235 protein-coding genes and 3 tRNA genes (2 of these 238 cut by a window edge) are annotated in these 230,686 nt (G+C 49.5%); 136 read left to right on the top strand and 102 right to left on the bottom strand.

The features are described 5' to 3' along the window. Nucleotides 1-884: the 5' portion of an Lrp/AsnC family transcriptional regulator gene (locus NWE93_07635; GenBank protein ID MCW4000095.1), read on the bottom strand. 172 nt of this gene lie to the left of the window's left edge; only the first 884 of its 1,056 coding nucleotides appear in the window; it begins with the start codon at nucleotides 882-884; the stop codon falls past the left edge of the window. 290 nt (nucleotides 885-1,174) lie between these two features. Between NWE93_07635 and NWE93_07630 the strand changes: the two genes are divergently transcribed. The 3 genes from NWE93_07630 to NWE93_07620 all read left to right on the top strand — a co-directional run bounded on the left by NWE93_07630 (nucleotide 1,175) and on the right by NWE93_07620 (nucleotide 4,783). Beyond that, nucleotides 1,175-1,987, top strand: coding sequence for a class I SAM-dependent methyltransferase (locus NWE93_07630; protein ID MCW4000094.1), 813 nt, complete (start codon nucleotides 1,175-1,177; stop codon nucleotides 1,985-1,987). 288 nt (nucleotides 1,988-2,275) lie between these two features. Next, nucleotides 2,276-3,694, top strand: a complete 1,419-nt coding sequence (locus NWE93_07625) for a B12-binding domain-containing radical SAM protein (protein MCW4000093.1) — start codon at nucleotides 2,276-2,278, stop codon at nucleotides 3,692-3,694. A 9-nt stretch (nucleotides 3,695-3,703) separates the two neighbouring features. After that, nucleotides 3,704-4,783, top strand: coding sequence for an aldo/keto reductase (locus NWE93_07620; protein ID MCW4000092.1), 1,080 nt, complete (start codon nucleotides 3,704-3,706; stop codon nucleotides 4,781-4,783). Here NWE93_07620 and NWE93_07615 read toward each other — a convergent pair. After that, nucleotides 4,780-5,895, bottom strand: coding sequence for a histidinol-phosphate aminotransferase family protein (locus tag NWE93_07615; GenBank protein ID MCW4000091.1), 1,116 nt, complete (start codon nucleotides 5,893-5,895; stop codon nucleotides 4,780-4,782). The two genes, NWE93_07620 and NWE93_07615, sit on opposite strands and share 4 nt — an antisense overlap. Next, a complete protein-coding gene (locus NWE93_07610; protein MCW4000090.1) occupies nucleotides 5,895-6,431 on the bottom strand; it encodes a hypothetical protein in 537 nt (178 codons plus the stop codon). The genes NWE93_07615 and NWE93_07610 overlap by 1 nt, the downstream gene beginning before the upstream one ends. A gap of 82 nt (nucleotides 6,432-6,513) precedes the next feature. Between NWE93_07610 and NWE93_07605 the strand changes: the two genes are divergently transcribed. Genes NWE93_07605 through NWE93_07595 form a run of 3 tightly spaced genes read left to right on the top strand, consistent with a single transcriptional unit; the run spans nucleotide 6,514 to nucleotide 9,402 of the window. Next, nucleotides 6,514-7,212, top strand: a complete 699-nt coding sequence (locus NWE93_07605; GenBank protein ID MCW4000089.1) for a glycosyltransferase family 2 protein — start codon at nucleotides 6,514-6,516, stop codon at nucleotides 7,210-7,212. A 4-nt stretch (nucleotides 7,213-7,216) separates the two neighbouring features. Continuing rightward, on the top strand, nucleotides 7,217-8,206 hold the full coding sequence (locus NWE93_07600) for a glycosyltransferase (GenBank protein ID MCW4000088.1): 990 nt from the start codon (nucleotides 7,217-7,219) through the stop codon (nucleotides 8,204-8,206). Next, on the top strand, nucleotides 8,203-9,402 hold the full coding sequence (locus tag NWE93_07595) for a glycosyltransferase family 4 protein (GenBank protein MCW4000087.1): 1,200 nt from the start codon (nucleotides 8,203-8,205) through the stop codon (nucleotides 9,400-9,402). Before NWE93_07600 ends, NWE93_07595 begins: the two co-directional genes overlap by 4 nt. Here the strand turns inward: NWE93_07595 and NWE93_07590 are convergent. The 5 genes from NWE93_07590 to NWE93_07570 form a co-directional block, all read right to left on the bottom strand. Beyond that, entirely contained in the window at nucleotides 9,381-10,031 is a 651-nt protein-coding gene (locus tag NWE93_07590) for a hypothetical protein (GenBank protein ID MCW4000086.1), read from the bottom strand. The two genes, NWE93_07595 and NWE93_07590, sit on opposite strands and share 22 nt — an antisense overlap. 47 nt (nucleotides 10,032-10,078) lie before the next feature. Next, entirely contained in the window at nucleotides 10,079-11,032 is a 954-nt protein-coding gene (locus tag NWE93_07585) for a DUF362 domain-containing protein (GenBank protein MCW4000085.1), read from the bottom strand. Continuing rightward, nucleotides 11,022-12,449 (bottom strand): radical SAM protein, encoded by a 1,428-nt coding sequence (locus NWE93_07580; protein MCW4000084.1) that lies wholly within the window; start codon nucleotides 12,447-12,449, stop codon nucleotides 11,022-11,024. Before NWE93_07580 ends, NWE93_07585 begins: the two co-directional genes overlap by 11 nt. 309 nt (nucleotides 12,450-12,758) lie before the next feature. Continuing rightward, a complete protein-coding gene (locus NWE93_07575) occupies nucleotides 12,759-13,394 on the bottom strand; it encodes an NTP transferase domain-containing protein (GenBank protein ID MCW4000083.1) in 636 nt (211 codons plus the stop codon). Further along, nucleotides 13,373-14,203 carry an adenosylcobinamide-GDP ribazoletransferase gene (locus tag NWE93_07570; GenBank protein MCW4000082.1) on the bottom strand — a complete coding sequence of 277 codons (831 nt, stop codon included), beginning with the start codon at nucleotides 14,201-14,203 and terminating at the stop codon, nucleotides 13,373-13,375. The genes NWE93_07575 and NWE93_07570 overlap by 22 nt, the downstream gene beginning before the upstream one ends. Nucleotides 14,204-14,262: 59 nt before the next feature. Here NWE93_07570 and NWE93_07565 point away from each other — a divergent pair, with 59 nt between their 5' ends. From NWE93_07565 to NWE93_07555, 3 genes are read left to right on the top strand one after another with little or no spacing between them, the layout of a single operon-like run. Then, on the top strand, nucleotides 14,263-15,198 hold the full coding sequence (locus NWE93_07565) for a GDP-mannose 4,6-dehydratase (GenBank protein ID MCW4000081.1): 936 nt from the start codon (nucleotides 14,263-14,265) through the stop codon (nucleotides 15,196-15,198). Beyond that, a complete protein-coding gene (locus NWE93_07560; GenBank protein MCW4000080.1) occupies nucleotides 15,195-16,100 on the top strand; it encodes a UbiA family prenyltransferase in 906 nt (301 codons plus the stop codon). The genes NWE93_07565 and NWE93_07560 overlap by 4 nt, the downstream gene beginning before the upstream one ends. Beyond that, nucleotides 16,097-17,650 (top strand): radical SAM protein, encoded by a 1,554-nt coding sequence (locus tag NWE93_07555; GenBank protein ID MCW4000079.1) that lies wholly within the window; start codon nucleotides 16,097-16,099, stop codon nucleotides 17,648-17,650. The genes NWE93_07560 and NWE93_07555 overlap by 4 nt, the downstream gene beginning before the upstream one ends. A 134-nt stretch (nucleotides 17,651-17,784) precedes the next feature. On the opposite strand, the gene NWE93_07550 is transcribed toward NWE93_07555, so the two are convergent. The 4 genes from NWE93_07550 to NWE93_07535 are packed head-to-tail and all read right to left on the bottom strand — an operon-like array spanning nucleotide 17,785 to nucleotide 20,729. Next, a complete protein-coding gene (locus NWE93_07550) occupies nucleotides 17,785-18,285 on the bottom strand; it encodes a DUF1616 domain-containing protein (protein MCW4000078.1) in 501 nt (166 codons plus the stop codon). Beyond that, nucleotides 18,251-18,988, bottom strand: coding sequence for a glycosyltransferase family 2 protein (locus tag NWE93_07545; GenBank protein ID MCW4000077.1), 738 nt, complete (start codon nucleotides 18,986-18,988; stop codon nucleotides 18,251-18,253). The genes NWE93_07550 and NWE93_07545 overlap by 35 nt, the downstream gene beginning before the upstream one ends. A gap of 45 nt (nucleotides 18,989-19,033) precedes the next feature. Then, nucleotides 19,034-20,191 carry a glycosyltransferase family 4 protein gene (locus tag NWE93_07540; GenBank protein ID MCW4000076.1) on the bottom strand — a complete coding sequence of 386 codons (1,158 nt, stop codon included), beginning with the start codon at nucleotides 20,189-20,191 and terminating at the stop codon, nucleotides 19,034-19,036. A gap of 58 nt (nucleotides 20,192-20,249) precedes the next feature. Then, nucleotides 20,250-20,729: an alpha-ribazole phosphatase CobZ gene (locus NWE93_07535; GenBank protein MCW4000075.1), complete on the bottom strand. Its 480-nt coding sequence runs from the start codon at nucleotides 20,727-20,729 to the stop codon at nucleotides 20,250-20,252. 165 nt (nucleotides 20,730-20,894) lie between these two features. On the opposite strand from NWE93_07535, the gene NWE93_07530 reads away from it, so the two are divergent. The 6 genes from NWE93_07530 to NWE93_07505 all read left to right on the top strand — a co-directional run bounded on the left by NWE93_07530 (nucleotide 20,895) and on the right by NWE93_07505 (nucleotide 25,730). After that, nucleotides 20,895-21,293, top strand: a complete 399-nt coding sequence (locus NWE93_07530; protein ID MCW4000074.1) for a hypothetical protein — start codon at nucleotides 20,895-20,897, stop codon at nucleotides 21,291-21,293. Between the two features lie 257 nt (nucleotides 21,294-21,550). Further along, nucleotides 21,551-22,219 carry a diphthine--ammonia ligase gene (locus NWE93_07525; protein ID MCW4000073.1) on the top strand — a complete coding sequence of 223 codons (669 nt, stop codon included), beginning with the start codon at nucleotides 21,551-21,553 and terminating at the stop codon, nucleotides 22,217-22,219. Between the two features lie 12 nt (nucleotides 22,220-22,231). Continuing rightward, nucleotides 22,232-23,320, top strand: coding sequence for a TIGR00303 family protein (locus tag NWE93_07520; protein MCW4000072.1), 1,089 nt, complete (start codon nucleotides 22,232-22,234; stop codon nucleotides 23,318-23,320). 6 nt (nucleotides 23,321-23,326) lie between these two features. Then, the gene (cobS, locus tag NWE93_07515; GenBank protein MCW4000071.1) at nucleotides 23,327-24,106 is read left to right on the top strand and encodes an adenosylcobinamide-GDP ribazoletransferase; all 780 of its coding nucleotides are present in this window, start codon (nucleotides 23,327-23,329) and stop codon (nucleotides 24,104-24,106) included. Then, nucleotides 24,100-24,717, top strand: a complete 618-nt coding sequence (locus NWE93_07510; GenBank protein MCW4000070.1) for an NTP transferase domain-containing protein — start codon at nucleotides 24,100-24,102, stop codon at nucleotides 24,715-24,717. The genes cobS and NWE93_07510 overlap by 7 nt, the downstream gene beginning before the upstream one ends. A gap of 398 nt (nucleotides 24,718-25,115) precedes the next feature. Further along, on the top strand, nucleotides 25,116-25,730 hold the full coding sequence (locus NWE93_07505) for a hypothetical protein (GenBank protein ID MCW4000069.1): 615 nt from the start codon (nucleotides 25,116-25,118) through the stop codon (nucleotides 25,728-25,730). A 168-nt stretch (nucleotides 25,731-25,898) separates the two neighbouring features. Here NWE93_07505 and NWE93_07500 read toward each other — a convergent pair whose 3' ends face one another. Beyond that, nucleotides 25,899-26,624: a winged helix-turn-helix domain-containing protein gene (locus tag NWE93_07500; GenBank protein MCW4000068.1), complete on the bottom strand. Its 726-nt coding sequence runs from the start codon at nucleotides 26,622-26,624 to the stop codon at nucleotides 25,899-25,901. Nucleotides 26,625-26,842: 218 nt separating this feature from the next. Between NWE93_07500 and NWE93_07495 the strand changes: the two genes are divergently transcribed. Together NWE93_07495 and NWE93_07490 are read left to right on the top strand one after the other, a co-directional pair. Beyond that, a complete protein-coding gene (locus tag NWE93_07495; protein MCW4000067.1) occupies nucleotides 26,843-28,009 on the top strand; it encodes a phospholipase D-like domain-containing protein in 1,167 nt (388 codons plus the stop codon). Between the two features lie 316 nt (nucleotides 28,010-28,325). Then, nucleotides 28,326-30,836, top strand: coding sequence for a PQQ-binding-like beta-propeller repeat protein (locus tag NWE93_07490; GenBank protein ID MCW4000066.1), 2,511 nt, complete (start codon nucleotides 28,326-28,328; stop codon nucleotides 30,834-30,836). Nucleotides 30,837-30,976: 140 nt separating this feature from the next. Here the strand turns inward: NWE93_07490 and NWE93_07485 are convergent, their stop codons facing one another. The 9 genes from NWE93_07485 to NWE93_07445 form a co-directional block, all read right to left on the bottom strand. Continuing rightward, nucleotides 30,977-31,858, bottom strand: a complete 882-nt coding sequence (locus NWE93_07485; protein ID MCW4000065.1) for a TIM barrel protein — start codon at nucleotides 31,856-31,858, stop codon at nucleotides 30,977-30,979. Nucleotides 31,859-31,903: 45 nt separating this feature from the next. Then, a complete protein-coding gene (locus tag NWE93_07480) occupies nucleotides 31,904-32,266 on the bottom strand; it encodes a DUF5615 family PIN-like protein (GenBank protein ID MCW4000064.1) in 363 nt (120 codons plus the stop codon). Nucleotides 32,267-32,277: 11 nt separating this feature from the next. Beyond that, nucleotides 32,278-32,493, bottom strand: a complete 216-nt coding sequence (locus tag NWE93_07475) for a DUF433 domain-containing protein (GenBank protein MCW4000063.1) — start codon at nucleotides 32,491-32,493, stop codon at nucleotides 32,278-32,280. Between the two features lie 101 nt (nucleotides 32,494-32,594). Further along, nucleotides 32,595-33,377, bottom strand: coding sequence for an energy-coupling factor transporter transmembrane protein EcfT (locus NWE93_07470; GenBank protein MCW4000062.1), 783 nt, complete (start codon nucleotides 33,375-33,377; stop codon nucleotides 32,595-32,597). Next, nucleotides 33,374-34,195: an energy-coupling factor ABC transporter ATP-binding protein gene (locus tag NWE93_07465; GenBank protein ID MCW4000061.1), complete on the bottom strand. Its 822-nt coding sequence runs from the start codon at nucleotides 34,193-34,195 to the stop codon at nucleotides 33,374-33,376. Before NWE93_07465 ends, NWE93_07470 begins: the two co-directional genes overlap by 4 nt. Further along, nucleotides 34,195-35,043 carry an ATP-binding cassette domain-containing protein gene (locus tag NWE93_07460; protein MCW4000060.1) on the bottom strand — a complete coding sequence of 283 codons (849 nt, stop codon included), beginning with the start codon at nucleotides 35,041-35,043 and terminating at the stop codon, nucleotides 34,195-34,197. The genes NWE93_07465 and NWE93_07460 overlap by 1 nt, the downstream gene beginning before the upstream one ends. 164 nt (nucleotides 35,044-35,207) lie before the next feature. Next, on the bottom strand, nucleotides 35,208-36,203 hold the full coding sequence (locus tag NWE93_07455) for a DHH family phosphoesterase (GenBank protein MCW4000059.1): 996 nt from the start codon (nucleotides 36,201-36,203) through the stop codon (nucleotides 35,208-35,210). Next, entirely contained in the window at nucleotides 36,200-36,487 is a 288-nt protein-coding gene (locus tag NWE93_07450) for a DUF3194 domain-containing protein (GenBank protein ID MCW4000058.1), read from the bottom strand. Before NWE93_07450 ends, NWE93_07455 begins: the two co-directional genes overlap by 4 nt. Nucleotides 36,488-36,503: 16 nt before the next feature. After that, nucleotides 36,504-36,878, bottom strand: coding sequence for a prefoldin subunit beta (locus NWE93_07445; GenBank protein MCW4000057.1), 375 nt, complete (start codon nucleotides 36,876-36,878; stop codon nucleotides 36,504-36,506). Between the two features lie 361 nt (nucleotides 36,879-37,239). Between NWE93_07445 and NWE93_07440 the strand changes: the two genes are divergently transcribed. Continuing rightward, nucleotides 37,240-37,374, top strand: a complete 135-nt coding sequence (locus NWE93_07440) for a hypothetical protein (protein MCW4000056.1) — start codon at nucleotides 37,240-37,242, stop codon at nucleotides 37,372-37,374. Between the two features lie 123 nt (nucleotides 37,375-37,497). Then, nucleotides 37,498-37,941, top strand: a complete 444-nt coding sequence (locus NWE93_07435) for a hypothetical protein (GenBank protein ID MCW4000055.1) — start codon at nucleotides 37,498-37,500, stop codon at nucleotides 37,939-37,941. A 69-nt stretch (nucleotides 37,942-38,010) separates the two neighbouring features. On the opposite strand, the gene NWE93_07430 is transcribed toward NWE93_07435, so the two are convergent. After that, on the bottom strand, nucleotides 38,011-39,306 hold the full coding sequence (locus tag NWE93_07430; protein ID MCW4000054.1) for a hypothetical protein: 1,296 nt from the start codon (nucleotides 39,304-39,306) through the stop codon (nucleotides 38,011-38,013). Between the two features lie 177 nt (nucleotides 39,307-39,483). On the opposite strand from NWE93_07430, the gene NWE93_07425 reads away from it, so the two are divergent. The 3 genes from NWE93_07425 to NWE93_07415 are packed head-to-tail and all read left to right on the top strand — an operon-like array spanning nucleotide 39,484 to nucleotide 41,418. Then, nucleotides 39,484-39,861 (top strand): hypothetical protein, encoded by a 378-nt coding sequence (locus NWE93_07425; protein ID MCW4000053.1) that lies wholly within the window; start codon nucleotides 39,484-39,486, stop codon nucleotides 39,859-39,861. Between the two features lie 13 nt (nucleotides 39,862-39,874). Beyond that, a complete protein-coding gene (locus tag NWE93_07420; protein MCW4000052.1) occupies nucleotides 39,875-40,366 on the top strand; it encodes a GNAT family N-acetyltransferase in 492 nt (163 codons plus the stop codon). Then, a complete protein-coding gene (locus NWE93_07415; GenBank protein MCW4000051.1) occupies nucleotides 40,363-41,418 on the top strand; it encodes an L-threonylcarbamoyladenylate synthase in 1,056 nt (351 codons plus the stop codon). Before NWE93_07420 ends, NWE93_07415 begins: the two co-directional genes overlap by 4 nt. Here the strand turns inward: NWE93_07415 and NWE93_07410 are convergent, their stop codons facing one another. From NWE93_07410 to NWE93_07395, 4 genes are all read right to left on the bottom strand, one after another. After that, nucleotides 41,419-42,318: a glycosidase gene (locus NWE93_07410; GenBank protein ID MCW4000050.1), complete on the bottom strand. Its 900-nt coding sequence runs from the start codon at nucleotides 42,316-42,318 to the stop codon at nucleotides 41,419-41,421. A 9-nt stretch (nucleotides 42,319-42,327) separates the two neighbouring features. Further along, nucleotides 42,328-42,741 carry a CBS domain-containing protein gene (locus NWE93_07405; GenBank protein MCW4000049.1) on the bottom strand — a complete coding sequence of 138 codons (414 nt, stop codon included), beginning with the start codon at nucleotides 42,739-42,741 and terminating at the stop codon, nucleotides 42,328-42,330. Between the two features lie 54 nt (nucleotides 42,742-42,795). Beyond that, nucleotides 42,796-43,674 (bottom strand): glycosyltransferase, encoded by an 879-nt coding sequence (locus NWE93_07400; protein ID MCW4000048.1) that lies wholly within the window; start codon nucleotides 43,672-43,674, stop codon nucleotides 42,796-42,798. A gap of 155 nt (nucleotides 43,675-43,829) precedes the next feature. Further along, entirely contained in the window at nucleotides 43,830-45,038 is a 1,209-nt protein-coding gene (locus NWE93_07395; GenBank protein ID MCW4000047.1) for a glycosyltransferase family 4 protein, read from the bottom strand. 95 nt (nucleotides 45,039-45,133) lie between these two features. On the opposite strand from NWE93_07395, the gene NWE93_07390 reads away from it, so the two are divergent. The 5 genes from NWE93_07390 (at nucleotide 45,134) to thsB (NWE93_07370) (ending at nucleotide 49,417) form a co-directional block, all read left to right on the top strand. Next, the gene (locus NWE93_07390) at nucleotides 45,134-46,081 is read left to right on the top strand and encodes a glycosidase (protein MCW4000046.1); all 948 of its coding nucleotides are present in this window, start codon (nucleotides 45,134-45,136) and stop codon (nucleotides 46,079-46,081) included. A 352-nt stretch (nucleotides 46,082-46,433) separates the two neighbouring features. After that, entirely contained in the window at nucleotides 46,434-46,871 is a 438-nt protein-coding gene (locus tag NWE93_07385; GenBank protein MCW4000045.1) for a four-helix bundle copper-binding protein, read from the top strand. Between the two features lie 49 nt (nucleotides 46,872-46,920). After that, nucleotides 46,921-47,412, top strand: a complete 492-nt coding sequence (locus NWE93_07380) for a hemerythrin domain-containing protein (protein MCW4000044.1) — start codon at nucleotides 46,921-46,923, stop codon at nucleotides 47,410-47,412. A gap of 51 nt (nucleotides 47,413-47,463) precedes the next feature. After that, on the top strand, nucleotides 47,464-47,622 hold the full coding sequence (locus NWE93_07375) for a hypothetical protein (GenBank protein MCW4000043.1): 159 nt from the start codon (nucleotides 47,464-47,466) through the stop codon (nucleotides 47,620-47,622). Between the two features lie 124 nt (nucleotides 47,623-47,746). Beyond that, nucleotides 47,747-49,417: a thermosome subunit beta gene (gene thsB / locus NWE93_07370; protein ID MCW4000042.1), complete on the top strand. Its 1,671-nt coding sequence runs from the start codon at nucleotides 47,747-47,749 to the stop codon at nucleotides 49,415-49,417. A 46-nt stretch (nucleotides 49,418-49,463) separates the two neighbouring features. Here the strand turns inward: thsB (NWE93_07370) and NWE93_07365 are convergent, their stop codons facing one another. Next, nucleotides 49,464-49,736: a hypothetical protein gene (locus NWE93_07365; protein MCW4000041.1), complete on the bottom strand. Its 273-nt coding sequence runs from the start codon at nucleotides 49,734-49,736 to the stop codon at nucleotides 49,464-49,466. A 159-nt stretch (nucleotides 49,737-49,895) separates the two neighbouring features. Further along, nucleotides 49,896-51,368 carry a hypothetical protein gene (locus NWE93_07360; GenBank protein ID MCW4000040.1) on the bottom strand — a complete coding sequence of 491 codons (1,473 nt, stop codon included), beginning with the start codon at nucleotides 51,366-51,368 and terminating at the stop codon, nucleotides 49,896-49,898. 281 nt (nucleotides 51,369-51,649) lie between these two features. Here NWE93_07360 and NWE93_07355 point away from each other — a divergent pair, with 281 nt between their 5' ends. Beyond that, the gene (locus NWE93_07355) at nucleotides 51,650-52,381 is read left to right on the top strand and encodes a thymidylate synthase (GenBank protein MCW4000039.1); all 732 of its coding nucleotides are present in this window, start codon (nucleotides 51,650-51,652) and stop codon (nucleotides 52,379-52,381) included. On the opposite strand, the gene NWE93_07350 is transcribed toward NWE93_07355, so the two are convergent. Both NWE93_07350 and NWE93_07345 read right to left on the bottom strand, forming a co-directional pair. Continuing rightward, nucleotides 52,378-53,745: a rhodanese-like domain-containing protein gene (locus tag NWE93_07350; protein ID MCW4000038.1), complete on the bottom strand. Its 1,368-nt coding sequence runs from the start codon at nucleotides 53,743-53,745 to the stop codon at nucleotides 52,378-52,380. The genes NWE93_07355 and NWE93_07350 overlap by 4 nt on opposite strands. 9 nt (nucleotides 53,746-53,754) lie before the next feature. Further along, a complete protein-coding gene (locus tag NWE93_07345) occupies nucleotides 53,755-54,177 on the bottom strand; it encodes a PAS domain-containing protein (protein ID MCW4000037.1) in 423 nt (140 codons plus the stop codon). Between the two features lie 114 nt (nucleotides 54,178-54,291). Here NWE93_07345 and NWE93_07340 point away from each other — a divergent pair, with 114 nt between their 5' ends. Further along, nucleotides 54,292-54,810, top strand: coding sequence for a DUF2096 domain-containing protein (locus NWE93_07340; protein ID MCW4000036.1), 519 nt, complete (start codon nucleotides 54,292-54,294; stop codon nucleotides 54,808-54,810). 103 nt (nucleotides 54,811-54,913) lie between these two features. Beyond that, nucleotides 54,914-56,134 (top strand): hypothetical protein, encoded by a 1,221-nt coding sequence (locus NWE93_07335; GenBank protein MCW4000035.1) that lies wholly within the window; start codon nucleotides 54,914-54,916, stop codon nucleotides 56,132-56,134. Here the strand turns inward: NWE93_07335 and NWE93_07330 are convergent. After that, entirely contained in the window at nucleotides 56,131-56,475 is a 345-nt protein-coding gene (locus tag NWE93_07330; GenBank protein ID MCW4000034.1) for a hypothetical protein, read from the bottom strand. The two genes, NWE93_07335 and NWE93_07330, sit on opposite strands and share 4 nt — an antisense overlap. A gap of 193 nt (nucleotides 56,476-56,668) precedes the next feature. Next, nucleotides 56,669-57,319, bottom strand: coding sequence for an acyltransferase (locus NWE93_07325; GenBank protein ID MCW4000033.1), 651 nt, complete (start codon nucleotides 57,317-57,319; stop codon nucleotides 56,669-56,671). Between the two features lie 351 nt (nucleotides 57,320-57,670). On the opposite strand from NWE93_07325, the gene NWE93_07320 reads away from it, so the two are divergent. From NWE93_07320 to NWE93_07305, 4 genes are all read left to right on the top strand, one after another. Then, a complete protein-coding gene (locus NWE93_07320; GenBank protein ID MCW4000032.1) occupies nucleotides 57,671-59,128 on the top strand; it encodes a right-handed parallel beta-helix repeat-containing protein in 1,458 nt (485 codons plus the stop codon). Between the two features lie 91 nt (nucleotides 59,129-59,219). Further along, entirely contained in the window at nucleotides 59,220-60,656 is a 1,437-nt protein-coding gene (locus tag NWE93_07315; GenBank protein ID MCW4000031.1) for a glycosyltransferase family 39 protein, read from the top strand. 250 nt (nucleotides 60,657-60,906) lie between these two features. Beyond that, nucleotides 60,907-61,524 carry an endonuclease III gene (locus tag NWE93_07310; GenBank protein MCW4000030.1) on the top strand — a complete coding sequence of 206 codons (618 nt, stop codon included), beginning with the start codon at nucleotides 60,907-60,909 and terminating at the stop codon, nucleotides 61,522-61,524. Beyond that, on the top strand, nucleotides 61,482-63,449 hold the full coding sequence (locus tag NWE93_07305; GenBank protein ID MCW4000029.1) for an ATP-dependent DNA helicase: 1,968 nt from the start codon (nucleotides 61,482-61,484) through the stop codon (nucleotides 63,447-63,449). Before NWE93_07310 ends, NWE93_07305 begins: the two co-directional genes overlap by 43 nt. Here NWE93_07305 and NWE93_07300 read toward each other — a convergent pair. Both NWE93_07300 and NWE93_07295 read right to left on the bottom strand, forming a co-directional pair. Continuing rightward, nucleotides 63,446-64,534, bottom strand: coding sequence for a Clp1/GlmU family protein (locus tag NWE93_07300; GenBank protein ID MCW4000028.1), 1,089 nt, complete (start codon nucleotides 64,532-64,534; stop codon nucleotides 63,446-63,448). The two genes, NWE93_07305 and NWE93_07300, sit on opposite strands and share 4 nt — an antisense overlap. Beyond that, on the bottom strand, nucleotides 64,509-65,165 hold the full coding sequence (locus tag NWE93_07295) for a hypothetical protein (GenBank protein MCW4000027.1): 657 nt from the start codon (nucleotides 65,163-65,165) through the stop codon (nucleotides 64,509-64,511). The genes NWE93_07300 and NWE93_07295 overlap by 26 nt, the downstream gene beginning before the upstream one ends. A 72-nt stretch (nucleotides 65,166-65,237) precedes the next feature. Here NWE93_07295 and NWE93_07290 point away from each other — a divergent pair, with 72 nt between their 5' ends. Continuing rightward, nucleotides 65,238-65,936, top strand: coding sequence for an AAA family ATPase (locus tag NWE93_07290; GenBank protein MCW4000026.1), 699 nt, complete (start codon nucleotides 65,238-65,240; stop codon nucleotides 65,934-65,936). A 6-nt stretch (nucleotides 65,937-65,942) separates the two neighbouring features. Next, nucleotides 65,943-66,461 (top strand): CDP-2,3-bis-(O-geranylgeranyl)-sn-glycerol synthase, encoded by a 519-nt coding sequence (locus NWE93_07285; protein ID MCW4000025.1) that lies wholly within the window; start codon nucleotides 65,943-65,945, stop codon nucleotides 66,459-66,461. 61 nt (nucleotides 66,462-66,522) lie between these two features. On the opposite strand, the gene NWE93_07280 is transcribed toward NWE93_07285, so the two are convergent. The 4 genes from NWE93_07280 to NWE93_07265 form a co-directional block, all read right to left on the bottom strand. Further along, on the bottom strand, nucleotides 66,523-66,951 hold the full coding sequence (locus tag NWE93_07280; protein ID MCW4000024.1) for a hypothetical protein: 429 nt from the start codon (nucleotides 66,949-66,951) through the stop codon (nucleotides 66,523-66,525). Nucleotides 66,952-67,164: 213 nt separating this feature from the next. Then, nucleotides 67,165-69,234 (bottom strand): DNA topoisomerase I, encoded by a 2,070-nt coding sequence (gene topA, locus NWE93_07275; protein ID MCW4000023.1) that lies wholly within the window; start codon nucleotides 69,232-69,234, stop codon nucleotides 67,165-67,167. Nucleotides 69,235-69,287: 53 nt separating this feature from the next. Beyond that, nucleotides 69,288-70,310, bottom strand: a complete 1,023-nt coding sequence (locus NWE93_07270) for a glycosyltransferase (protein MCW4000022.1) — start codon at nucleotides 70,308-70,310, stop codon at nucleotides 69,288-69,290. Between the two features lie 148 nt (nucleotides 70,311-70,458). Beyond that, nucleotides 70,459-70,938, bottom strand: coding sequence for a hypothetical protein (locus NWE93_07265; protein ID MCW4000021.1), 480 nt, complete (start codon nucleotides 70,936-70,938; stop codon nucleotides 70,459-70,461). On the opposite strand from NWE93_07265, the gene NWE93_07260 reads away from it, so the two are divergent. The 3 genes from NWE93_07260 to NWE93_07250 are packed head-to-tail and all read left to right on the top strand — an operon-like array spanning nucleotide 70,925 to nucleotide 74,896. After that, entirely contained in the window at nucleotides 70,925-73,180 is a 2,256-nt protein-coding gene (locus NWE93_07260; protein ID MCW4000020.1) for a hypothetical protein, read from the top strand. The two genes, NWE93_07265 and NWE93_07260, sit on opposite strands and share 14 nt — an antisense overlap. Nucleotides 73,181-73,196: 16 nt before the next feature. After that, complete coding sequence (locus tag NWE93_07255) at nucleotides 73,197-74,060, top strand: hypothetical protein (protein ID MCW4000019.1); 864 nt, start codon at nucleotides 73,197-73,199, stop codon at nucleotides 74,058-74,060. A 56-nt stretch (nucleotides 74,061-74,116) separates the two neighbouring features. Further along, nucleotides 74,117-74,896: a YoaP domain-containing protein gene (locus NWE93_07250; protein ID MCW4000018.1), complete on the top strand. Its 780-nt coding sequence runs from the start codon at nucleotides 74,117-74,119 to the stop codon at nucleotides 74,894-74,896. Nucleotides 74,897-74,958: 62 nt separating this feature from the next. Here the strand turns inward: NWE93_07250 and NWE93_07245 are convergent, their stop codons facing one another. The 3 genes from NWE93_07245 to NWE93_07235 all read right to left on the bottom strand — a co-directional run bounded on the left by NWE93_07245 (nucleotide 74,959) and on the right by NWE93_07235 (nucleotide 78,231). Beyond that, complete coding sequence (locus NWE93_07245; GenBank protein MCW4000017.1) at nucleotides 74,959-77,724, bottom strand: DNA-directed DNA polymerase I; 2,766 nt, start codon at nucleotides 77,722-77,724, stop codon at nucleotides 74,959-74,961. A 118-nt stretch (nucleotides 77,725-77,842) separates the two neighbouring features. Next, nucleotides 77,843-78,010 carry a hypothetical protein gene (locus NWE93_07240; protein ID MCW4000016.1) on the bottom strand — a complete coding sequence of 56 codons (168 nt, stop codon included), beginning with the start codon at nucleotides 78,008-78,010 and terminating at the stop codon, nucleotides 77,843-77,845. A 77-nt stretch (nucleotides 78,011-78,087) separates the two neighbouring features. Next, the gene (locus NWE93_07235) at nucleotides 78,088-78,231 is read right to left on the bottom strand and encodes a hypothetical protein (GenBank protein MCW4000015.1); all 144 of its coding nucleotides are present in this window, start codon (nucleotides 78,229-78,231) and stop codon (nucleotides 78,088-78,090) included. 154 nt (nucleotides 78,232-78,385) lie between these two features. Between NWE93_07235 and NWE93_07230 the strand changes: the two genes are divergently transcribed. Further along, complete coding sequence (locus NWE93_07230) at nucleotides 78,386-79,732, top strand: RsmB/NOP family class I SAM-dependent RNA methyltransferase (GenBank protein ID MCW4000014.1); 1,347 nt, start codon at nucleotides 78,386-78,388, stop codon at nucleotides 79,730-79,732. Nucleotides 79,733-79,763: 31 nt separating this feature from the next. On the opposite strand, the gene NWE93_07225 is transcribed toward NWE93_07230, so the two are convergent. Together NWE93_07225 and NWE93_07220 are read right to left on the bottom strand one after the other, a co-directional pair. After that, nucleotides 79,764-80,669 carry a DUF4062 domain-containing protein gene (locus NWE93_07225; protein MCW4000013.1) on the bottom strand — a complete coding sequence of 302 codons (906 nt, stop codon included), beginning with the start codon at nucleotides 80,667-80,669 and terminating at the stop codon, nucleotides 79,764-79,766. Nucleotides 80,670-80,752: 83 nt separating this feature from the next. Beyond that, nucleotides 80,753-81,328: a DUF488 domain-containing protein gene (locus tag NWE93_07220; protein ID MCW4000012.1), complete on the bottom strand. Its 576-nt coding sequence runs from the start codon at nucleotides 81,326-81,328 to the stop codon at nucleotides 80,753-80,755. A 197-nt stretch (nucleotides 81,329-81,525) separates the two neighbouring features. On the opposite strand from NWE93_07220, the gene NWE93_07215 reads away from it, so the two are divergent. The 6 genes from NWE93_07215 to NWE93_07190 all read left to right on the top strand — a co-directional run bounded on the left by NWE93_07215 (nucleotide 81,526) and on the right by NWE93_07190 (nucleotide 86,688). Beyond that, on the top strand, nucleotides 81,526-82,299 hold the full coding sequence (locus tag NWE93_07215; protein ID MCW4000011.1) for a hypothetical protein: 774 nt from the start codon (nucleotides 81,526-81,528) through the stop codon (nucleotides 82,297-82,299). A 129-nt stretch (nucleotides 82,300-82,428) separates the two neighbouring features. Beyond that, complete coding sequence (locus tag NWE93_07210; protein ID MCW4000010.1) at nucleotides 82,429-83,205, top strand: hypothetical protein; 777 nt, start codon at nucleotides 82,429-82,431, stop codon at nucleotides 83,203-83,205. A 9-nt stretch (nucleotides 83,206-83,214) separates the two neighbouring features. Beyond that, the gene (locus tag NWE93_07205; protein MCW4000009.1) at nucleotides 83,215-84,048 is read left to right on the top strand and encodes a hypothetical protein; all 834 of its coding nucleotides are present in this window, start codon (nucleotides 83,215-83,217) and stop codon (nucleotides 84,046-84,048) included. Further along, nucleotides 84,035-84,976 (top strand): hypothetical protein, encoded by a 942-nt coding sequence (locus tag NWE93_07200; protein ID MCW4000008.1) that lies wholly within the window; start codon nucleotides 84,035-84,037, stop codon nucleotides 84,974-84,976. The genes NWE93_07205 and NWE93_07200 overlap by 14 nt, the downstream gene beginning before the upstream one ends. Continuing rightward, complete coding sequence (locus NWE93_07195) at nucleotides 84,963-85,790, top strand: hypothetical protein (GenBank protein MCW4000007.1); 828 nt, start codon at nucleotides 84,963-84,965, stop codon at nucleotides 85,788-85,790. The genes NWE93_07200 and NWE93_07195 overlap by 14 nt, the downstream gene beginning before the upstream one ends. Beyond that, on the top strand, nucleotides 85,777-86,688 hold the full coding sequence (locus tag NWE93_07190; GenBank protein ID MCW4000006.1) for a hypothetical protein: 912 nt from the start codon (nucleotides 85,777-85,779) through the stop codon (nucleotides 86,686-86,688). Before NWE93_07195 ends, NWE93_07190 begins: the two co-directional genes overlap by 14 nt. Before the next feature lie 64 nt (nucleotides 86,689-86,752). On the opposite strand, the gene NWE93_07185 is transcribed toward NWE93_07190, so the two are convergent. After that, nucleotides 86,753-87,628 carry a DUF3108 domain-containing protein gene (locus tag NWE93_07185; GenBank protein ID MCW4000005.1) on the bottom strand — a complete coding sequence of 292 codons (876 nt, stop codon included), beginning with the start codon at nucleotides 87,626-87,628 and terminating at the stop codon, nucleotides 86,753-86,755. Nucleotides 87,629-87,930: 302 nt separating this feature from the next. Here NWE93_07185 and NWE93_07180 point away from each other — a divergent pair, with 302 nt between their 5' ends. From NWE93_07180 to NWE93_07145, 8 genes are all read left to right on the top strand, one after another. Beyond that, the gene (locus NWE93_07180) at nucleotides 87,931-88,977 is read left to right on the top strand and encodes a hypothetical protein (protein MCW4000004.1); all 1,047 of its coding nucleotides are present in this window, start codon (nucleotides 87,931-87,933) and stop codon (nucleotides 88,975-88,977) included. A 512-nt stretch (nucleotides 88,978-89,489) separates the two neighbouring features. Next, nucleotides 89,490-90,218 (top strand): archaeal proteasome endopeptidase complex subunit alpha, encoded by a 729-nt coding sequence (locus NWE93_07175; GenBank protein ID MCW4000003.1) that lies wholly within the window; start codon nucleotides 89,490-89,492, stop codon nucleotides 90,216-90,218. 7 nt (nucleotides 90,219-90,225) lie between these two features. Further along, on the top strand, nucleotides 90,226-90,912 hold the full coding sequence (locus NWE93_07170; protein MCW4000002.1) for a ribosome assembly factor SBDS: 687 nt from the start codon (nucleotides 90,226-90,228) through the stop codon (nucleotides 90,910-90,912). A 21-nt stretch (nucleotides 90,913-90,933) separates the two neighbouring features. Further along, nucleotides 90,934-91,647: an exosome complex RNA-binding protein Rrp4 gene (rrp4, locus tag NWE93_07165; GenBank protein MCW4000001.1), complete on the top strand. Its 714-nt coding sequence runs from the start codon at nucleotides 90,934-90,936 to the stop codon at nucleotides 91,645-91,647. Continuing rightward, nucleotides 91,640-92,374, top strand: coding sequence for an exosome complex exonuclease Rrp41 (gene rrp41, locus NWE93_07160; protein MCW4000000.1), 735 nt, complete (start codon nucleotides 91,640-91,642; stop codon nucleotides 92,372-92,374). The genes rrp4 and rrp41 overlap by 8 nt, the downstream gene beginning before the upstream one ends. Further along, nucleotides 92,374-93,168: an exosome complex protein Rrp42 gene (gene rrp42 / locus NWE93_07155; protein MCW3999999.1), complete on the top strand. Its 795-nt coding sequence runs from the start codon at nucleotides 92,374-92,376 to the stop codon at nucleotides 93,166-93,168. Before rrp41 ends, rrp42 begins: the two co-directional genes overlap by 1 nt. A gap of 7 nt (nucleotides 93,169-93,175) precedes the next feature. Beyond that, nucleotides 93,176-93,520: a 50S ribosomal protein L37ae gene (locus tag NWE93_07150; protein ID MCW3999998.1), complete on the top strand. Its 345-nt coding sequence runs from the start codon at nucleotides 93,176-93,178 to the stop codon at nucleotides 93,518-93,520. 69 nt (nucleotides 93,521-93,589) lie between these two features. Continuing rightward, nucleotides 93,590-93,847 (top strand): KEOPS complex subunit Pcc1, encoded by a 258-nt coding sequence (locus tag NWE93_07145; protein MCW3999997.1) that lies wholly within the window; start codon nucleotides 93,590-93,592, stop codon nucleotides 93,845-93,847. Between the two features lie 265 nt (nucleotides 93,848-94,112). On the opposite strand, the gene NWE93_07140 is transcribed toward NWE93_07145, so the two are convergent. Both NWE93_07140 and NWE93_07135 read right to left on the bottom strand, forming a co-directional pair. Next, on the bottom strand, nucleotides 94,113-94,586 hold the full coding sequence (locus NWE93_07140) for a hypothetical protein (protein MCW3999996.1): 474 nt from the start codon (nucleotides 94,584-94,586) through the stop codon (nucleotides 94,113-94,115). Nucleotides 94,587-94,620: 34 nt separating this feature from the next. Next, a complete protein-coding gene (locus NWE93_07135) occupies nucleotides 94,621-95,187 on the bottom strand; it encodes a hypothetical protein (protein ID MCW3999995.1) in 567 nt (188 codons plus the stop codon). Nucleotides 95,188-95,221: 34 nt separating this feature from the next. Between NWE93_07135 and NWE93_07130 the strand changes: the two genes are divergently transcribed. Then, nucleotides 95,222-96,307 (top strand): hypothetical protein, encoded by a 1,086-nt coding sequence (locus NWE93_07130; protein ID MCW3999994.1) that lies wholly within the window; start codon nucleotides 95,222-95,224, stop codon nucleotides 96,305-96,307. 201 nt (nucleotides 96,308-96,508) lie between these two features. Here NWE93_07130 and NWE93_07125 read toward each other — a convergent pair whose 3' ends face one another. Further along, the gene (locus tag NWE93_07125; GenBank protein MCW3999993.1) at nucleotides 96,509-96,931 is read right to left on the bottom strand and encodes a helix-turn-helix domain-containing protein; all 423 of its coding nucleotides are present in this window, start codon (nucleotides 96,929-96,931) and stop codon (nucleotides 96,509-96,511) included. Nucleotides 96,932-97,077: 146 nt separating this feature from the next. On the opposite strand from NWE93_07125, the gene NWE93_07120 reads away from it, so the two are divergent. The 4 genes from NWE93_07120 to NWE93_07105 all read left to right on the top strand — a co-directional run bounded on the left by NWE93_07120 (nucleotide 97,078) and on the right by NWE93_07105 (nucleotide 99,538). Next, nucleotides 97,078-97,389: a hypothetical protein gene (locus NWE93_07120; GenBank protein ID MCW3999992.1), complete on the top strand. Its 312-nt coding sequence runs from the start codon at nucleotides 97,078-97,080 to the stop codon at nucleotides 97,387-97,389. Nucleotides 97,390-97,483: 94 nt separating this feature from the next. Beyond that, nucleotides 97,484-98,113 (top strand): hypothetical protein, encoded by a 630-nt coding sequence (locus NWE93_07115; GenBank protein MCW3999991.1) that lies wholly within the window; start codon nucleotides 97,484-97,486, stop codon nucleotides 98,111-98,113. A gap of 122 nt (nucleotides 98,114-98,235) precedes the next feature. Continuing rightward, nucleotides 98,236-98,829: a hypothetical protein gene (locus NWE93_07110; GenBank protein MCW3999990.1), complete on the top strand. Its 594-nt coding sequence runs from the start codon at nucleotides 98,236-98,238 to the stop codon at nucleotides 98,827-98,829. A 10-nt stretch (nucleotides 98,830-98,839) separates the two neighbouring features. Next, nucleotides 98,840-99,538, top strand: coding sequence for a hypothetical protein (locus tag NWE93_07105; protein MCW3999989.1), 699 nt, complete (start codon nucleotides 98,840-98,842; stop codon nucleotides 99,536-99,538). A gap of 56 nt (nucleotides 99,539-99,594) precedes the next feature. On the opposite strand, the gene NWE93_07100 is transcribed toward NWE93_07105, so the two are convergent. Continuing rightward, on the bottom strand, nucleotides 99,595-100,743 hold the full coding sequence (locus NWE93_07100; GenBank protein MCW3999988.1) for a hypothetical protein: 1,149 nt from the start codon (nucleotides 100,741-100,743) through the stop codon (nucleotides 99,595-99,597). 71 nt (nucleotides 100,744-100,814) lie between these two features. After that, nucleotides 100,815-101,069 (bottom strand): SemiSWEET transporter, encoded by a 255-nt coding sequence (locus NWE93_07095; protein MCW3999987.1) that lies wholly within the window; start codon nucleotides 101,067-101,069, stop codon nucleotides 100,815-100,817. Nucleotides 101,070-101,251: 182 nt separating this feature from the next. Here NWE93_07095 and NWE93_07090 point away from each other — a divergent pair, with 182 nt between their 5' ends. From NWE93_07090 to thsB (NWE93_07040), 11 genes are all read left to right on the top strand, one after another. Further along, nucleotides 101,252-101,737, top strand: coding sequence for a 30S ribosomal protein S13 (locus NWE93_07090; GenBank protein MCW3999986.1), 486 nt, complete (start codon nucleotides 101,252-101,254; stop codon nucleotides 101,735-101,737). A gap of 2 nt (nucleotides 101,738-101,739) precedes the next feature. Further along, on the top strand, nucleotides 101,740-102,330 hold the full coding sequence (locus tag NWE93_07085) for a 30S ribosomal protein S4 (protein MCW3999985.1): 591 nt from the start codon (nucleotides 101,740-101,742) through the stop codon (nucleotides 102,328-102,330). Further along, nucleotides 102,327-102,731, top strand: a complete 405-nt coding sequence (locus NWE93_07080; GenBank protein MCW3999984.1) for a 30S ribosomal protein S11 — start codon at nucleotides 102,327-102,329, stop codon at nucleotides 102,729-102,731. The genes NWE93_07085 and NWE93_07080 overlap by 4 nt, the downstream gene beginning before the upstream one ends. Before the next feature lie 108 nt (nucleotides 102,732-102,839). After that, nucleotides 102,840-103,649: a DNA-directed RNA polymerase subunit D gene (locus NWE93_07075; GenBank protein ID MCW3999983.1), complete on the top strand. Its 810-nt coding sequence runs from the start codon at nucleotides 102,840-102,842 to the stop codon at nucleotides 103,647-103,649. After that, nucleotides 103,646-104,008, top strand: a complete 363-nt coding sequence (locus tag NWE93_07070) for a 50S ribosomal protein L18e (protein ID MCW3999982.1) — start codon at nucleotides 103,646-103,648, stop codon at nucleotides 104,006-104,008. Before NWE93_07075 ends, NWE93_07070 begins: the two co-directional genes overlap by 4 nt. 7 nt (nucleotides 104,009-104,015) lie before the next feature. Continuing rightward, nucleotides 104,016-104,483, top strand: coding sequence for a 50S ribosomal protein L13 (gene rplM, locus NWE93_07065; GenBank protein ID MCW3999981.1), 468 nt, complete (start codon nucleotides 104,016-104,018; stop codon nucleotides 104,481-104,483). Between the two features lie 2 nt (nucleotides 104,484-104,485). Next, nucleotides 104,486-104,896, top strand: a complete 411-nt coding sequence (locus tag NWE93_07060) for a 30S ribosomal protein S9 (protein ID MCW3999980.1) — start codon at nucleotides 104,486-104,488, stop codon at nucleotides 104,894-104,896. 13 nt (nucleotides 104,897-104,909) lie between these two features. Then, the gene (locus tag NWE93_07055) at nucleotides 104,910-105,140 is read left to right on the top strand and encodes a DNA-directed RNA polymerase subunit N (protein MCW3999979.1); all 231 of its coding nucleotides are present in this window, start codon (nucleotides 104,910-104,912) and stop codon (nucleotides 105,138-105,140) included. 84 nt (nucleotides 105,141-105,224) lie between these two features. After that, nucleotides 105,225-105,539, top strand: a complete 315-nt coding sequence (locus tag NWE93_07050; GenBank protein ID MCW3999978.1) for a nucleotidyltransferase family protein — start codon at nucleotides 105,225-105,227, stop codon at nucleotides 105,537-105,539. Between the two features lie 383 nt (nucleotides 105,540-105,922). After that, nucleotides 105,923-106,924, top strand: coding sequence for a hypothetical protein (locus NWE93_07045; protein MCW3999977.1), 1,002 nt, complete (start codon nucleotides 105,923-105,925; stop codon nucleotides 106,922-106,924). A 334-nt stretch (nucleotides 106,925-107,258) separates the two neighbouring features. Then, on the top strand, nucleotides 107,259-108,908 hold the full coding sequence (gene thsB / locus NWE93_07040; GenBank protein ID MCW3999976.1) for a thermosome subunit beta: 1,650 nt from the start codon (nucleotides 107,259-107,261) through the stop codon (nucleotides 108,906-108,908). A 54-nt stretch (nucleotides 108,909-108,962) separates the two neighbouring features. Here thsB (NWE93_07040) and NWE93_07035 read toward each other — a convergent pair whose 3' ends face one another. After that, nucleotides 108,963-109,391, bottom strand: coding sequence for a hypothetical protein (locus NWE93_07035; protein ID MCW3999975.1), 429 nt, complete (start codon nucleotides 109,389-109,391; stop codon nucleotides 108,963-108,965). Between the two features lie 130 nt (nucleotides 109,392-109,521). Between NWE93_07035 and NWE93_07030 the strand changes: the two genes are divergently transcribed. Both NWE93_07030 and NWE93_07025 read left to right on the top strand, forming a co-directional pair. Beyond that, complete coding sequence (locus tag NWE93_07030; GenBank protein ID MCW3999974.1) at nucleotides 109,522-110,451, top strand: DUF475 domain-containing protein; 930 nt, start codon at nucleotides 109,522-109,524, stop codon at nucleotides 110,449-110,451. Between the two features lie 100 nt (nucleotides 110,452-110,551). Continuing rightward, nucleotides 110,552-110,629: transfer RNA gene (locus NWE93_07025), tRNA-Glu, on the top strand. Here NWE93_07025 and NWE93_07020 read toward each other — a convergent pair. The 3 genes from NWE93_07020 to NWE93_07010 form a co-directional block, all read right to left on the bottom strand. After that, on the bottom strand, nucleotides 110,630-110,863 hold the full coding sequence (locus tag NWE93_07020) for a type II toxin-antitoxin system HicA family toxin (protein ID MCW3999973.1): 234 nt from the start codon (nucleotides 110,861-110,863) through the stop codon (nucleotides 110,630-110,632). Continuing rightward, on the bottom strand, nucleotides 110,832-111,077 hold the full coding sequence (locus NWE93_07015; GenBank protein MCW3999972.1) for a type II toxin-antitoxin system HicB family antitoxin: 246 nt from the start codon (nucleotides 111,075-111,077) through the stop codon (nucleotides 110,832-110,834). The genes NWE93_07020 and NWE93_07015 overlap by 32 nt, the downstream gene beginning before the upstream one ends. A gap of 172 nt (nucleotides 111,078-111,249) precedes the next feature. After that, on the bottom strand, nucleotides 111,250-112,353 hold the full coding sequence (locus NWE93_07010; GenBank protein MCW3999971.1) for a phosphate uptake regulator PhoU: 1,104 nt from the start codon (nucleotides 112,351-112,353) through the stop codon (nucleotides 111,250-111,252). 276 nt (nucleotides 112,354-112,629) lie between these two features. Between NWE93_07010 and NWE93_07005 the strand changes: the two genes are divergently transcribed. The 6 genes from NWE93_07005 (at nucleotide 112,630) to NWE93_06980 (ending at nucleotide 119,257) form a co-directional block, all read left to right on the top strand. After that, a complete protein-coding gene (locus NWE93_07005) occupies nucleotides 112,630-113,073 on the top strand; it encodes a 4Fe-4S dicluster domain-containing protein (protein MCW3999970.1) in 444 nt (147 codons plus the stop codon). 1 nt (nucleotide 113,074) lies between these two features. Then, nucleotides 113,075-114,355 (top strand): FAD-dependent oxidoreductase, encoded by a 1,281-nt coding sequence (locus NWE93_07000; protein ID MCW3999969.1) that lies wholly within the window; start codon nucleotides 113,075-113,077, stop codon nucleotides 114,353-114,355. Nucleotides 114,356-114,357: 2 nt separating this feature from the next. Then, on the top strand, nucleotides 114,358-115,479 hold the full coding sequence (locus NWE93_06995) for a glutamine amidotransferase family protein (protein ID MCW3999968.1): 1,122 nt from the start codon (nucleotides 114,358-114,360) through the stop codon (nucleotides 115,477-115,479). Continuing rightward, nucleotides 115,480-116,991: a glutamate synthase-related protein gene (locus NWE93_06990; protein MCW3999967.1), complete on the top strand. Its 1,512-nt coding sequence runs from the start codon at nucleotides 115,480-115,482 to the stop codon at nucleotides 116,989-116,991. 4 nt (nucleotides 116,992-116,995) lie between these two features. After that, nucleotides 116,996-117,805 carry a hypothetical protein gene (locus tag NWE93_06985; GenBank protein ID MCW3999966.1) on the top strand — a complete coding sequence of 270 codons (810 nt, stop codon included), beginning with the start codon at nucleotides 116,996-116,998 and terminating at the stop codon, nucleotides 117,803-117,805. 174 nt (nucleotides 117,806-117,979) lie between these two features. Then, nucleotides 117,980-119,257, top strand: coding sequence for a winged helix-turn-helix domain-containing protein (locus NWE93_06980; GenBank protein ID MCW3999965.1), 1,278 nt, complete (start codon nucleotides 117,980-117,982; stop codon nucleotides 119,255-119,257). Here the strand turns inward: NWE93_06980 and NWE93_06975 are convergent. After that, on the bottom strand, nucleotides 119,246-119,794 hold the full coding sequence (locus tag NWE93_06975) for a class I SAM-dependent methyltransferase (GenBank protein ID MCW3999964.1): 549 nt from the start codon (nucleotides 119,792-119,794) through the stop codon (nucleotides 119,246-119,248). The two genes, NWE93_06980 and NWE93_06975, sit on opposite strands and share 12 nt — an antisense overlap. 65 nt (nucleotides 119,795-119,859) lie before the next feature. Between NWE93_06975 and nucS the strand changes: the two genes are divergently transcribed. Continuing rightward, nucleotides 119,860-120,648, top strand: a complete 789-nt coding sequence (gene nucS / locus NWE93_06970; GenBank protein MCW3999963.1) for an endonuclease NucS — start codon at nucleotides 119,860-119,862, stop codon at nucleotides 120,646-120,648. A gap of 85 nt (nucleotides 120,649-120,733) precedes the next feature. On the opposite strand, the gene NWE93_06965 is transcribed toward nucS, so the two are convergent. Both NWE93_06965 and NWE93_06960 read right to left on the bottom strand, forming a co-directional pair. Continuing rightward, entirely contained in the window at nucleotides 120,734-122,068 is a 1,335-nt protein-coding gene (locus tag NWE93_06965; GenBank protein MCW3999962.1) for a serine hydroxymethyltransferase, read from the bottom strand. Between the two features lie 213 nt (nucleotides 122,069-122,281). Beyond that, nucleotides 122,282-124,999, bottom strand: a complete 2,718-nt coding sequence (locus tag NWE93_06960; protein ID MCW3999961.1) for a cation-translocating P-type ATPase — start codon at nucleotides 124,997-124,999, stop codon at nucleotides 122,282-122,284. 171 nt (nucleotides 125,000-125,170) lie between these two features. On the opposite strand from NWE93_06960, the gene mvk reads away from it, so the two are divergent. Next, a complete protein-coding gene (gene mvk, locus NWE93_06955) occupies nucleotides 125,171-126,109 on the top strand; it encodes a mevalonate kinase (protein MCW3999960.1) in 939 nt (312 codons plus the stop codon). A 316-nt stretch (nucleotides 126,110-126,425) separates the two neighbouring features. Here mvk and katG read toward each other — a convergent pair whose 3' ends face one another. After that, on the bottom strand, nucleotides 126,426-128,597 hold the full coding sequence (gene katG / locus NWE93_06950) for a catalase/peroxidase HPI (GenBank protein ID MCW3999959.1): 2,172 nt from the start codon (nucleotides 128,595-128,597) through the stop codon (nucleotides 126,426-126,428). Between the two features lie 73 nt (nucleotides 128,598-128,670). Here katG and NWE93_06945 point away from each other — a divergent pair, with 73 nt between their 5' ends. After that, nucleotides 128,671-129,108: a transcriptional repressor gene (locus NWE93_06945; GenBank protein ID MCW3999958.1), complete on the top strand. Its 438-nt coding sequence runs from the start codon at nucleotides 128,671-128,673 to the stop codon at nucleotides 129,106-129,108. A gap of 20 nt (nucleotides 129,109-129,128) precedes the next feature. Here NWE93_06945 and NWE93_06940 read toward each other — a convergent pair whose 3' ends face one another. Further along, complete coding sequence (locus NWE93_06940; GenBank protein MCW3999957.1) at nucleotides 129,129-132,278, bottom strand: PQQ-binding-like beta-propeller repeat protein; 3,150 nt, start codon at nucleotides 132,276-132,278, stop codon at nucleotides 129,129-129,131. A 130-nt stretch (nucleotides 132,279-132,408) separates the two neighbouring features. Between NWE93_06940 and NWE93_06935 the strand changes: the two genes are divergently transcribed. From NWE93_06935 to NWE93_06885, 11 genes are all read left to right on the top strand, one after another. Then, a complete protein-coding gene (locus NWE93_06935) occupies nucleotides 132,409-133,806 on the top strand; it encodes a hypothetical protein (protein ID MCW3999956.1) in 1,398 nt (465 codons plus the stop codon). Between the two features lie 69 nt (nucleotides 133,807-133,875). After that, nucleotides 133,876-135,195, top strand: coding sequence for a UbiD family decarboxylase (locus NWE93_06930; GenBank protein MCW3999955.1), 1,320 nt, complete (start codon nucleotides 133,876-133,878; stop codon nucleotides 135,193-135,195). A 5-nt stretch (nucleotides 135,196-135,200) separates the two neighbouring features. Further along, nucleotides 135,201-136,397 carry an aconitase X catalytic domain-containing protein gene (locus tag NWE93_06925; protein ID MCW3999954.1) on the top strand — a complete coding sequence of 399 codons (1,197 nt, stop codon included), beginning with the start codon at nucleotides 135,201-135,203 and terminating at the stop codon, nucleotides 136,395-136,397. Then, nucleotides 136,388-136,771: a DUF126 domain-containing protein gene (locus NWE93_06920; GenBank protein MCW3999953.1), complete on the top strand. Its 384-nt coding sequence runs from the start codon at nucleotides 136,388-136,390 to the stop codon at nucleotides 136,769-136,771. The genes NWE93_06925 and NWE93_06920 overlap by 10 nt, the downstream gene beginning before the upstream one ends. Before the next feature lie 159 nt (nucleotides 136,772-136,930). Beyond that, nucleotides 136,931-137,410, top strand: coding sequence for a hypothetical protein (locus NWE93_06915; protein ID MCW3999952.1), 480 nt, complete (start codon nucleotides 136,931-136,933; stop codon nucleotides 137,408-137,410). Further along, complete coding sequence (locus NWE93_06910) at nucleotides 137,407-138,024, top strand: hypothetical protein (protein MCW3999951.1); 618 nt, start codon at nucleotides 137,407-137,409, stop codon at nucleotides 138,022-138,024. Before NWE93_06915 ends, NWE93_06910 begins: the two co-directional genes overlap by 4 nt. A gap of 620 nt (nucleotides 138,025-138,644) precedes the next feature. Beyond that, nucleotides 138,645-139,445 (top strand): isopentenyl phosphate kinase, encoded by an 801-nt coding sequence (locus NWE93_06905; protein ID MCW3999950.1) that lies wholly within the window; start codon nucleotides 138,645-138,647, stop codon nucleotides 139,443-139,445. Nucleotides 139,446-139,449: 4 nt separating this feature from the next. Next, a complete protein-coding gene (fni, locus tag NWE93_06900; GenBank protein ID MCW3999949.1) occupies nucleotides 139,450-140,547 on the top strand; it encodes a type 2 isopentenyl-diphosphate Delta-isomerase in 1,098 nt (365 codons plus the stop codon). A gap of 1 nt (nucleotide 140,548) precedes the next feature. Next, a complete protein-coding gene (locus NWE93_06895; protein MCW3999948.1) occupies nucleotides 140,549-141,619 on the top strand; it encodes a polyprenyl synthetase family protein in 1,071 nt (356 codons plus the stop codon). A gap of 15 nt (nucleotides 141,620-141,634) precedes the next feature. Then, the gene (locus NWE93_06890) at nucleotides 141,635-143,383 is read left to right on the top strand and encodes a glutamate--tRNA ligase (GenBank protein ID MCW3999947.1); all 1,749 of its coding nucleotides are present in this window, start codon (nucleotides 141,635-141,637) and stop codon (nucleotides 143,381-143,383) included. A 9-nt stretch (nucleotides 143,384-143,392) separates the two neighbouring features. Further along, the gene (locus NWE93_06885; GenBank protein MCW3999946.1) at nucleotides 143,393-143,710 is read left to right on the top strand and encodes a signal recognition particle protein Srp19; all 318 of its coding nucleotides are present in this window, start codon (nucleotides 143,393-143,395) and stop codon (nucleotides 143,708-143,710) included. Between the two features lie 14 nt (nucleotides 143,711-143,724). Here the strand turns inward: NWE93_06885 and NWE93_06880 are convergent, their stop codons facing one another. Then, nucleotides 143,725-144,117 carry a 30S ribosomal protein S8e gene (locus tag NWE93_06880; GenBank protein MCW3999945.1) on the bottom strand — a complete coding sequence of 131 codons (393 nt, stop codon included), beginning with the start codon at nucleotides 144,115-144,117 and terminating at the stop codon, nucleotides 143,725-143,727. A gap of 465 nt (nucleotides 144,118-144,582) precedes the next feature. Here NWE93_06880 and NWE93_06875 point away from each other — a divergent pair, with 465 nt between their 5' ends. The 6 genes from NWE93_06875 to NWE93_06850 all read left to right on the top strand — a co-directional run bounded on the left by NWE93_06875 (nucleotide 144,583) and on the right by NWE93_06850 (nucleotide 155,858). After that, nucleotides 144,583-146,598 (top strand): PQQ-binding-like beta-propeller repeat protein, encoded by a 2,016-nt coding sequence (locus NWE93_06875; protein MCW3999944.1) that lies wholly within the window; start codon nucleotides 144,583-144,585, stop codon nucleotides 146,596-146,598. A gap of 312 nt (nucleotides 146,599-146,910) precedes the next feature. Then, nucleotides 146,911-149,469, top strand: coding sequence for a PQQ-binding-like beta-propeller repeat protein (locus NWE93_06870; protein ID MCW3999943.1), 2,559 nt, complete (start codon nucleotides 146,911-146,913; stop codon nucleotides 149,467-149,469). A 345-nt stretch (nucleotides 149,470-149,814) separates the two neighbouring features. Next, nucleotides 149,815-153,366, top strand: coding sequence for a chromosome segregation protein SMC (locus NWE93_06865; GenBank protein ID MCW3999942.1), 3,552 nt, complete (start codon nucleotides 149,815-149,817; stop codon nucleotides 153,364-153,366). Continuing rightward, nucleotides 153,367-154,074 carry a hypothetical protein gene (locus NWE93_06860; protein MCW3999941.1) on the top strand — a complete coding sequence of 236 codons (708 nt, stop codon included), beginning with the start codon at nucleotides 153,367-153,369 and terminating at the stop codon, nucleotides 154,072-154,074. Continuing rightward, a complete protein-coding gene (scpB, locus tag NWE93_06855) occupies nucleotides 154,061-154,789 on the top strand; it encodes an SMC-Scp complex subunit ScpB (GenBank protein MCW3999940.1) in 729 nt (242 codons plus the stop codon). Before NWE93_06860 ends, scpB begins: the two co-directional genes overlap by 14 nt. Before the next feature lie 106 nt (nucleotides 154,790-154,895). Continuing rightward, entirely contained in the window at nucleotides 154,896-155,858 is a 963-nt protein-coding gene (locus NWE93_06850) for an LLM class F420-dependent oxidoreductase (protein MCW3999939.1), read from the top strand. 361 nt (nucleotides 155,859-156,219) lie between these two features. Here the strand turns inward: NWE93_06850 and NWE93_06845 are convergent, their stop codons facing one another. Then, a complete protein-coding gene (locus NWE93_06845; GenBank protein MCW3999938.1) occupies nucleotides 156,220-156,735 on the bottom strand; it encodes a metallophosphoesterase in 516 nt (171 codons plus the stop codon). 130 nt (nucleotides 156,736-156,865) lie between these two features. Here NWE93_06845 and NWE93_06840 point away from each other — a divergent pair, with 130 nt between their 5' ends. Next, nucleotides 156,866-157,219 (top strand): winged helix-turn-helix domain-containing protein, encoded by a 354-nt coding sequence (locus tag NWE93_06840; protein ID MCW3999937.1) that lies wholly within the window; start codon nucleotides 156,866-156,868, stop codon nucleotides 157,217-157,219. Here NWE93_06840 and NWE93_06835 read toward each other — a convergent pair. The 6 genes from NWE93_06835 to NWE93_06810 form a co-directional block, all read right to left on the bottom strand. Next, complete coding sequence (locus NWE93_06835; GenBank protein MCW3999936.1) at nucleotides 157,176-157,895, bottom strand: HAD family hydrolase; 720 nt, start codon at nucleotides 157,893-157,895, stop codon at nucleotides 157,176-157,178. The two genes, NWE93_06840 and NWE93_06835, sit on opposite strands and share 44 nt — an antisense overlap. Before the next feature lie 49 nt (nucleotides 157,896-157,944). Further along, complete coding sequence (locus NWE93_06830; protein MCW3999935.1) at nucleotides 157,945-160,836, bottom strand: DEAD/DEAH box helicase; 2,892 nt, start codon at nucleotides 160,834-160,836, stop codon at nucleotides 157,945-157,947. Between the two features lie 90 nt (nucleotides 160,837-160,926). Beyond that, nucleotides 160,927-161,373: a hypothetical protein gene (locus tag NWE93_06825; GenBank protein ID MCW3999934.1), complete on the bottom strand. Its 447-nt coding sequence runs from the start codon at nucleotides 161,371-161,373 to the stop codon at nucleotides 160,927-160,929. Then, a complete protein-coding gene (locus NWE93_06820) occupies nucleotides 161,357-162,283 on the bottom strand; it encodes a hypothetical protein (protein MCW3999933.1) in 927 nt (308 codons plus the stop codon). The genes NWE93_06825 and NWE93_06820 overlap by 17 nt, the downstream gene beginning before the upstream one ends. Before the next feature lie 57 nt (nucleotides 162,284-162,340). Beyond that, nucleotides 162,341-163,498 (bottom strand): DEAD/DEAH box helicase, encoded by a 1,158-nt coding sequence (locus NWE93_06815; GenBank protein ID MCW3999932.1) that lies wholly within the window; start codon nucleotides 163,496-163,498, stop codon nucleotides 162,341-162,343. 337 nt (nucleotides 163,499-163,835) lie between these two features. Further along, complete coding sequence (locus tag NWE93_06810; protein MCW3999931.1) at nucleotides 163,836-164,402, bottom strand: hypothetical protein; 567 nt, start codon at nucleotides 164,400-164,402, stop codon at nucleotides 163,836-163,838. A gap of 436 nt (nucleotides 164,403-164,838) precedes the next feature. On the opposite strand from NWE93_06810, the gene NWE93_06805 reads away from it, so the two are divergent. The 8 genes from NWE93_06805 to NWE93_06770 all read left to right on the top strand — a co-directional run bounded on the left by NWE93_06805 (nucleotide 164,839) and on the right by NWE93_06770 (nucleotide 173,701). Beyond that, complete coding sequence (locus tag NWE93_06805) at nucleotides 164,839-165,048, top strand: hypothetical protein (GenBank protein MCW3999930.1); 210 nt, start codon at nucleotides 164,839-164,841, stop codon at nucleotides 165,046-165,048. Between the two features lie 19 nt (nucleotides 165,049-165,067). Then, nucleotides 165,068-165,487 (top strand): hypothetical protein, encoded by a 420-nt coding sequence (locus NWE93_06800; GenBank protein MCW3999929.1) that lies wholly within the window; start codon nucleotides 165,068-165,070, stop codon nucleotides 165,485-165,487. A gap of 133 nt (nucleotides 165,488-165,620) precedes the next feature. Further along, complete coding sequence (locus NWE93_06795; protein ID MCW3999928.1) at nucleotides 165,621-167,447, top strand: ribosome biogenesis/translation initiation ATPase RLI; 1,827 nt, start codon at nucleotides 165,621-165,623, stop codon at nucleotides 167,445-167,447. Nucleotides 167,448-167,628: 181 nt separating this feature from the next. Further along, the gene (locus NWE93_06790) at nucleotides 167,629-168,633 is read left to right on the top strand and encodes a GNAT family N-acetyltransferase (GenBank protein MCW3999927.1); all 1,005 of its coding nucleotides are present in this window, start codon (nucleotides 167,629-167,631) and stop codon (nucleotides 168,631-168,633) included. Nucleotides 168,634-168,731: 98 nt separating this feature from the next. After that, entirely contained in the window at nucleotides 168,732-169,838 is a 1,107-nt protein-coding gene (locus tag NWE93_06785; protein MCW3999926.1) for a hypothetical protein, read from the top strand. A gap of 138 nt (nucleotides 169,839-169,976) precedes the next feature. Further along, on the top strand, nucleotides 169,977-170,657 hold the full coding sequence (locus tag NWE93_06780) for a diphthine--ammonia ligase (GenBank protein MCW3999925.1): 681 nt from the start codon (nucleotides 169,977-169,979) through the stop codon (nucleotides 170,655-170,657). After that, complete coding sequence (locus tag NWE93_06775; GenBank protein ID MCW3999924.1) at nucleotides 170,654-171,196, top strand: hypothetical protein; 543 nt, start codon at nucleotides 170,654-170,656, stop codon at nucleotides 171,194-171,196. Before NWE93_06780 ends, NWE93_06775 begins: the two co-directional genes overlap by 4 nt. 87 nt (nucleotides 171,197-171,283) lie before the next feature. After that, complete coding sequence (locus tag NWE93_06770; protein ID MCW3999923.1) at nucleotides 171,284-173,701, top strand: AAA family ATPase; 2,418 nt, start codon at nucleotides 171,284-171,286, stop codon at nucleotides 173,699-173,701. Nucleotides 173,702-173,840: 139 nt separating this feature from the next. Here the strand turns inward: NWE93_06770 and NWE93_06765 are convergent, their stop codons facing one another. Next, entirely contained in the window at nucleotides 173,841-174,581 is a 741-nt protein-coding gene (locus NWE93_06765) for a hypothetical protein (protein MCW3999922.1), read from the bottom strand. 414 nt (nucleotides 174,582-174,995) lie between these two features. Here NWE93_06765 and NWE93_06760 point away from each other — a divergent pair, with 414 nt between their 5' ends. From NWE93_06760 to NWE93_06735, 6 genes are all read left to right on the top strand, one after another. Further along, on the top strand, nucleotides 174,996-175,400 hold the full coding sequence (locus tag NWE93_06760) for a hypothetical protein (protein MCW3999921.1): 405 nt from the start codon (nucleotides 174,996-174,998) through the stop codon (nucleotides 175,398-175,400). Next, nucleotides 175,369-179,610, top strand: a complete 4,242-nt coding sequence (locus NWE93_06755) for a PAS domain S-box protein (protein ID MCW3999920.1) — start codon at nucleotides 175,369-175,371, stop codon at nucleotides 179,608-179,610. The genes NWE93_06760 and NWE93_06755 overlap by 32 nt, the downstream gene beginning before the upstream one ends. Further along, nucleotides 179,562-180,014, top strand: a complete 453-nt coding sequence (locus NWE93_06750) for a response regulator (GenBank protein ID MCW3999919.1) — start codon at nucleotides 179,562-179,564, stop codon at nucleotides 180,012-180,014. Before NWE93_06755 ends, NWE93_06750 begins: the two co-directional genes overlap by 49 nt. A gap of 156 nt (nucleotides 180,015-180,170) precedes the next feature. Then, the gene (locus NWE93_06745) at nucleotides 180,171-180,392 is read left to right on the top strand and encodes a hypothetical protein (protein MCW3999918.1); all 222 of its coding nucleotides are present in this window, start codon (nucleotides 180,171-180,173) and stop codon (nucleotides 180,390-180,392) included. Nucleotides 180,393-180,720: 328 nt separating this feature from the next. Further along, nucleotides 180,721-181,293, top strand: a complete 573-nt coding sequence (locus NWE93_06740; GenBank protein ID MCW3999917.1) for an NAD(P)H-dependent oxidoreductase — start codon at nucleotides 180,721-180,723, stop codon at nucleotides 181,291-181,293. After that, the gene (locus tag NWE93_06735) at nucleotides 181,290-181,961 is read left to right on the top strand and encodes an NAD(P)H-dependent oxidoreductase (protein ID MCW3999916.1); all 672 of its coding nucleotides are present in this window, start codon (nucleotides 181,290-181,292) and stop codon (nucleotides 181,959-181,961) included. The genes NWE93_06740 and NWE93_06735 overlap by 4 nt, the downstream gene beginning before the upstream one ends. Before the next feature lie 21 nt (nucleotides 181,962-181,982). Here NWE93_06735 and NWE93_06730 read toward each other — a convergent pair whose 3' ends face one another. The 3 genes from NWE93_06730 to NWE93_06720 form a co-directional block, all read right to left on the bottom strand. Then, nucleotides 181,983-183,167, bottom strand: coding sequence for an ACT domain-containing protein (locus NWE93_06730; GenBank protein MCW3999915.1), 1,185 nt, complete (start codon nucleotides 183,165-183,167; stop codon nucleotides 181,983-181,985). Between the two features lie 82 nt (nucleotides 183,168-183,249). After that, nucleotides 183,250-183,549 carry a hypothetical protein gene (locus tag NWE93_06725; protein ID MCW3999914.1) on the bottom strand — a complete coding sequence of 100 codons (300 nt, stop codon included), beginning with the start codon at nucleotides 183,547-183,549 and terminating at the stop codon, nucleotides 183,250-183,252. Between the two features lie 162 nt (nucleotides 183,550-183,711). After that, complete coding sequence (locus NWE93_06720; protein MCW3999913.1) at nucleotides 183,712-184,563, bottom strand: polysaccharide deacetylase family protein; 852 nt, start codon at nucleotides 184,561-184,563, stop codon at nucleotides 183,712-183,714. Between the two features lie 139 nt (nucleotides 184,564-184,702). On the opposite strand from NWE93_06720, the gene NWE93_06715 reads away from it, so the two are divergent. Continuing rightward, nucleotides 184,703-184,780, top strand: a tRNA-Pro gene (locus NWE93_06715). 227 nt (nucleotides 184,781-185,007) lie between these two features. Here NWE93_06715 and NWE93_06710 read toward each other — a convergent pair. Further along, on the bottom strand, nucleotides 185,008-185,826 hold the full coding sequence (locus NWE93_06710; GenBank protein ID MCW3999912.1) for a toll/interleukin-1 receptor domain-containing protein: 819 nt from the start codon (nucleotides 185,824-185,826) through the stop codon (nucleotides 185,008-185,010). 369 nt (nucleotides 185,827-186,195) lie between these two features. Beyond that, nucleotides 186,196-186,405, bottom strand: a complete 210-nt coding sequence (locus NWE93_06705; protein ID MCW3999911.1) for a hypothetical protein — start codon at nucleotides 186,403-186,405, stop codon at nucleotides 186,196-186,198. A 354-nt stretch (nucleotides 186,406-186,759) separates the two neighbouring features. On the opposite strand from NWE93_06705, the gene NWE93_06700 reads away from it, so the two are divergent. After that, entirely contained in the window at nucleotides 186,760-187,611 is an 852-nt protein-coding gene (locus tag NWE93_06700) for a hypothetical protein (protein MCW3999910.1), read from the top strand. Nucleotides 187,612-187,917: 306 nt separating this feature from the next. Here NWE93_06700 and NWE93_06695 read toward each other — a convergent pair whose 3' ends face one another. The 8 genes from NWE93_06695 to NWE93_06660 form a co-directional block, all read right to left on the bottom strand. Further along, nucleotides 187,918-188,823 (bottom strand): hypothetical protein, encoded by a 906-nt coding sequence (locus NWE93_06695; protein MCW3999909.1) that lies wholly within the window; start codon nucleotides 188,821-188,823, stop codon nucleotides 187,918-187,920. Nucleotides 188,824-189,331: 508 nt separating this feature from the next. Beyond that, nucleotides 189,332-189,709 carry a hypothetical protein gene (locus NWE93_06690; protein MCW3999908.1) on the bottom strand — a complete coding sequence of 126 codons (378 nt, stop codon included), beginning with the start codon at nucleotides 189,707-189,709 and terminating at the stop codon, nucleotides 189,332-189,334. Nucleotides 189,710-189,736: 27 nt separating this feature from the next. Further along, nucleotides 189,737-192,100: a hypothetical protein gene (locus NWE93_06685; GenBank protein MCW3999907.1), complete on the bottom strand. Its 2,364-nt coding sequence runs from the start codon at nucleotides 192,098-192,100 to the stop codon at nucleotides 189,737-189,739. Then, the gene (locus NWE93_06680; GenBank protein ID MCW3999906.1) at nucleotides 192,097-192,567 is read right to left on the bottom strand and encodes a hypothetical protein; all 471 of its coding nucleotides are present in this window, start codon (nucleotides 192,565-192,567) and stop codon (nucleotides 192,097-192,099) included. Before NWE93_06680 ends, NWE93_06685 begins: the two co-directional genes overlap by 4 nt. A 144-nt stretch (nucleotides 192,568-192,711) precedes the next feature. Continuing rightward, a complete protein-coding gene (locus tag NWE93_06675) occupies nucleotides 192,712-193,578 on the bottom strand; it encodes a GIY-YIG nuclease family protein (GenBank protein MCW3999905.1) in 867 nt (288 codons plus the stop codon). A gap of 60 nt (nucleotides 193,579-193,638) precedes the next feature. Beyond that, nucleotides 193,639-194,334, bottom strand: coding sequence for a zinc ribbon domain-containing protein (locus NWE93_06670; protein MCW3999904.1), 696 nt, complete (start codon nucleotides 194,332-194,334; stop codon nucleotides 193,639-193,641). Nucleotides 194,335-194,411: 77 nt separating this feature from the next. After that, on the bottom strand, nucleotides 194,412-194,564 hold the full coding sequence (locus NWE93_06665; GenBank protein ID MCW3999903.1) for a hypothetical protein: 153 nt from the start codon (nucleotides 194,562-194,564) through the stop codon (nucleotides 194,412-194,414). Between the two features lie 201 nt (nucleotides 194,565-194,765). After that, complete coding sequence (locus NWE93_06660) at nucleotides 194,766-195,539, bottom strand: hypothetical protein (GenBank protein MCW3999902.1); 774 nt, start codon at nucleotides 195,537-195,539, stop codon at nucleotides 194,766-194,768. A gap of 88 nt (nucleotides 195,540-195,627) precedes the next feature. Between NWE93_06660 and NWE93_06655 the strand changes: the two genes are divergently transcribed. The 6 genes from NWE93_06655 (at nucleotide 195,628) to NWE93_06630 (ending at nucleotide 199,461) form a co-directional block, all read left to right on the top strand. Continuing rightward, nucleotides 195,628-196,902, top strand: coding sequence for a hypothetical protein (locus NWE93_06655; GenBank protein MCW3999901.1), 1,275 nt, complete (start codon nucleotides 195,628-195,630; stop codon nucleotides 196,900-196,902). A gap of 134 nt (nucleotides 196,903-197,036) precedes the next feature. Next, entirely contained in the window at nucleotides 197,037-197,321 is a 285-nt protein-coding gene (locus NWE93_06650; protein MCW3999900.1) for a hypothetical protein, read from the top strand. 198 nt (nucleotides 197,322-197,519) lie between these two features. Next, nucleotides 197,520-197,870: a hypothetical protein gene (locus NWE93_06645; protein MCW3999899.1), complete on the top strand. Its 351-nt coding sequence runs from the start codon at nucleotides 197,520-197,522 to the stop codon at nucleotides 197,868-197,870. Between the two features lie 72 nt (nucleotides 197,871-197,942). Next, nucleotides 197,943-198,230, top strand: coding sequence for a hypothetical protein (locus NWE93_06640; GenBank protein ID MCW3999898.1), 288 nt, complete (start codon nucleotides 197,943-197,945; stop codon nucleotides 198,228-198,230). A gap of 104 nt (nucleotides 198,231-198,334) precedes the next feature. Continuing rightward, complete coding sequence (locus NWE93_06635) at nucleotides 198,335-198,787, top strand: hypothetical protein (protein ID MCW3999897.1); 453 nt, start codon at nucleotides 198,335-198,337, stop codon at nucleotides 198,785-198,787. A gap of 89 nt (nucleotides 198,788-198,876) precedes the next feature. Continuing rightward, complete coding sequence (locus NWE93_06630; protein MCW3999896.1) at nucleotides 198,877-199,461, top strand: hypothetical protein; 585 nt, start codon at nucleotides 198,877-198,879, stop codon at nucleotides 199,459-199,461. A 233-nt stretch (nucleotides 199,462-199,694) separates the two neighbouring features. Here the strand turns inward: NWE93_06630 and NWE93_06625 are convergent, their stop codons facing one another. Further along, nucleotides 199,695-200,555 carry an integrase gene (locus NWE93_06625; protein MCW3999895.1) on the bottom strand — a complete coding sequence of 287 codons (861 nt, stop codon included), beginning with the start codon at nucleotides 200,553-200,555 and terminating at the stop codon, nucleotides 199,695-199,697. 84 nt (nucleotides 200,556-200,639) lie between these two features. Here NWE93_06625 and NWE93_06620 point away from each other — a divergent pair, with 84 nt between their 5' ends. Together NWE93_06620 and NWE93_06615 are read left to right on the top strand one after the other, a co-directional pair. Further along, entirely contained in the window at nucleotides 200,640-200,876 is a 237-nt protein-coding gene (locus NWE93_06620) for a hypothetical protein (protein ID MCW3999894.1), read from the top strand. Continuing rightward, on the top strand, nucleotides 200,873-201,277 hold the full coding sequence (locus NWE93_06615; protein MCW3999893.1) for a type II toxin-antitoxin system VapC family toxin: 405 nt from the start codon (nucleotides 200,873-200,875) through the stop codon (nucleotides 201,275-201,277). Before NWE93_06620 ends, NWE93_06615 begins: the two co-directional genes overlap by 4 nt. Before the next feature lie 135 nt (nucleotides 201,278-201,412). Here the strand turns inward: NWE93_06615 and NWE93_06610 are convergent, their stop codons facing one another. Beyond that, entirely contained in the window at nucleotides 201,413-201,574 is a 162-nt protein-coding gene (locus NWE93_06610) for a hypothetical protein (GenBank protein MCW3999892.1), read from the bottom strand. 134 nt (nucleotides 201,575-201,708) lie between these two features. Between NWE93_06610 and NWE93_06605 the strand changes: the two genes are divergently transcribed. Together NWE93_06605 and NWE93_06600 are read left to right on the top strand one after the other, a co-directional pair. After that, nucleotides 201,709-202,038 carry a PadR family transcriptional regulator gene (locus NWE93_06605; GenBank protein MCW3999891.1) on the top strand — a complete coding sequence of 110 codons (330 nt, stop codon included), beginning with the start codon at nucleotides 201,709-201,711 and terminating at the stop codon, nucleotides 202,036-202,038. Nucleotides 202,039-202,320: 282 nt separating this feature from the next. Continuing rightward, entirely contained in the window at nucleotides 202,321-202,575 is a 255-nt protein-coding gene (locus NWE93_06600) for a hypothetical protein (protein MCW3999890.1), read from the top strand. 26 nt (nucleotides 202,576-202,601) lie between these two features. On the opposite strand, the gene NWE93_06595 is transcribed toward NWE93_06600, so the two are convergent. The 3 genes from NWE93_06595 to NWE93_06585 all read right to left on the bottom strand — a co-directional run bounded on the left by NWE93_06595 (nucleotide 202,602) and on the right by NWE93_06585 (nucleotide 203,755). Then, a complete protein-coding gene (locus tag NWE93_06595) occupies nucleotides 202,602-202,814 on the bottom strand; it encodes a YwbE family protein (protein MCW3999889.1) in 213 nt (70 codons plus the stop codon). 64 nt (nucleotides 202,815-202,878) lie between these two features. Then, a complete protein-coding gene (locus tag NWE93_06590; GenBank protein MCW3999888.1) occupies nucleotides 202,879-203,073 on the bottom strand; it encodes a hypothetical protein in 195 nt (64 codons plus the stop codon). 181 nt (nucleotides 203,074-203,254) lie between these two features. Further along, entirely contained in the window at nucleotides 203,255-203,755 is a 501-nt protein-coding gene (locus tag NWE93_06585) for a YkgJ family cysteine cluster protein (GenBank protein ID MCW3999887.1), read from the bottom strand. 172 nt (nucleotides 203,756-203,927) lie between these two features. Here NWE93_06585 and NWE93_06580 point away from each other — a divergent pair, with 172 nt between their 5' ends. After that, nucleotides 203,928-204,284, top strand: a complete 357-nt coding sequence (locus tag NWE93_06580; GenBank protein MCW3999886.1) for a zinc-ribbon domain-containing protein — start codon at nucleotides 203,928-203,930, stop codon at nucleotides 204,282-204,284. Here the strand turns inward: NWE93_06580 and NWE93_06575 are convergent. The 3 genes from NWE93_06575 to NWE93_06565 all read right to left on the bottom strand — a co-directional run bounded on the left by NWE93_06575 (nucleotide 204,281) and on the right by NWE93_06565 (nucleotide 207,101). Continuing rightward, entirely contained in the window at nucleotides 204,281-204,967 is a 687-nt protein-coding gene (locus NWE93_06575; protein ID MCW3999885.1) for a hypothetical protein, read from the bottom strand. The two genes, NWE93_06580 and NWE93_06575, sit on opposite strands and share 4 nt — an antisense overlap. A gap of 9 nt (nucleotides 204,968-204,976) precedes the next feature. After that, nucleotides 204,977-206,407, bottom strand: a complete 1,431-nt coding sequence (locus tag NWE93_06570) for a B12-binding domain-containing radical SAM protein (protein MCW3999884.1) — start codon at nucleotides 206,405-206,407, stop codon at nucleotides 204,977-204,979. Nucleotides 206,408-206,549: 142 nt separating this feature from the next. Then, entirely contained in the window at nucleotides 206,550-207,101 is a 552-nt protein-coding gene (locus NWE93_06565; protein ID MCW3999883.1) for a hypothetical protein, read from the bottom strand. 127 nt (nucleotides 207,102-207,228) lie between these two features. On the opposite strand from NWE93_06565, the gene NWE93_06560 reads away from it, so the two are divergent. Both NWE93_06560 and NWE93_06555 read left to right on the top strand, forming a co-directional pair. Then, nucleotides 207,229-209,274 (top strand): hypothetical protein, encoded by a 2,046-nt coding sequence (locus NWE93_06560; GenBank protein MCW3999882.1) that lies wholly within the window; start codon nucleotides 207,229-207,231, stop codon nucleotides 209,272-209,274. A 45-nt stretch (nucleotides 209,275-209,319) separates the two neighbouring features. Beyond that, the gene (locus NWE93_06555) at nucleotides 209,320-209,916 is read left to right on the top strand and encodes a hypothetical protein (protein ID MCW3999881.1); all 597 of its coding nucleotides are present in this window, start codon (nucleotides 209,320-209,322) and stop codon (nucleotides 209,914-209,916) included. Between the two features lie 202 nt (nucleotides 209,917-210,118). On the opposite strand, the gene NWE93_06550 is transcribed toward NWE93_06555, so the two are convergent. From NWE93_06550 to NWE93_06540, 3 genes are all read right to left on the bottom strand, one after another. After that, complete coding sequence (locus NWE93_06550) at nucleotides 210,119-210,661, bottom strand: hypothetical protein (GenBank protein MCW3999880.1); 543 nt, start codon at nucleotides 210,659-210,661, stop codon at nucleotides 210,119-210,121. 281 nt (nucleotides 210,662-210,942) lie between these two features. Beyond that, on the bottom strand, nucleotides 210,943-211,173 hold the full coding sequence (locus NWE93_06545; GenBank protein MCW3999879.1) for a NifU family protein: 231 nt from the start codon (nucleotides 211,171-211,173) through the stop codon (nucleotides 210,943-210,945). A 401-nt stretch (nucleotides 211,174-211,574) separates the two neighbouring features. Beyond that, nucleotides 211,575-211,958 carry a response regulator gene (locus tag NWE93_06540; protein MCW3999878.1) on the bottom strand — a complete coding sequence of 128 codons (384 nt, stop codon included), beginning with the start codon at nucleotides 211,956-211,958 and terminating at the stop codon, nucleotides 211,575-211,577. Nucleotides 211,959-212,136: 178 nt separating this feature from the next. Here NWE93_06540 and NWE93_06535 point away from each other — a divergent pair, with 178 nt between their 5' ends. Next, nucleotides 212,137-213,189 carry a mechanosensitive ion channel family protein gene (locus NWE93_06535; protein MCW3999877.1) on the top strand — a complete coding sequence of 351 codons (1,053 nt, stop codon included), beginning with the start codon at nucleotides 212,137-212,139 and terminating at the stop codon, nucleotides 213,187-213,189. Here NWE93_06535 and NWE93_06530 read toward each other — a convergent pair whose 3' ends face one another. Then, the gene (locus NWE93_06530) at nucleotides 213,190-213,423 is read right to left on the bottom strand and encodes a hypothetical protein (GenBank protein MCW3999876.1); all 234 of its coding nucleotides are present in this window, start codon (nucleotides 213,421-213,423) and stop codon (nucleotides 213,190-213,192) included. Between the two features lie 214 nt (nucleotides 213,424-213,637). On the opposite strand from NWE93_06530, the gene NWE93_06525 reads away from it, so the two are divergent. Next, the gene (locus NWE93_06525; GenBank protein MCW3999875.1) at nucleotides 213,638-214,432 is read left to right on the top strand and encodes a mechanosensitive ion channel family protein; all 795 of its coding nucleotides are present in this window, start codon (nucleotides 213,638-213,640) and stop codon (nucleotides 214,430-214,432) included. A gap of 51 nt (nucleotides 214,433-214,483) precedes the next feature. Here the strand turns inward: NWE93_06525 and feoB are convergent, their stop codons facing one another. Beyond that, on the bottom strand, nucleotides 214,484-216,445 hold the full coding sequence (gene feoB, locus NWE93_06520) for a ferrous iron transport protein B (protein ID MCW3999874.1): 1,962 nt from the start codon (nucleotides 216,443-216,445) through the stop codon (nucleotides 214,484-214,486). Between the two features lie 10 nt (nucleotides 216,446-216,455). Further along, nucleotides 216,456-217,181, bottom strand: a complete 726-nt coding sequence (locus NWE93_06515) for a metal-dependent transcriptional regulator (GenBank protein ID MCW3999873.1) — start codon at nucleotides 217,179-217,181, stop codon at nucleotides 216,456-216,458. Nucleotides 217,182-217,519: 338 nt separating this feature from the next. Here NWE93_06515 and NWE93_06510 point away from each other — a divergent pair, with 338 nt between their 5' ends. Genes NWE93_06510 through amrB form a run of 3 tightly spaced genes read left to right on the top strand, consistent with a single transcriptional unit; the run spans nucleotide 217,520 to nucleotide 220,443 of the window. After that, nucleotides 217,520-218,773, top strand: a complete 1,254-nt coding sequence (locus NWE93_06510) for a phosphopyruvate hydratase (GenBank protein ID MCW3999872.1) — start codon at nucleotides 217,520-217,522, stop codon at nucleotides 218,771-218,773. A gap of 17 nt (nucleotides 218,774-218,790) precedes the next feature. After that, nucleotides 218,791-219,591: a 30S ribosomal protein S2 gene (gene rpsB, locus NWE93_06505; GenBank protein ID MCW3999871.1), complete on the top strand. Its 801-nt coding sequence runs from the start codon at nucleotides 218,791-218,793 to the stop codon at nucleotides 219,589-219,591. Between the two features lie 3 nt (nucleotides 219,592-219,594). Continuing rightward, entirely contained in the window at nucleotides 219,595-220,443 is an 849-nt protein-coding gene (amrB, locus tag NWE93_06500; protein ID MCW3999870.1) for an AmmeMemoRadiSam system protein B, read from the top strand. Nucleotides 220,444-220,550: 107 nt separating this feature from the next. Here amrB and NWE93_06495 read toward each other — a convergent pair whose 3' ends face one another. Next, nucleotides 220,551-221,312, bottom strand: a complete 762-nt coding sequence (locus tag NWE93_06495) for a sugar phosphate isomerase/epimerase (GenBank protein ID MCW3999869.1) — start codon at nucleotides 221,310-221,312, stop codon at nucleotides 220,551-220,553. Between the two features lie 42 nt (nucleotides 221,313-221,354). Next, entirely contained in the window at nucleotides 221,355-221,480 is a 126-nt protein-coding gene (locus NWE93_06490) for a hypothetical protein (protein MCW3999868.1), read from the bottom strand. 194 nt (nucleotides 221,481-221,674) lie between these two features. On the opposite strand from NWE93_06490, the gene NWE93_06485 reads away from it, so the two are divergent. Next, nucleotides 221,675-221,790 (top strand) — tRNA-Ser (locus tag NWE93_06485). 56 nt (nucleotides 221,791-221,846) lie between these two features. Here NWE93_06485 and NWE93_06480 read toward each other — a convergent pair. Genes NWE93_06480 through NWE93_06460 form a run of 5 tightly spaced genes read right to left on the bottom strand, consistent with a single transcriptional unit; the run spans nucleotide 221,847 to nucleotide 227,355 of the window. Further along, complete coding sequence (locus NWE93_06480; protein ID MCW3999867.1) at nucleotides 221,847-223,118, bottom strand: glycosyltransferase; 1,272 nt, start codon at nucleotides 223,116-223,118, stop codon at nucleotides 221,847-221,849. Between the two features lie 49 nt (nucleotides 223,119-223,167). Further along, nucleotides 223,168-224,601 carry an HAD-IA family hydrolase gene (locus NWE93_06475; protein MCW3999866.1) on the bottom strand — a complete coding sequence of 478 codons (1,434 nt, stop codon included), beginning with the start codon at nucleotides 224,599-224,601 and terminating at the stop codon, nucleotides 223,168-223,170. Next, entirely contained in the window at nucleotides 224,595-225,764 is a 1,170-nt protein-coding gene (gene wecB / locus NWE93_06470; protein MCW3999865.1) for a UDP-N-acetylglucosamine 2-epimerase (non-hydrolyzing), read from the bottom strand. Before wecB ends, NWE93_06475 begins: the two co-directional genes overlap by 7 nt. A gap of 5 nt (nucleotides 225,765-225,769) precedes the next feature. Then, nucleotides 225,770-226,378: a PIG-L family deacetylase gene (locus tag NWE93_06465; protein MCW3999864.1), complete on the bottom strand. Its 609-nt coding sequence runs from the start codon at nucleotides 226,376-226,378 to the stop codon at nucleotides 225,770-225,772. After that, nucleotides 226,375-227,355 carry an ATP-grasp domain-containing protein gene (locus NWE93_06460; GenBank protein MCW3999863.1) on the bottom strand — a complete coding sequence of 327 codons (981 nt, stop codon included), beginning with the start codon at nucleotides 227,353-227,355 and terminating at the stop codon, nucleotides 226,375-226,377. Before NWE93_06460 ends, NWE93_06465 begins: the two co-directional genes overlap by 4 nt. 348 nt (nucleotides 227,356-227,703) lie before the next feature. Between NWE93_06460 and NWE93_06455 the strand changes: the two genes are divergently transcribed. Continuing rightward, a complete protein-coding gene (locus tag NWE93_06455; GenBank protein ID MCW3999862.1) occupies nucleotides 227,704-228,084 on the top strand; it encodes a hypothetical protein in 381 nt (126 codons plus the stop codon). Nucleotides 228,085-228,326: 242 nt separating this feature from the next. Then, a protein-coding gene (locus NWE93_06450; protein MCW3999861.1) for an HAD-IC family P-type ATPase crosses the window boundary here: on the top strand, nucleotides 228,327-230,686 show its 5' portion. 409 nt of this gene lie beyond the right edge of the window; the window shows 2,360 of its 2,769 coding nt (coding positions 1-2,360); it begins with the start codon at nucleotides 228,327-228,329; its stop codon lies off the right edge, out of view.

The following is a 230,686-nucleotide window of genomic DNA, read 5'->3' as shown; positions in this document are numbered from 1 at the left end:
GCAAAGAGTTCTCCAAAGTCAGCGACGACTAGGCCGATGTATAAGTCATAGTTGCCGATGAGTCTTATGATGACTATAACGTTGGGTAACTTGAGTAAGCTGCTGTATATCTCGTTGAGCTTGCTTCGGTTGTTTACCGTAACGTAGAGGTTTATGAGGGCTTCGTATCCTAGTTTGCTTAAATCAAGTGTAGCTGAGGATAAAGTAAGCAGGTTCTTTCGAAGCCTATTGTATCTTTGGATAACTGTCTTGGTTGATAAGCCAAGGTCGCTAGCTATCTGCCTAAAGGGAGTCCTGGACTGCCGGGATAGTACAGTTGCGATTTTGAGGTCGATTTCATCAAAATCTGTGAAGGCCTTATCCAGGTCGGTTGAGGCTGGTCTTTGGCTTCTTGCAGGTTCCGTTTTATGTTTTAGGGGTTTTATGATTAAGTTATGTGGAAACTCTACGTTTACTGCTTCTGCCCAAATCAGCGGTTCCACACGTATGATTTTGCTGTTTTCTTCGAGGTCCTCAACGATTTTTGAAAGCTGATTTAGGTCTTTTAGGGCTGTTTTTCCGAAGTATGTGTATTTGCCCATGTGTTTAATGACGTCGGATATGTAGGGTTTCGTATCTAGGTACGCTAAGACTTCTTGTTCATCCGCGGCTTTCGTGAAGATGCCGAGGTCGATGATGTGGCGGTAGCCCAGGCAATGGGGGTTTACGAGCATTACTTCCCCGTTTATTATTCCTTCGCGCCATAGACGCTTATACCGCATTCTTACGGCTCCAACTGTTATGTCGCATTCATGCGCAATATCTGTAAAAGTAGTTCGGGATTCGAGAAGGAGCCGCTGGAGTATTCTTGCATCGATTTCGTCTATTTTGTTGTTGCTTGGCACGAGATGACCCTTTGAGGAGAAAAAATTGTTTGCTGTTGGGTAATAAATCTTTCTGGGAAAAAATATGCAAAAAAACGGTGAAACACATCTCTTTTTTTGAGTTAAGAAGCGGACACATCCAGCAAAGCGGCAAATTATGCGGTGGTCAAGTTAGACGTACCAAACCAGCAAACACCCCGATGAAACTTCCCCGCAGCGCCCTTTTCAAGTAAACCCGCGTAGATAGAAACGATATATTAATTCGGAAAACAAACATACACCACACACTCCAACTCTGGGCAGGTATCCACTTGCAAGTCAACCAAACCTTCAAAGAGCAAATCCATCAGGCAAACATCGAAGTGCACAAGCACGAAGCCCAGTACTACCAACTTCTACACCCCGAAGTCTACAGCCGCAAAGAGCAGAAACGCATAACCAGCAAACTTGCAGCTGTCACCGCTCAAATCAGCGGAAACCAGAAGCGGGCGCTTGATGTGGGCGCCGGCACCGGCAACCTCACGGGTAAACTCCTAAAGCTGGGCTACTCTGTGACGGCGACGGATATTTCCCCTGAAATGTGCAGTATCCTTGAAAAGAAATACGCCTCCTATTTGCCCGGCAAGCTTACCGTGATTAACTCGCCCATTGAGGAGCTTAGTTTTGAGGCGGAGAGCTTTGATTTGGTTTCCTTCTACAGTGTGCTGCATCATCTGCCCGACTATGTCGCGGCGCTGCATACCCTCTGCGGTTATTTGCGCCGGGGCGGCGTAGTCTACATTGACCATGAGGCTTCCCCCGCGTATTGGCGCAGCGAGCACAGCGGCTTAACCAACCTCGTCAAGGACCTCTATTTCCACTCAAACCCAATCATCAACGGCCTCTACTTCCAACTCACCGGCCTACACGTCCCAAACATCGACTACACGCTCTCTGATTTCTGGCACAAAAAAGACCACGCCATAAACCACCAAGCCATCGCCGAAGTCTTCCATTCCGAGGGCTTCAGCGCCTACCAGCGCACCGACTACTACCAAACCGCCACCTGGACCCCCAACCCGCTGTTTCCCATGTACCGTCTGCTTTGTCAGCCCGAAATGAGTTACTGGATAGCCAAAAAATAGCCCAGCCCCTTTTGCGGCTTAATATAAGGGGAGGGAGGTCTCTGCAGAGCAACTGCACAGTTCCTGTACTTAAAACGCTGCAGCTGCCCAACCCGTCAATGGGCATGTTAACATCTGCAGGGGTTTTCGGTTGCCTAAACTGCTTTTGTTGAGCCTATAAATAGAGGGGGGGTAGACGTGGCTGAGCAACAGAACATCAACCTTCATGGGTTTGGGTTTTCTGCGCCTGCTTCCGTTAAAGCTATAAGAGCCGCATCTCATCAAACCTAAAATATCAGAGGCAAAACCATGCCCCCCAAAACCCACCCCCCAAATTCTGCAGCTAAACCCACGGTTCTTTTAATGACCACTGCCCCCGCCGAGAACGCCGCGTGGATTTTGGGCAAACGCCTACCCCCCATCGGATTGATGTATGTTGCAGCCGCGCTGGAGAAGGCAGGCTACAACGTGCACATGCTCGATAATTACCTCCTAAAGAAACCCGTCGAGGAAGTCAAGCAGCTAATCAGCAAGCTCCAACCGCAGATTGTGGGCATCACCTGCGGCAGCGCCACCTACCCAAGATGCGTGGAAACCAGCCGCGCCATCAAGGAAGTGAACCCCGACATCAAAATCGTGGTGGGCGGATGGCATGCCTCCTACAAACCCGACAGCCTCCTAGCGCATCCCGAAATCGATTATGTAGTGATGGGCGAGGGCGAACGCGCCATAACCCAACTCGCAGACGCAATCGCAGGCGGCAACACCGCTCAGATCGCCTCCATCCCCGGCGTGGGCATGCGGGGCAAAGATGGCAACATCAAAAACCCCCCCGTTTACATCCAGGACATGGATGAAATCCCCTATCCTGCACGGCACCTTTTGCCGCTGGAGCAATATGACCGCACCATCGAGTTCCTAGACGCCAAACCCGCCGACGTCATGAGCATCAGCAGGGGCTGCGTGTTTAGCTGCGGCTTCTGCGAGACCCGCAAGCTCTGGGGTAACACCTGGCGCGGCTTCAGCCCAAAGCGGGTAATCGGCGAAATCGAGGATTTGAAAAGCCGATATGGCACACGGGGCATCTACTTCATCAACGACAACTTTACGCTCCGCAAGGAGAAAACCGTTGAGCTCTGCAACCTCATGATAGAGAAAAAGCTGAATCTGGAATGGGTCTGTGACACCCGAGTGGACCTGGTGACCGATGAGCTTTTGGGGCTGATGAGCAAAGCGGGCTGCCGGACCATCTGGTTTGGCGTGGAGTCGGCGTCGCCGCGGATTCTCAAACGCATCGGCAGAAACACCACGCCCGAGCAGGTGCAAACCGCGTTTAAGCTTGCCAAGAAGCACGGCATCAAAACCGCCTGCAGCTTCATGCTGGGCTTGCCCGACGAAACCCTCGCGGACATGGAAGCCTCACTTAAATTCGCTAAGAAACTTGACCCTGACTGGTGCCAATTCAACACCTTCATCGCCTACCCCGACAGCAAACTCTACAACGAGCTGCTTGAGAGCGGCAAATACACTAAACTCGACGAGTACCTGCTCAGCGTCAAAAGCGACGAGTACACCTACGAGGACCTCCAGGCGATTCAGCGCCGCTTCTTTAAGGAGTTCCATATGACGCCACGGCAGATTTACAAGCGAGCCAAACGCGAGGGCTTCTTGAACTTCGCCAAAACCCGCATTTTCCATGGCACACGCAAAGCCAGCGGAACCGCTTAGGTGAGGGCGGTGGATAAGCGGCGGCTGGGCAGAACCAACCTGGCGGTGTCGCAGGTGGGGTTTGGCGGCACCTGGATAGCTGAGGTTCCCGTCGAGCAAGCCGTGGCGGTGGTGCGCCGCGCCTTCGAGTTAGGCATTAACTATTTTGATACTGCACGCTGGGATGGAGACAGTGAGGAAAAAATCGGCGCAGCACTCGAGAATGTCCGAGGCAGATGCGTAATCGCCACCAAAACGGGCAGCCGCACCAAACGGGAATCGATGGATGATTTTAAAGTCAGCCTCAAGAACCTGCGCACCGACCACCTTGACATCCTCCAGCTCCACGGCATCGACGACCAAAAAACCCTGCGCAAAGCCATGGGTGAGGATGGTTCGCTGCAGACTTGCAAGGAGGCGCGCCGTGAGGGCTTGGTGGATTTCGTGGGCATCACGGGGCATAAGCCGGCAGTGCTGGCGGAGGCGGTGGCAAGCGGCGAGTTTGACACGGTGCTGGTGCCTCTTAATGTGGTGACGCGGCAGGCGCTGGAGGTGCTGCTGCCCGTTGCAAAAGCGCATGACGTTGGGGTGGTGGCTATGAAGCCGCTGTCGGCGAAAACCTCGAATTTAATCACCTGCCTCTATCAGCCTTCGCTTTCGCTGGTCTCGCAGGAACCCGAACTCAAGGCGCTGCTGGGCGAGTCGGCGGAGGCGCAGGTGGAGAGTCTTTTGCGGTTTGCCCTCTCACAGGACATCGCCTCAGTTATTCCGGGGTTGCGCAGCGTCGGCGAGGTGGAGGTTGCCGCCCAAGCAGGCGCAAACTACCATGGATTAACCGCAGAGGAGCAGCGGCGCTTTGGTGCAGACCTCACTGGGGACTGGTGCCGCGACTGCGCTGCATGCCTGCCCTGCCCCCGAAACATCAACATACCCGCCGCCCTAAGATTCCAAGACTTCGCCGAAATCTACGGCTTAAAACAGTGGGCACAGCGGCTCTACGGCGGCTTAGAAGTCAAAGCTGACGTGTGCATTGACTGCGGGGAATGCGAACGCAAATGCTCCTACAAACTGCCAATCCAGAAACGCTTGAAAAAATTTAAAGAAAGTTAATTGGCTGCGAATATGTCCTTGATTTTGTCGACAAGTATTTGGTTGTCTTTGGCTGAGCGTACCGTGACGCGGATGTAGCTGTCATCCATGCCCATGAAGGTGCAGCAGTCGCGGACCAGGATGCGTTCTTTGGCAAGTAGCTCTTTTAGGATGGTTGAGGTGACTTTGCGGTTTAGGATTTTCACCAGCAGGAAGTTGGTGGTTGAGGGATGCACCTGTAGGCCCTCGATTTCGCTCAATGCCTTGGCGAGTGCAGCGCGGTTTTTGGTGATGGTTTCTTTGGTGTTCTCGATGAATTCGGTGTCGCTAAACGCGCCCAGCGTGGCGACTTGAACTAAGCCGTTGATGCTCCAGGGTTGCCGGACGGTTTCGAGTTTGTCGATGAGGTTGGTTGCGGCGATGGCGTAGCCGAAACGCAAGCCCGCTAAACCATAGAATTTGGTGACACTGCGGATGACAAAGAGGTTCTCGTATTCCCGCACCATACCCGCGACGGTGTTGGCGTCGCCTTCCGCTGCGAATTCAATGTAGTTCTCGTCAATGCTGAAGATGATGTCTTTCTTTTGGCAGAAATCCACTAAATCCATCACTTCGTCTTTAGTGTAGAGTCTGCCTGAGGGGCTATGGGGGTTGCAGATGCAGACGATTTTGGTGTCCTCGGTTACGGCTGCCTTGATTTTCTGGTTGTCCATGGAGAAGTCGGGGGGTAACTGGACAAAGGTGACTTCGCCGCCGACTCGCAGCGCCGCTTTCTCGTACTCCGAGAAGGAGGGCACTGGAATAACTGCCTTAAACTTCTGCGGCAAAGCCTCGGTTATCATGTAGATGAGCTCGATTGAGCCGTTGCCCAAAAGCACGTTCTCTGCGTCTACGCCGTGCCCCACGTACTTTGCGATTGCCTCTTTGAACTCAACGGGGTTGGGGTCGGGGTAGAATTTGATGAGTCGCGCGTTGTCTTTGACGGCTTGGACGGCTTTGGGGGGTGGCCCCATGAAGTTGATGGGTCCGCTGAATTCAAGCACTTCTTCTAGGGGGATGCTGTGTTTTCTGCTAAAGCCCCAGATGTCGCCGCCGTGGCTGATGAATCTGCGTTTTTTACATGTGCTTGACACTATTTTTCCTCCAGTAGCCTGCCCAGCTCTTTTTCTGCTTGCAGGTCTGCTTTGTAGTGGGCGTTGTAGAGGTTAACCAGCTTGTATAGCCAGTACACGCCACCTACACCTAACGTGGCTATTGTTACCGCTACATATGTGGTTAACGGTATTGTCTGGGGCATGAAAACGCGGCTTGGCAATGCAGCAGCGAGGAAGGCATCCTGGCTCTGCTCATGCCTGGCTAAATCCCGCGTAAGCAAATAAACGATGACAAACGCGGGCACAACCAGGATGATGCTTGCAGCCCACAGCTTCGAGTTACGGGGCTTGTAGGGTTGACTGGTGGGCGGGGCGGGTTTGCCTTTGCTTTGCAGGTAAGCGGCGACTTTCTGCTCCATTTCTGCCTCTTTCTGCAGGTGACGGTTTCTGCCCTCGACGAGGCGATGGAACATGGGAAAAAACGCCACGCCAAACGTGACAACGGCGCCTAGGAACCACATGGAAAACCATACTTTGCGGTCTATTTGGCCTTGCCCTTTGTTTGTGGTCTGCATCTTTCCCGACTTGCCCGTTTGATTGGTTACATGGTTGGGGTAGCCAAACTTTATAAGGTCTTCCATTGGCTTCTTAAATAAAATGAGCCGACGTCAAATGCTGCTCTCCATCATAATTCCCGTTTACAACGAGGAATTAACCATAGGCAACATCATTGACCGCACCATGGCGGCGGCAAAGAAAACGGGGTTACAAAGCGAAGTCATCGTGGTCGACGACCACTCCTATGACCGCTCGCTGCTGGTTGCCAAGCGCCGGGGCGTGAGGGTTTTGAGTTTAAGGCAGCATCTAGGTAAGGGCTGCGCGCTGCGGGCGGGGTTTCTTAAAGCCCAAGGCGACATAATCGTAACGATAGATTCTGATGGGTCCCATTGGCCCGAGGAACTCGGCGAGGTGCTTGCGCCCGTGCTATCTGACCAAGCTGACTTGGTTATCGGCAGCCGCTACATGAACCATAAACGGGTGGAAGCCCGCCAACTCAACAAATTCGGCGTACGCATCTTCAACAGCCTCATCCAGCTTATCACCGGAGTCGCCATCACCGACAGTCAAAGCGGCTACCGAGCCATGAAGCGGTCGGTGCTGATTGGCAAAAGGCTAAAGTCCGATGAGTATGAAATAGAATCTGAGATGCTGGTGAAAACCGCCAAAACTGGCTTTCGCGTAGCCGAGGTACCCATCACTTTTGAGCAGCGCACCTACGGCCGCTCCGGCGTGGATCCGATGGTGGATGGCTCAAAAATTCTGCTTTCAATCGTTGTGGCGTATCTGAGGGGATAGAGACGTGGCGGAAACTTCGCTTCCAAAAGTCTCCATCATAGTGGCATCCTACAACAACCAGGACACCATAGGGGAATGTCTCCGGTCAGTTTTGGCGCTGGATTACCCAGAGGGCTTCTTGGAGGTTATCGTGATGGATGGGGTAAGCAAGGACTCCACGGTGCAGATTGCCCAGCAGTTTCCCATAAAAGTGGTTTCTTTACCCCTGAACTGCCCCGCAGCCTACAACTACGCCCAAAAAATCGCTTCTCACCCCGTTTTTTGCTTCATCGACTCAGACGCGAAGGTGCAGCGGGATTGGCTCAAAAAACTTGTCCCTCGCCTCAGCGAGCCGCAGGTGGCTGGTGTGAGCGGCAGCATCGAAACCTGGAACCACACCAACCCCTGGGCGCGCAGCATCGGCTACGAACTGAAAACCCGCTACCGCCGCATCGGCAAATACACCGGGCGCATAGCCACCATGAATCTGCTGCTTAAAAAATCGGTGGTGGATGAGGTAGGCGGGTGGGCGGAGGATTTCCCCAGCCAATACGACACTGACTTCGGCTTCCGCCTCAGCAAACTCGGCTACAGAATCGCCTATGAACCCGCCGCGGTCTGCTACCACTACAACCGTCCCACGCTGAAGGCGTTTTATCGGCAGCAGCGCCAATACGGCAAAAACACGCTTCGCCTCTACCTGCGGCATGGGCGTCTGGCGCGGGGCGACGAAATCACCGATGTGGGCATGAATATCCAGCCGCTGCTGCTGCTTTCCGCTCTTGCCCTTTTTGTGTTGGGTATTGTGCCGCTGCTTCGGCTCCTGTGGGTTGGAACTGGGCTGATTCTTCTTGCGATGCTGCTCTACTTTGTTTACTCAGCCGCCAAAATCTCCGCCTCTTTCCATGACAGGTCCGCTATGCGACTGGTGGTGCTCTACTATGTGCGGTCCGCGGCGTGGTTTGCTGGCGCAGTAGCAGCCACCGTTAACTATCTGAGGGGGCGGAACCGTTGACGGCGCCTAAAGTCTGCTTCATCAGCCCCGAATACTGGCCCCTCACCGGCGGCACAGGCAGCTACGTCTACTACCTTAGCAATCAGCTCCTCAAAAACGGCTACAGAATTCATGTCGTCACTGGCAGCAACCAAACCAGAGACGTCCATGTCAACCCCCAACTCGACGTATCCTTCCTTAAAAGCCCCAAAATGCCCGCAGTAAAATCCTTCATTCTAGCCGGCAACAGCAACCGCAAACTCCAAAGCATCAAAGAAACCGCCAACATAGACATCATGCATCCCCAGTTGCCCCTGACGCCCAACTTTGCGGTTCCAGCCAACTATGGCAAAACGCTTGTCTGCACCGTCCACTCCACATGGAAAGGCGAAGCCGAAGCCATCCGCGGCGAACCCTTTATGCGGCTTAACGCCAACGAAAAGGTGCTCGTCAGCTTAAACCGTATGCTGCGTTTCTTCGAGGAAGGCATGATTCACCGCGCCCGCAAAATCATCGCGGTCAGCCACTTCACCAAATGGGAACTCACCAACTACTACAAGATCCCCGCCCACAGAATCCGCGTTATCCACAACGGAGTAGACATAAACAAGTTCCAGCCCACCGACGACAAAGCCAAGGTTAAGGCGCAGTTTGGGCTAAAACCCGACGACCTCGCCATCGTCTCAGTGGGGCGCCTATACGCGCGCAAGGGCCTCTTCACCCTCATCGAGAGCATGCCCGCCGTCGTCAAGCGGTTCCCCCGCGCCAAATTCATCATCTCGGGCAAGGGGCAAAGCGACGAAATGCAGAAACTCATCGCCCACGCCACCCGCCTAGGCGTAATGGGCAACATCGTCTTCACAGGCTACACCCCCGACAAAGACCTGCCCAAGCTCTATCAGGCAGCGGACGTGTTTGCGTTTAGCACGTTTTATGAGCATCATCCCTTCGCAGTTTTGGAGGCACTCTCAACTGGGCTGCCAGTAGTCACCACAACCGTGGGCGGCATACCCGAAACCATCCAGACTGGCAAAAACGGCCTGCTCGTAGCGCCCTTCAACTCCAAATTGTTCTCCGAGGCCATCCTCTATCACCTGGAGCACCCAGCGGAGGCGGCGCAGATGGGGGCCGCGGCGCGGGAGACGGTGGAACGGGAACTGGACTGGCGCATTGTGGTGAAAGACGCCATGAAAGTCTACGAGGAAGCTCTAACCTGACCTATCTTATTACATTCTTCTAGAAGTTTACCATCTTCTCTTTGTATGATATGTGGTCGGTAAACATTATCTTTTTCAATGTATTGATGGTAATTTTTGCCTATGTGGTTTCTGTTGATTACTGCATTTTTATAATGCTCAATGACTATCTTCGCCATGTCTTCTTTATTGATCCAATAAAATTTTGGTTCATCTTTTTTATTGTGAATTAATAGCCAAACATCTGTCTCAGCTTCATCAATAGCTTTTCTTATGGCACCCCCAATTTCATCAAAAATTGGAATTTCGCACTCTCCCCGTATTTTGTCTGCGTTTAAATTAGCTACTTTAATGACTCTGAAGACAAATTCTTCGGCTACAGACATTTTAATTTGGAATCGGGTTTTTTTACCGTTTTTGGAAATTTGTATATCGTACCCTTTCTTCTGCTTTCCTTCCCATTCGTAACAAGCATCAGATTTGTAAATTTCGTAAAGTTTTGCTAAGCCGATTGCTTCACCAAATACCCCATTAAGCTTGCTATTTAAACAAAGGATATTATCCAGTTCGGGTTCTTGTGAAATAAGCGTTTTAATATTCTTATTTAGCTTTGAGAGTTTTTCCAGATTCTCAGGAGTCAGATTCCCCATAGGTACCATCTTTGGGATTGTTAAGGGAACATATAATTTAGCACTTGCTATACGAGCTGGATTGGTTCTTTACGGTATGCCTTCGTTATCCTCTGGAACAGATGGATAATGTCGAGTGAGCAGAACATCAGCTTAGTCGCGTATTCATGCTGGTAAATCATCATCTGCATCTTAACGGGCAAGTCGATGTTTGGCAGCTCAAAACGCTTCGCAACCGACTCCACCGGCAACCCCTCAACCTGCACAGCGTCGCCATCAAAGCCCGCGCGGTCAGCGACGTATTTAAGGTAGGTTTTCTTCCAGTCAAGCCTCATAACCTGCGCAGCCACGATATCCACCGCCAACGCGTCGTTGCCCGTGAGGAACAACCCCATCTTCTTGGGTTTGCCCTTGGTGGGTCCGTTGCCTTCGATGCCTATGCGTGCATCCATGATGGTTAAGTCGGGTTTTAGGACGGTGTAGAGGCGATAGAAGACTTCGGGCAGATACGGGTGAAGGTAGATGCGGCGGTTGCTGGGGATGCAGCCGAAGAGGTTTTTGAGCGCCCCAGTGTAAGTCATGAACTCATGGGTTTTCATCAGGGGCAAATCGACGATGGCGTCGGCGTCCACCACCACTTTGGGCAAATACAGCCGCTTTAATGGTCCGCTGGTTGGGAATTTAACTTCCACCACCTTATCCTCGCTGAGGTTGACTGCGGTGCCGCCTGCGGATTCCACGGCTGCCTTGGCGCCGGTTCCCTCAAAAGCGCTCCAGCAGGGATAGTTGATGCCGTTGGATTCACCCACCACAACCTCGCTGTTGCCATCGCGCAGCTGCGACACAACCTGGCGGATGACGTCGGGGCTGGTGACGACGCCGGGGAGATACTCAGGGTGGCTCAGGTTAGGCTTAATGTAAATGCACTTTTTCCCGCGTAGCCCCGCTTTGCTGATGGCTTCTTTTATGATGTCGCCTACATCGTCTGCTGCACGGCTGATTTTGACCGCTTTAGGCGCCATTTCTATTCTTCACTCCCTGCAGGCACCCGGGGTCGCCGTTGAGGGTGTCGCCGTTATGATAAGCCGCGCTCCGGGCTCTGCATCCGCCGCAGATGTACTTGTAGGTGCATTTGCTGCAGCTGCCTTTGAGGTTGTCTCGGTTTCGGAAGGCATTGAACAGCGGGGCGTTTAGCCAGATGTCGCGGAAGGTGCGTTCTTTTAGGTTGCCCACATCCACCGGTAGGAACACGCAGGGGCGTACGTCGCCGCGTGGGGAAATGGCGCAGTAGAGCCGTCCAGCGCCGCAGCCGCCTATGAACTCGCCCAGCGGCACGGCTTTTTTGGTGACTTTGACGGTTTGCATGTGCGCCAGCGCCATGGTGACTTCGCCGGTGCCTGATTCGCCTTGGCACTGCGCGGCAACCCGTGCAAGCTGCGGGGCGGTGGCGAGGATGGTGGTTTTGCAGCCTGCCGACATGCGGTTAAGCAGGTAACGCATTACGTCCTCGCGTTCCTGCGCGGAGAGGTCCTGGTCAGCATGCTGTTTGCCGCGTCCAGCGGGTATGAAGTTGAAGTAGGTGAACCGCTCCACGCCCAGTTCCTCGGCTAAGTCAATGATGCCCGGTAGCTCTGACATGTTGTTTTTGCCCACGGTGGTGGCGATGCAGGCGCAGATATCAGCTTCTATGCAGTTCTTGAGCCCTGCAACGGCGCGGTCGTAGGCTCCGGGGACACCTCGGAAGTCATCGTGGGTTTTGGCTGTTGCGCCGTCGATGGAGATGTCGATGTAGTTGACGCCTGCAGCTTTGATTTTAGCTACGTTTTCCTTGCTGAGAAGCGTGCCGTTGGAGGCAAGGGACACGTATAGGCCTCGGTCAGAGGCATGTTTTGCTACGGTGAAGAAGTCGGGTCGAGTGAGGGGTTCGCCGCCGCTGAAAGCCAGAGCGGTCACGTGGGCGTCGGCAAGCTGGTCAACGACCTTTAGCGCCTGCTGGGTGGTTAATTCGTCTGCGTCGGGTTCGCCGCTGTTGCTGTAGCAGTGTTTGCACCGCAAATTGCAGCGATGCGTGAAGTCCCAAACTACAAGGAAAGGCGCAACAAGAGACATCGGCTTCTTAATGCCGAAATACGCGAAAGACTCAACCAGGTTAAGCACGGCGTTGCGTGCATAGCGGTCAGTTAGCAGCTTCTCGACTTTGGCACGCTTAAAACCCAGTGCGCGGCGCAGGAACTCTATCCAGAAAGCGATGATTTGGCTGTAGAGGCTGCTGCATTTTTCGCATCTGCGGTCGGTTCTGCCGCCGTAGTCATCCAGCGCCGCCTCCAACACGGTTCTGCCGCAGCCGGGGCATTTTTTGAGTGAAAGCTGGAGCATCCGCTTGGTCATGGGCATGGATACGATGGCGTTCCAGAATGTTTCGTGGCTTAGGATGCTCACTGTGGGGTGCTCCGAGTTAGTCTTGGGTGTTTATTTGGAGCGTGAGGGTGCATAAAGATTTCTCTAAAACCGCTTGAACGCAAGATAAAGAAATTAATGTTGAAAAAGAAAACGGCGCCAAATAAGAAAGCAAGCAGACCAAAACCCCTCGCCTGCAGGTGCACAGCGGCGAAACGTCTCAATAAACACCCGCCGCCTCCCCTCTGACCCAGCCAAGCAAACGCACAGTCCCCATAGCATTCGCCAGGCAGTCGCCTAGAGTATAAATAAGGGGGGATAGAGAGAAAATCACACGTCAGAGCCTCGGCACTACGGCTGGTTTTTCTGCATAAGTTGCCTGGCGATTTCTAAGTCCGTAGTTGTATTCACGTTGAGGACCACTTCGGTTTCCTCCGTGATTATCGCTGCAGTCTCCACTTTGCCTTCACCGAGCACTTTGGCTCCGTTGATGACGTTGACGCCTGAAACCGCATACCACACGCCCCCATACTCGTCGGTGCTGGAAATCGACAATCCAAGGCTCAGGCGCTTCTCGATGGGCACAAACACCGCCAAGAAATCTTTGCCGCAGACCTCAAACTCGCCGACTACCCAATCCAGAACCGCTCCGGTGATGGCTGGCACATCAGACGGCATCGTTAAAATCGGTCCCATCCAGCCCAGCTTGGTCACTGCCTGCCGCAGATCGTTATGGTAGCCGTTGGCGTCGGTGCGCACAAACCTGTAGCCCATCTTTTGGCAGTGCAACTCGGTTTGGGGAGTGTTGGGACTGGTTATCACGTAGAACTCGCCGACTTTGCTGGCTGACTTTACGGCTTGGGCAACCCAGTCCAGTAGAGGCTTGCCCAGAAACGGCAGCATCGGCTTTTCCGTAGGCAACCCCATGCGGCTGCCTCTGCCGCCAGCCATAATCAACGCGGAAATCACCAAAGCGTCAGCCCCCAAAGCAGCCCCGCAAAAGCCAGCAACGCAACCATCCTTGCCACCTCGTTGGTTGCCCCAATCATGTCGCCTGAAACCCCGCCGAAAACGCTGTTGGAAACCCTGCTCATGGCAAACGCCACGGGTACACTGGCGAAGACTAACCCCACTGACGCTAACCCCAGAAGTGTGTTGCCTGTGAAGTAAAAGGCGGCAAAGACAATCAGCGCCGAAAAGGCGTAAGCTGCAGCGTTGAGGGGTTTTTTGGCTTTGGCAAGGAAAATCGAGCCTAAGCCCTTATGCGAGGGTTTACCTATCCAGACGATGGTGACCATCGATAGCTTCGCAGAGACCTCTGCTAGCACAATCGCGGCAAACCCGTAAAGCGGATTAATCAAAAATAATCCCAGGAACGCCAGAAACTCCACTGCCAAAGCCAACACTGCGCCTGCATATGACACTGTCCATGCGTGCGCCTTCATTTTGCGGTCATGGAGGTTGCGTAGGCCCAGAGCGTTGCCAAGGTCGATTAAGCCGTCGAAGTGCTGCAAGCCAGTGATGACCAAAAGAAACGCCAGCGTCATGGCTGCGGGAATGGCTGTTCCCAAGAAAAGCGTGGGCAATGACAGGTAAACCGTGGCCAGATTAAGCAGATATCCCACTAATGCGCTTGAAGCCATATAGTACAGTCCAGCTAGCAGCCCGATGAAGCCGCCGATGACGGGGAAAAGCCACATGTTTGATGCAGTGGTGAATATGAAGTCCTCTTTTCCCCCAACTGGGATGATGGTTAGGAAAGACAGCAAATCCCTAAAAGTTTTTATAGCTTTCATCGGCGACATATATCTACAAACTCTGCCGAAAGAGAATATAGGCTTTGTCGTGACCTGGGATGGCTGACCTTAAAAACAGAAACATACTGGTGACTGGTGGAGCAGGATTCATAGGGTATCACCTATGCAGCAGACTCTCTCAGTTAACCGATAACTTGACCATTTATGATAACCTCTCCAGCGGAACCATGCAGAACATCACCGATGTCCCCAAGGCGAAATTCGTAAAAGGCGACATACTGGACCTAAAAACGCTCTGCGCGCAGCCAAAACAGGACCTCATCTATCACCTGGCAGCCCAAGTGGTGGTAGGCTACTCCATGGAGAATCCCCTCGCGGACTTCGAAACCAACGCCAAAGGCACCCTCCATGTGCTAGAGAAAGCCCGCAAAGACGACGCAAAAGTGGTCTTTGCCTCCTCAGCAGCCGTATACGGCAACCCCACCGTGTTTCCTACACCGGAATCATACGGTTTCCACCCCTTCTCATGCTATGGCTTAAGCAAAGTCATCGGCGAAGAATACTGCCAAATGTACCGTGAACAATACGGCTTAGACATCGTAATCACCCGATTCGCCAATGTCTATGGCCTACGATGCCACGGAGTCATCCACGACTTCCTAGACAAACTGGCAAAAAACCCCGATAAACTCGAGATACTGGGAACAGGCAACAACAGCCGCGACTTCGTCCACGTATCCGATGTTGTCGCAGCCCTTATCCAACTCGGCGAAAGAGCAGACGTCAAGGGCGAAGTCTACAACCTCGGATTAGGAAAAACCACTTCTGTGCTTGAACTCGCAGACTTAATCCTGCAAATCCTCAACCTAAAGAAACGCACAAAAATAACCACCACTGGCGTCTCATGGCAGGGTGATGTAACCACAATCTGGTTTGACATCTCCAAAGCCAAAAAAGAGCTCCACTGGACCCCTAAAGTCACCCTGGAAGAAAGCATCAAAGAAGTCATAGCTGACAGGAAAATACAGATATGAGCCATTCCTCGCCGATACGAGGACTTGTTGCTCTTCTACGTTTACCCTACTGGATGATGACTGGCGGCTTAGCTGTCCTAACCGCGTTTGCCATCCTTAAAGGAAACTTCGGCGACGTCTCCACCCTGCTGGGTCCACTCAATGTGGCTGTGGTGTTGCTGATGACTTTTCTCTCGCTTTCTTTTATTGCATCAGGCGGATTCGCCATAAACGACTACTATGACCGCATAAGCGACGCAGTCATAAAACCCAAACGCCCCATTCCTTCAGGCAGCTTATCTTACAAGCACGCCATCGTCATTTCAGCTGTTTTCTTTGCATTGGGATTAGTCATTTCTGTCCTCATTAACTGGGTTGCCTTCGCCATAATCGCCATAGATTCCCTGCTGCTTCTGGTTTACTCCTATCTGATCAAGCGCAAGTCAGGTTTCGCAGCTAACCTCCTGATGGGCGTTTTAACCGGAACAGCATTCATCTATGGACAAGCAACAGTACAGGACACCATTACCCTTGCCTCGCTTAGCCTCTACCCCATCGCGTTTGGCACCATCGGCGGCAACGTTCTTCGCGACATTTTCAGCGTGGAAGGCGACGCCAAAGTTGGTTACCCCACGTTGCCCCAGAAAATCGGCAACATAAGCGCAGCCAAAGTCGGTGGCGTCTTTTTCCTCTTAACCGGGTTGCTTGCGCCCCTGCCCTACTTCATCGGCGGATTCTCGGTTTATTATCTTCCATTAATTCTGCTTTGGAGCGTGCTGCTTATCTACTCTGCTGCACGTTTGTTTACCTCCGCAACTACAGTTGCAAGTATACGCAAATACGAGCGCATCGTAACCATGTCTATGATGCTGCTGCCCCTTGCGCTTATAGTTGAAGGAATCGCTGGAGTGCTCTTGCTGTGAGTGAAACCAAAAGCATCTGTCCTGAATGCCAAAAGAAAATCGATGCCCAACTTAACACTGTAAACGGCAAAATCCAAATCACCAAGCAATGCCCCGACCACGGGGAATTCAAAGCCACCCACTGGCAAAGCCAACCCATCTTTGACCACATGAGCAAATACGATCAGTTCCAATACCTAGGCGACCTCAAAGCACCCAAAAACCCCGAGGGTTGCCCATACGTCTGTGAAACCTGCAAAAACCACGCCTCAGGAACCGTCATAGGAGTCATCGACGTAACCAAACGCTGCAACCTCCGCTGTGCCGTGTGCTTCTCAACCTTCCCCAATCAGGAATCAACCGATTATGAACCCACCAAACAGGCACTCCTTGACATGCTAGAATTCGCCGCTAAAGCCAACCCTAAGCCACCGGCAATTCTGTTTTCTGGCGGGGAACCCTGTGAGCGTGAGGATATGCCTGAAATCATTGCTGCAGCGCATAAACTCAAGTTCATGACGATTCTGGCTACTAACGGCATGAAGATCGCAGACGACCCCGCGTTGGCAGAGCGGTTCAAAAACGCTGGCTTAAACATCGTTTACCTGTCCTTTGATAGCTTCCACGAGGACTTTAACAAGAAGATCCGTGGCAGAGAACTTTTAAACTATAAACTACGCACCATCGATGTCTGCCGCAAATTCGACATGGAAGTTATCCTTGTAAACACGCTGATGAAAAGCCTCAACGACGAGGAAGTCGGCGACATGATCCGCTTCGCCGCCAAAAACACTGACATCGTCCGCGGATTAATCTTCCAACCCATAGCCTTCACCGGTCGAGCAACCGAAAACCCCTTCCGCGAGAACTTCCGTGAATGGAGCTTCGCCGAAGACGTTGAGCGCCAAACTAACGGGGAAATCAAAAGCACAGACCTCTACCCGATGTCAGTGATGACTTCGCCGATTAAGATTATGCGGCAATTCATGCAGAAGCCCTGGCCGCTTTTCAGCTGCAGCCCACAATGCGGCATCGTTAACTGGGTTTATGTTTCTCCCCACACGGGCAAGATGTACCCGATTAACCGCTTCGTTAACTTTGAACGCTTCTTTAACACCATCCGCAAAACCGCTGAGCATGCAGAATCAAAAAGCAGGGTTCAGCTGCTTGCTCCCCTGTTTATGGGCGCCATGATATCGATGAATATGCTGCTGGTCACCAAGGAAGTCGGAACCTTCACGTTGATGAAGAGCATCCTCTCGATGCATATGGACCCAACGTATAAGTCGCTGGGCAAAATCCGCCGACGCATATTCCTTTTAGGCTGCATGGCGTTTATGGATAGTTACAACTTCGACGTTAACCGCGTCCGCCGATGCGTCGTCCACTACATTACACCTGACAAGAAAATCATTCCGTTCTGCGCCTACAACAACGTGCACCGCGTCGCCATCGAAAAAGCCTACGCTGAAAAACAGAAACAAGCCCCTGCGGCAAATATGGCATCGGTGGAAAGCCAAGTCAAACCGATCCCCTTATCTGTGCCGAACAAAAAAATCAAGAAAAAATAGAAACGCACCTATCAGCGACCCCCTAATGGGTCTTTCTACTTTTTAGTTAACAAGAAGATACGCGTTTGCTTTATCTTAAAACAGCACGCAATGGCTCCACTGACGCGGAATACTGCTGACAGGGTCTTCGGTGACTAAATTACCTCAATGTCCAGCAGGCAATAGTTGTAGCCCCTAAAATCCAATACGCCCTCATCGCCGACTCGGTAAAGCTCAAAGACCACAGTGTAGCTGCCCGGAGTGTTCAAGGTTACGGTGACCTGATGCAGGTCGGTCTCGCCGTCCGCCAACGTCACATCGTAAGTGTCTACTGGGGTGGCGTTTGTGGGTGAGCCACTGTAGGTTTGGGTGATTTTGGTCTGCACTTCATAGTTGCGGGTGCCGGTGCCGCCCATATGGTTTTCGACGCCAACGTAGACACTGAAAGTGCTGTTTTGGTTATGGATTAGGGTGTGGGCGTAGTCGGTGGTTTGCTTGTTTGCGTCTAAGATGTAGATGCTGTTGTAGGGTTCAGGTTGAGGTCTATAAATCAGGTAGTACCCTGCAATGCAGAAAGCTACGATGATGAGCGCTGCAAAAACGGCGACTGCAACGCCGGCTTCATCGCTTAAACCGATTCGCTTTCCAATGTGCATAGCAGACCCTAAACGTTTTTGCATCCAAGAACCCCTTAAATATAGTGGTGAAAATCCGAATACCCGACTGGAATGGCCTGAGTTTGGTGACCCCGTAAGTTCGAGCCTTATAGGTTGTGGGTATCTCAACCATGTTATAGCCTTCCCTGGCGAATTGGATAAGCATCTCGGTTGCGAAGGGCATGTCGGTTTCCTTAAAGTTTACGCTGTCATATTTGCTTCGGTCGATGGCGCGGAAACCCGATTGGGTGTCGCTGAGGAACTGGCTGTAGAAGAAGTCATAGGTGAAGGTTATGGCTTTGTTGCCTAGGAAGTTAAGGAATCCCATGGCTTTTTTGGGGTCATACATGCGTGTAGCCAAAACCATATCTGCGTCCTTCTCAACTAAGCGGCTGACAAGACGGTCGATGTGCTTGAACTCGTAGGTGCCGTCGGCGTCAACCATGATGAGGATGTTGCCTTTGGCGTTTTTCATACCTGTCCGCAACGCCAAGCCGTAGCCACGTCTGGGCTCGATGATTAAGCGGCATTTCCCAGTTTTGTTAACTAAATCTATGGTGCCATCCGTGGAGTTGCCGTCCACTATGATGATTTCTTTGGGGTAAGTGGTGTACCTGTCGATTGTGTTAATGGCATCAAGTATCGTTCCCGCTTCGTTGAGTGTCGGAATGACGACCGAGACCAATTCAACTTTTGACGTCATCAGCTAACATCCATCTTAAAGGGCTATATTGTTTCCGCATCATGGTTAAATAAGTTCTTCGTATATTTCCACAAGCCTTTCAACGTTTGCGTCCCAGCTGAACCGCTCCTCCACCCGAGCCCGCAGCTCAGCGGCGCGTGAAGAAAAATCCGCTTCCCCAAACTCCAAAACCGCCTCCGCCAGCAAACCCGGCTGGTTAGGCACCACAAGCTTGCCGTAATCCGCCGGCAGAATTTCCTTTATGCCGCCAACATCCGTTGCCACAACAGGTAATCCGCAGGCCATGGCTTCCATCGCCACCAGCGGCAATCCCTCCCCGGATTTGGAGGGCAACACAAACATGTCTGCAGCATTGTAGTATGCAGGCAAATCTTCGTCACTGACAAACCCCGCCAGCTTAAAGTTAGCCTCCAACCCCATCTGCGCCACCGCCAAACGCACATTTTCAAGGTCAGGACCCTTGCCGACAGCCAAAAACACGATGTTAGAGTTCTTTTCCGCAGCGATTTTGGCGCAGTCCAGCAGGGTGTCGATGCCGTTCTTGTAGACTAGCCGCCGAACCGTCAAAACCACCACTGCATCCCGCGCAATCCCATGTTTACGCCTGATTTGTTCGCGTTTTCCTGGCAGGGGCTTGAAGCGGGCGGTGTCAACGCCGTTGTAGATGACTTTAACTTTACTTGGCTTCGCGCCTAGCCGCAGCACGTAGTCTTTGGTGGCGCTGCTTATCGCGATGATTCTGTCGGCGGCCGAGAGGTTCTGTTTGCCTACCGAATAGTCGTTTAGGCGTTCCACGTGGTCGAAGATGTTGTTGTATTCGATGAAGGTGTTATGCTGGGTGAGCACGAAGGGTTTGCCGTAGAACCGGGCGAGTTTGCCTGCGGCAAGCGAGGTGAGGTAGGGGTGGCCGTGGGCGTGGACAAGCTGGCTGGTTTTTACGGCTCTATCAAAGGTGGGGTAGCTGGTTATGGTTGGAATCGAGTAGGGGATGCCGAGGCGAAAACCGGTGTTGAGGGATTCATAGCATTCCACAGGTACCCCATCGACGCTGTAACGTTTGGGCGTGCCAATACGGTTAGTCACTACCGTCGGCGCATAATTCAACTTCAGCAGCCGCTTGCTCTGCTCATTAGTCACCTTCTCTATGCCGCCCACATGAGGCAGAAACGTATGCGTGACTATGCAGAGCCGGGTTTGAACCATCCCTAACCAACGGATAAACCCTCAACCGCGCATGTTTTATAATTTGCGGAAAACCACTCTAAGCGGTGGCGCCTGCGGATTTGAGGGCTTTAGTATAAACATTCGAGGATGCCCCAGCTACCAAGGCGCCTATGGCGTCGTTTGTAAGCGGCGGCAACTCACGCAGGATGCCGGGTTTTGCCTGGTCGAAGCGTACAAACTCAAACATGCCCCGTGACCCGCCGATGTAGGTGGCGATTGCAATGCCGATAAGCTCATCCGCAACCAATCCGGGCCTGCCCATGAAGCGCTCCACCGTTAAGCCGGGTATGCGTCCGTTTTCAGCTTCCTGCTGCGCATGGAAAGCCGCCACGATAAGGGTGGAGACGTTGACGTCTTGGAGTATATCGAGGAATTCCTCTTTGAGTAGCTCGGTGGCTTTCTGGGGGGTTTCTATGCCGGGGTGAGGCACATACATTTCTAGGGCGCTGTCTATGAGGCTTTGCAGGGTGATGCCTCTTTTTTCGAGGTATTCAAGCAGCGGCGGGGTTGTTGTCATGTTTTTAACCTTGGGGTTTACTGGTAGAGGTGTGTTTTAAGTGTTGCGTGGGTTTCTGCGGTGTCTGCTTAGGCAAGCTCGTTAGCCACATCTCTAATCCAGCAAGCCATAAATACCGCGTTAAACAGAACACTCTTAGAGGTTTTAAGTTTGGATTTTGCGAGTATGTCTCTGGAAAGTCTGCTTTTATTCATCCTTGAATTGATTATCATCTGGATTGTAACGTCGATTCCCGTGTGGCTTGCAGGGAAAGCCGTCACCGGCGGCAGAGCCACCTTTGGGCAGGCATTGCTTGCGACGCTGGCGGGGCCAATCATCTACGTTATCGTTATGGTTCTTGCGAGTCTTCTGCTGGGGGCACTTATCGGAGCAACTGCTTACATAATCGCCTACCTACTGGCGTTTCTGGCGTGGATATGGGTGTATAAGGCAAGCTTTGACACGGGTTGGCTACGCGCGATCCTCATTGCGATATTGGCGTGGATAATCTTTGTGGTGCTCAGTATCGTGGTGGGTTTGCTTTTCGGTTTGGCGTATCCGTCGCCGTTCTTCCCCACCATTTAGATGCGCATGCGGTTTTTTCCGCGGAATTCCCTTTTTGTGTCTCTGAGGGTTGGTTGGGGCGCTGGGGTTTTTCCGTAAGCCTTATATGAAATATGATGGATAAACCATCCATTGTCGGGTGAATATTTGCTAAACATAAAGAAAACCGCCCAAGATTCAAGCAAAGTTTTATCAGCGGGCAGGTTAACTAAATGTTTGGCAAGAAAAACCTTGATTTACTGCTTAAACGTTCCAAACCATTCAGGAGATAAAAACCAATGAAAGTTGTAGCTTCATGGAGCGGCGGCAAAGACAGCGCCTACGCATACTACCTTGCAGTCCAGCAAGGCCACCAAGTCCTCTCACTCCTAACGATGATGATGAACCCGGAAAAATCCAACTTCCACATGATCCCCACCGGCATCCTAGACGCCCAAGCAAAAGCCATTGGGGTACCCCACATAAAAAAAACCACCTCGCCAGCCACCTACGAAGCCGACTTCAAAGCCGTCCTTTCAGATTTCAAGAAGCAGGGTGCAGAGGGCCTTGTCACAGGCGACATCTATGAGGTCGCGGGGCACGAGGAAGGTTGGCTGGGCAGGATCTGCCGTGAAGTTGGTTTGACACCGGTGAAGCCATTGTGGATGGGGGATACTAAACAGATTTACCTTGACTACCTCAAGTCGGGCTTCAAAGCCACCGTCGTGCGCACCAACCGCGAGCTCAGCTTGGATTGGCTGGGACGCGTGTTGGATCGCCAATTCTACGATGACATCCTCAAATTACCCGGCGTGGACCCATGCGGAGAAGGCGGCGAATACCACACCGTCATCACCGATGGACCTGGCTTTAGCCAGAAGGTCGAGGTTGTTGAGGCGGAGAAGAAACGCTTAGATAATGGCTTTGGGTACTTAGAAATCAAGAAGTGGAAAGTTACCCCAAAGTAAGGCTGAACCAGCATGGATGTTATATTTGCTAATAACGAGTTGAAGGCAAAAGCCTTCCTAGATGAAATCGAAGGCAAAACTCCCCTCTTCATCGCCACCATAGCCACCACCGAAACGGGCAAGATTCCTGGGCTTTCAGCGGCGGGCGCAAACCCCGATTTTACGGATTTCACTCCTCCCGCGGACGCTGAGCTTCTGCTTTTAGGCAGATGCCGAAGCATTCAGGGCGTTCCCATCACACCCGACGGCATCCCCACCCCCGCGCTCATAACTACTTCGGCGCTGCATCTAGCCGACATACCCGTCTTGGTGGTCAATGGCGGCGTCAAAGTGAAGCCCCAAATCCCCTACCTTGACGTGAACGGAAGCCCCGGACGCGACATACGAAGCGGCGACGCCGTCGACAACGTCGAAGAAGTAATCGAACGCGCCAAAGTCGTCGGTGAACAGCTGGCCAAGGCCGCGGATTACTTGGTTATCGGCGAATCCATCCCCGGCGGCACAACCACAGCGCTGGGCGTGCTGACCGCGATGGGCGTGGATGCCTATGGAAAAGTCAGCAGCACCCTTCCCCAGAATCCCCATAGCCTCAAGGAAGCGGTGGTTGCGGCTGGTTTGAAGGCGGCAGCTGAGAAATTCGGCAGCTTCAGAGGCGACCCTATCAAGGCGGTTTCGGCTGTAGGTGACCCGATGATGGCTGCTGTTGCAGGCTTGGTTATCGGCGGCAGTCGGCAGGCGCCTGTGTTGATGGCGGGCGGCACCCAGATGACCGCTGTTCTGGCAGTCATTAATGCGTTGAGTCCAAAGTCTTTATGTAACGTTGCCGTGGGCACCACCCGCTGGGTAGCTCACGATAAAACCAGCGACATCTGCGGCATCATCCGCCAATTCTGCGAGGTTCCCGTGTTAGCTGCGGATCTAGATTTCGGTGTCTCCCAGTATCCGGGTTTGCAAATCTACGAGACAGGGCTGGTTAAGGAGGGCGTGGGCGCAGGCGGAGCCTCCATAGCGGCGATGGCTAAGAGCGGCGGCGCGGTTGACAAGCGCATCCTTCTTAAGGAAATAGAACGTAATTATGCCTCACTGATGCAGAAAAAGTGAGCGCGCTTGGTACTTAGGCAACTTAAAAACCTCCTATCCTTCCTAACCGTTTTTCCAGTGCAGATGGACGAGCACCTGCTGGTGGACTGCGCACGCAACATGTGGGCTTTCCCCCTCATCGGCGCCCTGCTGGGGCTGCTGGCGGGCCTGTTTGGGTGGGTTGCAATTGAGTATCTGCCCAGCCTCGTGGTGGGCGCTTTGGTTTTGGGGCTGCTGCTCTGGATGACTGGGCTGCATCACACTGATGGACTGCTGGATTTCGGCGACGGCATCATGGTGCATGGCAGCGCAGAAAAGAAGATTGAGGTTATGCATGACCAACTTACGGGTGCAGGCGCCATCGGCTTAACTTTGATAACTTACCTAATCACAGCCTTCGCTTTTGCATCGCTGGGCGACAGCGTAATCTACCTGGGCATCGCAGTGCCCCTGATTTTCCCAGCGGTGCTGGTGGTGGAGCTGTCGGCGAAGCTTTCGATGGTGGTGGCGGCTTGGGCAGGCAAATCCGTCCATGAAGGCATGAACTCGCCGTTTCTGCAAGCAATGCATGGCGCTGGAGGCAACTGGCGGCTGCTGGCGGCGCTGGCGATTTCCTTTAGCATAGCGGTGCCGCTGCTAGGCTGGATTGGCGTCTTTGCGGTGCTTGCCGCAGTCATCACGGGTTTGGTTATGGTTGCTTTTGCTCACCGCAACTTTAACGGCGTGACAGGTGACGTTTTCGGCGCCACCAACGAGCTTTCAAGATTGGTTGCCGTCGTTGTGCTTTTGGCGGTGGCGTTATGGTAGTTGCCGTGGTTATGGCGGGGGGCAAGGGTACCCGCATGAAGCTGCCTATGGAGAAGCCTCTTATTCCCGTCTGCGGCAAACCCGCCATCGAATATGTGCTTGCGGCGCTTAAGGAGGCTAAGTCAATTGACAAAATTGTTGTAGCGACAACCGCTGTTACACCTAAAACAACGGCGCTTATGCGGCAGCTTGGCGTGGAAGTCATCCAGACTCCGGGACAAGATTACGTTTCGGATATGGGTTACACGGTTCAGACGCTTAGGCTAGGTGTGTTTTTGGCTATAGCCGCGGATTTGCCGCTTGTCCGTGGCGGCATGATTGATGCGGTGATGGAGCGGTATATGCGCTGCGGCAAGCCCGCGTTGACGGTGGCGGTTCCGCTACAGGTTAAGGCGCGTTTGGGCATGTGCATCGAATACAGTTTCAAAGCTGACGACCAAGACGTGGTTCCCGTAGGCATCAACGTTATCGACGGCAGCAAACGCTACGGCGATGAGTGGCTTGACCAAGATATCTTCCTGATGGATGATGAGGAACTGGCAGTGAATATCAACACTGTCTCGGAGCTGCAGCTGGCGGAAAAGATGCTTGCGGCGCAAACAAAGAGGTAACTGTTGCTCAGCCACGTCTACCCCCCCTCTATTTATAGGCTCAACAAAAGCAGCTTAGGCAACCAAAAACCCAGCAGATGTTAACACGCCCATTGACGGGTTAGGCAACTGCAGCGTTTTAGATTCAGAAACTATGCGACTGCTCCTAAACTGAGACGATGGTTAGATTCAGCTGACGCTTCCATATACCCCAAACATCTGTTGCTCAGCCACCACCTCCCTCCCCTTATAAAAAGCCACAATCAGTTTTGCTCTATCGCCGATTGCCGCCTCTTCTCATCCACTTTATGCATTTAATTTTAATTTTTTTTAATCTGTATTAATTATCAAGCCATGTGCTGCAAATCGTCGCAAAGCTTAAATTATATTTTTTTTAAAATAAAACAATTGGTGGTAAAATGAAGCCTTGGATTCTATTAGTAAGCACGGTAGTACTCATTGCCATAGTAATAACGGGTGTATTTTGCACATCTGCAACACCGCAGTCGCCGAGAAGGCAAGAGTATGACCTTAACATTGATGTAAACCAGGCGTATTTTAAGGTCTGGAACACGTCTGTCGACTCTGGAATCAGCTACAAGCAATTAATAGCCTGTGTCTTGTTTGTTAACGTCACCAATACATCCGACAAAGAGATGGCTATCACCCGCGCAACAATAACGGAGACATATGGTATAATTGGCTATAGAATCGATTTCATCGACAGCGAATCCTATATTTTCCCCCCGAATAGCTCTAAATTGCTGTCTCTAAGTAACGTCGGCGGTTTACACGGTCTTAAAGAAAATTTGGCGTTTTTCGAAAGGTCACATAGGCTCGAAGTTACCACGCGTCTTATTTTCAAAGGCACCGAAGGAAATGACCTTGGTGGCGCTTACTGTAGGGTCAAAATGGATTTAAGACAAGTGGGCGATGGCGAATATGTTTGGGGCAACCTAACTGAGAATTCCTATCTTCTTTTTGGTATCGATCTACCCATCGACGTAGGGATCAATAACGGGCGATATCCCTAAAAAAGAAATTATATGCTTCCTCCCATTCCCTTGACCCGTGCACGGTTTAAACATAGAAGACAATCGAGCACGCTATATGCCAGAGTGGAAGGCGTCTCTATTAACCTCAACCAATCGTCTTACGGCCACAAAGAACCTCCAGAGGATAAATTCCCCTTAAGGCCTCGATTATGCTTCGAAGAGGTTATAGTAAGCTGGTTTCGAGTACCTGCTCTTTCTGTAAAGCACATAGCCCACTGCTGCCCCGACGAGTGCGCCCAATGTGAAGCTAAAGATAATCCATGAATTAAAGGACGGAAAAACACTTCTGACCCCCGCTTGCCCCAGCGCCCCGATGAGTAAGCCGCCCCCGAAGAACAGCGCCACCGCCCCCGCAAACGCCCCCGCCGCAACAATGGATACCGCTGCGCCGAGCATCTGACGCTTCGCCGGCAGCATCGCCCGCTTAAGCCGCACCTTCTCAGCTGCAACCAAAAAAGCAAAACCCAATGCCGCCGTCAACAGGTACCCCGCAAGCTCCGCCGCCGCAATTTGCCCCCAAAGAAACAGCCCAAAATCCACCGCTACAACCGCAACCGAGAACAGGCTCGCCACAATCAAGTAGCCCCTTGGAAACGGCGCTTCTGCTTGAGCTTGGCTCTTCTTCTCTTTGATTTCGCAGAGCAGATTTGCGGCGTATTTGCCTTTATCCGTTAAAATGTAGCGTCCATCCCCGTTTTTGGCTACCCGGTCGCCGAGGGCTTTTAGGTGATAGTTGAGTTTGCCTGTGTTGCTGATTTGCAGTTCATTCATCAGTTCGGTGTAGCTTAGGCTGCCTTCTTTGAGGAGGCTAAGGATTTTTCTTCTTTTCTCGTCTTTGAGTGCCTTATGCAGCAATTCCAGGCCAGAGTCCATAGCGGAAAAGAGGCACGATTAGATTTTAGGGTTTTTGATAAAATTTTTTATCAGTAAAAGAATAAAATGTATCCGGTTCCCGATCAAAAGGTTTAAGGTTAATTGTGGGAGCTTATCCAACTTCTTTACTTATCTATAATTCTAAAATTTTAAATGCCTTGAAACAACACAGTAGTGATGATGCTATCGCTAACTCAATTGCCATCGAGGACTGATTAATGAAAACATTTTCCGGTACGAATGCAGGGTCCGTGCTTTTACCTCTTTTCGAAAAAGCACAGGACTCAGTATGGGTTGTAAGTCCTTGGTTAAGCAAGCAGTATGCAGAGTTTTTAGTTCAACTATCCCGACGGGGACTTGAAGTTAGGCTCATCACAAGCAAGGTTGATACAAACCTTCAAGCCCTTGATGTTCTAAGAACCGCCCAAAATCCTAACCTTCATTTTTTGATACTAGAGAATGATAAAGCAAGTAGTAAGGCAGTATTTGTTCACGCAAAAATCTACTTATTCGACAAGAAATTTGGCGTCTCAGGTTCAGCCAACTTGACGTATAGTGGATTACATACCAACGTTGAAAGCTTGAATCAATCTGAAACAGAAAATGAATTTCAGCAGTTAGAAACAGACTTTATGCGGCTATGGCTAAAATATGAAAAAAGTAGTGTCTCAACTGAAGAATTGTCTTCTAATAATAGATTCTTCATCAAGAATGGTCTACCGCTTGCTCATAGCCTTATCCAAACTAAAAGTCCTAATAGAGGCCGGCTAGTTTACTGTCCATATTATTTCTTTGAATACATCTTCAGGGGGTCCGTTAGGTCTCCGCCTCTTTTTTTTGAAGATAAGGGTTTTCTTGTTATGGATGCAATGAGTCGGCAGATTGTTGAAGATAATCTGTTAGCGCAAGAAATCGATCGTACTCAAGAGCTGGATTATACTCTTGATACCGAAGACAAGTATGACATAGAAATGTGTCAGCCTAAAATCTCAAACTATCGAGAAGCAAACGAAATAGCGCTTGATTTCATAATTAAGAAGAACACAATAACTTATCAGCAACATTATGGCCAAAGAGCGTATGATAGGCTATACGTACCAAGACGCTACGATATTTCCTTTCTAAAAGGGAAACTTGTGCAAGTGCCGTTTTGGTATATAACAGCTTTTGAGCCTGACCGCTACTGGCATGAAAAAACAATCTTTGCCTCCTCGGGAAATGTCTGGAAAGACCTGTTATTATGCCCAACATGTAATACGAAGACAAAAGCGAACAAGCTCTTCTATTGCGATGGTTGCCATAAAATTGTCTGCTCTGCGTGTGGAAAAGACAAAGGTCTATTTTTGAAGAAGTTCCTTTGCCCCTCCTGTTATAGCAAAAGCTAAGGCTCAATTAGCGATGCCTAAGCTGTTTTGAATCTGATACTCGTTATGTGTAGCCTGCGTTTTCTTGTATAATCATGATTTAGATTCCCCATAATTGTTATTATTTGCCTTCTTTTCTGGTTGCTGTTGTTCTTGTCGGCTTGCCAAAACATGTGATTGTACTCTTGTTACTAACAATTGTTTATTAGTAAATTTAACGTTGGGCTATGTGGAGAAGCCGTCTTTTTACTCCTTGATAGGCTTGGCTAAGACGGTTTTTCTCTTTTAAGAAACCAAAAAGAAAAGTTTTAAGAAACAACAAAATAAGGTGTATGTTTTGAGGAAAACCAATACAATCGGAATGATTCTAATACTGATCTTTGCAGCTTCAGCAATAACGATAATCCCCACGATACCAGCGCAAGCGCCAACACGCATAAAAACCTATCCGTTAATCGATGCTGTCCCTAATCCCGTCGGAGTTAACGAACAAGTGTTGATTCGATATGGGATCTCTGAGGGATTAGGAAGCGTGGAATTAGGCTGGGTAGGAATAACTGTAGGAATCACCTATCCCGACGGCCATAACGAAACCTTGGGTCCATTCAGAACTGACTCTACAGGCGCAAGCTTCACCACATTTACACCTACCATAGTTGGGAACTATACGCTTACAACCTACTTCCCGCAGCAGAACGTGACGGAAACGTGGTTTGCATCTGAACGAGGAGTCTCTTTAGTGGCGGGCACAGTGATGTTAGCAAGCAGCGTATCAATGCAACTTGTTGTACAAGCCGAACCCCTGCCGGCATATCCAGACTTACCCCTTCCGACTGAATTTTGGACACGCCCAATAGACCCGCAACTTAGATCTTGGTATTCTATTTCAGGAAACTGGGTGGAAAGACCGCCTAATTCGTATTCACCATACAACGATGATGCACCAGAAACCGCTCACGTACTGTGGGCTAAGCAAATGACTATTGGCGGCTTAACCGGAGGCTTATGGGGCGAAGGGTTAGTGCCAGCATCCGCTGAAACAGGAGACGCATACGAAGGCAAATTCCAGAACTCAGTCATAATGTACGGAATTCTATACTATAACGTGAATCCCGCCGGTTTTGGAGGCCCCACTGAAACACCTGGAGTGAGAGCAGTTGATTTGCATACAGGCGAAGAACTATGGTTTAGGAATAATACGAACATTAACTTTGGCCAAATCCTCTACTTTAACAGCTTTAACACCGATGGCGTCTTTGAATACCTATGGACAATCTCCGGCAGCACCTGGACAGCGATGGATCCCTTCACGGGCGAATGGATATATACCATGACAAACGTGCCTTCGGGCGGCGTTCAAGTTAGGGGTCCAAGCGGCGAAATCTTGCTGTACATATTCGGGCCAAATAACCGGTGGCTGGCGCTTTGGAACTCAACAGCAGCCGGGGAAACAATAGCAACTGGATTCTCTGGAGGAAGCTGGGGCAACGTTGTACATAAACAGACTGTGAACGCGTCGGTTCCTGGAGCTTACTCGTGGAACGTGAGCCTTCAAGCAGGATTAACATATGACACATCATTTGGTGCACCAACCCTGCGAGTATATCCTGAAGATAGAATCGTGGCTGTTGACTACAACCTCACGCAAGTAAGAGTCTGGGGTTTGAATCTCGACCCCGCATCAAGAGGAACAATGATATTCGACCGAAACTGGCCTGCACCGGCCGAATGGTTCGACGGCTTTAACACCCTGCACTATGGCGGCGCAAGCGATAACGTCGAAGGCGGCATAATCTCCGTATGGTCTAAAGAACTCACCACGCACTATGGCTTTAGCACGGAAGACGGATCTTTCAAGTGGCAAACAGAACCGGAAATCTGGCTGGACTGGTATGGCTGGGGCAACGCAGAACACACGTGGTACTTTGCTTATGACAAACTCTACTCTGTAGGCGTCGGAGGCATAGTATACGCATACGACATGGCAACGGGAGACACAGCATGGACCTACGATATGTATGATCCATACAACGAACCGGTAACTGGCAGCAACTGGTGGGGCTGGATAACAAACATAGCCGACGGCAAAGTCTACATTGGAACCGTCGAGCACTCTGCAGAGCAGCCTCTGCCCCGCGGCGGACCCTTCATCTGCCTTAATGCAACCGATGGCAGCGTAATCTGGAGGATAAACGGCATGTTCCGTGCAACACGCTGGGGCGGCAACGCAGTCATGGGCGACAGCATCATCGCAGCTATGGACACCTACGATCAACGCATCTACGCGATCGGAAGAGGCCCAACTAAAACCACAATAACTGTTAACGGAGGAAACCTGCAGCTTAACAGCGGTGTACTCATCCAAGGCCACGTGACCGACATTTCGCCGGGTTCACAGGATGCTGGAATAATGATGCGGTTCCCCAATGGAGTGCCCGTGGTCAGTGATGAAAGCATGAGCGAGTGGATGAAATACGTTTACAAGCAATTCCCGCAACCGATGAACGCTTCTGGTGTTGAAGTATCCTTAGATGTCTTAGATTCAAACAACAACTACCGAAACATTGGCACCACAACAACGGACGCCTCAGGCTTCTACACGTTTACATGGACCCCCGACATTTCAGGCGCTTATTCAGTCTTTGCAACATTCCAGGGAACACACGGATACTGGCCGTCATACGCTCAAACAGGTTTCAATGTCATCGAAGCTCAAGCAACCCCCACACTTGGTCCAGACGGAACAGCAGGGGCTACTGAAATGTATGTTATGTGGTGGGCAATCGCAATCATAATCGTCATAGTAGTCGTAGGCGCACTCGTAATCTTGATGCAGAGAAGACATTAACCACAAACTAAACAATACCCTTTTTCTTTTTGTTGTTAATTAAGAAGTGATATTAGAAACCGCATTTTTCACACGCATCCGAATCAGCTACCGCATTTTTCCTGCTGCAGCAACAGCTAGCCTCAATCCACCCTGCAGTACTAAGGTGTCCGATTGGCTGTTTTCAAACCTGATACTTCCTTAAGGATATCTTGCATCTTTCTTGCATCTACATCCAGAATCGGCGATTCACAAATCATGGTTGGATGCATCCCGAAATCCAAAATCACCTCAGCCAGCAGCCGAAAATCTGGTCCGAATCCTGCCTCATCAAGGGTGTGGTGTTTGCGTTCGCCCTGCGCGGAAAACTCGATTTTTGAGAAGTGACAATGCATGCTGCGTAGCGCCTGTGTGCCGAGTTCACGCTCGATTTTCTCTGCAACAGATGCCATATCCTCCTTCTTTTTGAAGGTGCCCTGATGTAGCGCATGCAGGTGCCCCCAGTCCACCACGAGTTGGGTGCCTTCAACTTGCTGGTTTATAGCTATGATTTCGTCTATGGTGCCGACCTGGAATTTGCGTCCCATGGTTTCGGGTCCCAGTTTCACCCTAAGTCCCTGCGCCTTCATTTCCGCGCTGACTTCCTTGAGTGCCTCAATGCAGGTTTTAAGCGCATACTCCTTCTCGAACTTGCCATAGAAGCCCGTGTGGAACACCATCACGTATGCACCCATCCAGTCTGCGGCGGTTGCGCCGGCGAGGAGACGCTGCTTGCTGGCTTCCACAACGTCACGTTTGCCTGAGAGGTTGATGAAGTAGCTACCATGCATGCTTAGCCGCACATCGTTTCTACGTGCTTCTTCCCCCAGCTTCACCGCGTCTGCCTGCTTAATCTGCGGTTTTGCGCCCCAGCGGACAGCCTGATACTCAAACGCGTCTAGGCCTTCTTCGTGGAGGAGCCGTGGCGTGTCCACTGTGGTGGCGCCTAGCAAACGGAACATGGGCGGTACCCCTGCGGGTCCAAAACGGGTGTGCTCAGACATCAAATTCCCTGCTTTGTAATTGTTTTTTTGGGCTTAAGGGTTTCCCTAGGCTTGAGTGATTATTCGAATTTTATTTTTTGATATAATCAACAGTTTGCCTTTTGCGGTTTTTAGGTTTATTTTTTTGTGTGCTAAGTCGAGGGCTTCTACGATGCTTGCAGGTAGTGCCGGTTTAGCTTTAATTAGGATTATTGTCAACTGGTCGCTTTTCAGCATCCGGTATAGGCGCGAAAAATGGTTATCTAAAGTGAGAATTGCCAAATTGTTTTTCATGGCATATTTTGCTATCACATAGTCTTTAGCGCTTTTAAGGTCTATTTGAGAAACGCTTGTTACCTCAAAACCCTTATTGACTAACCATTGTCTTGCTTCTCTTGGGATGTTTTCGTCAACAATCAGCGAAGGCAAGGGTGAGCCCTTTAGATGATTATTGTTTCCTCGTTTTCGATGCACTTTGATGCATAAAGAAGTGCAGCTTTGATGTCTTCCTCTGTAAGAGTTGGGTACTGCCAGAGGACCTCTTTTTCAGTTAAGCCGTTTCCAAGCAGTTCGATGATGAGGTATACTGGGATGCGTGTACCTTTGATAACTGGTTTTCCGCCCAAAACATCTTTGTCGATAAGTATTCGTTTCATAAACCTTTCCAAGTTACCTCACTCCATCGATAGACCCTATTTTCGACTGACTATATTACAATTGCGCATGACGCTTAACTTTAGTTTTTATTAGCTATTCTTCAAAGTAAGCTAACTATCGTGGGGATGCTTACGAAGACGTAGATGTAGATGGCAGCCGCCAAAATCAAAGCGCTTATCACAATCAGCACATAGTCGCCTCTTTGAAGCCGCAGCGAATAGAGGTTGGTGCGTTTTTTGCAGGCGCCCCATGCCCGTGACTCCATCGCCTCCGCCAATTCGAGGCTTCGCCGAATCGCGCTTACAATAAGCGGAATAAGCACGGGGATGTAGTTGCGGATGCGTTTGAGCAAGCCGCCTTTTTCCAGTTCCAATCCGCGGGCTTTCTGGGCGTCCATTATGGTTTGGGCTTCCTCTGCTAGCACAGGCACAAACCGCACTGCGGTGGTGAAGGCGAATGCGAATTCGTAGGGGACCCGTGACTGCTCCAGCGCCAGCCCAAGGTTATCGGGGGAGGTGGTGAGGAAAAACACGCTAAACGACTCCACCAGCACCACAAAGCGTAGCGTCATGCTTAAGGCAAACTCGATGTTTGCCGCTGTGAGGGTGTAGTTGTTGGTGAGGTAGGTGGTGCCTACGTTGAGCACAAAGATGAAGGTCGCTAGGAAAGCGGCGCCTCTTAGCGAACGCAGCCACTGCCGCTGTACCCGCGCCAAAAAAACAAACGGCAGCTGCATAACAAACAGGGCCAGTAGGGGCAGGACATTGTAGAACATGATGGCTGCGATGAAGATGACTATGACGTAGACGAATTTTATGCGTGGATCCAGGCTATGGATGGGCGAGGTGACCTTGCGGTATTTTAAGCCGTCGAAAACACTCATTTGCCCAGTCTCTCCTTGGTTTTCTGCAGAAGCGCCTTAGCCTGATAGATGTCTATAACGTCTTTGGGCAATCCAAGCGATGAAAGCCGCGTGAACACCTGCGCAATCTGCGGCAGCACAATCGAGGATAACTCCAGCATCGCGGGGTCAGTGAGGATTTCGCAGCCCACGCCATCCGCCACGATTCTGCCCTCCTTCATCAAAACCACTCGGGGATTACATTCCGCCACGAACTCCACATCATGGGTGACGGTGACGACGGTTTTGCCCTGCGTCTGCATCTGCATAATGAACTGGCGCAGCTTCTCTTTCTGCTCATGGTCCTGGCCGATGGTGGGTTCATCAAGAATCAACGTTTTGGGGTCCCATGCCAAAACAGAAGCCAATGCTACTCGTTTGCGTTCGCCGCCGCTGAGCAGAAACGGTGAGGTCTTGCGGTACTGGCTGAGCGAGAGCAGGTTGAGTGCCCATGTTACGCGGTCTTCGATGACTTTTGTGTCGAAGCCGAAGTTTTTGAGGGCGAAACTGATTTCTTCCTCGACGGTTTCGCTGAAGAGTTGATGATCGGGGTTTTGGAAGACAAAGCCCACGTTGCGTGCCAGCGATGCCACGGAGGATTTGGTGGTTTCTACCCAATCGATTTTGACTGTGCCCGATGAGGGCTTAAGCAGGCCATTGAAGTGTTTAACGAAGGTGGATTTGCCTGCGCCGTTCTGCCCCATGATGGCGACGAATTCTCCGTCTTTTACTGTGAGTGTGACGCCTTTTAGGGCTTCGACTTTGCTGGGGTAGCTGTAGTGGACGTTTTGGGCTTCTATCAGGGCGATAGCGCCTCCAAAAGTTGATCTGCCAGTTCCTCGCTTGACAGCGGTGTTTTGTCGCTTAGGTTCCAGCCTTCTTTGCGCAGCATCTGGTAGAGCAGCGTGGCTTTCGGGATGCCTACGCCGATTAGTCTTGTTTCCTCGTTGCTTAGAATCTGTCTGGGGTCACCTTCTAAGCGCACTGTGCCCTGATCCATAACGATGAGGTGGTCGGTGTATTTGGCGGTTAAATCCAGGCGGTGCTCGACTAGAATCACGGTTATGCCCTGTTCCTTGTTGAGGCGGTAGATGACTTCGAAGATTTTTTCGGCGCTCAGCGGATCCAGAAAAGAAGTGGGTTCATCAAGCACAATGATGTCGGGTTCCATCGCTAAAACCGCTGCAATCGCCACCCGCTGCTGCTGTCCCCCACTGATTTCATGAGGGCTGCGTTCGCGGATGTCATAGATGCCTGTTTGGTTTAGTGCCCAATCCACTTTCTTGCGCATCTCTGCACGGGGCAAACTTACGTTTTCAAGGCCGAATGCAACGTCTTTTTCGATGGATAATGCGAATAGCTGGTTTTCGGGGTTCTGGAAAACTAACCCAACGTGTTTGGCGAGTTCGTAGGTGTGGTGGTCTAGGGTGTTTATGCCTGCCACAGTGATTTCGCCTTTGATTTCGCCCTTGTAGAAATGCGGCACTAACCCGTTGAAGGTTCGGCAAAGCGTGGTTTTGCCGCAGCCGCTGGGGCCGGTTATGAGCACAAACTCTCCTTTCTCCACCTTGATGGATACATCGCTGATTGAGGGTTTGGATGCTCCTGGATAGGTGTATGTGAGGTTTCTAGTTTCGATTATAGCCATTTGTGTGCCCATCCACCTTAAGCGTGGTTGTTTGAATTTAAGCGTAGCTACCCAGTTTTGGGGTTTTCAGTTCATAAGTTTTAACCTTAAATAAGCATTTCCGTTAAACCCTCTATACATAACTAAACCCTCTAAACAGCATTAATCGCTACTTTGGGCTGATGCTACTCGGGTTTAACCATTTTCTTCTTCAAAAGCTTCAGGCACTGCTTGAGCGCATCCTGGATTTCACCCTTGCCGCTCACCCCAGCCGCCATCGCGTGTCCACCGCCAACACCTGAGAGGTACTCGCCTAGCGGAGTGGCAATGTCCACGCCCAAATGCACTCCTGTGCCCTCTTGGAATTGGCGTGTGCTGCGCAGGCTGATTTCAAGTTTCCCGTTTTTTTTGCCTGCAACCGCTGCCATATGTGCTCCCAAATCCACCAGTGCCTTGGCTGCTGGCGCCTGAAACGCGCTGACGTGGGAAAGCGCCACTATCCAGCCTTCGACTTTTACCATTTTTGCGCGTTTGGCTGCTTTGAGTTTGGCGACTCGTTCGGAGGGTTCGATGGGTAAGGCGAAGGTTGCCAGTGTCTGCTGGGCGTCGATGCCTTCCACAACCAGTTTGGCGATGACTTCAAACGTGGGGGAATTGGCTAGGGCGAAGTGGCGTGTGTCAAAGGCGATGCCGATGAAGAGGGCTTTGGCTTCGTTATGGGTGGGTTTTACGTTGGCTTGCTCGTAGAGGCGATAGGTGAGTTCGCAGTTTGCGGCGGCTTTCTCGTCGATGATGCAGACCTTGCAGATTTGGAGGGTTTCCTGGCTTGGTGCATGGTGGTCAACGATGAGTTTGGGGGCAGGTGACTTCTTGATTACTGCTGCGACTTCGTCGAGTTGCTCGATGGTGTTCATGTCCACGAGCATGATGGCTTCGGCTGATTCAATGTTGGGTTTCAAGTTCACCGTTATAGGCATATTCTCCAGCAGCGTCTTGGCGGGCTTATTGATGCCTTGGGGACAACCAATCTCCACAACGACGTTGGGCAAAAACCGCTTAAGCAGTCCCTGCAAGCCATACGCTGAGCAGATGGCGTCTGCGTCTGCGCTGCGGTGACAAAGCAGCAGCACAAACCCTGCCTTTGTTTCCTCGAGGAGTTTGACGATGTCTTGGAAGCTCATGTTAGTTTTCTCAGAAAATTCTCTACTGCCCTATGTGCTTCATCAGTGGCTTGCTTAACCAACGTTTCCGCGTCTATGTCGCCTGCGGTTTTGTCAAGTTGCAGGTCAATTTCGACGGTGACGTTGACGGGTTTAGCTCCATCGGCTTCCACGCTGATGTCGAGGCGTTGGATGTTTTTGCCCGAGACCTTGCCAGTGATGAATTTTTGGGCTGCTGCTTCGGCGGTTTGGCATAAAAGTTCGATTTGCTCGATGGTTAACTCTGGAAAGCCCAGTTCAACCATCAAGCATACATCCAGTTTAGGATAGGGGTTGACCTGAAACTGGGCTGAGGTCTTCTTGGAGTTTAGTTTGGGCTTCTTTAACCTGGCTTTTTATGCGTTCCTCTTGCCGTGCAATGACGGTGCTGCGGGTTCCCAGAAGCTCTTTGCGCTCGTTTAGGTCTTCGGTGACTTTGGCTTTGTCTGCTTTCACCAACAGTGAGCCGATGGCTTTGTAGATGTTGGCGTCGTCTGCGGTTTTGGTGAGTTCAGCGAGGGTTTGCTCTACCTCGTTTTTCTCCATTTCAACCTGCTGCTTCTGCGCCATGATGGTCTGCAGGGTTTGCTGGAGCTGCTGGAGCCGTAGCAGTCTCTCTTGAACGTTAGGTGGTAATCTGGATATATCGTCACTCAATGTTTATTCCTTCCAGCACAGAAATGAATACCGCATATATTAAGGATTTCCGAACTGTTTTTGGCTGTTGGCGTCTGGGCGCTTGGGTTGGCTCTGGGTTGTCTGTGGAGGCGATTGGGGAAATCTGCGCTGACGTGCGTTTTTTTCTCTATACCCCCTTATTTATAGGCTCAGCATCTGCCGGGGTTTCCGTTGGATTGCCATGCGTTTGCCGACTGCAGGCTGGGGCAGCTGGGCGTCTGCTGGGTTTTTTGTTTTCTGTTTAGGCGTCTGTTTTTGGTTTTCTGCGGTTTTTCTGTGTTTTGGCGATGCTTCCGTATACGAGGCCTCCTTTTTATCCCTGAATCAACATTACCCTTGTATGCCCCATAAGAGACTTGACGGCGAAGAATGGTGCTGCCAGTACTGCCACAGCTTCTCAGATGTGGATTACGAAAAAGTGGTTTACCACGAGTTAACCTCGCACCATGCTGGCTGCCCCAAAAAAGAGAAATAACTTGCCCATCAAAGATTATCGGTGGTATTCACAATAATTTTTAAGCGTTAAGGTGCATATATATCAGCATGGGGCAAACCTTTTATTTAAGTTAATAATAAAATGCTGACTTGTGGGAAGCAAATGAAAAACGCTTTGATCGCCTTTTCTGTTGCATTCTTATTATCCATGGGATTTACGTTTCTGCCTCTGATGACCGGTGCATCGCTCTCTGCAGTACCAAGCATAGCTGCTCAATCCATGTTGTCAACAAACCTGCTGCTTGGAACATTTTTTAGCCTGGTGGGGCTTGGAGTATTTTTCGCCGTGTTTTATTTATTAGCTAACCACGGTAACCTTAAAGCAAAGAAGTCAACGGTGTTAGCCACGCTTTTAGGCGCCACATTAGGGCCGGCAATTCTGTACTCAGTCAACATACTCCTGTATCCATCGTATTTTGGAGTTTACTTAAGCATGGCTGCAAGTTCCGCTGTTTCCGGTATCGTTGGCTTTTTCTTTCCTGCTTTGACGGCTTTACTGCTTGTGGAACTGAGGAAAAAACCAAGCGGTAACCTCAACCCTCAATAAAGCTTCTTCCAGACTTTATTGCTCAATAAGGGGCAATAACTCGCGTCGGTGCCTACACAGTTTTTGGGGTCAGGGCACGGTTGAGTTCCAGTAGTAGATGTGCTGGTAGTCGACGCTAGATATTGGGAAATGCGGATCCTGATAGATAATGTCAAGCTGGGTGCCATAGTACGAGAGCAGCTGGCTTGTAACCACTGCGGTTTGCTCAGTGCGGTTATCGCTTGTCCAGAAGCCCCAGATGTTATCGTCGGGGTTGCGTAGTCCCCACCCGAAGTTTTTAGGCAGCACCAGCGCCGCCACGGGCTGGCTCATGTCGGGGAAGCTTTTGGTGGTGACGTCGCTCCAGAACCGCTGCATCGCCGCGAAGTGGTCGTCGGTGAGGACGCCATAGGGGTTGGCGGTGTCGTTGTAGGGGTAATCGAAGACGGCGATGTATTTCGCTCCCGCCTGATACGAGGATAGCATCTGAGCGTAGATTTCGTCGCCGCTGTCCAAGTAGGGCGGCTGATAATACTTCCAGGTAATCATGGTGCCCCATTCCTTATCCTGCAGCCGCGCGGCGCCCTTCACAAGGTCAATCTGCTCCGCTAAGCTCACGTTCCAGCCGAGTTCCGCCAGCATCACGTTGTAGCCTCCCTTGTAATCCCACCAGTACAACCCATAATCCGAGGTAAACGAGGTGATGTCGGAGTAAGTCAAGTTTCCGATGCCGGGGTCACCCATAATGATGTACTCCAAAAAGAAGTTGGCTTCCAACTCGTAGTCATCTGCGTTGGGCCGTGTTCCGTTTTCCACATACGCAAGCAGTTTTTGGCGTATTTCCTCAAGCGACTGCAACGCAGCAGAATCGCTCTCGCCAAGGCGGTCGCCTTGCCTTTCAAAGAAGCGTCTCCAGGAGCCATCCAGCTGAATGCCGCCGGGTTCATCGTTGTAGTAGACGCCCAGAAACTTGTCGCCCCACATTTCCGTCCAGCGCTGCTTAATGGGGTCTAAGGAGGCTTGGTCCCAAAACCAGTCTGCGAAAGAGGAGTTTCTGTAATCTTTGATACCCAAGTTAACTATGACGCTTAAGCCGTTATCAACGGCGTAGTTGCAGATTTCCTCCACTTTAGTTTGGTTTTCGCTTATGGGGTTTCTGCCGGATGCCAAAATGAAGAGGTTCGTGTAGTCTTTGACTTTGTCGATAAGCAGCTTGGCCTGCTCGGTGGTGTTTCCGCCGAAAGCCACTCCCACATACACGCCTGGGTCAGCTTTTGCTTGGGGTGCGCCTGAGAAGGTCTGCTGCAGAGCAAGGGCTGAAACCGTCAATACGGCGATGAGGAATATGGGAATCAAGAAGTACCTGATTCGGCTGCTTTTCTTCATGCCTCAAGCCTACCCTGACCACTGTGACCTGGTTCTGCTTATAGTTTTGCCAAAAAAGCCCCCTACTCCGCCGCTGCCCAACCGATCAGTCGCCCTGCTGCAGCTTGGATAACTGCCCCTTTTGTGTGTGAAGTATTTTTAAGTGTTTGATGCATAACCAAAATACGAGGGAGAAAGTTGACACGCGCCAACGTTAAGAAGGAAGAGATTCAGCAGCAGGACACTCGGTTTCTGGCTGTGTATGTGGAAGCTAAAAACTCAGTTATGATTATGCTTAGCGAAAAAGAGGACCGCATGGGAACCTTAGCTATTGCGGTGCCTAAACCCGCCGGCAACATAGGCCAAGTTACCTCCTCGGTGCTTCTAGGCGACAAACACATCATCTCCGCCCGCATGTTCTCAGAGTACGTCGCAGCCAAAAAGGGCAAAATCGCCATGGTCTCAGTTTACCTTGACCGCATCAGCGAAATCCAGGCGCAGGAATTCTTCATGCACCTCATCGATAAGGTGCTTAAAACCGAAGGCAGCAACCAAAAAGAACCCACCGCCATATAGCCCCCGTGGTTTCATGATTCGCAGGCTCCTCGCCGAGGACTTCCAAGCCATCTACAACATAATAGATGACGCCTCAGAAGCTTACCGCGGCAAAATCCCCTTGGACTGCTGGAAAACCCCCTACATGCCCGCCGAGGAGCTGCAGGGCGAAATCGACTCGGGCGTAAAATTCTACGGGTACCTCGACGGCGGTGTGTTGGTGGCGGTTATGGGCATCCAGGAAGTCGGCGACGTCACCCTGATCCGCCATGCCTACACCCTTACCAGCCATCAGCGGCGGGGCATAGGCGAAAAACTCCTCAGCTATCTGCTTGACTTAGCCCAGACCAGGCGGATACTGGTGGGAACATGGACAGATGCAATCTGGGCAATCGGGTTCTACCAGAAACATGGATTCAGGCTGCTTGGTAGGGAAGAGACAAATAAGCTTCTGCGGACATACTGGAATATACCGTGGCGGCAAATCGAAACCTCCGTGGTGCTGGATAGGTGGCAGATGAAATGAACACGCTTATGCTCCGAGTGGACCCCCAAAGCCCCGATGCATTCCTGATGCAAAAAGCAGCTGAGATTATCCGGCGCGGCGGCTTGGTGGCGTTTCCCACAGAGACCGTTTATGGACTCGGCGCGGATGCACTTAACGGCGAGGCGGTTACGCGTCTTTTCCAAGCCAAACAGCGTCCACTGGACAACCCCCCGATTGTGCATGTTGCCGACGCCAAAGACGTTACCCCCCTGGTTTTGGAGGTACCCCACGACGCGGAGACGCTTATGACGCAGTTTTGGCCTGGGCCCTTAACGCTTGTCTTTAGGCGCTCCCCCAAGCTGCCAAGCGTAACCGTCGCCGGCTTAGACACCGTTGCCATCCGCATGCCAAGGCACCCCGTTGCGCTTGAACTAATCCGCCAGAGCGGCTGCGCCATCGCCGCGCCCAGCGCCAACCTCGCAGGCAAACCCAGCCCAACCACCGCAGCCCACGTTTTCGAGGACCTCAACGGACGCATCGACGCCATCGTGGACGGCGGAGCCACCAGCATAGGCGTGGAATCCACCGTTGTGGACTTAAGCGCTGATCCCCCGATGCTGCTGCGGCCCGGCGGAACCCCCTACGAGGCATTGAAGGCTGCGTTGCCATCCCTGCGGCTGCATCCGTTTGTGGAGGCGGAATCCGAGTTGCCGCTGGAGCAAACCCGGTCCCCCGGCATGAAACATAAGCATTACGCGCCCAGAGCCGAGGTGGTGCTGGTGGAGGGCAACGTGGAGGCGGTTATCCGCAAAATCCGCGAGTTAATTGACGCTTACAAGCAAAAAGGCAGCAGAGTCGGCGTGCTTGCAACCGATGAGACGTTGCCGGCTTACCGCGCCTACGTGGTGCAGTCGATGGGCAGCCGCCATAACCTTCCCTCCGTTGCCCAGAACCTGTTTCGGCTGCTCCGAGAGGTCGATGCGGAGGGCGTGGATGTTATCTTAGCTGAGAGTGTGCCCTCGGAGGGGTTGGGGTTGGCGGTTATGAATCGGCTGCGGAAAGCCTCAGGCTACCACATCCTTAAGGCATAGTTACTGGCGCAGGGAGGCAAGGAGTTTTTCCAGCCCTATTTTGGCTACGCAGACGCTGCTGTCGGCGGCGCCATAGTAAATGAAGAGGTCCTCGCCGATGACTACGTTGCCGCAGCTGAACACGACGTTGGGGACTTTGCCGAAGCGTTCATAGTCTCTTTTCGGCGAAAGAACCGCTTTTCTGGAGCGGTAAAGCACCCGCTCGGGTTTGTCGGCATCCAGCAGTATGATGCCCAGCGAGTAAAGCCGCTCCACGCTTACGCCATGATAAACCACCAGCCAATAATTCCCCATCCTAATCGGGGTGGCGCCGCCGCCGATTTTCCAGTTATCCCACCCGCGTGCCCGCGGACCCATAACCGAACGTATATCACACCAATGATTCAGATCTTCCGAGAAGGCAATGCAGAGGTCAGGTTCCACCCGATGCATCAGCACATATCTGCCGCCGACTTTCTGGGGAAACAACACGCCGTCCTTGTTGCGGATGCCTGGAAACGGCAGCTTAGGCGGCGTCCACTTCCATTTTTTGGCTAAAAAATCGGTTTGCCTAATGGTGGTTAGGGCGATCTGGTAGACTTGCAGGTGGCTGTATTCGCGTAGGGCAGTGTAGGCCATGATTAACTCGTCGTCGATGGCTATGAGGCGGGGGTCTTCGCAGCCGTCTTTCTCATATGCCGTCCTCGGAGAATAAACGGGCTCTGCCAGCCGCTCGTCGATGTGGACTCCGTCGCTGGAGGAGGCGTAACCGATTCTTGAGATGTTATCGTTGCCTATGGCGCGGTAGAGCAAATGGACTTTGCCGTTAAGGTAGACGGCTGCGGCGTTGAAGACTTCACGGGACTCCCACGGATGCGCCTCTATAGGCTGCAGGATGGGGTTGCCGATGTAGCGTTCCATGGCGGATTCCTACGTGGCGCTTGGAAGCGGCGTTTTAATCCCCATGATTTCGTCAAAGAACGCCCGCAGCGAAAACAACCCGATGAGCTTGCCGGTTTCGTCTATCACGGGGAGATGGCGTATGTCATGGATTAGCATAAGCTCTTTCGCCTCATCATAGGAGGCCTGATAAGAAATCGTGACGACGTGGCGACTCATAATTTTGCTCAGCGGCTCCTGCGTGGAGAACTTGCTTGCCATCAACCGCACGGCATCCCGCTCAGTGAAGATGCCGATGACTTTATCCTCGTCATCAACCACCACCACTGACCCCACATGCCGCTCATTAAGCAACTGCACAGCCAACTGAATGGACATGTCCTCTTTGGCCGTGATGACTGTTTTGCACATTATGTCCCTTACCTTAAGCACAGGTTCACACAAAAATTATGCCTCCAAAAAAACGCAGTTTAACCCAAAAATACTTGGGGGTTTCCCTTAAATTCTCTTCTGCCAGCCTGCCCCCTGCTTTGCTTCCTCAAGCTTTAGCCGCGCCAGCAGATAGCAGATGGAGGATTCCGCGCCCTGATTCATGTTCACCCAATCCGCCCCGAGGCCATCATAGCATCCTCCGCTCTCACAGTTATACATGACCTCCCCGCGGCTGTTGCGTCCCAGAAACCACCCGAAAACCTGGTTGGCTACGGTGAGGTAGCGGCGTTTTTTGGTTGCGTAGTAGGCGTCGACGGCTGCTTCCACCATGCAGGCGGCTTCTATGGGCTGCTGGTCATAAAGCGCTCTTTTTTCTCCGCGCCTATACCAGCCGTCGTTGCCTATGGGCGCGTACACGCCGTTTAACATCTGGGTCTGGAGCAGAAAATCCATCGCTTCCTCCGCCACCTCCAAGTAACGGGGCTCTTTTAGCAGAGTAAAGGCGACGTAGAGGGCTTGGGTTAATCGGGCGTTGCCGTAGGTTAAGTGGGGTTCAAACCAGCGCCAATTCTCTTTAGCTTCATCTCGGTAACGCTGCACCATGCTGTCGGCAAGCTGCATAGAATTGGCCTTAATGTCCTCGGAGGGTAATGCCTGGTAGTATTCAGCTAAGCCCAGTATAGCCGAGGAATAAAACCTCAGCGACATCGATTTCCACACCCACGGTAGCCCACGGTCAAAAATGTCCTTTGCCACCAGCCGCATGTCCCTGGGCAACTGGGAATTAAGGGTGCATCCGCAAGCCCAAAGCGTCCGCCCCGCACAGTCCTCGGAGCCGTCGATGTCAAGGAAGCTGCGGTCGTAGCCGAGGTAGTTGTGGAAGTTGCCGTCGGGCTTCTGCATATGATTAAGAAAAGCAAGGTAAACATGGGCAAGCCGCTGCATGTCGGGGTCTCCTGTGAGGCGGTGATATTTTATGGCTGCGATGAGGGCGCGGGCGTTGTCGTCGGTTGTGTAGCCTTCTCCCCGTTTGGGTATGCAGAATTTGGCATGTTGGAAAACGCCGGTGTCGTCGGTTAGGGCTTTGAGGTAATCTATTTTTATGGGGGATAAGTGTATGGCTGATTCATCTCCGATTCTCTGGTTAACTCATCGAAGAGGTCTAGGTATTTTTTGGCAACTAGCGGCCAAGTGAATTGTCTGCTGTAGCTGTAGGCTTTCTGCTCTAAAGATTCACGCAGCGCCTTGTTTTCGATAACTTCGTTGACGCGTTCGGCTACGGAGTCGCTGTCGTTGAAGCCGCAGAAGACCCCGCGTCCCTCGCCAAGGGCCTCTTGCGCGTGCAGGTAGGGGGTGGAAACCACGGCTTTGCCCGCGGCTAAAGCGTAACTTAACGTGCCGCTGCTTACCTGATTGGGTGACACATAAGGCGTGATGTACACGTCGGTTGCCTGCAGATATCTGTAGAGTTCGGGTTTAGAGAGGAAACGGTTGAGGAATCGCACGTGTCCGCTGAGCCCGCGGCTCTTGGCCATGCGGTGGAGCCTGTTGCGGTAGGCTTCTCCCTCCTGTTTTTTCACTTCAGGATGCGTTACCCCCAAAACATAGTAGATGATGCGTGGCTCCCTCTTAACTAGCTCCGGCAACGCTTCAATAACGTGCTCGATGCCCTTGCCCTTAGATAGTAGCCCAAACGTCGAGAGCACCACTCTGTCCTTTAAGCCAATTTCAGCCTTGGCTTTCTCCGTGGGCACCAGGGGTAAATCTGGGCAGCCGTGGGGAATCAACTTAACTTTTCGGTCCGGAACCCCATAGCGCCTGACAAGTGAACGGGTGGTTTCGTTTAGCACCACGATGGCTTGGCTTCTCTCAACCACCTTCTCGAAGACCTCTTTGGGTTTGTCTTCAAAGTTCGGCAGCACTGTGTGGAGTGTAGTGGCAACTGGATGCTTGAGCCTCTCCAGAAAAGAGCAGATGTACTCGCCTGCTTCTCCCCCGAAGATGCCGAATTCATGCTGCACATTAACAGCGTTGACGCTGGATTTGTTTAGAAAATCCGCCATCAACAAATAATCCTCCTGAAAGTCGCGTCCGATTTTATGTTCTAACTGCTCGAACGATGGCTTAAAGAAGCGGCGTCCATCGATGGAGATTACAGTTTGGTTTTTAAGCTTATGCAGTTCCCCGATGGAGTTAACTAAGTCAGCTGTAAAGGTTGCTATCCCACATTTTCTTGGGGGAAAAGTGCTTACGAAGGCAACTTCTTTAACGCTACTCAGTTGAGGGACGCCAAGGATAGTGTTAGCCAAAAGTAAATCACGTTTTAATTAAAGCATTTTGCTCTGTTTAAGCGCATGTGATTGTGTATGGTCAGTCACACAGGACGTTTTGTCTTAGGTTTTGCATGAGGTTTATATTTCACCTAGCCGATGACTTTTTCCGAAGGGAGAGGGGTTTAGTGAAACGCTTTGCACATAATCCCATATTAGAACCAATTAAGTCGAACTCTTGGGAGAATAGGTCCGTATTTAACGCTGCAGCCATATACAGCGAAGGCCAAGTCCACATTGTCTATCGAGCACAAGGAACCGATATGGTCTCAAGACTAGGCTTAGCAACATCCAACGACGGTTTTAACATAACTGAACGTTTAGAGCAACCGATTTTTACGCCGCTGCACCATGCAGAACGCGACGGCTGCGAAGACCCACGCTTAACCATAATCGGCGACCAATGCATAATGGCCTACACAGCATACCGAAACCACGATTTCCCAGTTATCTTCCAGATTTCGCTAACATCGATAAATCTCAGAGACTTCGTTCACCGCAACTGGAACTGGAAAGAACGCAGCTTACCATTCCCGGGTGTACGAAACAAAGACGCAGTTATCTTGCCTGGCAAAGTTGACGGAAAATACATGATGTTCCATCGGATCGAACCCAGCATCTGTGTATCCTACTCAGAGGACCTGAAACGTTGGCACGACTTCAAATCCATCATGGAGCCACGGGACGGAAAGTGGGACAGCAAAAAAATCGGCGCAGCAGGCACACCCATCGAATTAAACGAAGGCTACCTGTTCATTTACCATGGCGTAGACGAAAACAACCATTATTCACTGGGCGCGGCTTTACTGGACAAGGCTAACCCCGAAAAGGTGCTTCACCGCACAGAAAACGCGATCTTGACACCCTCGGAACAGTATGAATGCCTCGGCGACGTGCCAAACGTGGTTTTCAGCTGCGGCAACGTCCAAATCGACGATCAAGTCATAGTTTACTATGGCGGAGCAGACAGCGTGCTTTGCGGCGCAAGCTACGAGTTAAGTGAGCTTTTACCCAAGAAATAAATGCTTAAGCTATGGTTCGCTTAGGCAACCCATCTTTTCCTCTTTAAAAGTGTGGTTTTTATGTAGGCGCAAAAAGTAGCCACATATTTTTAAATCAAAGCCAACGAGAAGTAAAGATGTAATCCTATCATCAGTCACATTCAACCCCAACGAGCTAGGTAGAGGGTTCTCTTGCAACTGTTTTTTTCCACGGCTGATTGATGGGAGGTGAAGAGGCATATCTAAAACTGTCAAAAACCAAGCGGAAGTTGAGAAGAATCAACCTGATGTCGTCGAAGAATTAACTGACCCTAAGGTCCAAAACGCGTCTAAAAGCCAAGAGCCAGATAAAACGGCGCAAGCCGGGGCTCCCGTGCAAGAGGCTGCTGAGGGGGATTGGTCAGAGAAAAATCAGTCGCCCCTCGCAGGCAGAATTTCCGGAACCATGGAGGAGCTTGAGCGCATCCAAAGCTGCGAGATGATGTATAGTGATGAAGTCCGCGAATGCCTCAAAGACTCTTTGGATTGCTATCAAAGCTGTACTGAAACCACCATGCGGTGCCTGCGAATGCGCGGTAAACATTCTGAGCCTGGACACATCAACTTGCTTATGGACTGCGCTAAAATCTGCAGCAACAACGCCGATTTCATCATCCGAAACTCCCCCTACTACCCACAAACCTGCGGCATATGCGCTGACATCTGCGATGAATGCAGTGACGTCTGCGACCGCTTCGAAGATGACTTCATGAAGGAATGCGCAAGCGTCTGTAGGCGATGTGCTGAGTCCTGTCGGGAGATGGCAAGGTGAGTGCAACCATTTTTTGTTATCTTGCAGAGAAACGTGGAGGTGATTGAGAATGGAAGAAACCGCTATCGAGAAAGAAATCAAGAAAGAACGTAAAGAAATGGAGAAGAACCCCACCATCTATGATTTGCTGAAGCTGGAACATAAAGACGTTAAGAACCTGTTTAAGCAGATTGTGGACGAAGAAAGCTTCCAGGGAAACGTCTATGAGCAAATCCGCAAAGCCCTGATGATGCATATGGAGGGCGAAGAGAAACTAATCTATCCTCGGCTGCAGAATGCCCAAGAAACCAGAAGTGCCACATTGGAAGCCTTCGAAGAGCATGACCTAGCAAGGAAGGTGATGTCGGATATCGATGAATCCTCAGATGAAGAAACCAAGTTGGCGAAGGTTAAGGTTCTAAGCGAAACAATAAGCCACCACATAGAGGAGGAGGAAGGGGAACTCTTCAAGAAATCAAAGAAGGTGCTCTCCAGCTTTGATGAACATGACTTAGCCAAGCAATTTATGGCTGAGAAAATGAACAAGCTGCCTGCACTTTAGGCCCTTTCTTTTTGTAAAAAACCATTTTTTATTTCCCGGGCAGGTGATAGTTTGCCTCCAAGAGGCGTAGAAAAACCCAAACGTAAACGCCAGTACCAGCACATCAAGGAATCCGAACTTAAACGCGGGGCATCCGAGGAAGATGCCGAACTTATAGCCGCGGCGACCGTGAATAAGACTAGACGGGAGAAGGGCGAAACTAAAACCTAGCTTTCCATGCCCGTTTACATGTTGCTGGATTCAAGTATTAGCCGGGATGCTGAGAAAAACTTATATTCAAAAGTTTGATTGTTCAATCCCAACTTATACTTAAGATTGAACATTGGTGAAAGTTATGTCACAAGGTGCAGGAAACATTCCCGTTCTAGTTCTAAAGGAAGGCACAGGTAGAAGTACTGGCCGTGAAGCCCAAAGAAACAACATTATGGCAGCGAAAATCGTTGCTGAATCAGTTAAATCAACGCTTGGCCCCTGCGGCATGGATAAGATGCTTGTCAGCGGCATGGGCGACGTTGCAATAACCAACGATGGCGCAACCATCATGAAGGAACTTGATGTTCAGCATCCAGCTGCCAAGATGCTCGTCGAAGTTGCCAAGGCGCAGGACAAAGAGGTCGGTGACGGAACAACAACCGCCGTTATTTTGGCAGGTGAACTGCTCGCGAAAGCCGAGGGGCTCCTCGACAAGAACATTCACCCCACCGTCATAATTGAGGGCTACAAGAAAGCCAGCGAAGAAGCCCAAAAGATCCTTCAAAACATCGCCTTACCCGTTGCATTCGACAACGAAAAAACCCTCAGGGAAGTCGCAATTACCTCTATCTCAAGCAAAAGCATCAACGTCGCCGAGGAACACTTCGCAAAAATCATCGTTGACTCCGTCAAGCAGGTCAGCGAGAAAGTCGAAGACAAATACGTCGCCGACATAGACCTGGTCAAAATCGTTAAGAAGCACGGTCAAAGCCTAGACGAAACCGAGCTTGTTAAAGGCATGGTTATCGACAAAGAAGTCGCCAGCAGCGGCATGCCAAAACTAATCGACAACGCAAAAATCGCCCTCCTCAACGCCAAACTCGAAATCGAGAAAACCGAGTTCGACGCAAAAATCAACATAGAAAGCCCAGACCAGATGAAACTTTTCCTCGACGAAGAAGAACGCATGCTTAAAGAGATGGTTACATCCGTCACCAAAGCAGGCGCCAACGTGGTCTTCTGCGAGAAAGGCATCGATGATATGGCACTGCATTTCCTGGGTAAAGCCGGCGTCCTCGCGGTTAAAAGCTTAAGCAGCGGCGACATGGAAAAGCTCAGCAAAGCCACCGGCGCCATGATTGTTGCCAGCGTTAAAGAATTAAACGCAGATGTTTTGGGCAAAGCTAAACGCGTCGAAGAAGTCAAAATCGGCGATGACAAACTAATCTACATCCGCGACTGCAAGAACCCCAAAGCCGTAACTATTGTTATCCGCGGCTCAGCCAATCATGTTCTCGACGAAGCAGAACGCAGTCTACACGACGGCTTATGTGTTGTCCGCAACGTAATCGAAGACGGCAAAATCGTTGCAGGCGGCGGCGCACCCGAAGCTGAACTTTCGAAGGGTCTGCGTGCCTTTGCAGTTAAAGTCGGCGGACGAGAGCAACTTGCCATCGAAGCCTTTGCGGAGGCAGTGGAGGAAATCCCCTTGACTCTCGCAGAGAACGCTGGCCTTGACCCCATCGACATCATGGTTGCACTGCGGGCTCAGCATGAGAAGCCAGACAGCAAAACCTTCGGCATAGACGTCAACACAGGCAAAATCGTGGACATGTGCCCCAAACTTGTCGTGGAGCCGCTCCGCGTTAAGCAGCAAGTCATCAAATCCGCAACCGAAGCCACCAACATGATCCTGAAAATCGACGACCTCATCAGCATAAAAGGCGGCAAAGCACCTCCGATGCCCCCGGGAGGAATGGGCGGAATGGGAGGTATGGGTGGCATGGGCGGTATGGGCGGAATGCCCTACTAACCCAGCGGCCTTTTTCCCCTTTAATTTTTTAAAAAACAAAAATCGTTTACTTGTTTCTTGAGAACCTGATGAATCTGCGCACGATGCCTTGGCGTGTAGACCTTGGCTGATGGGTTTTTCCTTTTTCAGTGAGGTAAACTTTGCCCTCTGAAGTTTTGGCGATTAAGCCGTTTTTCTCCATTAACTCCAGCACGCCCTCGTAGTTCACGTCGGCTTTTTCGGCGTCTGCGGCGGATTTTTCGTCGAAGGCTCCTCTTTCTTTTAGTGCTTTCTCTATTTTGAATTCGCTGTTCACTATGATTCCTTGTTCTTCAAGCATTTTTGGTCTCCTCTGGGTTTTTCGAGGACTTCTCCTCTCTCGTGTAGAGAGTGCAAAGGTGCCTTGATTAAAGGTTGCCGTATTAGAATACTTATTATCTATAATAACTCGGGCTACTGCCGCTTCGGATTCTGAGGCTGCATTTATGCGGTAGCCGAGTTAAGCCTTTTTTGCCCTGCCCTTTTTATCTAAACCAATCACTGCCACCAGAATCGCCAGGGGAACCAGAACCGCCGCTGCCACAATCCATCCCATCATGGAATCAACGGCTCCACCCGCCTCTGCCCCGTTTAGGTTCATGGTGACTTGGTGGCTGCTGTGATGGTAAGAAAAAGAAATCAGCCAAGCATCCCCCATGGATTGGTAACTGAACTGCACAGGGGTCCCATCCATAGTCACCGTCAAACCCGAAGCCTCACTTAGCAGGGTTTTTGGAACATAAACTTCCACGTAGCCGCATGTTCCATCTGGCCCCGAAACTGAGAAGCCAAGCTGCTGGCTGTCTGAATCAAAACTCAGCGCGGAAAGCGTCGAATTGGAGTTCACTGTGAAGCTGCTCTGGCTCTGCGTGGCCGCTATGGCTAAGCTCACAGTCGTGCTTGCCGCCCCAAAGGCTGCGTTGCCTGCCCAGTCCGCTTTAATAAGGTAGTTGCCGGTGACCTGCGGCGTCCAGGTGACGCTGAAGCATCCTTGCTCGTCGGTGTTTACGCAGGTGAGGTCCAGCCATGAGGCGCCGTTGTTGACGCTGTAGGTGAAGATAACCGGCTCGCCGGCTATGCCTGTTCCGTTGCCGCTTAAGGAGCCTTCGATGTTTACTTTTATGTTTGCGGCGGCGACGCTTTGGCAGGTGAACTGCAGTGCGGTGCCGTTCCCCGATAAGGGGGAGGGAGATGGGGTTTCTCGGGGTGTTTGGTCGCTGCCATAAAAGGTAGCTATGCAGCCTATGTAGCCCACCATCATGTTTTGGCCGCTTATTTCGCTGCCTGACCATGCCTCCGCTTTTTCGGTGGCGACCCGCTCCAGCAGCGCCGTCGTTATCCGCCCCTCGGTGCCCCGGGTGGTTCCGCCGACAAGCGAGAAGCCGTTTAGCCCCGAGATTTGGTTAACTGAGGACTCAACATAAACTGCGCCTATCCAAAGCTCGTTGGGGGCGGTTGTGGGAGCGGTTTTTCCGGTGTTTGTTTTGGCGTCGGTGCTGTGGGAAACCGCGGTTTGATCCAGCGGAGCAGCGGTGGCGACGCCTGAGTATTCGCAGACAGCATATGCCGCCGCGACGAAATCGGGTATCGCTGGGTCAACGGCTACGTTGAAGGTTAATGTTGAAGCCGCGTTTGCGCCGACTATGCCCAGCCAGATTTCAACGCCGCTTGACCATCCGCGGTAACTGTTTCCTGCTTGCCGCGTCCAGGTTACCCCGTCTTGTGTTATGCTTGAAACGTTAATGGAGTAGAATGGGCTGTTGGTGAGTAGCGTTTGGAGGCCTACTGTGGCGATGAGTACGTTGCCTTCAGTGGGCTGCTTGGTTAAAGTCGCCGATATTTGGGTGCTTGCGGGGTCAAGCATGTTCTGCTGGGTACTGTTATCCCACCATTGCTTTCCATGGTTAACGGCGCCGCCGTCGATGGATTGCACCCGAACTATAGGCTGGCCTGATTGAGTGGCCTGCGCAGCGTCAAGTTGTCCGACGTTAATTATAACTAATCCGCTGAGTAAAATCGCAAATAAAACGGCGAATGCTGCTGGCTTGTTCGTTTAGGGCACCTTCTTACTGTAAGCTGTGTCGGCGGTTCGGTTTATTATTTACGGAAAAAGCCATCTGGCACCCGATTAGATATCGGTGGCTGGCTGGGATGATTTAGCCGTAAACTTATATTCAAACACGCAAACAATAGTTGTATCTCGGAGGCATAGTTGTGAAGCATGTGAAGATAACTGCATTTGACTGTCCAGACGCATGGTTTAAGGCGTTAAACAGCATCTGGAGGGAAGGCGACGTTTTCCGTGTGGGGTTTGGCTCCGAGGAAACAGAAACAAAAAAACTCAACCTAACCATAGAAATCACTCACCCAGAAAATCGCCCGCTGGTCAGCGATAAGGCCTCATGTGACTTTAAGTATGTTCAGGGGTATGCACTTGAGTATCTGTGGTCTGGAGAATGTGCAGATACCGAGGTTTACACTTATGGCAGCCGACTTAACAAGCCAATAGACCAAATTCAAGAAGCCATAAAACGCTACGTAGAAGAGCAGCGGGACCGCCAAGTCACCATGGTTATCCGGCGACCAGACGACATCGCTAAATACGATGCGAAAGGCAACAAAAGCGAGCCGCCCTGCCTAAGCCTCATCGACACCGAAATCCACGATGGACAAATGCACCTGACATGTTATTTCCGAAGCTGGGACGCCTTCGGAGGGTTACCTGCCAACATCGCGGGGCTACAGCTCTTCAACGAGGCATTTGTCTCAGAGATCAATGAACGCGGCAACCTCTCGCTTAAGACGGGTAAACTTGTTTTTCACTCTAAAAACTGCCATATCTACCAGCGGCAGTATGGGCTCGTCAAGGAGATGCTTGAGCCCAAGGAGACCGCCAAAAGCACCCGTTTAGCTACAGCCCTTAAAGAGGCAGGGCAGAAGCCCTAAAACCCCTTTTTTGTTGGGTACCCAAGGTTTGTCCAGGCCGTCATGCCGCCCAGCACGTTGGCGCCGCTGATGCCTGCCCTTTCAAGGATGCTGACTGCGATGCTGCTTCGGTTCCCCACTGAACACGTCACCGCCCAAGGCTTATCCATGGGTAACTCAGCGGTTTTCTGGGGTAGTTCAGCGAAGTTTATCAGCGTGGCGCCTCCGACGTAGCCGTCCTTGAGCCACTCGTGGGGTTCCCGCACATCCAGCAGCGCAACTTCCCCCCTATCAAGCTTACCGCGCAGCAGAGAGGCGGTTATTGTGGGGTTGCTCTTGATGGGGTTGCCGGCTTCCTGCCACTCCTCCATGCCGCCGCAGAGAAAACCGCCTAGGTTATCAAAGCCCTGCCTGCGCAGCCACGTGGTCGCGGTGTCGTTGTCGCTTGCTCGCTCATGGATAAAGATGACTTGCTGGGCGGGGTCAAGCAGCCAGCCCGTGTAGGCGCTACTTCCGTTTAGCCAGAGGCTTAATGCGTTGGGGACATGGGCGCCCGCGTAACTGTAGGGTCGCCGCGTATCAAGCACTACCATGCCTGGATGCTGCATTTGCTCCTCAAACTGGCTTAGCGTCAGCGGTTTAGGATATGAGAGTTCACTTAGCAGCGGCGCCCCGTTGAGGTTTTGTTCCTCCATCGTTTTGAAGTATCTTGGCTTAACCAGCTGCTCCGCCATCGCCCTCTCGACAAACCCCTCTTTGGTCAACCGCAGATACGGGTTAGTTTGCTTCTCGTAGCCTATGCTGGTAGGCTCGTATCCTGTGATGCCGCCTCCGCATACGCTGCCTGCGCCATGCGCTGGGTAAACCAAAACTCCGCTGTCCAGCGTCAACAGCTCCCCCTGGAGGCTATCATAGAGCTTCTGGGCCTGCGTTGCCCATTTGTTTGCGCCGTAGAGGTCGGTTCTGCCCACGGAGCCCGCAAAGAGGGTGTCGCCTGAAAAAACCAGCTTCGCCTCCTCGCCTTCATAGACCAGATAGCAGAGGGATTCGTCGGTGTGCCCCGGCGTGTAGAGGGCCTTGATTTTGACGTCGCCAAGGTTTAGGGTGTCGCCGCCGCTAAGGTTCTGTTCTCCGTAGCGGAAAGGCAGCATTTTGCTGTGGCAGATCTGGGCGCCTGTTTGGTTCTGCAGTTCCAGTGAACCGACGATGTAGTCTTCGTTTCGGTGGGTTTCAAGGATGTAGCGGATTTTGCTGCAGTCCTCGGCGGCGAGTTGGCTGTAGATTTGGCTGTCGCGTCGGGGATCAATGACTGCTGCTTCGCCGCGGCTGGAGAGGTAGTAGCTGTTATGCGCCAGCCCCTCAGAGCGGACCTTAACCAGCTTCATAGCGCTCGCCTAATCGGTCCAGTCAAGCAGTCGCCGCTCACCCTTCAGCCCCTGAATTTCAGTCACGTCCTGCACCACCTCCACCACACCCAAATATTTGCCGGCGGCGTCTCTGACTGCGAAGAAGCGGATGTAAATCACGTGTCCATGCGAGTTTATCCAGAATTCAGCGGCGTTTTTATTGCCTGACCTGAAGGATTCCGTTATCCTAGTTACTGTGTGTAAGCTTTTGGCTGGGTGGCAGTTCTGGACTTTCATGCCGACGACCCCTTTGGTGCGGATAAAAATCATTTTCGGGGGGTTGTTGAAGTACTGGACGGTGTCGTTTTCGTCGATGAAGGTGATTTCAACTGGGAGAGTGTTTAAGAGGGGGTTGAGTTGGGTTTGGGTTAGGCTTCCAAAATCAAAGGTTACCTTACTGGTTTGTGACAAAAAATTACCTCACCACTATCTAGGCATAATTGTGATTTAATCCTTTCCAAATTGCCAAATGCGCAATTAACCCTTAAAAGCCGAAGCCTGCTTAGTTTATGTGAGGCTGAGTGTATGGGCCACACCATGGCAACTTGGAGGCTACTTGAGGACATGATGCTTGCCCTCAAAAAGGCAGGCGTAGAGATACCCACAAAAATCATAGAGGACCTGCGTGCATCAAAATCCATGATTAAGCTTGCCTGCAGCGAAGGCAGCCACGGCGACGCCATCATGAAGGCAGAGGAACTCCAAGCTAACGTCGAGGCATATTTGGTTACGGAGGCGCAGAAAACCTTCGGCTCCGAGCGGGTAGATGAATGGCTCATGCAGCTTGAGCAGGCCACCTCGGAAGTCTGCGAGGAACCCCCCGAGGAAAATGTGTTTGTTACGGGGGTGCCGCGGGACCAGAAGTGGGTTCGTGTGGAGCCGCATGATGATTTGACGGCTGAGCGGATTGAGCAGATGGCTAAGGCGCATGGGTTGCAAATCAAGCTGCAGAGCGACGGCAAGCTGCTGGTGCATGGCCAAATAAGCGAAATCAAAGATCTCATCAGGAAAATGACTGCGGCAACAAAGGAAAAATTTGTTTAATTGTTTTTTACAGCGTCTCCTTGCGGAATCCGTTGATTCCTCGGCGCTGTGCGGCTTCGATACGTTTTTAGGTGTAGAGCAGTCTGCTAAGGTGTGAGCCTACATGATTCGCAAGCCTTTAACCTTTGAGGAAGCTAAACGAGCCATCGAAGCAGACTTTAAACCCGCCGATTTAGGCGTGGAAGAGGCGGTGCTGCTGGAAGCCTACAACCGCGTGCTCGCAGTGGACGTGGAGGCAGCCTTTGATGTCCCCTCCTTTAACTCTGCAAGGCAGGATGGCTACGCCGTGAAGGCAGCAGATACCGCCGGTGCCTCCGAGGAGGAACCTTTGGTGCTCAAAGTGGGGGGCTGCATGGTTCCCGGCATGGCAGCATCTGCCCACGTGAAGGGTGAAGCCGTCGAGGTTGCAGCCGGAGCAGTGCTTCCCGAAGGCGCAGACGCCGTGGTTGCCCTTGAAGATGCCCAACGCGAAGACGACACGGTGGAAATCTACGGCTCCGTCAACTCGGGCGAGGGCGTGCAGGCGCAGGGCAGCGACATCCCCAAAGGCAAAGTGGTTCTTAAACAGGGGCAGGTTTTGGGCGCCGCGGAAATCGGTGTCTTAGCTGCTTTGGGCTACACGCAAGTTAAGGTTTTAAGGATCCCGATGGTGGCGGTTCTGTGTGTTGGCGGCGACGTTGCTGAACTCGGCAAACCTCTGCCTGCAGGCAAAACCTTCGATGTCAACGGCTACTGCCTCTCCACGGCAATTATGGACTGCGGAGGCAAACCCGTATACTTCGGCGTGGCATCCGGCAGGTCAGAACTGCATAGGCTTCTGGAGGCTGCCCTATTCTCAGCCGATATGGTGCTGGTCTGCGGCGGCTCAGAAGCTGCGGAAACCATCGATACGCTGGGGAAACCCGGCTTAGTTGTCAACGGCGTCGCAGCTAAACCCGGAAAAGGCTTCTCTGCCGCTTACGCAGCTGGCAAACCCGTCTTGCTGCTGCCATCTGAGCCCTCCGCGGCGCTGTTGATGTTCCATATCTTTGCTCGCTCGCTGCTGCAGCGGCTGGCTGGACGCCCCGTGGCGGGTTTACGTGCAGTCACCGCGTTTGCAGGGGCACGCATGTTTAGCGCTAAAGGCATCCGCAGCTACACGTTGGTTCGGTTGCTCTTTGACGAGAAATGCCGCTTGATTGCTCAGCCGATAGGTTTAGCCAGCGGGGTTTCTGGGTTGGCTGCAGCAGATGGCTTTGTGGATGTTGCCCCCGACGAGGACTTTGTGGATGTGGAGAGGCAGGTTACAGTTTGGCTTTTCCGCGGTTACGCAGGCAGAACCTAATCGTAGCGCTTGACCGCTGCAATATAGGTGAATAGCCAGGTGAGCAACGCGTAGCCAATCATGGTTAACGCGACTATGATGTTGCTTAAGCCCACGGCGTAGAGGGTGTAGAGTGAGAAGACACTGTTTGTTATCAGCAACACAAAAACCAGCCAGGGCGCCCATGACCGTTTTGTGAATAGGCTGTAGGCGCCGATGAGGCTAAAGATGCCCAGAAACCCTACGTGGGGGGGATACCCTGAGAGGGGCAGAAACGCCAGTAGCAGCAGTCCCGTGGCTGCATAGAAGACGGTGGCTAAGCGTTGGGCTGGGCTGAGGGCTTTGATTTTTGCTTGAAGCATCCTGTGCGCCTACCCTTATGCTGGGCACGCTCAATTTATAAGTTTACTGATTTGGCGGCTAAAGCGCTGTTGCCTGCCGTTACCTCTGATTGCATATATGTGGATAAATTGATTGCGCTTTGTTGATAGGTTAAACTTGTGGATATGCGTTAACTGAGAATAGTTTTATCGGTAAGCCGCCTGCTGCCTTATATTATTTCCATTGGATGTTTTCTTTAATTATTTTTGCAGGTATCCCGCCTGCTAAACAATTCGGCGGTACGTCATGTGTGACAATTGCGCCGGCTCCTATGATTGATCCGTCACCGATTTTTATGCCTTTCATTATATAGACATGGCGAGCGATAAACACGTGGCTCCCAATTTCGATGGGTCCAGCTACTTTAACATCGCCAATAGTATTCAACATTCCATGGTAATCAGTATCAATGATCTCTGAGTTCCACCCGATTCCGGTGCTATCTCCTATTTTGATGCTTTGAGAAGCAATTATCGTAGCATTGGAGTTAATACAGACGTTTTTACCAAACTCGATGGTGGCATTCCTTTGAGCTTCAATAATAACTCCCCTCCCAATGTTTATGTTTCCATGGAAAATGATTCTGCTGTTCTCCCCCATTGTGAGAATGCAAGGCGCATTTGAGGGAAAAAAGTTCTCAGGGTTAATTCCCATCTCGAGGTTACCTTTGATTTCGAGTTGAGCGCCTTTTTCTATACTTATTTTTGTTTTTCCATCGACGAGATTACCTAATAGGTGACGTGAAGGTATTGATTTGCCTAAAGCCGCCGAGTTAAACTTGAGGGTCTTGTAGATAGTGCGTGGCCCGATTCTGTTTTTAGTCATCAGTCCCAAATTTGCCATCGGACAATACAACCTAAATAACAATAAATTATTTGTTTTTTTAATAAGATAGCGCTGTCTTAAATACTTTATTTTCAAGGTGGAAATGAAGCTTTTATAGCAAGACATAGGGCTGCTTTCGCTTTGAACCGGGTGCTTTGTCCACTTTTCGACGCGGCCTATTTGTTATCTGGTCTTTTAGGCTTTTTTCAGAAAGCATGATGCCCCTCTGGTTGTCTGAGAAGCCCAATAACTAATGTCTTCAAATCGGCTTTGCTGTTGAAACAAGGTTTAACTTAGTTAATGCGAAAATGGTTGTAGTGATTTACGATTTTTTGCCTTTGAGCCAAGGACGTGGCAAAACTGGAGAAGGCTATAAAGAGAAACAGAAAATTAACCCGCGCCATCGTTATATCCATAACGGGCATATGCATCTTTGCCTTAGCCACCGTGCTTTTCATTCAAAACCCGCCTAACCACGCCGCAACTGATCCTCCAAGCACCGCAGAAATAAAAGCACCCCCCGCAACCTCTGCCCCGCTAACCAACAGCAGCTACCCCACGTATATTTTGGATGCCAATCAAGCCTACTATAACATAACAACCGACGGCAAATACACATACGCAAAAGCCAACAAGCAACTTGTCTACGGCGGACCCGGCGGCGTCGGAGGCGCAGAGGGCACAGAAGCAGCGGCGGTTCTGAACTCCGCGGTGGCGTCTTTGAATGCTTCCGGCGGCTTAATTTTGATCCAAAAAGGAGAATACACACTCAGCAGTGCAGTTTACATGGCTAGCAGAGTAGCGTTATTATGCGGCTCAGGCGCCCGGTTCATTTTGGGCTACAATGGAACGATGTTTGAATTCTCAGGAGTAAACGACAGTGCCTTGGTAGGCTCGGACCTCTATGGAAACCGAGACCTCTACGTTGGAACACCCATTGTTATCAAAGACACCCCCGATGGCGACGGCTCCAGCCGCAACCTGATTGCCGCCAACAACGTCTTTTTTAGCGGCGGCAGGGGCATAAGCGTCGAAACCACAGGGGGCATCTTCAACAACCTCTCCAACAACACCGTCAAAGACGCCTTAGGGGAGGGCGTGATGCTTAGCCGCGCAAACCACAACTTAGTCTACGGCAACTACATCGACCTGACAGGGTACCATGGGATAGTAAGCACAGGCGGCAGCTACAACAGCATCATAGGCAACATAGTGAAGAATGCAGGCGGCAACTATGCGGGTGGCTTTGCACATGGAATCGCAGTTGACGGCAACCAAGGCCTAAACGTCTGCTGCGGCAATGTAGTTTTACATAACAGCATCCAAGACGCCTACATGGCTGGGATCGAGGTGGCTGATGGAGCCAACAACGCCACCATAGCAAACAACTTTGTCACCGGAACCGGCTGCCCAGGAATTTATTTCGGCGGGGCAGATGCATCGAGCAACGGCGCAGTCATTTCAGGTAACGTCCTGAGGCAATGTGGAAAGCAATCTGATCAAGGAATCCTCATTTCAGGTGCATCGGTGGATAAACGGACTGTGGCCGTATTGATTGTCAACAATGTGGTTGACGGCGCAGGAGCGGATGGCATCCGCATAAAATGGGTAACAGATGCAACCGTGACAGGCAATCGAGTTCGAAGTTCCGGCGGATACGGCTTGGCTTTCGAAGACTCACACACGGACCGCGTCACAATCGATAAAAATAATATTCTAAGCGCAAACACATTGGGAAACTGGAACCTTAACTTCAACAAAAAAACAGCTGCACCGTCTGGAAACCCATTGCAAGCGTCTACTCCATAGTTCTGGGTTACCCAAATTTTATATTACAGTCAACCGTACAAGCGTTTATATGAATCAAAGTATCAGTTCAATAATTTTAAAGAACGCTACTTTGATTACAATAATTTCTGTCTTGCTTATTGTTGGTTCCTTTTCAGCCTTCGTTTACTCGCAATATGCCTCAAATTACTATGCTGACATCGATGGCTTCTGCTACCTTAACACCGTTGGAAGCATATGGAGCCATATTTCTGGCGGCTTAAAATACTGGATTGACCCCCTGCGGTCTCCCCTGCTTATCCTCTTCATACCACCCGAAATTGAGGTTGCCCGGTTTTTAATGATTGCTTACCTTCTGATTTCTACCCTCTTCATTTTTTTGCTTGTTCGCCAATTAACAAAAAGACTCGATTTCGCCTTTGTTGCCTCGGTTGCTTTTGGCACAATTCCCTACCTTTTAGATTTTACAAGGTGGGTAATGAGTGACCTTCCAGCCATTGCCTTTTTTTTAGCTGGATTATATGCCTTTTTCCACGGATTCGAGGCACAGCAAACACGTACCAGAGATTACCTTATTTCGTCAGTGATTATGGGGTTTAGTTTCCTTATTCGGTTTGATATGGCGATTTTGATTTTGCCTCTCTTCATTTATCTTTTGTTTAAAGACCGAAGGAGCTTCTTCATTTACCTCTTCCCCTTCCTCTTTATCGCCGTTTTCTTGGAAACCCTCTCAACCTACCTCTATGTTGGTCAATTAGAGTATCTGCCTTGGAAGTTTGTTTACACCAATTTTTTCACAAGCCAGTGGGCGGTATCTCATGTTAGCAACGCAGGCTTCTACTATTACCTGCCCTTGGCTTTCGGCTTTCAGCCCCTTCTTTTTCTCCTATCGTTTATTTCGTTATTCGCGGTTTTTAAGGTAAAAGACACCCGGTACCTTCTGATTGCCTCCATGCTTATTTTTTATACCGTAGCCTTCTTTATGGCGCCGAAAACAACCCCTCGGGTTTACGTGATTAATTACTTTGCCCTTGCTATTTTGCTCTCAACTTTATTTTTTACCGCCCTCTCCAAGGTGACTTGTCTGCAGAAAAAATTCTCTGTAAAAAAGTACCCGATATTATTGGTTGTATTGATAGCAGTTTTGTTGATTCCTAACTTTGCCTTGCAGAGCCATTTTCAATATTCAGGTTGGAACCCCCAAGAACCCATTCAGCACCTCGTTGACGAAGGCAAATTCGCAAACAAAAGTATCCTTTCAAACTGTTTTCAAGGGCTGATTTTTTTTATTTCAGCCACAAACAGCACTTCTAAACCTCTTCCCCCAATAAACAGAATCAACCAAGTCGATTGCATATTAACGCAGCAACATAACGTTGAAATCCTTAGGGCAGAACTCAAAGAAAAGGACTACGACTTATTCTTGTACTTCCAGTACCCTGAACTTAGCAACCTAAACCCCGCAGAACTCGCCTATTTAATGGAGAATTACCGCTATGAAACTATGCCCTGCGGCGACTACTATCTTTACTTATTTTACCTAAAATGATGCGTTATCGGTTAGTGACGGATACGCTGGCAGAGGCCTTAACAGAGTAAATTAAACCCGCTGCTTGCAACTCAGAAATAAACCTCTAAGCTTGGAGTCACCTTTTCTTCTGTTTTTATTTTTTTGTGTCAAGATGGTATTTATAACTAAACAGACCATACTTTGGCATTACCACTAGGGGGCGTGAAGGCAAACGGCAAGTCAAATTTATGCGGCAACAATCCTAAAGACCCTACAGGAGACGCTGCCGATGCCGCGGCTCGTCAAAGCCAGCTCCGAAGCGTTCGAGACACTGGTGGCCACGATTATTTCGCAGAACACCGCCGACGCCAACACCGAACGCGCCTACCAAAAACTACAAGGCACCCTAAAAATCACCCCAAAAGCCCTCGCAGAAGCGCCAAAAAGCCAGATTGAGAACGCCATCAAAGTGGCGGGGCTCTGGCAAGCCAAGGCGGAAGCCATCCAAGCTGCCTCCAAAACTATCCTCAATCGCTACGGGGGCTCGCTTGACGCCGTCGTGGGCTTGCCCGTGGAGGAGGCGCGTAGGGCACTTATGGCGATGCAGGGCGTGGGGCCTAAAACCGCCGATGTGGTGCTGCTTTTCAGCGCTGGCAAACCCACCATCCCAGTGGATACGCATGTTAACCGCGTTTCAAGGCGGCTAGGGCTTGCCCCACAGACTGGTGGCTACGAAGTTGTGCGCCTGAGTCTGCAAGCTCATTTTGAAGCCAAAGATTACCTTTCTGTGCATCTGCTGCTCATCGGCTTAGGCAGGCAGTTCTGCAGAGCCCAAAAGCCCCTTCACTGCGAATGCCCAGTCAGATGCTACTGCCCATCCAACACCTGCGGAGGCGCCAAGCCATAAGTAAGCTGCCCCTGGAAGTCGCCGAGTACTTTCCCTACAGCGGCGCCCGCCCCCACCAAGACGAATTCATAGCCACCGTCAACCAAGCCGTCAACGACCGCAAAAGCGTGCTTATTGAGGGCGCCAACGGCTTAGGCAAAACCATCAGTTCACTCTCCGCAGTTCTGCCGGTCGCCATGAAGAAGAACCTTAAAGTCCTCTACGTTGCCCGCACACACCGCCAACATGACCGCGTCATCGAGGAACTCCGCGCCATCTACAAGCGCCGCCCCGTCACAGGCGTCTCCATCCGCGGACGCAACGAGATGTGCCTCAACGCCTTCGCCGCCAACGGCGCCTTCGACTCCAAATCGCTCATGGAGGTCTGCGAGCTGCTTAAAGCCAAGGGACGCTGCCCCTTCTATCGCAACGTGGATGAGCGCACATACGAGTATTTGCAGCTTCAGCAGCAGGTTGCCAGCCGCCCCTACATGGGCTCGGAGATTCTGCGTGTCTGCAAAAAAAAGGAGCTATGCGCCTATGAGCTAGTGAAGGGTGCAATCGGCGAAGCACGCGTTATAGCGCTCAGTTACCTCTACGTGTTTGATCCCCAGATCCGCACGGCTTTTCTTAAGAACCTTGAAACTGACCTCTCAAAAATTATCCTTGTCGTCGACGAAGCCCATAATCTGCCTGAAACCGCCATTGACATATCCAGTAACCAGCTTACGCTGTTTGTGCTTAAGGCGGCGGAGATGGAGGCGGAGAGATTCGGTTATAAAGACATCGAGGAGTTCACGCATTTCTTCCGCGGCGAAGTCGAGGCGATAACTGACAAAATCCATAAGGAAGAAATCATCTCGCCCAGCCGCATCATCGAAATCATCGAGAAGCAGGGCAACATCAAGCGCCCCAAAGAGTTCTTCGAGCACATCCACGAAGCCGGCATGGCTATCAAAAAAGCTCTTTTGGCAGACGGCAAGAACCCCCGCAGCTACGTTAACTCGCTGGGGGAGTTTCTGCAGAAGTGGGCGGAAACCATCGGCGACGAAGCCTACATCAACGTTGCCAGCAAATACTTCGGCAAAGACGGCGGCAAATCCGGCAAACTCGAAATCGTCGCGTTGGACCCCGCTAAAATCACCGAGCCGGTTTTCTCGGCAACCTACGCTAACGTGATTATGTCGGGTACGCTGCAGCCTCTGGAGGCTTTCGCCCGCATCACCAAGCTGCCGGCGAGCACGGTGCAGTTCCTGGCCGCTTCCCCCTTCCCGCGTGAACACGTGTTCTCCGCAGTCTGCAACGGCGTCACTACCTCTATGGAGAAACGCACGCCCAAAATGTACCAGACCATGATTGACCGCATAAACGAAGTTGTCAACAGCACCCCCACCAACACCGGCATCTTCGCCGCGTCCTTCCAGGTTCTAAATAGCCTGCTCTCGGAGGGACTGGAAAACCAGCTGCTAAAGCCCCTCTACCACGAGAAAAGCGGCATGACCAGCAAAGCCAACGAGAAGCTGGTCTCAGATTTCAAAGCCTGCGGAGACCGCGGCGGCGCAGTGTTCCTCGGCGTGCAGGGCGGACGCACCTCGGAGGGCGTGGATTTCCCCGGTAACCAGATGAACAGCGTCGTGGTTGTGGGGGTGCCTTACGCGGAGCCGACTCCCCGTGTGAAGGCGCAGATAGATTACTATGAGCGGCAGTTCCCCGGCAGGGGACGCGAATACGGCTACGTGTTGCCCGCCATGAAAAAGGCCTCCCAAGCCGCCGGCAGACCCATCCGCACACTCGACGATAAAGGCGCGATTGTGTTTCTGGATTTCCGCTTCGGCACCGCCTACTGCAAGAGCTTTTTGCCCTCCTGGATAACCAGCGGCATGAAAACACTCCCAGACAAACCCGGTTTGCTCGCGGATGAGGTGCGCTGCTTCTTTTCGCGTTAATCCTGATTTTCCTGCAGCTTACGGTTCAGCAGCACCTTGCCGAATGTAAGCCGCATAGGCTTATCTGTAACTGAGGTTTGAACCTTCAAGACGCGTCTGCCCACGTTGATGGCGCGCAGCACTCCGATGCCTAAAAATTTGGCTCCGCCTCCATAGAGCCCCACGAGGACGCCTTTGTCGGGCTCCTGCTTTTTAGGAACTGAGCCTCTGGGCTCCACTTTTATTTGGCTAAGCGGGTAACATTGGAGCTTGGCTTTTTTGAGGTAGCGGGCATAGGTCATTTCCCGGAGGACTTTGCGTTTCTCTGGGCTGCGGGGATTGAGGGCAGCTGAGGCTTCAATGAGCATCACCGGCTTAGCGGTTAAGCTGCCCCGTAGAAGCTCCAGTTCCCCCTGCACCTGCACGCCAACAATCAAATCAGGCTGAACAGCCGTAAGCAACGCTATCTTATAGAGCGCCGCCTCTGCACCGCTGATCCAGCCGTCAGTGTTAACTAAAATATAGTCTGCTCCCCTGGGGTAAACCTCGGTAAGCATCGCTTTAACTGCCTCGATGGCTTTGGCCTGCATCGTAGCAGGTGAGGTGACGCCGACGAAGAAGCCGTTTCGCATTCGCAGATTATGAAGCTGCGTTATATGCCTAGATGCCATGCCGTAGCCTACGGTGGCGGAGGGTCCGATGTCAGATTGCCCCAGGTCGCCGTCTACAACCGCTACTCTGCCGCCGGCTTCTATGAGTTTATTGAATAGGTAAGTGCAGAAGCTGCTTTTTCCCGAATCCGAAGCGCCTATGACCGCGATGACCACGGGTTTCTTCTCGATGCCAAGTGCGGATTGAACCGGCTGGCTCCATGAGGCGGGGACGGTGTTTCCCCCAAACTCCGCCACAGCCGCGTTGGCGCCCAGCAGCACCTCCACCTCAGCTGCTTGTTCAGCGTAGAAGGGCAGGCGTTTTCCTGTGCGGACTACGATATGCTGGTTTACCTTGATGGGGTAACCGAAAACCTCGACTTTTCCAGCGACTAGGCAAACGGATGCTGGTCCATCCACTAGTAGGGTGTTATTGGGCTGTATGGTCTGCCTCAAGTGTTTTTCTCCTCATCGCTTGGCGTCCTGTTCTGCCAGCTATACGGATAGCAGAGGATATATGTCTAATCTTTCGGCTGCGCCGGTGCTCTTTTAGCGGGCGATTGGTTCCCGCTTCCCCCACCACCTCTAAAGTGACCTGCGGTGGCAACGCATAGTCAAGTTCCTCTAGGATCTCACGGTAGACGGGGACGCCGTTGCCGATTTTCACCGTGACATCGGTAACTGCAAGATTAACTGTCCGCATTACCTTAAGAATGTTAGTGATTGTTTGGTGAATGCTATAGCAGTTCTCCTCCAAGATAACGATGCCATCCGCTATAATCGCCAACCCAGTGGCTTCGCCGGGGTCGATTCCCACGATGATTTTATTGTAGGCAGATTTGCCATGCAGCACCCGCATCACCTCAATCATCAACTGGTCCAATTCGGCTTCGCTGCGGAAAACCATCAGGGGCTCAAACAGCACTTTGGATTGCTCCTGCGGCGTAGTTAAAACCAGCTTTACCCTCGCCGGCACTGCCTCCCCCGGAATCAGGCTGGTAAATGGGATTGCGTGTTCCTTTAGCGCGTTAACTAAATAAAAGTAGGTTTTTCCCTGCACCGTTGCAACGGCAACTTTTCCCTTCATACACGCAATCCTTAACGTTTAAGTGCAAAACACCTTATTTATTTTCACATTAAATACGTTGACGTGAACTCCATGGCGCAAACAGCAACGGGCATAGAATGCATCGACAACGCCTTAGGCGGAGGCATCCAGCCCCAAACCATCACCCTAATCTATGGAGAACCCGAAACCGGCAAATCCACGCTGGCCATGCAATGCGCCCTCCACGCCGCCATGCAAAACCGAAAAGTGCTCTATGTGGACTGCGATAACACTTTTTCGGCAAAGCGGCTCTCGCAGCTTGCAGGTGACAGATTCGATGCGGTGGCCGAGCGGATTGTGCTGGTTAAGCCCCGGGACTTCCGGGAGCAAACCGCCGTGGTAGATCACATTGAAGACTACACTGTCAACGTGGGCTTAATCGTGATTGACACTTTCACTTCGCTCTACAGCGCCCAAGCCGCCGCCCACGCCAAAGCCTACAGTGTGAACCGTGAACTTAATCGGCAGCTGGCGATTTTGGCGCAGACCGTGAAAACCCGCCGTATCCCCCTTATCTTAACCAGCCAGGTCCGCAGTATAATGAATGAGGAAAACGAAAGCGTCCGCCCCGTTGCCACGCGTGTCCTCAAGTTCTGGGCTGACCTAATAATCGCGCTTAAACCCACCGAGTATCCTCCAGCAATCAAAGTGACCCTTGAGAAGGCTCCACAGCTTGTGGCTCAAAACATATGCTACATACAAATAGGGGAAGTCGGAATAAGAGATACACAATTCCCAAAGTACGGTTGAAACCCAATGGATGTTGCCCTCATAGTCGCGCAAGCCCTCATATTCATTTTCCCCGCTTATTGCGCCAACGGCACCCCCGTTCTGGCAGGCGGCGGCAAAAAGATGGATTTCGGCAGAAACTTTGTCGACGGCAAACGGGTCTTCGGCAACAACAAAACCTGGCGCGGCTTCTTCTTCGGTTGGCTGGTGGGCGTAGGCGTCGGCTTAGCGGAGGGCGCAGTTTTCGGTTTTGACAACTACCCCGTTGCCTTTGCCTTGCTGATTCCCCTCGGTGCCTTGCTTGGCGACTTAACGGGTGCATTCATAAAGAGACGCCTCGACATTGCACCCGGCGGGTTGTTGCCTGTCGTGGATCAGGTTGACTTCGTGGTGGGCGCCGTGGTGTTTTCTTTGCCGCTGGCTCTGGCAGGTTGGGCTGGCGTGAACTGGGCAGTGGCCATAACGGTTCTTTTGATTACTCCGCCGATTCACTTGTTCACTAATTACTTAGCGTATAAGCTTAAGCTGAAAAAGAACCCCTGGTAGAGCAAACCAGAAACATAAACTTAGAAACTATAGCTAAATTATTTGAAGAGAAGGGGAGCGTTTAGCTCGTTTTGAACAGGACTGCGCCTTCCAGGAATATGTATGAGAGCAGCAGGAAGGTAACGCCTATCACCAGCAGCATGTAGGCTTGCCGTGGCTTGTTGAAGTTTTTGGTGCTCTGGTAAACCGCCAGCATCCCCACAAAGCCCAATGCGTAGAGCGTTATGGCTACGATGGTGTCTGCCACGAACTGCTGGCTTATGTCCGGGTAGAGGAAGAAGAATTGCCCTGTAGTTGCACTGTAGCCTGAGGGCTGAATTGTTCCCGCGTTGATAAGGTCATAGAGGCCTCCGCCGAAGAGAAATATGGCGTAGGATATGCCGACGAGGGTTACTATGGTTGCTGCGGGTGCATTCTGGGTTAATTTGCGGAACCATCGACTCAGCGAAAACGACATGTTTTCGGAGGTTTTCTTCATTTTTCCAGACATAGCTGCTTTCTTCCTCATCCTCAAATAGGTACTGTGCTACTTCTTTAGCCCCTTCTCCAGTTAATGAATTTTTCTGAAAGCCAACAAAATATCGCCTCAACGACGCCCTAGATGCCCTCAGCCAAACCACGCATCGCCAAAAAACCCAACCCCTAAACCCCATGATACTGCGGCGAAAACCCGTTCTTGGCTAACCAGCGGTGGCTTTCCCGGTCAGGACTGCTTTTTCGCCTTCGAGGAACACTGGGGATTAAGGCATAGCCGCCATGCTTTGCGCCCCCGCATATACACCGCCACGACGGGTGCACCGCAGCTTTTGCAGGCATCAGGCAACGGCTTAACCGTCCCCGTCTGCGGCAGCGGATAAGTCACCTTGCATTTGCCCTCGAAATAGCCCATGCAGCCTACAAACCGCTTCCCGCTTTTTTTGGAACGCAAAACAACCAGTTTCCCACCGCACCCGGGGCATTTCCCAACGGTTTTTTCCTCTTGGCGGGCATCCGCGATTGCCCTGCTTAGGTGGGCTCCGACCTGTGCCTCTTGGCTTTTAAGGGCGGCAGTGACTGCTTTGAGGGTTTCCACGGCCTCTGAAAGCACCTGCTGCTTGGTTTCTTGGCCCCTCTCAATCTGCTCCATCTTTGCCTCCAGCGTCCGCGTCATCTCAGAGGAAACCAACGTTGGGCAATATTGTTCTAGAACCTCCGTGACTGAGAGCCCTAAATCGCTGACGGATAGGCTGTCGGCTCCGTTTAGGTAGCGGCGCTTCTGCAGTATGTCGATGATGGCTGCCCGCGTGGCTTTGGTTCCGATTTCCTCCTTCTCCATCTTCTGGAGGAGGCTTCGGGGGTTATATCGGGGCGGCGGCTGCGTAAAATGCTGCCTGACCAATAGGCGCTTAACATCCACGGGGCATCCCTCAGCTAAAGGCGGCACCGCATCATCTTTCAGTGCAACATAGGGCCTGTAAAGCTTAAACCAGCCTTCCCGAAGCGTCCGCGCCGCCGCAAAGCCGAAGGGGACATCGTTGAGGTTTACGGTGGCGTTGATGCATTGGCGCAATGCGGGGTCGCCGAAAACCGCTAGAAACCGCTTAACCACCAGGTCGTAAACATTTTTCTCTGCTGACCCTAGGGGTTTCTGTGCAAAGTTGCCTGTGGGGTAGATAGCTGGGTGAGCCGGGTCGGTTTTTTTGCCCTCATTAGGCTTGAGGTCCGCTTTAACGAGCAGTTCAGCGGCGTGTTTGCTGTAGCTGGCGGCTCGGGTTAGTTTCCCCAGTATGCCCCGATAGCCGATGGACGCTGGGAGCTTTTGGCTGCTGGTCCGGGGATAAGAAACCAGCGCATCAAGGTATAGCCGCTGAAGAATGCTCAGCGTGCGCATGGGGGTGTAGCGGAAATGCTTGTAGGCTTCGCTTTGCAGGCTGCCAAGGTCAAAGGGCACCGGCGGCGCCACAAAGCACTCCTTAGCCTCCACCGACACGATTATGCCCTGCCTGGTTCTGCAGCTGTCCCGCAGCGCGGTTGCCTCCGCCTCGGTTTGGATGGATTTGCCATATTCCACATCAAAAGCCACGTCGCCCACAGCTACCTTCGCGGTGAGGGTCCAGTAAGGCGAGGGCACAAACCCTCGGATTTCCCGTTCTCGCTCCTCTAAAAACCTCAATGTCGGTCCCTGCACCCGGCCCGTGCTTAAGGTGGCGTATTGTCCGCTGCTGTTTTTGGCGGCTTGGGTGAGGGCGCGGGAGAGGTTTATGCCAAAGAGCCAGTCCAGTTCATGCCGGGTTAGCCCCGCCTCGATAAGCCGGAAATCCAGGTGGGGCAGCAGATGCGCGTAGGCGTCCTGTAGTTCCTCCTCGGTTAGGGTGGAGTACTTCATGCGTTTAGCCACTGCGTCTTTGCCGCTGCAGGCGTAATGCAGAATGCTAAAGCCGATGATGCTGCCCTCCACGTCGAAGTCGCAGGCATCCACAAACGCCTCAGCATCCAATGCAAGCTTGCTGATGACGTCTAGCCACACCCGGATATGCTTGGCTTTTCGCTCAGCTACGTATCGGGGGACCCATCGGTAATCGAAAACTGGGTAGCCGCGGGTGCCCTTCTGGGCGGTGATGGTGTAGAGGTGCCCCAGCGCCGGAACAACCATGATGTCGCCGCCGCGGTTGGCATGGTAGATGGGGACGCCGTTTTTCAGGGATTTTTTGGGGCTGCCTTGCTCGTCGAGGGCGGTTGCTATGCGGTTTGCTGCATCGGGTTTTTCGGTGATGATTAAGGTGTACTTACTCAAGCCTTTCATGCCCTAATTGGATGGGGTAACTGTTACGTAACTATGCAAGTTGGCTACTTGGGTTTTGATATCTTGTATTTCACCCAGTAAACCGCCACCCACAATGCGTTGGGGATGCCTACCAGCAGACTCAAAGCAAACGCCCTAAATCCCCTGCCTGCGCCTCGCCGCCGGATCTGCAGCGCCAAATAAAACAGGGCGTAAGCTGGGAATATCAGGGCAGCGATGAGGTTCTGCGCTATTAGCCCATACAGCGTCAGGGCTAAGGCGGGGAGGTAGAGCAGATAGAACACGTAGCGTTTGTATTGCCAGAAAAAGTTGCGGCGCCACCCCCTCTGGAATGGGTAAGCGTAGACCTGCACCTTGGATTTTTTGCGGATGCCCTTCAAGGCGTCGCCAAAGGACATGTCGATGCAGATGTCGCTGTAGGCCACGTTAAACATGTTAACATCTAAAACCGTGATGTTGGGATCCAGCATTAAACGGAAACCCTGCTCGCGGGCGCGTAGACAGAAATCCGTGTCCTCTTGGATGGTGAGTTGCTCATCGAAGGAAACCGCCTTGGCTAGTTTCTGGGTGAGCAATGATTGCCCCATCATCGCCGCCTTGATTGTTTCTGTTGGCTTCTGCGGCTGATCCGTTGGAGCGGTGATTTCCCGGATTTTTTCTGCAATCTCATCGGTTGATGCAACGGTGATTTGCCTCACCACAGCCGACATCAAATCGGCCCCTTCCCGCTGCAACGAATCAACAAGCCTTGAAACGGCGTCTTGGGGCATGATTACGTCGCTGTCCCAGAACAAAAGCAGCTCCCCCCGCATCTGGCTGAGGCAAATATTTCGGCCTTCGGGTATGTTGCATTTCTTGACGATGACTTGGTAACCCTCGAAATCGGATTGTTTAAGCATGGTTTGTGCATGTTGTGCGGTTCCATCTTTGCTTTCCCCGTCGACAAAGAGCACGTATAGGCTGCTGTGGGGGTAGGTTTGGCTCTGTATGGAAGCCAGCATTTTATCAATTATCCACGCGCGGTTATACGCGACGATTCCGATGGTGATAAGCGGCGTTTTATTCAAGCAATCCACATCTTAGGTCAAAGTCGCCTGCTGAGGGATAAATAACTTTCCCAGAAAACTGATAAATACCGCGGCAACATACCCCTATAACATTCAGGATGGTTGGGATGCCGCAACGTGTCATCTGTCATGGCTGCAGTCATGTCCTCTACGAAGGAGCAGAACTCAAGCCTCCCGACGAAATAATCCAGTTGAGCGGTGGAAACTGCCCTAAATGTGGGCGCAAACTTTCTCTGCTGCCTATCGATGTAGAAGTTAAGCCGGTAAACAAGCGATAAACATTCTTCGCGTGCTTATCCTGTTGCGGCTGTCCAAAACAGAGTTCTAAAATGGCTTGCAGTGGGGGCTGGGGTGTTTTGCCGAAAAGCTGTTTTTGCATGAATTTTTGGTTTGTTTTGTGGGCTTGACGCTTTTTCTTGTTCGCCATGGATGCGGGGTTGCCGATTAGTTCAGGGGCGAGTTGATGAACAGCTGAAGCTTTCAAACCCCCTGCCTCATTGTTTTGGAAAGCCATAAATAAATCTGCAATGTGTAAAATAGTACAATCTAAAACTACATTGGAAAGAGAGATGGCTAAAGTGGGGGAATCAATTAAAGAAAGGCTTGGCAATGGCTTGTCAGTCTTCAACAGAGTAGGCATACAGGTAAGCCACGGCACAATCCTCGCATACGCAGCATTAATCCTTATTCTCTTTATCGCCTTTACCGTACGCATTTTGCCGCTTCGCTGGGAAAACCTTGCTGCAGGCACAGCCTACCTTAACGAGTTTGACCCCTACTATCAATTGAGCTTAACCAAGCATATGGTGGAGTTTGGTCCGCTTTCCCCGTATTATCCGACTCCATGGTTTGACATGATGAAATGGTACCCTAACGGCTTAGACATGTCTGGCGCATTGCCCTCTCTGCCCATGACCGCGTGGGCGCTCTACAGCATAGCTTCGGTGTTCGGCAGCTTTGATTTGATGACTTTCTGCTCGATTCTACCGGCATTCATAGCGGTAATATCCTGCACCATCCTCTACTTACTGGGCAAAGACATGGGTGGACGCACAGTCGGCTTATTCGCAGCCCTGTTCCTTGCAGTTGCCCCCTCGTTCCTTCAAAGAAGCTCCCTGGGATTCTTCGACACAGAAGTCCCCGGTGTCTTAGGTTTAGTCCTGTTCATTTTCCTGTTCCTGCGTTCCTTAGATGGCAACCGATCGCTTAAGGGCTCTCTGTTCTATTCAGTCGGCGCGGGTTTAGCGCTGGCATACTTCATCGGCGGCTGGGGCGCAGCTTACTACATCATCGGCTTATCCGTGCTCTTCGTATTCGCGATGGTGCTGCTCCGGCGCTACAGCCAAAGACTGCTCATCAGCTACAGCATAACCTTCGGCTTGGCTCTGTTCATCGGCATGCAGGTACCCTACCTCTCATTTAACTATCTGGTGTCAGCCGTAGTGCTGCTTGTAGCTGCTGGGTTCGTGGTGCTTCTGGTAGCTGAGCTTCTACGCAACAACATAACCGTCCGAAACAAAATGACGCTGGTTGCCGGCTCCGTGGTTGCGATAGTCGCCGTATTCGCCGTGTTAGCCGCCACTGGCGCATTAACTAGCCTAGCTGGAAAATTCATCACGGTCCTTGACCCCTTCATCCGCTCAGCATCTCCACTCATCGATTCAGTGGCTGAGCAGCGCATTTCAGCATGGGGCAACCTCTACATCGAAATGGGCGTCAGCATCCTCTTCTTCCTCGTCGGCTTCTACTTCGTACTCAAAAAGCCAACCAACCGAAACATCTTCCTGCTGCTCTTCGGTGCAACCGCACTTTACTTCTCAACCTCCATGGTTCGGTTGCTGGTTATTTTAGCGCCGGCTTTCGCGATAATCGCGGGCATAGGCATCGTTGGCTTAATCTCGCCCTTCTTTAATATGCTGCAGGAGGCACCGCGGATGGTTGTGAAGGCTAAACGCAAAATGCCCCGGGTCAGCAAAGAATTCGGCGGCATCGCTGTCCTCGTCATATTCATGCTGCTGGTGACCAGCTTAGCGTTTTCGCCCCAAACAGGCGGAACCCCCCGAGCGGTCTCCCAGGCCTATACCCCAACTGCAATTAGCGCCTCAAGTTTGCCAGTGGGCGGAGCAAACCTCAACGAACCCATCACTGCATGGCTTGACGCGCTCGAATGGCTTGACACCAATGCGGCGCCATCCGACGTTGTTGTGATGTGGTGGGACTATGGCAACTGGCTTACCGACATAGGCAACGTGACCAGCCTGGCGGATAACACCACAAGTAACAGCACGCAGATAGAGAACGTGGGCTTCGCATTCATGGGAAACGAAAATCAGACGCTGCGTATGCTTTCAACCTACGATCAGTCCCGCGTTAAATACATCGCTGTCTTCCTCACCTTAACCTTCTACCAGAATTCCTCCTCGACTTCAAGTTCAGGTGGAGAGTACATTGCGTACCCCGCTGGCTTTGCTGATGAAGGCAAATGGTACTGGATGGCAAGAATCTCGGGGCAAGCCCAGCAGCGCTTCATAGATTCAGGTTTCGTCAGCGCGGCAGACTCATGGGCCAATGAATCCGCATTCGGCTCCTCTGATCAACAAACAGGCACCTGGGTATGGAACAATAAGGGCTTAAGCAGCACCGTCTTTAAGCTGCTAAACAACGCCGAAGCCACCTACTGCAGCGTAATGCAGGCAGCCGGCGTAAACTTAACCCCTGACCAGACCGTGGCGGCGCCGACATACTTCAAGCAAGCCTACTTCTCAGGCATAAGCGCCTCGCCCAGCCAATACGGCGGAATCGTCCCGATAGTAGCTATCTACGAAATCGATTGGGACGCATACAACGCCGCCGTCGGAGCAACAGGGTAAGTAGGAAGCGACCGAAGTGTTCCCCAGGGTCCCTGACCAGCATAAAGTCGGTCGCCCCCTTGTTCCCTGGGGTTTAGGCGTTTTTTACGTCCTATTCACCACCGTTTATCTTTTCTTGGTTTACTTTTTACAGCAAAGCACAAACCCTGAACCTGTCTCCGCAGCCTTCACCCTTGCAGCATGCATCCTATTCGGCGGCTTCATGGGAATGATGGATGACTGGATTGACCTAAAATGGCGCTACAAAGCATTCATGCCCCTAATCGCGGCGTTGCCACTCATTTACTACGCCCAGTTTATCGGTGCACGAACAACCATAACTCTCCCATTCGTGGGCATGATAGATTTCGGCGTCGCCTACTTCTACATAATAATACCCTTAATCGTCATGATCGTGACAAACACAGTGAATCAGCTTGGCGGCTTAAACGGGCTGGAATCAGTATGCCCCGCCATAGTCATCGCTGGCTTAATGGCGTTCTCCCCCAACTGGATCTTAATGCTGGGGCCCCTGCTATTCTGGGTGGTTCTAGCCGTCCTGAATTTCTCAGGCAAAATCTTTGTAGGTAACACAGGCTCGTTTGCAATCGGCATGACAGTGGCTTCCTTCGCAGTTATCTCTGATTTGAAAGTGAACCTGTTTATCTCGATAATCCCATTTGTCTTCAACTCCGCCCTCATTTTGCTCTCCGCGTTTTTTGTGCATAAAAAAGCAGCTGTGGTCTTCGATGGCAAACGCCTCAGCTCGGATAGCCGCAAAAGCCTCGTCACCACCATAACCTACCATCGCCCTCTTACGGAACGCCAAATCGTCGTCATCATCGCAGGCATAGTTACCCTATTCACCCTGCTCTCGGCGCTGGTTTACCTCTTCACTTAAGCCGGAAGCTAAACCCTTAAACTATCAGGCATCCCCTTTACTTGTGGAGAAACCGTATGCCACAAAACCTTCCTTCAAGCGACACCACAATCATTGATTTGACACCTGACAACATTGCGGACTGGGGCGTCTGCGGCTACAAAGACGTAGCCAAGCACCTGGAGTTGCAACGCAAAATCGCCTGGTTCAAACAGTACTACCCGCTGGGGCTGCGCATCAAGGCGCTGGTTTCAAAATCCGGCGGCTACCAGGGCATGCTCGAGTACATCCCCGGCAAATACGCGCATCGCCCCGTTCAAGCCGACGGCTACATGTTCATACACTGCATTTTCGTGGGTTTCAAAGGCGAATTCAAGGGCAAAGGCCACGCCTCCCGAATGCTTGACCTCGTTATTGCGGAAGCCAAAGACGCAGGCATGAAAGGCGTAGCGGTAGTCACCCGCAAAGGGTCGTTTATGGCTAAAAAAGACATTTTCATAAAAAAGGGCTTCCACGTAGTTGACCTCGCTAAACCCGACTTCGAGCTTTTAGCCCTCAAATTCCGCGCCGACGCAGAAGACCCCAAATTCAAAGTTGCCTCCACCGCCGACTACGCTGAAGGCTTAACCGTCATTCGCTCGCCGCAGTGTCCCTACTCGGTGAAGAATGTAGATGCGATTTTGGAGACAGCTAAAGAGATGGGGCTGAAAACCAAGCTGCTTGACTTCGATACTGCCGAGTCGGCTCAGCAGTCACCCTGCGCCTTTGGCACATTCTGCATAATTAAAGACGGCAAAATCCTCAGCCATCACCCCATAAGCAACACGCGCTTTGAAAACATCATAAAGAAAGCCTAACCAGACGCAGATAATCCTTGAGCCCTTTTTACGAGGGAGGGAGAGACTGGCGGAGCAGCAGCCTATGCGCCTAGAAAGCTGGCTAGCCGCGTCATGCCTATGATTTCCTCAAAGTTCAGCCCCAAAGCATCAAGCACCTGATCAAAAGTGGACTGCAGATACGCCACGTACTTGTCCACGTCGACTTCGTTGCGTGAGGTTAACTCAACGGGTTTTACGCCTGCGTTGTCTTCGGCGGATGCATTGCGGTTTCCCGGCTTAAGCACCTTCACGAAGCTGATTTGGTCGCCTGAGCGGATTTCTTTGCCGTTCTTCTGCAGAATCCTTGCGGCTTTCACATGCTGCGGCGTGGTTTTGGTGTATCGGTCAAGGTCGTCGCCGAGGACCATGTGGAAGGCTAAATCGTTCATGTCTGCCCATTCGCGGCGCTTAAGGGTGTTGTAGCGGTCGCGGACGATGTTAGCGATGTCTTTTTTGGCTTTCTCGAAGTCCTCGGGGTTCTTAACCTGTGCGAGGCGAGCCTTCATTTGGTTAAATGCGTCTTTGATGAAGAGGGGAATATGCTTTTTCTTGCCCGTTAAGCCCTTCACGTCCACGGTGCCGTCCTCGAGTACGCCCAGATAGTTCTTTTTGCGGCTGCTAAACACGGCGTAGCGGTAGGTTTTCTCCATGTCGATGCCCATGCCCAACTCGTGTTCGGTGTAGTGGATGACGTCTTCGATTTGTTCGCGTGTGGGGTTTTTGAGGAAGACGCTGTCGGTGTCGCCGTAGAGCACCGTGATGCCTACGGTTTCGGCGTGTTTGAGGATTTGGGTGATGCTGTAGCGTCCGATGGCGGCGGTGGCTTCTGCGACGGGTGGACAGTAGAGGTCAAAGCTGTCGGCGCCAAATACACCGTAGCTGGCGTTTAAAATGACTTTAAGCGCGCCCTGCGTGATGCCATACCAGCTGCGGAGCTCCGGCGGCAACGTTTTGTCTTTGGCGCGGCTCTTGTACCAGCGCACACGCAAATCGCGGAGTGAACCGATGAGGAGGCTTTCGAGGGCGCGTTTTTCGGTGCAGACCCAGTGCTGGGTGTCGGGGATGGTGTGGGCTTTGCAGCCGGGGTGGTTGCAGCAGATGGATTGGTAGCCCAGATTCCAGACTTTGATGATGGAGGGGTACAGGCTGGGAAAGTCCATGACTGCCACGTTGAAGTGCACGCCGGGTCTTGGCTCCACCACGATGGCGCCCTTGTATTTTTTGCCCTTAATCACGGCGGTGGTTGAGGTTTTGCCTTTTTTGGTGAGGATGTCTTCGGCGTTGGGGATAAGCAGGCCCTTTTTGCGGTGTTCGCGTTGCATAAAGTTGCGGATCCAGCGGCTTACGCCTTGGCGGCTCACGTCCTCCATGGGCATGCTGGAGATGCGGGAGAGCACCAATATGAGTTTCATGGCGGAGTCGTTGTCGTAGCTGGTGAGTTTATAGGTGATTTCGCTGTCCCGCAGGCAATACGCAGCGAGTTCGCTGTAGCTGAGGTCGCCGAAGTCCTTGTCAAGCTTGATTTTGGGGGTGCCGATCAACGCGTTGCCGACGTCGTCGAGGCCCACGTCTTTGTATTTGCCGCCGTAAGCGTAGATTTGGACGCTACGGTTGAAGAAATACTTGTAGAGGTCAATGTGGATGCCGCTGCGCAGCAGGCAGACGCGTTTGCCGATTTCGATGGGTACGTCTTTTTTGTAGAAGCCCAAGTTGGCGGCGCGGTGAGCCAGATAGCGCAGGTCAAAGTCGTCGCCGTTAAAGGTCAAAATAAAGGGAAACTCATCGAGCACATCAAAGACCTTTTTCAGCAGCTCCATCTCGGTTTCGCAATACTCCACCTGCAGCCCCGCCGTCAACGCTGGGTCACCCATCACCATGCCCTCGCGTTTAAGCACCAGCACTTTTTTGTCTCCGTCGCTGCTGTAAATCGAACATGCGATGACGGGACAGATGCCTTCGCGGGCGTCGGGCACGCGGCTAGCAAGAGGCGAGTAAACCTCGATGTCTATGGCGGCTCGGCGAAACATCGGCGCGGGATACTCAAGCAGCTCAGCCCACATCTCCGCGTACTCCTGTTCCTCCCCTGTGCAGTCCTTGAAGAGGCCCCGGATTTTGGTGAGGTTCTCAGATGCGGCGTGGTTGGCGACTTGGATGAGGCTGCCGTTTTCCACCTTGTACTCCATGCCGGGCATTAATCGGCGGTCGAAGATGTATGATTGGTAGTATTTGATTTTGGATTCCCAGATTTTAGCTCCTGAATCCTGCATGCGGGCTCCGAAGACTCCAGGGAAATCCTCTGGGATGATGTCTCGGATGGTGCCGGCTGGTCTGCCGCCGATGGCTAGGGGGTCTTTGCAGACGATTTTTGTAACCTCGACGGCTTTATCGTTGAGGGGGTCGATGCGCTGCTCGGTTTCGTAGTGATCAAAGCCCTCATGGGTCTTCACCCTCTCGAAGAGCTCCATTTCCTGCTTTGCTATGCTGGTTAAGCAGTAAGGTAAATGTCCGGTGTTATCGTACCAGAAGTAGATTTGCCCCATCTCCGGCTCATAGAGCTTGATAACTGCCTTGCGCTGTTTGCCGTCGTAGCTGGCGGAAACAAAGTAGCAGGGCGGCAAATTATCGGGGGCAACAGGCGGGTAAGGCAGGCGTTCCCGTTTCTTGGGTTTAACCGCCACCGTGGGCTCCTCGGGCTGGGGGCTGGGCGGCAATGCTTGGGGCTGGGGGGGCGGAGCTGGCGCTTTCTGCTCTGCTTTAGGCGCAGGCATAGCTGGTTGACTGAACCATTTGTCGAGTGTGCTTGCCATCCCACTTAACCTTGCTTGTTAAGTCAGCGTGGCGCCTAAAAGTGTTTACTAAACAAAACAGCCAGAATAACCCATACATCACATGGGCAGAATAGACAGGAAATAGCCAAAAACCATGTTAGAAAACGTAGAGTTCTCTTCGTGTGCTGCGCAGATTCGGGTTATGTTTTTGGTGGCGGTGGTTTTCAACTTCTTTTTTGGTGTCGAAGATTTCTCCGCATTCCACGCACATGTACTGTCCCGCATGGGTCTGCGGTGTGCATCTGCGCCTGATTGGTTGATTCAATCAACTTGCACCTCTAGCATATAAGGAAAAGGAGAAAGAGGCTTAAACTATTGTGTGTGACCAAATCCGCACGCACATTACTCCTCCTCGTATTCTTTGCCTTCCTCTATGAGTTCACGGACACGTGGACCACCTTTAGCGCCGCCTCTGCGTCCAGCTTCCTGCACCGTCATTTTTCCCCTGTTTGTGTCCATGTCTTCGGTTCTGCGGTTTTTCGACAAATAGGTCACCTCCATTTTGGGAGCATTTCCGGAACACAGGGGTCTAGCACCTTGGAGACTTCATAAATATATGTGGCTGTTCATGTGCAGTTACATCAGGTTGCCCTAAAGCCCTTATTTAGTAGCAACGCATTTGGTTTGGTTGTGAAAAAACTTGCTGCGGGAAACCTACACAGTAGCCATTGAAACCTTAAGCTGGATGGAGATGCGGCGCCTCAACGAACGCTCCGCGCTGCTTCGGACCACCCAGCAGCTGGGCATAAACAATCCTCAGGCCATACGCCTCGCCTACAGCCTCGTGGTGGAGACGACCCGCCGCAAAAACCTCATCGACAAACTCATCAACGCCGTCTTGGCGCCAAAAACCCTCGGTGACTATCAGCAGGGCATCCAGGCGTTTCTGCGGCTCTACGTGTACCAGACCCGCGTAGCCAAGAACTGGGGCAAATATCACCTTAAAGAAGCCGAAAACATCGCAAGCCTGGGCCGAGCCATCTTGGGCTGGCAGGTCATGCGTGAAGTCGAGCCGTATCTGGGTTTCCTGTTAACGCGCCAGGTCGCCCCCCTCATCGCTGAGGCGCCAGTCGCCGAGAAAATCGCGTTGCAAACCTACAATCCCGTCTGGTTTGTGGAGTACTGCTTTAAACTCTTCGGCAAAGAGCAAGCAGCCGCGTTTCTGCAGGGCAACCTTAACCCCCCGCCCACCTACATCCGCCTCAACACCCTCGCCGCATCCGAAGAGGAAATCCAAACGAAACTCGAAGGCGAAGGCATCAAGCTCCAAAGGGTCCCCGACCTCAAATTCACCTACCAAGTCACCGAGCAAAAAGCCACGCTGAACACCTCGCCGAGCCTTAAAGCGGGGCTCTTCTACGTGCAGGATAAAGCCAGCTGCTTTGCGACGCAAGCCGCCAACCCGCAGCCGGGCAGCGTCGTGTTTGATGTTTGTGCGGCGCCGGGAGCCAAAACCACCTATCTTGCGCAGCTTATGGGCAACAGCGGCAGCATCGTTTCCGTGGATTTCTCGGCTAAGCGCATGCGGACTTGGCAGCGGGAGACGGCTCGGATGGGCGCGGAAAACGCGGAGGCTTTGGTGGCGGATGCACGGGTTTCGGTGCCGCTCAAAGGGCAAGCTGACCTTGTTGTTTTGGATCCGCCCTGCACCAGCACAGGCGTCTTTGGCAAGCAGCCCAGCGCAAAGTGGCGGCTGAGCACAAAAAGCATCCAGAACATGGCGGCGATCCAGCAGAAAATGATCAATAACTGCGCGGAGAAAGTCCGCGTCGGCGGCGCTTTGGCGTATTCGACCTGCAGCGTCACGCTCGAGGAGAACGAGGGCGTAATCGGCCAATTTCTGGCGGCGCATCCAGAGTTTAAGCTGGTGGAGATAGAACCCAAAATCGGCTTGCCCGGACTGGCGGGCCTCACAGCGTGCCAGCGCCTCTACCCCCACATCCACCACTGCAACGGATTCTTCATAGCAAAACTACAAAAACAATAGACTTTGATGAACTGGTCAGCGTAAACTCGCCTTACTTGAGTACGCTTTCCATTTCAAAATCAATGTATTTACTTAGGAACAGTTGTTTTTTGTTTTTTAATGTAACCCTACAGGTACAAAGGAAAGGTCCATAGGCTGAAACTGAAATGCCGATTATACCACCGCTATTTGTAATGTTAAATATTTTATCATCCCATTTTGGTCCCAAGAAAAATTCGGCATGGTCAATGTCCTCCAACTCATAAGAGTCCAACGACTGCGCTTGATGTCTCAAGAGATAAATCGCTATGTCAAATTTTTGGTTTTTTGTTCTTGACGGTTTAATGGTGTGAGCGATGAAAGTGAATTTACACTCTTCGTAGACTCCCTGCCTAAATTCATTCCATTCACCAATAGTTTTAATGTCGCATGATTTTGAAGATGGGCTGTCTTTTTCAAATGTTACTTGTGAAACATGTTTCAAACTTAGGAGCTGTAGCTCTCTTCCTAAATCTGCTGCGACTTGTGCCGCTAATTCGTCCTTGTTAGAGAAAAATGAACAAATGTGGTCTGCTTTTAGTCGGTCTTTCAGGCTGCGTAGCTTAATTTTTACCTCTCCATCATCGAGCTTAGAGGGGAGCCAAGGCGCATCTTCATTGACTAAATAGATAAATCGTTTGAGTCCTACTGCGCTTGCCATTTCGTATTCTGCTTCAATGATTGATTTGCTCTGGCCTTTTGGAATAAAACCATATCTGTGAGCATAAATTCCTACAAAGAAATCGCTTTCTTCACGTATTAGTCGTAAGCACTCATCTAAAGCTCTTTCATCTCTTGCGCCGAAGTGCTCCATGGAAATGTCAATGTGCCCAAGTTTTCTTATTGCTTCCCGCACGGTAGCACGATAGTCTTTCAAATCAGTGAAAGTCGAGGAAACGAAGATACGTTGTTGGTTCATTTTTCTTCCTCGGTTACTATTACCTCTGCTTCCTTGCTTATTTGATTTATCAAACCTCTATACGAGGAACTTCCAGCTTCAAACTAACTTCCAAAATCCCCCAGTGTCCGCTGCGGGGTCTCTTTGGGGTAAAGCGGATACGTTACTTTGGTGCCCTCCACATGTGCGAGTTCGCTTAGGTGGTGGGTGATGGTGCTGGTTTTGCTTATGATATGCAGCACCCGGATGCCCCGTGCAGCCAGCGCGTCGGATATGAGGTTTCGGTGGCATTTCCAGGGCAGCGCCTCCGCGCACATAAGCGCCATGCAGTTGCTCCTTGAGAGCGCCACGATTTTTAGGAGTTCCTCGCTGAATTCTTTAGTCTGCATGAAGTCGGCGTAGCCGCGGAAACTCGGGTTCTCCAGGGCTTGGTTGATGCTGTCGCGTTTGGGGTGGCGCAATCCTCCGATGCCGGGAAGGTGGATGTATCTGGTGCCGGCGGCTTTGAGGTGCTCGGGCAGGGTTTCTTTGTTGAATTGGGGGTTGTGGCGGCTGCGGGGCACCGTACGCACGTCGATGAGCACCGTGACGCCGTAGGTCTGCAGCAGCTCCAAGAATTCCTCCAAGGTGCGGGTGCTGTGCCCGATGGTGTACACGGCGTTCTCCTGCTGCTGGCTCAAAGCTGTCCCTCAAGGTATAGTGGGGGTTTTTGGCTATAAGACTTAGCCGGGGGCAGCTTAGTTTAGAATCCTTGACAAGGCTTAGTCAAGAAACCTGAACAAGAAGGCTTTTTATTTACTTCCCTTCAGCTTTAATTATGTCTAAGCACAGCAAACCCTGGTTGCTTGTATTGTTTGCTTTGTTACTGTCCTCTTTGTTGGCTGGAACAACTTTTGCTTCCTCTATCGCCACTCCGTCTGTTCCCACGTTCACCCTTGCCTTCATCGACAAATCGTATGATGTTTTACCAACCACGACTGTGGACCCTTATAATGGACAAAACATAACTGTCGACGGCTACCACGTTAAAGCTTCCGCGATAGAAATTCACATAAAAAACGAGGCGTTTAGCCCCTTCACGGCAGACTCAGGCGCGCAAGTTAACTACTACTATAACATCCGCTGGAAAGGCCATTTCGAGGACGAATGGATTTCCGCCTTCGCAGCCAACTACGGGTCAGGGTTTTTCCCCCGTGCCGCGGGGTCGGAAACTGTGTTTTCCACCGATGGCCAATACACCTGCGGTTTCCATATCCCCGTCACCGCTGATTTTTCACCAGGCGACCAAATTGACTTCCAAGTGCAAGCAATGATAGGTTACATCGTTGACCCCGGACCCTTTGAATCCGAGGTTTTCGAAGGGAAAACAAGCGGCTGGAGCAGCACCCAAACGTTAAAAATCCCCAAAGAAGCCTCCGCAACCACCAGCACTCCTACCTCCACTGCAACCGAGACGCCTGATCCAAGTGCAGCCCTACAAAACCCAACCGAAGTCCCTGCTCGACCAGTGACGGAGTCAGACTTGCCATTTGGGCTGGATTTACGCGATTTTGCTCTTGTGTTGTTGGCGGTGCTGGTTCCGGGGCTGTTTTTGGTTCTGTGGGTTATGCGTAGCAGAATCAGGGGTTTGGAGCGGAAACAAAGCGGCTGAGATGGTGTTGAGCATTCTCAAAACCACCCATTTTGGTTTTAGTCCAGAATCCTTGACAAGGCTTAGTCAAGAAACCTGAACAAAAAATCTTTTATCCAAAAAAATGCCACGCAAGTATGAGGGAATGACTTGAAAAAACATCTGGTCTACGCTTTTATAGCGCTGTTAGTTTCAAGCCTGTTTGCTGCCGGATACGCGTTAGCAGAAGCAACCCCTGTGCAGCCACTGTCCAGCCCCGTCATCATCGCCACCCCCACCCCTCCCCCATTGCCAACGACCACTCCCACCTCCACACCCACTCCCCCGCCTACACCGGTACCTAGCATATCTTTGGATTATGAGGAAGTCAGCCAAGCAACCGACGGCGATGAAACAGTGGTGACCTTGCGTGTTACGGCTTCGTACAATTTTGGGGAAACCGTGACCTACAATTTTGGGGATTTCGTTTTGGACATTCGATCTGCAAGAGGCGGAATAGAAGACACTTTTCATGTTTACCTGCTAACAGGCACCGCGCAGCCCCTTGAAACCGGCAGCGTAACCGTCGGCGCCACCAACCCCCATGCAGAGTTCACGTTGACTTTTCGGTTCTCAACAATCCAGAGCAGCTATGGCGGACCAACGCACTTTGCATACTACGAGTTAGTTTACAAGGCAAACGCCGCTTCCCCAGCGCCGCAACCCACAACCCCATCTACCCCCACGGATTCCCCCACCACTACCCCTTCCCCCGTCAGCGGTGACCATCCAGTTGCCTTGGACTTTGAACAAACCGCCATCGTGGTCTTTGCAATAGTGGTTGCGCTGTTAACCCTAGCGGTTGTGGTTTTGCTGAATCGTAGAAAAACCAGAAATAGCTTAGACAAGAAACCTATACAAGAAGGCTTTAATTCAAAAACCTATTGAGACATACCTATGGGCAGAACAAGAAAGGCTTCCACGTTCGCTTTTTTGCTGGTTTTATTAGCTGCCAGCTTATTCCCCGCTGCCTTTGCCCAGTCAATTCCTAAGCCGAAAGTGCCCGAGTTCACCGTCGCATATGTTGATTTATCCTACGATGTCCCCGCAACCACAAGCATAGACCAGTACTCGGGAAAAACGGTGACTACCCCTGGCTACCATGTCATGAACCGAACCCTGCAACTCGCCATCAAGAACCAACCGTTCACCTCAACTTTGCTGGATGGGCAAAACGTCTCTTTCTATTACAACGTCAAAGTAAAGGGGCAATACACCAGCGACTGGATAACCGTCTATAACCCTGACCTTTATTATCCAACCCAATCAGCATCTGATACCACAGTCCTGTATTACTTGATAGACCGAAACGAGTATCCCTTCTGGGACCACCTCGTTGACGGCGGAACCGTGGACTTCCAGGTTCAAGCATTAATTGGCGCTGTGCATCGCATCTCCAATATCACTGGAGGGAACCAGGACCCATTGGATATGTTTCCCTGGGTGTTTGAGGGGGAAACAAGCAGCTGGAGCAGCACACAGACAATAAGCATACCTGAGGACTCAGTTTTTGCCTCATCTCAACCTGGCCAAACGAGCTCCCAAACCCCAGATACCAACGCGCCTACATCATCAGCAATAGAATATACTCAATCAGACGCTGAATTCAATTGGCTAGCTGTTGCCGCTTCTGTTATTGTAGGAATTGTAGTTACTTTGTTGGTTGTGTTTCTTGTTCTGATGCATCGAAAAATTAGGGTTTTGGAGGCAAAGCAAAGTGGCGCTGAATAAAACCTGCAGCTTTTTCCTGATTGCGTTGCTGCTGGGCGGAGTAGCTTTCAGTTATTTTGGTGTAGTAGGCGCCGAATCTACTCCTAAACCGTCAGTGCCAGAGTTCACAGTAACCTTCGTTGATGCCTCTTATGACACTCCAGCCACGAGCACATATTCTACAGACCAGTTTACTGGAAAGCAAGTAGTAACTACCCAACCTGGGAGTCATATCCAAATTAAGTACCTGGAAGTTGCCATAAAGAACCAGCCATTTGCGCCAACAAGATATGGGAACGAAACACTGCAGTTGATGTTTGATGTACGGTGGCGAGGACACTTTTCCGAAAGCAACTACTGGTTTAGTATAAACACAACTTCCTACTATGGGGCATTCCTGTTAGCAGACCAGGCTAACGCCGAGGACCAGCAGAGTCCACTTGCAGAGACAACGAAGATGAAAATAGGCTTCAAAAACAATAATGGCACAGGAGAATTTGGCCCATACAACACCTTTAGAATTCCTGACCCTACGTCTGGCGGGGAAGTAGATGTTCAGGTTCAAGCGTTCATCGGCTACTATACACAGGAACCCATTCAATTTACGGTACCCCCTTCTATGGATAGCCCTCGAACCTACAACCTTTTTCATGGCCAATCAAGCGGCTGGAGCAGCACCCAAACGTTAACAATCCCCAAAGAAGCCTCCGCAAATACCAGCCCTCCTACCTCCACTGCAACCGAGACGCCTGATCCAAGTGCAGCCCTTCAAAACCCAACTGAAATCCCTGCTCGGCCAGTGACGGAATCCGCTTTGCCTTTTGGGCTGGACTTACGCGATTTTGCTCTTGTGTTGTTGGCGGTGCTGGTTCTGGGGCTGTTTTTGGTTCTGTGGGTTATGCGTAGTAGAATCAGGGGTTTGGAGCGGAAACAAAATGGCGCTGAATAGGGCATGCAGCTTTTTTCTGATTGCGTTACTGCTCTGTGGGGTAGCCCTCAGTTGTCTGGGCGCTGTAAACGCTCAAGCATCCATACCTAAGCCGTCAGTGCCCCAGTTCACCGTAACCTTTGATGGTCCCTCTTTTACGCTGAACACGACTTATCATTTAGACCAAAACACAGGCGAAGTCGTCGCTGACATCGGCTACACTAACCAGTACAGCTACCTAGTTTTAACCATAAAGAATCAACAGTTTGACTCTTCCCATGGGGAGCTCTATTATCAAATCCAAATAAAAAACCAGAATACCGGCCATCAATGGCAAAATGTCACCTATGACGGTCCCAACCCAAAGCAGACAACAAACTCCGAGGTCACCGAATTAACCCTCAGCATACAGGGTCAATGGGGTGTACCAAATCTTGCAGGTACCCAAACTGAAATTCAGGTTCGAGCAATGTTAGGCGACTTCTATTATGGGCATGTCTACGTTTTTGGCGGATGGATGTTTAGTGGGGAAACAAGCGATTGGAGCAGCACACAGAGCGTCAGTGTTCCAGCAAATGTCCCGTTAGGTTCCACTTCAACCCCCTCTTCCATGTCAACCCCGACACCTATACCCGCTAATTCGGTTGTTGTCTCCCCCTCGCCAACTGCAACCGTTGCCCAATCAGCCACGGCATCAGATGCACCCCTATTGAACTGGATAGAGCCGGTTGCTTTTGCTGTGCTGGTTGCCGTGGTTGCGCTGCTGGTTGTGTTTCTTGTTCTGATGCAAAGAAGAATTAGGGTTTTGGAGGCAAAGCAAAGTGGCGCTGAATAGAACCTGCAGCTTTTTCCTGATTGCGTTGCTGCTTGGTGGAGTAGCCCTCGGCTGTTTAGGGGCAATAAGCGCTGAATCTGTACCTAAACCAGCGGTGCCCCAGTTCACCATAAAATATGTCCCTGCAAGTTACAGTACTACCACCACCGACCCCTACACGGGCCAAACCACAACCACACAGCACCCCAACCGGACCATACAAATAACCATGACAAACCAGCCCACAATAGGCAGCAACCACTCAATCTACTATAACATTCGTGTTCGACCGCATTTTGAGGGTAACTGGACGGAACTATACCCACTTTGGAAGCTGCCTACAGCGCGATACGATTGGGACACAGAAACATGGACTTACTCCCAGTACCTATACACCCAAGAGATGCCGCTGGCGCTCCAAACACCCATCCAATCAAGCGGTCAATACACCACCGTAAATTTGCCTCTAGACGAAAATCCACGATACCCCCTAAGTCATCTGCCCGACAGCGCTCAATTGGACTTCCAAGTAGAAGCATTAGTTGGGCACGCCGCGCAAAGTTGGGCGATTCAGCATCCGCTTAATCCAGAGTATGGCGGTTACTACGTGGATTCAGTGGCTTATGATAGCGATAGCGGCTGGAGCGGCACCAAAACAATAAACCTCGCCGATTCCTCAGTCACCATTCAAGCCACGCCAAACCACACCTCCTCACCTGACCCCACGTTACCTTCTGCCTCATCCCCGCTACCAACAGCAACATCGGCTCAGCCAGAAGGCACTTTTGAGGTTCCCCCGTTAAGCTGGATAGAAATTTCTGCTTTCACTGGATTGGTGGTTGTGGTTGTTTTGTTGGCTGTGTTTGTTGTTGCTTTAAGCCATAAAGTCCAAGTGTTGGAGGGCAAGTTGGCAACATAGTAGCATGCAATCTTTCCACCTAAGACTTCAAAAAGGTGAAAGTAAGAGGGGGGTGCCTCTTAATTTAGGGGTGGGTGTGTTCTATGAGGGTTTTCTCTGTAGTCACGGTGGAGCTTCTTTCTACCCCCGAGGAGACGAGGCTGCTCTGCTGGGTGAGGTCAGCTTTGATGAGGCGGCAGCTGCTCTGCTCAATGTAGGTGTTTCCGCTAAGACGCAGCGTCATGCCATCTACGCCACTTATCAGGGAATTATCTGAGTGCAACGTCAAGGTGCCGCTGGATACTTCGATATGCATCACCGTGTAGGTGCCTGCTGGAACCGTGATTTCCTCGAATCCCACAAACTTCAAGGTGACCTCGCCGGTTAAGCCCAGGGTGGCGTTGCCTGTGTTTACGGGGATAGTCCACACGTCGCCTGCCCTCACGGTGCTCTGCGCCAGATAAGCCAGTATGGCGGGGTCGGTGGCGTTGTAAAAGATTAGCGGGCCGCCGGGCGCCATGAAATTGTTGTAGTAGCCTGCTTTGCTGATGTTTAGGGTTATCAGGGGCAGCTCGATGTTTCTGGAAAGGTCGGCTTCTGTAGTGATTTTCTCGTCGACAACGTAGTATTCGCCTTTATCCTCCAGTATGTCCAGTCGCAGGGTGGAATTGTAGCTTTGGCTACTTGACATCCCCGGCAAGGTGAGGGATGCGTTGGCGGCTTGGTTAGTTACCTGGTTGGTGTTCTGGTACACCATGCGCTCCCCGACGGTGTAGCTGAGGCTAAGCTGCATAGATGCGCCTGCGATCTGTGGAACCATCAACGCGGCAGCAACTATGACTGCAATTAACGCTATAGCCGCCACGGCAAAGTACATTTTGCGGCGGGGCTTTCCGGCTGCTGGCTCGGGGCTGCTTGGCGCCGCCAACGGGGGCAAACTGGGTTCTTGCTGATTAATCATATGCATCTCCAAGGCTATTTGGGCGGCTGAGGCATTTAAGGGCTTTTGACTAAAAACATTATCAAACAACCCTCTATACCGATTTTAGCGGAAAAGCTGTTCTAAACGTCCTTGCTTTAGGGTTTGCGAGATTGACGATGGATAAGACTCATGCCTGAGTATGTAAGAGGGTTCAAATCCCATTCTGCTCACCAAAAAAGTACCTGCCCTCTTATTTGATTAGGGTTAAGAAATGTTGACAAGGCTTAGTCAAGAAATCTGGATAATAACGCTTTTAACCATATTTATCTCAAGATTGGAGTATGCGGAAGATACCTAAAGCTACATTTGCGCTGATGACTGTACTTCTTTTAAGCTCAGCACTTATCTTTCAATCTCCAAGGGTAAATGCGGAATCGAACACAATCACTGTTCCAGACGATTATCCAACAATCAGCTCAGCTATCGGTAATTCCACAGAAGGAATAACAATACTTGTAAAGCAAGGAACCTATGAAGAGCAGACGCTTGTAATAGATAAAACATTAACGTTGATTGGTGCAGGAGCTGAAAGTACTACCATAAGCTGTCATCCTCAATGGGTATTTACAGGCGGATTTCACCTCAACGGTACTGGAGTTCAACCCGATTACGGCTATGATAGTCCAATAAAAATAACTGGGAACAATGTATCATTCTCAGGTTTTAAAATCGTAAGTGACCAATCCAGCAGTATCTCAATAAATGGAATTGGAGCTATCATTGTCTTCAATAATATTACAACGCCACTTACAATTTCGGGGAATGCACAAAACATTACAGGCAACTTTCTCAATTCGGGACTTCTATGTGCGGGTGGAGAAAACCATGTTATCTCTAGCAATCAAATAATTGATGGAATATACACCATGGCATCTCAATGCGCTATCATAAATAACACTTTTTCAGGCAAATATGGAGTTATGATGGGCGGAAATAACAACAAGATATTTAATAACACAATTCAAAACACTGGTTGCGCACTCTACTTTTGGGCCTATGCTGTTAGTAACTCTATTTACGGCAATAATTTCATCAACAACTCCCGGCAAGTGCAGATAGGCGAGGTCTACAATTCAACTGTTGCAAAATGGGACAACGGTGAGGTCGGCAATTTTTGGAGCGACTTTAACGGTCAGGGAAATTATGTAATCGACCAAAACAACATAGACTATTACCCCCTAAGTGAGCCCTATCATATGTCTACCAAATCAGTATCTAACTTAGATACCGCACTACTGATAGCTATTATTACAGTAGCTATTACAGCAGGCATAGTTTCTCTACTACTTTTTAGAAGGCATCGAAAAACCACTAACTTAAAGCAATGACTTTTTTCCACAGCTAAAAGTCCCCCTCTGCCTTAGATGGCGTTTTTTCGCCTTAATGAACGGTTCTGCCTAAGTGGACAGTCGTTTACTTCGTATTCACAATGCGGGCTGAAGTGCGCACCTCTCCTATAAAGGGGCGGGAGGTCTGCCCTGAGCAACCGCATCCATGGCATCTGCGCTGGCAGCCTTGAGTTGCAGGTGCACAGAGAAGAACCGCTAAACCCGGCAGGTGCAGACAAAGATCAGTTTCCCCTCGGCAGATGCATTGCCCTCTTTGCCCTGAGTCTGCATTTGTTGAGGGTATATTAAGAGGGGGGGTAGAGAGAGAATCGCACGTGAGCTCTAGCGCTTCTGCAGGCATCCAGATGTCCCTAAGCTCTGAGTTTCGCAGTTTTTTGGGTGCAGGTGCCTTCTAGGCGGGGAATTTGGGGTTTTGCTTTTATAGGAAGGTTTTTAGTATAGTTATTGTATGAGTCTGTGAAAAAGTCAACAGAGTTAAGTGAGGTTAAATTATGTCTGTATTTGCAGCACCAGGAGCATATGACCGTGCAATTACTGTATTCTCACCCGATGGGCGACTCTTCCAAGTCGAATACGCCATGGAACTCGTTAACCGCGGCGCAACCATACTGGGCATACAGACCAGCGATGGATTAGTTCTCGGCTCAGAGGAAAACATAGAGGTCCTTGAAGAAGCAGGGTACTCATGGAAAATCTTCAAGGTGGACGATCACATTGGAGCCGCCATCGTGGGGTTAAGCTCAGACGCACGCATCCTAATCGACCAAGCACGCATCTACGCGCAAAGCAACAAACTAACATACGACGAACCCATCGATATAGAAGTCGTAACTAAACGCATATGCGACATCCAACAAATGTACACCCAGCACGCAGGTGTGCGACCATTCGGCGTATCCATCATCTTTGGCGGCGTCGACAAAACCGGCCCCAGAGTCTTCGGAACACACCCCAGCGGAACCTACCGCGGATACAAAGCCACTGCGCTTGGCGCAGGACGCGAAACCGTTCTTGGCATACTCAAGGAAGAATACAAGGACAACTCGACCCTCGACGGCACCATAAAACTCGCAGTGAAATGCCTAGTTAAAGCCCTTGAAGCACGTCAGCTTCCACCCAGAATCAAAATCGCCGTAATCCCAGCCGCGACCAAGAAAATGGAAATGCTAAACGACGACACAGTGGAAGGCTACATTAAAGAGCTGGGTTCAAGCAAGTGACCCGCTAATGAGTGAAAGGTTCACCGTCGCACGTTTAACCCGCGACAATGAGCATTTCGAGATCCTAGTTAAACCCCAGAAGGCACTGGATTATCGAAACGGCAAAATCACCGGTATAACGGAGGTTTTAGCCGCCGAAACCATTTTCAGCGACGCAAACAAAGGCACCAAAGTCTCCGAAGACGCCATGAAGAAAGCCTTCAAAACGGTGGACCCCCAGAAAATCGCAGATGAAATCCTCAAAAAAGGAACCCTGCAATTAACAACCGACCAAAGAAGAAAGATGGTTGAAGACAAAAAAAGACAAGTAATAGACTTCATCTCCCGAGAAGCAGTCGACCCAAAAACCAACCTGCCTCACCCCCCCATGCGCATCGAAAACGCCATGGAGCAAATCCGCTATCCCATCGACCCCTACAAACCCGTAGAGGAGCAAGCACGAGACATCGTGAAGCTACTCCGCCCCATTCTGCCCCTCAAAGTAGAGCAGATGAAGGTGGCAGTGAGAATCCCCGCGCAATACGCAGCACGCGCATATGGCTCCATCAAGAACTATGGCGCCATCAAACGTGAAGAATGGCGTGGCGACGGCTCATGGTATGGCGAACTCGAGTTGCCCGCTGGTTCATATGCCTCACTGCTCAACAAGTTGGGTGACGTAACCAAGGGAAGTGGAGAAGCAAAAGTAATCTAAATATGAAGTTAAGGTGATTTTATGCCAGCATTCTTTGAAAAAAAACAGCTCGTGACCCCCGGTGAAATGCTCGCGGAAGGCGACTATTTACCCGGCGAAAACACGTACGTAGAAAACGGCAAGATTTACGCCTCAAGGATTGGACTCGTAGACAGCGACAACAAGAAAGTTAACGTAGTTGCACTTAGGGCTTTTTATGTGCCTAAAGTAGGCGACATCGTCATCGGCACAGTCGTGGAAGTCGGCTTCAACGGCTGGACCGTGGATATTAAAGCGCCCTACACCGCGCTCCTGCGTGCATCAGACGTTCTCAGCAGACCCTTCAAACCCCAAAACGACGAGTTATCCGCAGTCCTAACCGCAGGCGACTTAATCGTTGCCAAAATAGCATCCTACGACCGCGCACACGACCCCCAATTAACCGTGAGCGAACCCGGCTTAGGAAAGATTACCCGTGGACAAATCCTGCAGGTGACCCCGACAAAGATTCCCCGCATCATCGGACGCAAAGGCTCCATGATCTCCATGATTAAGCAGGAAACCAACTGCCAAATCATACTGGGCCTAAACGGCGTTGTCTTGGTGACGGGTAAAACTCTCGAAGAAGAGGAAATCGCCATAGGCGCTATCCGCAAAATCGAGGAGGAATCTCACACCAGCGGTTTAACCGATCGCATCACCCAGTTATTGAAAGAAAAGAAACCCGTTAAAGTGGAGGAAAACAAAGTTGAATGAAAAATCCGATAAGTTAATCGACAAAAAAGGCATTCGGCTCGATGGAAGAAAAGCCGATGAGCTGCGCCCCCTAAAACTTCAAGTTGGCGTACTCTCAAACGCTGACGGCTCAGCCTACATTGAACATGGCAAAAACAAAATCCTAGCCGCCGCGTTTGGCCCAAGAGAAATGCATCCTAAACACCTCGCCCAACCCGACCGCATGGTTCTACGCTGCCGCTACCACATGGCACCCTTCTCAGTGCAGGAACGCAAATCCCCCGCACCCTCACGACGCGAAGTCGAATTAAGCAAAGTCATAAAGGAAGCACTTGAACCCGCACTATTCCTTGAACTCTACCCCCGCACCGGCGTTGACGTATTCGTCGAAGTCCTGCAGGCAGACGGAGGAACAAGATGCGCAGCCATCACCGCCGCTGCACTCGCCATCGCCGACGCAGGCGTCCCCATGCGCGACTTAGTCGTGGCATGCGCCGCAGGCAAAGTCGACGACACCGTAGTTCTGGACCTCTTTGATGCAGAAGACAAGTTAGGTGCAGCAGACGTTCCAGTCGCATTCATGCCCAGCCTCAACGCTGTGACGCTGCTCCAGATGGACGGCATCTTAGCCCCCGCTGAGTTTGAGAAAGCAGTCACTATGGCTATGGAAGGCTGCCGCAAAATCTACGTGATGCAGAAGGAAGCGTTAAAGACTAAATACATGGTTGTTAAGGAGGATGAAGAGTAATGTCATCTCTTATCACTAAAGTCCGGCTAAAGCAAATTGAAGGCCTCATCGAAAAGAACCAGCGCCTCGACGAACGGGGCTTAACTGACTACCGCGAAATCAAAATCGAGCAAGGCGTCATCGAGAAAGCCGAAGGCTCCGCCCGAGTGCTCCTGGGCAAAACCGAGGTTCTCGTCGGCGTCAAAGTGGAAACCGGCGAACCCTTCCCCGACACACCCGGCGAAGGCGTCATGACCGTTAACGCAGAGCTTGTTCCGTTGGCTTCCCCCAACTTCGAGCCTGGTCCACCAGACGAAAACAGCATCGAATTGGCACGCGTCGTTGACCGCGGCATCAGAGAATCCCACGCTATCGACACCGCTAAACTCTGTATTGAGGAAGGCAAAAAAGTCTTCGTGGTCTTCGTCGATGTCTACGTGCTTAACCACGACGGCAACCTCATCGATGCATCTGCTCTGGCAGCCATGGCAGCGTTGCTTAACACCAAGATGCCTAACTACGAAATCACCAAAAGCGGCGAACTTAAAATCAAGCAAGGCTACAGTCAGCTGCCCCTTAAGAGTCACCCCATAACCGTCACCATCGGCAAAATCAACAACAAACTCGTCGTTGACCCCTGGCTTGAAGAGGAATCCGTGATGGATTCACGCATAACCTTCGCATCCAACGAGGCAGGCAACATCTGCGCCATACAGAAGGGCGGCTCTAGCTATTTCACACCGCAACAGATTTTAGATGCATCAAAGATTGCTCTGGAGAAAGCAGCTGAACTTCGCAAGAAACTTGGCTGGTGAACCATAAATGCCAAAGACAAAGAAAGTAGGTCCAACTCGAGGATTAGGAACAAGGTACGGCTCCACAGTAAGAAAACAGTACGTTAAAGTAGTCACGGAACTCAAGAAACCTCACCGTTGCCCCCAATGCGGCTTTATCCGCGTTCGCCGGGTCAGCGTGGGTGTCTGGCGATGCGGCAAATGTGAATTCACCTTTGCAGGCGGAGCTTACACTCCAACCACCAAGCTTGGCGCTGTTGCTCGTCGCGCAGCAAAGGGCACGGTTGCTGAGGAAGCCGGGGCTGCCGCAGCCGTCGAGGAAGCGGAATCAGACATCGATGTTGAATCGGCGCCTGAAGAAGAAACCGAGTAAACCTACCTTTTCCCCTTTTCAATTTTAGTTTTTATTTAAGCCTGCAGCTTAATCCCTACAGGGAACCATATGTCCAGCTGCGCACAAGCCACCATACACCTCAAATTCGCCACCGAAAAACAGTTAACCGCAGTTCTCGCTGCACTGCAACCCGAAACCAAGGCGCTGCCCACAAAGCGATCAAACGTGGCGCTAACACGCAGCGGCAGCCAACTCACCCTAAACGCCACAGCAGAGGACACCGTGGCGCTGCGGGCAACCCTTAACGCATACCTGCACTGGATACAATCCACCCTAAACGTCCTAGAAGCCCTAGAGAAAACGTAACTACTGTTGCTCTGCCACGTCTACCCCCCCTCTATTTATAGGCTCAGCGACTGCTGGCTTTCTTGAAGGGTTTGTCTGCAACTGTTGAGGATACGCTTTTTCTGCTGGGCGGCTGTTGGATGGGGCTTGTTTTGCCTAGGCATCTGCCGCGGGTCTGGTCTGCGCTATAGTCAAAGCCAAGCCGTCATGATGCTCTGAAGGACCTCCCTCCCCATTAATAAAGGCGCAGAGATGGTTCTGTTACCGATATTGTTTAGTATTTGACCTAAATGGGTGAACCACAAATTTCATCAAGCTCTCGCAGCAATTTGGCTGACAAATAAAATCTAGAACTCTTAATGGCTATTCGAATTGCTTTTAAGTCCTCAGGAGTTAGAAGAGCTTTGTTTTTCATCTCCTTGATTATACCTATTGTTCCTGTCACTTTCACGCCCAGAGTTTCACAGATGCCCCTTCCAAAAGTTTCGTCTATTACACAAGTAAATTCTGGATGTTGGCGAGCGTAAGAAATGACCCAGAACTCACCACTTGAGGATTCATTAAAGAAATATGGTAATAAATCCTCATCCTCATTAACATCAATAGGGTTGAAAACCTGTTTGAATAGTTCAATGCTCGGCTTAGGGCTTTCACCATCGCCGACGGAATATTCTTCCATTACACGGTTAGGAGCTAATATTGTGTAAATCTTGGAAAATGCTTTGAGTTGGGCAAACAGTTGACACTTTTCAAGGAGCATAATAGAAGGCGAGCAATCGAAAATGAACTTCGGCTTACTTGCAGAGTCCTTCAAGAAAATCTTTCTCGCTCATATCAAGCCATTTAGCGGCGGTTGCCGAATTTACTTTCCCTTTCAAGAAGAGGTTCTGCACCAAAGGTACTCTCCTTTTCTCAAGCCGTGAAAATTCTGTTGAGTTAACTACTGACTCAGGGATAAGATGGTACATAAAGAACATCAATTCATCGGGTTTTAGGTCATTAAGCTGTTGCTTTGCAAACATCAGCTTTTCCAGTTCTTTCTTATCTAGACCTTGTAATAGTTCCCTTGCCGCATCTTGCCCTTCAGGTGTGAGCGTTACCGTATCTTTTTCGTCTATATCGACTAAGCCACTATCTTGTAGCTTTTCGATATTTTCTTTAAGTTCGTATGATACGACTCCATACTTGTAATAGGAGTAAGCGATGTCATTGGTTTTTCTTAGATACTCAAAATAACGAATGATTTTTTGAAGGTGCATTATGTCTATATCCGAGCAACCCTCACGGTCTTTTAGCGCTAAGGCTACGAGCGAGTACTTTCTAGTAGGTGCATCAAGACCGTAATCTTCAATATAGGACATAATTTTAAAAGGGGAATAAGTTGATTAAATAGCTATGGGACAAATATTTAAAATCGATAAGTTCGAACGGGAAGAGGAAATAGGTGTAGCCAAGAAGAAAATTTACGCTTCAGACAATAGCTTCTCTTTCGAAGGACCCGTCGTAACGCAAAAGGTAGCCCCAGTTGACGCTGATAATAATAAAGTCAACGAAATTGTCCAACATATTAACCCCAAAAGAGTAAGGACTCTTGAGAATAACAGGATAAAAAATTTTACCGATGATATTAAAAGCTATTTTTGCCCCAATAAACTCAACATAACAATTTTTGACATGCAGTATAGCATAATGCCAAACGAGGATACCCTTAGATTGATTGCACAGGCACTGCATGGAGCAAGCGATAAAGCCGTTTTCCTGCCAGCAATACAAAAGTCTCTAGTGCAAAGTATTCCTAAGGGTAGAAAAGGTCCTAATTGGGATGACAACAAATTTTCAAGTTACAAAAATATGCTAAAAGTTATGTTTGAAGAAATAAGAATGCATAATGGGAAAGAAATTGTTGGCATGATTCCCTTCTTTTTGCCTATTAAATATCAAAGAGAAATAATCGACTATTATTTTGCTGAAGGTGTACGCACATTTGCAATCGACGCTAACTTTAGTGATTTAATGAATAATGCGGAAGACCTCTGCTATACACTTTCAAAAATCAAGAAAGGGGTTGATGGTCTCGAAAAAACAGTTGTTTTTGCCTTTAATACTGGAATTGGCTATTACGATCCAAAAGAAGTTGTTTCAGACGATTTCTTGAGCATCTTCGCTTATGTAGATGTTTTGGGTTCAACGTTTAAGGTAAGACATGGCGGTGGCAACGGTCCACTAAAAGGCAGAATATTTTCGAGCGAAAAATATTCTTACGACACAATGCTGGAACCAGACTTAAAATTAAAGTTCGGCAATAGCGTTAACTCACTAACAATTAAGAATGTTAATAGGTCTGAACAAGCGAAAGAAACATCAAACGTTAGACCATTGATTGGAGAACATAAAATAAAGCCTTACTTAGCCACTAAATCGGCGGTAGTAAAAAGGGAATCGATAAAGCGGCTAGAGACGATTGCTCACAAAGTTGGTTAACTGATTCTAACGGTTTCTTTTATTTTCCTTTCCCATTCAGAATGCGTCATTATTCCTTTTTCTTCTAAGACATCTACAAGGCTTGAAAGCATAGAATCCAATTGATCAACCTCTTAGACAGGAATGACTTATTCTCGACCAAGGCAATCGGATGCATACAAGAGGGCTGCTTTGCAAACTGCAAGTGCCGGCCAAACTGGGCTATAGAGTGCCGCTTTTCCATGTCTTAGCGGTTTCATAGCATAGAAAAACCACAAAAACCGCCGTTACCGCCAACGAAAACACGTATTCCCGATACATCACCGAGGGCTGCAGAACTGTCAGCTCCAGAACCAGCGCCGCCACCGCGAAGATGGCGTAGAAGAGGTACCGTGGGACGAGGAACCGGCTGATTTTGATGCTGTTCTCCAGCAGGTACTTGGCAACGCTGTATCCGCCCAGTTCGCGGCGCAGCAGCCCCGCTTCTTCGAGTTTGCCCAGATGGTAGGTGGCAACCGATGAACTGCTGAGGTCAAGCGCCCTTTGGAGTTCCCGCGTGCCCACTGGCTTTTTGCTTTTCAGTAGGAAACGGTAGACTTCAAGGGTTGTTCCCTTAAGCACTTCTTTGGATTCGCCAGTTGACACAGAGGACACTTACCCAGAGAATATTCTGTTTAAGCATTTAAGAGCTATGGACAGCGACTGTTCGAAACTTTAGAACATCTTTACGCTAAAATAGCATTAAATAAAGGTCTGTATATTCAGTAACTGATTACTGAAAGGTTCAGAAAATGAATACTAAAATGCTGATGGCTCCGGTTCTGGCAATAACGCTTGCGTTACTGTTAGCGGGCGCTATCAGCATGATTGTACCCCAAGAACAAGCCGATGTGTTCACGACGGGGTCAGAAAATTATGGCGCTAACCCAATCCCGACGCCTCGAGTGGGTGCATCGGTGCCGACAGCGGCCCCGCAGCCTATGGCTTCAGCGGCCGACCTCTACTCCCTCCCAGCCTTCCTCATGTTCGCGGCTGCGGCGGTAATCGTCGGTGTAGCCGTGGTTCTGCTGTTCTTCAGAGAAAAAAACCTCGACAAGAATTAAAACGCTCTCTGTGTGCTAAAACCAGAACAACACGTGCTAAAGCATCGCATTAAGAACGACCTGTCCCTCTTTTTAGCACAAGGAAGACACTACCATGATGATTATTGACCCTGTAGTCAACGCCTATCCATACCTGATACTTCTTGCAATCTGTGTACTAGTTGTTTTAGTGGTGTTTTGGAAGTATCCTCCGATGAGGGCTTACCGCAGAAAACGCAACCTTATGGCCTACGCAGCCTTGATTGCCATTTTCTGTTTAATCAGCTATCGAGCCTACGATGTGACTGCGGGTCCAAACCTGGTTTCGTTTGGGATACAAAAAACCCAAAGCCCCATTTTTGTGGGGCAGCAAAACCAGTTCACCGTAACCTGCTACAGCCAAGGCGCTAAAAATGTGCAATTTTACGTGGTTTTCAAATCTGCAAATGCCACGCTCCAAACGGGGGGTCAGCAGGGCTACATCCAAGTCAATGATACAGCCATAAAAATCCCCTTTAGCTTCCATGGCGAGGGCCAAGAAACCAAGCCCGTTTACTTCACGGCAGCCAACGCAACTAGCCTCTCGTTTTATCCCTCTGTTGAGCGCCAAACAGATAGCCCAATGATTGTCACCGCATATTTAACTAATATTCAATGTAACTGGGATGAAGCTACCCAAAGTTTTGCCATGGCTGATTCGCCGCCGCTTGCGGTTCCAATGCCCGCGATTGGAGGCTCCTTTTAGGCCCGCTTGGTCTGGCAAAGAAAAAGACTGGGGCTTGGCTGGGTGTACTAAAACCAGAACAGAACGTGCTAATACATCGCATTAAGTACCGCAGTTACCCTACTATGCAAGGAGCATAGCCGATGTCAATAGCACACACCGATCCCTTTCTCTACATCGTTGTATTCATCGTTATCTTTGTGGTCTTCATTGCTGCCGCAGCAAAAATTCCCTCTCTGAGGCGCCCAACAAAAAGGAACCTGCTAATCTATTTGGCTGTAGCGTTGGCGCTAAGCTTACCCATGTATCAAGCCTACGATGCATCTTTAGGGGTTGCCGCCGTCACATACCACGTTGAAGCCCAAGGCGACCGCTTCTACGCTGACCGAGCAAGCCAGTTCACTTTCGTTTGCACAAGCCTTTGCAGAAGGGCAACAAGCTTTAATTTGCTAATAACCACAAACAACGCTACCTTCGAAGCTAACCCAGATTATACGCAGCTAAACGACACCGCAATTAAACTGCCCCTTAGCTTCCAGGGGGTCCACAGGGAACAAAGCGTTTCGGTGCTGTTTAGAATAGATGAAAGCGTGGCGGGCTGCGATTTCACCCTCACTGTGGAATCCGAAAACAGGGGTCCCATCGTTACCGCTTCTACAGATAAAGTCTACTGCGTATGGAACAGCACCTTGGGCTGCTATCTGGTGAGCACCACAAGTACCCCCTGTGTGTTATGAGGTGGAGTGTATGTTCGGAAAAAAAGGTTTAGTTCTTCTCGGTTTGGCGCTTCTGCTGTCGTTTTCCGCCCAGACATTTCTATCCGCCACCGCAAACCCCATTGCGCCCCCGATGCTCACCGTGGATTCGCCCCAAGACAACCAAATCTACCCAAGCAGCGTCATGCTCAGCTTTGCCCCCACTTCCCACAGCGGCTACAACTTCACTTCGTTTAGCTACAGCCTCGATGGGCAACCGCCAAAACCCACCGATGGACACACGCTTCTATCAGATTTAGCCTGCGGTTCTCACACCATAGAAATCTACGGCAACGGCACCTCAGATTGGAGCTCCGAACCAAAAGTCAACATGCTCCTTGGCATCGTGTATTTTAGCGTGGGGTACTCGACGCAGTGGCTGGTGTTTCTCCTGGTTCTTGTCGTGGTGTTTGTGCCGCTTCTGCTGGGTTGCTTCATCAACCGTAGGCAGCTCTCTGCGCGGTTTCATAGAAAGAAAACATCTGCTTTCTGGTTAGGCAGCGCCGTCCTGTTTTTCTCCGCTGTCATTTTTGCTCCGTCGGCGTGGCAGCTGGCCAGCAACTACCTGTTCCCGCATTATCCCCGTGGGCTACAGTTTTCTGCAGTGCCGGGTTTTCTGTTTGGTTTGGCGCTTGTTGCGGCTGGGCTTGTTTTGGTGGCTGCCGGCACCAGACGGCAAAGCTTCCGCTGAAAACTTGGATCTGCAAAAACCTCAAACGCCTCCCTGTTTTCTATCGCACCTGCAGCTTAGGGGGCGAGGTGGGTGCCGTTCCAATAAATCACTGTGCCATAGCGGCCATGGGCATCAGCCATCAGCGATGGGTAATCGCAGAGGATGTCAAAGTCTGCCCCGAACTGCATGATGAGTGCTTCTACCTCGCCGTAGATCTGCCGGCTTTGGCTATCGCCGCTCCAGAGCCCCCAAACCGTGTCGTTTGAGCTTCGGAAGCCAAAGCCATAATCCGCGGGCAGTACATACGCCGTCTTCACCGCTGCATAATCCGCTTGAGGGTGGCTGGCGATGTAGCTCCAGAAGTCTTTTAGCGTATCGAGGTGCTCTTGACCTAATATGCCGTGTTTGTCTGTCTGCGGATAACTAAACACCACCGCATATCTGGCGCCGCTGTCATAGGCTAAAACCAAATCCTCATACACCTCCGCTCCCGAGGCAATATAGGGTTCCTGGCTGTAGGTCCAAGTTATCATGGCGCCCCAGTCCTTATCGTGGGCTCGGGCGGCTCCCCTCACCAAGGCGATTTGCTGCTCGCGGCTACTGTTCCAGCCCAGCTCCGCCAACACCACATCGTAGCCTGCGCGGTAATCAAACCAGTACAGCCCATAATCCGCCGTCAAAACCTTCTGCCCCTCCGCCTGATAATACTGGATCTCAGGCGCCAAAACATCCACGTATTTTTGGGCTGCCTCCGCGTGGCTTTCTGCAGACCTGACTTCCATGTATCTGCTGCGGTCGATTTGGTCGCCGCCTGCTTCGTCCCAGCGGTAAACCGCCAGAAACTTGTCGCCGTAGCGCTGTTTGGCATCGGCTACCCATTCTGCGGGCGTGGTGTTTTGCCAGCTGCTGTACTGGGTGAGGTTGGTGAATAAGACCACAAAATGCAGATCAGCCGCTGCGATGTAGTTGCAGCTCATATCCAGCAGGGTCCGGTTTATGGAGACACCGGGCAGCCCCAGAACCACCAGATTCGTGTAGTTTTTAACTTCGTCTACCAGCGAGGTTAAATCTTCAATGTCGCCGTATGCGACTTCTACGCCCACATAGAACGTTTTGGGCGGCTTGTCGGTGTGGTAGCTGATGCTTAAGATGGCGGCGGAGACAACGATGACTGCTAGGATGGCGGATGCGGCGATGAGTGCTTTTCTGTTGGGTTTTGGCATGGCGGTTCCTCCGTTATGGATATGGCGGTGTGGGTTGAAAAGCTTTAGTTAAAATCCGCTGATGCCGCTGTTTACTTGTATTTTACTTTGAAAATAAGAATGATAACAGCCTGGACAAACGCCACGGAGTTCGCGATGATTATGGGCAGATGGTTGGTGAGCAATCCATAGATGAACCACAGCAGGACTCCGCTGCAGAATAGGCTAAACATCCCCGTTGAGATATCTTTGGTGGATTTGGTTTTAATCACCTTGAACAGCTGAGGAAACAACGCGACGGTGGTTAACGCGGCAGCTGCCAATCCAAGGACTGTAATAGCATCCATAGCTTCTCTAAGTGGACACAGCATGGTATTTTACCTTTCGATTATGAGGCGGAAATCCGCTTTGCTTGGGTAAATCTTGTTTTTTCCTCGACCCATGATGGATGTTTCTGCTAGGGAAGGTTTAAATAAACACCAAGTCATTTCGTATATGCTTCAAGCTAAAAAACGGATGAAAATTCAGCATGTCACAGGAATACCGCTATATTGTTCGTATCATGGGCACCGACGTTCAGGGCACCATGAAGACTTCTTATGCAGTTGCACAGGTTAAAGGCTTAAGTTCAAGCCTCGCCAACGCCATCATCAAGAAGGCAGGCGTAAACCCTGACCTACGCGTTGGTTTGATTACTGAATCAGACGTATCAAAAATCGAAGATGTAATCCGGGACCCAGCAAAATATAGCATCCCCGCATGGATGTTTAACCGCCGCAAAGACAGCGACACCGGAAAAGACATGCATCTTCTAAGTGCAGAACTCGCATATAAAATAAAAACTGACATTGACGGAGCCAAAGAAATCAGGTCCTGGCGTGGATACCGCCATGCTTACAGCCTGAAAGTAAGAGGCCAAAGAACCAAAACCACTGGGCGCCAAGGTAAATCTTTAGGAGTTAAGAAGAAGACTCTGATGGCTAAGCCGGGTGCACCTGCCGCCGGAGGCAAATAAGCATGGGAGATCCAAAGAAGCAACGTAAGAAATTCGAAACGCCACGTTTCCCTTGGCGAAAAGACATCCTCCAAGAAGAACTAAAGCTTCTGGGGCTATACGGTTTACGTAACAAACATGAGCTTTGGCGCCACAAAACCACCCTGTCCAAGGCCAGAGGCATCGCCCGCTCCCTCATCAGCAAAAGCGAAGAGGAACGCGCGAAAATGGAGAATGAGCTGCTGGCAACCCTTAAAAAGAAGGGTATCTTGGCGGAAACCGCGGTTCTCGACAACGTGCTCGACTTAACCATCGAGGACATCTTGGAGCGGAGACTGCAAACAATCGTTTTCCGCAAGGGATTGGCACGCACCAGCTTCCAGGCACGTCAACTTATCACTCACGGCCACGTAACCATCGATAACCGCAGAGTAACCATCCCCGGCTACATCGTGCCCAAAGAGGAAGAGCCAAAAATCGTCTATTCACCTGAAAGCGCCGTTGCAAAACAGGAGCATCCCCTACGCTTGGGCCTTAGCGTTGTAGCTAAACCCCCTGAGGTACGGGAACCCCGTAGAGGACGCAGAGGCGGACGCGGAGGCGGCAGATTCTGAGCGCCAATAGCAAACGCAACGAGAAATGGGCAATTGTCCATATCTTCAGTTCCTACAACAACACCCTAATCCACATCACTGACATATCTGGCGCAGAAACCATCTCACGCACCACCGGCGGCATGTACGTTAAAGCAGACCGCATGGAATCCTCACCCTACGCAGCTATGCGAGCAGCCACAGGCGCAGCTGAAGTTGCACGTGACAAAGGCATAACCGCCATACACATCAAAGTCCGCGCACCCGGCGGCAGTGGACCCAGAACCCCTGGGCCAGGCGCACAGGCAGCAATCAGAGCCTTAGCAAGATTTGGCTTCCGCATTGAACGCATCGAAGAAGTCACCCCGATTCCCCACGACGGCACAAGACGACCCGGCGGAAGAAGAGGCAGAAGAGTCTAATCTCTCCACCCCCACTATTTAAGGGGAAAAATACAAATAATGCACCGAAATATCCTATTGACCGCGCATCAGTTGATGTAACTTATTGGAGTGTCTCAGCAAGTGAAAATGGAAATCTTAGAAAAGAACGATATTGCCTTACGCGTTGTAGTTCGAGACGCGGATGTTCCTTTAATGAACGCTCTGCGTCGCTTAGCGCTTGCTGAGGTTCCCTGTATGGCAATTGAAGAAGTCGTCATGATCGAGAACAGCTCGATTCTGCAGGACGAAATCATCGCGCATCGCCTCGGCCTTACCCCCCTGCGCACTGACCTTGACTCCTATAATTTGCCTGAAAGCTGCGAGTGCCAAAGCGAATTCGGCTGCCCCCAATGCCGCGTCACCCTAACGCTTGATGCAGAAGCCAAGGATGGCACCCGAACTGTCTACTCAGGCGAAATCGTCTCCGAGAACCCCGAGATTCTCCCGGTTTCCGACAAAATCCCAATTATTAAGTTGGCAAAGAACCAGAAGCTGAAGCTTGAAGCGTACGCGCGGCTTGGCAAAGGCAAAACCCACGCTAAGTGGCAGCCTGTCTCGATGTGCGCTTACAAGTATTACCCCAAAATCACTGTTCCCGCGGAGAAGTGTGAGGGCTGCTCTAAATGCGTTGACATCTGCTCCAAGAAGGTTTTAGCTTTCAAGGATGAGAAAATGGCTGTCCGCGACCTCTTAGCCTGCACCTTATGCATGGACTGCGTCGAGGCCTGCACCCAGAAGCCTTCCCCGCTTAAAATCGAGTGGGAAAAGAACGCGTTCATCCTAAACATTGAATCTACAGGTGCGCTTCCACCCGAGCGGGTACTTAAAGAAGCCACCAAACTGTTAGGCAAACAACTAGACGAATTTGAAACCTTAATCAAGGCTGAACTACCATGAGAGAAACCAAAACCACCAACCCCCAACTAATCGAACTCATCAGTCTTCTACGCAAAACAAGCAGAGAACAAGAAGCCCCCATCTGGCTAGACGTAGCAGACCACCTGGCTAAAGCCCGCCGCCAACGCATCTCCGTGAACCTAAGCAGCATAAACCGCAACACCGAGAAAGCCGACGTTGTGGTTGTTCCAGGCAAAGTTTTAGCTTCAGGCGCATTGGATCACGCTGTAACCGTCGCCGCCTTTGAGGTGTCGGATGCAGCAAAAGCCAAGCTTGCAGCAGCTAAATCAAAATGTATCCCAATCCAAGAGCTCATCGAGAAAAACCCCAAGGGCTCAAACGTAAAAATCATCCGGTGAAAACAAAATGGCACAAACAACAGTTAAACCCGCAAAAGCACCCCAAGCAACCTTGGTTAACGCTGAAGGCTTAATCGTTGGTCGAATGGGCAGCAAAGTCGCCAAGATGCTGCTTAACGGGCAAGAAGTCATCATTCTTAACTCTGAGAAAGCAGTTTTCTCAGGGAAACGCAAAAGCAAAATCGCCGAAGCTCACCTTTTCCTTGAAGTCGGCGCACCCGAACGTGGACCCTTCCACTACCGCAGACCCGACCGGTATCTACGCAAGACCCTACGCGGCATGCTTCCCATAAAGCAGCCGAAAGGCAAAAACGCGTATAAGCGCCTAAAAACCTACTTGGGCGTGCCATTGGAATTCAAGGATAAAGAAATGGTGACTTTCCCCGAGGCTTCCGCGGCGAACCTTAAAGGTCCACGCATCACCCTTGGCGAATTAGCCACCGAAATCGGATGGAAAAACAGGATGGAAGAATAATCATGCCAGCAAAAAAAGTACTCGTAGTTAGCGGAAAACGAAAAACCGCAGTTGCCCGCGCCATACTCAAGCAGGGCATCGGCAAAGTCCGCATAAACCTCACCCCAGTCGAAATCTACGAACCCGACATCGCTAAAGCCAAAATCATGGAGCCGCTTCTGCAGGCAGGCCCAGACATCTGGCAGGCACTAGACATGGACGTGAAAACCAGCGGCGGAGGCTACATGGGTCAGGCAGAGGCAGCCCGCATGGCAATCGCCAACGGCCTATTGAAGTGGACCAAAAGCACTCATCTACGCACCGTCTTTAGCGAATACGACCGCACCATGATTGCAGGCGACAGCCGCGCTAAAGAAACCAAGAAATTCGGCGGTGCAGGCGCACGTTCCAAGGAACAGAAATCATACCGGTAAGGAGACATAAAAAGTGATTATTCCCGTAAGATGCTTCACCTGCGGCAAGTTGGTTGGAGACCGATGGGACGAATTCACACGACGCATAAAGACAGGCGAAAACGCCAGCGACGTCCTTGACAGCTTGGGCCTTAAACGGTACTGCTGCCGACGTATGCTGCTTTCAAACGTTGAAATCATCGATGAAGTGCTGCGGTTCTACGAAGAAGCAGAGAAACGCAAAGAAGCCCGCAACTTCTACTAAACCCTCTTTTTAGGGGTTCTACTTCTTATTCAATAAATACTTATTAGTGGATAAAGGCTATTTCCTGTTTGAGGAAAATTCGTCTTGGTTCAATCTTTCTCCTCTGTGCGGTCGCTTGAAGAAATTGTTGAGCAACTGCGATTGTTGAAACCTGCGTTGAAGGTACGTTTTAAAGTAGAGACCTTAGACGTGTTTGGATCATATGCAAGAGGAGAACAGAATGAAAAAAGCGATCTTGATCTTTTAGTGACATATTGCGACCCAGTCAGTCTTTTTACTGTTTATGACTTGAAGCAGTTCTTGAGGCAAAGGTTACAGTTGAAAGTGGATGTGGTTTCGAAGGATTATTTGAATAGGCACATAAGAGACCAAGTGCTAAAAGAGGCTGTTTCAGTCTGACAGAAAATCGTCAGCCAAGAGATCCTAAACTTTACCTTAAAGAAATCATTGATTACATTGACGACTTAGGAGAGATCGTTGATGGTTTAACCTATGACCAGTTTATCAAACAAAAGATTAACCAGCATGCCCTAAAAGATATTCTAAGAGATATTGCTGAAGCTGTTTGGGCTGTCTCAAAAAGCAAACGGGTAAGAGAGCAATTCTACTACCACCATATTCCATACGAGAAGCTCTGTGGTATGAGACACGACCTTACCCATGAATACTTCAGCGCAGACTGGCCTACAATATGGACTACAGCAATAACCGAATTGCCCAAGTTGCGGCCTCAATTCAAAAAGATTCTAGATAACCTCTAACTGACTTATCGGGGAACGTAAGTGTCCAAGAATTGGTTAACTCACCTAAAAATCAACCCCATCACAAGTCTGCTTTTATGCGGCAACGGAGCCATCGAATACTTTACCCGCCGAGACCTCCTCAACGAAACCGTCCAACCCATAACTTTTGTCTGGCAACTGCCAGAAGTCCAGCGAATCCTCCGGAAGCAGAAACCTGACGGTTCATGGCCCCACACCGGCAAAGAAACCGTAACCTACCCAAAAAACCACTATGCATTAGTCGAAACTTGGAAAAACCTCCGCATCCTTGTCGAACATTACCAACTCACCAAACAGCATGAAAGCGTGCCTAAAGCGGCTGAATTCCTGCTTTCTTTTCAAACTAGCCAGGGCGACATCCGCGGCATGATGGCAAACCAGTATGCCACCTACTATACGGGTGCAATGCTGGCGGTCCTTATAAAAGCAGGATACACAGATGACCCGCGAGTGGAAAAGGGACTGACTTGGTTGCTCTCCATGCGCCAAAACGACGGCGGATGGTCAATTCCCATCTTAACCCACCAATATGCCCTCACACAGGCAACCATAAACAAACTCACAAGCACCTACGCCGAACCCATAGAACCCGACCGCACAAAGCCCTTCTCGCATAACTGGACCGACATGGCTCTGCGCGCCTTCGCCGCCCACCCCGCGTATCGCCGCTGCAAAGAGGCGCATGCAGCCGCGGACCTGCTCAAAACATCCTTCTTCCAACCCGACTACTACACCTCATATCAGGACAAGCGTTACTGGGTACGGTTCCTGTTCTGGTGGCCTAACCTCGTCACGGCGCTGGAGTCGCTTGCGTTGACGGGCTACCCCGTAGACGACGCCGACGTGCAGCGGGGCCTAGATTGGCTTGCAGATAACCAGTTGCCCAGCGGCTTGTGGAAGCTTGAGTACGGCAAAGCAGCAAGAGCGAAGATGGGGGTATCCAGTGAGCAGCTATGGCTGGCTCTTAGGATAGGAAGAATATTCAAACGGTTTTATCCATAGACAAACGTATCTTCTACAAACTGGCAAATCTGTCTGCCGCAACTGAATAGAAACTTCTATAGTAATCCAACAAACAACCAAGCAAAACTGCCATGAAAATGCAAAAGCAGACCAATTCCAACAATCCCTCAGCAGACGCCTAGACTATAAATAAGGGGGATAGAGAAAAAATCACACGTCAGAGCCGACCCAAGCCATCTTATACGAGCCTGAACCTGTTTTTCCATAGCAAACAAACTAAACACCCCTCGAAGTCGCCTTAAAGTTTATATTTGCGTTTGATTTTTGGGTATTTCCGAATTAAAATAGGTTCTACTAAAGTAGGGATAACGAAATGGCATATTTAACAACAACAGGTTCAGGACAACCCGTCCTCATCCTTAAAGAAGGAACAACCCGAAGCAGAGGCAAAGAAGCCCAAAGAAACAACATTATGGCAGCCCGAGTAATCGGTGAAGTCCTCAAAACCACCCTTGGACCACGCGGCATGGATAAAATGCTCATCGACAGCCTAGGCGACATCACCATAACCAACGATGGCGCAGCTATCCTCAAAGAAATCGACGTCGAGCACCCCGCAGCGAAAATGATGGTTGAAATCGCCAAAACCCAAGACGACATGGTCGGCGACGGAACCACCAGCGCAGTAGTCATCGCCAGCGAACTTCTCAAAAAAGCCGAGGAACTCCTCGAACAAAACATACACCCAACCATCCTTGTCAGCGGCTTTAGGAAAGCTTCTCAGAAAGCCATCGAAGTCATCAACCAAACCGCTGTACCCCTTGACACCAACGACAAAAACCTGCTCCTTAAAGTTGCCTTAACCAGCATGAGCAGCAAAGCCGTCGGCGCAGCAAAAGATCACCTTGCCCAAATCAGCATCGATGCAGTTAAGCAGATTGCTGAGCAGCGGGGAGACAAAACAATCGCTGACATCGATAACATCCAGCTTATCAAGAAAACAGGTAAAAGCCTGCTTGAAACCGAACTTATCCGTGGCGTAATCATAGACAAAGAAGTCGTGAATCCAGGCATGCCTAAACTCAAGGAAAACGCGAAAATCGCGCTCCTCGACTCAGCCCTGGAAATCGAGAAAACAGAGATAACCGCTGAAATCAGAATCAAAGACCCAACCCAGATGAAAGCCTTCCTCGACCAAGAAACCGACATGCTGCAGGACATGGTCAGCAAAGTCAAAGCCAGCGGCGCAGACGTGATTTTCTGCCAAAAAGGCGTCGACGACATGGTCCAGCATTTCCTTGCTAAAGAAGGCATCATCGCAGCGCGCAGAGTCAAAGAATCCGACATGGAGAAACTCGCCCGCGCAACAGGCGGCAGAATCATCAGCGACCTAGATGACCTCAAGAAAGCCGACCTCGGATCAGCGGGTCTGGTGGAGGAACGCAAAATCGGCGACGACAAAATGATCTTCGTCGAGAAATGCAAAGACCCCCACAGCGTAGCAATCCTTATCCGCGCAGGCCTAGAACGCATGGTTGACGAAGCAGAACGCGCCATGACCGACTCACTGTCAGTGGTCAGCGACGTCATCGAAAACAACAAAATCGTCCCCGGCGGCGGCGCCATCGAAATCGAAATAGCAAAGGAACTCCGCAGGTACGCAACCAAAGTCGGCGGCAGAGAACAACTCGCAGTGGAAGCATTCGCAGACGCCGTAGAAGTCATCCCCCGCACCCTCGCCGAAAACGCTGGTCTTGAACCCATCGACATCCTCGTTGAACTCCGCAGCGTACACGACAAAGCCGAAGGCAAATACCAAGGCATCAACATCTTCAAAGGCAAACTCCAAGACAGCATCGCAAACGGCGTAATCGAACCAATCATGGTTAAAGAGCAAGCCATCAAATCCGCTTCTGAATCCGCAGCTATGATTCTACGCATCGACGACGTCATCACCGCTAAATCCCCCAAGGGCGGTCCAGGCGGACCCGGCGGCATGCCGGGCGGAATGGGCGAAGAGTAAGCTTCCCCAAAAAACCTTTTCTTATTTTAATTCTTTTTTGCAGCTGTAACCTACTTAAAATCGAGACCTGTTTTTGAAGGTTAAAACCAGAAAAATCGCTGCCACAACCCCTGTAACCAGCAGCAGTAGCCAAAACGCCTCCTGAATCGGCGCCCCAGCAATCAGATGCGGCAGCAAAACCGCTACCTCCCCGATTAAAACTCCGAGAAAAATAAATCCAAGGATGGCAAAGCTTGGAATCAGGCTTCTGCCCACCCACACGTAACCCTTCATGCCTACTTTCTCTTTAGCTACATAGTTTCCGTAGGTGTCTTTGATGACTAAGCCTAAATCAAGGAGTTTTTGGAGGTTACGGTACGCTACGCTGGGACTGCTTAGGTTGGCGCCGCGCATCACATCTCTTGGACCTACGGGTTTGCCAGCTTTAACGAGGTAAACGTAGGTTTGGAAGGTTGATGCGTTAAGTTCCTGCTCTGTTTCCAAGCGGCGGCACCGCTACATCATAGTTTGGTCTACCTTAAAAACCAAGTCATAATCATAAATCAAATCGCTTCTATGCCTGAAAAGGATTATAGGTAAGCTTTGTTGCGCTCTAAGTTAAGGCGTACTATCTGTGTCGCTAGTCGAGTCAGTAGCCATCGTGCTTGGGCTAATTGTCTTCGAAGTTGTCAACAGCGTAGATAACGCCATCGTAAACGCTAGCGTACTAAAAACCATGAGTGTGCTGTGGCGCAAACGCTTCCTCTTCATCGGCATCCTGACATCGGTGTTTCTGGTCCGGTTCATCCTGCCTCTAATTATCGTGTGGATATCCGTTCCCACGATAAGCGGCTCCGACCTGTTCCTAGCATTCATCGGGCAAAGCGAAGTTGCAGCAAACGCCATAGAAATGCAAAAACCCCTCATCCTCATGTTCGGCGGAGTATTCCTCCTCTACCTCTACTTCCACTGGCTGTTTCTTGAACCCAAAGAACCCCTATTCATCGAACGCTACCTCAAACAGAAACAAGGGGTATGGTTCTTCGCATTCGCCGCCATAATCCTAGTTGTAGTGATGTATCTAGCGAGGGCAGATTCGATGGTGATGCTTGCCGCCGCCATCGGCAGCGCCACCTTCTTTATCCTCTACGGTTTAAAGCAGACCGCTGAGGAAAGCGAACGCAACCTCGTCGAGGGCACAAGGGGCATGAGTGACTTCTCAAAATTCGTTTACCTTGAAGTACTCGACATGACCTTTAGCTTCGACGGTGTCATCGGCGCCTTTGCCTTCACCATAAACTTGATTTTGATCCTCATCGGCATAGGCATCGGTGCCATAGTTGTGCGGGAACTAACCATCAAGGGCATCGACTCCATAGCCAAATACAAGTACCTTAAAAACGGCGCCTTAACCTCCATCGGGTTCCTAGGCTTCTTTATGGTAGTGGAAGCCTTCAACATAGAATTACCCTCGGTGGTGCCGATAATCGTTACCTTCGCATTAGTCGGCGTTGCCTTCTACCTTTCACGCCGAGCATTAAACAAAACAGCTCCCCAAAGCTAACCCAAAAGCCCCACTGCCCCAGTTTTTTGCCGCTAAACCCGCTGATTTGAGAGTAAGGTAAATTAACAGATGTGGAATGTGTATGTACGCTAAACGGTGCGCTCCGGTAGTATAGTCCGGTCAAGTATAGCGGCCTCTCGAGTCGCGGACCCGGGTCCGAATCCCGGCCGGAGCACCACTAATCCTCTAATAGAACTATGAGGTCCTTTTCTGTTAGGTCTGCTTGTCGGAGAATAGATTTGAGGGTTCCTTTCTTTATTTCAGGGTGCATTGGAACGATTACTATGTTAAAGCTTGTAGCTGTTTTTCTTTTGAGCCGAACATGGCTGCCTTTCTTTCCAACAACTTGAAAACCAGCTTTACCCAATGCTTTGATTAGCTTAAGACCTGATACAGGTTTCAGCTTTGGCATGTGCCTCAACACTCAGGGTTGTCAGGATAGGCGATTTTTTATTTGGAATCTTGGCATCTTCATCTTCTAAATAAAGCTCGACGGCTTCCCGCAGATTCGCTAAAGCTTCTTCCACATTTTTCCCTTGGCTTGCGATGTCAAATTCCGGAGACCATGCGATTTGGACTTTTCCCTCTTTCCACAGTATCGCTGAAAACGTACAGGTTTCAGTCATTATATAAGCCTCATAAGATATCTCATTTTAGTGCCTAATATTTCTTGCATACTGAGTCACCAAACACTTTTTAGATACTATCGTTGAACCCGATAGGCTGGCTATGTATAGCGGTTTCTCGAGTCGCGGACCCAGGTCCGAATCCCGGCCGGACAACCAACATTTTCCACGCTTATTTGTAGGTTAGTGTTGAGCAGAGTTCCTCCACGGTGCGGTTCAACGTAAGTTCCGCCATGTTGCGGCCATAATCGAGAATTCGCCGTGCACTGTCAAAGATCAACCGCAAAATCGCGGTTACATTAGGATCCATTTTCTTGCTGGAAATCAACATGATTATCGAGCTTTCCAGCGGCACCATGGCGTCCCGCTTCGAAATCAGCTTCTCCGCGTCTTTGTAGTCCCGTTTAAAGACTGCTTTGATGGCGTCTTCGTAGAGCTGCTGAGCCTGACTGTAGAAGTCGGTGAGTTGCATGTAGACTTCCTCGTCGAGGGGGTCTTTGATGAAGAGGGTTTCGTCCTGTATGAGCTTCTGGAAGGCTCCAATATTGTTAACTATGTTTAGGGCGTTTTCTCCGATGTTTTCGATGTCGTTGACGGCTATGCGGTAGAGCAGAAACTCCTTAGGCGTGCGGAAACCCAGTTCCCGGTAAAGGTTACGTTCGATGCCATACTTGAGTTGCCGCACAATATAGAGCCCCAAACGATTCACATCGTTGCGTGCATGCATAACGCTATCGTAGAGTGCGCTGCTGTGGTCATCAAGGTAGGCTATGGCGTCGCGGTTGGCTGCAAGCGCCACGATTGCCATGCGGCGGACAGCTTTTTCGATGCCGAACTCGCTGTGTTTGATTAAGATCTGCAGGGTGATTTCGTCGGGTGTTTCATCGATGATTTCCGCCCCCAGAAAGGTGTCTCGGACGAAGTTTTTTGTTTCGATTTTATATTTTGGGGCGTCTTTGAGGTTTTTGAAGTGGATGCGGATGATGTCGGCGCCGATGGCGTAGAGCGCTCTTACCATTCGTAGGGCGGATTCGGTGGGCTCTTTGGAGTCAACGTTGATGAAATATTCTTTGGGTTTGGCGGCGTCGTTTTTGCCTTCTTTCTCCATGATTTTCCGAGGCACCAGTGTGAGGGTGCTGTCGGGTTGGATATTGAAGGCGATTTCGCTGCCGCGTTTTAGGCCTAGGTCTTCGACCCATTCTTTGGGGAGGGATATGATGAAGGAGCCTCTGCCTGTGCATTGGACTCGTCGGTATCCGAGGTCTTTTTCTGCCACCGCTTCCACCTTTGATATATGATTCGTTTAGATTACATAGTTCATTAACTGTCATATAAATGATTATCAACAAGGTTATATAGATTACATGATATTTTGGTGGGCTATCTCCCCATGGGAGGGTGCATTTGATGCCTTTGAACACATGTAAAGTAATAATCAAGAAAAATGATCAACAGACCACCAGCGAGGGCACTTTATGCACGAGTGATGAAGAATTGCATATTTTAATGCTCACGTGCCCACGCTAAACAACAGAAACAGGAAGAAGGATTTATGAAAAAAATAATCGCTAAACAAGAAGCCTGCATCGGCTGCGGACTATGCGAAGTCTACTGCACAGTAGCCCACTCCAAATCAAAAGACCCCATCAAAGCCTACAACAGCGAACACCCCAAACCCATAAGCCGCATCCGACGCGAAGTCAGCAAACCCATCTCCTTTGCCATCCAATGCCGCAACTGCGAAGACGCCCCCTGCGTCACCGCATGCCTAACCGGCGCCATGACCAAAGACCCCCAGACAGGCAAAGTCAGCCACAACAAAGACAAATGCATCGGCTGCTGGACCTGCATCATGGTTTGCCCCTACGGCGCCATCAAAATAGACAAAGAAAACAAGGTTGTCGCCAAATGTGACCTCTGCCAGGACCTCAAAGAACCCGCATGCGTCGCCAACTGCCCCAACGGAGCCTTAATCTTTGTGGAGGTCCGGAGCTAAAATGGCAAAGTACGTTGTAATCGGTGCCTCCGCAGCGTGCCTGGGCGCAATCGAAGCCATACGCGAAGACGACCCCATCGGCACCTTAGTCGCCATCTCTGATGAGCCCTGCCCGCACTACAGCCGCCCCATGATAAGCGACTTTGTCAGCGGCAAAGCCGACTTAAACAAGATGAAATGCCGGAACGACGAGTTCTGGAAACAGAAAAACGTCCAAGCGATCTTTGGCAAAAAAGCCACCGCGCTTGACCTGGCAGCTAAAGCCGTCACCCTTGAGGACGGCGAAAAAATCTTCTACGAGAAGCTCTTGTTGGCGACGGGCGGCAAGCCGTTTGTGCCTAAGATGGAGGGGCAAGAAAAGGACGGCGTATTCACCTTCACCACCATCAAAGATGCCCAGCGTGTCTCCGAAAAAATCGCGGCTATAAACGCCAAGTCCGCGGTGGTTATAGGCGCTGGCTTAATCGGCCTTAGCGTAACCGACGCGCTTAGCAAACGCGGCCTTAAGGTGACGATGGTTGAGTTGCAGGAGAAAATCCTGAGTTTACTGCTTGACCCCAAAGCCTCCGACATGGTTGAAGCCGTGGTTCGGGCGGCAGGCGTCAACATCGTAACTGGGCAATCTGTCCAAAAAATCATCGGCAAACCCGACAACGACGGCGCAGTCGGCGGAGTAGTCCTCACCAAAGGCGAAACCGTGCCCTGTGACCTCGTCATCGTTGCCATCGGCGTAATCCCCCGAACCGAGTTGGTTGCGGGAACCGAGGTTAAAACCAACCGTGGCATAGTTGTGGATAACACCATGCAGACCAATGTACCTGGCGTCTACGCCAGCGGCGATGTGGCGGAAGCCTACGATTTCGTTTTGGGGCAGAATCGTCTGTTGCCTCTGTGGCCCTTGGCAATTGAGGAGGGCCGCGTGGCAGGCTATAACATGGCGGGGCAGAAAACCCTCTATAATGGCGGAACCAACATGAGTAGCCTAAAATACTTCGGCATACCCATCGTTTCCATAGGGTTAGCTAACCCCAAAGACGACCCCTCACTGGAGGTTCTCGTGAAAGCCGACGCATCAAGCAAGGTTTACAAGAAACTGGTGCTAAAAAACAACGTTATCGTCGGCATGACCATGGTGAACTGTATCGAGCGTGCAGGCACCCTATTCTACCTCATGAAGCATGCGGTAAACGTAAAGAAGTTCAAGGCTCAGCTGCTTGCTGACGACTTTGGCTTAGCTCATCTACCTAAGAGCCTCCAGAAACAAATGCGTGTGGTGCAGTAAAGATGGATAAGTACGATAGAAAAATAATCAACCCCTACGGCGACGACAAGGACTTCTCAGCCTGCGGCATATTCGCCATGATGAACACCAGCGGAAGCCGCTTCGGCAGCAAAGACCCCGTGCGGGCCATGGCAAACATGCATGACCGCGGCAACGGCTTAGGCGGCGGCTTTGCTGTGTACGGTATTTACCCCCAGTTCAAGGATTACTACGCATTCCACATCATGTACCTGGGCAAAGAGGCTAAGGAGAAAACAGACCGTGTCTTAGCCTCCAAATTCGACATAATCTACGACGAGGAAATGCAGACAAGACCCTCCGCCGACGTACGCGACCCACCGGTAGTCTGGCGCTACTTTGTCCAGCCTAAGAAGGGGCAACCCGCCGAAAACCAAACTGAAGAGGACTACGTGATAGAGGCGGTTATGCGCATAAACACCGAAACCGGCAAAGCCTTTGTGTTCTCCAGCGGCAAAGACATGGGCGTCTTTAAAGGCGTTGGTTTCCCCGAGGACGTCGCGGATTTCTTCTGCCTAGAAGACTACGAGGGTTACCTTTGGAGCTGCCACAGCCGTTTCCCAACTAACACGCCTGGCTGGTGGGGTGGAGCACATCCATTCAACATACTGGACTGGACCGTCGTGCATAACGGCGAACTTTCCTCTTACGGCATCAACCGCCGCTACCTCGAAATGCACGGATACAAATGCACCATGCAAACCGACACCGAAGTCCTCGCCTACGCCGTGGACCTGCTAATGCGACGTCAGCGTCTCCCAGTGGAGCTTGTAGCACAGGTTTTTGCTTCTCCGCTCTGGGAAGAAATAGACCAGATGGAGCCAAAGCAAGCCGGTCTACTCAGTGCGCTACGCCAAACCTACGGTAGCCTGCTTATGAACGGGCCCTTCGGCATAGTTATCGCTCACCATGGCGAAATGATTGGGCTGGGCGACCGCATAAAGCTGCGGCCGATGGTTGCCGGCGTCAGGGGCGACTTGCAGTTTATCTCCTCCGAGGAGGCTGCGATGCGGCTGGTTTCGCCTCAACTGGACAAGTTTTGGGCGCCCCGCGGCGGTGAACCCGTGGTTTGCAGACTTAAAAGCATGAAATCGGAGAGACCATAAATGAAAACTTACGTTATACCCGAGTACCTGGTGGAACGCGACGAGAAACGCTGCATAAAATGCAAGGTCTGCGTGAACCAATGCACCTACGACACCCACTTCTATGATGAAGAAACCGACTCGATATGCAGCAAAGACGAGAACTGCGTTAACTGCATGCGCTGCGTCACCTTCTGCCCAACCCATGCTATAACCATCCGCAAAAACCCCAATGCCACCCGCGACAACGCCAACTGGACCTACGAAGCAGTCCGCGACGCCAAGCGGCAAGCGGAAAGCGGCGCCGTCACCATCACAGGCATGGGCTGCGATAAACCCGCCTTCACATTTTGGGATCGCATCCTGCTTAACGCCAGCCAAGTCACCAACCCCAGCATTGACCCGCTGCGGGAACCCATGGAAATCCGCACTTACCTAGGCAGCAAACCCGACCATCTCGAAGTGGCCTACCAAGACGGCGCAGCGGAACTTAAAACCCAGCTTACTCCCCAGCTCTGCCTCGATACACCCATCATGTTCTCCGCTATGTCCTATGGCGCAATCAGCCTCAACGTACATGCAGCCTTAGCGCGGGCAGCATCGGAATGCGGCACATACTATAACACCGGCGAGGGCGGCTTGGACCAGAGCCTGTATCGGTACGGCGACCACACCATCGTGCAGGTTGCGTCGGGCAGATTCGGCGTTCACCCCCAGTACCTTAACTCGGGCGCGGCGGTGGAAATCAAAATTGGGCAGGGCGCAAAACCCGGCATCGGCGGGCATCTCCCAGGCGAGAAAGTCACCGAGCCCGTTGCGAAGACCCGCATGATTCCCACAGGCACCGACGCGCTTTCACCTTACCCCCAGCATGACATCTACTCCATCGAGGACCTACGCCAACTCATCTATGCACTAAAAGAAGCCACCAACTACACCAAACCCGTCAGCGTCAAAGTCTCAGCGGTCCATAACATCGCAGCCATCGCAAGCGGCATCGTCCGAGCAGGCGCAGACATCGTTGCAATCGACGGCGTCCGCGGCGCAACAGGCGCAGCTCCCAAGGTTATCCGAGACAACGTCGGCATACCCATCGAGATGGCGCTTGCACAAGTTGACCAGCGCCTCCGAGACGAAGGCATCCGCAACCACGCCTCCATCGTGGCGGCAGGCGGCTTTCGAAACGCAGCTGACGTCTTCAAAGCCATCGCATTGGGCGCAGATGCAGTGTACATCGGCACCGCGGCGCTTGTTGCCATCGGCTGCACCGTATGCCAACGCTGCTACACAGGCAAATGCCCATGGGGCATCACCACAAGCGACCCATGGATAGGCAAACGCGTCAACCCCGAAATCGCTTCCCAGCGCCTCATCAACCTGCTGCACAGCTGGAGTCACGAAATCAAGGACATGATGGGCGGCATGGGCATCAACGCCATCGAATCCCTCCGCGGCAACCGCTTGGCGCTGCGTGGCGTCGGATTGAATGCGGCGGAGCAGAAGATACTGGGCATTAAACTGGCAGGAGAGTAAGAAAATGCAGATCCCCCCTCGAGAAAACAGCAAAGTAATCGACCAAAAATACCTCAACCGCGTCACAAGCGAAGGCAGCACAGTCAAAGTGGACGCATGCGACCTCTACTACAGAGACCTCAACTGCATCCTCCGCGCAGTCATCCAAACCCCCGGCATCCAGCGCCTCGAAGTCCACAACGTCTGCGGCCAACGCTACATCGGCACCGACCTAAACACCACCCTCCCCATCCACGTCTACGGCACCCCCGGCAACGATATGGGCGCATTCATGAATGGACCCAAAGTCACAGTGCATGGAAACGCCCAGGACGGTTGCGGCAACACCATGAACGAAGGCGAAATCGTCATCCATGGACACGCAGGCGACGTCACCGGGCACAGTATGCGCGGCGGCAGAATATTTGTTAAGGACTACGTGGGCTACCGCGTCGGCATCCACATGAAGCAGTACCAAAAGAAGGTGCCAACCATCGTCGTCGGCGAAACCGCAGGGGACTTCCTGGCTGAGTACATGGCAGGCGGCGTCATCGTTATCTTAGGCCTCAACCTTGCGGGCTGCGAGAAATGCCGGGCACGCTTCGTGGGCACAGGCATGCATGGCGGCGTCATCTATGAACGCGGCGACATCCTGGAGCCCGTCGAGGGCACCAAAACCCAGCCGGTGGGCAAACGCGACATGGCCGTTATAGCCCGGCTGGTGGAGCAGTACTGCAGCTATTTTGGCGGCGACCCCAAAGTCATCCTATCGGGCAACTTCAAAAAGATACTGCCGCTGTCCTCAAGGCCCTACGCTAAACTCTTCAGCCACTAAAACCCCCTTTAACGGGGTAATCCCATTTCTTTTCTGCTCCCAAATCTCCTGATCTGCCGTAGAAAACCCCTTTTCCACCCTGATTCTGCTCGATGCCCCCTGGATGGCTTTTCTGCGGCTGCTTCGACAAGTTTTATACCTTAAACCCCACATATGATGCCCTATGGGTTAGGCATGGCAGCTAACGAGGAAGAAATCTACAGCATCATGTTTACTTCTCTTAAGCATCCTGTGCGCCGCAAAATCCTACGCATACTCAGCGATAAACCCCTTACGTTTGGGGAACTCGGCGACATCATCGGCGTCTCCAGTTCGCATCTCACCTACCACCTGGAAAGCCTCGGTGAACTCATTTACAAGATGGAAAACGGCAAATACCGGCTCTCCGCGTTTGGCAAAGCCACCGTCAGCGCCATGAAGGGCGTTGAGGAAGCCCCCGAAGTTGAAGCTAAACGCCGCGTGAAGCTTGCGCCTAAATGGAAAACCGTCTTCGCCGTGTTGGCGGCGGCTGTTCTGTTGCTGAGCGTTTTTGCGGCGCTGCAGGTTTCGACCCTGAATCAGTTGGCTGCTACACAGCAGAGTTTAGCGGCGGAAAACCAGCAGTTGCTTTCCTGGGGTGTGGGAACCAGCAAAGTCGCCGATGTCCTGCATGACGTGGCGCAAATCGACACTGCCAAATACAAAATTACGCTGCTCAGCAACACCTTGGAGTACCGAACCGACTTCGACGTAGCCGAGGAAGTCATCAAGTACTCGCTAACCAGCCCCGGCAGCAACCTTGACGCAAGCTTCCGCTTCCGAGGCAACCACCTTTCCCGCTACCAACTCACCGCCATCGAAAGCACCCCGCTGCTAACCCAGGCTGCCCCCGCCAGCACATTGGAAGCCGCTAAAGCAGCGCTTAACCGCTACAAAGCTTACTCTGGCGACAGCTACCTAGACGAAATGAGCAACTTGCTCTCTGCAATCAACCAAACTCAGGACCTGTCGGTGACGCAGGGGAACATGAAGCTGCAAATCTCCAGCTTCGGCGACAGCACAGAGTTTCTCTGGATGTACACCCAAAACGGCGTTGACTTCAGCGCCAAAAGCCTGCGGATGACCTTTGAAAACCGCGTGTTAACGGCGTTGACGGATGGCTACTTCCTCTTCACCATCGGCAACACCAACCTTGATGTTTCACAGTCAGAAGCAGTCACCATCGCCCGCAACCACATAGCCTCCTTAACCTGGAACATCGACGGCGCACAAACCAGCGGCTTCAGCACTTTGGAAACGCCCGTTTCGGTGGAGCTTCTGCCGCATCCCAGAGGTGACTCCGTGGCGCTTGTCCCCTACTGGTATGTGGTGCTTCAGCTGGATAAAACCTACTCCGGCGGCATAAACGAGGCGGCAGTGGGCATCTATGCCGACACGGGGGAAGTGGCGGATGTGCAGATGCTAAGCGGATAGCACCGCGATGTAGCAGTTAATTGCCTCTTCATCCAAAAACCCCTCCAGGGCCATCCCTGAGGCTTCCAAGGCATCCATGAATTGATGCAGCGGAAAAGCCTTCTTAAGCCCAGTCACCACTGCTTTGCCGCCGACCCCGACGACGCGTTTTATCTCCTGAAGGGTTAACGCGGGGCTAGGCATGTTCTGCAGCACCGTGAAGGCAAAGGCCGCCTCAAAGGCGCCGCTGCGGAATGGCAGGTGATCAGCGTCTGCCTGCACCACCGAAACGTTACCGTACCCCTTCGACTGCGCTTTGGCTAAATCTAAAAGTTTTCTTGAAATATCAACGCCGATTAGCCACTGTGTCTTCTGGGCGGCTTCTGGGAAAAACATGCCTGAGCCGCAGCCAACATCCGCGACTACAGCGTCGGCTACGTTTACGGTTTGGAGGGCTCTGCGGTATTTGCGGCGTTGCTCTTCTCGGTAGCGTTCGTCATACATTGTTGCGGTGATGTCATAGCGCTGTTTTATCTGCCGCTTCTGTTTCCAAGCCATCTGCTTTGTGCCTCAAGAAATCTTATGTACCCTGATGCCACCTAAAATACGTTAGCTGAAAAAGTATGCAGGCGCCAAACAGCAACAGCAAAATCTCTGTGCTCAAAGAACCCACTTTAGCGGAAGCCGCAATCCTCATCGAGAAAGCCTTTGCGCAGCGCCGAACACTCCTCGTCGCAGGCAACTGCCATGTGCACTACAATGGCCGGGCAAGCTCGACGCTGGAGTATGGTGAACGCCTGCTTTTCGTCAAGTCTGATGGTGCGGTTCTGGTGCATCGCCCAGTCGGCTATGAACCTGTGAATTGGCAGCCTGCAGGCAGCGTCTTCCACGTTGAAGTTAAAGACGACAAACTCGAGGTCCATGGTGTACGCACAAAGCCCCGGGAGAACCTGCGGGTAATCTTCTCTTCTGTTCTGATGGTTTCCTCGTTGGCGCTGGCGGATTCCGGGGCGTTTCTGCTCCATGCCAGCGAAGATGACATGCACCGAGCCATACTGGTTAAACCGCAGCTTTTCGAGGAAGGTTTCAAGCCCATAAGCTGGGAAAAAAAGGTGCAGCCCGGCTTCGTTGACATATTCGGCGAGGACAAAGACGGCAACCTCGTCGTCATCGAAGTCAAGCGGCGCGTAGCCTCCAAAGACGCCGTGCTGCAGCTGGCAAAATACATTGAACCCATAAAATCCAAGGTGAATCGCCCCGTCCGCGCAGTGCTGGTTGCGCCTAGCCTAGGCAAGGACGTGCAGCGGCTTTTGGTTTCGATGGGGTTGGAGTTTAAGGCGCTGGATCCCAAGGACTGCGCTTTGGCGCTTAAGAAGGCGGAGACCTCAAAGTTAGAGTCGTTTTTCGGTTAGCGGCGGGTTCGGATAGGCTGATTCAGCAGGTACCCTGAGGTTATAGGGAAAACTTGGGCAATCAACCCAAAATAGGCAAGGAAAACTATGCTTTGACGTATCGGAGGGCTTCCTCGACGGTTTGGAAGCCATATTTGACGCCGCAGAACTCCGATTTGAGCGCCAGCACATCAACTTTTACCTGGGCGGGGGTCCGTTTGCCCTTGACGATGTCGAGCATCAAGTCGCAGAGGTGCTTAACGTCGCCTTCCCCGAAGCCACGTCGGGTGATGTCTTGGAAACCCACACGCAAGCCCGAGGGGTCCTCTTTGCTGGCTTGGTTATCGTAGGGCAGCAGGTTCTTGTTGATGATTATGTTGGCGTCTTCGAGGTCCTGAGCGATTTTGTTACCGCCGCCAAAGCTCCGCACGTCCAGCGCGATTTGGTGGCTGCGGGTGAAGCCTTTATGTTCAGCTATGACTTTGACGCCGTTCTCGTAGAGGTACTGCCCCGCGGTCTGGGCGTTGCGAACGATTTGTGAGGCGAGTTCTTTGCCGAAAAGCCGCATTTCAAGACACGCGATGCCTAAGGCGGGTAATCTGCCGAGGTGGGTGCTGGATGCCGTTAGCGGAAAGACTGCATGCTGGATTTTCCTAACCGCCTTCTCCTTGGAGGGGGTGTCGGGGTTGCCCATTATGACGCCACCCTGGGGGCCGGGGAAGGTTTTATGGGTTGAACTGGTGATGAAGTCTGCGCCTTCCCGCAGCGGGTCTTGGAATTGGCCGCCTGCAATCAAGCCCAAAACGTGGGCTGCGTCGTAGGCAACGTATGCGCCGACTTCGTCGCAGACCGCCCGGAGTTCCTTGATGGGGTGAGGGAAGAGGAAGAGACTGCCGCCGAAGGTGACGATGCCGGGTTTAGCAGCCCGTATGACATATGCGGATTTGTCTGGGTCAATGTTAAACTCGTTTATGTCATAGACGTGGTTGATGTTGTCTATGCCAAGGATGCTGCCCGCCAAACCAGTGTAGTCGTGGCTTATGTGTGCGCCACAGCTCAGAGGCGTAACGACCATCTTGTTGTTTTTGGATGCAAGTGATAAGCCTTTGAAGGTGGCTGTGTTGGCGTGGGTGCCAGATATTAATCGGACATCTGCCCATGAAGCGCCAAAGAGGCTTTTAACGGCGTCGCATGCGAGGTCCTCGATTTGGCTCATGTACTTTTGGCCCTGATAGTACCGCTTCTTGACATGGCCCTCGGCGTCGTTTTCGCCTTCCGCGTAGCGGGTTGCGAGGTCGTGGCTCATATCCAGCATCTGGCAGACCGCAGGGGACTTGATGCCCTCGCTTGCAATCATGTTTATGCATTCTTTGTCGCGGTACTGCTCATGCTTCTTGGAGGCTTTGATTAACTCGGTGACTATTTCAGGCACGTCTTTCATTGATTTCGCCACGTTAAGTATCAACGGAATTAGGCTTTGTTGTATTTAGCCGTTACTAAAGCCGAAGTTTGGTTCCATAGAATAAAGAAGGGGTGAATTCCAAGGGCAGGTTATCGTCCTTGGCTCCAACTGGCACACACTCTCACTGAACGCTAACCCTTCAGGCGCCCGATGGAACCCCGCCTAGACCTGCCCTTGTGGATTTGTCCTTTATCAGCTTGCAAGGGTGCTTAACGGGGCCGTATTATCCTCGAACTTTTCGTCTCTGCGGTGCATAATCCACTTTGTTAACTCTATGGTGAACAGCACCAACCCGGATAAACCAGCTATCAGCGCCACCTCATATATGCCGATTGGCGCTAAGCCGAAGCTTTCCCGCAGGAACGGTACATTAAGGATTAAGGCTATCAAACCGATTTCCCAGATGACCGTGCCCACCAGTAGCTTATGAGGCGGAGCCTTAGTTATGTTGTATTTAAGCGAGCGGCAGCTTAGAGCCAAGACCAGTTCAAAGAAAACCAGAACCAAGAACAGTCTGGTTCGGGCTATTTCTTCGCCCAGAGGCAGCGCGCTGGTAAAGACCCAGATTAGCAGCGGCACCTCTATGAGTATTGCCCGTAGCAGGAACACTTTGACGTCTTTGGTGAAGATGGTTTCTTTGGGGCTGCGTGGCGGACGCTTCATGATGTCTGGTTCAGGGGGACTTAGACCCAGCGCAATCGCGGGTAACCCGTCGGTGGCGAGGTTGATGTAGAGGATTTGCACCGGGATAAGCGGCAGCGGGAACCCGGCTAGAACCGCAAAGGATAGGATGATTATCTCAACTAGGTTTGCCTGAAGCAGGTATGTGAGGTATTTCTTTATGTTATCGTATGTCCAGCGTCCCATCTCAACCGCGTTAACTATAGTTGCAAAGTTATCATCTGCCAACACAAGGTCCGCGGATTCCTTGGTCACTTCGGTTCCTGTTATACCCATAGCTACGCCTATGTCGGCTTTCTTGAGTGCGGGGGCATCGTTGACGCCGTCGCCGGTCATCGCCACTATTTCGCCCAGCTTTTTCCATGCCTCAACGATTTTCAGTTTATGGAGCGGGGACACTCTGGCATAGACGGATACTTTGCGGACTTTTGCCTCTAATTCCTCCTGAGACATCCGCTCCAGTTCCTCGCCTGTGAGGACTTCGTCGCCTTCCCGGTAGATGCCGAGTTCCTTGGCGACTGCTAAGGCGGTGAGTTTGTGGTCGCCTGTAATCATGACGGGTTTAATCTTGATTTTGCGGCAAAGCTTCACTGCATCCATGACTTCTTTGCGTGGCGGATCCATCATGCCCACCAAGCCCAAGAATACCAATTCGCTTTCAGATGTTTCCTCTTTGAAGTGTGATGGGTCTGCGGCTTTTTCTTTGTAGGCTATACCCAGGACGCGGAGTCCGTCGGATGCCATTTTCTCGTTTTGTTTAAGAATTTCTTTAAGTTGGTTCTCTGTAAGCGACTCGGTTTTGTTGCCTCTGCAGATGGCTGTGCAGTAGCGTAGAATGATTTCTGGGGCGCCCTTCATGAAGATTGTTTTTTGGTCTTCGCTCTCTTGGGCATGGATGGTGGTCATGCGTTTTCTGTCGGAGGAGAAGGGAAATTCGTTGATTCGCTGGTAGGCGCTGCGGAGTTCCTGATGTTTGATGCCTGCTTTAAGGGTGGCTACGACAAGCGCGCCTTCAGTGGGGTCGCCTTTAACCACCCATTTGTTGTCTTCTAAAACTACTTCCGCATCGTTACATAACGCGGCGCCCTTCATTAATAGCGAGAAGCATTTGCTTTCAAGCGCTTTTTGGTCAGCTTCTATTTTGCCCTGCGGTGAATAGCCAACCCCTGACACATCAAACGTCTGGCCATCCGCGTAGATTTTGCGTACGGTCATTTCTCCCTTGGTTAAGGTGCCTGTTTTGTCTGTGCAGATAACTGTTGTTGACCCCAAAGTTTCCACCGCAGGCATCTTGCGGACCAACGCGTTCTTTTTAGCCATCTTGTACATGCCCACAGCTAAGCTGCCTGTGACAATCGCGGGCAACGCCTCAGGCACCGCGGCGACTGCAAGGGCTATGCCGAAGAGGAACATCTCAAGCAGGTCAAGACCCCGTAGAACCCCAAGGATTATAACGCTGATGCTGACGATTAGGGCAGCGGCGCCTAGCCATTTGCCGATTTCTTTGGTGCGTTTCTCCAGCGGCGTCTCCTTCTTCTCAACAGAGGCAACTTGCCCGGCTATTTTGCCGAATTCCGTATTCATCCCGGAGGCAACAACTAGGGCTTTGCCTTTGCCGCAGGTCACTTCTGTTCCGGAGAACACCATGTTTTTCTTATCCAGTATAGCGGCGTTCTCGGCGACGGCTTGCAGTTCTTTCCCAACGGGGATGGATTCGCCTGTCAGTGGCGCCTCGTTGACGTGGAGGTTGTTGATTTCTATTAGGCGGGCGTCTGCTGCGACTTTTTCGCCTTCTTTGAGGGCTAAGATGTCGCCGGGTACAATGTCCTTGGCGGGCACCTGTAGTTCATGCCCATCCCGTATGACGGATGCGATCGGCACCAGCATTCTGGTTAACGCTTCAAGAGCTCTCTCCGCACGGTACTCCTGAACAAAACCCAGCGCCGAAGAAATAACCACGATGATAAGGATTATTGCGGCGTCGAATTGGTGACCGGTAGCGAAAGAGACCAGCGCCGCCGCGATGAGGATTAAGATGAGGACGCTTTTGAATTGGGCAAGGAAGATTTTGATGGGCGAGGTTTTTTTGGCTGTAATCAGCTGGTTGGGACCATACTTCTGTAGCCGCTTTGCTGCTTCAGTGGAAGTTAACCCTGTTTTGCTTGATTCAAGTTTAGTTAACGCGTCTTTTGCTTCGAGCGCATGCCAGGACTCTTCAGTAACCGCCAAGGTGCATCCCCCCTAACTGCGGGGTTTCGGATTATAAATCTGCCTTGTCAAAACCGAAAATTCCTCTATCAAGGCAGCATTTTTTCCGCGTCAGTGCAGGCATAGGCTTGGGGAAGCCGAAGAATGTTTTTTATTTAGGCTAGCGTTAGCTTCCAGTTAGGTGTTACATGTATGGGTACAGGTTCCGGTTACGGAAAAGTCATCCTCTTTGGCGAACACTTCGTCGTGCACGGCATCCCCGGCGTAGTCTCAGCTATCGACTCCTCAACAGATGCCGAAGTCAAAAAAGCAGCTAAACTGGTCATTAAAGACGAGCGGAAAACCGCTAAGGGCTACAGCGAAGAGAAGCGGCTCCAGCAAATCGAATCCATCGAACGCATGCTGGCAGCCATGAATTTAGACCCCAAGATGCCCTTTGACATCTGGATAGGGGGGTCACTGCCGGGCTTCAGCGGCCTGGGCGCTTCTGCAGCATCCAGCGTCGCCATCGCACGCGCCATCAGCCAAGAACTCAACCTTAACCTCTCCAACGAAAAAATCAACGCCGTCGCCTACGAAGGCGAAAAAGCCTACGCGGGCAACCCCAGCGGCATCGACAACACCGCAGCCACCTACGGCGGCTTAATGTGGTTCAAGAAAAACCCCGCCGGCGGACAAGACCTAGTCGACAAAATCCACATAAAGCGCCCAATCGAAATCGTCATTGGCAGCACCGGCAAAGTCGCCAATACCAAAGCCATGGTTGAAGGCGTTGCTGAGCGCAGAAAGAAAGACCCTAAAAAATATGATCCGCTCTTTAAGCAGGCAGAAAGCTTAGCAGTCGCGGGACGCAAAGCCCTTGAATTGGGCGACCTAAAAAAAGTCGGTGACCTCATGAACGAAAACCACCGTATCCTTCAGGAAATCGGCGTTTCCAGCAAAGAACTCGACCTCCTCGTTGATATGGCGCGCAAGCAGGGTGCATTCGGCGCAAAGCTGACGGGCGGCGGAGGCGGCGGCTGCATGGTAGCTTTGACCGGCGGCAAAGAAGTGGCAGGCAAAATCGTGGGCGCGTTTAAGGGTGCAGGCTACGAGTACCTGATGACGCGGATAGGCGTCGGAACCTACTAAGAAGCACAGGGTTTTTATCCCCAATCGTTTCTTTTTTGTTTTTTAGGGTTAGTGCCGATTTTAAGAGCCGATAAACTGAGCTTTGGCATCAGTGAAGACAAGAAACCTGTGCAAGCCGTGCCAAGAAAGCGGGACTTGCAGGGCAAAGTTGCGTCGGCATTCAAACCGCAGGCTAGGAGTTCATAGCCACAAAAATCGGCGTAGTTATCTCCCGAGTAAAAAATGGGTTTTTAGCCCAAACCTGCTTTTTGTTTTCGCGCTAATGTTGACTTAGCGTTTAGTCGTGGTCAGTTTGTGCATTACCGCAGCCGCCAGATTAGGACCATGCGAGGTCGAAGCGGTCAAGGTTCATAATTTTGGTCCAGGTCGCAACGAAATCCTGCAGGAACTTCTCCTTGGAGTCCTCGCATGCATAGACTTCAGCTAGAGCCCGAAGCTGCGAGTTCGAACCAAAAACAAGGTCCACGCGGGTAGCTGTCCACTTGAGTTCGCCTGTTCTGCGGTCACGCCCCTCAAACAAGTTTTCGTCTTCCATGGTTGCCTTCCACACCGTGTCCATATCGAGCAGATTAACAAAGAAGTCATTGGTGAGCTCCTCGGGCCGCTTCGTAAAGACACCATGCTGAGACCGCTCAAAGTTGGCATTTAAGACACGCATGCCGCCCAATAGGACCGTCATCTCCGGGGCGGTCAGCGTCAACAGCTGTGCGCGGTCAACCAGCATTTCCTCGGTTGAAACGGCGTATTTGGTTTTTTGGTAGTTGCGGAATCCGTCTGCGGCTGGTTCAAGAACAGCAAAGGAACTCACGTCTGTTTGCTCCTGCAAGGCATCGGTGCGTCCTGCCTTAAATGGAACCGATATCTTGCTGCCTGCTTTCTGTGCAGCCTGCTCGACACCTACGCATCCGCCTAAAACAACCAAGTCAGCAAGCGAAACCCGTTTTCCACCGCTCTGGGCACTGTTGAACTCGGTTTGGATTCTTTCAAGAGTTCCCAGCACCTTCATTAGTTGAGTCGGCTGGTTAACTTCCCAGTCTTTCTGCGGCGCAAGACGGATACGTGCCCCGTTTGCTCCTCCCCGCTTATCGGAGCCTCGGAAGGTAGATGCTGACGCCCAAGCAGTTGAAACCAACTCTGGAATCGACAGGCCTGAAACGGATATTTTGGCTTTGAGGTCGGCGATGTCTTTCTCCTCTATTAACTCGTAGTTTCTTGCAGGGATGGGGTCTTGCCAGATCAGTTCCTCGTTTGGGACTTCGGGGCCGAGGTAGCGTGTGCGTGGTCCCATGTCGCGGTGGGTCAGCTTAAACCATGCCCTTGCGAATGCATCTGCGAATTCTTCAGGGTTCTCGTAGAAGCGCTTTGCGATTTGGCGGTAAATCGGATCCATCTTCAACGACATGTCCGCTGTGGTCATGATGGTGGTAACCCGCTTTGATGGGTTATGGGCAGCCGGCGCCAGATCCTTTGTATCGGGATTAACGGGGACCCATTGCCAGGCGCCAGCGGGGCTCTTCACTAAATCATAATCGTAGTCAAACAGCATATGGAAGTATTCCATGCCCCACTGGGTAGGATGGGGGGTCCATGCGCCTTCGATGCCGCTGGTGATGGTGTCATCTCCTAGGCCGCTGCCAAAGCTGCTCTTCCAGCCAAGACCCTGCTCCTCGATGCCCGCGCCCTCGGGCTGAGGCCCCAAATGGGATGCGCTGCCAGCGCCGTGGCATTTACCGAATGTATGTCCGCCGGCGACGAGCGCAACGGTTTCCTCGTCATTCATCCCCATGCGGGCGAAGGTTTCTCGTACATCGCGTCCGGAAGCGACTGCGCTGGGTTGACCGTTAGGTCCTTCAGGGTTCACATAAATCAAGCCCATCTGCACGGCGGCAAGGGGGTTTTCAAGGTCTCTATCGCCACTGTAGCGTTTGTCGCCCAGCCACTGCTTCTCGGCTCCCCAGTAAACCTCTTCAGGTTCATAAACGTCTTTGCGGCCGCCTCCGAAACCAAAGGTTTTCAGCCCCATCGACTCCATTGCAACGTTGCCTGCGAGAATCATCAGGTCGGCCCAGGAGATTTTGCTGCCGTATTTCTGTTTGATGGGCCAAAGCAGCCGGCGTGCCTTGTCGAGGTTGCAGTTGTCGGGCCAACTGTTGATGGGTGGGAAACGTTGCTGGGCTGAGCCGGCGCCTCCGCGGCCGTCGCCTTTGCGGTAGGTGCCTGCGCTGTGCCATGCCATCCGTATGAAGAGTCCGCCGTAGTGTCCGTAATCGGCTGGCCACCAGTCTTTTGAGTCCGTCATTAATGCTTGGAGGTCTTTTTTTATGGCTTGCAGGTCAAGTTTTTTGAATTCTTCAGCATAGTTGAATTCCTTTTCCATTGGGTTGGATAGGGGGGAGTGCTGGTGTAAAATGGTGAGGTTTAATTGGTTTGGCCACCAGTCCCGGTTTGAGGTGCCCTTTTGGCTGGTGTCTTCTTTTTTATTAGTCATTTCAGAAAATCTCCTACGGTAATGATTTTGTAGCGAAGCCTATTTAAGAATTGTTATTATCTAATAATTAGTTATGACTAAGCACCTTAAAACAGAAGCCTCCGCCATCGAAGCACTACGAAACAAAGGATACAAAGCCACCCCACAACGAATAGCAATCTGCCGAATTGCACTAAACAGCAGAGCCCACCCATCCGCCCAGCAAATATACGGTGAAGTAAAGAAAATCCATCCGACCGTAAGCCTGGCAACCGTATACAAAACCCTGGAGGTGCTCAGGGACCTTGATTTGCTTCAGGAAATCAATTTTCCCTCTGGACAGGCAAGATTTGATTCCTACATGACCCCCCACATAAACTTGGTATGCCTCAGATGCGGCGGCATCACCGACCTAAACGATACCACAGTCGAGGAGATAACAAAGAAGGTAACTGCAGCCACAAAATTCAAGCCAACTGGGCAACGCATGGATGTGTATGGGATCTGCCAAAAATGCAATAACACAAACTAAAGGGCCTTTTTAGCCCACGCTTACTTTTTTGTTTTCCATTTCAAGGCCACCGCAGTGACCACGCCGGCAACGAGGATGCATATCACCGCCAAAATGGCTATCTCGAGTAAACCTAAACCCTCAAAAAACGCGTCTTGAGAACCATGCAAAGGCGTAGCTGTGGGCGTAACTGCCCCAAACACGATTTCGATTTGGTGCGTGCTGAAATGTGTTTGGGCCCAAACGTAAAAGTTCAAGTCATCCATAACGAAGCCTTGGTTTTGGGCTGGCACGCCATCGATATATAATGTTGGCGCCCCATCGGTGGATAATGCGTTTTTTGGGATTGTAAGGTTAACAAATCCCGTGCTTCCGGTTTGCCCCGTTATGGTAAATGCCACTGTGGATGTGGCTTGATCGGTTGTGATGGTGACGTTTGATATTTGGTTGCCTGTTATGTTTCCTGTGATTGACAATTCGATTTGTGTGCCTTGATTGGTTGTGGCTGTGATGGTGCTTGAGGCGTTGGGTGTATGGGTTGGCTTGGGGGTGATGGCGGCTGTGGGCTGGGGAGTTGGGTTACTTGAAGTTGCGGCTGCTGGGTTAGCGGTTGGTGCTGGGGTGGGAGTTGCGGTTGGAGTCGGCGTGGGTGTGGGGGTTGGCTGCGGCGATAAGAGATCGGGTGTTCCAATTGCGTAGATTGTTCCGCTTCTTGTTCCCACATAAATTACTCCTCTGGCTATGGCAACCGGAACTCGGATGCCGCCTTCGGTTGCATAATGTAAACTCTTTTTTCCAGTGAGGGCATCTATCGCCCAGATCTTGCTGTCGCCTGAGCTAGCATAAATAATGTTGCCTACAATGGCGGGAGAGCCATTTGAAGAAACATCACAGCGCCATATTTCGTCGCCAGTGGTTGCATTGAGCGCATAGATGAAATCTTTTGCTGCAATGAAGAGGATACCGTTAGAGATAATTGGGGATGAGAAACCAGAACCCAAAGTTCCAATAGAATGATTCCAAATTTTACTGCCACTTGCACAATCAATTGCAAAAACGTTCCCATAGTAACTGGAAGTATAAACCACTCCGTTAATAACCACTGGTGAAGCAGCGCAACCGTCATACGGGTAGAGGTCGCTAACATTAAATTTCCAGACGAGCGAGCCATCCTTAGTGTTTAAGGCATAAAAATAGTTGTCCTCGCTTCCCACATATACGATACCGTCTAAAACCACAGGTGAAGAATAGACATAGTCACCGGTGGTAAACTTCCACATTCGCATGCCATCAGAAGTTCTAAACGCAAACATAGCGCTTTCTGAGGTCCCCTGTTCAACAAAAGAACCTATGAAAACAAGCCCTCCGTACACTGCAGGTGAGGAATCAAAAAGCACCCTATCTTCAGTCTGCCAGATTTTTTCTCCTGTGTAAGCATCAAGCGCAAAGAGCCCATGCTCGCTGCCAATGTAAACGACGCCATCCACAACTGAAGGAGAAGAAAGCGTTCCCAAACCGGGCAAACTATATTTCCAGTAGCATTGTCCCGTGTAAGCGTCAAATGCATAGACATACCCGTTTTCGGATGCGGTGTAGACTATGCCTTCGACGACTGCAGCGGAGGAAGCCACCTGATTAGCTATTTCGCCCCTGTCAACTTTGTAAGTCCACAAGGTACTGTTGCTTGTTGGAACAAAATTGTCTGGGGTGCCTGTGTGCTGGGGGTCATGCATAAACATCGGCCACGAAGTCGTTGGGGAACCGACCACTGTAAAGTTAGCGTACGCAGTAAGGTGTGCGTTGTCAGTTACTGAAATCTGGAAGGTTCCCGGTTCAGTAGAGGGGTCAATTTGGAATTTGCCTGAGAAGTGCCCCAGTGCATCCACTGTTGAATTTGTAAGCGTTATGGGTTGACCGCCGAAAGTCGCTGTAACCATCGAATTAGAGGTAAAACCGGCGCCAGAGATAGAGACCGCTGTGTTTGCCAAGTTGACTTTTGGAGATAAGGCTATGGAGGATTGGTTTGCTTTTCCGAAGGCGTAGAGGTAGCAGTCGCCGCCCCTCACATAGAGCACGCCATCAGCCACGGCTGGCGCCGAGTTTATGTTGGTGTTACTGGGTGCATATGTCCAGATGAGTGCGCCAGTTTTTGCGTTTAACGCATGGATTCCTGCGCTGTTGCATGCGTAGAGTACCCCGCCTGCTAGGGCAAAGGATGAATCCCATATCGAGCTAGGATAATTCCATATTTTAGCTCCGGTAGTAGCGTTGAGGGCTAAAACTCCCTTGGGTGAAGAGCCCACGTAGACAATGCCCCCCGCCACTGTTGGTGCGGAACCAGGACTTGAACCCGTTTCGTAGGTCCAGATGGTTGCGCCGGTTGTTGCGTTTAGGGCAAAAAAGGTGCTGCCGCCGCATCCGACATATACGATGCCGCCTGCGATTGCAGGTGAATTGTTAGTAGAGCTCAGGTATATTTCGTGTGTCCACTTAAGCGTTCCGTTTCGGGCATCTAAGGCGCAGGCATATCCTGTGTCGCTGATGTAAACAGTGCCGTCTACCACGATAGGTGAACCGTCTCCGCCGCTGGGGATAACACTTTGCCAGACTGTGATGCCGTTCGTTGCGTTTTTGGCTATAACTGAGCTGTTTCCCGAGCATATGTAATACAAGCCGTTGACGACGGCGGGGGATGCGCTGCTATACACTCTGGTGGTGTTCCAGATGACTTCGCCGGTGGATGCATTCAACGCATAGTCGCGTCCTTCCCAAACACCCACATAGACCACGCCCTTGACTACGGCGGGGGAAGAAACGGTGAAGCTGCCCAGTGTTTGGCTCCAGAGAAGGTCTCCGCTTGTGCTGTTCAGCGCGTAGAAGTGTCCATCGTCGGAGCCTATGTAGAGCACGCCGCCTACAACTGCGGGGGACGAATCGATTATCCAGGCGTCGGCTCCATCGGGCATGGTGTTGAATTGCCATAACAAGTCATGCGTAATAGGTGCTATGTCGTCAGGTGAGGCTGTGTGAGCGGCGTTGTAGAGGAACATTGGCCAATCGCTGCTTGACGTGTCGGGGCTTGCAGGCTCTGCAGAAAAGTTTGCTCTGGCAAAATTAGGCAGGATTATTGCTGCGGCGGCCGATGAAAGGAGAAGCGATGCCGCAAGTAAGAAAACAAGGGCTTTTTTCAAGTTACCACTGCTCCAGGATATGAGCGGAAAATTTGCAAATAAAAGCTTTTTCGTCAAGAAACCTTGACTAAGCTACGCCAAGAAAGCTGGACAAAAAAGGATATTATATGCCGCCCCTTAAGAGCAAACGATGGATCTCACAAGCAAAAGCTTAGCGTTTCTGCTACTGGTTTTAGCATTGGCGTCGGCAAACGCATTCGTCACCGTTGACGCAGCCACCACTTCCTCGCCGCCGGGCAGCGTAGTCTGGAGCAACACCTTCGGGGGCGCTGGGGACGAGTGGGCTTTCTCGGTTATTGAAACCAGCGACGGCGGCTACGCCTTGGCGGGCTACACTAACTCTTCAGGCGAGGGCAACGCTGATGCTTGGCTGATTAAAACGGATGAGTCGGGTAACCGACTGTGGGCTAAAACTTATGGTGGAGCGGGGGATGATTGGGCTTCATGTATAGTTGAGGCCTCCGATGGGGGATACGTGATGGCTGGCTCCACGAATGCTTCAGGCAACAAAGGCTATGATTTCTGGCTGATAAAAACCGATTCCGATGGCAAGCAGCTGTGGAGCAGAACCTTCGGGGGAACCCATAATGATTACGCCTCCTGTGTGGTCCTAACCCTCGACGGCGGATACGCCATAGCGGGCATAACTAACTCGTTTGGCGACGGAGGATACTCGCTGGCGGGTTTCAGGGACGTTTTCATCGTTGGAAACGCCGATGTTTGGCTGGTAAAGACGGATGCGTCGGGTAAGCAGCAGTGGAACCGAACCTACGGCGGTGCCAACGACGACGGCGCCTTCTCCTTGGCTGCGGCAGACGATGGCGGATACGTGTTGGCAGGCAACACCTACTCGTTTAGCGGAGGCAACAACACCGATTTTTGGCTGCTCAAAACCGACGCCCTAGGCAACATGCTGTGGAACCGGACCTTTGGCGGCGCTAAAGATGACTTCGGCTACTGTGTGCTTCAGACCAGCGAGGGCGGTTATGCCTTTGCGGGGATCACCAACTCGTCGGGCTGCGGCTACGAGGATGTGTGGCTGATAAAAACGGATGATTCGGGAAATTTGCTGTGGAATCGAACCTACGGAGGAGCCCTAAACGATGAGTCATACTGCGCCATACAGACCCCGGATGGCGGCTACGCGTTGGCGGGTTCAACGTATGCCTTCGGCGCGGGCTACTGGGATGCCTGGCTAATCAAAACGGATACGGAAGGCAATGTGCTTTGGCGGCAAACCTACGGCGGAGTAGGCGACGACCAGGCGGTGTCGGCGGTTTTGACCTCGGACGGTAGCTTTGTCATGTCCGGTTCCACCACCACGTTTGGAGATGGCGCCTGGGATGCGTGGCTGCTTAAGGTTTCCAGCGTCAAAGTTAACGGTGACACGCAAACTCCCCGCTTAACCGAGGAGCCTTCCGCGCCCTCGCCGCTTGTGGGTCTATTTCCGGTTTGCCTTGGAGCCGCGGGGGTTTCAGTTGTCGTTGCCGTGTTATGCGTGGCTGTTTACTTCAGAAAGCGCCCCTGATTTGCCCTGGGTTTTCTTCCAAAAGCTATAAACGCAGACTCCGCCATCTTCCCTTTTAGGCGAACCAATTTGACCCTAAGAGGCTCCATAGAAGAACTCCGGAAAACCAAGGAATTAACCACAATCACAGTGCCCGTCTCAGTTGAATATGAGATGGCGGGCATCATCGCCGCAAACGGCGAAAAACCAGTCATGTTCCAAAACGTTAAGGAATCCGCTGTGCCCGTCGTGGCGGGGCTGGTGTCCTCTAAAGAGCTGATTTGCCGCAGCATGGGCATCCCCAAGGCGCAGCTGCTTCCCAAACTGCTCTCGGCAATCGAGAACCCCGTTGCGCCCCAACTTGTATCAGAGGCGCCCTGTCAGGAAATCGTCGAGTCAGATGCAGATGTGGACTTAACCAAGCTACCCATCATGCAGTACACCGAGGCAGACGGCGGCAAATACATCGCCTCAGCCGTATCCATCATCAAAGACCCCCAGACCGGCGCCCGCAACATGTGCTTCCATCGGCTTATGCTTAAAGACAGAAACCACTTCGTTGCCCGCATCGTGGAGAACCGCGGCACTGACACGGCGCTTAAGAAGGCAGGCGGAGAACTCGAAATCGCCATATGCCTCGGCAACTCGACGGCGGTGCTGCTTGCGGCGGCTACAACTTTGCCGATGGGCGTGGATGAGCTGGCGATGGCTAATGCACTCGAGAAAACCGATGTGGTGAAATGCAAAACCATCAACTTAGAGGTGCCCGCGGACAGCGAATTCGTTTTTGAGGGCAAAATCACCCGGGAGAAAGCCACCGAGGGACCATTCCTCGATTTAACCGGCATCGTGGACCGCACCCGCCAGCAGCCAATCCTGGAAATCAAATGCGTCACCCACCGCAAAAACCCCATCTACCAAACCATCCTTGCCGGCAGAAACGAGCACAAGTTCCTCATGGGCATGCCCAAGGAACCCACCATCTACAAGGAAGTCAGCAAGGTCTGCCAATGCAAAGACGTCTACATTACACCCGGCGGCTGCAGCTGGCTCCACGCAGTTGTACAAATCAAGAAGCAAAACCCCGACGATGGCCGAAAAGCTATTGAAGCCACCTTCAAGGGACATGGCTCACTCAAGCACTGCGTAATCGTTGACGAGGACATTAACATCTATGACCCCCACGACGTGGAGTGGGCAATTGCCACCCGCTTCCAAGCCGACAAAAACGCCGTTATCCTCAGCAACCAGCCTGGCAGCAGCCTCGACCCCTCAGGCGACCTATCCGAGGGCAAAAAAGCCACCACCGCCAAAGCAGGCCTCGACGCCACGATTCCCCAGTCCACCACGGGCAAGGGCTTTGCAAAAGCAGACTACATCAAAGTTGACTTAAACAAGTACCTTAAGTGATAAGTATGGAATTAACCAGACAAGAGCAAGCGATGCTGGATGGCAAAGAAGGCTACGCCGTCCGCAAAAGCATGGAAATCCTTGTTGCGCTCGGAGAAATCTTCAGCGCCAAAACCCTAATCGACGTCGGCTCTGTGCAGGTCGCGGGAGTAAGCTACCACAACCTCGGCGACGCAGGCCTCGAATTCCTCAACTCACTGGCAGCAGACGGCAAAGTCAAGGTGCTGACCACCCTCAACCCCGCAGGCATGGACCTGGAGAACTGGCAGCAACTCGGCATCAGCCCCGACTTCGCCGACAAACAAAACCAAGTCATCGACGCCTTTGAACGCATGGGCATCCTGGTCAGCTGCACCTGCACACCCTACCTCATCGGCAACCTACCGCTCTACGGCGAACACATCGCATGGTCCGAGAGCAGCGCAGTCACCTTCGCCAACTCCGTTCTGGGCGCACGCACCAACCGGGAAGGCGGCCCCTCCGCGTTGGCAGCGGCCTTCGTGGGGAAAACCCCCTGCTACGGCCTGCACCTCGACGAGAACCGCGTCCCCGACGTCCATGTCGAAGTCAACGCAGCCCTCACCAGGCTCTCGGATTGGGGCGCTCTCGGCTACGCCATCGGCAAGAAGGCGGAGAACAAAATCCCCTACATCACAGGCATAAAAACCGCGGGTCTAGATGACCTTAAAAGCTTCGGCGCCTCGCTGGTGACTTATGGGGCTAAACCGCTTTTCTACATGAAAGGCATCACCCCCGGCTACCAAGCCCAAACCCAACCTAAAGATACAGTAACAATCACGGAAAGCGATCTCAAAGCCGCCTACGACCACATCAACGACGACGTATCCGACATAGACTTTGTCTGCGTCGGTTGTCCGCATTGCAGCATAAAAGAAATCCAGGAAATCGCGGAGTTGCTGCGGGGCAAAAAGGTGGCGTCTGGCACGGAACTTTGGGTTGCAACGGCGCGGACCACCAAGCAGCTTTCCGATAAACGCGGCTACACGGCGGTCATTGAGGCGGCGGGCGGCAAATTTGCCTGTGACACTTGCATGGCGGTGGCGCCGCTTAAGGGCAGGTTTAAGGCGTTGGCGACGACGTCTGCGAAGGGCTGCTTCTATAGCCGCCAGAACCTGATGAAAACCAAGATGGGAAGCATGAAACAATGCGTTGATGCAGCGGTGAGTGGAAAATGGAATTGAAAGGCAGAATAATCTACAAAGGCAAAGCCGAGGGAGAAGCCCTCGTTACCTCCATGCCGATTAGCTTCTACGGCGGCGTGGATCCCAACAGCGGCGAAGTCATCGAGAAAGGCCATGAACTGCAGGGACAAAGCATCAAGGGCAAGGTGCTGGTGTTCCCGCAGGGCAAAGGCTCCACGGTGGGCAGCTACACGCTGTATCGACTCAAAAAGAACGGCGCCGCCCCCGCAGCCATGATTAACCGAGAAACAGAAACCATCGTTGCAGTCGGAGCCATCATCAGCGAAATCCCATTCGTAGACAAGTTAGATATCGGCAAGATAAAGACGGGCAGCAAAGTCAGCGTTGAGAGCGATACTGTAACAGTCCACTAAATTGCTGTGGGCTGCGTTGCCGCTTTTTTGCCTTTAAATTTTTATCGTTTTTTATGAATTTTTTTTGGAATGATTTGATTTTTTAAAATTTCTTGGCTAGCCGGTTGATTGCGTTAACCTTAAATATGTAAACTTACACATGTTTACATTGATCCTCAGATGACCCCAAACGCCCTAACAGCACCCCTAACCCAGCAACAAAAAACAATCTGGAAACTCCTCAGCCAAGGCCTCAGCGTCTCCACCATAGCCAACAAACTAAAAACCACCCGGCAATACGTCAACCAAACCCGCCTAACCACCGAAGCCAAACTCTCCAGCGCCCTCATAGGCATCGCACAAGCCAACGACCTCCAAATAACAGCCCTCCACCCAAACCAGGGCATACTGCTAGGCTACCACCCCGCACTCAACCGAAAAGCCATCGTCACCTACAGCACCAACTACGGCATAAAAGTCTGGTACTGGAACGACCATCCTGAAGAAGTAAAAAACAAGGAATTCCTCAAACAAACCCAAAAGTACCTTTTGGATTTAGCAGCGGAAAGGGGTATAGAGGTAGAAAACAGCCAGGCCCTCCATCCTGCAGAGCTGGCTGATTTAGTCTTCTGTAAACTTGTTCCGGAGCTAAAGAAATGAAAACGAAAATTAAAGATGTTTTCCGTGGTTGGCTACCTCAGCAGCCGAGCAATTTCCAAAGACTAAGACAGCATTCAACCCCCATAGTTATTGGGCTGGCAGTTACGGCTCTTACGGTTTCGCTTTTTCTGGTTTCAACCAATTTCATCGCGGGATATACAAGCGTAAACCCCCCGCCGATTGCGCCAGTTGCCAATGACACAGTATCTCAGTCAACTATTGCGCCTCAAGCTACAACAGAACCGCAGAACAATACGCTCCTCACAAAAGAAGAAGCACTTGCCATAGCGGTGCCTATCATAGAGCAGTATGCCAAAGATAATAACCGAATTATTACCAATATCACCATTTCAGATAGCATAAAAATGTTGACTGATTTTAGCGGTTTACGGGGCGGCGCTAGTTTTGATCAGATCATCTCCTGGGAAGCTTCGCCGTCTGACATGCGCAGTTTTCCGGCATGGACAGTGGTTGCGTCTTTTCAATGGGAAAACCCTAGCACCAACATTGGGAGCAAAGATCTCACTGCTCAATCATGGATTTATGGTTTTGATGTATCTATTTGGGCAGATACTGGTCAAATTGCTTCTTCAGGACCAAATGGAATAATTTGAAAAGGTTGAAGACAAGAACTCAGAATTTAATTAAGGGCTGGCTTCAAAAAACAGCCAATTGCTTTCCAGCAAAATTTGAAATGGCTGTATAGTAGAGGCATGCCTTTTTTAAAATTCTCACAAGGAAGGTTGTTAAGGTTAAATGGCAAATTCTCTGAATATCCCAAATTACACAGCCATATTCGCAAAGAGAGAACAGTTTTTCTCTACCTATATGGAAGGAAAAGGTGGAGCAGCCAAGTTTTTGCGTTATGACCCTATTTTTTTGTTCTGTCCGTGGCAAGTTGCACAACCTGCCTGGAATGCGCCTTAGCGCCCTTTTCTGATTTAGGTTGCTTTGCACAGTCCGCGGGTTGTTGTTGTGTCAAGAGGGGTCCCCCACAGCAACAACTAAAGAAAAACAGTTAGCGCCAGATTCTCAGTCTGCTATATATAGAGGGGGGGTAGAGCTGGCAGAGCACAACAGACCCTCTGTCTGGGCAAGGCGGGTTTTGTGCATAACGCAACTTACGCCTCCACAGTTAAAACCCTCAGCGGCGTTTCCCTCTCCTTGGGCAGGCAGAACAACTGCAACGTTAAATTAGCAGAACAGAGATAGACTTAGTCAGGTAAGATTTGCGATGAACGATGCAAACCCAATCATACTTAAACTCGGCGGTTCAGCCATAACTGACAAAGCAGTAGAGGCAACACCCCGAACCGACATCATCAACCGCCTAGCCGAGGAAATCAAGCGAGCAGACCTAGATAACCTCATCGTCGTCCACGGCGGCGGAAGCTTCGGGCACCCCACAGCCGAACGCTACGCCCTAAAAGACGGCTACAAAGAGGATCCAACCCAGAAACTCGGCTTCGCCGAAACTCACCATATGATGACGGTGCTCAACGGCTTAGTCATGGACTCCCTTATCCTGCATGAGGTCCCAGCCATCAGCGTCGCGCCCTCCGGCTGCTTCATGACAGAAAACGGCAGAATCAAATTCTTCGACCAAACCGTCCTCAACGGCATGGCAAAAATGGGCTTCACCCCCGTGCTCTACGGCGACGTGGTGCTCGACGAGAAAATGGGCTTCACCGTGCTCAGCGGCGACCAACTTGTCGCCTATTTGGCAATCAAGTATAAGGCACGCAAAATCGTGCTCGGCGTCGACACAGACGGATTATTCGACGGCGACCCCAAAGCCAACCCCGATGCCAAGCCCTTCAAGAAGCTGAACCTCAAAGAACTCAAAGAGATCCAGCCTAAACTTGGTAAAGCAGCAGGCACCGACGTAACCGGCGGCATGGCAGGCAAAATCGCTGAGCTTATCCCTGCGGTTGAAGCAGGAATCCACGTTACCATCACCGGCGCCACCAAGGGGTTATCTATCTACAGAGCCTTAACCGATCAGAGTATTATGGGCACTGAAATAGAGAAGTAGCAAAATGGCACAGGAAACTGGCAAACGCAAAAACGAGCATATCCGCATCTGTCTAGATGAGAAAGCGCAAGCCCGAAGCGTCACCGCAGGGTTCGAGGATATCCAGCTGGTTCACCGCGCATTGCCAGAGACCGATAAAGCCAAAATTAACCTGCAAACCACCTTTTTAGGCAAACAATTCTCTGCCCCCATCATCGTGGGCGCCATGACCGGCGGAACCTCGCTGGCAACCTCGATTAACGAATCCATCGCGGAAGCCGTCGAGAAACTCGGCTTAGGCATGGGGTTAGGCAGCCAAAGAGCCGCCATAGAAGACCCCGCTCTTGAGGCAACCTACCGCATCGCACGCGAAAAAGCGCCCCATGCATTCTTAGTCGCTAACGTCGGAGGCGTCCAGCTTGTCCACGGCTACGGCGTCAAAGAAGTCAAACGCATAGTCGAAATGATTGACGCCGACGCAGTCGCCATCCACCTAAACGCGCTTCAGGAAGCCATTCAGCCTGAGGGACAAACCAACTTCAAAGGGGTCCTGTCAAAAATCGCCGAAGTCGCCGCAGCCATCGAGCAACCAGTCATCGTTAAAGAAACCGGCGCAGGCATCTGCGCGGAAGACGCCAAGGCATTGGAGGCTGCAGGCGTGAAAGCCATCGATGTCGGCGGAGTCGGCGGAACCAGCTTTGCCGCAGTCGAATATTACCGTGCATCGCAAAATGAGGTGCAGCAGTGCCTAGGCGAGGCACTTTGGGATTGGGGCATACCCACCGCAGCCAGCTTAATTGAAGCCGCTCACACCGTCAAGCTGCCCTTGATTGCGTCAGGCGGCGTACGCAGCGGCCTAGACATCGCCAAAGCCCTTGCGCTGGATGCAGACTTAGCGGGTATCGTGCAGCCTATCCTTGAAGCCGCAGTGAAGGGCACAGAGGCAACGGAAAAGAAACTCAGCTGCCTGATTGAGGAGCTACGCAACGTCATGTTCCTCACCGGCGCAGAAACTATCTCGGATTTATCCGCTAGCCCCATAGTGGTTACAGGCAAGACCGCGCAGTGGCTAACTGCACGCGGCTTCAGCCTCCAAAAATACGCCAAAAGAGGCACACATTAACATGGATATCGAACGTTTTCTGGAAGAAACCGCCCCCAAAATTGACGCAGCCATCGAAAAGTACCTTCCAAGAGCCTTCAGCAAGGACGCAGTGCTCTTCCAAGTTACTCCTCCAATGTACAGCTACAACCTTGAACCCCTCAACAAAGCCATAGCTGACCCCATCTGGGACATGCTGAATCGAGGCGGCAAACGGTGGCGCCCCGCGCTTTTCTTGCTTATCTGCGAGGCACTGGGCAAGAAAGCCGACTACTGCCTTGACTTCGCCATAATCCCCGAAGTCATCCACAACGGCACGCTAGTCATAGACGACATCGAGGATTCCTCGGAGGTGCGCCGCGGCAAACCCTGCAGCTACAAAATCTACGGCAGCGACATAGCAATCAACGTGGGAAACGCCATGTATTACCTGCCGCTTTTGCCCCTCATGACTAACCGCGAGGTGCTCTCCGCGCAGGTGCAGCGGGATGTTTACGAGATTTATGTGCAGGAAATGATTAACCTCAGCATGGGGCAAGCCATGGATATTGCCTGGCACCGCGGCATAGCTAACGCTGACGCGTTAAGTGAGCAGGATTACTTGCAGATGTGTGCCTACAAAACCGGCACGCTGGCAAGGATGTCAGCCAAGATTGCTGCTGTGCTGGCGGGTGGGGAACCCCGGCTTGTTGAGAAACTGGGCCGATTCGCTGAATCCATAGGCGTTGCTTTCCAGATGCAGGATGACATTCTTGATTTAACCGGCGAAGAGTTCGCTAAGGGCAAAGGCTGCGTCGGCGGCGACATAAGCGAGGGCAAACGTTCGCTTCTAGTCATCTATACCCTCCAGAAAGCCACTGACCAAGATAGGATGCGGCTGCTTGAGATCCTGGGAATGCACACCTGCGAGCAGAAGCTACGCGAAGAAGCCATCGCAATCATAGCTAAGTACGGCGCGTTTGGATACGTTAAAGCCTTAGCGGAACGGATGGTTCTTGAAAGCTGGAGCGAAGCAGATTCCTTGTTGCCTACGCCGCAGGCTAAGGAAAAATTAAAAGCGTTCGCTGATTTCTTGATAAAGCGCAACAGGTAACGCGAGCGTATTACTTTGGCACTACAAGAAGATAACGAATTAAGGCAACTTATCCGCAAAGCCGCCTTGCTTAACGCGGTTTCTCATGACGGCAAAGCCCAAGCGGGCGCGATGGTCGGTAAGGTTCTGGGCGAAAGAGCCGATTTGAGAAGCCAAGTTAAGGAGCTCTCAGCAGTCATAAACGCGGTAGTTTCGGAAGTTAACAGTTTATCTCTCTCTGAGCAGAAAGCGATTGTGGAGCAGAATTGGCCGGAAACCCAAAAGAAACATGAAGCCGAAGAGAAAAAGCTGGCGCCGCTGCCCAACGCCGACAAATACAAGCAGATCACCACGCGCTTCTCGCCTAACCCGGATTGTGTGCTGCATCTGGGCTCAGCCCGCGCCATCGTATTAAGCCACGAGTACGCCCGCATGTACAACGGCAAATTTATCCTACGCTTCGAGGACACTGACCCTAAAACCAAAAAGCCGCAGCTTCAATTCTACGAGAGCATCCGACAGGACCTCAAATGGCTAGGCTGCAAATGGGATGAAGAATACATCCAGAGTGACCGCCTCGAAATCTACTATGAGATTGTTGGAAAACTAATCGGGGATGGTAACGCCTACGTATGCGAATGCACACCTGAAGAGTTCCGCAATAAAACGATAGCTAAACAAGCCTGCCCCTGCCGAGGCATATCACCCGCTGAACAGATGGAGCGTTGGCGCAAGATGCTTGGCGGCGGCTACCAGGAGGGTCAAGCGGTGGTCCGCGTTAAAACCGAGCTGGATCATCCGAACCCTGCCATCCGCGACTGGCCCGCATTGCGTATCATCGACACCAAGAAGTATCCGCATCCCCGCGTCGGCAGCAAATACTTCCTTTGGCCACTCTATAACCTCGCCGCAGGTATCGACGATCACCTGATGGGCATGACCCATATTATCCGCGGTAAAGAACACTACACTAACATGGTCCGCCAGAAATACATGTACCAGCACCTCGGCTGGAGCTACCCCGAAGCCATCCACTACGGGAGACTCAAAATCACCGGCGCCGCTCTTTCTAAATCCAAGATTGTGGCGGGCATCAAGGATGGCGATTACGCGGATTTCGATGATCCCCGGCTGGGTACTTTTCAGGCGCTGCGCAAACGTGGAATCACCCCTGAAGCCATCAAGAAAGTCATTGTCGATGTAGGCGTGAAACCTAACGATGTCACGTTAAGCTGGGAGACGCTTAACAGCTACAACCGCAAAATCCTCGATGCAAAAAGCAGCCGATACTTCTTTGTAGCTTCCCCCGTTGAGCTCAAAGTGACGGGTGTACCTAAATCCTTTGATGTGAAGCTGCCGCTGCATCCTGAGCAGCCCACGCGGGGCGTCAGGGAATACACAGTGACGCCAAGCAGCGATGGCACTGTGAGCCTGTGGATAGCCCAGAGCGATGCGCAAGCCATGCAGGTTGATCAGACCCTGCGGCTTATGGAGCTCTTCAACCTTAAAGTTACCTCAAAAACCGCCGATACAGTAAACGCCGTTTACCTGAGCGAATCCTACGATGATGTCCGAAAAAGCAAAGCGCAGCTTATCCAGTGGATTGCACAGGGCGAGGTGTACCCTGCAGAGGTGGTTCAGCAAGATGCCTCAGTAACAGGGGGCTACGCGGAGGTTGCCTGCAAAAAGTTAAAGCCAGACGACATCATACAGTTTGAGCGGTACGGCTTTGTGCGGGTAGACAAAGTCGGCAGTAAACTAGTCGTTTACTATGCCCAGAAATAGGTGAAAGATATGCGTAAACTCTCAAATCAAGCCATCATCTGGCCAGTCTACTTCGATGCATCTAGAACACGAAAGGAAGGGCGCCGCGTCCCCAAAAACCAATCGGTGGTGGCCCCAAAAATCTTGGAGGTTAAAGAAGCCGCGGATCGGCTGGGATTAGAGAATGAGGTGCGTTTGGACGCGCATTTTCCCAAGATGCCCTGGGCTAAAAGCGGGATGCTGCTGGTGGAGAAGCATGAAGCCAAAGAAGCCATAATTAGAAAGCTCGCTCAGAAACTGGTTAAAATCAAAAATCAGCAGGCATCTGAGTTGCCTAAGAAAAGATAAAATGAAAAAGAAAATTAGGCTTTTTCTTTGCTGATAAGCACGGCGTTTATGATGCCGTCGTTGCCTGGTCGACTGGTAACTTTTGCTAAGCCCAAGGCAGTTTCGATTTCTGCGCCCTTCGTGATGACTCCTCGGCGGTTATAATCCACGTTTGCTTGGTTGCGCACGACGCGGACGATTTCGCTTTTCTGGGTGGAGCCGGTTGCGGGGTCAGTTACTGAGGCGTACTTGTCAGTTAGAGCCTTGACTTTCATGTTGCCGCCTAAGCCGCGGGTGACTTTACGTTTGGGTTCGCCCAGTATGGTTTCAGCTGGGTATCCGCCTGCTTCATACTTCTTTTTGCTGCGGTAAACCCGTTTTTTGCCGCCTGTAAGTTTTCTTTTGCGTAAATGGCTTTGCGATGACATAGCTTCATTTCCCTAAATGCGTAGTCACTAAAACACTGGTTTATCATATAAACGTATCCGTTTCTGCGCTTTCGTTTGTTTTAGTTGATACCGCTTTGGCAAAGCTACTGTTGCTCTGCCGCCTCCATCCTCCCCTTAAAGCGGAGCTTGGTTTTGTTGTTGCATTGTGGGTAAGGCGGTATTGTCGATGCCGCTGACTTCGCCGTTGAGTGCTGATATTTGGCCTATAAAGCCGCTTTAGAAGCAGCTATCCAAATGCCAGACGATCAGGCTTAAGAGCTTACCGCGTGCACCCTGAACCGAATATCCAGCGGGCAAGCACTTGCACGGTATCCCTTTCGGTTTTCATGTATGCCTATCTTTTCGGTTGGAAAGTTTTAAAAAGACATCCATTGTATCTCCGCTTTTGGAGAGAGAAGGGTGCACAATTCAAAAAGAATCATGGCTGTTTTGTTGTTAGTTTTAGTGACGCTTTTAATAGCGGCTGCTTTAGCTATGCCCATCAAAGGGCAAACCAGCATTCCATCCAAATCAGGGTCCGATGGCAACCAGAGCGGCTGGAACATGTTTGGCCATGACCTTTCAGGCGCAAGATACTCCACTTCCTCTGCACCCAAAACCAGTCACCTCCTCTGGCAAACCAGTCTTGGCGGACAAGTGCGCTCAGCAGTCACTATTTCAGGCGACAAAGCCTACACTGGCTGTTTCGGCGGAAACGTCTACGCGCTGGATGCAAGCAACGGAAACATCGTTTGGACCTACACTACAGATGGCGATGTATGGTGTACGCCGTTGGTGACTAACGGCGTTGTCTATGTTGGCTCAAACGATTTTAAATTCTACGCAATAAACGCTGAAACCGGCGTTTTAATTTGGAGTATTCAGACAGGCGGCGGTGTTTGGTCTTCTCCAGCAATCGCCAACGGAATCGTTTATGTGGGTTCAACAGACGACAACATGTATGCTTTAGACGCAGGGACCGGCGCTCAAATTTGGAGTTACCCCACAGGAGGGGACATACGAAGTTCACCGGCGGTAGTGAACGGTGTAGTGTTTTTTGGTTCACAGGACAGCACCTTCTATGCTTTGGACGCTGCTACGGGAACAAAAATTTGGAGTTCCCCCACTGGCGATCAGGACACCTACACAAACTCATCACCCGCCGTCGCTGATGGAGTAGTCTATATTGGCTCAACCGACACTAACCTTTACGCCTTTAGAGCCTCAGATGGAGCAACGGTGTGGACTTTTAAAACTCCCGCGAAAGTTTCTTCTTCTCCAGCCGTCTACAATGGACTCGTTTATGTCGGGTCTGAATCAGGGGACTTCTACGCAATCAATGCAGCTTCAGGCAAGCAGGTCTGGACTTATTCAACAGACGGCGCCATCTATTCTTCCCCCGCCGTTGCAGACGGAGTGGTCTATGTTGGTTCATACAGCCCCGATGACTCCGTTTACGCCTTTGATGTTTCTTCGGGTGATCTGCTGTGGAACTACCAGACTAACAGCGGCGTGTTTTCTGCCCCAACAGTTGCGGGCGGCGTGATGTTTGTAGGTTCATACGATAGCAACGTTTACGCTTTCGGTACAGAATTCACTCCCGGCAGCACATCCGAGCAGACTCCAACACAGAACCCTTCAGGCTACACTCCAGGAAAGGTTTGGGCGCCGTCTTCCGCTAGCGGCGTAGCCTCAAGCGCCGTAACCGTTGGAGCATTAGCTGCAGTTACCATCGTAGCCACTGCGGTGTCAAGCGCCTCCGTTTCCTCGGCGTCTTCGCTTTCAAGCAAACTTCTGGGTAAGTTAGGGAGCACTCTTCAGAAGTTGTTTCCCAGCTTTGTTAAAAATTGGTTTGAAAGCTACGTAGCCTCGAAACATAAGTTAAGGGTCGATGAAAAACAGGGGTCGCTGTATTGGCCGTCAAAGGGTGAACTTTTGGTATATTTGGTGTCTGTTCTGACTCTTTCTTTCTCCTTTTCATACGTTCAAGTAAAATCCTCCTCAGAATTTCTAGTTATCTTTCCAACGTTTGTCTTCACGAGCCTTATCGTTGGTTTAGTTAAAACTTACTTGCTAACAATCTATGCAAGACGACGAGGCGTCTGGACAGAATACAAGCTATGGTACTTGGGCATAGCGATGTTCATAATTTCGACCGTAGCTTTCCGCGCGCCCTTCTCTTCGGCGACAAGAAGGGTGAGCACATCAAACAAGCCGGAGAACTTTGTTGGGAAGGTATCCTGCGCAAGCATCCTAATTATTCTAGGCTTTGCAGGCGTATTCTTTTTACTACTCTTAGCTGGATTTACCTTGATCGCTGGAGCAGGTTTAGCGATGTGCCTTATAGCGGCTTTCCTTGACACCATTCCCATCCAACCCATGAGTGGAGCAGACATCTACAAGTACAGTAAACCTATCTGGGCTGCCCTGTTCATCTTAACCCTCTCGCTATATGCAATTTGGCTAACTCATACCCTGTAGAGCATCAGGCACAAAAGCGAAAACCAGCCTCTTCGCCCTAATCGGGGAGGCCTTGCAAGCTGGGGGCTACGTGACGCTCCGAGGGCAGCTTGGCGCTTTCACGGATGGGCAACCATCAAAATTAGCGGCTTTTCTGCAGGCGACAAAAAGGTTCTAAATCGGTTCTTGTCGGGGTAATTGTTTGAAAGGGGCTCTTTTTTAAATGGAAGCATGCCCATTTTAATATATTTTTTAAATTTTTTTGGCTTAAAACAGAAAAATCTTATATACTAAGTCTGAACAAAGAGGGAATTACGAAAAGAGGACAAAAAAATGCAAAATAAAAAATTGATAACCCTCTCTTTGATTATTATTTTAGCTATTTCGATACTGGCGATTTATATTCCACAAGCAAACGCGGCGAAAAAAAGCTATGCAATAGTGGGAGCAGTGCCTAACCCCATCGGAGTGAATCAGGAAACACTTATTGCTGTAGGCATCACTGAAGCAACTCAGGCAACTGAGCTTGGCTGGAAAGGATTAACGGTAACTGTTACTAGACCAGACGGCACAAACGAGACTCTTGGACCATTTGATACAGACTCGACAGGCGCCACAGGAACAGTCTTCATCCCCACTATGGTGGGTAACTATACGTTGCAGTCGCATTTTCCAGGACAATGGGAAAACTATACTGGCGTGGGCTTTTTTGGGCCATTTACTTTCAGTGAATACTACGAGGCAAGCGACAGTGCTCCGCTAACATTGATAGTGCAAGAAGAACCCATCAAGCTCTATCCCGGCAACGCGCTTCCAGGAGAATACTGGACACGACCAATCGACTCGCAGCTCAGAGAATGGTACACTCTTGCTGGAAGCTGGCTATACACCCCAGCCAACAACTTTGCCCCCTACAACTTTGCCCCTGAAAGCGCACATGTACTCTGGACTGAACCTTTAACGCTAGGCGGGCTTGTCGGCGGCGACTATGGCCTTATTGGTTCCGGCGGAACATCGGTGGGCATGGGCATCGGCGACGCATATGAAGGCAAATGGAGCAGCAGAATAATTCTGGATGGGCGGCTTTACTATTCAGAAAGTGCGGCTGGCGGATTGACATCACCTACACCTCCAGTTACATATCACTGCGTGGATTTGCGGACTGGTGAAGAGTACTGGCAGAAAGAATTCCCCAACAACGCTTCAATATCGTTTGGGCAGCTGTTATACTGGCAATCAATGAACTACCAAGGAACCTACGGCTACCTATATGAGCAAACAGGCGGCGCATCATTCTTCGGTCCACCTGCCCCTGCAGTTTGGACGGCATTTGACGCCTACACAGGCAACTGGCGATTCACCATCAACAACGTTCCCGCTGGAACACTGCTGCGTGACGATAGAGGCGCACTCTACATACTGCAATCTGACTTGATCAACGGTTGGATGGCACTTTGGAACATGAGCGCATTCTGCACATGGGGCAGTTCCGGCTTTAACTCTGCAAGCTGGGGCAACTCAGTAAACGGCCAAACATTCACTGTCGGCAACGACGCAAGATCTTTAGCTGCATACTCATGGAACAAAACTATACCTAAAACTTTGGAAGGCAGCGTTGTAGCAACCTTCTTCGGCGACCGCATGGTCGGATCCAATGTCGGCGGAGGCTTCGGAGGAGCAGCAGCTCCATCTAACGTGGCGGTTTGGGCAGTCAGCTTAAAGCAAGGACAGGAAGGAACAGTGCTATTTAACACTCATTGGACGGCGCCATCGGACTGGACAAAAGGCAACCAGTCGCTTAACTGGGCGGCAACCAGCCAAGAAGACGAAATGGGAGTAATTTGGGCAAAAGAAACAAGGACACATTATGGTGTCAGCTTCACTGATGGAAAGCTGGTTTGGGGACCATCAGAACCACAATACTACATGGACATCTACGAGGGCACCCAGCTTACCTCGCATTTCATAGCATACAACAAACTCTACGCTAGCGGCGTCAGCGGCATCCTATACTGCTATGACGTAAAAACAGGTGACAGCCTATGGCAATATGCAGCCCAAGACCCCTACACAGAGATGCTTTGGAACAACAACTGGTGGCTCTCGATACCCTTCATCAGCGACGGAAAAGTCTACATTGGCTCAGGTGAACACTCACCCAACCAGCCGCTGCCACGGGGCGCACCATTTGGATGCGTGAATGCAACGGATGGAACCCTGATTTGGCGGATAAACGGCATGTTTAGACAAACTGGATGGGGAGGCAACGCAATTATCGGCGACAGCGTAATCGCGACCATGGATACATACGACCAAAGAGTATACGCTATCGGTAAAGGACCGAGCGCAATGACTGCAGAGGCACCACTGAGCGGTGTACAACTTGGCAACTCTGTTACATTACGTGGGACAATCACTGATATTTCTCCAGGCACTAACAGCCAATCGTTGTCGATGCGGTTCCCCAACGGCGTACCAGCGGTTTCTGACGAAAGCATGAGTGATTGGATGCTGTATGTGTACAAGCAATTCGCGAAACCCGCCAACGCTACAGGGTTGACAATCGACCTCAGCGTTGTCGACGGCAACGGCAACTACCGAGAAATAGGCACAACTACAAGCGATGCAGACGGCTTCTTCAGCTATAACTGGACCCCCGATATAGAGGGCTCATACACGGTCTACGCGTCATTCGGCGGCAGCGCAGCATACTACCCCTCACATGCAGTTACAGCGTTCAGCGTTGATCAGGCACCTACACCAGCACCAACAGCGGAACCTGTCTCAGGATACGTTACAGCTAGCGACCTACTTACCTATCTGGCAGCCGGCGTTATCGCCATAATAATCGCCATAGCCATCGCTACACTGCTAATCATGAGAAAACATTAGGCAGCAAAACTTTCATCCACCTTTTCTTTTTTTGTTACCTTTCTAAATTTGCAAGAAAACTGCCTACAGGTCAAGCTAAAAAACAAGCCTTTTTCGTCTTTAAGATCAAGAATAAGGGCGACATCTTCGGTTTTTAACTTGAAAACAAACCAACCGATATTTTGACTTGTTGTCTAATGTTTGGGAGAATTGCGATGCAGAACTTCACAGTGGAAGCGTTCTCGGTTCATGCTTCAGCGTATGCAAAGTCTCTGGATAAGCGCTGCTAAGTTTAGTATAAGCTTTTATACGTTTGTTGATGACATGTTAAAACTGATAATGTTACTTCCGAGGTTCAAGACGTAAATGCCCTACATCAAAAAAATCGAGTTAAAAGGCTTTAAGTCTTTTGGACCCCAAACAGTCAAGGTTAACCTTGACAAGGGGTTCACAGCCATCACTGGACCCAACGGAAGCGGCAAAACCAACATCATGGACGCCATGCTTTTCTCGCTGGGTGAACTCAGCACACGCAGGCTCAGGGCAGAGAACTCTGCGAAGCTGATTTTCCACGGCTCCGAGAAATCAGGTATCGACAAAGCCAAGATGGCTAAGGTTGTAGTGCAATTCGATAATACCGACGGCTTAATGCCCGTGGACACCACGACCGTCACCGTCTCGCGGGAGGTCTACCGGAACGGGCAAAGCGTCTATCGCCTCAACGGCCGCCGCATGAGCCGCACCCACATCACTGAGACGCTATCTATGGCTGCAATTAGCAGCATGAGCCAAAACATTATTCCGCAGGGCACCATTACGCGGCTCACCGATTTAACCGCGATGGAACGCCGCAAAATCATCGAGGACCTCATCGGCATCGCCCAGTATGACTCCGAGAAAACCGAGGCAGAAGAAAAGCTGCGCGCCGCTGACATATCCATCCGTACCGCCATGGGCAGAATCGACGAAGTCCAAAAACGCCTCGACGACCTTGAACGCGAACGCAACCAGCTTCTACGCTACAGCTTCATTCAGGGCGAAACACGCAAGTTCCAAGCCATCAAAATCTCAAGTGACATCACCGCGCAGAACATCAAAATCGCGGAAAGCACAACGCAACTGGGGAAGGTTAAGGAGCGTGTGGATAAGCTTAAGGAGCAGCGGGAGCTGCGGCGGGGCAAACGCCATGAGATTGAGGGGGACTGGCGTAAGCTCAGCGGCGAGGGACTCGAGCAGGGCGGCTCCGAGGTGCTTAAGGTTCAGATTAAAATCGGCGAACTTAAATCTAAACTCACCGAACTCAGCACCAAAATCAATTCGGGGCAAGCTAGCCTTGACAGCTTTAGCCGCGTGAAAGAAAACAACGTGGCGCAGCATGAAAACCTGCAGCAGGAAATCCGCGAAAACCGCCTTAAAATCCGCCAGTACCGAAGTGAACACGAGAAACTTGGGGTGCAGCTTGCCGAGAAGCAGAGCCAGCATGAAGCCCTCGCGAAGGAGACCTCGTCGCTTTGGGAGGGATTGGAGGGTAACAACCAGCAAATTCACGCTTTAAACCAGCAGATTGGGGAGCATGTGCGGCGGCTGGCGTATCTGCGATCCGAGTACAAACAGGACAAGGCTGCTCTGCGGCTCTGTATGGGGCGAATAAAAAGTCTCACTGTACGCAAGGAGAAATTTATCGCCAGCCAAGCAGAAATCGAGAAGTCGCTTGTGGAGCTTGAGCAGGTTCAGCGGGACCAAAAGTTGCAGCTTAAAAACCTCGAGCAATCCGTCGAGCGTAAGCAACTTCAAAAAGAGACCGTTAACAGGGAAATCGAGGAAGCCGAGAAAATCGCCAGTTCCGCTAAAGATGCAGTAATCGAGTTTGCGACTCAACGTGACCTCGCAGCAACCATCGCTGCTGAAGAGAAAGCGCTAAGACGCATCGAAGAAATGGGCGATGTAGGCGCTATAAACGGCATCCAGGGCAGGCTGCGTAGTCTCATAAAAATTGATAAGAACTTCAAGAAAGCCATCGACGCCGCCGCCGAGGGCTGGCTTGATGCGTTAGTTGTCAAGGACATTGATGTGGCATTTACCTGCGCTGAGACGCTGCGCCGCATGAAGTTGGGCAGAGTTAAAATCATACCGCTGCAGGGCGTAGTGAACCCCAAGAATAAGCCATCGCCCAAACGGGAAGGCGTCGTAGGTGCCCTCGCGGGCTTCATGAAGTATGACAGCGGCATCGAATTGGCCATTAACTACGTTTTCGGCGACACATTCGTGGCGTCAAACGATAAAACCGCGTTTGCCCTCTCCAACGAAGGCTACCGCGCCGTCACCGTCGCCGGCGACCTCTATGAACCCGGCGCCTTCGAAAGCGGCTACTACCGTGCGCCCCTGGACTTCTCCACCATAATCCCCAGCGAAAACGCCCTCAAAAGCCTCGACGAAGCCGTAAAAGCCCTCCAGACCCATTTGACCGCGCGGGGCAGCGACATAGTAACCATCGAATCTGAGCTCGAGCAAGCTAAAATCGAGATGACCCGCCTATCCGAGGGCATCGCTACTCTTGACCGGGAACTCGTGCGTATCAGACGCAGCGTCAAGCGCACTCAGCTAAACATTCACCAAATCGATAAACTCGGCAGCAAACTTGAACGTGAAGCCGCAGCCTACAAAGGCCGCATGGGCATGTACCGCAACGAACGCAACAGCATCCGAGCCGCCCTCAAAAAAATCCACACCGAAATCGGGGAACTGCGCCTTAAAACCGATGTAACCCACATCCAGGAGCTTGAGGTGCAGCGTGAAAAGTTCGGTGAAGAAGCCAACACGCTACGTCAGCAACTCGGCAGCCTGCAAACCGAAATCAACACCTATCAATCCCAGTTTGACCGCGTGTTGCGTGTGGGCTACAAGAACATAAAGATTCAGCTATCCAAGATGGATCAGCAGCAGGGAAAACTTGCCAGGGAAGTTGCCGACGCAACCGTGGAACGCGACGCCCTCAAAGTGGAAGTTGAGGAACTTGAAAAGAAACGCATCGAACTGTCAAATGCTGTGCTATCGGCGCGGGAGGAATCCAAAAAGTTCACTTCCCAAATCGACGTCATCGACTCGGAGCTACGCCTGTTTGACGCGGAGTATGAGCAAGCAGATAAACTCCAGAACCAGCTGCATTTTGGCTTGGAGAACACACAGCTTCGGCTCTCGCAGCTTCAAAGCCAGCTTCACCAGTACGGCTACGAGCAGCCGCTGCCGACGGATCCGCGGCAGGTGCAGGAAGCCGAAACCACCATACGCATGATGCAGTTTGAGATGGAACGCATCGGCGCCATCAATCAGCTTGCCGCCCAGCACTACTCCGACCAAATCAGCCGCTACCGCGAGCTTTCAGTGCGCCTAAACGAGCTGGAACGGGAAAAGCAGGCTATCGTATCGTTTATGGATGAAATCGAAGCTAAGAAACGCAAGGTGTTCATGACTGCGTTTGAAAAAATCAACGCCAGCTTAACGGTGTACTTTGAAAAGATGACTGGCGGCGGCAGCGCCACGCTTAAACTGGAGAACCCCGAGGAGCCCTTCACGGGAGGCATCGACATGATTGTGCAGTTCCCCAACAAGCCCAGCATCGTCGTCAGCGGAGCCAGCGGCGGCGAACGATCGATTTCTGCGGTGGCATTTATTTTCTCGCTTAAAGAGTTCTCGCCTGCATCCTTCTACATCCTCGACGAGGTCGACGCGCACTTGGATGCCTTCCACACCACCAAACTGGCGGAGACGCTGCTTGAAGAGGCAAGCAAAACCCAGTTCATAGTCATCAGCCTACGCCCGGAAATGGTTAATAAAGCCCAAAAAGTCTACGGCGTCTACGAACGCAACGGCATCTCAAACGTGGTGACCGCTAAATTCCCCGCGGAGGCGCCCGCATAGATGGCTACGTCAGCGACGACTCCGATGAGGCGCCCCTTCTATCTGCGGCCGCCATGGAACATCCTCTTCGAAATCAGCAAACTCGAAAAACTCACCCCTTGGAACGTAAACATCGCCTATCTGCTACGGTCTTTCCTCTCAGAGATGGAAAAAACCCACCCTGAAAAAGTGGATTTCCGCGCTTCAGGCGTCGCCCTAGATTCATCAGCGCTGATTTACCTCATGAAGTCCAAGCTACTGCTCACGCTCCAGGAACCCCCCGTCCCACCGCCCAAGATTCCAACAGACTTCGTTCCACCGCCCCTCTTTCTGCCCCTGCGCCATGAACTCACATCCACCACGATTCAGCATCTGCTAGAAGTCCTAGATGACGTTTTGAAGGGTGAGAAGCTGCTTAGTTTGCATCCAGTAGTGGAGCAGCATCCCGTTTTGCCTGCGGTTACTGATTTGCTTCCGCAGTTCGACCGCTTCATCGCGGAACTCGAGATGCAGGTGGATTCTCTCTATGCGATTTTACTGGAGAAAACTGGCGGGCAAGGCATCATTGACTTCACTACCCTCTCGAAGGGGGCGACACGCATTGAGGCTTTGCGTATGTTTATTTACCTGTTGTTCCTTGCTCAGGATGGCTTAGTCAGCCTCTGGCAGAATGAGGAAACCGAGGAACTCTACATAGCTGTGGGGAAACTGAACGTTGGAAAGCACTAAGGACGAGTCAACTAAACCAAGCTTAGAAGCCGCCGATACAGAGCATTCTCAGGCAAACGAGCGAAAAGCGCACGTGTTGATGCTGCTTGAAGCCGCCCTCTACGTTGCGGGGCGCCCACTTGATATGAATGAGCTCTGCCAAGTTGCGGGTAGCCGCAGCAAAAAACGCGTTGTCTCATACCTTGAAACCCTCATGCAACAGTACAACGCACGCGTCAGCGCCATAGAGATATTGGCGCTCAAAGACGAACGCTACGTGTTGCAGGTTAAAGCCGAATTCACGCCCCTCATCAAAAAACTCGTCAACCGCCCCCTGCTCTCATCGGGTCCCCTAAAGACACTCAGCTACATTGCCTACCGCCAACCCATCAGCCAAAAAAGGGTGGTGCAGGTCCGGGGGCAACATGCCTATGGCCACGTGAAGATGCTTAAGGATATGGGGTTGATTATGTCGGAGCGTATGGGGCGTTCGTTGGCGCTAAAAACAACTGATTACTTCGCTGACTATTTTGGGTTAACGCAGGATATGACGACGCTGAAGCGGGATTTGCGTAAGATTTTCGGGGAAGCCATCAAGGAGGATGTGGCTGAGCGGGAACGGAAAGAGGTTGAGGAAGAGAAGCAGGCGATGGCGGAGACAGAGGCATCCGATGAGCCGGATACAGAGGGTAAGCCGCGTGCACGGCTTAACTTCGAAGGTCCCAACCAGCCCTAAACCCCTTTTAGCTTGCTTTTTTGAAGAGGATAAGTTTTGGGTTACCTGCCGATCGCCGTTATTGGGGTTCAAAAAATTAATTAACCCTAACAAGAAAAGGGCATGTATGTCAAAATTAAAATTCGGTCTTCAGCATCCCTGTTTCACTTACGATGGACAGGGAAACGCTATTTTCGAAACGGTCAATGAAAGAGCGCAATACGTAGAGAACCACGGTTTTGATGGTTTCTTCGTAATGGATCACTTCTTTCAGATCCCGTATGTTGGCGCTAAGGATGAGCCGATGCTTGAAGCCTGGACAACGATTTCTGCGTTAACACAGCTAACAAGCAAAATAAAGCTTGGGACGTTGGTAACGGGGAATATCTACCGCAATCCTGCCCTGCTAGCCAAAATGGCGGCGAACGTTGATTTGATGAGTAACGGTAGATTAATTTTAGGCATAGGCGCAGGGTGGTTTGAAGAAGAAGCCAAAGCCAACGGTATTCCCTTCTTTAACGTTGCGGAACGTTGTAAACGACTCGAGGAATCAGTTCAAATCATAAAGGGAATGTGGACAAACCCCAAAGGCTTCACATTCCAAGGCAACTATTACGAAGTAAACAATGCCCTCTGCCTGCCCGAACCAATCCAGAAGCCGCATCCACCTATAATGATTGGCGGAGGAGGAGAAAAACAAACGCTGCGGGTCGTCGCTAAGTATGCGGATGCCTGCAACCTTTTCGGCGGACCTAGAACCATCAAGGCTAAACTTGACGTGCTAAAGAGGCATTGCAACAATGTTGGGCGAGATTACGGTGAAATATTGAAGAGTACTCTTACGTCGGTGGTAATCGCTGAAAACCAAGGAGGCTTAGATATGGCGTTAGCGGGGATCCGGGAACCAGGGGTTAGTGATGAGGAGTTGGATGAAATTGTCCTCTATGGAACCCCAAATGAGGTAGCAGCAAAAATAGAGCAGTTGATGCAGGCGGGAATACAGTACCTAATCGTTAACTTTAGAGGGGGACCGTCGGAGAAGGACATGTTAAAGTTATTCGCCGAAAAAGTTGTTCCTCAATTCCAATAAATAGCCGCCCAACCGGTGGGAGCTATGGCGAGCTTGCGGAAAAATCGTTTTGGCGGACCCAAACAGACACAAGAAACAAGGCAACTCAAGCAAACGCTTACCTACGCATAAAGAGGTAAAACCCCAGAAAACTACCCTTTCGCCCTTATCAGAACATCAAAATTTTGTCTGTTCTGCTTGTGGTTTGCTCCACAACCAACCTGCAATCTGCATTAACGCCTGAAGCCAAAAAGCGTTGTGTTGCACAAACCACGGGTTGTTGTTGTGTAAAGAGGGGTCCCCCACAACAACTATAGAGAACAGTTGTTTTACCAAAAATTAGGCGGGACGCTCTCTGAGAAAGCACAGAAGAACCCGGCGGTTAGGGTGTTAGTTGTATGTGGGTTGCCTGTTTTTTCTCTGTATCTATGATGGCTATGCTTGGTTTCCCAGTTAAATAGCCGCAGAGTTCACCGGGATTCACCGCCAACGTTTTGCCCCGCTGCTCTACAGCAGCATTGTGAGAATGACCATGCACGACGCAGTCAAAGTAACCGCAGTTTAGGATGGCTTCAAGAAGCTGGGTTTCGTGTCCATGCAGCAACGCGATGCGGAAGCCCTCCACCACCACCTCGGTGAAGCGGTCATGCACCGTGCAATTCTTGGTTTCACTGAAACGCAGTTTAAGCAGCTCATGGTCGCCGTCGTTGTTTCCAAAGACGCCGATGAGGGGGCAGTTAAGCTGACGGAATTTGGCTATGGTAAACGGCGCCACGTAGTCGCCTGCATGCAGCACCAGCCCCACGGCTTTTGCGTTTAGGGTTTGGACTGCTGCCTCTATGAGGGGTATGTTGTCATGAGAATCTGAAACTGCACCGACAAACAAGTTCTTCACCATGATTGTTCTGTGAAAGGGGCAGTAAAGGTTTTCTGTGTTTAAGAAGGGACAGGTTAATTGACTAAATTTTTGTTTTCGTTGATAAGTATTATATATAGAATATTATAAAGTAATTCTCAAGTGTTAAAATATGCTGGCGCTGAAGCATAAGAGACGTGACCAACTTAACATAATCGCAAGCATACTGCACATTGCTAAAGGCGGTGTTCTTAAAACACAAATCATGTACCAGGCGAACCTGAGCTTTTCGCAGCGCAACGACTACATCGTGTTTCTGCTCAACAACGGCTTAATCACCCCCGCCGAGATCAACGGCAAAGAAGGCTTAATCATCACCGTAAAAGGCACCGGATTTCTTAATCGGTACCATGAACTCATGCGGCTCATAGAGCCCAATTCAACCATACGGCAAACCGGACAATCCAAACGCTACGGCAAAGTCAGCAGCGTTCGATCGCCCGCGGCAACTCCGCAAGGCTCCTGATGGTTTGGTCAGGGCAAAACTTCTCCGACTGCTTCTGCAATCGCCGCTCAATGTAAACTGAGCGCATACCCACCGCTTTGGAGCCCTCGATGTCAGCGTCGATTGTATCGCCTACAAAAACCGTCTCCGAAGGCAAAACATTCAGCATCGCAAGTGTGCTCTTGAAGATTTCGGGGCTGGGCTTACGTTTGTTAACTGCGCCGGAAACCACTATAACCTCAAAGAAACCGTCGATGCCGCCCCGCTTAAGGAGGCTGTAGACGCATTCAGGTATGGCAAAGTTGGAGATGACGCCAAGCCGGTATTTGCTGCTCAGCGCCTTAAGCGTTGCCAGGGCGTCTTCGTCTAAAACCACGTATTTGCTGAATTCCACGCAGAACTCCTCGGTTGCCTTCGACACGATGGGGTCTTGGGCGAGGTGGCTGTACCCGAGGGCTTTTAGGGTCGCTGCGACTCGGACGTTGAAGTGGGGGTCTTCCAAGTTGAGGTCTGCTTGAGCGTAGAGTCGGTCACGTTCCTCTATGTAGGTGGCTTCAAAGCGCTCAAAGGCCACTTCTAGGCCATATCCGCTGAGGAACCGATACATCCGCATAAGGGAGGGCTTGTAGAATTCGTGGTTTTTCTGTATAAGCATCAGCGTATCGAACATGTCGAAGAGAACAGCTTTAATCGTCATGGCTCTCAAAGCTAAACCTCCAAGGAGTAATAAAACTGTTCTCTCCCCGCTACTTATCCCAGAATTCCCGTGTGCGCAGAAACTGGATTTTCGCTTTAAGCAGGTCCATATAGAACTTGTCCTCTTCAGGGTGCATCTTACCCAGAATCCGCGACGCCGTCTCCGCGCCCACCCCCTTCACCTGCAAAGCACGCACCGCCTGCTTGCCATAGCTGAGTGTAAGGTCGGCTTTGCGGCGGGCTACACTGAGCTCCTTGAGTTCCTCTGGCGAAAGCTCCTTTCCCTCCCGCCTCCGTGTCAAAGCATCCCGCAGTTGATTAACATCTTGGCTTCGGTACAGCGGCGCCAAAAGCCCCGACCCACATTTGCCACAAACGGGCTCAGGGGGCAAATCTTTGATTTTCTGCTGCACTGTCCACTGCCCGCATTTCATGCACATCAGCATCACCACACGGGCATCTATAGCCATTTTAAGTTTGTCGATATTGCTGACCAGCACCTTCTCAGGCGCCATCAACTCGGATACATCGCCGAATTTTGAGAGGATATGGTATGCAAGCGGCGTGGGCTTATCGTAGCTGACGTAAGTGGTGACTTTGATGTGGCCCGCCTTCACATCTCGCATTATTTGCTTTGCCGTCTCTAAATCCACCTTCTCCATAAGGGCTTCCCGGATGGTTTCACGGTAAATGGGCGTGTTATCGAAGCGCGATTTAAGTTCGGCTTGCCTCTGATAACTCATTGTCTTGCCCCTTGGCAGCACCCCGAAGCGTTCCGCCACGAACTTCATTTTGTAGCCGAATGGGAACTTTGCCTCTAAATAGCGGTTGAAGGCGTCGTTGACGGCTTGGTCGGTTAAGCCGAAAAGCGTTTGGGGCAACTCAGCCAAATCGTACTTGTTGAGTTTGCGTGGCGCCTCGATGAGGATGCGGTAGCCGTCAGTCCACCATCCGCTGATGAGTTCACGCTCCGAGAGGACGCTGTCAAAAATGCCGCCCAGCGCCTTATTTACCAGTTCCCCAAAGCATGCATGCACGATGAGGTAGCGGTCGTAGGCTTCAAGCACAATGTGGTCCTGTGTGGGCAAGGGCGCACCCAGCTTAATTTGCTCCTCCACCTCCGAAATCGCCGCCGCCATGCTGGCTTTATCCGAGCCCAACTCTTTCGCCAAAACCTCCGCTGCAACCGCGGCGTCGCCTGTTTCCTTGAGGGCCTGTGCGATTCGCTGCCGATTCTGCCCCGTCTGCTGCGCCAACTCGTAGGGCACAGGCAAAATCTCGCCGTCCCAGCCGGGAACCGACGCCATCGGATCCTCCGAGGGCACAACATGCACCACTCCCGCTTCATCCTCAATCTGCACTATCCTCCAAACCTTCCCGCGCATGATGAAGCTTAAGCCGACGCGGGCGTGGAGCGCCATGAATTCGTCTCCTAGGCTGCCGATTTTGCGGTCAGATATTACGTTTATGACGGGGTAGCGGCGCTCGTCAGGTATCATGGATAGGTTTTCGTAGTAGTAGGGGCGGGTTTTTCGGGTTTTAGTCAATGTGGCTTCGTCTTCGCTGAGTCTTATTTGGTTGAGGCTGTCTAAAAAGCGTAGCAGGTCCAAAAGCTCGCTTTTCTGGAGGCTGCCGTAGAGGTGGCTTCTGCGGATGAGCCTAAGCAAATCCGCCACAGCAAGTGGCGCCTGCAAATCCATCAGCAACCCCGCGGTCTGATGCGCCAAAACATCCAGCGCCCCCACATGCATAGCTACGGCTTCGATGCAGCCCCGCTTGGCGTTTCTAATCGCCGCCAGCGCCTCCAAGGTATCATCGGGATAAACGGTGATTACTGCCCCCTCGGATTGCCCACCCAATCGGTGTCCGCTTCTGCCCACCCGCTGAATCAAACTGCTGACGTGCCGCGGCGACATATACTGCAGCACCAAATCCACCTGCCCCACATCGATGCCAAGCTCCAAGGTGCTGGTGCAGATAATCGCTTTAAGCTGCCCCTCCTTGAAGGCATCCTCAATGGCGATGCGTTCCTCCTTGGAGATGGAGCCATGATGCACCGCGATGTCACCGCGTCCTAGCTGCGACAGTTTATAACCCAAAACTTCGGCGACGGTGCGGCTGTTAACAAAAAGCAGCGTGGAACGGTGGCTATCCACCAGTTCAAGCATGCGGCGGATGCGGGCGGCAGCTTCGGGGCTGCTTTCCAGTTTACCCGCCAACTCAAAATCTGCCTCCACCGGCAGGGGCTGCTCTACGCTGTAGCGGTAGCTTTTCTCCGCGGATGCCTCCACCAACAAGACGGGTCGGCGGCTTCCCGCGAGGTAACCGGCGACTTCCTGTGGGTTGCCTATGGTTGCTGATAATCCGATGCGTTGAAACTCGCGTCCAGTAACCAGCCGCAGCCGCTCGAGCGCCAACGAGAGCTGTGCACCCCGTTTGCTGGCGGCTAAATCATGCACTTCATCGATAACCACGAACTCCACGTTTTTGAGGTGGCGACGCATCTGTGACCCCGGCAGAATCGCTTGGAGAGTTTCAGGAGTAGTGACTAAGAGTTGGGGTGGGGTTTTGGCTTGTTTGCGGCGGATTTTCATTTCGGTGTCGCCGTGGCGTACGTCGACGGTTAAGTCGAGTTTTCCGCTCCAGTACTTGAGGCGCTTAAGCATGTCGCGGTTAAGGGCGCGTAGCGGCGTGATGTAGATGACTTGGATGCCGCATTGCTGGGGGCTTTTGTGCTCAAGAAGCTTGGAGAAGATGGGCAGCAGCACCGCCTCGGTTTTGCCTGTACCCGTTGGCGCAATCAACAAGACGTTTTTGCCCTCCAAAATGGGCGCAAACGCGAGCGCCTGAGGCAGCGTGGGCTCTATGAACCCGAAGTCTGCAAGCGCAGATTGGACAGGTTGGGCCAGAAGTGCAAATGCGGAGGCGTTTTGGGCTGACATTTCCTTTAATGACTATGCGCAAGGAGATTGTTTTAACTTTTTAGTGGAAAAAAGATGAATCAACCCGAAAACCGTGGGGTTCTGTACTTTCTAATTTATGGGCTTCTTCCAGCCGCCATTACTGAACCTTGCCATGCAGCCGAGGGGCAGCGAAAGCACCGCGATGTCCAACGCTGCAACGTAGATAAACGGCCAGCCCAGCGCTGTCTGCAGGACAGTGTTAAGTGCCATGAAGAGCAGCACCAAAAATACTCCGTTTAGCCAGAAGCCGACTTGCCAGCCTTTGGTTCCGTAGAGGAGGTTTATCAGGAAGATGTTGAGTGCGCCGACGGCTATGGGTTGGACTAGGAAGGCGACAGTTAACCAGAGGGCAAAGCCTATGGGGGGCAGATAAGCCATGAAGGGGCCCTCTTGGCTTTCAAGGTACATCTGGACTATGGTTAGGGTGACTGCTAAAATCAGTCCCTGAATCAGCAGCTTCTCCACCAAATGAAGCTGCTGCAGCCTCTGCGGTAGGGTTTCAAGTGTTTTCTGCAATCCAATCCCTCACTGCTTGCTCTGCGGGTCTATCCCGTATGCCGTAGCTGTCAAAGGCGCTGTTCCAGTATACTAGCCAGCAGCCCTTCAAGCCCATGTTTTTGTAGAGATTTAGTCCCTTGATTAGAAAGTCGCATTGGGCTTGGTCGTTGCTTGTGGACATGCCGAACTCTGTTATTATGACGTCTTTGCCGGTGATTTCATGCAGGTTCTTAACGAAGTGCGGCGACAGCACCAAGAAGCTATCCATGAAAATGTCTAAGCCCACAAAATCCAGCTTCGCGCTAAGCTCCATGGGCACGTTACTTCTTATCAAATAGCCTATACCGAAGTTCGTGTAGTACTGCGCCTGCAAGTTATGATTCTGGATTGTCTGGTACATCAGGTTAAATTTAGAAACGATTTCGTCGTCGGTGAACATGGCACCCAAAGACCACGTTGACGATAATTCGGGTTCATTGAATATTTGGATGTAGCTGAGGTGGCTTCCCCAGCGGGTCAGGTAATAGTCCACTTTATCGGTGGACTCCAAGTTTTTAATTATCAAAGCCACCTTGAGGCCATAGTTGTCGGTGGCGGCGAAGAACCGATCGGTTTTCTGGTTCTGGATATGAGTGTAATCGGTGGGGGTGCATTCCAGGGTTATCCGAATGGTTTTGAAGCCGGCGTCGTGAATACGTGCCACCTGATCATATATGAGGCCTATTTCGTCTTGTTCGTAGACGTAGTGGATGCCTACCTCAAAGTCTGAGTTATTGTTGCTTTTTGCTGAAGCGTAATACTGGTAGGGAAAGAAAGCAAGCGTGAAAGCAAGTAGAATACAGAAAGTGATAACGAGGAGGTTTTTGATTAAACTCCGGTTGGTAAACCAGAAGAACCCCTGAATTATGCTGGAGACGACTTTGCTCATACTCGAGCATGTATGATGCTGTGTGCTTTTAAGGTTTAGTCAAAAAGAGAATAGAGCTTAAAAGAAGCTCTGAATTGGAGACGAATCTTCTTGGGCTGCGTCTTGGTTTTTGATTTCTTCGATTTTGGTTTTAGTAAAAGCTTTGATGTTATCGAAGTTGCACATTTCTGCGTAGCTGACCAGAGTGATTGCGGTGCCGTCTTCGCCTTTACGCGCGGTTCTGCCTATGCGGTGGAAATAGTTCGGTGGATCCTCGGGAACATCATAGTTGAATATGTGAGTTATATCGGGGATGTCAAGACCTCTTGCGGCGACGTCGGTGGCTACGAGCAGGTTGCGTCTGCCATGCTTGAACTCATTAATTGATCGGTCGCGCTGTGCCTGTGTAAAGCCTGCGTGGAGAACCTGTGTTCGGTAGCCATGCTTATAGAGTTGGTCGGCTAGGCGACTGGTTTCATGGCGGGTTCTGCAGAAAATTATGGCTTTTTCGACGCGGTCATCTTGAAGTAAATCGCATAGGACGCCTAGTTTTGCGCTTTTATTCACTACGATATAGTACTGTTTCATTTGGGTGAGGGCAATTTCGTCTTTGCTGACAAGGATTTTCTCTGGATTACGCATGTACTTGTGGGTTAAGCGCATGACGTTTTCGTCCATGGTTGCGCTGAAGAGGGCTGTTTGTCGGTCACGGGGAGTTTTAGATAGGATATACTCTATGTCTTCGATAAAGCCCATGTCCAGCATGCGGTCAGCTTCATCTAAAACGACAAAACGCACCGAAGCCAGATTTAATACACGGCGCTCCATAAGGTCGATGATTCGGCCAGGTGTGCCAACGACAATTTGGACTCCGCTGGCGAGGGCATGAATCTGCTTGTTGATTGATTCTCCACCGTAAACAGCCAAAACCTTCGCCTTGGTGTACTTCCCAAATTTAGCGATGTTTTCAGCATCCTGGTTTGCTAATTCACGGGTGGGAGCCAAAACGAGTCCCTGCACACCGCGGACTTCGCGGTCAAGACGCTGGATCATCGGCACGCCGAACGCGGCAGTTTTGCCTGTTCCGGTTTGTGCTTGCCCGATGACGTCTTTGCCTTCCAGTAAGGGAGTTATTGCTTGAGCTTGAATCGGAAAAAGAGTGTCAAACCCTAGTTCATTTATGCTTCTGAGGACTTCACTAGTTAAGGGTAAGTCCTTAAACGATTGAATCTGCATTTCTGTTCTTCTGCCACAGATGTTTTTTCATGATTTCTCTAAAAGCTTTGGCAGCTTTGGTGATACATGAGTTAGTGTGACAGCCACAAATGAGGCTGGCGCGTATAAAAACGTTTAGTCAAAATTCAAGCAAACCACCTTGAACTTTTCCATGAAAAAGACTTAAAAATCGCAAAAGCCTCAGTTGGGTCAGCGATTATTGACGATTTCCCACAGCCCGAAGGCTCGAAGCCGTCGCCTCACATCATCCCGAGACATCATGGTTCAATCGAGAAATTTATCTATTTTGATTAACTCTAAGTAAAATTGGCTTGAACAAAAAAGGGGGAAATGGACTTTAGCTTAACAATTGGTTAACAAAGTCCGTTGCTCTGGCAGCTACTTCGTCCTCGCCGATTTTCGCAACTACAGCGCCTGAAAGGTCGCCACTTTGGAGTGCAGGAACAGAAGCTTTGATTTGAGCTATGTCCTCGGGTGTGCTTGCGCCTTGCCCGCTGCCGTAGACTCCCACGATTGTGTCTGAGTTATGTGTCTGGGCGATGCTGGCTAGGGTGTCTTTAACTGAAGCTGTGACTGCCCCAGCGTAGACGGGGCCACCGACCACTATCACGTCGTAGCCTGCGGTGTCTGCGGCGGCGGGGCTTTTAATGCCTGCTAAAGTTACCGTGAAGCCCTTAGCTTGGAGGTCTGCGGCGACTTCTTCTGCTACGCGGGTTGATGCGCCAGATAAGCCGGGGTCGTAGAGTACCAGAGCGGTTCCCATTGAGGTGCCTGTCGGGTTTAGGGTCTGTGAGCCAGTTGCTGTATATGCTGCTACGTCTGAGAGGAGTATCGCTGCGAAAGCGGCGACGATGATTATCAGAACTGCGATTACTGCCAGGATGATTTTCAGGATTTTTCTCATGTTTGTCCCTCTATTATTCTTGGTGTCTACTTTTCTTTATAAGCCATTTGAATGGGTGCCTGCAAATTGTACAAAACCTGTCGGTAAATCTCCGAGCTAACCGTGGGCTCCGCGAGGTTTTAACGACAAATGACGTATGTAAAGCCTTAAACCCTTCTGAGGGTAGGTAGATTATTGCGGCTTATGTTGGAGGTGGAAAATCCGCATGATATTCGAAGAGGACGAAGAATGGGAAGAAGGCGAAGATGAAGAATGGGAAGAAGAAGAATGGTAAACCAGCCCAATTAAGTACCCCCTTAACTTATCTTTCTTTTGATAAGGCAGTCCCAGTACGTCTGATTTTATATTGAACCTGTAGACCTTTTTTCGCCTAAATAGTTAACAAGCAACAACTTTTTAGGTTAAGAAGCACTTCTTTTATTCTGTGGTAGGTTTTATGGCAGAATCAAAAACTGAAAAAAACCTTGAAAAAGCGGCTCATGGCATGGCTGAAACCATGCTGGCCGTTATAGAAAAACTCGCCGGAACTCAATCAGACCTAAAACTCAGCTTCGAGGACTTAACCCTCGATACGGGTTTCTTCAAAGCTAAACTCAACGGCGCCATCGTTCTAGACATAGTCTACGCAAAGGAACCCTCAACTTAAACTGCAGAGCAACAGGAAAATGCCTCTTGCTGCATTATTAGGCGAGATGCTCAAATCCGGAAAAGTCACCCTGTCCCAAGGTAACGTGGCAGCTCTCGAAATCAAAGCTGCCGACAACAAAATTGACATCACCGCCCTAAACAAAGAATTCGTAAAAGACACTCTTGCTGCCGCACGTGGAACCCGAAAAAAACAGGGTTTAGCCGGAAGCATAACGGGCACCGTGGACCAAATTAAATCGGCGCGCAGCAACCTAAGCATGCTTCGGGGGGTTGCTGAGGAGTTATCTGAGGCAGGGGTCACTGTGACTCTTTCGTATAAGGACGATGTGGTGGTTACGGTGGGTTCGGGGGCGAAGCCTAAGCTTTCAAGCGCCGTGACGGGAACGAAGGCTATTGAAATCAATAATCCGCGTAAGCTCATAGAATTGGGCGTATAACTTGTAGGTTAAGCTGATTGAGAAACAAGTATAGCCTGAGACAATAGGCCTCGAAGAATACGTTTAATCGGGTTACCTTGCAGTTTTAGATTTATAACTTACTAGTCCAATTCAAGGTAGTGGACGTTAGCTCATGACGCGAATCGCCGTATTAGACACCGACAAATGCAAAGTAAAAAAATGTAATCAGCTCTGCGTAAACTTTTGTCCAATGGTGCGCAGTCGAGTAGAAGCTATCCGCGTAGAAGGCAACCAAGCCGTCATCGCCGAAACCCTTTGCAGCGGATGCGGTATCTGCGTCAAAAAATGCCCCTTCAAAGCAATCAGCATAGTCAATTTACCTGATGAACTCGAGAAGGACTGCAGCCACCGCTTCAGCGCCAACAGTTTCAAACTTTTCCGGTTACCCATGCCCTCGCCGGGTACGGTGCTGGGGCTGCTGGGTCAAAACGGCATCGGAAAAAGCACCACTCTTAAAGTTTTCAGCGGCGAGCTTAAACCTAATTTGGGCAGGTTCGATGACCCCCCTGATTGGCCAGAAATCATCCAGTACTACCGCGGCAGTAGCTTGCAGGATTACTTCGCGCGGCTTAACGATAAGAAAATGAGGGTCAGCAGCAAACCCCAGTACGTGGATAAAATACCCAAAGCTGTCACAGGCAAAGTCGGCGACCTCCTAGACAAAGTAGACGAACGCAGGCAACTTGACGCCATCGCCGACGAGTTGGAGCTGCGCAAAATCTGGGACCGCAACCTCGATGTGCTCAGCGGCGGCGAATTGCAGCGGGTAGCGGTTGCGGCAGCGCTTAGTCGAGATGCAGACGTGTACCTCTTCGATGAACCCAGCAGCTATTTGGACGTGAAGCAGCGTTTGGTGGTTGCGCGGGCGATTCGCAGCCTCAAGGAAGAGCAGAAAACCATCATCGTTGCCGAGCACGACTTAGCCATCATTGATTACCTGTCGGATCAAATCTGCGTCTTTTATGGGGAACCAAGCGTCTACGGCGTCGTCAGCCACACCCATGGCGTCCGCACAGGCATCAACATTTACTTGCAGGGCTACATACCCGACGAGAACATCATGTTCCGCAAAGAAAGCATCGTTTTCCACGAGAAACCGCCTACCGCAGGAGAAAACATTGGTGCGCCGCTTCTCAAATGGGACAGGCTGGAGAAGACGTTTGCAGGTTTTAAACTAACCATTGAACCCGGCGAAATCAAAACCGGCGAAATCATCGGTATCCTGGGCCCCAACGGCATCGGCAAAACCACCTTCGTTAAAATCCTCGCGGGCATAGAGGAAACCGACGACAAACGTCAGCTGGGCAAGTTAACCGTTAGCTACAAGCCTCAGTACATCGCACCGGATTACTCTGGCACCGTGCAGGAGCTTCTGATGGATGTTGCAAAAGAGAATTTCACCTCCAGCTGGTACAAGACGGAAATAGCCAACCCCCTTCGGCTGCTGCAGCTTTCAGACCGCAACGTCATGGAACTGTCCGGCGGAGAACTACAGCGCATCGCCATCGCAGCGTGCCTTAGCCGCAAATGTGACTTGTTCCTGCTCGACGAGCCCAGCGCTTACCTTGATGTTGAGGAACGCTTAAACGTAGCTAAGGTTCTGCGGCGCGTGGTGGAAGCCCATGGTATACCAGCGTTTGTGGTTGAGCATGACGTGGTGACGCAGGACTTCATCGCGGATCGCCTTATGGTTTTTAATGGTCAACCTGGCGAATCAGGCATAGCGCATCCGCCGACTACCCTACGCGGCGGCATGAACACTTTTCTCAAAGAAATGGACATTACCTTCCGCCGTGACTCTGTGACTTTCCGCCCCCGCGTCAACAAGGAAGGCAGCCAGATGGACGAGTTCCAAAAAGGCATAGGCGAATACTACTATACCAAAATCGTAAAGGAGAAAGATGAGGAAAAAGAGAAGTCACCCAAAAAGAAGAAGTAGCATTGGAAAGCCGGGGTTGCTGTTTTTCGGGCTCGCAGCGAGGCTTTTCTTCTAGGGCAAATTAATATATTTGATTCCCGATAGTTATTTACGCAAGCGCTGCACAGGTTTTTATGTATCCAAGTTTAACCTGGGCTTGTTTGTCGCCGCTTCCCCACAATGTGGAAGGATGCGTTTCACTATGCAGGAAAAAACCTTGACTGTTCTTGAAATCCTCTCTGAAAGTCAGCCTCAGGGTAGCGTTTACGCTTCGATGTATGACCCGACGCATTGGAAGGTTTGGGATAGTTTTGTGTCAGCATCAAAAAATGGAACCTTTCTTTTGCTGCGCAACTACATGGATTATCACAGTGACCGATTTCAGGATCACTCTTTGATGTTTTATCGTGGAGACGAATTGGTGGCTTTGATGCCTGCCAACATAGAGGGGGACACGCTGTATAGCCATGCTGGCTTAACGTATGGCGGCGTCATCTCAGGCTACGACATGGATGCGCCGTTGATGCACGGTATCTTTGAGGAACTGCAGAATCACTGCCAAAGCATAGGCGTCAAAAAGGTCATTTACAAAGCCATCCCCCCGATCTACCATAGCGCCCCCGCCGAGGAAGACCTCTATGCCCTCTTTAAGTACCACGCAAATTTGATTGGCAGAAACTTGTCCTCATGCATTTTTCTTTCGGAGAAAAAAAGGTTCCATAAGAAAAGGCGCGAATCGGTCACTAAAGCCAAAAATCACGGTGTAACGGTTAGGCAAAGCTTTGATTTCGGCGGGTTCATGGGGATGGTTGAGCAGGTTGTGAATGGACGGCACGGTTCAAAGCCGGTTCACACCTCCTCTGAGATGATGCTGCTGGCTAATCGTTTCCCCGAAAACATCAAGCTATTCGGCGCTTACCAGGCAGATAAAATGCTGGCGGGCTGCCTGATATATGAGACCCCAAACGTTGCACATGGACAGTACGCTGCAAACTTGGATGCGGGAAGGGCTTTGGGCGCGCAGGACGCAATCATCGATTATCTGGTAAACTGCTACTATGTGAAGCATCGGTATTTCGATTTTGGGATATCCACTCTTAACAATGGACGTTTCCTCAATGAAGGCTTAGTTAATCATAAGGAAAGCTTCGGTGCAAGCGCCATAGTGTATGACATCTACGAGATGCCCATAAAAATGGGCATGTAAGCTGATTTCTTTTGAAACCACCGGTTAAACGCTTATCAGATTAACAAAAAAACGTTTAATAGTCAGAATATAAGTTCAGTTACTTAGAGGAGTGTCTTTTGCCGAGTTTTTCAGTACCTGCTGACTTTCAACCATCCACCATCGAGAAATTTGCCGCAAGAAACCAAAAATGGGAAATACCCGTCAAAGACGTTTACGGCTCTTTGAATCCCTCGATTTTTGGTTCAGGACGAACCAGCTCGGTTCTGCGTCAAACCAAGTTTGGTGACTTACAAAAATATGTTGAAGCTTGCAACAGCAACGGCATCACCTTCAATTATACGCTAAACTTCAATTGCATATCAAACATGGAGTTCACCGATAAAGGCAAAAAAGAAATTCTGGGGTTCATCCATAAACTGTACTCAATAGGCATCAAACGCTTCACCGCTGTTCTTCCATCGGTTATGCTGTTGCTTAAAGACAATTTTCCCGATGTAAAAGTGACTGTGTCAGTAATATCCAACGTGGATTCCTACACACGGCTGAAGGCTTTTCTTGCCGCCGGAAACATCGACCGAATTATGATTCCTGAAAGCATGAACCGCAAGATGGCGCGGTTAGAGAAGCTGACGGCGCAGGGTAAGGAGTTGGGCGTTGAATTCGGAACTATCGTTAACGGGCTCTGCTTGATTGATTGCCCCTTTAGGGAGTACCATTACTCTTTTAACTCTCATGCGTTGGGAGGTAAAAAATTCAAGCCAGGCGACTACTATGTTTCCAGATGCAGCTTAACTAAGCTGGAGAACCCCGCGGAAGTTTTAAAGATGGGCTGGATTAGGCCAGAGGACCTGCATCACTACGTGGACGCAGGCATCGAAGTCTTCAAAATAGCCGGAAGAGAAACCACTAAACCCGATTTCATACGTGTAGTGGATGTTTACAATCAGGGAACCTACGATGGAAACCTCTGGGAGCTATTCAGGAGCTTCTCCGTGCCGCCGGAGGCTGAAGCCCTAAACTACGCCAAGATGATTACTCTACAGAACAGGGACCTTGGAGCCTTCACTAAACGGTTTTTTGTGGCAAAATCCTTCTGCACCACAAAAGACTGCGAAACATGCAACTACTGCACCGACAACGCGCACCTCGTCCAAGTTAACGACTACGCAAGATGGAAGCAGACCCTGGAAACTGACCTGTCATTCTTCAATAAAGGCAAGTAGCTCAAATTCAATGGCACGTCAGGGCAGTCTAATATGCTGTTCTGATAAGGTAAAACTGCAGCAAGCTGCCTGCTCAGTCAGTAATAGGAAAATTCTGGGTCTACCCTATATAAGCAAGTTTCCACGTTAACCGTACCCATGAAGCTGGGTGTGCTGTTTTCAGGCGGCAAAGACTCAACCTATGCCCTGCAATTGGCCTCGCAGAAGGAAACTGTAGCGTGCCTCATCACGTTAGCCTCCAAAAACCGGGAAAGCTACATGTTCCACACCCCCAACATCGACGTAACCAAGCTTCAGGCGGAGGCGCTGGGGCTGCCGTTGCTGCGGGTGGAAACGGCGGGCGTCAAGGAGGAGGAACTGGCGGATTTAGAATCGGCAATCGCAGAGGCTAAGGCGCGGTTTGGCATCGAGGGTGTGGTGACTGGCGCCGTGGAGTCGGTGTATCAGGCGTCGCGTGTGCAGCGTATCTGCAACCGTTTGGACCTCTGGCAATTTAATCCCCTCTGGAAACATAATCAGCAGGCCCTGCTTGACGCTCTTTTGGAACAGAAATATCAAGTTATCATCTCAGGTGTCTTTGCTTATCCCCTCGATGAGGCATGGCTGGGCAGGCAGCTTGACAGCGAAATGATTGCGCGGCTAGTTGAGTTGCAGGGGAAATATGGCATCAGCCCCTCGGGGGAAGGCGGCGAAATCGAAACCACAGTGCTCGATGCGCCAATGTTTAGGCAGAAAATCCAAATTACAGACTTCACCACAGAAGCCAAAGGCAACAGCGGCGTTTTCATCATAAAGCAGGCGAGGTTGGCTTCGAAATGATTCTGGTCGTCGACCTGAATTGGAAGCCTGATTCGCTGGCAAAAACCGAGTTTGTGGCGCCAATCGTGTCGGTGGTTGAGTCATTTGAGGGCTGCGTCGTAAAGCATTTCTTGGAGGTAGACGCCGAGGAGCTGGGAAGCTACAGCCGCATCATCCTCTCGGGGACAACACTTAAGGATTTTGAAGCTCAGGCGCATCTGGACTGCTTTAGCTGGATAAAAACCTGTGATAAACCCATATTGGGCATCTGCGCGGGAATGCAAATAATCAGCCTCATCTATGGCGTGCCCCTGCAGCGGTGCCTAGGAATCGGCATGACCGAAATCAAAACCACCCGGCCTAACCTGTTGTTCAGCGGGGTTTTTCAAGCCTACACGCTCCACAGCCTCACCGCTACAGCATCCGATAGTTTTGATGTGCTTGCCGAATCAGACCACTGCATACAAGCCATAAAGCACCGCCAAAAAACCCTCTATGGCGTGCTGTTTCACCCTGAAGTGCGCAACCCCACAGTCCTCCAGCGCTTCCTCACCCTCTGACGCCGCTTCTGTGGCGTGCTGGAGCTTGGCAAAAAGAGTTAAAAGGCTAAGGCGTCTTCTTTTAGTGTAGTTTTAGGAGGATTTGTTTTGATAACCAAGCTGCCAGTTGAGAAACTCCGTAATGTTTGTGACGATAATTTTTTGCGATGTGAATCCACAAAGGACCTTACGCCCTTAAGCGAAATCATAGGGCAAGAACGCGCGGTGCGGGCGCTGAAATTCGGTTTAGGCATCAAAGACCACGGCTTTAACATGTACGTCGCGGGGTACCCGGGGACTGGAAGAAAAACCGCGGTGAAAAGCTTCGTGGAGGCCCAAGCGAAAACTCTGCCTGTGCCCTCAGACTGGTGCTACGTCAACAACTTCGGCAACCCCTATGAACCCAAAGCCATCGAGTTGCCGCCGGGCAGGGGGAAAGAGTTCCGCGGGGACATGAAGAACTTTATCGAAAACGTGAAAAGTGCGTTGCCTAAAGCTTTTGAAAGCGAGGATTATGTGGCTCGGCGGGACTCTAAGCTGAGGGATTTAGAGACTAAACGCAAAGCCCTAATCGAGTTGATAAACGCGAAGGCTCAAAGCGAGGGCTTTGTTATTCAAACCACGCCCGTGGGGCTGCTGCTTATTCCCGTTTTAGATGGCAAACCCCTCACTGAAGAGGAAATGCTGGCGCTTCCCCAAGACATGAAGGATAAATTAAACTTGAAACGCGAGAAACTCGAGGGGGAATTCCGCTCTACCATGAGGCAACTTATCGATATGGAACGCCAAATGCAGGATACCCTTAAAAGACTCAACAAGGAAGTCGCGCTCTACGCCATCGGCAGCCAAGTGCAGAGTCTACTTGAGAAGTACCAAGCCAACAGCGAAGTCACCGTTTACCTCAAAGCAGTCGAAAGCGACATTTTAGATAACCTTCAATCCTTTGCGCGCCGCGGCGGCGAGGCTCAGCAGCAGCTTCCATTCGCGATGCCATGGATGAAGGAGGAGCCCTATAAGAAATACGAGGTTAACGTGGTTATCGATAACTCGGAAGCAACGGGTGCACCGGTTGTCATGGAGACTAACCCCACCTACCATAACCTTCTGGGCAGAACCGAGAAGGAAGCACAGTTCGGGGCATTGACGACTGATTTCAGCATGATCCGCGGCGGAGCCATCCATAAAGCCAACGGCGGCTACCTCATAATACCCGTCGAGGACCTGCTGCGTAACCCCTTCAGCTACGATGGCCTCAAGCGGGACCTGCGTGATGGCAAAATGGCAATCGAGGAGCCTGAGGAACGCTATGGCTTTTTAAGCGTTAAAACCCTCAAGCCCAAACCTATCCCGCTCTCCGCCAAAGTCATCCTTATCGGCGACCCCAATATCTACCAGATGATGTTTAGCCTCGACACCGACTTCCGCGAACTCTTCAAGGTTAAAGCTGAATTCGACACCAGCATGGCACGTACAGACCAAAACGTGGAGCAGTATGGGGCGTTTGTCTGTGCTTTATGTGAGCGGGAAGGCCTTAGGCACCTTAACGGCGGTGCACTCGCTAAGCTTATCGAGTACAGTTCCCGCATCATCGAAGACCAATACAAACTCTCCACTCAGTTCTCGCTTATCGCCGACGTCATCAGAGAAAGCAACTACTATGCCGCCCAAGATAACTTCGAGGTGATAACCGCCGAGCATGTCCGCAAAGCCATAGAGGAAAAAATTTACCGCAGCAAACTCATCCAGGAGAAACTTCAAGAAATGGTCAGCCGCGGCTTCTTCCTCATCGACACCGCCGAGGAAAAGGTGGGGCAAGTTAACGGTTTATCCGTTATGGGTCTAGGCGACTTCGCCTTTGGCATGCCCTCCCGCGTAACCGTCAGCATCGGCTTGGGCCGCGAAGGCGTCATCGACATAGAGCGTGAATCAAAAATGGGCGGCCCCATACACACCAAGGGTGTACTTATCCTCAGCGGCTACATCAACGACAAATACGCCCGCGACAAACCCCTTAGCCTCAGCGCCAGATTGGTGTTTGAGCAGAACTACGAGGGCGTGGAGGGCGACAGCGCCTCAAGCACCGAGCTCTACAGCATCCTCAGCTCGTTGTCGGGGTTGCCGATTAAGCAGAACATCGCCGTCACAGGCTCAGTTAACCAGAAGGGCGATGTGCAAGCCATCGGAGGCGTCAACGAGAAAATCGAGGGGTTCTTTGAAGTCTGCAAAATGCGGGGCTTAACAGGCGAGCAGGGCGTGATGATTCCGCAGAGCAACGTGCAGAACCTGATGCTTAAAGAGGAGGTGCTTGATGCGGTTAGGGCGGGGCACTTTAACCTCTACTCGGTGGGCTCCATCGACGAGGGCATCGAGGTGCTCACCGGCGCTAGGGCAGGGCAGAGGCGGGCGGACGGCACCTACGAGGAGGGCACCGTGAACTTTTTGGTGGATAAGCAGCTGAGGGAGATGGCGGATAAACTCAAGGAGTACCCGACTGGTGAGTTAAGGCCCAGAAAACCAGACGAGTAACACTCTCGATTTCCCTGGGCAGCCAATAACCTGCAAGTTCAGCCTATTTATAAGGGGGATGGAGGTTGGTGGAGCAGCAGACGCCCCAGCTATGTGCCTATAAATAGAGGGGGGGTAGATGTGGCAGAGCAACAGATGCTTAGAGGGGGTATTTGCTGTAATACCGATATAGCGTTAGGGTTTGCTGGTTGGTTTTGCGTCTAAGCATAAACAGTGATATGCCGATTAAAAGGAAAATTGCGCCTAACCCCATGGCGCCTAAAATCGCCAGCACAAGGACAAGGCGTATCAGGCTAAAGTAGGAAGGCAGGGAATTTTGGGTTTCCTCAATATTCACCCGCAGATCGCCAAGCGCGCTGTTGACGCTGCCCAGCTGAGTAGCTGCGGTGTTTAATGTGTTGGGAACCTCTGCGGTCTGCTGCCCAATCGATGTTATGCTTAAAGACACGCTTTGAAGCTGGTTCGCCGCGGTTGTTATCGGTTCCCCAATCGAGCTCACGGTTGATCCGACTGCGCCAAAGGGGCTTGTGCCTGCAACAGAGATGCCGCCCAGAGTCTGCCCCACGCTAGTCACTGTTGAACCGATAGAGGTCAAGTTGTCGGCGATGGCGCCTGTTAACTGGCCGCTTCGGTTCAAAGAGGGCAAACTAAGGTTTGTAACCCTAGTCAAAGAAACCAAAGTCGCTCGGGTTGAGGTTAAGGCAGTCTGCGCCCTTTGAAGCGCACTGTCCGCTTTCGTTAAAGTCGACGAAACCGTCGCCTCCAAATTGTCAATCGGCGAACTCAATAAAGGATAAGCGATGGCGGCGCCCACTATGACACCGACCCCTAAGAGGATACATAGAATACTGGTTATCAGCACCAATTTTAGTTCAGCCAAAAAAAGCCCAGCTTATAAAATGCAAGTTAAGCGTGGATAAGTTATGGAAATGTTGTGATTTTAACTTTTGCTTGCTTGCGTTAAGCCAAAGAACGCTCCAGCAGGCCCCTGCAGTTTGAGGCTAACCCTCAGCGCTGACAAAAACCGTGGACACAGGTAATTCAAACAAAAAAGGGGAAGAAAAAAGAGATAGCGATTTATCCATGGTTAGCTTGATTTTTGACCACTTACTAAGCCTACGATAGCTAAACGGTTAAGACACTGCAAAACCAGATAGCAAAAAGCCAAAGCAGCTGGCAGTAGCCTGCCAATATGGATTGTGGATTCATAACCCTTTACTTACATTCCGTAGCTTTAACGTATATACTAAAACAGCTACGGAACACTGCACATAGTTTGTTTGGGATGAACTGTTTGGCTAAGAAGAAAGCAGACCAGAAATTTGCAGAAGTGCTCTTAAACGCCATAGACAAGGCTCTGGCAAGTTTAGGAAAAGAAGTGCAGTTCTCCATCTACTTCAATCTTGAAGCCAAATTTGCCCTTCCAAAACAGGACATCCCTGATCGAACAGGCGACTTCTCAGATGCTCTAGATCAAATTTTTGGGAGCGCCGCAAGGCAACTTGAACTGCTAATCATGAAGTACCTCAATGAACAAGTTCAATGTAACTACAGATGGGTTGGGCCCAGTTGGCTGGTTCCCAACTTAACGTTTGAAAAATACGTCAAACTCGTCAGGATAAGTGTCGAGGATCATGGCGCTACCGGAGATGTAGAGGTGTTAATTGGTGAGGGAGAAAAACCTGAACAAGAAACCTGACGGCTTATTCAGCGAGCTGATTAGTTTCATAGCTGACCCCGCCGTGGTGCTTGATAACAACGGCGTAATCTGGTATGCTAACCAAGCCACAGAAAAATACACGGGAGTAAAAGTTGAAGAACTCATAGGCAGCCGCCTTTTTGATTTTTTCGATATATCCCAAGCTTTGCTATTCAATGAAAATTTGAAAAAACGATTCATGGGCGAGCGAATTCCGCTATACGAAGTTAAATTGAAAAGTAAACAGGGCACGGTAAGTCTGCTGGAGGTAAATGCCAAACGCTGCGAACTTGGCGATCTAGTGCTCGACGTTGTTGTTTTTCGAGATGTCACCGAGAGGGTTCAGCGGAGAGAAGAACTCGAGCACAACCTTAACAAAAGCGAGTTGCAATTCAAAACCATCAGCGATAGCACACTCGACGGCATTATACTGTTTGATCAGCAGGAAAAGATACGGTATTGGAACGCTTCAGCCCAAAGACTCTTTGGGTATAAAGCAAACGAAGTTCTCGGAAAAGCCCTTAGAGAAACAATTGTTCCTTCTCACGCCTTTGGTTTATTGGACAAATACACCGAAGAATTCCTCAAAGACCAAAACATAATCAAGAAAGCCATAGAGTTCCCTGTGCAGCGGAAAAACGGCGAAGAATTCCCCGCTGAAGTCACAATCTCACAAATTACCCTGGGAAACGAAGATTTAGCGGTAGCAGTTGTTCGGGACATAAGTGAACGCAAGGACTACGAGTATGCTTGGCGCCAGCAGCATGAGATGCTTGAAGCTGTAACCGAAAACACCGGCGTCGGATTAAGCCTGATTACTCCTGACTACCGGATTTTCTGGACAAACCACCCCATGAAACAAATCTTCGGCGGCAGCATCCAAGGTAAAAAGTGCTTTACTCGACTGGGCAAACAGGCTGTATGTAGCGACTGCTCGCTTAAAAAAATCTTCGACGAAGGCGAAAACCTATTTTCTCATGAAGTCTCGGGCTTCGATAAGGAAGGCAACGCATTTACTCTACAAGTAACCGCCAGCCCGGTAAGGGACAAGAACGGTAAGATTTTTGCTGCCCTAGAAGTGGCTGTTCCCATTACCCGAAGAAAGCAGATGGAAAAACAAATTGATGAAGCCAAAAACCTCTATCATGCCCTCTTCGAGCAGACCCCCTTAGGTGTCCTTGTTATAGACCCCGAAACCACCAGAATCATAGAATTTAATGATGTTGCACATCGGCAGTTAGGATATACCCGAGAAGAATTCAGCAAACTCGACATATCAGACTTCGAGGCCTTAGAGTCATCTGCCGGGATTGAACAGGTAATTAAAAAGGTTCTAAACGAGGGCTCGGTTGAGTTTCTTACGAAGCATCGAACAAAAAACGGTGAAACAATAAATATCCTAGTTAACCAACGAAAAATAGAGTTGCCCGGCAGAGACATTATACTGGCAACATGTCACGATGTGACAGGGATTAACCGGATGCATGATGCATTGCGCAGCAGCGAAGAAAAATTCTACGGAATAGCCAACTGCGTGAAGGATGCATTAATTTTAATCAATGATGATTCAAAAGTTATTTACTGGAATCCCGCCGCAGAAAAAACCTTTGGCTACACAAGCAAAGAAGCCATAGGCAGAGGTATCCACCAGCTAGTTATCCCCGACTCTGTTTGCAAGGAAGGAATAGACCGCATTGGGCAGAGCATGAACACATTCCGCGAAACAGGTATGGGGTACTTCACTGTTGGAAAAGTTGAGGTGACTGGTCGCCGAAAAGACGGAACCGAATTCCCCGCGGAGTTAGCTGTTTCTCCACTTAACATAAATGGAAAATGGAACGCTGTAGGCGTCGTTAAAGATGTTACTTCTCGCAAACTCTCTGACCAGAAATTACGGGATGCCGAGCAGCGATACCATTCATTATTCAATCAGTCGCCTTTGGGGGTTCTGGTTATTGACCCTGAGGCAACGACTTGTATAGAATTCAACGATGTAGCACATCAGCAGTTAGGTTACACGCGGGAGGAGTTCGAGAAGATACGGATTTTCGAAATAGAAGCCCACGAGTCACCCCAAGAGGTTAAGGCCCACATTTGGCAGATGGTTGAAAGCGGCGGCGGAGAATTCGAAACCCAGCACCTAACAAAAAGCGGTGAAATAAGAAACGTAATAGTGACAACTCGTGTTTTGCAAGCTGCTGGCAAAAAATATCTTCACGCGATATTCCATGATATCACTGAAATACGCAAAGTCCAGACTGCATTGATGGTGAGTGAAGCCCGATACCGTCAGTTAGTGGAGCTTGCACACGAAGGCATCTGGGCAGTAGATAACGATTTTGTCACCTTCTTTGTTAATCCACGTATGGCGCAGATGCTTGGTTACATGGAAAGCGAGATGGTTGGTAAGCCGTTTTTTGATTTTCTTGGCAGCGACAAAGTGGAAACCGTTAAGGACGCTATACAAGAATACCGAATGGCTGGGAGGAAGGGCCAATTTGAAATTGCGTTCCCCACCAAGGATGGGCAAACCGTAGAGACAACCATGTCTCTGTCAACTTTAACTGATGACCACAAACAGGTTATTGGCGTGTTGGCAGTGATATCTGATATTACCGAACGTAAACAGGCTGATAGAGCATTAACGGAAAGTGAAGAACGCTTCCGCGCCATAAGCACCTCTGCGATGGACGCCATTATCCTAAGTGACCTGGACGATAAGGTGATTTATTGGAACCCCGCCGCTGAGAGAGCCTTCGGTTACTCAGCAGAGGAGACATTGGGCAAAAAACTAGCCGACCTAGTTATTCCACCCCGCGCCCACAAAAAGCATCAACGCCTCCTCGAAGAACTAATTTTCAAGCCCACCTCACAGCGACAGTCAGGTTTAACGGCACAAAGAAAAGACGGCAGTTCCTTCCCTATTGACCTCTCCGTGGTGTCCGTGAAGCTTAAGGACAAAAACTGCTTGCTGTCGACTATCCGCGATATAACCGAGTCAATGGCGATGGAGGAAGCCCTAAGGCAGGAACGGGACCTGCTTGAAAGCGTAACATCGAGCACGAACATGGTGCTGTTTATTGTCAACCGTAATTATGAGGTCATCTGGACAAACCAGCGGGCAAAACAGGCGGCTCACAGCGATAACCTCCTAGATAAGCCCTGCTATGAAAGCTTTGGTCAGGGCTCCAAAGGCATCTGTGAGGGCTGTGGTGTTAGAAAAATCTTTGAAAACGATGAATCCATAGTTAGAAGAGACTACCTCAGAAAAACAAGCGCTGGAAAAGACCTCTGGCTTGAACTCATCAGCACTCCAATCAAGGACAAAGAAGGCAACGTTATTTCTGCATTAGAGATTGCTATAGACATCAATGAGCGAAAGCAGCTCCAGAACAAGCTAGCTGAGTATTCACAGCGGCTAGAGGAGATTGTTCAGAAGCGAACCGAGCAGCTGAAACGGGCTCAGGCTGAACTGGTTAAATCAGAGCGGTTAGCTGCCATAGGCGAATTAGCCGGCATGATTGGGCATGATTTACGCAACCCATTAACAGGTATTAAGAACTCCGCGTACTTCCTCAAAAAGAAAGGCACCGCAGTGGATCCAAAGCAAGCGCAGGAAATGCTGGAAAACATCGATAAATGCGTTAATTACTCCAATAAAATCGTCAGCGACCTTCTGGATTATTCACGTGAAATTCACTTATACCTCGAGGAGGAGTCGCCTAAGAAGCTGCTATCTGACGCCCTTGCAATGATGGAAATACCGCAAAGAGTCACAGTTAAAAACAAGCTCTCTGAAAGCCCCTGTATAATCGTGGATCCTGATAAAATGAAACGTGTCATCATAAACTTAGTGAAGAACGCGGTTGATGCCATGCCCAACGGCGGCGAAGTCACCGTCGACAGCCGTCAAGTCAAAGGGGGCTTGGAGATATCTTTCCACGATACAGGCTGCGGCGTCAGCGACGAAATTTTGCCGCGGCTTTTCTCTCCGTTGTTCACCACCAAAGCGCAGGGTATGGGCTTTGGGTTAGCGATATGTAAACGAGTCGTGGAGGCGCATGGAGGCACAATCGCGGTGAGTACCATTAAGGATCATGGAACAACTTTTACGATAACATTACCCCTTAGACCTAAACTTGAAAGTGGAGGTGAGAACGTATGGATAAACATCCCCGAATCCTCGTTGTCGACGACGACGAAACCATAAGAAGCACCATGAAAGCTATCCTGCAAGATGAAGGCTACATAGTCGATTTAGCCGCCAGCGGCAAAGAAGCCATCGAGAAAACCCGTGAAACCGCATACAATGTTGCACTTTTAGACATTAGGCTGCCAGATATGGAGGGCGTGGATTTGCTTAAGATGCTAAAGGACGGCGTTCCCCGAACCCGCAAAATCATGGTCACTGGCTATCCGTCGATGCAAAACGCCATTGCTGCCCTGAACAAGAATGCTGACGCATACCTGCTAAAGCCAGTGGATGTGGAGAAACTGCTAAACACCGTCAAGCAGCAGCTCTTTGCACAGGAGAACGAACGCAAATTCAGCGAACAGAAAGTCGCCGAGTTCATCGAGAGCCGCGTGAAGGAACTCTCCACAAAAGAGCTCTAAAGCGGCCAACCCCTCATCTCCCTCCCTTTACATTCTATTTCAGAACCTTTAGCCTGAGCGCCGCTGAAATTGGCTTACTTAGGAATTTGGTTTTTGTACGCATAAAATTAATATCTTGCCGTTACGCTCAAATCCTAGAAAACAGGTGGAATGAAGATGAGTTTTGGCGGCTTTAAAGTTTTCAATGGCTTGCAGGAAGTGCTTGTTTTGGCCTTGATGATGGTATCTATGCTTGCGCTTTTCTATGCTCCCATTGACCTCTCCTACAAGATAGGTATAGGCATCATATCCTTCCTAGTCATCATGCTTATGACCATAGCGACCCAGAAGCTACGGGAGCAAAAAGAGCTTAGGGAAAGACAAATTAAAGAAGCCTAAGTGAACTTACGGAAAAAAACAAAAGGAAGTTAGCCTTCCTTAAGTTATCCTTTAGCCCTAAACCCTCCTGGCATTTCAGTAGATCAAATTTGGTATTCGTTTGTTTTTTCTATAGTTGTTGTTGTGGCATGGCGCCTTTACACAACAACTACCAGTGGGTTTGGCTGGGGCGTCTGTTTTGGCGTCGGCGGGTTTAGGCGACTGCAGGCTGGTTGTGGCTAGTCCCACAAGCAGAACAAAACAAACACGTTGATCTACTGATATAGTGGGGGCGAAAATTTTATCTACAACTTGCATCAAACAGGAAAATTCTGAGAGTGTAGCTAAATTGGATGTCCTAGTGCTAAACGGAGCAAGAATCAATGACCGAAAAGTTGACGAAGCAAACGAAACATTACTATCAGCTCTACAAAAAGTCGGTAACATTTCAGCCTATAAGCTGCGCGACCTTAAAGTGGCTGACTGTGTAGGCTGCTTTGGCTGCTGGGTTAAAACACCCGGTATATGCGTAATAGATGATCCCGCAAGAGAAATAGCATCCAAACTAGCACAAACCGACCTACTCATACAGGTGTCGCCAATCGTTTTCGGCGGTTACCCATATGAACTAAAAAAGGTACTTGACCGCCAAATCCCCACAATCCTGCCATTTATGGAAAAATACAAAGGGGAAATTCATCACCCCCAGCGGTACGATAAAAGGCATGGTATGGCAGCAATCGGCGTCTTGCCACATCCTGACCCGGAAAGCGAAGCCATCTTTAAAACGCTCGTCTACCGCAATTCGCTTAACTGGCAGGCACCAAAACAGTCTACGGTAATAATATACGAATCGGACAACCAAGCAACTGTTGAAGGTAAAATCAGCGGCTTACTTACTAATTTGGAGGTAAAAATTTGAATTCAAAAAAAGCGCTACTGTTCATAGGTAGCCCACACGGTTTTAACAGCAGCTCCAACTCTTTAGGCACATACCTACTTGACAAACTGCAAAGCGGCGGATACGAAACCAGCAAAATCCATGCTCAAGCCGCGATACACAATAAAGAAAAACAGGCAGAAATGCTATCACAGGTAGCTGACAGCGACATTTTAATTTTAGCGTTTCCTCTCTACGTAGACTCGCTCCCCGCAGGCTTAATTCTAGCCTTAGAGAAAATCGCTGAAGACCGCAAAAACGGCGCGGCAGCTAAACATACACGAGTTTTAGCAATCGTCAACAACGGTTTTCCAGATGCCAAACAAAACGCCACCGCCATAGCAATCTGCAAACAATTCGCTAACGAAGTGGGGTATGAGTGGGCTGGGGGATTAACGATGGGCGCCGGAGCCATGATAAATGGCATGCCACTCGAGAAAGCACCAATGATAAAAAACATTAAAAAATCGTTGGACTTAACCGCAAAAAGCCTCTTAGAGGGCTCAACTGTACCAGAAGAAGCCATGCAGTTGATGGCGAAACCAGTCATGCCCAACTTTATAATGACTCGGATCGCTAATATGGGCTGGAAAAATATGGCTAAACCATATGGTAATCAGAAGAAGCTACGAGATAGACCAATTAAATAGAAAGGGAAAAAATCCCTACTTTTAGAATTTGACGCTGCAGACGTTGGGTACTGCCTGGACTTTAGCAACGGTTTCAGCTGAGACTTTCTGGTGTAGCACATACACGCTGATTGCATAGCCTTGGTTGATTTGGCGGCTGTAGTTGGCGCGGATGTTTATGTTGCTGTCAGCGAGGACTTTGTCGATGTTTGCGAAGACTCCTGGAACGTCCTTGTGATGGATGAAGAGCGTAAAGATTTCTTTTTCTTCTACCTCGATGGATTCGCCTGCGTTTACTGCGTTAGTGAAGTCGCCGCCTAGCAGATAGCTTGTGAGGACCCGCGCCATCTCCGTTGAGGTTTCCCGCTGGGCTTCAACGGTTGATGCGCCTAGGTGACTGCTGAGCACGACGTTGCCCAGTTCTTTGAGTTTATCGTTGAAGGGGTCGTTTTCAGCTTTGGGTTCTTCTTTATAGACGTCGGTTGCGTACCCGCCGATTTTGCTGTCTTTGAGTGCTGAGTAGAGGGCTTGCTGGTCGATGTTGTTGCCGCGGCTGGTGTTTATGATGTAGGCTGTTGGTTTCATAAGTGCCAGTTCTCTGGCGCCCACGATGACTTCTTTGCCGCCTGTGTGGACGCTGATGTAATCGGATTTCCCAAGAACCTCATCTTTGGTGGCAAGGAACTTTATGCCGCTCTCCGGGCAGGGTTTGATGTCAAAGCCGACGACGTCCATGTTGAAGCCAAGTTTAGCGATCTGCGCGACTTTCTGGCCGATTCTGCCGCAGCCGATAAGACCCAAAGTTTTGCCGTTGAGTTCTCGCCCCTCAAGCTTCTTTTTTATCCAAATGCCGTTTTTCAGGGAGTGATGGGCTTGGGGGGTGTTGCGCGAAACCGCAATCATCAAACCGATGGTTAACTCCGCAACGGCGTTGCTGCTGCCGAAGGGAGCGATTTTTACGACCACCCCATGTTCCGAGGCGGCTGCTGCGTCGATGTTATCGTATCCTACGCCTGCTCGTCCGATGATTTTGAGTTTTCCCTTCGCGCCTGCCTCTATGATTTCGCGGGTGACTTTGGTGGCGCTTCGCACCACGAGCGCGTCGAACTGTCCGATTTCCGCTGCCAAAGTGGCTGGGTCACGCTTTTTAGTGTCTGTTTCTATGCCGGCTTGCTGGAATATAGCTAAGCCTTCTTTCTCTAAACCATCGTTTAACAGTACCTTCATGCAAGGTTCACCTTGAATTTTACTCAAAACAGTGAAGGCTCAGCTAGATAATAAAAGTTCTCTGCATAAAGCGCATGCTGGTTTATGCTTTTGCTTTTGTTTTCTGCGGCTTAGCTTTTGGGGTGCGTGTTCTTGTGGCGCCTATGTCGTAGGTTGCTTTCCTGTGGCAGTAGGGGCATTTTAGGTCACGGTAGTTACGGCGGATGAGTGAGGTTATAGTTGCGCCGGGTATCCAGTGGAAATTGAAGTTTTTTTTGCAGCTGGGGCAGGTGAGCCGCGACGTGTAATGCGGGCCGTACCTTGGCAGCAGAATGAATAGGATGACAAAACCGATGGCGACAGCGAAAAACATCATAGTCAAGGGGTCTAAGGGCAGCGACATAGCTATCTAAACCAACAAACTATTTTGTAACCTAATTAATGTTTATCAAAAACACCCAAAAAAGCCCTATGAAAAAGAGTAGATGCTCCAGCTTTTTAGGTGCGCAGCCAACAACGGCCTGCATCAAATCCAGTTTTTAGCCGTAAAGGCGGCGTAAATTTGTCAGGCGGTTGGGGGCTCAGTTTTTAGCAGCAGGGCACTTAGCGATTCCGCCCTGTAGCCGTTGTCATGCAGGTACTGCATCTGCGTCTTGAATGTCGCCAGCGACACTGCGGTGTCTTGGGTTCCATCGCTGATTTGGTGGTAGTAAAGGACGGTAACGGATGCGCCCCCCGTGCCCTCGAGGTAGCGCTGGAAATCCTCCATATCCACGTCATGGTACACATCGTAGCTTGCTATGCTATAGCGGTCGGGGCTTGCGAGGTTGAATTTGCCCTCCACGGTGCCACGCGCAGCCAAATAATATTTTGTCACCTCGTCGCGGACGGTTTGGTTCTCGGAAGCGCCGCCATAGGGATACACCAAGATGTCGGCGGCGTAGCCGCGGGAACGCAGCGTCTGCTGGCTGCCGGCAAGTTCCCTTGTAAGCTGCTCGGCGCTGACTTTGGAGAGGTCGCAGTGGGTGACGCTGTGGCTGGCGATGTCCATGCCGCCGCGTGCTATGTTTGCGATGTCGCTCCAGCTCATGTAGTCGGGGTAGCTGGTGTAGGAGGTCACGATGGCAAACGTGGCAGTGAAACCATAATTTTGGAGAATCGGCACCGCATCCAGCTGGCTTTTCCAGCCGTCATCAAACACCACACAAACCACCTTCTCGTCAGCTGAGGGGATGGTGGGCTGGTAGGTTTGCTTGGGGATGGGCGGCGCAAAAAACCCTGCGAGGGGCGTGTTGTCATAGTCGATTGCTATGGTGGCCGCGAATAGGCTGATAAGTAATCCCGCCAAAACCATGACTCCTTTGTTCTTCAAGATGCCCCTCTCCCATCCCCAGATGCAGCCTGCATCATTAATCAAACTAGCGCCTCTAAAAGCACATAATTACGGGAGGAAACGCGGGTTCCATGCGCCTGCGGTTTGGGGTCGCGTGGTTTGGGCTCTGGGCTTGACAAGGTTTTTATGGATGCAGCGGAAATACTTGTTGCACCAACAGTGTGGGGCCTTCGGCTAGCTTGGTCCAGGCTTGTAGACTTGGGCTCTATAGACTCCGGTTCAAATCCGGGAGGCCCCACCACTTCATTCTTAAAATTGCTTAAATTTCCATTATTTTGCAGTAATAAAGGTGATTTCCCTGTGGTTAGTTGTTTTAAGTGGTTTTCAAACGTTTTACTTAGATTGAAGCCTAGTTCTTTCGACTTTTCGACTAGTTCTTTGTCGAGATATAACACAACATTACCCTTGGTTGGCATTTGCATTCGCACCCGAGGGCAGGCGAAGGGAAGAACTATGTTATAAGTATGCTCATGGGAGGGATTCAAGAACTTTATCAACACATTTTTTGACATTACCATCGCATAGATGAACTCCTTGATAACTCTCTATGAACGCGAATTTCGTAATGTCTACCCCTTCTACAATTATCGGTATAATCCTTCCTTTCTTACCTATTATAAAGCCTGCCTCTTGATTGCACCAAACAGATTTTTCATAATTGGGGGTTAGCAAGGAAATTAATACATGGTCCTTAGTTAGGTGCTCTAAAATTTCTTTTCTCCATTCATCAGAAATGTCCAAATCATCATGAGCTAGAAAAACATTGATTTTCTGTCTTAACTCTTCCGCTATCTTACCAGCTAGGACCTTATCTGCTGTAGCGTAGCTAAAAAACACCTCCTGAATTTCTTTTGTAGATTCAGCTTCGGGTAATGCCTGATATTTCATGTATTTTTTATCAGAAATTTCCCTAAAAGATTCCAAATCAATTATTTCCTGAACTTCACTAATTTTAGAATCAAAAGTCGTTAATCCCGTTTTCATTTTAGCATCTGACAAATCATTATGATAGATCTCTAGCGCGCTTTTTACAACTGTTTTAAAAGCGAGAAAATTCTGGTCATCAATTGTAGTTATATTGTAATCATCAAGTCTTTTCAAAATTGCTCTTGCGTTATCTAACAACTGAATTTCCTTTTCGCTTTCAGCTTCAATTAAATTTTGATGAGAAATATTCACGGTTTGTTTCTTTTGTTCATAGTATTTTTTTATTACCTCTTCAGTAAAATTGAGCGCTTCAGAAATAATAACTACCATTTCATGGCTATATCCGTTAACCATCGGCATAATATACACTAACCGCTTTTAGACAGCACTGGTATTAAGTGATATAAACGGTTTATGCTTGAGCGAATCGTTCAAGAAAAAACGGACAGATGCTATTAAGGATGAATAAAACCTGGGGAAAGTAACATCTAAATATACGCTCTTTAGGGAAGAGAAGAAGCCGTCATAAAATTCTGGGTTTATTGTTCAATTACGAAAATTATTTTTCGTAGGCTTCTTCAAGTTTAGAAACTACAATTTCGCCGATTTTTATGGCTTCATTAAGACTTTTCTCGGTGATTAGTAATTCGCCGTGAATTGTTTTATTACGCAAATACAAGAATTCTTTTGTTAAACCTGCAAGATTGCTGTCTATTACTCCGTTTTCTCTTAACCGATCAACAATACTACTGGTAGGTCGATATTTCCAAGATTTAGGTCAGTCTTATTGTCGAGAAATCGTAGTTTCTTTTCAATTTCTATTATAAGCTCAAAGAAAGCTACCTTTGGATCACCACTTTGGCGTATTTGTTCAACTTCTTCTTTTGCTTCTTGCGTAACAGGCTCCTGTATCTTTTTTGCTTTTTCTTCGAGATTCAAATTCTGCTTCAACGCTTTGGGGTGAAAGCTTCAATTTGGATAAAAAGCTTGAAGGTGGTAATCTCTCAACTAAAATTAGTGCAAAACTTGTCACTAATAGAATTGCGGCCATGCCCACTGCACTTGTATCCAAGTTAAGCTGTGTGTCTCCAAGAAACGGGTCAACCATTTTTACTATTGGCATAAAAACATAAAGAAGAAAAACAGCAAGCAATATGCAGAATACTAAGTATATCAGTTTATTTCTCAGCGAAGACACCACTTATGCATTATTTTATGCCCTAGATTTTTTAAATATATCTATATCATTAATTCGAATTAAACATAATAAACCCGTCGAAGGAGTGCTTGATAGTGTTAAGACGAACGGCAGGACTAAAGAAGGTCAATCCAAAACCGACCAAATTACAGCAAAAAATGGTAATAAAAAGATCAAAAAGAATTAAGCATGTTTTAGATATATTGCCAGAAACAGCCTCATTAAAAACTGTGAGGCCATCGAGTCTTCCCTTTATGCCGTTATGGGTAGCTTATCGCCAATTTATATGGGGTTATTTTGAAAGCAGTATCTTGAATTCTACCTTCGCTGTCGAATATGCATTGCTCGTCAGGTTGGATAAAAAGTTGAGTCCAACAGAAAAAGAAAAAATTTCGAAAAGAGGTTTGACATTCTATGATTCCATAAACAGGTCAAAAACGTTACTGGACCTAGATAATGATCTAATTACAGAACTTAAAACGCTGTGTAATTTGAGAAATATGAATGCTCATCCAAGTTCATGGGTCGCATTATATAAATTACTGGATGGAGAGGACTCGTTCCTTAGAGGTCAAGAGCTAACAGAATGGGTTAGTTCAGTTACCAAAAAAAACGACGAAGAAATAGCTAATGAAGTTAAAGAACAAAAAGATGCCTTAAATTCAGCCTTCGAGAAACTGTTTACCTATAAAGAGAAATACTATGGTGAGCTTCCAAATTTACTATGGGCAGTACATAAAACAACTCTGGATGCTCAAGCCCAAATAGTCAAGTCATACTCAGAAAAACTTGTTAAAGATTTAATAAACGAGAGAAAGATTTATGACATAATAAATAAGCCTAAAAAAGCAGCTGCCTACATTCAGAGAAATTATCCTTATCCAGAAGAGCTTGCATTTAGGTCGATAGACACAGCTGCCAAAGTAATTATTAGACTTAATTTTTGAATCTAACAATATTTACATATTATCTGGCGTTTTGTCCTTGTCTGTAACTACTCCATCAGTATATTTATGGCAAAAAAGAAATGTGAACCATTATTGAGTTTTGGGTAAATCGGACAGCGTAGCAAACTACCCACATACTTTTTTTAGAATCTTTGGCTGAAAATAGAAAATCAATAGTTATAATTTCTAAATTTCTAACCAATGAATAAATAAAAAATCAGTTAAGCCATTATCACCTATGGAGAGGGGCTAATTAGTTTCTAAGATTTTTTAATAATATAAAATTATAAATAGAAAAATAAGAGCCTATGAAATAGTAGTTGTCACTTGTGCCATCCCATATGCTGTACTAGTGCTTGATGTCTTCAAGATTGTGCCATCCATCTTCAGTATTGAAACTGTCAAAGGCTTACTTGTACCGTCTAACTTCATAGCATTAGCTGTTACAATCCACATTGTACCATCATTTGGTCTATCCAATACGATCGAATAATCGCCATTTCCGTTCCAGCTCTGAAGTGTACTCACATCAGTGTAGGCACCTGACCACTCACCGTTATAATCAACCTTGATTTTTACTTGTGTTACTGGGGGCGATCCTCCTGAGGTTGTAAGGATTAAGTTAATTGCTCCATTGTACACTGTTTGGGGTGACTGAAGGTAGACTTTGATTTCTTGGGAAGCGCCTGGTGAGAATGTGATCGGTGTTGAAGGGTCTGTTCCGGTTACTGAAAAGCCGGGTGTATTAGTTGTTATTTCCGATATTGAATTGTCTCCGCTTGAAAGGGAAGACTCGGATAAGGTGAAGGTGATCCAGAATTGTTGTCCTGGCTGAATTTTGAAGTCGTTGTTATTTTCGTCAGTTAAGAAAACTGTTTGTGTGGTTGCGCCAAAGTCGCCTTGGTCGTATTGACCGTATTGGAGTTGAAGTGTTGCTTCTGGTATTGAGGTGAGTGCTGTTGCGTTCATGAAGAATCCTACTGCAGTTATTGCCAGAATTGCGGCTGCAATGATAGCGATTGCAATGTTGCGGTTTTTGTGTGATTGTTTAGTATTAGGCTCTTCATGGGAATCTACCTCTGCCAATGATAATATTTTGTTTCTATTTGAAATTGGATTAATCATATTTATCGAGTTATCCTTAACCTGGCTTGTATTATTTAAATTGTGCCATTTTAGCATTTTACCAATTTTACCATATTTGCCACTCACTATTATTTACCAGATATGTAACATTACTTGATGGGTTCACTGTTTGAACAAGGTCTTAGGTAGTACCAAAGTACAACCAAACAATAGAATTACCGTTGTTAAGCAAGTACAGAAGAAACTCGACGTGAAAATAGGCGACTTGATGATTTTTGTTGAAGATGAAAAAGGCAACGTAATTATCAAGAAAGGACAACTAAACGCAATTTGAAGTTAAAGCAAAAAGTCTAGTCTTTCTGTCAAGTCTCATAGAGCGCAATTTTGTTGTACTTCTGAATGGATATCTAATTCCTAACTGAATGCAAAACTTAAGGCAGCACAAAAGTATAACCGAATAATAGGATTACTGTCATTAGGCAAGTACAGAAAAGGTGCAATGTAAAAATTGGCGATATTGTTATTTATGTTGAGGATGAAAAAGACAATATCACAATCAAGAAGGGCAAATTGAAACCCGCTTAGTTTTACACATGAAAAGAAAATAAATTTAGTAAGCCATTACACTTTTTTATTATTCTAATTTGAAGACTATCGCTAATTTCTTCTTGTCCAAAGCGTGTAATACCCTTACCCATTCAGCGGGCATGTTCTCATTTTCTTCATCGGTTAATTTTCTGATATCCAAGTTGGCGCTAACGTGAAATGAATGCTTGCATGATTTGCATTGGTCGTAAGGAAAGAGATCGTCCATTGGTTTCTTAACGTTCAAAATCACGCCACAATAGGGGCAGTGTTTTTTGTTTGTGGCATAATCTGGGCTGTTTTCTGCCAATTTTATTTCTATATTACTTTCCAAATCTTCCCATGATGGATAAATTCTGCGTAGCGAGGAATCTCCCCTTTCCCACTTGTCTTTAAGCAACTGTAGCAGCTGATGTTTTTCATCCAATCACTTGTCACACCTCTACAAGGTTTTTCATTCTTCTAATTCACCTAAATAACTGATCATCGGTAAAATAATCGGCGAGAGTTTTTTGGTCATTTCAGCAATCTCTTGAACGATATCGCCATTTTCATCAACACGGTGTTTATTCTTCGAATTATTCTGTAGGAGAGCAAGTCCGATCAGAACCAGTGCATATTTGTACTTATCTTCAAGAAGTTTTGCTGTGACATTGCTCTTAGATTTGATTTCCGATAAAAGATGTATATTATCTAAATTAACATAGAAATCATAGCCTTGTTCTCCTGTATCCCTGGCAAGCAAAGCACTGTTTTCATCGAAACCAAACTTACCCCATTCATCATGACGAACTGGTCGAATTTGAGGTAATGCTAATCCTTCAGGAAGTGTTCTGTCTTTACCCGCATTTGTTGCGGGAGGACCTTTTCGCTCCCCTTGCTCCCCTTGATTCAGTTCAACTTCTTTCAGCACCTTGACCTTAAAGTAATTTTCAAATGGTTTGATTTGGCTCAGGTCCGTAATAATGCAAGCATAACTAAGAATATCGTCCACTTTACAATTTTCTGGTAGGCTTGCTGTCAAAGTGGCTAAACCATTCCAAAGATTAAGAATTGATTCAGGGGATTCTGTTCCCTGAACTGACATGTCAAATTGTCCCGGACAGGTTTCTCGAGTAAAATAATCATTGTTGGCATCGGTTTCGAATTGAACCCTAAACCTTCTATTGATATTACAAGGTTTTATAGTATCTTGAAGTATTCTAAAGTAAGTTGGACAATCTTTACCTTTAAAATCTAATGTAGTCAGGCCCACATTTTTGAAATTGAATGGAACTTTGAGTTTAACTCCCGGGATTAGCAACGCAGACAATGTGGGAGACTTTCTTAGAATGTCTTCGAGTACCTCTTTTAATGGTTTTGAATCTTCTAGCTTGTTTTCTAGCTCTTGTTTTCTTCGTTCTTCTTTAAGCGCTCTTAAACCAGGGTGATTATGTAGTAGCTCTTCGAGTTTTTCTTCTATTTGGGCTTTAATAGTACTCTCTCGCAGTCTGTCCCGGCTATTCATGAATAAATCCTCTCTAATTCTCCCGCTAAAAGCAGAGCAATCAATAATTATCAGGATTGAGTCTGCTAAGTATGATAATCCAACGGCATTTCTCGAAAAGAAAGCTGAGGAAATATGTCCATGGGTTTGACCATTAATTGTAAAGATAATTCCTTCATCTTTGCGGTAATTCTGTGATTGCCCTTTTTTGAATACGTAGATTTGGCAGGTCATTTTTTGGCCGCTAACTGATATTGAGCTTGAATTTGGAAAGCCGTCTTCCAGGTTCTGTCGCTTGTCATCGGATAATCTCACACCAAGCCCAGACATTGTTACTTCTAAAGTGTGCCCCGAGTATCCTTTTCTCCGCTCAAAGAACCTAATCGGTAATGCGATATTTGCTAATAGAAGACTGATTCGGTAATATGGATCGAGCAGAATGTTGGTTTTTAAACCTGGCATTTTATATTCGTAGAGTTTTATGAATGATCCCGATTCCAATGGTGACCCTAGTGGATTTGGATATTCTGACGGAAGCAGTGGCAAACTTTCAGCTAGAAATTTTGGGATTTTTCCATCAATAGCTAAGAAAGTGTACGTAGAACTTCTTCTTCCACCCTTGGGATTTTCTCTCCGAACAATAGTGAAACCCCAATAATCTCTTGAATCATCATCAAGCTCTTTCTTGGCAATTTCGATGTCTCTTTTGCTAATGATTAGTTGCAGGTTATGTTCACCAGAAAAAGCGAAAACACCAGTTCCGCCCATATTGAATTTTCCTTGAACAAAGGGTATTCTGAGTTTATTTGACTTGGTTAGTGATAGAAACGTTGATGGCATCTTATTCGGGGTCTGACCTTCCCCTAAATCAACAATGGAATAACAGGGTTTATCTTTCTTACCGGAAGCAACAAAACTAATGTTTCTTGCCAGTTCACGCCTTGAACCAACACTTATGTTAGCGAGATTTCCTTGGCTAACATTAAAGAATTGATGAACTGCCTCATTTATACTGTTAGGCGCTTGGGCTGAAACCGGACTTATGCCTCTTCGCAAACATTCTTTCATTAAAAGGGCGTCCACCGAGTTTATGAGCTTCTCTACAAGTGCTGAGTCAGGGGCACTTTGTTGATTACCTATGACTGAAAAATTATTTTCTGTACCTCCATAATTACTCCAAAATTCTTCACTATCCCAAAGCCCAACATCTTTCAAAATGGCGATTACTTCTTGTTCCGATTCAGCTTTTGCAAGATTCATGCATAGACTTTGAAAGTTTATGCTTTTAAGGTGAGGAATACCAATATTTGTCCATTTTCTAAGATCACTCACTGCTGATTTTGCTCATGTCCCTTCAAATATTCGAGTGTATTATCCAAAAAATATCGAATAGATTCATCAGAAGGTTTATTGCGGTTAGCTCTAAGAATCGTTTCAACCTTTTTTCTTTGCTCATCAGCATTTAATTGTCTGTCGTTTAATGCATCAACAAAGGGTTTGTAAATGGAGCACTGTTGACCTTTCGAATTAGTAAACCGTGCCACTACTATCCATCCTCTTGTTTTCATTCGATTTCTCTTTTTTCTAGAACGTCTCATTTTTTGAGAAAATATCTTTTTCACAGAAGATTGCTCAACTTCAAACTCTTGGGATGTTGGTTCTTCAGAGAAACTTAGGATGAGATTTTCTCCGTCGATTCGAGCTTCAACAAGTTTAGATGGTAATGTATGTTTGTTCCTGATGTTTTCCTCTATTTCCGAAAGAGGTATTTTTACTATTGTTAGCACTTCTTCCGGCATATAATCGCCTTATATCCTTTTATATGGATATAAGCGCTTATAAGCTTTGCTATAAGCACGATAGTCACTTTATAACCAAGAATAACCCCGTAATTCGTTAATTATAAGGCAAAAAAGAAAAGCTCTTCTTAAAAGAACAATTACCTAAACATCTATTTTATCGTTAACAAGCTTGAAATCGGATATACCAATTGATTCAACTGAAGTATTGTTAATTAATGACGCATAATCTCTAATCAGCATTCTCTCCAATGTTACTCTATGATTGAATAGCTCATCCGGTAGAACATTGTACCTAAAATAATCCCAATTAGGGATAGATGGGTGCTCTTGCCTTAACCTTTCAATTAGTCTAGCTGCTTCACCAACATACAGTAGTTTGTTCTTCGTATCTATCAAGAAATAAAGTACATTATTAGCGCCCAATTCAAATTCCAATTCGCTCCTGGGTCGCCACTTAGTCTTATAAATCCTAAATGGAGGTTTTTCTTTCAGTTCATCATCTATCTTGTGGAGTACTGGTGATTCTATCAAATGCTTGAATAATTCAGTAAATACTGGTTTTTGGGTATAGTATGCCCGGAAATAGAATCGCTTTTCTTCTCTTTGATATTCGATGTCTAAGAATTCCCAGAATGGTATTTCCTCTTCGATGCCCTTTTCGCTTGATTTTTTGGTTTTCCTTAATCTTGCTTCGATATCCCTTGCGAAACTCATAACGAATGCGTCTTTTAATTCAAAGGACAAGCTTGGAGCATACCATAATCTGTAGGCTGGTGTTTTTCTACCTTCTTTTGCAATCGTTACCCACCCTTTGTAATGCTTTCCCTTGAACTCTGCCTCTACAGTTGAATTTGGGTTAGTTCTTGAAGTACATTCTGAGAAGTCATTTTGAATTTCCCACATCCTACAGGCCCAATGTGGAATGGTTGTGCCATTTTGTCTAAATAGCGATGAATCTACTTTCTTCCGCCATAATGGGTGATCAACGTCTGAACGTTCTAGCTTCAAATCAGATAGCCCTTATCTTTTTAATTGTTCAGTGAGGTTATTAATATTTTAGCAATCGCTTCAATTCAGGTTTTTTCCACATTTTTTGCAGAACAATGCAGATCCATGATTTTTGGTACCGCAAGACGCACAGGTAATTTCTTGTAATTGACTTTCTGCTTTTGCTCCTTGTATCTGTTTGCCACATCGTTGGCAGAATATTGCGTCTAAGTCGTTTTTAGATCCGCAATACTTGCAGAAGAAAGAGGTTTGTGTGTTAATTCCTTGTGTATTAATTCTCGATTTCGGTGTGACGATTGAAAGCTTGCTTTTAAGCATATCAATTGATGGCAGCAAATTGTAGAGCTGATTATATTGGTCAATACTTGGAGCGAATTTTGATTCGTACTCCTCGCTTAGAATTATTAATTTTGGCTTACTTGTAAGAGTTAACTTTACTTTTTCTATCTCCTCATAAGTCCAAAAACAGCTTTTTTTGCTAAGACGCAGCATTTCATCGATGTTCAAATCATCTAATTCTTCCTCATCGATCCGCTTAATCGTCCTAAACTTTTCATCTACCATAGAGACAGCAGTTAATGCCAACCCAATAGTCAAAGCTCCCCGAGCAACTGCCCTATGATCAACTCTTCCTGAGTCACCCAAACAAATTATAGCAATACGTTTGTCAGTAAAGTAGAGATCATACCTTGTAGCGACATCCTGAATTAAGATAACATCTCGAATTATTCCGAGCAGATTCTCTGTACTTGTCATTATGCTCTACCTGAAGTTTGATTTTGGTTAGTTATTTGTTTGATTTATATTTTAAATTCTTCGATTAATTTTATAAATTAAAAAAAAGTTTGTTCTTGAACTTCTTCAAAATCATCACACTCAACAATCTCTTCTTTATTCAAAACACTACAAGTTAAGAACTTTAAACAATTTTTACATCGTTCTAAATTTTCATTTTTTAATTTTTCTTCAAGTTCTTTATCAAACATAACTTTTCACTAGAATATAGACTAAAATCTAACATTTAACTAGAGTCATATCTAGAGAACAAAGACTCGATAGATCGACACTCATTTCCTATTTCTAAATCGAATCGTTTTTTAGAAATTGGTTAATATTTGGAATTTTAGAAATTATAAATCTCAGGTATGCCATACTTGATAATTTAGAAGGTTAGATATGCAAAATAGCTAAGTCAGGAACTTTTTATCCTGTTGTTGAGCAATGTGTTCTTTTATTTCGGTTATTCTTTTAATTTTATCCAATAGAATTTTGTGCATTTCAATCTCTCTGTTTAGTTTATTCAAACTGTTTTCAAGGGCTAAATAATAATCAACCTTGTGTTCGGGTAGAACATAGTTAGCTATGACATCAACTAATTCATCATAACAATCCACTGCTTCAGTTTCTTGGTTCTTGTTAGTAAAAAGAAAAGGACGTAGCGCTAACATCTCTAAATAATTGTCCAATAACTGATAGTTTTGATCAAAAGCTTCAAAGTGCCTTAATTTCTGGCTTTTCTTAATGCCACACTTTAGATTGGCATAACTATCAAATACTGTTCGTGCTACATCGATTGGATAATTTCTTTGAATCTCTTCCCACTTATCTCTTAATTCAGGGTCAAGCCGCATTAACCATCTACCATTACCTGTTATGACGAATTTGTGTTTCTTTTTTCCCATATGCTCTTGATGCTTTGAGCATATGGGTCTGCCTCTGGGTTTGCTCTGCTTGGATGGAATCTGTCTTTTAATGTACTTCTTTTTTTCAGCTATTTCCACTAACTTGTGAAGATCACTAACCGCTATCCTTGTTTCAGTATGTAATTGTTCAAATGTTGATGGCTGCTTTACGATTACTCGCAATATCCTGATTAATTTTCTGTTAGCACCCTTGCTACTTATCCAGGTCTTATAAGTAGGGTCGATAAAGTCATCTTCAGAGACCTTTGTTCTTGGCATAGCGCTTACCTTTAAACACACTTTTTGGTTTTTTCACGTTTAAAGGTTCTTAGATTTTTTCTTACAATCCTGTTTCCGGTTGTAAAAAATGATCGAAACAAAACTAAACCCCCTTGAAATAGCCAAACAATTAGGTGAATCAATTGGTGGAGAACTTGGAAAAATAGCATTTGGAGAGTTAGAACTTGCCTTTGTGAATTCAATTTTACCTAGGTTTGCTAACAATCAATTAATCCGAATGAACCAAAATTTACTGCTTTATTGGTCCCAGAGCTACCACAAAAGTACTATATTGGCTGAATTTGAGAAATGCTTACCTGATGATGTCCCAGTTGTTGGTATTACTTCTAACTCGCCGGAGACTTTGTTTGGAACCATCAACGACCAAAATCAAATAGTGTACCCGCTTTTTTCTGATGTAAAGATCGCAATCATTTCAGAACTTGCAACATTTGTAGCTGGAAGGAATTGTTCAGAGATAGTTAATATGATGAATAAGGTTCTTGAAGGCGAGAGAGCAGAGCGTCAGCTTCTTAAACTTAGTAAACGTGAAATCGCTTTTGATGAACTGCAAAAAGCAATTGAGCATCACGTGCTTTATGATCCAGAAAAAGGTCAATTGATTCATAAGCCCAATGTTACAATCTTTGCAGGTTCTAGACCTCTTGATAATCGTACATACACCTACCTGGTTACAAGTGGATACCTCTACAGACATCATGTCATACAAAAAGAAATTTCTGATCTTGAAGCAAAAGCTTACCTAAAAAAGACATACCACCCTGAAACATCACTTTATACGACACTAAAGGACTTTAACACTAAACTTAAAAAAGCCAAAATTAAAAGCATTGACACACCCAACGACGCAATAACTTCAGATCTTATCGACACTTTGTTTGCTGTTATCGAAGATCATTTTCCAAATAAGAAAGCGAATTTCTCAAGCATCGTGGATATTCGAACCAAAGGTGACATGTACCGCGAGATGGCTGCACATGCCGCGATTAGAACCCTGACTGAGAATGACTTTAAGGATGTTGACAAAGTTGAGTATACTCAGGCAGACATAGATTTCATAAAGGATAACATCGAGCATTTTGTTGAAGCCAAGCTGAATCCGTTGTTTACCCTTGATTATTCCAAACCAGCCTTAAAGTGTCAAAGGCCGATAAACAAGGTTCAGGCATTGATTCTCGAGTTCCTCGCAGATGGAAAAGAACATAGCAGAAAAGAGATCGATACTTATGTGGAACCTCGAAGTGAAGCCTGTACAGCCACTGTTAGCAATGCCTTGAAGAAACTGCTCGATAAAGGCGATTTAGACAGTCCAAAGTTTGGTTGGTATAGGAAGAAGGATTGATCATAGAGGTTTATTGTTTGCTTGCTAAGTTAATAATTTTTAAAATAATATATTTTAGAAATCTCCCTCCTCTCAATTATTTTAATTTTTCTTAAACTTAGAAAGTTAGAATTTAGGGTCTCGGTTGGGTTATCATGAAGAGAAGAATAAGGCAGGCCATTAAGCAAGAAATGAATGAAACTGGGGAATACATTGACTTGACCACGCAGTGGGACGTATTAAAGGAACAAGCTCAAATCAAACGTGAATTCGGAGAAGAGGCCCTTCTTCCATATAACATTCAATGCATCCGAAAATGGCAGCGCGAACAAGGTAGATTAGCCATAGCTGCCAGAAATATAGCTGAAGCAAATGGTACAATAACTCACCCAGACTACACTATTAGAAGCAAACCATTGAGGCCTAAAAAAGACCCTTAATGACCCTTTATTTCTAGAATTAATTCTAGATAGACCTCTCTATTATCAACACTCGTTAGATACATCTCTATTGGAATAGAGCTCTACACTGAAGGACAGCTTCTCTTTTTTCTGGCTGCCTATGTTGTTGTATCTAGAGTTTTGGGATATGTCCCTCTTTATTACTAGCCGTTGTGTCCCCCTATACAGGTGTCCTGTATGGAAAAGACAAGAATCGAAAGAGTTGTTGAATTAGAAAATGACTTCCAGACTGTCTGGACTATCTTATGGAAAGTTGGTACTGGTGTTGATTTAGAGACAGAGGAAGGCAAGAAGTCCTTTGTTGCACGGGCAAAGCATGCTAGAAGAGTTGGCTGCTCTGAAGATGTGGCAGTCTTGGTCTTCTTTAAGAGAAAAAGTGATGGCGAAGTAAAGGAGTGCTCAAGGTGTTATTCTACTGACTGGGGCTTGTATTTCAACAGCTTTGGCGTTGCGGGCCAGAGAATTGGCATGTACACAAAAGTAGTTGATTGTTGGGTGACCCAAAAGTCCCTTACATTGAACAATTGATTGCCTATAGCGAATACATTCCTAAATTTTATTTAACAACCGATACATTAGTTACCGATAAGTGACTTGATAATGGAAACGTTTGATTGGAAGCAGGTTAAAGATCGCTATTATAGCAAACCTGTTAGCTATACTAAAAACAGAAAGCCCTTTAGAGTTTGCAGAATCACTGAAAGTGCACTCTACATTGATCTTCCTTGCGGTGAGCAATCTGTTAGTCGAGTCCATTTAGAGAAAGCAGTCAGATTGATCAGTCAAGGTGCAATTATCGGTGGGCCTTCGGATTATAAGCAGCTGGTTTACGATGAGCGTCCAGCTTATGCGTGGGCGATACTTCGTGACTTAAAATTCATCCAATAACTGAGGACAAGGGCTTGACTTAACCTGTTGAAACTGAATTCCAAATAATTTATGACAAAGCAAACAATTGGATATAAACCGCTAAAAGCATGAGGAGGATGTCTATGCAGATTACCCGAATAGACGTTGAAGATGACCAATTACGAGATATGTTGGTTCAAGTAGCATTAGAATGGGAAAGAAGATTTTCAGTCGCACCAAGAATAACTGCTGATATTGCTGAATACGATGCCGCAAAACTAGTTAACACAAGCCTGCGAATAGGCTTAGGTAGAAAAAATGAAGACACCGCTGTAACTAAGGGATGCGATTTTTGCATTGGTAATGATAGGTATCAGGTGAAAGCCAACAGACCAAGCGGCAAGGCGGGTAGCGTAGTTACGCTTGTTGGTAAAGCACAGAATTTTGCTTGGGATAAGCTTATTTGGATTCTATATGACCGTAACTACAAGATACAGGAAGCATGGATGTTTGGAGCGAATAAATATAAGAGTTTGTTTGAAAATAAAAAACGGTTGTGTCCTACGGATATGCGCAAGGGATTAAGGATTTATTAATAACTTGAAAGAACACAAAATAGAAGGAATATACTTTGGACTGTTCAAACTTTCTTTGTTTGGTTAGCGACCTTAAGAAAATAGCCAACTTGGATGAGTATACCGATAAAGAATGGTGTTCTGGCTATTCAAACGACGAGTATTTTCTTTATGTTCTATGCTGGGCAGGATGGCGTGAGAGCCGTCAGTTAGCTGTTTGGAAGGAGGTTAAACAGTTATACGACTCGATGGGCAAAGTGCTTTGTTCATATGAATCAAATGAAATTGTAAGACTTGAGACGGTATATCCATTACCTTGGCAGAAAAAATGGCTAAACAAGCTGGTAGCATATCTAACCAAGAATTCGCTTAGTACAGAGGCTTTCGTTGAACAACTTAAGATATCGGGGTATGAGAATTCGCGGAACTTGTTACAAGGTATTGTTGAGACCGAAGCGGAAAAAATTGTTGACTGTTGGATTAGAGATATAGTAAGACTTGATGCGTTTCCAATTGATGTACGAATAAGACACTTGTTCAATCAATATAACGTCCCAGTGGATAGCAATTTTATTATTGATTGCTGTAAGAAAAACGGCATTCCGGTTCGTCCGCTTGCAAGAGCACTCTATCGTAAGGCGGAAGCACTGAAGGTCAAATCATGTAAAACAATCAACTATTTAGATACAAGGTGATCAATCAGGCAGTGCCTTTGAATTATAGATTTGTTACTACTTGTAGCGTTCGATCCCTGAGTTCCATAAAAGAGAGGGCGCCAGTAATGTCTAATAAAGATCGACGGAGATATTCTTCCTTACGATAGATCAACCTCTTTGATCTTCTATGCTTAAAATGTGTCTTCTAAGTAATCTCTTGGTTTGGTGATTTTCAATAGTACTTTCAATAGCATCAAGTGCATGTATGACACCTAAAGTAAGTGATTATTTAAATTCAAGAGTTCTAGAATTCTCGCGCCTAGTTCACGCGCATTTTGCTTAAAATAATGCTGCAAAAATATGCTTTTGCCTACTCTGCCTTGAACTAAATCAATTTGTTCTGCTAGCAAGCCGTTCTCTCGCATCTTTGTTGCATAGTAAGAACGCAGTTGTTTTACTCGCATTCTCATCCCGGAGCGATCCAGCCTCTTATCAATGGCAATGTATGATACCTTGCTTGACTTTGAAATCTCCTCTATCAGCTCTTTTGGTACTGCGCTTATGTAGAGGTTTTTGCTATCCCGCATGAAGAGCTTGGGATACCGAAAATGCTCCAAGAACCCTGTTTCTTCATTGTAGTATTCGCTTGTGTATTTGCTGCCCAACTCTACGATGAGGTTGAACGCATTAGCCGCTTCCATAGCTCTTGTGCCGCTTAGCATAACAAAGCGCAGGTACAGTTTTTCGTTATCGTATAGTTTGGTTTGTGCTTTGTTGTACCATTCGATTAAGCCTTCGTGTGCGTTGCTGTTGAAGATTCGATTGAAAGCTTGGATTGGGTCGGCTTTAACTCGTTTTATTCCGTGAGTCTTCATTCTTTTGATGAATAGCTCGTAGGTACCGGTGTATTTGCTGAGCGCTGTTAGGCCGTTGATTATGTTGTTTCTCGCTGTGGGCTTTGCAAGTTGAATACCGTTGACATTGTCTAGTAGATGGATGTATTTTTTGGAGTGTTCAAAGAGTGAGATTGCGTAGCCTTTGGAGTATTTGGATAGAAGGTACTGTTTGTATTCTTCCCAGCAAAGCGACTTGGGCTCTATAGACTCCGGTTCAAATCCGGGAGGCCCCACCATTTCTATTTCTTGTTTGTCGATTCGTTTGGGTTTGTCAGTAAAGTTTATGTCTTTTCATTCTACATGTTACATGTGGAATGTTACATGCGCGTTGTTCAAACAACCCTAACGGAAACCGAACACAAGCTGCTAGAAGAGTACGCCAGAAAAAACTCTAAAACCATCAAAGAAATCCTCAGAGAAGCAATCAGAAACACCGTGGAAGGCTGCATAGACCCCCATGACCCCATCTTCACCCAGCCCCCAAGCGCCAAGCAAAGCGGAAAACAAGAAAACATCGCCTCAGAACACGACAAATACCTCTACAGTGAAAGCGCATGATTTTTGTTGACACAAGCGCATGGTATGCTCTGGAAGTTGAAGATGAAATCAACCACAGAAATGCCAGAAAATTCCTATCCGATATAGCAACTGGGCAGCATGGAGTCGCCATAACAACCGATTATGTGCTTGATGAAACCCTTACGCTTCTGCAATCCAGAAAGGGGCTCCCCGCAGCTTTAGAGTTCATCGATAAAATAAGAAAAAGCAAAAGCGTGCGAATCTTTTGGGTAAGCGAGAGTTTATTCGATAAAGCACTTAGCATCTTTAGGAAGACGTCGGAATCAAAATGGAGTTTCACTGACTGTACGAGTTTTGCCTTAATGGCGGACCTTGCAATTACTGAAGCTTTTACCCTTGATAGTCACTTTGAACAGGCGGGTTTCCATAAACTACCTTAATTTAAGCACTTGTGCTCTATAGGCGCCGGTTCAAGTTCCGGGAGGCCCCATTTACATTTTCTAAGGCCTTTCATCTGCAAGCAATATTTGTTCTAAAATAGAAAAAAGAAGTTAGGTTAGCAGATTTGGTTATGCTTATTTCAGGTTTGCGATGGCTTCGTCTACTCCTTTTGTTTCGTTTTGGAGCCATTCTTTGTATTTTGTTAGATGCTCGATTCTTTCTTCTTTTGTCAGGAACATTCTTGGGTGGTGACCGTGCATGTGGCCGCAGCAGGGCATTTCTTCGTTGTCGTACATTCGTTTTCACCTCCGAAATAATATCGGTTCTCCGATATCGTAAATACGATAATGGTAATGACAATATAAGCATATCGCAAATCCGATACTTGGCGCAGAACATTTAATATCGGTAAACCAACATAACCTAACCCATGAACGGACACGCCTCCAAAGGATTCCTCTCATTCCTCATACTCTGGATGGTAAACAAAAAACCGATGACAGGAGCCCAAATCGCAATCGAACTAGAAAAAAGGCGGGGAAGAAAACCCAGCCCCGGAACAATATACCCGGTCCTAAAACACCTCAACGAAACAAGCATCCTCAGGATAGACAAAGACAAACGCTACTCGCTAACAGAAAAAGGCCAAAAAACACTCGAAGCACACCTTGACTCGTTCATCAACACGTTCTATGACATTGACGACATGAAAACTTGTTGCCGAATGAAGTGTTCAGAGCAGGAAACTACTGAATCTTAGCTTGCGCCCTCTCTTTATACAGAAAGCTGAATTGATATCGTGGTTCTAAGACTGAGCCTCTATAGATTCCGGTTCAAATCCGGGAAGCCTCACCATTTAATCCTTAAAAGAAACATTTACTATGTTTTTTACGTTGAACCCTTCTTACTGAAATCCCTAAAATCCCTTGCAATCCTCCATAAGACTGCTCAAGAAACCGAATAACATTTTTTACTGGTTTCCTATAAGATACCTATCACTGCAAAATGGAGAATGCAGCAACCAAAGGAAGAAGAGAGAAAAATGACTAGCGTAGAAACTGATGAGCAAATAAAACTCAGAGAGTTCTTAAGACTGCTCAGTGAGTTGCAATCAAAAGGCAAAATTACAGGAAAGCAATTCCGAGAATACCGTGAACAATGGATAAGTCAGCAACCCAATGACCGAGATGTAACAGTCTGGCATCTAAAGCAACTTCTAAACAACGAAGCAAAACCAGCGTTACCAAGAAATCAATCTAATGAAATTCACAAAAAACCAACACGCCAAAGACTTTAGAAGCCAATAGGTACTTATTTCTCGCCTTAAGTGTTGGCTTTGCCGCCGACTACTGTTTGTACTCTGCCGACTTTGCCATCGGTTAATCGCACCTTAATTCCATGAGGATGCGTTGGGCTGTTGGTGAGGACGGTTTTAACGATGCCGTCGGTTAATTTACCGCTTTTCTGGTCCTGCTTCAAAACAATTCTTACGTGGACGCCTGCTTTTATGTTGCTTCTTTGCTGGTTGGGTTGCACTCAGTTGACCTGCCAAGTTAAATTAAAAAACGTGTGGTGCTCCTATTTTGCCCTTAAAGGGCTTCTACTGCTCTTTTACTTTGGGAAGTATCTTAGTTGCCCATTCACGTTTTGACGAGTAGACTTCACGTAGTTTTGGCGTTGCATTGGAATTTGCTATTATAGGCTTTGCAAGCATTTGCTTTTTGGATTTGCTACTGCCTCTGTTTGGTTTTGGCTTATTTCTATCTACTTTGTAATTTTCGCGGTTCGTATTCAATCTCTCCTCCTTCAAAGCCCGTTAGGTAGCTTATAGAAGTTTGCGTTGTTTTTTTGTTTATTTTGTTCGTTGGCATGTTGGCTTGGTCATTTTAAGGTTTAAGCCTTCTTTTGGTACCGTCCTTTGCACTTTCTCGGCGCTGCGCTGCCACAACAGGGTAACTCAAATAATTTTCGCTGCATCAACCATGGAGCAGTTTGCTTGTCAAAGAGGCAACTCTCATATCGGTAACTGGAAGCCCCGTTTTCGAGGCGACTATTTCCAAACATTCTTCAACGATAGCATGGGCGGTTTCGGCAATTTCTTCCGGCGCAACCATTTCGCCCTTGGAGAGGCCTTTGCAGTTTTTAATAGCCAAAGGATTTAAGCCCAGAAAAATCCTTTTTGTTCTCGGATCAAAACCTGTTATGATGAATGGTTCCAACATGCATATGGCTGGTTTGACATCATGGATTTTGCAGGTGTTTTTTTCGGTAAAGAAAAAGCAGCTGCCATCTTGTTTTCGGCGAATATTGCGGTTACGTGGATCGCTGGGGGATTCCATGAAGTCCACGAAGCCTTTTGCTTCGATCCTATGTTGTTCTTTTAAATTTATGTCAGGTGGCTTGTCTCTACAACAAACCCCACAGCTCCTACAATGAAAGCCCACCGAATGTGGGAAAACAACGTTTTCTAAATGCATGAGTAACCCTATGTATGAACAGGTAGTGAACCAGAGTAAATGTTAAAGTTTTCAGTTCAGCTTCAGGTTAAATCACATTAGCCAAATTGAAAAGAACCGGCGAATTTGCAAAGTTGCTTGTAACCGCAAGTCTTAAAACTAAATCCCACTCTCAGTAAATAGAGGAATCCTTATGGTTTATTGCAGTAGATGCGGCACTCAAAACCCAGATGGCAACGTGCACTGCAGCAACTGCGGCGCCCCCCTCCACACGGTAGGCCAACAGTACCCTGGAAGCGACCGAGAACACTACAAGCGAATGGAAAACGAATGCTTCGGGTTACCTAACGGCGGCATGATCGTTGGTATCGTTTTCGGCGTAATCATAATCATCGTTGGCTTAAGCCTATTTCTGGAGGTTACCTATAGTATCTCGATACCGTTTTGGCCCTTCATCATAATAATCGTGGGCATACTTATTGTGCTGGGCGCGCTTTTTGGGCGACGAAGCAGACGAGACTTTAACCAGCCGCCGCATAGCCCAACCTAGCAGCGAGCGCAACGCAAACACGTTTGGTTATTGTGCCATTCTGAAAGCCGAATCCTAAACCACAGAAGGAAAACAATCACGGTCAGCATATACCCGTCAAGCAGCAGACTCTGACCTGCCGAATCGACCGCAACCAAACAGAACAATGACCCCACAACAAAGAAGGCATTCACTGTCAACTTCAAAAAGCCCTCCATCTTCACCTGCGCCAACCCCAATAGCATTAAAGCGCTCCCTGACACCAAAACCCAGAGGTTTGCTGCTGCAAAATCAAGGTAGCCTAAAGCAAACAGAATTATCCCAACTAAGGCAACGGCTGCTCCCGATAGCAGGCCGCTGCATGCAGCGCAATAGGTTCTGTCCCAGAAGGTTATCCGATTAGCCGAATATTTTTCGCAGTCCGGGTGATGTCCCCGAAACTTCATCGTTGCAGTAGTTCTGTCCTCGTTGAGTGAACGATTAGGTTTCTGGAATATCAAGCGGCATTTGTCTGGGTAGAACACCGCGACGATGCCTAACATGAGGATTGCGCTGTACAGTGCCGCTATGAGGGGGCGGCGAAAAACCGCGGGGTCGCCTTGCAGGTTAGGCGCAGATAAAAGAAGGAAAGTAAACGATAGCCCCAAGATTGAGGCAGCCGCCAAAAACATTAGGGCAGGTTTGGAGGGCTCAGTTTTAGTCAAAGCATTCGCCTAGAACATCGATTTGACTTTGCCCATTACACCCCATGATGCCATATGAATGAATGTGCGTCTCTTCATGGCGTTGCTGGAGAATAACCCTCTGAATCGCCTATTCCAGGACCCGTAGAAGCTGCGGTAGCAGCCGTAGAGTTCCTCCTGCACTTGATGGGTGGAAAAAGTTTCGGTGGGCATGATGGCGTGGATCATGTCGTAGTGGCTCCAGTTGCGGTCCTCAATCCATCCGTTGCGTTCCGCCTCAGCGTAGACTTCTGTTCCCGGAAAAGGCGTTAGGATGCCGAACATTATGAAGTCGGGGTCTAAGTCGTTTGCGAACTCTTGGAGTTGGCGGATGGATTGGCTGGTTTCTTTGCGGTTGCCGATGATGACCATGGCGTGGGCAAAGATGCCGTTTTCCTGCAGCAGCCGCACCGCCGCCTTCGCATCGTTGGGTGTTATGCCCTTCTTGAAGTAGTCTAGGGTAGCGGGGTTAGAGTTCTCCACGCCCAAAAGCACCCAGTTCAGCCCCGATTTTGCCAGACGCGGAAGGATAGCTTTGTTGCGGATGATGTCGTCGCATCTTGCCTGAACAAACCATGAGACGTCGCTGGGTAACTGTTTAGTGATGATTTCTTCAGCGATTTCCATGGGGCGTTGTCCAGTGCCAAAGTTGTCATCGGTTAACCAAATCATCTGGCTTCCAAATTCGTGGCTGCAATACTCCATTTCGTCTGCGATGCGTTTGGCTGATTTGAGGCGCCAGCAAGCTTGCCAATGCCGCCACTGCGTACAAAACGTGCATTGATGGTTGCATCCGCGCGCGCCTTCTATGAGCGCGAATGGCGCATTCTTGCCCGCCATTACGGAGAAGTGATATTTGTGCATATTTTCTTTAACGAGGTGGTAGCCGGGAAAGGGCAAATCCTCAAGGTTCCCTATCAACGGACGAGGCCGATTATGCACGACTGATCCGCCGCTTCTAAAAGAGACGCCCTCAACGTTCCCTATGCCTGTTCCCTGCTGGAGTGCCTTCACCAGTTCCGAAAGCGTCTGTTCTCCTTCATTTCGGACGATGGCGTCGATTACGGGGTAAAGCCGCAGGCTCTCCTGGGCTGTTGCGGTGAAATGCTGCCCCCCAGTCACGGTGAATGCATGCGGCGTGATGCGTTTGGCGGTTTCCAGGGTTTTCACAACAGCATACGTATTGCAGGTAGATAACGAGGCGCAAGCCACCACGTCTGGGTTGGATGCGGCGATACGTTGCTCCATCGCTTTCCAATCTACTTTATCGGCGTTGCAGTCAAGGATTTCCACTTGGATATTCCTGTTTTCTCTTTCCAGGTAAGCTGCAAGCTGTATGATGCCGTAGGGCGGCGGCAGATATTCCCCCATAACAAACCAAACGTCTTTGGGGGGCTCGATGAAGAGGACACGCAAATGCATACCTCCATAGCTATTTTGGGACTCTGAGCTTATTAGACCATCGTTTGTTGCGGAAAACCAATGTGCTGCTTAGAGGTTGGGCGCGTGCTACAAGAAAAAATCTCTCAGTGAGTAAGAAAAAGAAGGCTTGCTGGAAGCTGCTTTAGAGTGGCCAGCCTTTGATTAAGCCTATGTGAAGAGCGTAGTCTGTTCCTGAAGCGCCAGTGCTCATTGTGAAGCCGCCGCCTTCAACGTTACTGCATGTTCTTGCTCCAGTGAGGTAGAAAACGCTTTCGTCCACGGTTGTTTGTCCATTGACTGTTGTGACTTGCTGGGTTAGATATTCGGTTATGACTGGGCGCCCGGGCAGGTTGAAAGTAAGGGTAGTTGTCACCAGCATGATGCCTTTTCCAGTGGCTTGGTTAGCTTCAACATGGAAGGTTTCTTGGTAACTGAAATCCTTGGGGTAAACGTAGGTTTTGCCATCGATTGTTACGTTGCAGCTCACGATGCCTGAGGCTGGTCTATATCCGTCAACTATCATCATCGGGGGGTTAGCAGTGACTGTCACCACGGGATTATTAAGGACAGCTTGGAACTTGTAGCCGACATACTCGTTACGGGTCCATCCCCAATTAGCCGTAACTCCCAAAACAAGACTTGCAGCCAAAACAGTAGTCAACAAAATCGCCAAAACTGCTATTCTTTTCTTCAATTGATTCACCTCCACTGTCATCTTAAACGGCGTCTATCAACGCCACCCTGAAAAATATTAAATCATTCGAGCCACTTAATATTGGACTGGTGACTAAAGTTAGTCACCTACCTGCGCTGGGAGCAAAATGAGTGAAGAAGCGGTCAGGAAAGTCCTTCAAGATTTTGGGCTAACAGAGAAAGAGACAGATATCTACATCTTTGTGGCTAAACACGGCGTGTTAAAAGGCGGAGAGGTGGCCAAGCAAACTCATACGTCCAAAGCCCTAGTCTATCGCATACTTAAGAGCCTGCAAGAAAAAGGCATCGTGGAGTCCACGTTAGAGTTTCCCGCCCGCTTTTCGGCGGTGCCCTTCGAAGAAGTGATAGATCTCAACGTTAAATCAAAGCTCAGTGAAGCTTCGCGGCTTGAGGGCGAAAAGAAGTTGCTTCTTAGTCACTGGAAACAAGTTGATAGACCCGAGGCTGCTTTGTCGGTTGAAAGATTCGCTGTGATAAATGGGAAGCAAAAAGTATACCGTAAGCTTTCACAGATGGTTAAGCAAACAAATACAGTGTTTTCAAGCATTATTACCTCAAGAGATCTTGCCCAAGCCAACTGCTTTGGGGTTTTTGATGAGAATCCCAAGGGTTTGCGGTCTGGTGTGGATTTCCGTTTTCTAGTGGGGCCCTCTAATCAAAACTTAGACGCTGCAAGAAAGCTTCTAAGTGACTTAGAAGCAAGGATTCCTGAGGTTCAGCTGAGAATGCCTGAGGTTGGCGCAGTCATTTTTCCTCAGATGGCTATTAGAGATAAAGAAGAAGCGATGTTCCATATTACCCCCAAGGATCAGCGTTCCGAAAAAGGGGACGATATGGTCCTTTGGACGAACTGTAAATCGCTGATAGATGCCTTTTCCGTTCTCTTTGAAGATTCATGGCAGAATTCTGTGGTCTTGCATAAACAAAGAACAGGCGAACTGGAAGAGCAATTGTTTCCTGAAAAGATTGAGGTTATTGATGATTCTGATGCTGCATTGAAGAAATACCGTGAAGCAATACGTTCATCCCAAAAAGAAATTATTATGGTAACCTCATGCGAAACCCCTTCAGAGGTAAGTAGAACCAAAGAGATCCTCACTGATCTTGTGCAGGAAAACGTCGATATCAAATTGATGGTTCCAATTACCAGCAATAACAAAGCCATTTTAGGGGAGCTCTCAAAGCATTACTCGGTTAGGCATGTACCTGTGGGCTGCTTGGCTACGTCGATCATCGATGGCAAGCACCTTTTTCAATTCAAAAATGCGCCCTCTAACTCCGAACTGCTTTTTGAAGAAACCTTCTATACCACCGATTCTGATTGCGTTTCAAAAACTAGGCGAATGCTGACTGATATGTGGGAACATGCTCAGGTGCCGTCAGCCACTACTATTCAGTCTATACTTCAGGAAGTTGATCCCCAATTATCTTCTCTTCCAAGGTGTCCGCCAAATGCCTACGGCTCACCATTTGTAATCAACGAAAAACCGGCGGGAAGCTTGATTGAAAAAGATGTTATGGATAAGATGATTATTGCTAGGAATAATAGAGTTGATATTCCTCCTGGAGTTATCGACCGCCGGTATGGCAGTATCGGTTTAGCAGTTATTCATCCGCCGCCATATTTGAAGCTGCCCGATTTAATGATTGTTGTTAACAAAATTGAGAAACAGTCTAGCTTAGGTGAAGAGGATGCGATAATTTTTTTGTCATGGCTTCAAACTCCTAAAGGGGCCGCCTACTTACCAGTCGCAATAATAGGAGACAACCCTAAATCACATGAATTCTGGAAGTGCATGAACCAGCGCAACCCAGCAGGCAAAAATACGTATCTTCTAAACAAAGAGGAAATCGAGATACGCATCCACGGTAACAACTTATTCGCGGATTGGACTGTGCCTGTTCCGCTTTTTCCCCCGCAGTACACTCTTCCTCCTGCATGTGTATTAATCGAAGGGTATGGAGAAGTTAAAACGGCCGCGTACACGGTGGCTCCTCCTTCAGGCTACAGGATTCTGAGGGAAGAGAATTATCTAGATGCGTTTGTCACATTCTTTCATCAGTCAACCAAATATTCTGGGCCTGGAACCGACGGATACCTAATCAGGGACTCTATCATAACCATTTTTTCGCCCGAAACAGGAACCGCATAATAGCTTTAAGTTCCAAACACTATAGACTTCTATACGGCGTTAATTATGCAATCGAAAGCTGTTGCGTTGACAATAACATTCGCTGCAATCGCAATCGCGCTAAACGCAGTAAGAATACCTACAATTTTTTGGGCACGCAACTTTTTCCAATTCAGCCAAATACCCATTGTCGTGGCGTTCCTTCTGTTCGGATTAACCGTCGGCATACTGGTTGGTTTCCTCAACCTACTCGGCGCACTCGCCCTGTTTCCTTTAGGTCTAAATGGTGTGGTTGCGTATTCGATGGATTTTGTTTCGCTGCTGGTGATGTTTGTAGGTTTGTATTTAGCAAGCAAACTTGTAAATGGGCGCAGTTTAGCCAGGTTAGGGTTTGTGGTCACGCCGCTGGTTAGTTTGACCGCTTCTGCTCTGCTGCTAAGGGGGTCAATTATGCCTCTGATTGATTACAGCGTGCTATACCATGTTTTGATACCCACGTTTTTTGGGTTGACTTTTCCCGAAGTCGCCCTTTTAGGGTTGGTGCCCATCTTTGTCCTCTACAACATTGTAACCGTTCTCTACACGGTACCCATCGCCTACATGGTAGCATCAAAAGCCAGCAAGCATCTGAATATCCAACCGAACATATTATGTCTAACCTAAATTTGTCTGTACATTTTTGTTGGGCGGACCTAACCATGCGTTAGTAAAGGCAAGGCTTAGAAGTAGCATGTGGGTTGCCTTCTCCTCTGCCTACAGCCAGACCCGCCAAACCTGTTGGCTATCCCCTGCGTAATTAACAGGTTACCACTTATTGGCTATAAAGAAATGTGGCTGCCGACTTACCAACAACACCCGCTAGCATTTACTGCTTCTGCTCTGGCCCGCGTCCCTTGGCATATTCTTTGGCTTTTTGGGTGTGGGGATTAGGAAAACCTTCATTCTCAAGCCTGTTGCCCTCCGAGTAGAAGTGGTCGATGCCCCGCCCTAGGATTTTGCCCTGTCTTGTATGCATATCAAGGGCAAAGTCGGGGATGGGCAAAAACTTGTTTTCGTTCCGCTCGTGGTTAACCACGCTTAGGAGGTCGTCGGTGACCCGGCTTTTTTTGCTTCGACATAAACATACAACCGCGTCAACCAGAAAAAGCTGATAAGCCCCCTCCGCAAGTTTTGCTTTCTCGGTTAGATACTGCCTCTGCAGCAAATCAATCAGCAGCGACATAGTGGGGTCGGCGGGTCCAATGTCTTCCGCGGCGATTATTTTAAGGCGGTTCCAGAGCATGGTAGGGTTGAATTCCTCAAGTTCCAGGGCGAAATGCGCTGCCTCATACTCCATGCCCCGCCGGATGCATTTCTGCAATGCACTGAGTAATTCGTAGTGGTCATATCCATGTTTTGTAGGCGCCATATACTTTCACATTAGCCCTTTTTTGGGGGTTAAGGGCAAAATAGTTTTTGGTTTTTGATTAAAATTGATAGGTGGTTAAGAGTTGTGTGGAGATGCATGTGTAATGGCGAGCCATTTATGCATTCCCTCTTAACCAATTAAGCATAAGCTGTTTTTGCTATAATAGTTTATGAAAAGAAAATCTTTAAATTAAATAAAGATTGTAACTGCATTTAGTTAGCGCCTAAATAGAAGAGTTTTATTAAAAAGACAAAAGTAAAAAAATTAGTTGGGTACCGCTTCTAAACCGATTGGACTTCCAGAATCTCTGGAACCTGCGCCTTCAGGTGTGCTTCAATGCCGTTTTTCAGCGTCATCTGCGCCATCGGGCAGCCTGCGCAGTGCCCCACTAGGCGGACCTTCACGATTAAGCCTTCCACGGCGACAAGCTCCACATCTCCGCCGTCCATCTGGATTTGGGGTCTTATCTCGTCGAGGGCATCTTGGATTCTTTTCTCGAATGATTCAGCCATACAATTCACTTGCCAAACTTGAACCTGAGTTGACTATAAAAAAGATTCCTGTTTTCTCGCCATTTTTTCTTCATTTTCCTGTTGGGCAAAGTCGAATGATTGGATAATTTTGAGTTATGTGTATTTACATTGGAAACAGATAAGCGAAATGCCAATCCATACCCAACTCTTCCTGCATGTCATCCAGAGAAAACCAAATACTATGGCTTAATCTTCATCGCCATCTTAGCTGTCCCACAGGCGTGCTGCTCTACTACATAGCGCAGGGACCGCTGGCTTTTGCAGTCGCCATCCACAGTATCCTACTTGGAGTGCTGGGTGTGCTCTCTTACTTCACCCTCAAAAGCAGCAGCCGCAAAATCCCAAGTCGCCTCCAAAGAGCAACCCCGCAAGCAGTGTCTTCAAAGAATATTTTCGATGTTTTGATTCTTCAGTTTGCTGTCAATCAGGCTTAGCAGCTGGTCGGGCTGGATGGGTTTGCCGATGAGGGCATCAGCGCCTTTGAGGCTATTAAGAGCCTCTGCCTTGCCTGTTAACATTATCTTGAGTGTCCGAGGCGAGGTATGCTGGATGAGGGGGAAAAGCTGGGTGCCCTCCATGTCGGGCAAGCAGAAATCGATGAGTGCCACGTCGAATTGGCTGCTGCATATTTTTTTGATGGCTTCTCGGCCTTCTGATGCCACCTCGACGGTGTAGCCTCTTCGCTGGAAAATCTTGGTGAAGACACGCAGAATCGCATGGTCGTCGTCGATTATGAGAATGGATGGTTGGCTTGACTTAAGCAAGCACAAAAGCCTCATGTTCTAGAGCATCTGGTAAGTAATAAAAATTACGGCGCAAAATGTGAATGGAAACCAACTTTTCAGCAAAGCAGTGTGCTTTTCTAAAACTGTTTTTTCTCGTGGGCTTGAAAAACTTAAAATATGGTGCTACAAGCTGTATGTTGGTTTGAGGCTCAACCCCTTGCAGAAGCAGAAACCTGAAACTCGCACCTCAATCGTGGGCAAATACATTGGTTGGATAGCCATAAGAGTTGCAGTTATCGTCGTGCTTTTTGTGCTGCTGGAAACCGCCTACCGCTTCGGCGCCTTCGAGTTTGCCGGAACCGAGGAAACGCAGTTTATGATTTACAGTGCCCTCCAGAAAGTTGTCTTCTCCGGCGTGGTCTGGTTCTTTTTAGCGGCTTCTAAAAATATCATTATCCCAGCAATCATCATCACGCTTTCACCTGCAATGGGCAAAATCGTCCGGGACAAGCGTTCGCGCCAGAGAACCAACAAATCCATAAGCCAATACCTTACCTACCTCATCTACTTCACAGCCATAATAGCGGTTATCCTTATCTGGGCATACTCCTTCATAGGCACCTGGGTCGCAAACGTCCTTGGCACAGGGTTAGTGGTTGCCTTAACCTTCATCCTGGGCTTGTTCACCTCAAGCGTGCTGGGTAACGTGCTTGCCTACTCTATTCTGGGTGGAACTAATGAATTCAAGGAGGGCGACCGCGTCCAAATCGGCGACAGTTATGGTGACATAGAGGAAATCGGTTTCTTCTTCACTCGAATTCGGACCATCAAAGATGAAATCATCAGTGTCCCCAACTTGATGGTTATGAATAAGGAAATCCGTAACTTCAGCGCCCTCAAAGAAGTCCTCATTTATGTACAGGTTACGTTGGGCTACGATATCGATAAAGAGCAGGCCAAGAAACTGCTTATCGAAGGAGCATTGAAAACTAAAGGCATCATTTCGGTGCCAAACAAAGCTCCCTTTGTGCTGCTCCGTGACCTAGGCAACTACAGCATAACCTACGAAATAAACGCCTACACCGACAAACCTAACGACCTAATCAACATAAAAAGCGAACTCATCAACAACATACTCGACGAATTCAAGCATGCAGGCGTAGAGATCATGTCGCCCAACCACGTAGCCATTCGCGATTCCGCTCGGACGGTGCCGCCCCCCCTGCTGCCTCCACTCTTCGACAGCGCCCAAACAAAGCATCAACAATAATCAGTTTGGCGGCTGCTTAATCCACACTTTATTTTTTGCCTGCACCCTAATGCGCCCCTCCGACTGCATCAGGCGAATCTGCAACTCAACAAGTCGGTCGTTGCTGCTGTGGAATTCTTTTTTGATGGCGTCCTCCAGTTTAGGCAAGTTAATATGTTCAGCTGAGCCAACGATTCCCCAGAAGTAGCGTTGAATGTTCTCGCGGTGTTTTTCTTCCTCTTGGGGGTGAGTCATGGCGGCTACCTTGCGCAGTAGGGCCAGTCGCCTTTAGCTTTATGGTAGGCGGCGCATTCTTGGCAGTTGCTGTGTCTGGGGCAATCCCGCTTTGGACATGGACAATGGGGAGCTAAATCAACCATAAACAGTTACCTTTTCCGCTGGATATAACAGTTCTTTTATTTTGGTACACCCATAGGAAATGTATTCAGGTGCAAGTGAGGACGAGCATTTGGTAAGTATACTGAATTCCCTCAAGAAACTGGCGGTTTTCCTGTTTCTTACGGTCGTTTTGGCAGGTATCACCATCGCGGTCTTTGAGTTCTTCATCGCTGGCCCCACCAACCTGCCCATGCTGCTTGAGCGTCTCGGAACCATAACGATTATTTTCTTTTTCTCAGCTATCGCCCTGTATTTTTTAAGCAAAACCAAACGGCTCCTAACACCACACATTGGCATACGCGCCGCCACCATCATGCAGTTTCTCCTGATTGGACTTGCAATCCTCATAATTGCCTTCAGCATCCTTGCAAGCTTTAACGTCAGCTTAACCACACTTATCACAAGCGCAGGCATAATCACCATCACTGTGGGCTTAATCATCTCCACCTTCGTCGGCGGCATTCTCTCGGGAGCCCTTGTCTTTACAAACTATCAGTTCCAAGAAGGCGAAGACGTCTTAATCAACAATGTTCCCGGCAAAGTTATAGAGATGAGTGCGCTGGTTATGCGTATCCGCACCGATGTGGGGCAAATCACCATACCTAACAGCGCCATTGCGTCAGGCGGCGTCATCGTTACTTCGGTGCGTAAACCCGAAGCCACACAGGAAACGCGTCTTATCTATAAGGTCGGGGACCGCGTCATCACCTCTTTCAAACTCGAAGAAGGCATAGTGAAGGAGGTCACGGCTTTCCATACGGTGGTGCTGCTGGATTCAGGCAGAGAAATCACTTTCCTAAACAACAGCGTCCTGTCAGGCGCGGTGGCGATAGCGAAAATCACACAGAACCCCACACCAACTTAGAGTAAGCTTGGAAAACCGATAGTTGTTTCTTGCCTCTGAAAGGGAGGCTGGTTAGAGGAATAGCTCAATTAACCGAAACGCTAATCCCCCAATCAACAGGGCAACACCGATGTTGGCTGCGGTTATCACGGCAGTTGCTTTCCACCCGAATTCCTTGCCAAGTATCGCCACTGTCGAAATGCAGGGGATGTAGAGCATCGCAACCAGCGCCAGCACCACCAACTGCACCGGGGTAAAGCCAAGCAGCAGATTCGTGGTGCCCAGCATCGCGACGGCGCCGACAAGGATCAGTTCTTTGCGGACCGTGCCCAAAATCAGCAGTACACCTGCCATAAGGGGTAAGCCCAGCCACCACACCGTCAGAGGCGCCATAGCGTCGCTTAGCGGCGTAAGCAGGTCATAGGCGAAGGCAACCTGCAGCAGTGCACTGCCCACGATGTATATGGGGAACACTATGTAGATGATGGATTTGGTGCGTGCCCAAGTCTGTTTAAGCACAACCTTGGAGGAGGGTCGCTTGAAACTACTCATCTCCATGATTAGCCCAGTGGATTTGCCCGGCACCACCTTCATGGCGACTCTGCCCAACGCGAAAATCACCACGACATCCACCACGTAGAGCAGCAGAGCCCACTGCACCCCTACAAACAAGCCGACCATCCCGAAGAGGATGATGGTTCGGGCTGAGCAGGGCGCAAAGGTGATGGCGAAGGCGGCGAGGAGCCGTTCGCGTCGGGTTTCCATGATTTTGCAGGCATGTATCGCGGGGACATTGCAGCCGTAGCCGAGGATTATGGGGATGAGGGCTTTGCCGTGCAGTCCCATTTTGTGCATGGCGCTGTCCATCATGAAGGCGACGCGTGTCAGGACCCCGGAGTCTTCAACGGCTGCTAGGAGCAGATAGAACGGAATCACAAAGGGGATAATCAGGGTTAAACCCGCGGCTATGCCGCCCCAGACACCGTTTAAGAGGATGCCTACAATCGGCATCTCAGTGGTTAAGGCGGGGTCTATGGGCTGAATCATGTTTAACCCGCCAGCAATCAGCGTTGACAGGGCGTTGCCGACAAAGAATGTCCAGAGCAGCAGCCCCGCTATGACGCCCACAGAGGTGACGTATCCGAAGACATGGTGTGTGGTTAAGAGTTCAAGTTTATCCTGAAGGCTGCTGTGGATTTCGGTTTGCTGAATCGCCGATGCAGCAATGGAGCTTGCCAGTGCATACCGCTCTGAGGCGATAACGGAAAAGCAGGGTTCTTCACAGCTTGCCTGAAGCTCGCCCGCGATGGCTTTGGAGGCGTCGAGAATCGTTTTGGATTTTCCGCCAACTATCTTGCTGATTTCGCTGTCGCCCTCCAGCAGCTTAATCGCCAGCCACCGCGAGGGATACTGCAGCTGCAGGTTTTCTTTCTCAATTACATGCTGCAGCTTCTCGACGTGCTCTTCAACGTCTCGGCGGTAGGTGAGGTGCTTGGTTTTGGGTTTTTCCAACCCGACCCGTACAACTTCGCCCATGAGTTCATAGAGGCCTTCGCCCCGCGTAGCCACCGTTAACACCACGGGCACGCCGAGTTCTTCTTGGAGTTTTTCTTTATCTACGATTATGCCTTTCTTTTTTGCTTCATCCACCTGGTTGAGGCATACAACCATTGGAACACCCATCTCCATCAGCTGGATGGTGAAGAAGAGGTTTCGCTCCAGAATGGTTGCGTCAAGTACGTTAACTACTGCGTCAGGTTTCTCTAATGCAATGTAGTCTCGGGAAACCATCTCCTCCATAGAGAAGGTGGAGAAAGAGTAAATCCCGGGCAAATCGATAACTGTGACATCGTAGCCTTCAAAACGCAGGTGCCCTTCGGCGCGGTCCACGGTTTTGCCGGGCCAGTTGCCAATTATCTGATCTGAGCCTGTAAGCTGATTAAAGAGAACGCTTTTGCCCACGTTGGCGTTGCCAGCTAACGCTATCGTCAAATGTTTGCCTTTTGGTTCCATGGTTTTTTTGTTAGGGGACATCTGGCTTCACCTATGCTGCTTCTTTGGGTGTGGGCTCAACGAAAACCTTGGATGCGATGCCTCTGCCGATGGCGAGTTTGGAGCCGCGGACAGAAACCTCGATGGGTCCGTCGAAGGGCGCTGCCTTTAAGAGCGTGATTTTGGTGCTGGGAGTTAAACCCATGTCTAGGAGGCGCTGAAGCACCGTGTGGCCGCCTCGGATAAAATGGATTTTTCCTGATTGCCCCGCTTTAAGCTCGCTGAGGGCAACAAGGTTTTCTTTGCGTTTGCCAACTTCTTCAAGTCCCATGCTGTGGAGTTTTATGCATTCCTCGCATGTGGCGAAGGGTAGGTCGCAGGCGGGGATTGTTTTGCCGTCGTCGCTGCATACGTCGGGGTGCTGTAGAAAGCGGCATAGGGATTCTTCTGCTTCGTCGGAGAGGGCGTGTTCCATGCGGCAGGCTTCGGTGTGGACTTTGTCTTTGCCGATGTGGAGTACGTCGGAGAGGAAGGTTTCTAAGAGGCGGTGTTTGCGGGTGACTCTTTTGGCTTCTTGGAGGCCTTTGTCGGTGAGGGTGCTGCCGTGGTAGGGTGAGTAGGCGACGTAGCCTTCTTCGCTGAGTTTTTTGAGCATTTCAGTGACGCTGGCTGGTGCTACGTCTAGTTTTTGGCTGATTTGGCTGGTGCTGACTAATTCGCCGTTTTTGTGTAGGCTGTAGATGGTTTTTAGGTAGTCTTGGGTTGATTTTTGTTCCATGTTCCGTCGCCTGGGTTTAGGTATGCCTAAACCTTAGCTTTTAACCATATAAAGTTTTAGGTGCGCCTAAAAAATTTTCAGGGAAAAAAGCTACATAACATCAAACAAACCGCCGCAGCCGCTCCAAACTCCAACAATAACGATGCTGCATCCAATTGCCGTAGGCAAAAACCAGCCTAAACTTGTTTCAGTATAAATAGAGGGGGGTCTATAGGCACAGCAGCAGCAAGCCGCCCGAGAATCAGCCAATGCGGCAGCTGCTAGATGCTATGGAGCAATCTTTCCGAAACCTAAAATAACCCGTTGACAAAACTATAGCGTCTTGAGGTTAATGTTTCGTGTCATCAATCATCGAGGACCTCATCGCACGTAAAGTTTTCAATAATCGCGGAGAGGAAACCATAGAAGTCGACGTTATCACCGCTGGTGGCTTCGGACGCGCAGGCGCACCCGCCGGTAAAAGCCGAGGCAAAGCCGAAGTAATCTACTATCCCCCCGGCGGCGTGGAGGCAGCCATAAAAAAAGTCGACGAACTCATAGCACCTGAACTTGCAGGGCTAAACGCGGATTTCCAAGAGGAAATCGACGACACCCTCCACGAAATCGACAGCTCAACCGACTTCAAAAACATCGGCGGCAACACGGCATTCGCCATCAGCCTCGCCAATGCCGAAGCCGCAGCAAACAGCCACGGCTTGTTACTGTTCCAGTTTATCGGCGGAAACGCCGCAACCACCCTGCCCTATCCGTTAGGCAACTGCATCAGCGGCGGCGCACATGCACGGGGCAAGGCACCTGCAATCCAAGAGTACCTTGCGCTTCCACATGGCGCAGAAAGCTTTCTTGAAGCCCAAACCGCCAACACACAAATCCACAAACGCATCGGTGATGCGCTGAAAAAGAAGTCAACTTCTTTTAATGGTGGAAAAAGCGATGAAGGCGCTTGGATTGCTAACATTACCACTGATGATGCCTTTGAGGTAATTGCGCGTGCCTGCGAGGAAGTAGGTAACGAGCTGGATTTTGAATGCGGTTTTGGCATCGATGTGGCGGCTTCAAGTTTCTGGAAGCCTAAAGAGGAACGATACGTATACGAGATGGAGGGTAAGAAACGCGACACAGCCGAGCAACTGGAGTATATGCTTGAGCTCATAGAGAAGTATCATCTGGCCTACGTCGAGGATCCCTTCCAAGAGGACGATTATGACAGCTTCGCGGAGCTCACCAAGAAATCTAAGAATTGCTTAATCTGCGGAGACGATTTATTCACCACCAATACTGAAAGGTTAAATAATGGAATAAGGATTAACGCTGGAAACGCCATCATCATCAAAGTCAACCAGATAGGCACATTAACCGACGCAGCTGAAACAATCGAGACAGCCCAGCGAAACGGTTACCGTCCTGTAGTCTCCCACCGCAGCGGCGACACATGCGATTGGCACATCGCTCACTTAGCAGTCGCCTACAAATGTCCCATCATCAAGACAGGCGTGGTGGAAGGCGCACGAATAGCCAAACTAAACGAGCTCATACGTATCGAGCATTTCCTCGGTGACCGAGCCAAAATGGCTGACTTAAATATACGCTAAAGAGAAGTTGAGAAAGAATGTCTGAAGACCAAGTTAAAGAAAACCAACCAACCGAAAACCTACCGGAAGAAGAGCCAGTGGAAGAAACTGAAGCGGAAGTAGAGGCTCCCCAACAAGAGGAAGAAATCGAAGCTGTTGAACCCTCAACCGAAGCAGAGGCAGAAGAGGAACCTGCGGAGGCTCAGGAAACTCCGCCTGAGGAAACCCTGCTTTTACCACGGGACACTCTACTGAGCGCAGGCATCCACATCGGCACCAGGATGAAGACTCTGGATATGGAGCCTTTCATTTACCGTGTTCGCCCAGACGGCCTTTTCGTTCTCGACGTCAAGAAAACCGACGATCGCATCCGCACAACCGCGAAGTTTCTGTCGCGTTATGAGCCATCCAAAGTAGCGGTTGCAGCTACACGTCTCTACGCGCATGAACCCGTCCGTATGTTCTGTAAACTCACCGGCGCCACTCCGCTCATCGGCAGATTTATCCCCGGTCAACTCAGCAATCCCCAGTACAAAAACCGCGTTGACCCCGAAGTTATCGTTGTCTCAGATCCACGCGCAGACGCCCAAGCCGTCAAAGAAGCCAGCAGAGTCGGCATCCCCATCGTTGCCCTCTGCAGCACCGACAACGAATTCACCGGTGTAGACCTAGTTATCCCCACCAACAACAAGGGCCGCCGTGCACTCGCAGTCATCTTTTGGCTGATGGCAAGGCAAGTGCTCCGCGAAAGAGGCGAAATCGCACCCGACCGTGACCCACCAGTCAGCATCGAGGACTTCGAAGCCAAGGTCACCCGCGAAGAGGAGGATGACACTTAAGGTTTGCCCACTCTTCGGCGTCCAGTTGTTGCTTCTCGTTTCTATGAGGGCGACGCCGAAGCGCTCAGGGCACAAATTACCTCCTGTTTTCTTGACAGACTTGGTCCACAAAAACTCCCCACGGTTAACATGCACAGTTTTCCCCGTTGCATCGTGGGCTTAATTTCTCCACACGCAGGCTACCCCTATTCGGGTCCAGTGGCGGCATCAGGATTCTACGAGTTAGCCGCAGATGGCAAACCCGACACAGTCGTGCTGCTTGGACCCAACCACAAGGGATACGGCAGCGGTCTCTCAATCATGCGCGAAGGCACCTGGCAAACCCCGCTGGGCAATGTGGATGTTGACTCGGCGTTGGCAGACGCGATTCTATCTGAAACCACCGTTTTGGACGTGGATGATTTGGCTCATCGCTTCGAGCACTCGCTTGAGGTGCAACTGCCGTTTCTGCAGTATCTCTACGGCAACAACTTCAAAATTGTCCCGATATGTTATCTGCTGCAGGATTACACCTCCGCCGTAGAGTTGGGACGCGCTTTAACCGAGGCACTTGACGCAACCAACACAATCGTCATCGCTTCCTCAGACATGACTCATTATGAATCCCCGGAGGCAGCCTCAGCAAAAGACCAAGCTGCCCTCAAAGCAGTCACCGCGCTGGACGCCAAAGGCTTCTATGACACCGTCGAACGCCAAAACATCACTGCCTGCGGCACAGCACCCATAACTAGCCTTATAACCTACGCCGTCGGCGTCAACGCCAAAGCCAAGCTGCTGAGCTACCATAACAGCGGCGAAGTCACAGGCGAACCCGAAGTCGTCGGCTACGCCTCGGTGGCATTTAAGAAGTAGTTTATTCTGGGAAACTGAGGGCGAATTTTGGTCTCTTTTCCCGAAATGTTAGCTTTAACAGAATCTCTCCAGAAAAACGGTTTGCCCAGAGGAACTGCTAAGTAAAGTTAGTTTAGTAGATCCTCAAAGAGCATTTTGCTTTCCGCTATCTGCCCCATAGATGTGCTATGGTGTAGCTCCAGCGTTATAGGCCCCCTATATCCGTGGCTATGCAGTGCCGAAAGAAAATCCGTCAACTCAGAGGTCGCCTCGGTGAAGGGCTGATGGGACCGGTTGGCCATATGCACATTGCATACACGTTTGCCATATGTCTCCAGCAACTCATCGACCACATGTGTCTCCAGTGCATGGCAAAAATCAAAGGTTACCCCCATCTCCCCTTTTGGGTCTATGATGCCCAGAACCTCATCTAGCTGCTCAACGTTTTTGCCAAACCCCGTGGAGTTAAACGACAGATTCTCCAGCGACAACTTCACACCCAGCTTCTTGGCAAACGGCACAATCTCGCCAAACACCGCCTCCAAAACCTGCTTCCTCACCTCCCGCGGCAGCTTCTTGGAAACGTTCGAATGCACCGTCATTAGCGGGGCATGTAGGGCGCGGGCGCATTCAAGCGAGATTTTGCCATAGTACACTGCCTGATGCACCTCAATGGGGTCTTTCACGTGCAGCACCGCCGAGTGGAGGGTGAGGCAGTTAAGTCCCGAGGCTTCCAGCGCCTTCTGCTCGCGGTACACGTCGGTGTCATGTTCCTTTTTTATCGATTTCATGTTGAACTCGATATCTTGGAAGCCCAGTTGTTTAACGGCCCCGAAGTTCTCGTTTATTCGAAGTTTGCTAAAGATTCCGTTGGATAAACTCAGCTTCAATCCAAAGCCCCACATGAATGTGTGGCTGCTTGGAAAAAAGCCTTATCTTTCCCTGCGGCGCAGCTTTTCAGCGTCGCCGATGTGGCGTGGATTCTCAGCGGTGTTCATGGCTGGTTTGAAGCTGCGCTTCTTGAGGGTTTCCTCGATTTCTATCTCTTGTTTGCTCATATGCAAATTTTAGTCGCTGATTGGAATAAGGGTTTGTGGGTGCCCTTGACTGCACAGCTAAACCGGCCACTGCCCATGGCAATGCTCAACTCGGCTACTCCATGTTTCTGCGTTTCAGCGGCTGCTGTGGAATAAAGCTTTAAATTCCGCGTAGGTTAGAGAAGTGGTGCAAATCAACCTTTGCGCATCTTTGCGCCGGGGTCTCCTAGCCCGGCAGGGAGCAAGCCTGGAGATACCAATCTTCAGGAGGGTACCTGTTAGCTTGTGGCCTCTCGGGGCCGCGGGGGTTCAAATCCCCCTCCCGGCGCCAGAATGCGTGGTCTTAATGCTAATTTGCCTGCAGTTAACAGTGATCGATTGTTCTGCTTAGTCCTGTTTTTTCCTGTAGAAGGTTTTGCTCCTTGGGGTTTTAACCCACACGTATTGCTTGTTTAAAATAGTGTCAAAGAAAGCTTTCGTGCAAACCCATATGTTCACAAACGCAAAAACTATGTCGAAGAGGAAAACGGAGATTTCGCGTAGACGCCTGCCGGTAAGCTTGATTCCTACCATGTAGAATGTGGGTATTGCAAGGAAACAATAGAGAAAGTAAGAGCTGCTAAGGATTAACCATGGCAGTGGTGCCCAATTTATGAAAAAGGCTCTCATCGGAAAAATAAATGCAATGCTCAAAATAAACAGTACAATAGCAAAGAAAGTTAACACTGGTATAATATAGTAGGCTAAGTAAAGCTCCAGGTAGAGTTTGCGCATCTTGGGCAAATCGGCTTTTAACACTTTTTTCCAGTAATCAAGAAAAACCCTGTCGTGTCCCCGTGACCAACGATAGGTTCGTGTTTGCATAGCCCTAAAATTGTTCACTGCTTCCTCCAAGGAGAAAGCTTTGCTTTCAGAAACCACCTTAAACCCATTCAGATAAATCCGTACGCTAAGATCAGTGTCTTCAGTAATCGAGTCTTCATTAAAGAGACCAATCTTATCAAAAATGTTTTTTTTAATAGCTAATGTGCTGCCAGCAACAAATAATGGTAAACCCATGGTTTTTCCAGCCTCAAGATAAACCGCGAAGCCTGGATCCCTGTTTATTGTGACAATTTTTGTGCAGGTATTCTCATTCTCGTTGATGTAGTGGGTTGATCCTTGCACTGCAGCCACTTCCGCATCGGAGTCCATCAGTTTCGACACCAATATTTTAACGCAGTCGGGGTCAGGTTTGTGATCTGCATCGAAGAAAACTATGATGTCCCCTGTCGAGGCTTTTATGCCCTTGTTTATTGCGGATGGTTTTCCTCTGCGTTGGTTTTCTTTGCCGTGAATTACCTTTAGCTTAAACGGAAGATTGTTGATGTATTTCTCTAATAATTCAGATGTGTTATCAGTTGAGTTATCCTCAACTATTATGATTTCAGCTCTTAAATTCGGATAGTTTATGCTTGCTAAGGCAGCCATGGTTGTTGGAACCACAATCGCTTCATTATGCATCGGTACAATGATGGAGACCTTAGGATAATTAGCAAGTTGAAGTAGCGGTGGCGTTTTTTCTTTTTTCTTCAGCAGAGTTCCAAAGGATATTATGTAATAAAATGAAGCGTAAACAACTAATGCAATTAAAGAAAAAGTATAAAACAGGTCAATCAAAAAAGCAATAGATGAAGATAAACCAAAAATGACGCGTTACCCCCTCGCCTCATTTATTTTTTGACGTCTGCAACGTGTAGATTAGAGACCAACCAAGATACCTCACAATAGGCAATCTTCCAAGGATATCTTGAACCAAGAAGAGCCTCAGCAATCTAGGATTCCTATTGAAGACGCCGATAGAAACGGGGGGAAAAAAGAATGTGGATGTCAAAGATTCAATTTCTAGATCATACCTCGTCAGGGTGTTTCGGAGGTAAAGCGGGGTGAATAAGTAGATGTGGTCGTTAAATTTGCCTGTTTTTTTTAGTCTGCTTTGCCTTTCTTTCTCTGCGAATGAATATGGTGAAGGCACCGAAATTATACAGCGGCAGTTTCTGTCAGCGACCCTTCTGATTTCACATATAGCGGTTAACGGTTCCGGGAGATGCTCGAGTACTTCAGAACAAAGAATTGACTTGAAAACCCCCTTTTTAAATGGCAACTTCGCGGCGTCTGCTTGAACAAAGCTGGCGAATTCCCTTCCCTTTGAATCATGTTTACTTCTTTTGGCTTTATTGAGAAAAGCCTTGGATATATCCACAGAGACAGAATTCAAATTCAGGTTCTCTTCGTAGATGCCTAATCCGCAACCGATATTTAGGAATGGAGAATGGAACCCTTGGGCCTTTTTTAGAATAACTTTCATTCTTTCGCTGAAAAAAAATCGTTTCGAAGGCAATTCCGATTCATAGGTGCTTGCTTTTTCTTCTGAAGAGCCTACTTTTTCATAATACTTTTTGAGCTGGACCCTATTAATTGCTGCTATCGCTGATTGTAATTCTTTTATCTGGGGGATACTGTAGTCTGCTTCGTATTCATCGTCCAAAGACAGGTTTCGATACTCGCCAGTCAACGTTCTTACCGTCAGTATGCCCATCTTTTTTGCTGTAACAAAATCTTTTTTGGGGTTATCCGCTACAAAGACGCATTCATGGGGTTGGGATTCAAGCTTACGCAGGACCAATTGATACGTGAATGGGGCAGGCCGACGGTTCTCTCTACCATAATCATCCGAGACCACTATCGCATCGAAATAGCCAAAAAGAGATAGGGCTTTGAGCTTTGAATTCTGAATTTCACTTCGTCCGTCAGTTAAAAGGCCCAGTTTGATTTTCCTGTTTTTTAAGCTTTCAAGAACATCATGTACTCCAGCGTACGCCTCTAATTCTGCAGGGTGATAAGATAAGAAAGCATCGACTGCACCGTCAATAAGCTCCTTTGCATGTGAGGTTACTTGCAGGTTATGAATAAGTAAATCGAAAATTTTTCCCTGATCACTTCCTTTGGCTTTAGAAATCTCCAGCAAACATCTTAAAAGATAATCCTCGTCAAGATTCAATCTGTAACTAAGAAACCTGGCTGATTCTCGGAAGGCACCCTTAAGATAATCATATTGATCGTATAGTGTATCGTCAAGGTCAAAAACTACCGCTTTTAACATGCAATATACCGCCTCAATTCATAAGCAATCTGCTCCGGCGACTTACCCGCGAAATCAGGCACCGGATACTCCAGCTTCTTAGCCCTGTGCAATTCAAGCAGGATTTCCAGAATTCTTCTTCCAGCGCCAGGTTTTCCGAAAAGATTAGGATTTGCCGGAAAAAGGCACTTATCCTCTTTGACGGTCATGTTGAAAGCCTCAAGAATCGAGGCAGTCACAGGTTTCACTAAGCGGTTATTTCCTGCAAAAACACTCTCCCACCGTGGGGTGCTGGGTCTAGCGGTAATTGTAGGCTTTCCCAGAATCGCTGCTTCTTCCTGTACGCCCCCCGAATCAGTTAGAACCAAGTCAACATTAACCAAAACACTAAGGAAAGTAACATAATCGAGCGGTTCAGTGATAAGAACACTGTTTCTCTCAAGTTTCCCATAGAGGTTAGCGGCTTCAAGTTTAAGTCGCGTTCTGGGATGGAGCGGAAATATGACGTTGCAGGTTTCACTTATCCTTTCTACTGCGCCGATTATCTCAGTTAAGTTTTGGGTTTCGGTGTTTTCCGCTCGGTGTATGGTGATTAGAATCGATTTATCTTTAGGTAATTTTTTTAGGAAACTTGGGGTATAGAGATTTTTAGCCATTTCTTCTATGGCATCCACGATAGTGTTGCCGGTAACAAAAATGTTCTTGTCATCGATTCCTTGACTTCGCAGCATTGAACGAGCAATTTCTGTGGGGGCAAAATGATAGAAAGCGCAGGCACCAGCTATTCTTCTATTAATCTCTTCCCAGCTTCTCTCGTTAAATGATCTAAGGCCAGCCTCAACATGGCATAAACAGATTCCCAGATTTCTGGACACCAATGCAGCTGCAGGAACAGTGTTTGTGTCGCCTTGAATCAACAGAACGTCTGGTTTTTCGTTTGAAAGCACCCCTTCCAATTTATCTATTAATCGAGCTATCTGTTTAAGGGAAGATTTTGAGCCTACTTTAAGGTTATAATTAGCCTTTGGGAGATGAAAATCATCCATGAAGGCTTTGCTGAGGGTATAATCATAGTGTTGGCCAGTGTGTATTAGCAGCAACTCGATTTCTGGATGCTCTTTTGCTGCCCAGATTATGGGCGCGAACTTTATAATTTCAGGTCTTGTTCCAAAAACACAGGCTATTTTCGTTACAATCGCCTAATTAAGTAATGTATAGGTTCAAAGGCTTCTGCATATTCGGTGTAAACTTGTGTGCCTCTAAATCTAGCCATAGTTTCAATCACTGGTAATATCAAGGAATGCCCGTTGTTTTGAGATGTATGTGCTTCGATGGCATGCATCTTATCTTTTATAGACATGGAGATGTCGACGAATAGAGTGGGGAAAAAAAATTGGCTAACCGAGGGCAGTTCACATGATAAAACATCCACGTCGCGGCGGGCTGCAGATTCAACTGCTTTGCAGGTATTCCGGTGGTCTTGATGCCTATCTTTGTTGCTTGTTGTATAAATCAAGGTTGCCTTCGATTTTTCTATACAATCATCAATCAAAGAAACCGTGTTTGAGCAATCCGTGACATTTCCGTCTTTTAAACCTCCAAAAACAAGGTCATTTACGCCAAGCCTTCGTACGCTTTCTTTCGCTTCGGCAAGCCTTAATGCGCTTGGAGCATTAAGGTAGTCACTGCAGAGAATCAAGAAAGTGACTTTGTCGCCGTTTTTTATGTGGCGGATTACTGTGCCGCCGCACATTACTTCGGCATCATCAGAGTGTGGAGCAACCACAAGCACGTTCATATCAAATTCATCCTAGGCGTTAAATCTGATTTCGGAAGGACCGCTGTAGGTTGTCCTTTGAAGACTATTCCTTGGTTTAATCTGTAATACCATATGCCTGTTTGATTTGGGATGCATACGTTTTCATCATACGTGTTTTCGACGAGCATTAATGGCATGTTCGCATCTGATTCCGTGGACAGAATCAGTGTTCCTGCGGGTCTTGGGCCAATCTCGATGACTCTGACTGGGTCGGACCTGAATTGAACCATGAAAATGTACTTCAGATTAAAGGTGGTGAGGATTCGGTTAATGGGTTCAATGAAGGGTTTAGAATCAACAATCCTGCTTACAGTTGCAACGCCGCTTTTCACTCGAATTCTTTCTCTTGCAACGATTTTTTTCAGTTGCGACTGCTCATCGGCAAGAACATCCACTGTATATTCGGGTTCAGAGAGGTATTCCTGCACAAGCATTTTTTTCTCCACAATTCTTCCGACAGCGTTTAAGGCTTTTAAGTTAGAAACCTTAAACACATCTTCGCTGCCGCGCCCTACTATTGGCTTGACTATTAATGGGAACCCTGCTTCTTTTGCAGCTAATGCTCTTTTTTCGTAAGGCCAAGTTTTCGGTATTGGGATGCAGTTGTCCTTCATCAACTGGGCAGATTTAAGTTTGTTTAAGCATTCTTCAACTGAGTTATATTCTGAAACGAAGACTTTGCAGTTAAACTCCTTTTTTACGCGGCTGATTACGGGGATTTCCTCGTCAACCGTGCAGAATAGGGCATCACATCCTTGGGAGAGGTTCAGGAGCGCGGGGATAAAAAGAGGGTCGTTGGCTTTGGGTATTACATGAAAAGCACTGGATAAGATTTGACCACTTGCGTACGGGTCTGCGTCCACACCAATTAGGTAGTAGTCGCTGCTTCGTTTAAGGCTTAATAGTATCGAGATACCGGCTGCTCCACCGACACCTGTGATTATTATTCGTTTCATTGAATGCCCCCTTCCCTTGCCTGCGGCCAAAGGACAATTTTTCGGACGCTATAGCCCGACACTTGCCATGATTTGGCGTGCAATTGGTGTTTATTTGTCTGCCATTACAATATAAATCTTATTGTAAAATTTCGGTAACTTGGGTGCTAGAGCAATTTAAAAACTGGAGCAAAATCGGCCTGTGTTTGGTGCGCTAGCAAAACTTAAATACTTGGGGCTTGCCAGTGTGTTATGATGGCAGACAAGCGGTGCCTATAAAGGCAATTGCTGTGTATGCAAAAGGTGCCTCTTTGGCGGCTTTGACAATGGAAGTCATCCATTTTTTACAAATGGAAAGGTGGTGAAATAGTGAATGAAAAGAAATCGGTTATTGTAGTAGCTCTGATAGTTATCTTGATGATTGGCGTATCAAGTTTCGCTGCAGCGGCTTTCTGGTTATATAGCAACGGAAACACTGGTCAACAAGTGGTAGTGAATTATGTTCTTTCGCCTCTTCAGGTTGCTCAGGACGCGGATGAAAACTGCAAGTTCACTCTTACGACTACTTTGACGGATGATGGAGTTGGGATGGCTGGGGAAACAATTACCTTTGTTCTATACAATCCTACCTCGTCCACTTGGGAAACTATAGCTTACTCCACAACAGATGCTAATGGAGTAGCAACAACTACCTGGTATGCTCCAACAACTGGCATCTACTACTTTAACGCAAAATACTATTTGGTCTAGCATCAGAACCATTTAATTTTTTATTACACTTTTTTTCGATTCAGTTATTAATATATGGTCAATAGGCTGCTTCTTTGTTGATTCGATTCAGCCGGCTATCTGCTAGGATTGTAGTCGCCCGCCTGTGAGTTATGAAGAATCCCTTTTCTTGCTCTTTGGGCGGTAATAGAAACGCCTTCAATCAAGCATTTTCATCGAACCTTATCAGAATATTAATATTCATATATGATTTTTCCAAACTGATGTCAGAACTAAAGTGGCACCAACAGGAATACGAGCAGGTATTCAAGCTTCTGGAAACAACTAGCACAGGACTCTCTTCAGCGCAAGCCAAAGAAAGACTCGTTAAATACGGTTACAATGAGCTTACACTAAAAAAGAGAAGCTCTCTGATGCGTTTGCTGGATCAGTGTCGTAGCCCTTTGGTGTTGATTCTTGTTGCGGCTGCAACCATAACGTCTCTTTTGTCGCTCCTGCATATTGAAGACTTATGGATGGACACAGCGGTAATTGTCGGCGTCGTAGTTCTAAACGTGATATTGGGGTTCTATCAGGAAGGAAAAGCCGAAGGCGCCCTTGAAGCCCTAAAGAAGATGGCTGTATCGTCCTGTACAGTTATCCGCGATAAAACTGAAAAGGTTATTCCGACACGTGAACTTGTCCCCGGAGACGTAGTTGTTCTTAACGGCGGCGACAAAGTCCCTGCGGACCTTCGGTTATTCTTTACAAAGGATGCCCATGCAGACGAGGCTCCTCTTACAGGGGAATCGACGCCTGTAACAAAAAGCACCGTGCCGTTTTCTTCCCCTGACCTCCCGCCTGCTGACCAGAAATGTATGGCTTTCAGCGGCACATTCATTGTCCGTGGCACCGCAAAGGGCGTAGTTGTAAGAACCGCGGAGAAGACAGAGTTCGGAAAGATTGCTACACTGGTAAGGGAAACCCAAACAATTCAAACTCCCCTCCAAAAACAGATCGGCGCTTTTACAAAGACGCTTATAATTGGCATTTTAGGTATAGCCCTGATTAACGCCGTTATCGGCATCTCTGTTGGGCAGGGCGCGATATACTTGTTCATGGCTTCAGTTGCCCTGATTGTAGCGGGGATACCGGAGATGCTTCCGATGATAGTTACCGGGGTGCTTTCTTTAGCGGCGACACAAATGGCCAAGAAGCATGCTTTAATACGCAGGTTACCTGCCACCGAAACTTTAGGTTGCACCACCGTAATATGCTCTGATAAAACCGGCACCCTTACCAAAAATGAGATGACGGTTTCAAAAGTATTCGCGGGAGGCGTAAGTTATCGAGTAACAGGCGTTGGCTATGAACCTAAAGGTCAACTCCTCACCGACGCAGGGGCAGAGATTACTTCGGCAGGTTATTCTTCTGAATTGATTGAAACCATCAAGGCCGGTTACCTATGTAATAATGCCTCGCTGATGGCTGAAGATCTCCGGTACCGCATTATCGGAGACCCCACTGAGGGTGCACTGGTGGTTTCTGCAGCTAAAATAGGCATTTCAGAGAGGAGCCCCCGTCTCGATGAGCTTCCGTTTGATTCTGAACGGATGTACATGGCTACCATGCATGATGAGGGCGACAGAAACGTTATTTATGTTAAGGGTTCTCCTGAAAAAATTATTGGGCTATGCAGCTCTCAGGTGATCGATGGCAAAGATGCCGCGATCGATAAACAAAGCATCATAAAAGTGGCTAATTCAATGGCTGAGGATGCGCTGCGTGTGTTAGGAATGGCTTTTAAGGTAGTGCCAAAAGATAAGACCGTCCTGACAGACGATGACCTCAAAGACTTGGTTTTCCTGGGCTTGCAGGGTATGATGGATCCGCCTCGGCCAGAAGCGATTGAAGCTGTAGAAAAATGCAAGCATGCGGGAATACGCACCGTGATGATTACGGGTGACCACATGCGAACGGCGGTGGCGATTGCTCGTAAACTCAAAATAATAGACCATAAAGATGACACTGCATTAAGCGGGGAACAGTTATGCCAAATGAGCGACGCGCAGCTTTACGATGTTGTGAAGCACGTTTCAGTTTACGCTAGGGTTGCGCCTGAACATAAGCTAAGGATTGCTCAACAGTTGCAGAAGCGCGGCGAAATTGTGACTATGACAGGCGACGGAGTGAACGATGCTCCAGCCCTCAAGGCCGCTGATATCGGTGTAGCCATGGGCATAACAGGAACCGAGGTCAGCAAGGAAGTCGCCAGTATAGTTCTAACCGATGACAACTTTGCCAGCATCGTCTCAGCGGCAGAAGAGGGTAGGCACGCTTGGAAGAACCTTGAAAAAGCTATCCTCTATACTTTGCCGACTAACTTTGGTCAGATGGCCTTGATAGTTGGGTCCATACTGTTGGCGCCATTGCTTACCCTGTTTGCTTTGCGTCTTCCCCTTGAACCCATCCAGATACTATGGATTAACCTCGCTGACTCGGTTTTCTTAACTATGCCGTTGCTCTTTGAACCCAAAGAAAAAGGTTTACTCAATGAACCCCCGCGTAACCCTAAAACCAAAATCGTCAACGGAGTCTTCCTCTCACGGATAAGTTTAGTGGCGGCAGCTATGGCGGTAACTGG

Source organism: Candidatus Bathyarchaeota archaeon (assembly GCA_026014735.1).
Taxonomy (GTDB): Archaea; Thermoproteota; Bathyarchaeia; order Bathyarchaeales; family Bathycorpusculaceae; genus Bathycorpusculum.
The sequence above is the reverse complement of the archived record's forward strand: the minus strand, read 5'-3'. Positions and strand labels throughout refer to the sequence as shown.

Excerpts from the sequence above, each read along its gene's own strand:
- NWE93_07625 (MCW4000093.1), top strand. The coding sequence starts at position 2,276 with ATGCCCCCCAAAACCCACCCCCCAAATTCTGCAGCTAAACCCACGGTT.
- NWE93_07610 (MCW4000090.1), bottom strand. The coding sequence starts at position 6,431 with ATGCAGACCACAAACAAAGGGCAAGGCCAAATAGACCGCAAAGTATGG.
- NWE93_07605 (MCW4000089.1), top strand. The coding sequence starts at position 6,514 with ATGAGCCGACGTCAAATGCTGCTCTCCATCATAATTCCCGTTTACAAC.
- NWE93_07590 (MCW4000086.1), bottom strand. The coding sequence starts at position 10,031 with ATGGGGAATCTGACTCCTGAGAATCTGGAAAAACTCTCAAAGCTAAAT.
- NWE93_07585 (MCW4000085.1), bottom strand. The coding sequence starts at position 11,032 with ATGGCGCCTAAAGCGGTCAAAATCAGCCGTGCAGCAGACGATGTAGGC.
- NWE93_07570 (MCW4000082.1), bottom strand. The coding sequence starts at position 14,203 with ATGAAAGCTATAAAAACTTTTAGGGATTTGCTGTCTTTCCTAACCATC.
- NWE93_07565 (MCW4000081.1), top strand. The coding sequence starts at position 14,263 with ATGGCTGACCTTAAAAACAGAAACATACTGGTGACTGGTGGAGCAGGA.
- NWE93_07560 (MCW4000080.1), top strand. The coding sequence starts at position 15,195 with ATGAGCCATTCCTCGCCGATACGAGGACTTGTTGCTCTTCTACGTTTA.
- NWE93_07550 (MCW4000078.1), bottom strand. The coding sequence starts at position 18,285 with ATGCACATTGGAAAGCGAATCGGTTTAAGCGATGAAGCCGGCGTTGCA.
- NWE93_07545 (MCW4000077.1), bottom strand. The coding sequence starts at position 18,988 with ATGACGTCAAAAGTTGAATTGGTCTCGGTCGTCATTCCGACACTCAAC.
- NWE93_07540 (MCW4000076.1), bottom strand. The coding sequence starts at position 20,191 with ATGGTTCAAACCCGGCTCTGCATAGTCACGCATACGTTTCTGCCTCAT.
- NWE93_07535 (MCW4000075.1), bottom strand. The coding sequence starts at position 20,729 with ATGACAACAACCCCGCCGCTGCTTGAATACCTCGAAAAAAGAGGCATC.
- NWE93_07530 (MCW4000074.1), top strand. The coding sequence starts at position 20,895 with ATGTCTCTGGAAAGTCTGCTTTTATTCATCCTTGAATTGATTATCATC.
- NWE93_07525 (MCW4000073.1), top strand. The coding sequence starts at position 21,551 with ATGAAAGTTGTAGCTTCATGGAGCGGCGGCAAAGACAGCGCCTACGCA.
- NWE93_07520 (MCW4000072.1), top strand. The coding sequence starts at position 22,232 with ATGGATGTTATATTTGCTAATAACGAGTTGAAGGCAAAAGCCTTCCTA.
- NWE93_07510 (MCW4000070.1), top strand. The coding sequence starts at position 24,100 with ATGGTAGTTGCCGTGGTTATGGCGGGGGGCAAGGGTACCCGCATGAAG.
- NWE93_07505 (MCW4000069.1), top strand. The coding sequence starts at position 25,116 with ATGAAGCCTTGGATTCTATTAGTAAGCACGGTAGTACTCATTGCCATA.
- NWE93_07500 (MCW4000068.1), bottom strand. The coding sequence starts at position 26,624 with ATGGACTCTGGCCTGGAATTGCTGCATAAGGCACTCAAAGACGAGAAA.
- NWE93_07495 (MCW4000067.1), top strand. The coding sequence starts at position 26,843 with ATGAAAACATTTTCCGGTACGAATGCAGGGTCCGTGCTTTTACCTCTT.
- NWE93_07485 (MCW4000065.1), bottom strand. The coding sequence starts at position 31,858 with ATGTCTGAGCACACCCGTTTTGGACCCGCAGGGGTACCGCCCATGTTC.
- NWE93_07475 (MCW4000063.1), bottom strand. The coding sequence starts at position 32,493 with ATGAAACGAATACTTATCGACAAAGATGTTTTGGGCGGAAAACCAGTT.
- NWE93_07470 (MCW4000062.1), bottom strand. The coding sequence starts at position 33,377 with ATGAGTGTTTTCGACGGCTTAAAATACCGCAAGGTCACCTCGCCCATC.
- NWE93_07460 (MCW4000060.1), bottom strand. The coding sequence starts at position 35,043 with ATGGCTATAATCGAAACTAGAAACCTCACATACACCTATCCAGGAGCA.
- NWE93_07455 (MCW4000059.1), bottom strand. The coding sequence starts at position 36,203 with ATGAGCTTCCAAGACATCGTCAAACTCCTCGAGGAAACAAAGGCAGGG.
- NWE93_07450 (MCW4000058.1), bottom strand. The coding sequence starts at position 36,487 with ATGGTTGAACTGGGCTTTCCAGAGTTAACCATCGAGCAAATCGAACTT.
- NWE93_07440 (MCW4000056.1), top strand. The coding sequence starts at position 37,240 with ATGCCCCATAAGAGACTTGACGGCGAAGAATGGTGCTGCCAGTACTGC.
- NWE93_07435 (MCW4000055.1), top strand. The coding sequence starts at position 37,498 with ATGAAAAACGCTTTGATCGCCTTTTCTGTTGCATTCTTATTATCCATG.
- NWE93_07430 (MCW4000054.1), bottom strand. The coding sequence starts at position 39,306 with ATGAAGAAAAGCAGCCGAATCAGGTACTTCTTGATTCCCATATTCCTC.
- NWE93_07420 (MCW4000052.1), top strand. The coding sequence starts at position 39,875 with ATGATTCGCAGGCTCCTCGCCGAGGACTTCCAAGCCATCTACAACATA.
- NWE93_07415 (MCW4000051.1), top strand. The coding sequence starts at position 40,363 with ATGAACACGCTTATGCTCCGAGTGGACCCCCAAAGCCCCGATGCATTC.
- NWE93_07410 (MCW4000050.1), bottom strand. The coding sequence starts at position 42,318 with ATGGAACGCTACATCGGCAACCCCATCCTGCAGCCTATAGAGGCGCAT.
- NWE93_07400 (MCW4000048.1), bottom strand. The coding sequence starts at position 43,674 with ATGCAGCGGCTTGCCCATGTTTACCTTGCTTTTCTTAATCATATGCAG.
- NWE93_07390 (MCW4000046.1), top strand. The coding sequence starts at position 45,134 with ATGAGGTTTATATTTCACCTAGCCGATGACTTTTTCCGAAGGGAGAGG.
- NWE93_07380 (MCW4000044.1), top strand. The coding sequence starts at position 46,921 with ATGGAAGAAACCGCTATCGAGAAAGAAATCAAGAAAGAACGTAAAGAA.
- thsB (MCW4000042.1), top strand. The coding sequence starts at position 47,747 with ATGTCACAAGGTGCAGGAAACATTCCCGTTCTAGTTCTAAAGGAAGGC.
- NWE93_07365 (MCW4000041.1), bottom strand. The coding sequence starts at position 49,736 with ATGCTTGAAGAACAAGGAATCATAGTGAACAGCGAATTCAAAATAGAG.
- NWE93_07350 (MCW4000038.1), bottom strand. The coding sequence starts at position 53,745 with ATGAAGCTGGTTAAGGTCCGCTCTGAGGGGCTGGCGCATAACAGCTAC.
- NWE93_07340 (MCW4000036.1), top strand. The coding sequence starts at position 54,292 with ATGGGCCACACCATGGCAACTTGGAGGCTACTTGAGGACATGATGCTT.
- NWE93_07335 (MCW4000035.1), top strand. The coding sequence starts at position 54,914 with ATGATTCGCAAGCCTTTAACCTTTGAGGAAGCTAAACGAGCCATCGAA.
- NWE93_07330 (MCW4000034.1), bottom strand. The coding sequence starts at position 56,475 with ATGCTTCAAGCAAAAATCAAAGCCCTCAGCCCAGCCCAACGCTTAGCC.
- NWE93_07325 (MCW4000033.1), bottom strand. The coding sequence starts at position 57,319 with ATGACTAAAAACAGAATCGGGCCACGCACTATCTACAAGACCCTCAAG.
- NWE93_07310 (MCW4000030.1), top strand. The coding sequence starts at position 60,907 with ATGCCGCGGCTCGTCAAAGCCAGCTCCGAAGCGTTCGAGACACTGGTG.
- NWE93_07305 (MCW4000029.1), top strand. The coding sequence starts at position 61,482 with ATGCTACTGCCCATCCAACACCTGCGGAGGCGCCAAGCCATAAGTAAG.
- NWE93_07295 (MCW4000027.1), bottom strand. The coding sequence starts at position 65,165 with ATGAAGGGAAAAGTTGCCGTTGCAACGGTGCAGGGAAAAACCTACTTT.
- NWE93_07290 (MCW4000026.1), top strand. The coding sequence starts at position 65,238 with ATGGCGCAAACAGCAACGGGCATAGAATGCATCGACAACGCCTTAGGC.
- NWE93_07285 (MCW4000025.1), top strand. The coding sequence starts at position 65,943 with ATGGATGTTGCCCTCATAGTCGCGCAAGCCCTCATATTCATTTTCCCC.
- NWE93_07280 (MCW4000024.1), bottom strand. The coding sequence starts at position 66,951 with ATGTCTGGAAAAATGAAGAAAACCTCCGAAAACATGTCGTTTTCGCTG.
- NWE93_07250 (MCW4000018.1), top strand. The coding sequence starts at position 74,117 with ATGCCACAAAACCTTCCTTCAAGCGACACCACAATCATTGATTTGACA.
- NWE93_07245 (MCW4000017.1), bottom strand. The coding sequence starts at position 77,724 with ATGGCAAGCACACTCGACAAATGGTTCAGTCAACCAGCTATGCCTGCG.
- NWE93_07225 (MCW4000013.1), bottom strand. The coding sequence starts at position 80,669 with ATGAACCAACAACGTATCTTCGTTTCCTCGACTTTCACTGATTTGAAA.
- NWE93_07205 (MCW4000009.1), top strand. The coding sequence starts at position 83,215 with ATGGGCAGAACAAGAAAGGCTTCCACGTTCGCTTTTTTGCTGGTTTTA.
- NWE93_07195 (MCW4000007.1), top strand. The coding sequence starts at position 84,963 with ATGGCGCTGAATAGGGCATGCAGCTTTTTTCTGATTGCGTTACTGCTC.
- NWE93_07185 (MCW4000005.1), bottom strand. The coding sequence starts at position 87,628 with ATGATTAATCAGCAAGAACCCAGTTTGCCCCCGTTGGCGGCGCCAAGC.
- NWE93_07180 (MCW4000004.1), top strand. The coding sequence starts at position 87,931 with ATGCGGAAGATACCTAAAGCTACATTTGCGCTGATGACTGTACTTCTT.
- NWE93_07175 (MCW4000003.1), top strand. The coding sequence starts at position 89,490 with ATGTCTGTATTTGCAGCACCAGGAGCATATGACCGTGCAATTACTGTA.
- NWE93_07170 (MCW4000002.1), top strand. The coding sequence starts at position 90,226 with ATGAGTGAAAGGTTCACCGTCGCACGTTTAACCCGCGACAATGAGCAT.
- rrp4 (MCW4000001.1), top strand. The coding sequence starts at position 90,934 with ATGCCAGCATTCTTTGAAAAAAAACAGCTCGTGACCCCCGGTGAAATG.
- rrp42 (MCW3999999.1), top strand. The coding sequence starts at position 92,374 with ATGTCATCTCTTATCACTAAAGTCCGGCTAAAGCAAATTGAAGGCCTC.
- NWE93_07150 (MCW3999998.1), top strand. The coding sequence starts at position 93,176 with ATGCCAAAGACAAAGAAAGTAGGTCCAACTCGAGGATTAGGAACAAGG.
- NWE93_07145 (MCW3999997.1), top strand. The coding sequence starts at position 93,590 with ATGTCCAGCTGCGCACAAGCCACCATACACCTCAAATTCGCCACCGAA.
- NWE93_07140 (MCW3999996.1), bottom strand. The coding sequence starts at position 94,586 with ATGCTCCTTGAAAAGTGTCAACTGTTTGCCCAACTCAAAGCATTTTCC.
- NWE93_07135 (MCW3999995.1), bottom strand. The coding sequence starts at position 95,187 with ATGTCCTATATTGAAGATTACGGTCTTGATGCACCTACTAGAAAGTAC.
- NWE93_07130 (MCW3999994.1), top strand. The coding sequence starts at position 95,222 with ATGGGACAAATATTTAAAATCGATAAGTTCGAACGGGAAGAGGAAATA.
- NWE93_07120 (MCW3999992.1), top strand. The coding sequence starts at position 97,078 with ATGAATACTAAAATGCTGATGGCTCCGGTTCTGGCAATAACGCTTGCG.
- NWE93_07115 (MCW3999991.1), top strand. The coding sequence starts at position 97,484 with ATGATGATTATTGACCCTGTAGTCAACGCCTATCCATACCTGATACTT.
- NWE93_07110 (MCW3999990.1), top strand. The coding sequence starts at position 98,236 with ATGTCAATAGCACACACCGATCCCTTTCTCTACATCGTTGTATTCATC.
- NWE93_07105 (MCW3999989.1), top strand. The coding sequence starts at position 98,840 with ATGTTCGGAAAAAAAGGTTTAGTTCTTCTCGGTTTGGCGCTTCTGCTG.
- NWE93_07100 (MCW3999988.1), bottom strand. The coding sequence starts at position 100,743 with ATGCCAAAACCCAACAGAAAAGCACTCATCGCCGCATCCGCCATCCTA.
- NWE93_07095 (MCW3999987.1), bottom strand. The coding sequence starts at position 101,069 with ATGGATGCTATTACAGTCCTTGGATTGGCAGCTGCCGCGTTAACCACC.
- NWE93_07090 (MCW3999986.1), top strand. The coding sequence starts at position 101,252 with ATGTCACAGGAATACCGCTATATTGTTCGTATCATGGGCACCGACGTT.
- NWE93_07085 (MCW3999985.1), top strand. The coding sequence starts at position 101,740 with ATGGGAGATCCAAAGAAGCAACGTAAGAAATTCGAAACGCCACGTTTC.
- NWE93_07075 (MCW3999983.1), top strand. The coding sequence starts at position 102,840 with ATGGAAATCTTAGAAAAGAACGATATTGCCTTACGCGTTGTAGTTCGA.
- NWE93_07070 (MCW3999982.1), top strand. The coding sequence starts at position 103,646 with ATGAGAGAAACCAAAACCACCAACCCCCAACTAATCGAACTCATCAGT.
- rplM (MCW3999981.1), top strand. The coding sequence starts at position 104,016 with ATGGCACAAACAACAGTTAAACCCGCAAAAGCACCCCAAGCAACCTTG.
- NWE93_07060 (MCW3999980.1), top strand. The coding sequence starts at position 104,486 with ATGCCAGCAAAAAAAGTACTCGTAGTTAGCGGAAAACGAAAAACCGCA.
- thsB (MCW3999976.1), top strand. The coding sequence starts at position 107,259 with ATGGCATATTTAACAACAACAGGTTCAGGACAACCCGTCCTCATCCTT.
- NWE93_07020 (MCW3999973.1), bottom strand. The coding sequence starts at position 110,863 with ATGCCAAAGCTGAAACCTGTATCAGGTCTTAAGCTAATCAAAGCATTG.
- NWE93_07015 (MCW3999972.1), bottom strand. The coding sequence starts at position 111,077 with ATGACTGAAACCTGTACGTTTTCAGCGATACTGTGGAAAGAGGGAAAA.
- NWE93_07005 (MCW3999970.1), top strand. The coding sequence starts at position 112,630 with ATGAAAAAAATAATCGCTAAACAAGAAGCCTGCATCGGCTGCGGACTA.
- NWE93_07000 (MCW3999969.1), top strand. The coding sequence starts at position 113,075 with ATGGCAAAGTACGTTGTAATCGGTGCCTCCGCAGCGTGCCTGGGCGCA.
- NWE93_06995 (MCW3999968.1), top strand. The coding sequence starts at position 114,358 with ATGGATAAGTACGATAGAAAAATAATCAACCCCTACGGCGACGACAAG.
- NWE93_06990 (MCW3999967.1), top strand. The coding sequence starts at position 115,480 with ATGAAAACTTACGTTATACCCGAGTACCTGGTGGAACGCGACGAGAAA.
- NWE93_06985 (MCW3999966.1), top strand. The coding sequence starts at position 116,996 with ATGCAGATCCCCCCTCGAGAAAACAGCAAAGTAATCGACCAAAAATAC.
- NWE93_06980 (MCW3999965.1), top strand. The coding sequence starts at position 117,980 with ATGGCAGCTAACGAGGAAGAAATCTACAGCATCATGTTTACTTCTCTT.
- NWE93_06975 (MCW3999964.1), bottom strand. The coding sequence starts at position 119,794 with ATGGCTTGGAAACAGAAGCGGCAGATAAAACAGCGCTATGACATCACC.
- nucS (MCW3999963.1), top strand. The coding sequence starts at position 119,860 with ATGCAGGCGCCAAACAGCAACAGCAAAATCTCTGTGCTCAAAGAACCC.
- NWE93_06965 (MCW3999962.1), bottom strand. The coding sequence starts at position 122,068 with ATGAAAGACGTGCCTGAAATAGTCACCGAGTTAATCAAAGCCTCCAAG.
- mvk (MCW3999960.1), top strand. The coding sequence starts at position 125,171 with ATGGGTACAGGTTCCGGTTACGGAAAAGTCATCCTCTTTGGCGAACAC.
- katG (MCW3999959.1), bottom strand. The coding sequence starts at position 128,597 with ATGACTAATAAAAAAGAAGACACCAGCCAAAAGGGCACCTCAAACCGG.
- NWE93_06945 (MCW3999958.1), top strand. The coding sequence starts at position 128,671 with ATGACTAAGCACCTTAAAACAGAAGCCTCCGCCATCGAAGCACTACGA.
- NWE93_06935 (MCW3999956.1), top strand. The coding sequence starts at position 132,409 with ATGGATCTCACAAGCAAAAGCTTAGCGTTTCTGCTACTGGTTTTAGCA.
- NWE93_06925 (MCW3999954.1), top strand. The coding sequence starts at position 135,201 with ATGGAATTAACCAGACAAGAGCAAGCGATGCTGGATGGCAAAGAAGGC.
- NWE93_06920 (MCW3999953.1), top strand. The coding sequence starts at position 136,388 with ATGGAATTGAAAGGCAGAATAATCTACAAAGGCAAAGCCGAGGGAGAA.
- NWE93_06915 (MCW3999952.1), top strand. The coding sequence starts at position 136,931 with ATGACCCCAAACGCCCTAACAGCACCCCTAACCCAGCAACAAAAAACA.
- NWE93_06910 (MCW3999951.1), top strand. The coding sequence starts at position 137,407 with ATGAAAACGAAAATTAAAGATGTTTTCCGTGGTTGGCTACCTCAGCAG.
- NWE93_06905 (MCW3999950.1), top strand. The coding sequence starts at position 138,645 with ATGAACGATGCAAACCCAATCATACTTAAACTCGGCGGTTCAGCCATA.
- fni (MCW3999949.1), top strand. The coding sequence starts at position 139,450 with ATGGCACAGGAAACTGGCAAACGCAAAAACGAGCATATCCGCATCTGT.
- NWE93_06895 (MCW3999948.1), top strand. The coding sequence starts at position 140,549 with ATGGATATCGAACGTTTTCTGGAAGAAACCGCCCCCAAAATTGACGCA.
- NWE93_06885 (MCW3999946.1), top strand. The coding sequence starts at position 143,393 with ATGCGTAAACTCTCAAATCAAGCCATCATCTGGCCAGTCTACTTCGAT.
- NWE93_06880 (MCW3999945.1), bottom strand. The coding sequence starts at position 144,117 with ATGTCATCGCAAAGCCATTTACGCAAAAGAAAACTTACAGGCGGCAAA.
- NWE93_06870 (MCW3999943.1), top strand. The coding sequence starts at position 146,911 with ATGCAAAATAAAAAATTGATAACCCTCTCTTTGATTATTATTTTAGCT.
- NWE93_06865 (MCW3999942.1), top strand. The coding sequence starts at position 149,815 with ATGCCCTACATCAAAAAAATCGAGTTAAAAGGCTTTAAGTCTTTTGGA.
- NWE93_06860 (MCW3999941.1), top strand. The coding sequence starts at position 153,367 with ATGGCTACGTCAGCGACGACTCCGATGAGGCGCCCCTTCTATCTGCGG.
- NWE93_06850 (MCW3999939.1), top strand. The coding sequence starts at position 154,896 with ATGTCAAAATTAAAATTCGGTCTTCAGCATCCCTGTTTCACTTACGAT.
- NWE93_06845 (MCW3999938.1), bottom strand. The coding sequence starts at position 156,735 with ATGGTGAAGAACTTGTTTGTCGGTGCAGTTTCAGATTCTCATGACAAC.
- NWE93_06840 (MCW3999937.1), top strand. The coding sequence starts at position 156,866 with ATGCTGGCGCTGAAGCATAAGAGACGTGACCAACTTAACATAATCGCA.
- NWE93_06835 (MCW3999936.1), bottom strand. The coding sequence starts at position 157,895 with ATGACGATTAAAGCTGTTCTCTTCGACATGTTCGATACGCTGATGCTT.
- NWE93_06830 (MCW3999935.1), bottom strand. The coding sequence starts at position 160,836 with ATGTCAGCCCAAAACGCCTCCGCATTTGCACTTCTGGCCCAACCTGTC.
- NWE93_06820 (MCW3999933.1), bottom strand. The coding sequence starts at position 162,283 with ATGAGCAAAGTCGTCTCCAGCATAATTCAGGGGTTCTTCTGGTTTACC.
- NWE93_06815 (MCW3999932.1), bottom strand. The coding sequence starts at position 163,498 with ATGCAGATTCAATCGTTTAAGGACTTACCCTTAACTAGTGAAGTCCTC.
- NWE93_06810 (MCW3999931.1), bottom strand. The coding sequence starts at position 164,402 with ATGAGAAAAATCCTGAAAATCATCCTGGCAGTAATCGCAGTTCTGATA.
- NWE93_06805 (MCW3999930.1), top strand. The coding sequence starts at position 164,839 with ATGGCAGAATCAAAAACTGAAAAAAACCTTGAAAAAGCGGCTCATGGC.
- NWE93_06800 (MCW3999929.1), top strand. The coding sequence starts at position 165,068 with ATGCCTCTTGCTGCATTATTAGGCGAGATGCTCAAATCCGGAAAAGTC.
- NWE93_06795 (MCW3999928.1), top strand. The coding sequence starts at position 165,621 with ATGACGCGAATCGCCGTATTAGACACCGACAAATGCAAAGTAAAAAAA.
- NWE93_06790 (MCW3999927.1), top strand. The coding sequence starts at position 167,629 with ATGCAGGAAAAAACCTTGACTGTTCTTGAAATCCTCTCTGAAAGTCAG.
- NWE93_06780 (MCW3999925.1), top strand. The coding sequence starts at position 169,977 with ATGAAGCTGGGTGTGCTGTTTTCAGGCGGCAAAGACTCAACCTATGCC.
- NWE93_06775 (MCW3999924.1), top strand. The coding sequence starts at position 170,654 with ATGATTCTGGTCGTCGACCTGAATTGGAAGCCTGATTCGCTGGCAAAA.
- NWE93_06750 (MCW3999919.1), top strand. The coding sequence starts at position 179,562 with ATGGATAAACATCCCCGAATCCTCGTTGTCGACGACGACGAAACCATA.
- NWE93_06745 (MCW3999918.1), top strand. The coding sequence starts at position 180,171 with ATGAGTTTTGGCGGCTTTAAAGTTTTCAATGGCTTGCAGGAAGTGCTT.
- NWE93_06730 (MCW3999915.1), bottom strand. The coding sequence starts at position 183,167 with ATGAAGGTACTGTTAAACGATGGTTTAGAGAAAGAAGGCTTAGCTATA.
- NWE93_06725 (MCW3999914.1), bottom strand. The coding sequence starts at position 183,549 with ATGTCGCTGCCCTTAGACCCCTTGACTATGATGTTTTTCGCTGTCGCC.
- NWE93_06710 (MCW3999912.1), bottom strand. The coding sequence starts at position 185,826 with ATGCCGATGGTTAACGGATATAGCCATGAAATGGTAGTTATTATTTCT.
- NWE93_06680 (MCW3999906.1), bottom strand. The coding sequence starts at position 192,567 with ATGCCGGAAGAAGTGCTAACAATAGTAAAAATACCTCTTTCGGAAATA.
- NWE93_06670 (MCW3999904.1), bottom strand. The coding sequence starts at position 194,334 with ATGACAAGTACAGAGAATCTGCTCGGAATAATTCGAGATGTTATCTTA.
- NWE93_06665 (MCW3999903.1), bottom strand. The coding sequence starts at position 194,564 with ATGTTTGATAAAGAACTTGAAGAAAAATTAAAAAATGAAAATTTAGAA.
- NWE93_06660 (MCW3999902.1), bottom strand. The coding sequence starts at position 195,539 with ATGCCAAGAACAAAGGTCTCTGAAGATGACTTTATCGACCCTACTTAT.
- NWE93_06655 (MCW3999901.1), top strand. The coding sequence starts at position 195,628 with ATGATCGAAACAAAACTAAACCCCCTTGAAATAGCCAAACAATTAGGT.
- NWE93_06650 (MCW3999900.1), top strand. The coding sequence starts at position 197,037 with ATGAAGAGAAGAATAAGGCAGGCCATTAAGCAAGAAATGAATGAAACT.
- NWE93_06645 (MCW3999899.1), top strand. The coding sequence starts at position 197,520 with ATGGAAAAGACAAGAATCGAAAGAGTTGTTGAATTAGAAAATGACTTC.
- NWE93_06640 (MCW3999898.1), top strand. The coding sequence starts at position 197,943 with ATGGAAACGTTTGATTGGAAGCAGGTTAAAGATCGCTATTATAGCAAA.
- NWE93_06635 (MCW3999897.1), top strand. The coding sequence starts at position 198,335 with ATGCAGATTACCCGAATAGACGTTGAAGATGACCAATTACGAGATATG.
- NWE93_06625 (MCW3999895.1), bottom strand. The coding sequence starts at position 200,555 with ATGGTGGGGCCTCCCGGATTTGAACCGGAGTCTATAGAGCCCAAGTCG.
- NWE93_06620 (MCW3999894.1), top strand. The coding sequence starts at position 200,640 with ATGCGCGTTGTTCAAACAACCCTAACGGAAACCGAACACAAGCTGCTA.
- NWE93_06615 (MCW3999893.1), top strand. The coding sequence starts at position 200,873 with ATGATTTTTGTTGACACAAGCGCATGGTATGCTCTGGAAGTTGAAGAT.
- NWE93_06610 (MCW3999892.1), bottom strand. The coding sequence starts at position 201,574 with ATGTACGACAACGAAGAAATGCCCTGCTGCGGCCACATGCACGGTCAC.
- NWE93_06605 (MCW3999891.1), top strand. The coding sequence starts at position 201,709 with ATGAACGGACACGCCTCCAAAGGATTCCTCTCATTCCTCATACTCTGG.
- NWE93_06600 (MCW3999890.1), top strand. The coding sequence starts at position 202,321 with ATGACTAGCGTAGAAACTGATGAGCAAATAAAACTCAGAGAGTTCTTA.
- NWE93_06585 (MCW3999887.1), bottom strand. The coding sequence starts at position 203,755 with ATGCATTTAGAAAACGTTGTTTTCCCACATTCGGTGGGCTTTCATTGT.
- NWE93_06580 (MCW3999886.1), top strand. The coding sequence starts at position 203,928 with ATGGTTTATTGCAGTAGATGCGGCACTCAAAACCCAGATGGCAACGTG.
- NWE93_06570 (MCW3999884.1), bottom strand. The coding sequence starts at position 206,407 with ATGCATTTGCGTGTCCTCTTCATCGAGCCCCCCAAAGACGTTTGGTTT.
- NWE93_06560 (MCW3999882.1), top strand. The coding sequence starts at position 207,229 with ATGAGTGAAGAAGCGGTCAGGAAAGTCCTTCAAGATTTTGGGCTAACA.
- NWE93_06555 (MCW3999881.1), top strand. The coding sequence starts at position 209,320 with ATGCAATCGAAAGCTGTTGCGTTGACAATAACATTCGCTGCAATCGCA.
- NWE93_06550 (MCW3999880.1), bottom strand. The coding sequence starts at position 210,661 with ATGGCGCCTACAAAACATGGATATGACCACTACGAATTACTCAGTGCA.
- NWE93_06545 (MCW3999879.1), bottom strand. The coding sequence starts at position 211,173 with ATGGCTGAATCATTCGAGAAAAGAATCCAAGATGCCCTCGACGAGATA.
- NWE93_06530 (MCW3999876.1), bottom strand. The coding sequence starts at position 213,423 with ATGACTCACCCCCAAGAGGAAGAAAAACACCGCGAGAACATTCAACGC.
- feoB (MCW3999874.1), bottom strand. The coding sequence starts at position 216,445 with ATGTCCCCTAACAAAAAAACCATGGAACCAAAAGGCAAACATTTGACG.
- NWE93_06515 (MCW3999873.1), bottom strand. The coding sequence starts at position 217,181 with ATGGAACAAAAATCAACCCAAGACTACCTAAAAACCATCTACAGCCTA.
- rpsB (MCW3999871.1), top strand. The coding sequence starts at position 218,791 with ATGTCTGAAGACCAAGTTAAAGAAAACCAACCAACCGAAAACCTACCG.
- NWE93_06490 (MCW3999868.1), bottom strand. The coding sequence starts at position 221,480 with ATGAGCAAACAAGAGATAGAAATCGAGGAAACCCTCAAGAAGCGCAGC.
- NWE93_06475 (MCW3999866.1), bottom strand. The coding sequence starts at position 224,601 with ATGTTAAAAGCGGTAGTTTTTGACCTTGACGATACACTATACGATCAA.
- NWE93_06465 (MCW3999864.1), bottom strand. The coding sequence starts at position 226,378 with ATGAACGTGCTTGTGGTTGCTCCACACTCTGATGATGCCGAAGTAATG.
- NWE93_06460 (MCW3999863.1), bottom strand. The coding sequence starts at position 227,355 with ATGAAACGAATAATAATCACAGGTGTCGGTGGAGCAGCCGGTATCTCG.